Origin of the sequence: Caldicellulosiruptor bescii DSM 6725 (assembly GCF_000022325.1) — a bacterium.
In the GTDB taxonomy this organism is placed as follows: domain Bacteria; phylum Bacillota; class Thermoanaerobacteria; order Caldicellulosiruptorales; family Caldicellulosiruptoraceae; genus Caldicellulosiruptor; species Caldicellulosiruptor bescii.
This window is the reverse complement of sequence record NC_012034.1, coordinates 1,432,915-1,663,600: the sequence shown is the minus strand read 5'-3', so window position 1 is coordinate 1,663,600 and position 230,686 is coordinate 1,432,915. Positions and strand designations below refer to the sequence as shown.

218 protein-coding genes, 10 tRNA genes, 1 other RNA gene, 4 pseudogenes and 1 other annotated feature (1 of these 234 cut by a window edge) are annotated in these 230,686 nt (G+C 35.0%); of the genes and pseudogenes, 173 read left to right on the top strand and 60 right to left on the bottom strand.

Translation table 11 applies throughout. The annotated features are described in order from the left end of the window. Together ATHE_RS07890 and ATHE_RS15385 are read left to right on the top strand one after the other, a co-directional pair. Positions 1–506, top strand: partial view of a hypothetical protein gene (locus ATHE_RS07890; protein WP_015908013.1) — the final stretch only. The gene continues 2,662 nt to the left of window position 1, outside the view; the window shows 506 of its 3,168 coding nt (coding positions 2,663–3,168); the start codon falls outside the window, past its left edge; the stop codon is at positions 504–506. 333 nt (positions 507–839) lie between these two features. Then, a pseudogene (locus tag ATHE_RS15385) lies at positions 840–929 on the top strand (PIN domain-containing protein); the annotation flags it as partial. A gap of 546 nt (positions 930–1,475) precedes the next feature. On the opposite strand, the pseudogene ATHE_RS07880 reads toward ATHE_RS15385, so the two are convergent. Beyond that, positions 1,476–2,679: pseudogene (locus ATHE_RS07880) on the bottom strand (IS256 family transposase). 70 nt (positions 2,680–2,749) lie between these two features. Between ATHE_RS07880 and ATHE_RS14290 the strand changes: the two are divergent. Beyond that, positions 2,750–3,143 (top strand): annotated as a pseudogene (locus tag ATHE_RS14290) (transposase); the annotation flags it as partial. 32 nt (positions 3,144–3,175) lie between these two features. Continuing rightward, positions 3,176–3,487 carry a glycosyl hydrolase gene (locus tag ATHE_RS14285; protein ID WP_231503429.1) on the top strand — a complete coding sequence of 104 codons (312 nt, stop codon included), beginning with the start codon at positions 3,176–3,178 and terminating at the stop codon, positions 3,485–3,487. A 105-nt stretch (positions 3,488–3,592) separates the two neighbouring features. Here ATHE_RS14285 and ATHE_RS07870 read toward each other — a convergent pair whose 3' ends face one another. The 5 genes from ATHE_RS07870 to ATHE_RS07850 all read right to left on the bottom strand — a co-directional run bounded on the left by ATHE_RS07870 (position 3,593) and on the right by ATHE_RS07850 (position 7,650). Further along, positions 3,593–4,924 (bottom strand): glycoside hydrolase family 28 protein, encoded by a 1,332-nt coding sequence (locus tag ATHE_RS07870; protein ID WP_015908011.1) that lies wholly within the window; start codon positions 4,922–4,924, stop codon positions 3,593–3,595. 192 nt (positions 4,925–5,116) lie between these two features. Next, a complete protein-coding gene (locus ATHE_RS07865) occupies positions 5,117–5,692 on the bottom strand; it encodes a nitroreductase family protein (RefSeq protein ID WP_015908010.1) in 576 nt (191 codons plus the stop codon). Between the two features lie 218 nt (positions 5,693–5,910). Then, positions 5,911–6,378, bottom strand: a complete 468-nt coding sequence (locus ATHE_RS07860; RefSeq protein ID WP_015908009.1) for a hypothetical protein — start codon at positions 6,376–6,378, stop codon at positions 5,911–5,913. 255 nt (positions 6,379–6,633) lie between these two features. Beyond that, positions 6,634–7,134, bottom strand: coding sequence for a (2Fe-2S)-binding protein (locus ATHE_RS07855; RefSeq protein ID WP_015908008.1), 501 nt, complete (start codon positions 7,132–7,134; stop codon positions 6,634–6,636). Positions 7,135–7,137: 3 nt separating this feature from the next. Then, positions 7,138–7,650 (bottom strand): flavin reductase family protein, encoded by a 513-nt coding sequence (locus tag ATHE_RS07850; RefSeq protein WP_015908007.1) that lies wholly within the window; start codon positions 7,648–7,650, stop codon positions 7,138–7,140. A 358-nt stretch (positions 7,651–8,008) separates the two neighbouring features. On the opposite strand from ATHE_RS07850, the gene ATHE_RS07845 reads away from it, so the two are divergent. From ATHE_RS07845 to ATHE_RS07835, 3 genes are all read left to right on the top strand, one after another. Then, positions 8,009–8,230, top strand: coding sequence for a FeoA family protein (locus ATHE_RS07845; protein WP_013403073.1), 222 nt, complete (start codon positions 8,009–8,011; stop codon positions 8,228–8,230). A 17-nt stretch (positions 8,231–8,247) separates the two neighbouring features. Further along, positions 8,248–10,071, top strand: coding sequence for a ferrous iron transport protein B (gene feoB / locus ATHE_RS07840; RefSeq protein ID WP_015908006.1), 1,824 nt, complete (start codon positions 8,248–8,250; stop codon positions 10,069–10,071). Between the two features lie 265 nt (positions 10,072–10,336). Then, on the top strand, positions 10,337–10,780 hold the full coding sequence (locus ATHE_RS07835) for a Fur family transcriptional regulator (RefSeq protein ID WP_013430127.1): 444 nt from the start codon (positions 10,337–10,339) through the stop codon (positions 10,778–10,780). A gap of 14 nt (positions 10,781–10,794) precedes the next feature. Here ATHE_RS07835 and ATHE_RS07830 read toward each other — a convergent pair whose 3' ends face one another. Both ATHE_RS07830 and sleB read right to left on the bottom strand, forming a co-directional pair. Next, positions 10,795–11,100: a hypothetical protein gene (locus ATHE_RS07830; protein WP_015908005.1), complete on the bottom strand. Its 306-nt coding sequence runs from the start codon at positions 11,098–11,100 to the stop codon at positions 10,795–10,797. 22 nt (positions 11,101–11,122) lie between these two features. Beyond that, positions 11,123–11,800, bottom strand: a complete 678-nt coding sequence (gene sleB / locus ATHE_RS07825) for a spore cortex-lytic enzyme (protein WP_015908004.1) — start codon at positions 11,798–11,800, stop codon at positions 11,123–11,125. A gap of 156 nt (positions 11,801–11,956) precedes the next feature. On the opposite strand from sleB, the gene ATHE_RS07820 reads away from it, so the two are divergent. Further along, positions 11,957–13,117: a D-alanyl-D-alanine carboxypeptidase family protein gene (locus ATHE_RS07820; protein ID WP_015908003.1), complete on the top strand. Its 1,161-nt coding sequence runs from the start codon at positions 11,957–11,959 to the stop codon at positions 13,115–13,117. Between the two features lie 16 nt (positions 13,118–13,133). Here the strand turns inward: ATHE_RS07820 and ATHE_RS07815 are convergent. After that, positions 13,134–13,212, bottom strand: a tRNA-Pro gene (locus ATHE_RS07815). Between the two features lie 40 nt (positions 13,213–13,252). Further along, complete coding sequence (locus tag ATHE_RS07810; protein ID WP_015908002.1) at positions 13,253–14,377, bottom strand: glycosyltransferase family 4 protein; 1,125 nt, start codon at positions 14,375–14,377, stop codon at positions 13,253–13,255. 78 nt (positions 14,378–14,455) lie between these two features. Between ATHE_RS07810 and ATHE_RS07805 the strand changes: the two genes are divergently transcribed. The 15 genes from ATHE_RS07805 to ATHE_RS07735 all read left to right on the top strand — a co-directional run bounded on the left by ATHE_RS07805 (position 14,456) and on the right by ATHE_RS07735 (position 30,960). Next, complete coding sequence (locus ATHE_RS07805; protein WP_015908001.1) at positions 14,456–15,391, top strand: RluA family pseudouridine synthase; 936 nt, start codon at positions 14,456–14,458, stop codon at positions 15,389–15,391. Next, on the top strand, positions 15,388–16,635 hold the full coding sequence (locus tag ATHE_RS07800; RefSeq protein WP_015908000.1) for a CapA family protein: 1,248 nt from the start codon (positions 15,388–15,390) through the stop codon (positions 16,633–16,635). The genes ATHE_RS07805 and ATHE_RS07800 overlap by 4 nt, the downstream gene beginning before the upstream one ends. Before the next feature lie 35 nt (positions 16,636–16,670). Then, positions 16,671–18,479, top strand: coding sequence for a translation elongation factor 4 (gene lepA / locus ATHE_RS07795; RefSeq protein WP_015907999.1), 1,809 nt, complete (start codon positions 16,671–16,673; stop codon positions 18,477–18,479). 39 nt (positions 18,480–18,518) lie between these two features. Then, positions 18,519–19,649: a radical SAM family heme chaperone HemW gene (gene hemW / locus ATHE_RS07790; protein WP_015907998.1), complete on the top strand. Its 1,131-nt coding sequence runs from the start codon at positions 18,519–18,521 to the stop codon at positions 19,647–19,649. 110 nt (positions 19,650–19,759) lie between these two features. Then, on the top strand, positions 19,760–20,791 hold the full coding sequence (gene hrcA / locus ATHE_RS07785) for a heat-inducible transcriptional repressor HrcA (RefSeq protein ID WP_013430136.1): 1,032 nt from the start codon (positions 19,760–19,762) through the stop codon (positions 20,789–20,791). 22 nt (positions 20,792–20,813) lie between these two features. Further along, positions 20,814–21,491, top strand: coding sequence for a nucleotide exchange factor GrpE (gene grpE, locus ATHE_RS07780; protein WP_015907997.1), 678 nt, complete (start codon positions 20,814–20,816; stop codon positions 21,489–21,491). Between the two features lie 51 nt (positions 21,492–21,542). Then, positions 21,543–23,366, top strand: a complete 1,824-nt coding sequence (gene dnaK / locus ATHE_RS07775) for a molecular chaperone DnaK (RefSeq protein WP_015907996.1) — start codon at positions 21,543–21,545, stop codon at positions 23,364–23,366. A gap of 136 nt (positions 23,367–23,502) precedes the next feature. Continuing rightward, a complete protein-coding gene (gene dnaJ, locus ATHE_RS07770; protein WP_015907995.1) occupies positions 23,503–24,669 on the top strand; it encodes a molecular chaperone DnaJ in 1,167 nt (388 codons plus the stop codon). Between the two features lie 38 nt (positions 24,670–24,707). Beyond that, complete coding sequence (prmA, locus tag ATHE_RS07765; RefSeq protein ID WP_015907994.1) at positions 24,708–25,622, top strand: 50S ribosomal protein L11 methyltransferase; 915 nt, start codon at positions 24,708–24,710, stop codon at positions 25,620–25,622. 11 nt (positions 25,623–25,633) lie between these two features. Then, complete coding sequence (locus tag ATHE_RS07760) at positions 25,634–26,365, top strand: 16S rRNA (uracil(1498)-N(3))-methyltransferase (protein WP_015907993.1); 732 nt, start codon at positions 25,634–25,636, stop codon at positions 26,363–26,365. 16 nt (positions 26,366–26,381) lie between these two features. Then, positions 26,382–27,530, top strand: a complete 1,149-nt coding sequence (locus ATHE_RS07755) for a cysteine desulfurase family protein (protein ID WP_015907992.1) — start codon at positions 26,382–26,384, stop codon at positions 27,528–27,530. A gap of 15 nt (positions 27,531–27,545) precedes the next feature. After that, the gene (gene thiI, locus ATHE_RS07750; protein ID WP_015907991.1) at positions 27,546–28,724 is read left to right on the top strand and encodes a tRNA uracil 4-sulfurtransferase ThiI; all 1,179 of its coding nucleotides are present in this window, start codon (positions 27,546–27,548) and stop codon (positions 28,722–28,724) included. Then, the gene (locus tag ATHE_RS07745) at positions 28,717–29,439 is read left to right on the top strand and encodes a pseudouridine synthase (protein ID WP_079504017.1); all 723 of its coding nucleotides are present in this window, start codon (positions 28,717–28,719) and stop codon (positions 29,437–29,439) included. The genes thiI and ATHE_RS07745 overlap by 8 nt, the downstream gene beginning before the upstream one ends. 30 nt (positions 29,440–29,469) lie before the next feature. Beyond that, positions 29,470–30,585 carry an aminopeptidase gene (locus ATHE_RS07740; RefSeq protein WP_015907989.1) on the top strand — a complete coding sequence of 372 codons (1,116 nt, stop codon included), beginning with the start codon at positions 29,470–29,472 and terminating at the stop codon, positions 30,583–30,585. 87 nt (positions 30,586–30,672) lie between these two features. Beyond that, on the top strand, positions 30,673–30,960 hold the full coding sequence (locus ATHE_RS07735) for a hypothetical protein (protein ID WP_015907988.1): 288 nt from the start codon (positions 30,673–30,675) through the stop codon (positions 30,958–30,960). A gap of 88 nt (positions 30,961–31,048) precedes the next feature. Here ATHE_RS07735 and argF read toward each other — a convergent pair whose 3' ends face one another. From argF to asnB, 4 genes are all read right to left on the bottom strand, one after another. After that, positions 31,049–31,975, bottom strand: coding sequence for an ornithine carbamoyltransferase (gene argF / locus ATHE_RS07730; RefSeq protein ID WP_015907987.1), 927 nt, complete (start codon positions 31,973–31,975; stop codon positions 31,049–31,051). Then, positions 31,950–35,183, bottom strand: a complete 3,234-nt coding sequence (gene carB / locus ATHE_RS07725; RefSeq protein ID WP_015907986.1) for a carbamoyl-phosphate synthase (glutamine-hydrolyzing) large subunit — start codon at positions 35,181–35,183, stop codon at positions 31,950–31,952. Before carB (ATHE_RS07725) ends, argF begins: the two co-directional genes overlap by 26 nt. A gap of 6 nt (positions 35,184–35,189) precedes the next feature. Next, positions 35,190–36,260: a glutamine-hydrolyzing carbamoyl-phosphate synthase small subunit gene (gene carA / locus ATHE_RS07720; protein WP_015907985.1), complete on the bottom strand. Its 1,071-nt coding sequence runs from the start codon at positions 36,258–36,260 to the stop codon at positions 35,190–35,192. Positions 36,261–36,386: 126 nt separating this feature from the next. Then, a complete protein-coding gene (asnB, locus tag ATHE_RS07715) occupies positions 36,387–38,222 on the bottom strand; it encodes an asparagine synthase (glutamine-hydrolyzing) (protein ID WP_015907984.1) in 1,836 nt (611 codons plus the stop codon). Between the two features lie 140 nt (positions 38,223–38,362). Between asnB and ATHE_RS07710 the strand changes: the two genes are divergently transcribed. The 15 genes from ATHE_RS07710 (at position 38,363) to ATHE_RS07640 (ending at position 45,747) form a co-directional block, all read left to right on the top strand. After that, positions 38,363–38,454 (top strand) — tRNA-Ser (locus tag ATHE_RS07710). Between the two features lie 279 nt (positions 38,455–38,733). Continuing rightward, positions 38,734–39,594 carry a 4-(cytidine 5'-diphospho)-2-C-methyl-D-erythritol kinase gene (gene ispE, locus ATHE_RS07705; protein ID WP_015907983.1) on the top strand — a complete coding sequence of 287 codons (861 nt, stop codon included), beginning with the start codon at positions 38,734–38,736 and terminating at the stop codon, positions 39,592–39,594. 31 nt (positions 39,595–39,625) lie between these two features. Beyond that, positions 39,626–40,306 carry a GntR family transcriptional regulator gene (locus tag ATHE_RS07700; RefSeq protein ID WP_015907982.1) on the top strand — a complete coding sequence of 227 codons (681 nt, stop codon included), beginning with the start codon at positions 39,626–39,628 and terminating at the stop codon, positions 40,304–40,306. 16 nt (positions 40,307–40,322) lie between these two features. Further along, positions 40,323–41,075 (top strand): nucleotidyltransferase family protein, encoded by a 753-nt coding sequence (locus ATHE_RS07695; RefSeq protein ID WP_015907981.1) that lies wholly within the window; start codon positions 40,323–40,325, stop codon positions 41,073–41,075. Positions 41,076–41,143: 68 nt separating this feature from the next. After that, positions 41,144–41,362, top strand: coding sequence for a DUF1858 domain-containing protein (locus ATHE_RS07690; protein WP_013290320.1), 219 nt, complete (start codon positions 41,144–41,146; stop codon positions 41,360–41,362). A gap of 50 nt (positions 41,363–41,412) precedes the next feature. Next, positions 41,413–41,486, top strand: a tRNA-Gly gene (locus ATHE_RS07685). Positions 41,487–41,528: 42 nt separating this feature from the next. Continuing rightward, a tRNA-Thr gene (locus tag ATHE_RS07680) sits at positions 41,529–41,604 on the top strand. Between the two features lie 176 nt (positions 41,605–41,780). After that, positions 41,781–41,945, top strand: coding sequence for a 50S ribosomal protein L33 (gene rpmG, locus ATHE_RS07675; RefSeq protein WP_013290321.1), 165 nt, complete (start codon positions 41,781–41,783; stop codon positions 41,943–41,945). A 23-nt stretch (positions 41,946–41,968) separates the two neighbouring features. Next, a complete protein-coding gene (gene secE / locus ATHE_RS07670; RefSeq protein WP_013430154.1) occupies positions 41,969–42,238 on the top strand; it encodes a preprotein translocase subunit SecE in 270 nt (89 codons plus the stop codon). A gap of 47 nt (positions 42,239–42,285) precedes the next feature. After that, the gene (gene nusG, locus ATHE_RS07665; RefSeq protein WP_013430155.1) at positions 42,286–42,810 is read left to right on the top strand and encodes a transcription termination/antitermination protein NusG; all 525 of its coding nucleotides are present in this window, start codon (positions 42,286–42,288) and stop codon (positions 42,808–42,810) included. Between the two features lie 41 nt (positions 42,811–42,851). After that, positions 42,852–43,277 (top strand): 50S ribosomal protein L11, encoded by a 426-nt coding sequence (gene rplK, locus ATHE_RS07660; RefSeq protein ID WP_013430156.1) that lies wholly within the window; start codon positions 42,852–42,854, stop codon positions 43,275–43,277. Positions 43,278–43,353: 76 nt separating this feature from the next. Continuing rightward, positions 43,354–44,046 (top strand): 50S ribosomal protein L1, encoded by a 693-nt coding sequence (rplA, locus tag ATHE_RS07655; protein WP_015907980.1) that lies wholly within the window; start codon positions 43,354–43,356, stop codon positions 44,044–44,046. A 15-nt stretch (positions 44,047–44,061) separates the two neighbouring features. Then, positions 44,062–44,266 (top strand) — a sequence feature (ribosomal protein L10 leader region). Further along, positions 44,263–44,814: a 50S ribosomal protein L10 gene (rplJ, locus tag ATHE_RS07650; protein WP_015907979.1), complete on the top strand. Its 552-nt coding sequence runs from the start codon at positions 44,263–44,265 to the stop codon at positions 44,812–44,814. (Overlaps the previous feature by 4 nt.) Before the next feature lie 38 nt (positions 44,815–44,852). Then, positions 44,853–45,242, top strand: a complete 390-nt coding sequence (rplL, locus tag ATHE_RS07645) for a 50S ribosomal protein L7/L12 (RefSeq protein ID WP_015907978.1) — start codon at positions 44,853–44,855, stop codon at positions 45,240–45,242. A gap of 133 nt (positions 45,243–45,375) precedes the next feature. Next, complete coding sequence (locus tag ATHE_RS07640; RefSeq protein ID WP_015907977.1) at positions 45,376–45,747, top strand: hypothetical protein; 372 nt, start codon at positions 45,376–45,378, stop codon at positions 45,745–45,747. A 51-nt stretch (positions 45,748–45,798) separates the two neighbouring features. On the opposite strand, the gene ATHE_RS07635 is transcribed toward ATHE_RS07640, so the two are convergent. Together ATHE_RS07635 and ATHE_RS07630 are read right to left on the bottom strand one after the other, a co-directional pair. After that, entirely contained in the window at positions 45,799–47,592 is a 1,794-nt protein-coding gene (locus ATHE_RS07635; RefSeq protein ID WP_015907976.1) for an ABC transporter ATP-binding protein, read from the bottom strand. Next, positions 47,589–49,334, bottom strand: a complete 1,746-nt coding sequence (locus ATHE_RS07630) for an ABC transporter ATP-binding protein (RefSeq protein WP_015907975.1) — start codon at positions 49,332–49,334, stop codon at positions 47,589–47,591. The genes ATHE_RS07635 and ATHE_RS07630 overlap by 4 nt, the downstream gene beginning before the upstream one ends. A gap of 196 nt (positions 49,335–49,530) precedes the next feature. Here ATHE_RS07630 and ATHE_RS07625 point away from each other — a divergent pair, with 196 nt between their 5' ends. The 4 genes from ATHE_RS07625 (at position 49,531) to ATHE_RS07610 (ending at position 55,369) form a co-directional block, all read left to right on the top strand. Beyond that, positions 49,531–52,080 (top strand): calcium-translocating P-type ATPase, PMCA-type, encoded by a 2,550-nt coding sequence (locus ATHE_RS07625; protein ID WP_015907974.1) that lies wholly within the window; start codon positions 49,531–49,533, stop codon positions 52,078–52,080. An 87-nt stretch (positions 52,081–52,167) separates the two neighbouring features. Continuing rightward, positions 52,168–53,820, top strand: coding sequence for an FAD-dependent oxidoreductase (locus ATHE_RS07620; RefSeq protein WP_015907973.1), 1,653 nt, complete (start codon positions 52,168–52,170; stop codon positions 53,818–53,820). A gap of 14 nt (positions 53,821–53,834) precedes the next feature. After that, on the top strand, positions 53,835–54,509 hold the full coding sequence (gene ispD / locus ATHE_RS07615) for a 2-C-methyl-D-erythritol 4-phosphate cytidylyltransferase (RefSeq protein ID WP_015907972.1): 675 nt from the start codon (positions 53,835–53,837) through the stop codon (positions 54,507–54,509). A gap of 56 nt (positions 54,510–54,565) precedes the next feature. Continuing rightward, a complete protein-coding gene (locus ATHE_RS07610; RefSeq protein WP_013430166.1) occupies positions 54,566–55,369 on the top strand; it encodes an Asp23/Gls24 family envelope stress response protein in 804 nt (267 codons plus the stop codon). A 7-nt stretch (positions 55,370–55,376) separates the two neighbouring features. Here the strand turns inward: ATHE_RS07610 and ATHE_RS07605 are convergent, their stop codons facing one another. Then, a complete protein-coding gene (locus ATHE_RS07605; RefSeq protein ID WP_015907971.1) occupies positions 55,377–56,135 on the bottom strand; it encodes a DUF6062 family protein in 759 nt (252 codons plus the stop codon). A 187-nt stretch (positions 56,136–56,322) separates the two neighbouring features. On the opposite strand from ATHE_RS07605, the gene ATHE_RS07600 reads away from it, so the two are divergent. The 22 genes and pseudogenes from ATHE_RS07600 (at position 56,323) to ATHE_RS07495 (ending at position 75,969) form a co-directional block, all read left to right on the top strand. Continuing rightward, positions 56,323–58,686 carry an ATP-binding protein gene (locus ATHE_RS07600; protein ID WP_015907970.1) on the top strand — a complete coding sequence of 788 codons (2,364 nt, stop codon included), beginning with the start codon at positions 56,323–56,325 and terminating at the stop codon, positions 58,684–58,686. A gap of 20 nt (positions 58,687–58,706) precedes the next feature. Then, positions 58,707–59,219, top strand: coding sequence for a nitroreductase family protein (locus tag ATHE_RS07595; protein WP_015907969.1), 513 nt, complete (start codon positions 58,707–58,709; stop codon positions 59,217–59,219). Between the two features lie 20 nt (positions 59,220–59,239). Next, on the top strand, positions 59,240–59,632 hold the full coding sequence (locus tag ATHE_RS07590; protein ID WP_013430170.1) for a secondary thiamine-phosphate synthase enzyme YjbQ: 393 nt from the start codon (positions 59,240–59,242) through the stop codon (positions 59,630–59,632). Positions 59,633–59,755: 123 nt separating this feature from the next. After that, a tRNA-Leu gene (locus tag ATHE_RS07585) sits at positions 59,756–59,840 on the top strand. A gap of 55 nt (positions 59,841–59,895) precedes the next feature. Further along, positions 59,896–59,985 (top strand) — tRNA-Leu (locus ATHE_RS07580). Between the two features lie 5 nt (positions 59,986–59,990). After that, positions 59,991–60,066, top strand: a tRNA-Met gene (locus ATHE_RS07575). A 20-nt stretch (positions 60,067–60,086) separates the two neighbouring features. Further along, positions 60,087–60,163: transfer RNA gene (locus ATHE_RS07570), tRNA-Met, on the top strand. A gap of 20 nt (positions 60,164–60,183) precedes the next feature. Then, a tRNA-Glu gene (locus tag ATHE_RS07565) sits at positions 60,184–60,258 on the top strand. 193 nt (positions 60,259–60,451) lie between these two features. After that, entirely contained in the window at positions 60,452–61,063 is a 612-nt protein-coding gene (locus tag ATHE_RS07560; RefSeq protein ID WP_015907968.1) for a TetR/AcrR family transcriptional regulator, read from the top strand. Between the two features lie 3 nt (positions 61,064–61,066). Beyond that, complete coding sequence (locus tag ATHE_RS07555) at positions 61,067–62,164, top strand: HlyD family secretion protein (RefSeq protein ID WP_015907967.1); 1,098 nt, start codon at positions 61,067–61,069, stop codon at positions 62,162–62,164. 31 nt (positions 62,165–62,195) lie between these two features. Next, positions 62,196–62,931 (top strand): annotated as a pseudogene (locus ATHE_RS07550) (ABC transporter ATP-binding protein). 29 nt (positions 62,932–62,960) lie between these two features. After that, positions 62,961–64,070 carry an ABC transporter permease gene (locus ATHE_RS07545; RefSeq protein ID WP_015907964.1) on the top strand — a complete coding sequence of 370 codons (1,110 nt, stop codon included), beginning with the start codon at positions 62,961–62,963 and terminating at the stop codon, positions 64,068–64,070. Between the two features lie 71 nt (positions 64,071–64,141). Continuing rightward, positions 64,142–64,228: transfer RNA gene (locus ATHE_RS07540), tRNA-Leu, on the top strand. Positions 64,229–64,915: 687 nt separating this feature from the next. After that, the gene (locus ATHE_RS07535; RefSeq protein WP_015907963.1) at positions 64,916–66,589 is read left to right on the top strand and encodes a sensor domain-containing diguanylate cyclase; all 1,674 of its coding nucleotides are present in this window, start codon (positions 64,916–64,918) and stop codon (positions 66,587–66,589) included. After that, entirely contained in the window at positions 66,586–67,047 is a 462-nt protein-coding gene (gene nrdR, locus ATHE_RS07530; protein WP_013430173.1) for a transcriptional regulator NrdR, read from the top strand. The genes ATHE_RS07535 and nrdR overlap by 4 nt, the downstream gene beginning before the upstream one ends. A gap of 185 nt (positions 67,048–67,232) precedes the next feature. After that, positions 67,233–67,679: an Hsp20/alpha crystallin family protein gene (locus ATHE_RS07525; RefSeq protein ID WP_015907962.1), complete on the top strand. Its 447-nt coding sequence runs from the start codon at positions 67,233–67,235 to the stop codon at positions 67,677–67,679. Between the two features lie 84 nt (positions 67,680–67,763). Beyond that, positions 67,764–70,358, top strand: a complete 2,595-nt coding sequence (clpB, locus tag ATHE_RS07520) for an ATP-dependent chaperone ClpB (RefSeq protein WP_015907961.1) — start codon at positions 67,764–67,766, stop codon at positions 70,356–70,358. 151 nt (positions 70,359–70,509) lie between these two features. After that, the gene (locus ATHE_RS07515; RefSeq protein WP_015907960.1) at positions 70,510–71,811 is read left to right on the top strand and encodes a phenylacetate--CoA ligase family protein; all 1,302 of its coding nucleotides are present in this window, start codon (positions 70,510–70,512) and stop codon (positions 71,809–71,811) included. Positions 71,812–71,833: 22 nt separating this feature from the next. Next, positions 71,834–73,570, top strand: a complete 1,737-nt coding sequence (gene iorA, locus ATHE_RS07510; protein ID WP_015907959.1) for an indolepyruvate ferredoxin oxidoreductase subunit alpha — start codon at positions 71,834–71,836, stop codon at positions 73,568–73,570. Positions 73,571–73,574: 4 nt separating this feature from the next. Continuing rightward, the gene (locus tag ATHE_RS07505; RefSeq protein ID WP_015907958.1) at positions 73,575–74,168 is read left to right on the top strand and encodes an indolepyruvate oxidoreductase subunit beta; all 594 of its coding nucleotides are present in this window, start codon (positions 73,575–73,577) and stop codon (positions 74,166–74,168) included. A 2-nt stretch (positions 74,169–74,170) separates the two neighbouring features. Next, on the top strand, positions 74,171–75,472 hold the full coding sequence (locus ATHE_RS07500; RefSeq protein ID WP_015907957.1) for a phenylacetate--CoA ligase family protein: 1,302 nt from the start codon (positions 74,171–74,173) through the stop codon (positions 75,470–75,472). Positions 75,473–75,537: 65 nt separating this feature from the next. Beyond that, positions 75,538–75,969 carry an ACT domain-containing protein gene (locus ATHE_RS07495; RefSeq protein WP_015907956.1) on the top strand — a complete coding sequence of 144 codons (432 nt, stop codon included), beginning with the start codon at positions 75,538–75,540 and terminating at the stop codon, positions 75,967–75,969. Between the two features lie 61 nt (positions 75,970–76,030). Here the strand turns inward: ATHE_RS07495 and ATHE_RS07490 are convergent, their stop codons facing one another. Then, complete coding sequence (locus ATHE_RS07490; protein ID WP_013403131.1) at positions 76,031–76,228, bottom strand: alpha/beta-type small acid-soluble spore protein; 198 nt, start codon at positions 76,226–76,228, stop codon at positions 76,031–76,033. A gap of 178 nt (positions 76,229–76,406) precedes the next feature. Here ATHE_RS07490 and miaB point away from each other — a divergent pair, with 178 nt between their 5' ends. The 6 genes from miaB to ATHE_RS07460 all read left to right on the top strand — a co-directional run bounded on the left by miaB (position 76,407) and on the right by ATHE_RS07460 (position 84,870). Beyond that, entirely contained in the window at positions 76,407–77,822 is a 1,416-nt protein-coding gene (gene miaB / locus ATHE_RS07485; protein WP_015907955.1) for a tRNA (N6-isopentenyl adenosine(37)-C2)-methylthiotransferase MiaB, read from the top strand. A 3-nt stretch (positions 77,823–77,825) separates the two neighbouring features. After that, entirely contained in the window at positions 77,826–80,417 is a 2,592-nt protein-coding gene (gene mutS, locus ATHE_RS07480; RefSeq protein ID WP_015907954.1) for a DNA mismatch repair protein MutS, read from the top strand. Then, entirely contained in the window at positions 80,414–82,183 is a 1,770-nt protein-coding gene (mutL, locus tag ATHE_RS07475) for a DNA mismatch repair endonuclease MutL (protein WP_015907953.1), read from the top strand. Before mutS ends, mutL begins: the two co-directional genes overlap by 4 nt. A 23-nt stretch (positions 82,184–82,206) precedes the next feature. Next, a complete protein-coding gene (gene miaA, locus ATHE_RS07470) occupies positions 82,207–83,145 on the top strand; it encodes a tRNA (adenosine(37)-N6)-dimethylallyltransferase MiaA (RefSeq protein WP_015907952.1) in 939 nt (312 codons plus the stop codon). 64 nt (positions 83,146–83,209) lie between these two features. Further along, positions 83,210–83,488 carry an RNA chaperone Hfq gene (hfq, locus tag ATHE_RS07465; protein ID WP_015907951.1) on the top strand — a complete coding sequence of 93 codons (279 nt, stop codon included), beginning with the start codon at positions 83,210–83,212 and terminating at the stop codon, positions 83,486–83,488. Positions 83,489–83,589: 101 nt separating this feature from the next. Then, on the top strand, positions 83,590–84,870 hold the full coding sequence (locus ATHE_RS07460; RefSeq protein ID WP_015907950.1) for a methionine gamma-lyase family protein: 1,281 nt from the start codon (positions 83,590–83,592) through the stop codon (positions 84,868–84,870). Positions 84,871–84,873: 3 nt separating this feature from the next. On the opposite strand, the gene lexA is transcribed toward ATHE_RS07460, so the two are convergent. After that, positions 84,874–85,482 carry a transcriptional repressor LexA gene (gene lexA, locus ATHE_RS07455; RefSeq protein WP_013430187.1) on the bottom strand — a complete coding sequence of 203 codons (609 nt, stop codon included), beginning with the start codon at positions 85,480–85,482 and terminating at the stop codon, positions 84,874–84,876. A 200-nt stretch (positions 85,483–85,682) separates the two neighbouring features. Here lexA and pta point away from each other — a divergent pair, with 200 nt between their 5' ends. Both pta and ATHE_RS07445 read left to right on the top strand, forming a co-directional pair. Next, positions 85,683–86,681 (top strand): phosphate acetyltransferase, encoded by a 999-nt coding sequence (pta, locus tag ATHE_RS07450; RefSeq protein ID WP_015907948.1) that lies wholly within the window; start codon positions 85,683–85,685, stop codon positions 86,679–86,681. A gap of 26 nt (positions 86,682–86,707) precedes the next feature. Continuing rightward, positions 86,708–87,907 (top strand): acetate kinase, encoded by a 1,200-nt coding sequence (locus tag ATHE_RS07445; RefSeq protein WP_013430189.1) that lies wholly within the window; start codon positions 86,708–86,710, stop codon positions 87,905–87,907. A gap of 76 nt (positions 87,908–87,983) precedes the next feature. Here the strand turns inward: ATHE_RS07445 and ATHE_RS07440 are convergent, their stop codons facing one another. After that, positions 87,984–88,361, bottom strand: coding sequence for a desulfoferrodoxin (locus ATHE_RS07440; RefSeq protein ID WP_013430190.1), 378 nt, complete (start codon positions 88,359–88,361; stop codon positions 87,984–87,986). Between the two features lie 151 nt (positions 88,362–88,512). Between ATHE_RS07440 and ATHE_RS07435 the strand changes: the two genes are divergently transcribed. The 6 genes from ATHE_RS07435 to ATHE_RS07410 all read left to right on the top strand — a co-directional run bounded on the left by ATHE_RS07435 (position 88,513) and on the right by ATHE_RS07410 (position 96,449). After that, a complete protein-coding gene (locus ATHE_RS07435) occupies positions 88,513–91,137 on the top strand; it encodes a valine--tRNA ligase (protein ID WP_015907947.1) in 2,625 nt (874 codons plus the stop codon). Between the two features lie 14 nt (positions 91,138–91,151). After that, positions 91,152–92,450, top strand: coding sequence for a bifunctional folylpolyglutamate synthase/dihydrofolate synthase (locus ATHE_RS07430; RefSeq protein ID WP_015907946.1), 1,299 nt, complete (start codon positions 91,152–91,154; stop codon positions 92,448–92,450). 64 nt (positions 92,451–92,514) lie between these two features. Further along, positions 92,515–93,168, top strand: coding sequence for a fructose-6-phosphate aldolase (gene fsa, locus ATHE_RS07425; RefSeq protein ID WP_013430193.1), 654 nt, complete (start codon positions 92,515–92,517; stop codon positions 93,166–93,168). 56 nt (positions 93,169–93,224) lie between these two features. Then, a complete protein-coding gene (gene pgeF, locus ATHE_RS07420) occupies positions 93,225–94,019 on the top strand; it encodes a peptidoglycan editing factor PgeF (protein ID WP_015907945.1) in 795 nt (264 codons plus the stop codon). Beyond that, positions 94,020–94,718: a response regulator transcription factor gene (locus tag ATHE_RS07415; protein ID WP_015907944.1), complete on the top strand. Its 699-nt coding sequence runs from the start codon at positions 94,020–94,022 to the stop codon at positions 94,716–94,718. It abuts the gene before it with no gap. A 3-nt stretch (positions 94,719–94,721) separates the two neighbouring features. Beyond that, entirely contained in the window at positions 94,722–96,449 is a 1,728-nt protein-coding gene (locus ATHE_RS07410) for a sensor histidine kinase (RefSeq protein ID WP_015907943.1), read from the top strand. Between the two features lie 17 nt (positions 96,450–96,466). Here the strand turns inward: ATHE_RS07410 and ATHE_RS07405 are convergent, their stop codons facing one another. Both ATHE_RS07405 and ATHE_RS07400 read right to left on the bottom strand, forming a co-directional pair. Beyond that, positions 96,467–97,465 (bottom strand): inorganic phosphate transporter, encoded by a 999-nt coding sequence (locus tag ATHE_RS07405; protein WP_015907942.1) that lies wholly within the window; start codon positions 97,463–97,465, stop codon positions 96,467–96,469. After that, the gene (locus ATHE_RS07400; protein ID WP_015907941.1) at positions 97,458–98,084 is read right to left on the bottom strand and encodes a DUF47 domain-containing protein; all 627 of its coding nucleotides are present in this window, start codon (positions 98,082–98,084) and stop codon (positions 97,458–97,460) included. The genes ATHE_RS07405 and ATHE_RS07400 overlap by 8 nt, the downstream gene beginning before the upstream one ends. A 223-nt stretch (positions 98,085–98,307) precedes the next feature. On the opposite strand from ATHE_RS07400, the gene pstB reads away from it, so the two are divergent. The 14 genes from pstB to murJ all read left to right on the top strand — a co-directional run bounded on the left by pstB (position 98,308) and on the right by murJ (position 110,683). Continuing rightward, complete coding sequence (gene pstB, locus ATHE_RS07395) at positions 98,308–99,057, top strand: phosphate ABC transporter ATP-binding protein PstB (protein ID WP_013430199.1); 750 nt, start codon at positions 98,308–98,310, stop codon at positions 99,055–99,057. 30 nt (positions 99,058–99,087) lie between these two features. Beyond that, complete coding sequence (phoU, locus tag ATHE_RS07390; protein ID WP_015907940.1) at positions 99,088–99,765, top strand: phosphate signaling complex protein PhoU; 678 nt, start codon at positions 99,088–99,090, stop codon at positions 99,763–99,765. Continuing rightward, on the top strand, positions 99,762–100,301 hold the full coding sequence (locus ATHE_RS07385; RefSeq protein ID WP_015907939.1) for a QueT transporter family protein: 540 nt from the start codon (positions 99,762–99,764) through the stop codon (positions 100,299–100,301). Before phoU ends, ATHE_RS07385 begins: the two co-directional genes overlap by 4 nt. 138 nt (positions 100,302–100,439) lie before the next feature. Next, positions 100,440–101,621 (top strand): ATP phosphoribosyltransferase regulatory subunit, encoded by a 1,182-nt coding sequence (locus ATHE_RS07380; RefSeq protein WP_015907938.1) that lies wholly within the window; start codon positions 100,440–100,442, stop codon positions 101,619–101,621. Further along, positions 101,618–102,247: an ATP phosphoribosyltransferase gene (gene hisG / locus ATHE_RS07375; RefSeq protein WP_013430203.1), complete on the top strand. Its 630-nt coding sequence runs from the start codon at positions 101,618–101,620 to the stop codon at positions 102,245–102,247. Before ATHE_RS07380 ends, hisG begins: the two co-directional genes overlap by 4 nt. After that, on the top strand, positions 102,244–103,539 hold the full coding sequence (gene hisD / locus ATHE_RS07370) for a histidinol dehydrogenase (RefSeq protein WP_015907937.1): 1,296 nt from the start codon (positions 102,244–102,246) through the stop codon (positions 103,537–103,539). Before hisG ends, hisD begins: the two co-directional genes overlap by 4 nt. Then, complete coding sequence (hisC, locus tag ATHE_RS07365; RefSeq protein ID WP_015907936.1) at positions 103,532–104,605, top strand: histidinol-phosphate transaminase; 1,074 nt, start codon at positions 103,532–103,534, stop codon at positions 104,603–104,605. The genes hisD and hisC overlap by 8 nt, the downstream gene beginning before the upstream one ends. Further along, on the top strand, positions 104,586–105,170 hold the full coding sequence (hisB, locus tag ATHE_RS07360) for an imidazoleglycerol-phosphate dehydratase HisB (RefSeq protein ID WP_015907935.1): 585 nt from the start codon (positions 104,586–104,588) through the stop codon (positions 105,168–105,170). Before hisC ends, hisB begins: the two co-directional genes overlap by 20 nt. A gap of 3 nt (positions 105,171–105,173) precedes the next feature. Further along, entirely contained in the window at positions 105,174–105,779 is a 606-nt protein-coding gene (hisH, locus tag ATHE_RS07355; RefSeq protein ID WP_015907934.1) for an imidazole glycerol phosphate synthase subunit HisH, read from the top strand. Then, positions 105,776–106,489 carry a 1-(5-phosphoribosyl)-5-[(5-phosphoribosylamino)methylideneamino]imidazole-4-carboxamide isomerase gene (hisA, locus tag ATHE_RS07350; RefSeq protein WP_015907933.1) on the top strand — a complete coding sequence of 238 codons (714 nt, stop codon included), beginning with the start codon at positions 105,776–105,778 and terminating at the stop codon, positions 106,487–106,489. Before hisH ends, hisA begins: the two co-directional genes overlap by 4 nt. Before the next feature lie 26 nt (positions 106,490–106,515). Continuing rightward, positions 106,516–107,268: an imidazole glycerol phosphate synthase subunit HisF gene (hisF, locus tag ATHE_RS07345; protein ID WP_015907932.1), complete on the top strand. Its 753-nt coding sequence runs from the start codon at positions 106,516–106,518 to the stop codon at positions 107,266–107,268. 1 nt (position 107,269) lies between these two features. Continuing rightward, positions 107,270–107,887: a bifunctional phosphoribosyl-AMP cyclohydrolase/phosphoribosyl-ATP diphosphatase HisIE gene (gene hisIE, locus ATHE_RS07340; protein ID WP_015907931.1), complete on the top strand. Its 618-nt coding sequence runs from the start codon at positions 107,270–107,272 to the stop codon at positions 107,885–107,887. Between the two features lie 98 nt (positions 107,888–107,985). Beyond that, entirely contained in the window at positions 107,986–109,065 is a 1,080-nt protein-coding gene (locus ATHE_RS07335; protein ID WP_015907930.1) for a mannose-1-phosphate guanylyltransferase, read from the top strand. Positions 109,066–109,111: 46 nt separating this feature from the next. Next, complete coding sequence (gene murJ / locus ATHE_RS07330; RefSeq protein ID WP_015907929.1) at positions 109,112–110,683, top strand: murein biosynthesis integral membrane protein MurJ; 1,572 nt, start codon at positions 109,112–109,114, stop codon at positions 110,681–110,683. On the opposite strand, the gene ATHE_RS07325 is transcribed toward murJ, so the two are convergent. Further along, positions 110,661–111,146: a GNAT family N-acetyltransferase gene (locus ATHE_RS07325; RefSeq protein WP_015907928.1), complete on the bottom strand. Its 486-nt coding sequence runs from the start codon at positions 111,144–111,146 to the stop codon at positions 110,661–110,663. The two genes, murJ and ATHE_RS07325, sit on opposite strands and share 23 nt — an antisense overlap. Positions 111,147–111,195: 49 nt before the next feature. Here ATHE_RS07325 and nth point away from each other — a divergent pair, with 49 nt between their 5' ends. The 33 genes from nth to uvrA all read left to right on the top strand — a co-directional run bounded on the left by nth (position 111,196) and on the right by uvrA (position 145,909). Next, on the top strand, positions 111,196–111,831 hold the full coding sequence (gene nth / locus ATHE_RS07320) for an endonuclease III (RefSeq protein ID WP_041727147.1): 636 nt from the start codon (positions 111,196–111,198) through the stop codon (positions 111,829–111,831). 94 nt (positions 111,832–111,925) lie between these two features. After that, positions 111,926–112,804, top strand: coding sequence for an acyl-CoA dehydratase activase-related protein (locus tag ATHE_RS07315; RefSeq protein WP_015907926.1), 879 nt, complete (start codon positions 111,926–111,928; stop codon positions 112,802–112,804). Continuing rightward, positions 112,773–113,867: a hypothetical protein gene (locus tag ATHE_RS07310; protein ID WP_015907925.1), complete on the top strand. Its 1,095-nt coding sequence runs from the start codon at positions 112,773–112,775 to the stop codon at positions 113,865–113,867. The genes ATHE_RS07315 and ATHE_RS07310 overlap by 32 nt, the downstream gene beginning before the upstream one ends. Beyond that, positions 113,839–114,831 carry an acyl-CoA dehydratase activase gene (locus ATHE_RS07305; protein ID WP_015907924.1) on the top strand — a complete coding sequence of 331 codons (993 nt, stop codon included), beginning with the start codon at positions 113,839–113,841 and terminating at the stop codon, positions 114,829–114,831. Before ATHE_RS07310 ends, ATHE_RS07305 begins: the two co-directional genes overlap by 29 nt. A gap of 38 nt (positions 114,832–114,869) precedes the next feature. Further along, a non-coding RNA gene (ssrS, locus tag ATHE_RS14280) (6S RNA) lies at positions 114,870–115,078 on the top strand. Positions 115,079–115,160: 82 nt separating this feature from the next. Beyond that, positions 115,161–115,889 (top strand): tRNA threonylcarbamoyladenosine dehydratase, encoded by a 729-nt coding sequence (locus ATHE_RS07300; protein WP_015907923.1) that lies wholly within the window; start codon positions 115,161–115,163, stop codon positions 115,887–115,889. A 72-nt stretch (positions 115,890–115,961) separates the two neighbouring features. Further along, the gene (locus tag ATHE_RS07295) at positions 115,962–116,417 is read left to right on the top strand and encodes a DivIVA domain-containing protein (RefSeq protein WP_015907922.1); all 456 of its coding nucleotides are present in this window, start codon (positions 115,962–115,964) and stop codon (positions 116,415–116,417) included. Positions 116,418–116,496: 79 nt separating this feature from the next. Then, positions 116,497–117,264 carry a polysaccharide deacetylase family sporulation protein PdaB gene (pdaB, locus tag ATHE_RS07290; RefSeq protein WP_015907921.1) on the top strand — a complete coding sequence of 256 codons (768 nt, stop codon included), beginning with the start codon at positions 116,497–116,499 and terminating at the stop codon, positions 117,262–117,264. A gap of 67 nt (positions 117,265–117,331) precedes the next feature. Beyond that, complete coding sequence (locus ATHE_RS07285; RefSeq protein WP_015907920.1) at positions 117,332–117,925, top strand: hypothetical protein; 594 nt, start codon at positions 117,332–117,334, stop codon at positions 117,923–117,925. Between the two features lie 63 nt (positions 117,926–117,988). After that, a complete protein-coding gene (locus ATHE_RS07280; RefSeq protein WP_015907919.1) occupies positions 117,989–118,633 on the top strand; it encodes a single-stranded DNA-binding protein in 645 nt (214 codons plus the stop codon). A 72-nt stretch (positions 118,634–118,705) separates the two neighbouring features. Further along, positions 118,706–119,245, top strand: a complete 540-nt coding sequence (gene pgsA, locus ATHE_RS07275) for a CDP-diacylglycerol--glycerol-3-phosphate 3-phosphatidyltransferase (RefSeq protein WP_049760253.1) — start codon at positions 118,706–118,708, stop codon at positions 119,243–119,245. A 45-nt stretch (positions 119,246–119,290) separates the two neighbouring features. Beyond that, a complete protein-coding gene (locus tag ATHE_RS07270) occupies positions 119,291–119,650 on the top strand; it encodes a phage holin family protein (RefSeq protein ID WP_015907917.1) in 360 nt (119 codons plus the stop codon). A 27-nt stretch (positions 119,651–119,677) separates the two neighbouring features. Beyond that, positions 119,678–120,655 carry an AIR synthase family protein gene (locus tag ATHE_RS07265; RefSeq protein ID WP_015907916.1) on the top strand — a complete coding sequence of 326 codons (978 nt, stop codon included), beginning with the start codon at positions 119,678–119,680 and terminating at the stop codon, positions 120,653–120,655. Positions 120,656–120,673: 18 nt separating this feature from the next. Beyond that, complete coding sequence (locus ATHE_RS07260) at positions 120,674–121,345, top strand: response regulator transcription factor (RefSeq protein WP_015907915.1); 672 nt, start codon at positions 120,674–120,676, stop codon at positions 121,343–121,345. Positions 121,346–121,369: 24 nt separating this feature from the next. Further along, positions 121,370–122,773, top strand: coding sequence for a sensor histidine kinase (locus ATHE_RS07255; protein WP_015907914.1), 1,404 nt, complete (start codon positions 121,370–121,372; stop codon positions 122,771–122,773). Positions 122,774–122,864: 91 nt separating this feature from the next. Beyond that, on the top strand, positions 122,865–124,094 hold the full coding sequence (locus tag ATHE_RS07250) for a S1C family serine protease (protein ID WP_015907913.1): 1,230 nt from the start codon (positions 122,865–122,867) through the stop codon (positions 124,092–124,094). Between the two features lie 218 nt (positions 124,095–124,312). Continuing rightward, the gene (locus ATHE_RS07245; protein ID WP_015907912.1) at positions 124,313–125,701 is read left to right on the top strand and encodes an NCS2 family permease; all 1,389 of its coding nucleotides are present in this window, start codon (positions 124,313–124,315) and stop codon (positions 125,699–125,701) included. A gap of 123 nt (positions 125,702–125,824) precedes the next feature. Next, on the top strand, positions 125,825–126,544 hold the full coding sequence (purC, locus tag ATHE_RS07240) for a phosphoribosylaminoimidazolesuccinocarboxamide synthase (RefSeq protein ID WP_015907911.1): 720 nt from the start codon (positions 125,825–125,827) through the stop codon (positions 126,542–126,544). Positions 126,545–126,581: 37 nt separating this feature from the next. Further along, positions 126,582–126,830 carry a phosphoribosylformylglycinamidine synthase subunit PurS gene (gene purS, locus ATHE_RS07235; protein WP_013430231.1) on the top strand — a complete coding sequence of 83 codons (249 nt, stop codon included), beginning with the start codon at positions 126,582–126,584 and terminating at the stop codon, positions 126,828–126,830. Positions 126,831–126,833: 3 nt separating this feature from the next. Next, the gene (gene purQ, locus ATHE_RS07230) at positions 126,834–127,532 is read left to right on the top strand and encodes a phosphoribosylformylglycinamidine synthase subunit PurQ (protein WP_015907910.1); all 699 of its coding nucleotides are present in this window, start codon (positions 126,834–126,836) and stop codon (positions 127,530–127,532) included. A gap of 6 nt (positions 127,533–127,538) precedes the next feature. Next, complete coding sequence (gene purL, locus ATHE_RS07225) at positions 127,539–129,731, top strand: phosphoribosylformylglycinamidine synthase subunit PurL (protein ID WP_015907909.1); 2,193 nt, start codon at positions 127,539–127,541, stop codon at positions 129,729–129,731. Beyond that, entirely contained in the window at positions 129,713–131,137 is a 1,425-nt protein-coding gene (purF, locus tag ATHE_RS07220; RefSeq protein ID WP_015907908.1) for an amidophosphoribosyltransferase, read from the top strand. Before purL ends, purF begins: the two co-directional genes overlap by 19 nt. Before the next feature lie 3 nt (positions 131,138–131,140). Continuing rightward, positions 131,141–132,166, top strand: a complete 1,026-nt coding sequence (purM, locus tag ATHE_RS07215) for a phosphoribosylformylglycinamidine cyclo-ligase (protein ID WP_015907907.1) — start codon at positions 131,141–131,143, stop codon at positions 132,164–132,166. Continuing rightward, complete coding sequence (gene purN, locus ATHE_RS07210) at positions 132,163–132,819, top strand: phosphoribosylglycinamide formyltransferase (RefSeq protein ID WP_015907906.1); 657 nt, start codon at positions 132,163–132,165, stop codon at positions 132,817–132,819. The genes purM and purN overlap by 4 nt, the downstream gene beginning before the upstream one ends. After that, on the top strand, positions 132,816–134,357 hold the full coding sequence (purH, locus tag ATHE_RS07205; RefSeq protein ID WP_015907905.1) for a bifunctional phosphoribosylaminoimidazolecarboxamide formyltransferase/IMP cyclohydrolase: 1,542 nt from the start codon (positions 132,816–132,818) through the stop codon (positions 134,355–134,357). The genes purN and purH overlap by 4 nt, the downstream gene beginning before the upstream one ends. Before the next feature lie 20 nt (positions 134,358–134,377). Then, positions 134,378–135,640, top strand: a complete 1,263-nt coding sequence (gene purD / locus ATHE_RS07200; protein WP_015907904.1) for a phosphoribosylamine--glycine ligase — start codon at positions 134,378–134,380, stop codon at positions 135,638–135,640. An 80-nt stretch (positions 135,641–135,720) separates the two neighbouring features. Continuing rightward, complete coding sequence (gene rd / locus ATHE_RS07195; RefSeq protein WP_013430239.1) at positions 135,721–135,879, top strand: rubredoxin; 159 nt, start codon at positions 135,721–135,723, stop codon at positions 135,877–135,879. A gap of 117 nt (positions 135,880–135,996) precedes the next feature. Continuing rightward, positions 135,997–137,289, top strand: coding sequence for a hypothetical protein (locus tag ATHE_RS07190; RefSeq protein ID WP_015907903.1), 1,293 nt, complete (start codon positions 135,997–135,999; stop codon positions 137,287–137,289). Further along, positions 137,286–139,838, top strand: a complete 2,553-nt coding sequence (polA, locus tag ATHE_RS07185) for a DNA polymerase I (RefSeq protein ID WP_015907902.1) — start codon at positions 137,286–137,288, stop codon at positions 139,836–139,838. Before ATHE_RS07190 ends, polA begins: the two co-directional genes overlap by 4 nt. Further along, positions 139,825–140,424, top strand: a complete 600-nt coding sequence (coaE, locus tag ATHE_RS07180; protein ID WP_015907901.1) for a dephospho-CoA kinase — start codon at positions 139,825–139,827, stop codon at positions 140,422–140,424. Before polA ends, coaE begins: the two co-directional genes overlap by 14 nt. Next, positions 140,421–140,984, top strand: coding sequence for a lytic transglycosylase domain-containing protein (locus ATHE_RS07175; RefSeq protein WP_015907900.1), 564 nt, complete (start codon positions 140,421–140,423; stop codon positions 140,982–140,984). Before coaE ends, ATHE_RS07175 begins: the two co-directional genes overlap by 4 nt. 80 nt (positions 140,985–141,064) lie before the next feature. Further along, positions 141,065–143,050, top strand: coding sequence for an excinuclease ABC subunit UvrB (gene uvrB, locus ATHE_RS07170; RefSeq protein WP_013430244.1), 1,986 nt, complete (start codon positions 141,065–141,067; stop codon positions 143,048–143,050). Positions 143,051–143,080: 30 nt separating this feature from the next. Next, on the top strand, positions 143,081–145,909 hold the full coding sequence (gene uvrA, locus ATHE_RS07165) for an excinuclease ABC subunit UvrA (RefSeq protein ID WP_015907899.1): 2,829 nt from the start codon (positions 143,081–143,083) through the stop codon (positions 145,907–145,909). 26 nt (positions 145,910–145,935) lie between these two features. Here uvrA and ATHE_RS07160 read toward each other — a convergent pair whose 3' ends face one another. Continuing rightward, positions 145,936–147,117 carry an NAD(P)/FAD-dependent oxidoreductase gene (locus tag ATHE_RS07160; protein ID WP_015907898.1) on the bottom strand — a complete coding sequence of 394 codons (1,182 nt, stop codon included), beginning with the start codon at positions 147,115–147,117 and terminating at the stop codon, positions 145,936–145,938. Between the two features lie 18 nt (positions 147,118–147,135). After that, the gene (locus tag ATHE_RS07155) at positions 147,136–148,338 is read right to left on the bottom strand and encodes an FprA family A-type flavoprotein (protein WP_015907897.1); all 1,203 of its coding nucleotides are present in this window, start codon (positions 148,336–148,338) and stop codon (positions 147,136–147,138) included. 149 nt (positions 148,339–148,487) lie between these two features. Between ATHE_RS07155 and ATHE_RS07150 the strand changes: the two genes are divergently transcribed. The 11 genes from ATHE_RS07150 (at position 148,488) to atpC (ending at position 158,568) form a co-directional block, all read left to right on the top strand. Next, entirely contained in the window at positions 148,488–149,105 is a 618-nt protein-coding gene (locus tag ATHE_RS07150) for a hypothetical protein (RefSeq protein WP_015907896.1), read from the top strand. Between the two features lie 87 nt (positions 149,106–149,192). Then, positions 149,193–150,155: an AEC family transporter gene (locus tag ATHE_RS07145; RefSeq protein ID WP_015907895.1), complete on the top strand. Its 963-nt coding sequence runs from the start codon at positions 149,193–149,195 to the stop codon at positions 150,153–150,155. A 28-nt stretch (positions 150,156–150,183) separates the two neighbouring features. Further along, a complete protein-coding gene (guaA, locus tag ATHE_RS07140) occupies positions 150,184–151,719 on the top strand; it encodes a glutamine-hydrolyzing GMP synthase (RefSeq protein ID WP_015907894.1) in 1,536 nt (511 codons plus the stop codon). 470 nt (positions 151,720–152,189) lie between these two features. Beyond that, positions 152,190–152,870: a F0F1 ATP synthase subunit A gene (locus ATHE_RS07130; RefSeq protein ID WP_015907892.1), complete on the top strand. Its 681-nt coding sequence runs from the start codon at positions 152,190–152,192 to the stop codon at positions 152,868–152,870. A gap of 26 nt (positions 152,871–152,896) precedes the next feature. Then, complete coding sequence (gene atpE, locus ATHE_RS07125) at positions 152,897–153,109, top strand: ATP synthase F0 subunit C (protein ID WP_013290424.1); 213 nt, start codon at positions 152,897–152,899, stop codon at positions 153,107–153,109. Between the two features lie 109 nt (positions 153,110–153,218). After that, positions 153,219–153,710, top strand: a complete 492-nt coding sequence (atpF, locus tag ATHE_RS07120; protein WP_015907891.1) for a F0F1 ATP synthase subunit B — start codon at positions 153,219–153,221, stop codon at positions 153,708–153,710. Positions 153,711–153,712: 2 nt separating this feature from the next. After that, complete coding sequence (atpH, locus tag ATHE_RS07115) at positions 153,713–154,255, top strand: ATP synthase F1 subunit delta (RefSeq protein ID WP_015907890.1); 543 nt, start codon at positions 153,713–153,715, stop codon at positions 154,253–154,255. 14 nt (positions 154,256–154,269) lie between these two features. Beyond that, positions 154,270–155,793, top strand: a complete 1,524-nt coding sequence (gene atpA / locus ATHE_RS07110) for a F0F1 ATP synthase subunit alpha (RefSeq protein WP_015907889.1) — start codon at positions 154,270–154,272, stop codon at positions 155,791–155,793. A 13-nt stretch (positions 155,794–155,806) separates the two neighbouring features. Then, entirely contained in the window at positions 155,807–156,685 is an 879-nt protein-coding gene (gene atpG / locus ATHE_RS07105) for an ATP synthase F1 subunit gamma (protein ID WP_015907888.1), read from the top strand. A 45-nt stretch (positions 156,686–156,730) separates the two neighbouring features. After that, positions 156,731–158,134, top strand: a complete 1,404-nt coding sequence (gene atpD, locus ATHE_RS07100; RefSeq protein ID WP_015907887.1) for a F0F1 ATP synthase subunit beta — start codon at positions 156,731–156,733, stop codon at positions 158,132–158,134. A gap of 20 nt (positions 158,135–158,154) precedes the next feature. Further along, positions 158,155–158,568 (top strand): ATP synthase F1 subunit epsilon, encoded by a 414-nt coding sequence (gene atpC / locus ATHE_RS07095; protein WP_015907886.1) that lies wholly within the window; start codon positions 158,155–158,157, stop codon positions 158,566–158,568. 34 nt (positions 158,569–158,602) lie between these two features. Here atpC and ATHE_RS07090 read toward each other — a convergent pair whose 3' ends face one another. Next, positions 158,603–159,136, bottom strand: a complete 534-nt coding sequence (locus ATHE_RS07090) for a hypothetical protein (RefSeq protein ID WP_015907885.1) — start codon at positions 159,134–159,136, stop codon at positions 158,603–158,605. Positions 159,137–159,285: 149 nt separating this feature from the next. On the opposite strand from ATHE_RS07090, the gene ATHE_RS07085 reads away from it, so the two are divergent. Genes ATHE_RS07085 through ATHE_RS07050 form a run of 8 tightly spaced genes read left to right on the top strand, consistent with a single transcriptional unit; the run spans position 159,286 to position 165,009 of the window. Continuing rightward, a complete protein-coding gene (locus tag ATHE_RS07085) occupies positions 159,286–160,137 on the top strand; it encodes a DUF5685 family protein (RefSeq protein WP_015907884.1) in 852 nt (283 codons plus the stop codon). Continuing rightward, positions 160,137–160,712, top strand: coding sequence for a J domain-containing protein (locus ATHE_RS15135; protein ID WP_015907883.1), 576 nt, complete (start codon positions 160,137–160,139; stop codon positions 160,710–160,712). Before ATHE_RS07085 ends, ATHE_RS15135 begins: the two co-directional genes overlap by 1 nt. Before the next feature lie 15 nt (positions 160,713–160,727). Beyond that, positions 160,728–162,002: a M16 family metallopeptidase gene (locus ATHE_RS07075; RefSeq protein ID WP_015907882.1), complete on the top strand. Its 1,275-nt coding sequence runs from the start codon at positions 160,728–160,730 to the stop codon at positions 162,000–162,002. 16 nt (positions 162,003–162,018) lie between these two features. Beyond that, positions 162,019–162,462: a dUTP diphosphatase gene (gene dut / locus ATHE_RS07070; protein WP_015907881.1), complete on the top strand. Its 444-nt coding sequence runs from the start codon at positions 162,019–162,021 to the stop codon at positions 162,460–162,462. 21 nt (positions 162,463–162,483) lie between these two features. Next, positions 162,484–162,720, top strand: a complete 237-nt coding sequence (locus ATHE_RS07065) for a PRC-barrel domain-containing protein (RefSeq protein ID WP_013430265.1) — start codon at positions 162,484–162,486, stop codon at positions 162,718–162,720. Next, the gene (locus tag ATHE_RS07060) at positions 162,717–163,304 is read left to right on the top strand and encodes a hypothetical protein (RefSeq protein ID WP_015907880.1); all 588 of its coding nucleotides are present in this window, start codon (positions 162,717–162,719) and stop codon (positions 163,302–163,304) included. Before ATHE_RS07065 ends, ATHE_RS07060 begins: the two co-directional genes overlap by 4 nt. Further along, positions 163,301–163,789, top strand: coding sequence for an Lrp/AsnC family transcriptional regulator (locus ATHE_RS07055; protein WP_013290438.1), 489 nt, complete (start codon positions 163,301–163,303; stop codon positions 163,787–163,789). Before ATHE_RS07060 ends, ATHE_RS07055 begins: the two co-directional genes overlap by 4 nt. Then, complete coding sequence (locus ATHE_RS07050; RefSeq protein WP_015907879.1) at positions 163,786–165,009, top strand: aminotransferase class I/II-fold pyridoxal phosphate-dependent enzyme; 1,224 nt, start codon at positions 163,786–163,788, stop codon at positions 165,007–165,009. The genes ATHE_RS07055 and ATHE_RS07050 overlap by 4 nt, the downstream gene beginning before the upstream one ends. On the opposite strand, the gene ATHE_RS07045 is transcribed toward ATHE_RS07050, so the two are convergent. Continuing rightward, positions 164,951–165,832, bottom strand: a complete 882-nt coding sequence (locus ATHE_RS07045; protein ID WP_015907878.1) for an RluA family pseudouridine synthase — start codon at positions 165,830–165,832, stop codon at positions 164,951–164,953. The genes ATHE_RS07050 and ATHE_RS07045 overlap by 59 nt on opposite strands. Positions 165,833–165,953: 121 nt before the next feature. On the opposite strand from ATHE_RS07045, the gene era reads away from it, so the two are divergent. The 21 genes from era (at position 165,954) to ATHE_RS06945 (ending at position 187,936) form a co-directional block, all read left to right on the top strand. Further along, positions 165,954–166,856: a GTPase Era gene (gene era, locus ATHE_RS07040; protein ID WP_013430270.1), complete on the top strand. Its 903-nt coding sequence runs from the start codon at positions 165,954–165,956 to the stop codon at positions 166,854–166,856. A 7-nt stretch (positions 166,857–166,863) separates the two neighbouring features. Further along, positions 166,864–167,598, top strand: coding sequence for a DNA repair protein RecO (recO, locus tag ATHE_RS07035; RefSeq protein ID WP_015907877.1), 735 nt, complete (start codon positions 166,864–166,866; stop codon positions 167,596–167,598). 61 nt (positions 167,599–167,659) lie between these two features. Beyond that, positions 167,660–168,955, top strand: a complete 1,296-nt coding sequence (locus ATHE_RS07030) for a glycine--tRNA ligase (RefSeq protein WP_146128565.1) — start codon at positions 167,660–167,662, stop codon at positions 168,953–168,955. 112 nt (positions 168,956–169,067) lie between these two features. Then, entirely contained in the window at positions 169,068–171,719 is a 2,652-nt protein-coding gene (gene ppdK, locus ATHE_RS07025; RefSeq protein ID WP_015907875.1) for a pyruvate, phosphate dikinase, read from the top strand. 156 nt (positions 171,720–171,875) lie between these two features. Continuing rightward, on the top strand, positions 171,876–172,898 hold the full coding sequence (locus ATHE_RS07020; RefSeq protein ID WP_015907873.1) for a sugar-binding transcriptional regulator: 1,023 nt from the start codon (positions 171,876–171,878) through the stop codon (positions 172,896–172,898). Positions 172,899–172,981: 83 nt separating this feature from the next. Then, positions 172,982–173,995: a type I glyceraldehyde-3-phosphate dehydrogenase gene (gap, locus tag ATHE_RS07015; protein WP_015907872.1), complete on the top strand. Its 1,014-nt coding sequence runs from the start codon at positions 172,982–172,984 to the stop codon at positions 173,993–173,995. Between the two features lie 110 nt (positions 173,996–174,105). Continuing rightward, positions 174,106–176,058, top strand: coding sequence for a triose-phosphate isomerase (tpiA, locus tag ATHE_RS07010; protein WP_015907871.1), 1,953 nt, complete (start codon positions 174,106–174,108; stop codon positions 176,056–176,058). 24 nt (positions 176,059–176,082) lie between these two features. Beyond that, on the top strand, positions 176,083–177,621 hold the full coding sequence (gene gpmI / locus ATHE_RS07005; protein WP_015907870.1) for a 2,3-bisphosphoglycerate-independent phosphoglycerate mutase: 1,539 nt from the start codon (positions 176,083–176,085) through the stop codon (positions 177,619–177,621). Positions 177,622–177,684: 63 nt separating this feature from the next. Beyond that, positions 177,685–178,989, top strand: a complete 1,305-nt coding sequence (gene eno / locus ATHE_RS07000) for a phosphopyruvate hydratase (RefSeq protein WP_015907869.1) — start codon at positions 177,685–177,687, stop codon at positions 178,987–178,989. A 173-nt stretch (positions 178,990–179,162) separates the two neighbouring features. Then, positions 179,163–180,557, top strand: coding sequence for a glucuronate isomerase (gene uxaC, locus ATHE_RS06995; protein ID WP_015907868.1), 1,395 nt, complete (start codon positions 179,163–179,165; stop codon positions 180,555–180,557). Between the two features lie 159 nt (positions 180,558–180,716). Next, the gene (locus ATHE_RS06990) at positions 180,717–180,965 is read left to right on the top strand and encodes a DUF6364 family protein (protein ID WP_013290458.1); all 249 of its coding nucleotides are present in this window, start codon (positions 180,717–180,719) and stop codon (positions 180,963–180,965) included. After that, positions 180,952–181,389, top strand: coding sequence for a PIN domain-containing protein (locus ATHE_RS06985; protein ID WP_015907867.1), 438 nt, complete (start codon positions 180,952–180,954; stop codon positions 181,387–181,389). Before ATHE_RS06990 ends, ATHE_RS06985 begins: the two co-directional genes overlap by 14 nt. Before the next feature lie 431 nt (positions 181,390–181,820). After that, positions 181,821–183,386: a peptidase domain-containing ABC transporter gene (locus tag ATHE_RS06980; RefSeq protein WP_015907866.1), complete on the top strand. Its 1,566-nt coding sequence runs from the start codon at positions 181,821–181,823 to the stop codon at positions 183,384–183,386. After that, positions 183,383–184,540, top strand: coding sequence for a biotin/lipoyl-binding protein (locus ATHE_RS06975; protein ID WP_231503303.1), 1,158 nt, complete (start codon positions 183,383–183,385; stop codon positions 184,538–184,540). The genes ATHE_RS06980 and ATHE_RS06975 overlap by 4 nt, the downstream gene beginning before the upstream one ends. A gap of 30 nt (positions 184,541–184,570) precedes the next feature. Next, positions 184,571–184,783, top strand: coding sequence for a hypothetical protein (locus tag ATHE_RS15015; protein WP_231503302.1), 213 nt, complete (start codon positions 184,571–184,573; stop codon positions 184,781–184,783). Between the two features lie 94 nt (positions 184,784–184,877). Beyond that, positions 184,878–185,120: a hypothetical protein gene (locus ATHE_RS06970; protein ID WP_143287407.1), complete on the top strand. Its 243-nt coding sequence runs from the start codon at positions 184,878–184,880 to the stop codon at positions 185,118–185,120. Then, entirely contained in the window at positions 185,110–185,310 is a 201-nt protein-coding gene (locus ATHE_RS06965; RefSeq protein ID WP_015907864.1) for a hypothetical protein, read from the top strand. Before ATHE_RS06970 ends, ATHE_RS06965 begins: the two co-directional genes overlap by 11 nt. Before the next feature lie 60 nt (positions 185,311–185,370). Continuing rightward, positions 185,371–185,802 carry a hypothetical protein gene (locus tag ATHE_RS06960; protein ID WP_015907863.1) on the top strand — a complete coding sequence of 144 codons (432 nt, stop codon included), beginning with the start codon at positions 185,371–185,373 and terminating at the stop codon, positions 185,800–185,802. A gap of 945 nt (positions 185,803–186,747) precedes the next feature. Further along, positions 186,748–186,921 carry a hypothetical protein gene (locus tag ATHE_RS14780; protein WP_156046818.1) on the top strand — a complete coding sequence of 58 codons (174 nt, stop codon included), beginning with the start codon at positions 186,748–186,750 and terminating at the stop codon, positions 186,919–186,921. A 63-nt stretch (positions 186,922–186,984) separates the two neighbouring features. Beyond that, on the top strand, positions 186,985–187,206 hold the full coding sequence (locus ATHE_RS06950; RefSeq protein WP_015907861.1) for a hypothetical protein: 222 nt from the start codon (positions 186,985–186,987) through the stop codon (positions 187,204–187,206). Positions 187,207–187,606: 400 nt separating this feature from the next. Beyond that, positions 187,607–187,936 carry a LysM peptidoglycan-binding domain-containing protein gene (locus tag ATHE_RS06945; protein ID WP_015907860.1) on the top strand — a complete coding sequence of 110 codons (330 nt, stop codon included), beginning with the start codon at positions 187,607–187,609 and terminating at the stop codon, positions 187,934–187,936. A 10-nt stretch (positions 187,937–187,946) separates the two neighbouring features. Here ATHE_RS06945 and xerA read toward each other — a convergent pair whose 3' ends face one another. Together xerA and ATHE_RS06935 are read right to left on the bottom strand one after the other, a co-directional pair. Next, on the bottom strand, positions 187,947–188,933 hold the full coding sequence (gene xerA, locus ATHE_RS06940) for a site-specific tyrosine recombinase/integron integrase (protein WP_015907859.1): 987 nt from the start codon (positions 188,931–188,933) through the stop codon (positions 187,947–187,949). Positions 188,934–189,063: 130 nt separating this feature from the next. Next, complete coding sequence (locus tag ATHE_RS06935; protein ID WP_015907858.1) at positions 189,064–189,609, bottom strand: pyruvate kinase alpha/beta domain-containing protein; 546 nt, start codon at positions 189,607–189,609, stop codon at positions 189,064–189,066. 183 nt (positions 189,610–189,792) lie between these two features. On the opposite strand from ATHE_RS06935, the gene ATHE_RS06930 reads away from it, so the two are divergent. The 5 genes from ATHE_RS06930 to ATHE_RS06910 all read left to right on the top strand — a co-directional run bounded on the left by ATHE_RS06930 (position 189,793) and on the right by ATHE_RS06910 (position 194,374). Then, entirely contained in the window at positions 189,793–190,965 is a 1,173-nt protein-coding gene (locus tag ATHE_RS06930) for an ABC transporter substrate-binding protein (protein ID WP_015907857.1), read from the top strand. A gap of 119 nt (positions 190,966–191,084) precedes the next feature. After that, on the top strand, positions 191,085–191,969 hold the full coding sequence (locus ATHE_RS06925; protein WP_015907856.1) for a branched-chain amino acid ABC transporter permease: 885 nt from the start codon (positions 191,085–191,087) through the stop codon (positions 191,967–191,969). 6 nt (positions 191,970–191,975) lie between these two features. Beyond that, positions 191,976–192,914, top strand: coding sequence for a branched-chain amino acid ABC transporter permease (locus ATHE_RS06920; RefSeq protein WP_015907855.1), 939 nt, complete (start codon positions 191,976–191,978; stop codon positions 192,912–192,914). Further along, positions 192,907–193,677 carry an ABC transporter ATP-binding protein gene (locus tag ATHE_RS06915; protein ID WP_015907854.1) on the top strand — a complete coding sequence of 257 codons (771 nt, stop codon included), beginning with the start codon at positions 192,907–192,909 and terminating at the stop codon, positions 193,675–193,677. The genes ATHE_RS06920 and ATHE_RS06915 overlap by 8 nt, the downstream gene beginning before the upstream one ends. Beyond that, positions 193,670–194,374, top strand: a complete 705-nt coding sequence (locus tag ATHE_RS06910; RefSeq protein WP_015907853.1) for an ABC transporter ATP-binding protein — start codon at positions 193,670–193,672, stop codon at positions 194,372–194,374. Before ATHE_RS06915 ends, ATHE_RS06910 begins: the two co-directional genes overlap by 8 nt. A 107-nt stretch (positions 194,375–194,481) precedes the next feature. Here the strand turns inward: ATHE_RS06910 and ATHE_RS06905 are convergent, their stop codons facing one another. From ATHE_RS06905 to ATHE_RS06800, 22 genes are all read right to left on the bottom strand, one after another. Then, positions 194,482–194,880 (bottom strand): zinc ribbon domain-containing protein, encoded by a 399-nt coding sequence (locus ATHE_RS06905; RefSeq protein WP_015907852.1) that lies wholly within the window; start codon positions 194,878–194,880, stop codon positions 194,482–194,484. A gap of 114 nt (positions 194,881–194,994) precedes the next feature. Then, positions 194,995–195,567: an orotate phosphoribosyltransferase gene (pyrE, locus tag ATHE_RS06900; RefSeq protein WP_015907851.1), complete on the bottom strand. Its 573-nt coding sequence runs from the start codon at positions 195,565–195,567 to the stop codon at positions 194,995–194,997. Continuing rightward, on the bottom strand, positions 195,560–196,282 hold the full coding sequence (locus ATHE_RS06895; RefSeq protein ID WP_015907850.1) for a histidine phosphatase family protein: 723 nt from the start codon (positions 196,280–196,282) through the stop codon (positions 195,560–195,562). The genes pyrE and ATHE_RS06895 overlap by 8 nt, the downstream gene beginning before the upstream one ends. A gap of 12 nt (positions 196,283–196,294) precedes the next feature. Next, a complete protein-coding gene (locus ATHE_RS06890) occupies positions 196,295–197,197 on the bottom strand; it encodes a dihydroorotate dehydrogenase (RefSeq protein WP_015907849.1) in 903 nt (300 codons plus the stop codon). Further along, a complete protein-coding gene (locus ATHE_RS06885) occupies positions 197,194–197,961 on the bottom strand; it encodes a dihydroorotate dehydrogenase electron transfer subunit (protein WP_015907848.1) in 768 nt (255 codons plus the stop codon). The genes ATHE_RS06890 and ATHE_RS06885 overlap by 4 nt, the downstream gene beginning before the upstream one ends. Continuing rightward, entirely contained in the window at positions 197,942–201,169 is a 3,228-nt protein-coding gene (gene carB, locus ATHE_RS06880) for a carbamoyl-phosphate synthase large subunit (RefSeq protein WP_015907847.1), read from the bottom strand. The genes ATHE_RS06885 and carB (ATHE_RS06880) overlap by 20 nt, the downstream gene beginning before the upstream one ends. A gap of 32 nt (positions 201,170–201,201) precedes the next feature. Then, positions 201,202–202,119 carry an orotidine-5'-phosphate decarboxylase gene (pyrF, locus tag ATHE_RS06875; RefSeq protein WP_015907846.1) on the bottom strand — a complete coding sequence of 306 codons (918 nt, stop codon included), beginning with the start codon at positions 202,117–202,119 and terminating at the stop codon, positions 201,202–201,204. Continuing rightward, complete coding sequence (locus ATHE_RS06870) at positions 202,113–203,405, bottom strand: dihydroorotase (protein ID WP_015907845.1); 1,293 nt, start codon at positions 203,403–203,405, stop codon at positions 202,113–202,115. The genes pyrF and ATHE_RS06870 overlap by 7 nt, the downstream gene beginning before the upstream one ends. After that, entirely contained in the window at positions 203,405–204,322 is a 918-nt protein-coding gene (locus ATHE_RS06865; RefSeq protein WP_015907844.1) for an aspartate carbamoyltransferase catalytic subunit, read from the bottom strand. The genes ATHE_RS06870 and ATHE_RS06865 overlap by 1 nt, the downstream gene beginning before the upstream one ends. 51 nt (positions 204,323–204,373) lie before the next feature. Continuing rightward, complete coding sequence (locus tag ATHE_RS06860; protein ID WP_015907843.1) at positions 204,374–205,747, bottom strand: solute carrier family 23 protein; 1,374 nt, start codon at positions 205,745–205,747, stop codon at positions 204,374–204,376. 28 nt (positions 205,748–205,775) lie between these two features. Further along, the gene (gene pyrR, locus ATHE_RS06855) at positions 205,776–206,324 is read right to left on the bottom strand and encodes a bifunctional pyr operon transcriptional regulator/uracil phosphoribosyltransferase PyrR (RefSeq protein ID WP_015907842.1); all 549 of its coding nucleotides are present in this window, start codon (positions 206,322–206,324) and stop codon (positions 205,776–205,778) included. Positions 206,325–206,545: 221 nt separating this feature from the next. After that, positions 206,546–207,448, bottom strand: coding sequence for an RluA family pseudouridine synthase (locus ATHE_RS06850; protein WP_015907841.1), 903 nt, complete (start codon positions 207,446–207,448; stop codon positions 206,546–206,548). After that, positions 207,445–207,897, bottom strand: coding sequence for a signal peptidase II (lspA, locus tag ATHE_RS06845; RefSeq protein ID WP_015907840.1), 453 nt, complete (start codon positions 207,895–207,897; stop codon positions 207,445–207,447). Before lspA ends, ATHE_RS06850 begins: the two co-directional genes overlap by 4 nt. Before the next feature lie 45 nt (positions 207,898–207,942). After that, positions 207,943–208,407, bottom strand: a complete 465-nt coding sequence (locus ATHE_RS06840) for a hypothetical protein (RefSeq protein WP_015907839.1) — start codon at positions 208,405–208,407, stop codon at positions 207,943–207,945. A 93-nt stretch (positions 208,408–208,500) separates the two neighbouring features. Then, positions 208,501–209,235, bottom strand: coding sequence for a hypothetical protein (locus ATHE_RS06835; RefSeq protein WP_015907838.1), 735 nt, complete (start codon positions 209,233–209,235; stop codon positions 208,501–208,503). A 66-nt stretch (positions 209,236–209,301) separates the two neighbouring features. After that, positions 209,302–209,514 carry a hypothetical protein gene (locus ATHE_RS06830; protein ID WP_015907836.1) on the bottom strand — a complete coding sequence of 71 codons (213 nt, stop codon included), beginning with the start codon at positions 209,512–209,514 and terminating at the stop codon, positions 209,302–209,304. A gap of 124 nt (positions 209,515–209,638) precedes the next feature. After that, entirely contained in the window at positions 209,639–210,379 is a 741-nt protein-coding gene (locus ATHE_RS06825) for a hypothetical protein (protein ID WP_015907837.1), read from the bottom strand. Between the two features lie 66 nt (positions 210,380–210,445). Then, the gene (locus ATHE_RS06820; protein ID WP_015907836.1) at positions 210,446–210,658 is read right to left on the bottom strand and encodes a hypothetical protein; all 213 of its coding nucleotides are present in this window, start codon (positions 210,656–210,658) and stop codon (positions 210,446–210,448) included. Between the two features lie 124 nt (positions 210,659–210,782). Continuing rightward, the gene (locus ATHE_RS06815) at positions 210,783–211,523 is read right to left on the bottom strand and encodes a hypothetical protein (RefSeq protein WP_015907835.1); all 741 of its coding nucleotides are present in this window, start codon (positions 211,521–211,523) and stop codon (positions 210,783–210,785) included. A 64-nt stretch (positions 211,524–211,587) separates the two neighbouring features. Further along, on the bottom strand, positions 211,588–215,154 hold the full coding sequence (locus ATHE_RS06810) for a VWA domain-containing protein (RefSeq protein ID WP_015907834.1): 3,567 nt from the start codon (positions 215,152–215,154) through the stop codon (positions 211,588–211,590). A gap of 137 nt (positions 215,155–215,291) precedes the next feature. Next, positions 215,292–215,909 (bottom strand): TraR/DksA C4-type zinc finger protein, encoded by a 618-nt coding sequence (locus tag ATHE_RS06805; protein ID WP_015907833.1) that lies wholly within the window; start codon positions 215,907–215,909, stop codon positions 215,292–215,294. A 29-nt stretch (positions 215,910–215,938) separates the two neighbouring features. After that, entirely contained in the window at positions 215,939–216,217 is a 279-nt protein-coding gene (locus ATHE_RS06800; RefSeq protein WP_015907832.1) for a DUF5665 domain-containing protein, read from the bottom strand. 101 nt (positions 216,218–216,318) lie between these two features. Between ATHE_RS06800 and ATHE_RS06795 the strand changes: the two genes are divergently transcribed. From ATHE_RS06795 to ATHE_RS06785, 3 genes are all read left to right on the top strand, one after another. Continuing rightward, positions 216,319–217,092 carry an S-methyl-5'-thioadenosine phosphorylase gene (locus tag ATHE_RS06795; RefSeq protein ID WP_015907831.1) on the top strand — a complete coding sequence of 258 codons (774 nt, stop codon included), beginning with the start codon at positions 216,319–216,321 and terminating at the stop codon, positions 217,090–217,092. 7 nt (positions 217,093–217,099) lie between these two features. After that, the gene (mtnA, locus tag ATHE_RS06790; RefSeq protein ID WP_015907830.1) at positions 217,100–218,128 is read left to right on the top strand and encodes an S-methyl-5-thioribose-1-phosphate isomerase; all 1,029 of its coding nucleotides are present in this window, start codon (positions 217,100–217,102) and stop codon (positions 218,126–218,128) included. Positions 218,129–218,319: 191 nt separating this feature from the next. Then, positions 218,320–218,946, top strand: coding sequence for a hypothetical protein (locus tag ATHE_RS06785; RefSeq protein WP_015907829.1), 627 nt, complete (start codon positions 218,320–218,322; stop codon positions 218,944–218,946). 159 nt (positions 218,947–219,105) lie between these two features. Here the strand turns inward: ATHE_RS06785 and ATHE_RS06780 are convergent, their stop codons facing one another. From ATHE_RS06780 to ileS, 9 genes are all read right to left on the bottom strand, one after another. Continuing rightward, positions 219,106–219,672, bottom strand: coding sequence for a hypothetical protein (locus tag ATHE_RS06780; RefSeq protein ID WP_015907828.1), 567 nt, complete (start codon positions 219,670–219,672; stop codon positions 219,106–219,108). 22 nt (positions 219,673–219,694) lie between these two features. Continuing rightward, a complete protein-coding gene (locus ATHE_RS06775) occupies positions 219,695–220,339 on the bottom strand; it encodes a hypothetical protein (protein WP_015907827.1) in 645 nt (214 codons plus the stop codon). 152 nt (positions 220,340–220,491) lie between these two features. Further along, positions 220,492–221,655, bottom strand: coding sequence for an amidase domain-containing protein (locus tag ATHE_RS06770; RefSeq protein WP_015907826.1), 1,164 nt, complete (start codon positions 221,653–221,655; stop codon positions 220,492–220,494). Positions 221,656–221,815: 160 nt separating this feature from the next. Continuing rightward, positions 221,816–223,375 carry a M56 family metallopeptidase gene (locus tag ATHE_RS06765; RefSeq protein ID WP_015907825.1) on the bottom strand — a complete coding sequence of 520 codons (1,560 nt, stop codon included), beginning with the start codon at positions 223,373–223,375 and terminating at the stop codon, positions 221,816–221,818. A 7-nt stretch (positions 223,376–223,382) separates the two neighbouring features. Then, entirely contained in the window at positions 223,383–223,763 is a 381-nt protein-coding gene (locus tag ATHE_RS06760; RefSeq protein ID WP_015907824.1) for a BlaI/MecI/CopY family transcriptional regulator, read from the bottom strand. 198 nt (positions 223,764–223,961) lie between these two features. Then, a complete protein-coding gene (locus ATHE_RS06755) occupies positions 223,962–225,194 on the bottom strand; it encodes a hypothetical protein (RefSeq protein ID WP_015907823.1) in 1,233 nt (410 codons plus the stop codon). A gap of 45 nt (positions 225,195–225,239) precedes the next feature. Further along, positions 225,240–225,851 carry a C39 family peptidase gene (locus ATHE_RS06750; RefSeq protein WP_015907822.1) on the bottom strand — a complete coding sequence of 204 codons (612 nt, stop codon included), beginning with the start codon at positions 225,849–225,851 and terminating at the stop codon, positions 225,240–225,242. Between the two features lie 905 nt (positions 225,852–226,756). Then, complete coding sequence (aroB, locus tag ATHE_RS06740; protein WP_015907820.1) at positions 226,757–227,842, bottom strand: 3-dehydroquinate synthase; 1,086 nt, start codon at positions 227,840–227,842, stop codon at positions 226,757–226,759. Positions 227,843–227,922: 80 nt separating this feature from the next. Beyond that, positions 227,923–230,685, bottom strand: a complete 2,763-nt coding sequence (gene ileS / locus ATHE_RS06735) for an isoleucine--tRNA ligase (RefSeq protein WP_015907819.1) — start codon at positions 230,683–230,685, stop codon at positions 227,923–227,925. Between the last annotated feature and the right edge of the window lies 1 nt (position 230,686).

The following is a 230,686-nucleotide window of genomic DNA, read 5'->3' as shown; positions in this document are numbered from 1 at the left end:
TTCAGAAGATGCAAAGGGCAACATCGCTTGTGTTTGGAATATCAACACAAAAGAGCGGGTATGACTACTGTGTAATATTTGACCCGGTATACAGCAAACCATACCTTGCAAATGAGCAGACATATCTGACCTTAAAAGCAGGTGATTTGGATATAAGTGGTAGTAGCAAAGTTATAAAAGATGGGGATGTTGTGGATTACAGCTATATTCAGAAAAACGATGTTGTCTATGCTGTGTCAGACATCTGGGGTGGTAATAAGTTCATACTTGTTGTAGATGACAGGGTTGAATGTTACATCAAAAGCTACCAGCCAACAAGGTTCACACCAAAGTCAATTGTTGTAAGTGCAGTAGACCTGACAACAGGAAAGCTTGTGGACAGAACATATGAGGTGAGCGAAGATTTTGACCCATCTGTGCTTCTTTCTGACACCTTCAAAGTTGGTCAGAGAGTGTACCTCATTTTAGGGTACGATGGCAAGGTTGTGAGTATGGTGAAACCATAAAAAAAGCAGATTTCTATTAACTTAAAGCTAAGGTGAAAGATTGGAGATAAATATTTATTAAAAAGTTGAATTTATTAGTTATTATGAACTGAACACAAAAAGCGGCAGTTATTGAAATGGGGCAGAGAGTAGGGGAAAAATAGTTTAATAAAATTAACGGAAAAGGAAATAAAAATTGATGCGAGGAGAGGGCTTTTGTACAAATATTTTAAACCAGAAAAATGTAATAATATTTATCTGTCAGGAGTGAGGGTGAGTTTTCTGAATGCTCACCCTTCAGTTTTTTGGCTAAAAAATAAATTGTTGGGGTGGTTAAAGGGAAAGATTTACAAGAACTTAGGATGTTCAATAGTGTGGAGTGAAGATTTAAATTCTGGTCAGTACTTTGGGAAAATAAAGGTAGTAAATCCTTTTTGTCTTTAAGCACATGGTGAAAATTTGAAATAGATTACATTTCCTTGGTTATTCTATTCTCTATTCTTTATCTTCTCTTACGTTTTGTTGCAGGTTTTCTCTAAAATCAAAATTGTAACACAGAGGGCTTTTTCTTTTGTTACTACATTTACTCTATGTGGTTATTTCTTTTATTAAACAAACGATATATTTTTCCTATTTTCAAACTTATCATTTTAAAAACTCAAGAAAATTTAAGAAAATTTAAGCTATTTAAAGAAAAGTATATTCTGAGCTCAAAATTTAGTTGAAAATGGGCTAAAAAAAACGGGATTGACAGAGTGAAAATGAATAAGATAAAATTTGCATAGAAATTCCAAGAAGATGTTTACAGAAAAAATAGCTTGAGTACAAAACAGCCTAAATAAGAAAATAAAGAAGCAAATATATCAAAAATCAAGTGTGATGAAGAGATGAGGAAAAGATACTATTGTGTAAAGCAGCATGATATAACAGATTGTGCAGCGAGACTTGTCAAGAATTTTGTGTTACCAATTTATAACGTAAGTTGTAAAGTTATGTTATGTTATTGATGCATTTTCTAATACTGAAAAGCTCCATTTTTCCATTTTGTACGGCGTAAGTTCTCTTCTTGTTAAGTAAATATTAATTTCTAAGACTTTGACAGCCTTAAAAGTATCCACCTGAATTTACTTCTTTACTTTTCAATCATGCTGTTTACACGCAAGGCGGCGTCTGTAGCAAAGAATCTGCTTCCTTAATTCCTCAGGGTATTTCATATGAACAGAATAAAACTCTGCTTTTTCTGATATTGCAGCAATAAAATTGAGGATATTTTGAAAGGTATCCATCGCAAAGTTCTTTAAATTTCAGTACAGCTTCGTCAAAATCGAAGGAAGAAATTCTAACTCTGTCTAAACTCTTGTTAAAAGCTGAAAGCTTTATCCTTTGTCATATGTTTTCTGCTATTTCATTGGAGGTGGACAAAAGCAAGCTCAAGGTCAGCAAGAGGATAAGCAAGTTTGGCAACATCTATAATACCAGGAAAGTCATCACTTATGACAATTAAAACTTCTTTAAGACCTCTTGTAATTAAATCGTCAAAAACTTTCATCCAATCAGCCTTATTTTCTTTGCCGAAGAAAGGGCAGAATACCAAAGATATCTTTTTTACCTTCTAAGTCAATACGGAGGCTGGCATTGCAAGTAGCTTGTTTAACTTTAGAATTGTCCTTAACTTCACTTCTGAATAACCGTCGATGATGAGAGCAAAAGCAGATGTTAGCAATTCTCTTTGTTTGAATAATTGAAGCTCATTTTTAAGGTCTTCTTTGATTTTTAGTATTTCATTTTCGGAATATGGAAGATTCAAAGCTTTCAAAGTCTGGACAAGGGAACGCTCAAGAATAACCATTGATGTACTTGCGACATAAGAAGGGAAGTAGATAAGCTATCAACTCTTTTGTAGCGGAAAGAAGAGGATAGAAGGTCGGAAATTCTAAGGGCGTGTGCGAGGGACAGAAATTTCAAACTACATAGCAGGTGTTGAAAGTTTTACTTCAATAAAAACCATTGCCTTTGTCATTGTCATTTTTAGCAAGGGCTACTTTTCTTTCCGATAACATAAAGCAATCGAGCAAGTTTTACTTTTAGCTGTTTTAGAGCTGGGCGAGTAGGATCATCACAGGAAGCAATACATATTTAGCACTTGTTCGATAGCCATATTTTTAGCGGTCTCAAAAATTTCATTTTTCTCCATAATCGTGAACCCCCTTTGGTGATTATTTCAATACTAATTATACAGTGGACACAATTTTATTTTAACTTCCACAAGGTATGTTTATTGGGCGACAGAAGGAGTAAGGAAAAGATTGCAGAAAGAATTAGAAGATAATTTGAGAAAATATTTCAAGAGGAGCAGGAAATTGTTGTTAAAGTCTTATGAAGAACTTACAGCAGAGCAGAGAGAAGAGTTAGAAGTAATGTTTTGGTATAGTCGGGATTTGAGGAAAGCGCATAGACTCAAGGAAGAATTCAGGAAAGTTTTGGAAAGCAGTAATTCAGCAGAAGCGAGAGTTGAATTAAAAAAGTGGATAGAGGCAGCAGAGAGAAGTGGCCTTTCTGAATTTTGCAGATGTATAAAGGTTTTTAGGAACGAACTGGTTTTCAGAGATAGTAAATTCTTTTGATGTTCCGTATACAAATAGTGCAACAGAAGGTTTTAAGTTTGGAATGCACCACATCCTGATTGGAGAATAGAAAAAGACTACTATGATGTTGTAGGGGTTGACTTTTATGCCCCGACCCAAAACTATGGTCCTCTTTCATTTTGGTATGATTATGTCTATGAGCTGACAGAAGCTAAAAAACCTATAGCTTTGACAGAAAATGGACCAATCCCTGACCCAGATGTTTTGCAAAATACAAAAACTTATTGGCTTTGGTTTATGCCTTGGTGGGGTCGATTTACGACTGATGGCAATATAAATTCGTTTGAACACCTGAGAAAGGTTTATAACCACCCTTATGTAATAACACTTGATAAATTCGACTTATTTAGAAGATGAAAAAAAAAGTTCAAGGCTGCCATTTGAAAGAGGTCATTTCATATGTTCTGGAGTGAACGGACAGCCTTGAAATTTTGTTATAACTGGGATTTTAAACTTTTGACTTTAAGTAGCTACTTTTCTAATACCAGAAAAGAAAGAGTTATTTACATTTTGAAAAATTCCTTCTATGTCAAAATCAGTTTTTAAGTTTTGTAAATTGTATCCATAGTTTATATCTTGAAGTTTAAGATTCAAAACATCTTTTGCAAAAATCCATGGAATTTTATTCATGTAATCAGGGAAAGGTGGACATTTGCTTGGGAGAATGTCAATTCTTTTGCCAAAAAGTGGTCTGTTTTTGCCAAATCTAAGGTATATATCAATACTTTTAAGTGAAATATTGCGGATATTATTATCTTTGCCATAGATTAAAATCCCATTTTCCGAATAAGCTTTTATATTGGAAATAGAGATATCTTCAATAAAATTACCTTCTTCAGGAGAGGCAATTACAATTGGTTCACCTTTTCCCCACCATGTACCAGCAAATATTTTTGTTGTCATAATGACATTTGAGATTGTAACTGATTTGACATACCCGCTTTTCCCGTTTGCGAATATTGCAATTCCTCTGTTTGAATTAAGGATGATAAGATTAGAAGCAACCACATTCTTTACTTTGCTATCGAGGTGTCCCATCCGCAACGCTGCTGAGCGTGTTTGCATAATACAGTTTGACACAATTATATTTTCACATGGTTTGTCCCAGTTTGTAATGCCAGATATAGCAACACAGTCATCACCGCAAGTAAAGAAGCTATCTGATATTATTACATTTTCGCATGAGCAAAGATGTATACCGTCGCTGTTTGGAACTCTGAGATTGTTCATAATCCTTATGTTGTGCACCTTGATGTATTTTGATGAGTGGATGCAAACTGTCCAGCAAGGTGAGTCAATAATTGAGATACCGCTCAGACTAATATTTTCACAGTTATAGAAGAATATGGGTTGATTTGGTCGGTAAATGGGCTTACATTCTGTCTCTTCAAACTGGTCTTTGTCAAGTTGAGATAGCTCTTCGAACTGATTAAATGCTCTTGAAAAATCCATAAAACTGCTTCCGGAAAGGTCAATTGTACCTTTTCCATCAACTGCTATGTTCTTTTCGTTCATCGCATATAAAAATGAAGTAACCTCTCCCCATTCGTTGTGGTAATAACCAATTTGGTAGTAATCTTCAATATTGTTGGTTGCTTTGATTACAGCACCTTCTTCCAAATATAGGGTTACATTAGATTTTAACCTTATAGGGCGACTCAAATAAATTCCAGCAGGTATAACTACAACTCCACCACCATTTTCAAAACAGGTGTCAATAGCCTTTTGTATTACCTCTGTACAAAAACTCACTCCATCTCCTTTTGCTCCAAAGTCAGTTACAATTATTCTCACGAGTTTACCTCCTATTACTTTAAGTTTTATACATTTAAAATAACCTAAAAAATCACTAAAATCCTCTCAATAATTTTGAGAAAATGTTAGATTTTGATGGTTATAAATAACAGTGATTAAATGTATTGTAACAAACGAAAAAGAAGGGCATAAAGCCCTCCTTACAATCCCTATGGCATTTGAGAAAAAAAGTTACTTTATCCACTCAACTACATTCCAGTTTCTTTCAGGTACTGTTTGAGGATAATTTTCAGTGTATCCTAAAGCAATAGCCCACAAAGGTTTGTATCCATCAGGGATTTTGAGAAGTTTTATATAATCTTGTGCTTTTGGACTTGAAAAAAGTATCCCGACAAATCCTATCCAGCACGTTGCCAAACCGAGAGATTTTGCAGCAAGAAGGATGTTTTGGGTTGCAGCTGCACAGTCAATCTGGGCAGATTGACTATTTTCTTTTCCTGAAACAATTATAGCCATTGGGGCATTGTGGAAAACGTTAAAATCTTCTTTTGATGCGAATTTCTTTAAGTTTTCATCAGAAGACTGAAGCATAATATTTCTTATTTCTTGATTCATTTTGTTTAAAATATCAAGATTTTGAACCACTGTAAAAAACCATGGCTGACCATTTACGGCAGATGGAGCAAAGATTGCAGCTTCAAGTAAAAGTTTTATCTTTTCCTCTTCAACTTGGGTAGATAAAAAGCTTCTTACACTTCGACGCTCTTTAATTGCATTTATTACTTCATTTTCAAAAACACTGCTCATTTTGCAAGCACTCTCCCTTCAAAAGAGTTCCAAAAAAATTTAGTTTTCTAATTTCAAGACTCTAAAACTTGTTGGTTCTAAGTTGATTTCATAGATATTTTCATTTTCTGATATCATAGAGACTTTAAGTTCAAAACCTCTTAGAGAATCAATAACTTTTTTGTTTTTGTTCTTAATGTGTAAGTTTACCTTAGTTCTATAAGGCAAAAAGGACTCTATTATGAAAGTGCCGTTAAATTTAATCTAAATTCGCTCCAGCTAAGATTTCCTTTTGCTCTAATACAAGATGGGCATGTGCAGGCGGTGAAGAAAAAATCATCTAAAATGATCTCATCAAACAAAGAAGCTGTATATTGAACAATTTCTTTTAGCTTTTCTAAATGCTTTTGGTTTGTGTAACAGAAAGTATTAAAGATTCTATAATAATCAAGTTCTTCATTTCCAAATACCACAGTTGCAGTGATTCCACCGGATGTTTTGATGTTTTGTCTTTCAAAAAACTCCTTTATTCTGAGCATCTTCTCTCTTGGGACGGTATCTGCGCCTCTGTGTGTCTCAAGGTATACTTTTGAGATGTCTAAATATCTTTGGAAGAACTCCAAATCTTTTTCAAGCGTCTCTAATTCTACATTTTTTAAAAATCCAGCAGAGCAGTATATTACCAGTTTAAAGTTTTTGTATGCCATTTGCAATAACCTTCCTTTCAGAATTTGAGTAAATCGATTACAAGGAATATTATACTACTTAAAATTTTTATTACAACCTTTTTGATCACTGCCTATTTGCCCCATACTGGAGGAAAAATGTAAAAGATACAATTTGTGGGCTATCAGGCTTCAAAAAGAGGAGGGGACTAAAACTCAGAATAGATGACAAAAGGGTATATACAAGCGGCAAGAAATTACTTTTTTCAAAACAGAAATAAAGGACTGCCGATAGCATCAGTTCAGGCAGTCCCTGTTTTCTTCTTTAATCCTTGTAGCCATTTCAAATGCTTCTTTGACAACAGCAGCACAGCACTTTCCAGTTGGATTGTTTATCTCACATTTGCAATCTTTCATTGCACCAGTGATTTTACATACTTCACTGAAAGTTTTTGCACCTTTTTTCAAAACAGCATCCATAATATCTTCTTCTGTAACCTTGCCACAATAGCATACATACTTGGGATTTGCATCTTTTTTAAGCCAGATTGGTACCTTTAACTGATATTTGTAAAAAACATTTTCGCCTTTATAATATCCTACATCACACTCTGGGTTTGTGCACAAAAAATAATCTTCGTTTCCTACTTGGGACAAATACTCATCTAAAACTATATGCTTTACAGTAAAGTTCTTGACAAGCATTCCCTGGTGCTTACAAATAGGACAAACTTGAGAAAAATGTTCAATAGAGGTGCTTTCGCAGCATGAGCAACTTAAATTTGTACAGCAATTCACTTTCTATCTCTCCTTCTTTAGAACTTTTACAATCTCTCCAATAAACATTCTATGATAATCTTTTGCAGGGTAATAGTTGTCAATGCTTTTATCAAGGAAATTCTCAGGGATTATGTCTTGAAAATAAATCTTTTTGCAAACCAAAACAAGGTTAGCCTCGTCAAAAAACACTGTTTTGAACTCTTCATCTTCTTTAGGGGTGAGCTTTGCCATCTCAACCTTATTAACATCTTTGCCAGAATATTTCCCACAAATTTCAAGAGCTGACCTATACTCCTTATCAAAAAACGAAAGTGTAAAGAATTCATTTTCTTCAACAAACTTTCTTGTAAACCTCTGGGGTCTTATTACACAAAAGGCAACAGGCCTTTCCCAAATATAGCCGAGGCTTCCCCAGCTTGCAGTCATTGTGTTAAATGATTTGATGTTCCCTGCTGTAATGAGCATCCACTCTTTTCCAATTAGAGTAATGGGATTTAAGTTGAGGTCTTCAATTTTTGTCATTTTGTGTAACATAAAAAATCACCTCAATAGAAATTTCGAAATTCTTAGGAGTTTTGGATTGTCCTCTAAAACTTAAATATACTACAATGAATTTTAGTTTTCAAAGCATATCGCCCTCAAAATTCGGTAAATATATGAATTGTAACTATCTTCTTCATTAAATGTATTAAATATTTTGTAATGATAAAAGAATAAAAGTACAATAGTGATTAATGAAAGAGATGCAGTTTCAAATATTCTTCTTGACCCAGAAAGAAAAATCTGTTATTATATAATTGAAAATGATTTTCAATTAACACAAAATATCAATTACAAATTGTTTTCAAAAAACAAAGAGTATTATGTTGAATATCATGAGAGGTGATCAGCTTTGACGCTGGATATGATTTCAAAAGACCAGGAAGTTATAATAAAGAGCATAAAAAGCAAAACCGCACGTGTGTATGCTTTGAGATTTGGTATAAATGAAGGAAGCAAAGTAAAATGTGTAGCTAAAATAAATAATGGTCCTATTATTCTCAGGAAAAATCACCAAGAGATTGCAATAGGAAACGGTCTTGCTAAGCAAATTGAAGTTGAGACTCAAAAGTAGAAAGGGGCTTGATACATTTGAACTGTCACTGTGTTCAAGAGATGCTAAATATTCCAGATGACAAAGAGGTAATAGCACTTGTTGGAAATCCTAATGTTGGGAAGTCGGTTATTTTCAATAAACTGACAGGAAGATATGTAGAAGTTTCAAACTATCCTGGTACAACTGTAGATGTTAATTATGGATTTTACAAGGATTATGTTATTGTCGACACACCAGGCGTTTATGGAATTTCTTCTTTCAATGATGAAGAAATTGTAACGCGTGATATTGTGCTGAATACGCAGAAGATTATAAATGTAGTCGACAGTGTCCATCTTGACAGAGACTTATTCTTAACACAGCAGCTTATTGATTATCAAAAAGAAGTCATAGTTGTGCTTAACATGGTTGATGAGGTTGAGAAAAACAATATCACAATTGCCATAGACAAACTAAAAGAAAGCCTTGGTGTTGAAGTGATAGTAACATCTGCAAGCAAAGGAATTGGTATTGACAAGTTGAGAGAAGCCATAAACAAAAATCTTTTTAAAAAGGGCAAAATCACACCTAATTTAGAAAAGATTTTAGAATCTGAAGGAAAGAAATTTTCTTGGGAAAGCCTTGCCGAAGCTGAAAATGTATTCAGTTCATCAGTATCTGAACTTCAAGAAAAGATATACGCTTTGAGGCGCACCTATGTGGATGAGATATTCAATAAAACTGTCAAGTTTGATACCAAAAACCTTGAGTTTAAAAACAAACTAAGTCGAATTCTTATAAATCCAGTCACGGGAATTCCTATTTTATTTGTCACTTTGTATATTATGTATTATTTTATGGGAGTGCTTGTTGCACAAAAACTGGTTGACTTTACTATGAATACAGTAATGGGAGAATATTATCTTGGCTATGTAAAAGGTATTATAGAAAAGTTTGTTTCAAATACATTTTTAGAAAAGATTATTGTTGGCAATTATGGAATACTTTCTATGTTTCCAATCATCTTTTTGGGATTGCTATTTCCCCTTGTTATAGCTTTCCACCTTTTTATGAGTATATTAGAAGACAGCGGTTATCTTCCCAGAATTGCAGCGCTTGTTGACAGAGTGTTCAATAAAATAGGTTTAAATGGAAGGGCGATAATTCCTATAATTTTGGGATTTGGCTGTGTTACAATGGCAACAATGACAACAAGAATATTAGGGTCAAAAAGAGAAAGGCTCATTACTATGTTTTTGCTGGGACTCACAATACCATGCTCTGCTCAGCTTGGGATAATCAGTGGGCTTATTTCAAGACTTGGCTTTTGGTATCTTGTTGCTTATATTTTGATAATTGGATTTATTTTTGGACTTGTGGGCAGAATATTAAACAAAATTATAAAGGGTGAATCAACATCGCTTTTTATAGATCTTCCAACTTTGAGAATTCCTCAGCCTTCTAATGTTTTGAAAAAGACCTATTATAAATCAAAAGGATTTTTGGTAGAGGCTTTTCCGATCTTTGTTGCAGCAACGCTTGTACTTGGATTTTTGGATGCAACAAACCTTCTTCATGCTATAGAAAATTTTGCACAGCCGGTTGTTACAGGATTATTAAAGCTGCCAAAGGAGATAACCGAGGTGTTTATCCTGAGCATAATTAGACGTGACTATGGAGCTGCAGGACTTGTGACAATTCCAACTACAAAAGGTCAGATGTTTGTTGCGCTTGTAACAACAACATTGTTTGTCCCTTGTATTACTTCTTTTGCTATGATGACAAAAGAAAACGGGCTTAAATATTCAGTTTTTGTATGGATTTCATCTGCTGTGATTGCGATTTTAGTGGGAGGGATTCTTGCACATATAGTACTTTAAAGATTCAGTCCAAAACAAAAGGGAGAGTGTTTTTGTGATGAAATTAAAATGTCCTGTGTGCGGTTATGAGGTGGCTATTTCAAATAGAAAATGTCCGCGGTGTAACGCATATTTGTTTGAAGCGTTTAAGTGTTCAGGAAATTGCAGAAGCTGCAAAAAGAACTGTTCAATGAAGTCTTGACATCTAAGCTTTTGAGAGAATAAAATGTATATCATAAATAAATTACAAATTATAAATTGATGTTGCGGAGCAGTGATATTTAGAATGAAAAAAGATCAGTTAGAAGAGATAAAAGACCAGCTTAAGCAAAAAGGTTATAAACTCACAACCCAAAGAAGAATAATATTAGATTCAATTCTTGACAATCAAGACAAACATTTGAGTATTGAAGAGATTTACAAGATAGTAAAAGAGAAGATGCCAGAGATTGGACTTGCAACAGTATACAGGACAATAATGCTTTTGAATGATTTAAAAGTTCTTAACAAGATTGACCTTGACGATGGGTGTTCACGTTTTGAACTTTCAAATAACGAAGATTCTCACAATCATCATCACTTGATATGTATAAAATGTGGGAAAGTGGAAGAAGCAGAAGATGATTTGCTTGAAAGTTTAGAAGAACAAATAGAAAAAGAAAGAGGATTTAAAGTTGTTAATCACATAGTTAAGTTCTATGGTATATGTAAAGACTGCAAAAAGGAATGAGAAGATACTTCTTCTCATTCCTTTGTTTTTATACTTATCTTATAAAAATTACCATTATTATCATCGAAATTTTCAAACTTGTCTTTAAATGCAATAAACAAAAAACCACTTTTAAGCAGAGGTAATACTGCTATATATTCGCCATTTTTTTTTACCATTTTAATTTCGTAAGTTTTCCCTTCAACAAATTCATTTCCAAACCCAAATTTAAGATAAATATCTTTCTCAAGACCGTCCAGTAAAATACCATTATTGTAAGCTACTATCAATTTATCACCTGCAATGGGCTGTTGTGGGTAAAATTTAAAAGGCAATTGCATCTTGTAATTGATTCACCTTCCTTTACCTTGCGAATACATGATTGCCTATGACAGCTACAATTGGTCTGCTCCAAATCCATTTATTTGTAGTTTTTGCAGGGTTGAAAAAGTAAATTGCGCCACCTGTTGGGTCCCAGCCATTTAGTGCATCCCTTGCAGCGTTTATTGCTGATACTGTCGGCGAAAGGTTTATCTGGCCGTTTGCTACAGACTCAAAAGCACCTGGTTGGTAGATCACACCTGCTATTGAATTTGGAAAGCTTGGATGTCTTACTCTATTTAGCACCACTGCTCCTACTGCAACTTGTCCGACATAAGGTTCTCCCCGCGCTTCTGCGCTGATAAGATGAGCAAGAAGGTTGAGGTCTGAACTGTACGATGAACGTGTTGTTGTGACAATTCCAAGTGCCCTGAGAGTTTCGCTTCCTGCAATTCCATCTACTTTAAGGCCGTTTTTTGCCTGAAAGTATCTTACTGCCATATATGTTTTATATCCATAAATACCGTCAATTGGCCCATCGTAATATCCCCACTGCTTAAGTCTTTTTTGTATTTCAATAACCTCTGGCCCTGTAGAGCCATAGTATGAAAGAATAATTGGAGAAAGAGCATATTTGAATTTAAGGTGTTGATAGTTTGCTATAGTATATACGCTCAAACTCAAAAGTATTAGTAGTATTAATGCTTTTATACACCTCATTTATCATCACCCCATGCAGTTTAATTCACTCTGCAATAAGATTTTACAAATAGTATTATGCATCTAAATTTTTGAGAATATGTATAATGAATAACCTAAGCTGAATGTGCAGATAATTTAAAAGTAGGAGAATTAAAGAATTGGGGTGATGGCAAGGTGAGAAAGGCAATAACAATTTCAATTTTGATTTTCCTACTCTTTGGAAATTCACATATTGGTTGTAAGAAAGTATTTGGCGAGTCCCTTCAAACCCAAACACCGTCCTTAGAAATTTCAGCAAAATCAGCAATACTTGTTGACTTTGACACAGGAAAGATTCTTTACGAAAAGAACTCACATGAAAAACTTCCTCCAGCGTCGATCACCAAGATAATGACTATGATTTTGATATGTGAAGCAATAGAAAAAGGTAAGATAAAACTTTCTGACAAAGTTGTTGCAAGTCAAAACGCATCAAGCCTTGGAGGGTCTCAAGTTTATCTTAAGGAAAATGAAGAGATGACAGTTGAAGAGCTTTTAAAATCAATTGCAATTGCCTCAGCAAATGATGCGTGTGTTGCACTTGCTGAGCACATTGCAGGAAGTGTCCAAGAATTTGTTTATATGATGAACAAAAAAGCAAAAGAACTTGGAATGTTTGACACAAACTTTGTAAATCCATATGGACTTGATGCTGAGAATCATTACACCAGCGCATATGATGTTGCAATAATGTCAAGAGAACTTTTAAAACACAAGATCATCAGAAAATACCTTACTACATGGGTAGATACCATAAGAGAAGGCAAATTTGGTCTTACAAATACAAACAAGCTTGTGAGGTTTTATAGAGGATGTACAGGTGTCAAAACAGGTTCTACCGACAAAGCAAAGTTTTGTGTCTCAGCATCAGCTTTGAGAAATGGTCTTCATTTAATTGCGGTTATAATGGGAGCACCAGACAGCAAAACAAGGTTTAATGATGCCACAAAGGTTTTGGATTGGGGTTTTGCAAATTTTTCAATGTACAGTCCTTATTCTAAAGGATATTGTTTTGGGAAGGTAAAAGTGAAAAATGGAATTGAGAAAGAAGTAGAAGCAATTTTGAGCACAGATGTCAAGCTTATTGTTAAAAAAGGTGATGAAAGTACAGTTGAATCAAAAGTAACCTTGCCTCAGCAAATATCAGCACCTGTTAAAACTGGACAGAAGATTGGAAAATTAGAACTATGGCAAGAAGGGAAATTGCTGGGCGTGTATGACTTAATTGCAAAGAAGGATGTCCAAAAGAGAAATCTTTTTGATATTTTCCGCATGCTTTTTAGGCTTGAAAGCTGAGCTTGAAAAAATAAAATGGTCGGGGCGACTGGACTTGAACCAGCGAACCTCTAGCACCCCAAGCTAGCGCTCTAACCAAACTGAGCTACGCCCCGACCTTTTGTTATTTACATCATCAATTATATTCTAATTTTTTTAATATTTCAAGGAAAAAATTTGCTGGTAAATTTTCAAAGTATTCATAACTGTTTTTTCCCAGCTATAACTTTTTGAAAGAAAATAACCCTTTTGAGCAAGCTGATTTCGCAGCTCTACATTTTCTAATACAAGCAGTATTTTTTGAGCAATGTCTTCTTCGGAATAAGGGTCAACATACAGGGCAGCATCCTTTAAAACTTCAGGCAGGCAAGTTGTGTTGCTTACTATAGTCGGGACTTTGCAAGCCATTGCCTCAAGTGGTGGAAGACCAAACCCTTCGTACAGCGATGGATATACAAAAAGCAAAGCACCGTTGTATATATATGGCATAAATTCTACATCCACATAAGAAAGAAAATGTACGTGGGAAGTGAGCTTAAGATTTTCAACCAGATTTTTTATTTCCTCATAACTTCTGCTGAACTTCCCCGGTATAACAAGATGGATGTGCTTGATTTTTTCTCTTATTAAGGAATAAGCTTTGACCAATCTTTTAAGATTTTTCCTCGGCGAAAAACCACCTACATAAAGGATGTATGGGAAGTCAATGTTAAATTTTTGCAAAAGAAAGGTTTTGACTTCATCTTCTGGTAAGGGCTTATATATGTCTTCTGCTGCTAAATATGTTACAAATACTTTTGATGGATGGATGTCGAAGTATTCGCAAATATCTTTTTTGGAAAACTCAGATACAGTGATGATGCAGTCGGTTATTTTTATAATTTTTGGGACGACATCTCTAAATATTCTCAAATAGCCCGGTCCAACTGTTTCAGGAAGCCTGAAAGGAATTATGTCATGCAGAGTAATAATGTAACTGCACTTTTTAGACAGAGGAAGCCCAATACCATTTTGAGGGACATGATATATATCAATATCATTTTGAAGTATAATCTCTTTTATCATAATTTCTTCCCAGAACTTATCTAACTGCTGAGGAAGAAGGTTGATGTTTATATTCTGTGCAAGTACAAATTCTGTTTCGCAGCTATCAGGCCAGATTATTAAATATTCATTTTCTTTGTCGAGTTTTTTGATATAATTTAAAAGCTGATAGGTGTATGTGCCAATACCGGAACCCCTATACCATTTAGCAGCTCTACCATCAATGCCAATTTTCATGATTTTTTCATTTTCAATTAGGTCAATTTTATTATATGATATTAGTATTCTCATGTGTTAAAAGGGAGTGATCAAGAAGTGACGGTGAATTTTGTTGTTGATAAAGAGCTGGCAGGGCTAAAAGTGGAAAAAGCCATAAAAAAGAAATATCCTACAATTCCAATGAGTTTAATTTTTAAAATGCTCAGGCGAGGAGAAATTATTGTAAGTTTTCTTCCTGCTCAAAAAGGAGAGGTTTTGAGGTTTGGAGACACTGTAAGTTTTGAAATAGAAGATAGATTTTTGGAGCACAAAAAAGTGGAGATTCTTAAAGTGTACGAGGATGACAACATTGTTGTAATTGACAAACCATACGGAATTCCATCACATCCAGATTCGAACAATGAGTATTCTGTTGTCAGCTGGATAGAAAACAATTACTCTAAAAATGAACTTCCTCAGCTTTGTCACAGGCTTGACAGGAATACAGCAGGACTTATGATCATTGCAAAAAATAGACAAGTTTTAAGCGAGATGTTAAAATATATGAGTAGAAGGGCAATTATAAAGAAGTATTTATGTATAACTAAAAAAGCTGATTTGCCAGAAAGTGGTGTACTTGTACACTATCTTAAAAAAGATTCAAAAAAGAGCAAAGTATATATTTCTGACTTTCCACAAGATGGCTATTCAGAAGTGGTGACAGCATATAAGATTGTAAGACAAAAAGATGACTTGCAGCTTGTAGATGTTGAAATCAAGACTGGTAAAACCCATCAAATCAGAGCGCAGCTTGCGCACATTGGGCTTTGCATCTTAGGTGACAGCAAGTATGGTGATTGGAAGCTAAATAAAAAGTACAAGGCAGATATGCAAGCCTTGTGTGCTTATTATCTTAAATTTGAGATTGGGAAGAAAGGTATTTTAAGGTATTTAGATGGTCAAAAAATAGTAAAAGAGACAGTAGAATTCCCGGTTGATATCGAAGGTTTTTCTTCAATAAACGTATATAAAGAAAGAGGGCTGGAGATATGAGAAAGCTTTTATATGCATTGGGGTCGTTTATCATAATACTTTTGATAGGCATAAATGCTCTTTTTTACTATGAAAACATGTACATCAAAAAATACATTCCTGTCTCAGAAGAGGTTTCCAGAAAACCTCAGCAAAAGACTTTGCCAAAGACACAGCAGAATAAGAATACTTCTGCTAAAAACAATTCTTTGTCTGTTAAGCTTAAGTCCCAACCAAAAGAATACAAGGCAAGTTTATTTATGGCAGGAGATGTGTTTTTCAACGGCTATCTTTTAAAATCTTATTATGACAGGCAATCTCAGAATTATGTATTCGGGGACATCTTGGAAAACGTTAAAGATATCACTTATGCAGACCTTAGTATTTTCAAGTTTGACAGCACAATTACTGACAATATTCCTGTTTCAACATATGGGAAATACAACGCTCCAAAAGAGGCTTTAGATGTGCTCAAGTCAGCTGGATTTAATCTTGCGGTACTTTCATCATCGCATATATTTGATGGAAAGGTGGAAAGTTTGAAGAAAACAATAAATAATTTGAAAGAGGCAAAGATTGAAACAGTAGGCGTTAAGCTTTCTCAGGAAGATCATACCTCAAAGTTTTTTGATATAAACAACATAAGAATTGGCGTTGCTGCGTTCACAAAAGAGCTTTCATCAGTCTATTTGGGAGGAAGCTCTACTTATAAAGATTTTGTTAGTCTTCTTGACAAGGATGAGATACAAAATGAGATTGAGTACTTGAAAGGACTCAACTGTGACATTATAATAGCATGTGCAAACTGGGGAGTTGAAAATTCAAACTCAGTTAGTTTTGAGCAGAAAGAGTTTGCAAAAGAGCTTATAAAGAATGGTGTTGATATTGTAATTGGTACTCATACTCATACAATTCAGCCGTTTGAAAAGGTTAAGGTTGAGGATGAGTCAGGCAATATAAAAGAGGGGATAGTATTTTATTCGCTTGGTAATTTCCTGTGCGACCAGACAGTTATTTTTCCATACAATAGATTTGGTTTGACAGTGAGACTTGATCTTGTTAAAAAAGAAAATAAGCTTACTAAAAAGATATCAGTTGAGCCAATATATATCTTTAGAAAGACAAGAAGGAATGCAAGTTACTATGATTTTATTGTTCTTAAAGCAAAAGACATTTTAAATAGAACTGATATAAAGACATCCTACATTAATTATGCCAAAAAACTGCTTGAAGATGTTGATAAATGGCTTAAAAATGTGCAATAAACAAAATTTTTTGTGCGTAGGGGGATTATACTGAGGTGGAGAGAAGACAGGACAGAATTCGTAACTTTTGCATAATAGCTCACATAGACCATGGGAAGTCAACCTTGGCTGACAGAATAATTGAGCTCACAGGAGCACTCACAGAAAGAGAGATGCAGGACCAGGTACTTGACACCATGGACATAGAAAGAGAAAGAGGAATTACCATAAAAGCCCAGGCGGTAAGGCTCAACTACAAAGCAAAGGATGGCAAAGAATATACATTTCATCTTATAGATACACCTGGTCATGTAGACTTTACCTATGAAGTTTCACGAAGCCTTGCTGCCTGTGAAGGTGCAATTTTGGTTGTTGATGCAACCCAAGGTATTGAAGCACAGACGCTTGCAAATGTCTATCTTGCACTTGAGCACAACTTAGAGATAATACCTGTTATAAACAAGATTGACCTACCAAGTGCAAGACCTGAAGAGGTCAAAAAAGAAATAGAAGATGTGATCGGACTTGATGCATCAGATGCACCGCTCATTTCAGCTAAAATGGGCATTAACATTGAAGAGGTTTTGGAACGGATAGTAAGAGACATTCCACCTCCGAAAGGTGACGATACAAAACCGCTAAAAGCTTTAATTTTTGATTCGCTTTATGACAACTACAAAGGTGTTTTGGCATATGTGAGGGTGTTTGACGGGGTTGTGAAACCTAATATGACCATTAAGATGATGTCAACTGGTGCTCAGTTTACTGTGACAGAGGTAGGATATTTTAAACCTGGAATGCTAATCCCGTGCGAGGAGCTAAGAGCCGGGGATGTTGGTTACATTGCAGCGTCAATTAAGACAGTGAGAGATACAAGGGTTGGTGATACCATAACTGATGCGAACAATCCAGCTGATGAGCCTCTGCCGGGCTTTAGAAGATTAAACCCAATGGTGTTCTGTGGAATTTATCCAACAGGAGATACAAAGTACGAGGAGCTAAAAGAAGCTTTAGAAAAGCTTCAGCTCAACGATGCAGCGTTGTTTTTTGAACCAGAAAGCTCAGCAGCGCTCGGTTTTGGTTTTAGATGTGGATTTCTTGGACTTTTGCATATGGAGATTGTTCAAGAAAGGCTTGAGAGGGAATATGATTTGAACATAATCACAACAGCACCTTCTGTTGTATTTAAAGTTACAAAGACAGATGGTGAGGTTTTGTACATTGACAATCCAACAAAACTGCCACCCCCGAACGAGATTGCCAAGATGGAAGAACCAATGGTAAAGGCAACTATCATGGTACCGAACGAATTTGTAGGTAGCGTGATGGAGCTGTGCCAGGAAAGAAGAGGAATTTTTAAAGACATGTCATATATTGAGACAACACGTGTTATTCTCACTTATGAGATGCCTCTTATGGAGATTGTGTATGACTTTTTCGATGCTCTAAAGTCAAGGTCAAAAGGTTATGCTTCATTTGATTATGAATTTATAGGTTATGCTGAGTCAAAGCTTGTAAAGCTTGACATTATGATAAAAGGCGAGGTTGTTGACGCGCTTTCGTTTATTGTTCATAAGGATAAAGCTTATCAAAGGGCAAGAAGAATTGTTGAGAAGTTAAAAGAGGAGATTCCGCGGCACTTATTTGAAATACCAATTCAGGCTTGTATTGGCAGCAAGGTTATAGCAAGAGAAACAGTAAAAGCTTTGCGAAAAGATGTGCTTGCTAAGTGTTATGGCGGTGACGTTACAAGAAAGAAAAAGCTTTTAGAGAAGCAAAAAGAAGGTAAAAAGCGAATGAAACAGGTAGGAGAGGTTGAGATACCGCAGGAGGCATTTATGGCTGTTTTAAAGCTTGAAGACTAAACCATTTGGTTAAAATAAAAAAGGAAGTGCAAGCCACAATTGAGAAATATAGGACTATATATTCACGTTCCATTTTGTAAAAGAAAGTGTTATTACTGTGATTTTGTGTCATATGAAAATGTCAATGATGATGTGATTTTTGCATATTTTAGCGCGCTTGAAAATGAATTAATTTATTATAAAGAAAATTATGATATAGAGATAGACACAATTTATTTAGGGGGTGGTACACCTTCTTCTATTTCTGCAAATTATATCTTGAAACTATTAGAATTTATATGTTCAAATTTCAAGATTAAAAGCAACTGCGAGATAACCATCGAAGCAAATCCTGAGAGTATCACACATAAGAAACTTCAAAGTTACAGCTTGGCAGGAGTAAACAGGCTAAGTATAGGGATACAGTCGCTAAACGATGTAGAACTGAGAGCAATTGGTAGAGTCCATGACTCTGAGGTTGCGCTTAAGATTTTAAGTAGAGTACCTTTATATTTTGAAAATTTTAGCGTTGATGTTATCACAGGTCTTCCATATCAGACTTTTAAAAGTTTTATGCAAACACTCAATACACTTTTGGAATTTTCACCGCCTCATGTGTCAATTTATTCACTGAAGATAGAAGAGGGGACATTTCTTTTTGAAAGATATGAAGAGTATAAGAGCTTGTTGCCAAGCGAAGATGAAGAAAGAAGAATGTTCTGGTGGGCAAAAAGAATACTTTCTGAGATTGGAATTTATCATTATGAGATCTCTAATTTCGCTAAGAAAGGTTTTGAGTGCAAACACAACTTGAAATACTGGAATGTAGAGGAATACATTGGAGTTGGCTGTGCAGCTCATTCATTTTTTAATGGTTGCAGGTATTATAATACTTCTAATATAAACGAATATGTTAAGAAAATAAAAGAAAATGGTTTAGCTATTGAAGAAAAAGAAATTATTTCATGTGAAGAAAGGGAAAAGGAATTTATTATATTAGGGCTGAGAAAGATAGAAGGATTATCCCTTGAGGAATTTAGAAAAAGATTTGGCGTAGAGTTTGAAAGAAAGTACAACTCTCAAATTGAGAAACTGAAAAAATATGGATTGATAGAGGTAAGTAACAATTATTTGAGACTTACAGAGAGAGGAATTGACCTTGCAAATTTAGTGTGGATGGAGTTTGTTTAAAAAGGTCAAAGAAAGTCAAAAATATACTTGACAAAAATCTACTCAAGTGATATCTTATATCTTAGAATTAGCACTCATCAACAGAGAGTGCTAACAGTAAGGTGAGGAAAATGTTGGATGAAAGAAAAAGAAGAATACTTGAAGCTATCATAGATGATTATATAAATACAGGTGAACCTGTTGGTTCAAGGACAATTGCAAAGAAATACATTTTTGGTATTTCTTCTGCTACAATCAGAAACGAAATGTCAGACTTAGAGGAGATGGGATACTTAGAGCAGCCCCACACGTCAGCTGGTAGAATTCCTTCAGATAAGGGCTACAGGTATTATGTTGATGAGCTGATGAAGGTATCAAGGCTTTCGCCACAGCAAGTTGAATTTATAAGGTCGCAACTTGATATCAAATTCAATGAAATAAACGAATATATGGAGAACATTGCAAAGATAATATCTAACCTTACAAACTACACAGCAGTAATTTCAACACCAAATGTTAAAAAGAGCTTTATAAAGTATCTTCAGCTTGTACCAGTTGACACCAAAAGATATATACTAATTTTAGTGACAAACACAGGTCTTGTAAAAGATATTCTCTTGGACAAACCAGAAAATGTAGACATAAAAGATTTTATATATATATCAAATATCCTTAATGAGAAACTAAGTGGGCTTAGACTTGAAGATATTGACCAAAAAATTGTGCTTGAGATTGAAAACATACTTGGCAAAAACAAGACAATCTTGTCACCAATAATTGAAAATGTACTGCGCACAATCAGTGCAGCTGACAGCACAGAAGTTGTTTTAAGTGGAATTAAGAACATGTTTGATTTTCCTGAGTTTAGTGATGTTTTGAAGGCAAAGATATTCCTGCATATATTTGAGCAAAAGGAGATGCTAAGACAAATAATAAACTCTGCAATGCATGAACATATAACCATCAGAATTGGTACAGAAAATCCAATAGAGGATTTAAAAGAGTGCAGTGTTGTTCTTTCCACTTACAGAATAGGTGACAGTATTGCCGGTTCAATAGGTATAATTGGTCCAAAAAGACTGAGATATTCTCAGACAGTTTCACTGATTGATTACATTTGTGACACTTTATCTGATATTTTGACAAGACTTTTTACAGAATAAATTAAAGAGGTGATTTGTGAAGATGCTTGACATGGAAAACAAAGATCTAAAGAGCGAGGAGGTAAACTCTTCTGAGGCTCAGACTTTAGAAGAAACTAATTCCGAGGGAAAAAATGAGAATATGCAACATTTTCAAGAACCTCAAGAGGACGCAGCAAAAACACAGGAAAATGATGGGTCAAATGAAAGTAGTGAAGATATTGAGGTTGAGCCTCACCAAGAGGACACTGTGGAAACTTTAAAAAAGCAGCTTGAAGAGAAAGAAAGGGAGGTTGAAGAGTACAAAAGTCTATGTCAAAGAATAGCTGCTGATTTTGATAACTATAAAAAGAGAATAGCAAAAGATAAAGAGAATATGTATTATGAAGTTGTTGCTGATGTTGTTGGAAAACTCCTTCCGATTGTTGACAACTTTGAAAGAGCAATTGACTCTGCAAAAAATTCAAAAGACACAAATGATGAACTTTTAAAGGGACTCGAAATGATAAAAAAACAGATTGATGATATCTTTTCAAAACTTGGTGTTGAGCCAATTGAGGCTTTGAATAAAGAATTTGACCCGTACCTTCACAATGCAATTATGCATGTTGAAGATGAAAGGTACGGTAAAAATGTTGTAATTGAAGAATTTCAAAAAGGTTACAAGATAAAAGATAGAGTTATTAGATATAGCCTTGTAAAGGTTGCAAATGCTAATTAAATTTAAGAAGAACTTGAAACTAAATTTTTAAGAATAAGGAGGTTGATAACAATGGCTCATATTTTAGGTATAGACTTGGGAACAACAAACTCTTGTATGGCAGTTATTGAAGGTGGTCAACCTGTTGTAATTCCTAACGCAGAAGGGTTTAGAACAACTCCATCAGTTGTGGCTTTCACTAAGACAGGTGAGAGGCTTGTCGGTCATGCAGCAAAAAGACAGGCTATTACAAACCCTGAAAGGACTATTATATCAATTAAAAGAGATATGGGAACAAATAAAAGAATAAAAATAGATGATAAAGAATATTCACCGGAAGAAATTTCAGCTATGATTTTGATGAAGCTCAAGGCTGACGCAGAAGCATATCTTGGCGAAAAAATAACACAGGCTGTTATAACTGTTCCAGCTTATTTTACAGACTCACAAAGACAGGCAACAAAAAACGCAGGTAGAATTGCAGGACTTGAGGTTTTGAGAATCATCAACGAGCCAACAGCAGCAGCTTTGGCTTACGGTCTTGACAAAGAAGGTCATCAAAAGATAATGGTATATGACCTTGGCGGTGGAACATTTGACGTTTCAATCTTGGAGATTGGCGATGGTGTAATTGAAGTTTTAGCAACGTCTGGTAACAACAGACTTGGTGGCGATGACTTTGACCAAAGGATTATCGACTATATAGCTGACGAGTTTATGAAAGAGCACGGAATTGATTTGAGACAAGACAAGGTTGCGCTCCAGAGGCTAAAAGATGCAGCAGAAAGGGCAAAGATTGAACTTTCGTCTGCGCTTCAGACAACAATTAACCTGCCATTTATCACAGCAGATGCAAACGGTCCAAAACACATTGATATGGTTTTGACACGTGCAAAGTTTGAAGAGCTTATAAAAGACCTTGTAGAAAAGACAAGAGAACCTGTTGAGACAGCACTTTCTGACGCAAAGCTTACTCCAGAGCAGATTGACAAGGTCATTTTGGTTGGTGGTTCAACAAGAATTCCATATGTTCAGGAATTTGTAAAGAAACTTACTGGTAAAGAGCCGTTTAAAGGAATAAATCCGGATGAGTGTGTTGCAATTGGTGCTGCAATCCAGGCAGGTGTTCTTGCAGGACAGGTAAAAGACATATTGCTTTTGGACGTAACACCACTTTCACTTGGTATTGAGACTCTGGGTGGTGTGTTCACTAAGATTATTGAAAGAAATACAACAATCCCAACACGAAAAAGCCAGATATTCACAACAGCAGTGGATGGTCAGACACAGGTTGAGATTCATGTTCTGCAAGGTGAAAGACCTCTTGCAAAGGACAACAAGACACTTGGAAGATTTATACTTGATGGTATTCCGCCTGCACCGCGAGGAGTGCCACAGATTGAGGTTACATTCGATATAGACGCAAACGGTATTGTACATGTTTCAGCAAAAGACCTTGGCACGGGTAGAGAGCAAAAGATTACAATAACATCCCAGACACATTTGAGTGAAGAAGAGATTCAAAGGGCTATTAAAGAGGCTGAAATGTATGCTGAGCAGGATAGAAAGAGAAAAGAACTGATTGAGGCACGAAACAGAGCAGATTCCATCATCTACCAGACGGAAAAGCTGCTTCGCGAACTTGGTGACAAGATGACAGAAACTGAAAAGCAGCAGATTGAGTCAAAACTAAAAGCCTTGAAAGATGTTATGAATGGTGAAGACAAAGAACAGATTGAAAGGGCAATTGATGAACTCACAAAGTCATTCTATGATGTGTCTACAAGACTTTATCAGCAGGGTTATACCGCATCGGGACCGCAAGGTGGACCAAACCCAGGTGGTGGTCAGAGCGGTCCTGATGGAAATGTAAATACTGATTATAAAGTATACTAAAGACTGTGATAAAAACAAGGTAGGGGACCAAAGTCATGAAGTGTTTAAAAATGGCTTTGGTCCTTTTTATGATTATTTGTTAAATTCATGTTATTGGTATATAATAATATTCAGTAAAGTAAGCGGGTGATAAAGAATGGCACAAAAAAAAGACTACTATGAGATTTTAGGTGTTCCAAGGAATGCAACAGAAGAAGAGATAAAAAGAGCCTACAGAAGACTTGCAAAACAATACCATCCTGATGCAAATCCAGGTAATAAAGAGGCAGAAGAAAAATTTAAGGAGATAAACGAGGCATACGAAGTCTTGAGCGATCCTGAAAAGAGAAAGCTTTATGACCAGTTTGGTCATGCAGCGTTTGACCCGAAATATGGTGCACAAGGTAGCGGTGGTTTTTCTGGTGGATTTGGCGGTGGATTTGCTGACTTTGATTTTGGCAGTTTTGGTGATATTTTTGAAGACCTATTTGAAGGCTTTGATATATTTGGAACATCCAGAAGAAGAAAAGAAGCACCAAGAAAAGGTGCTGATATATATGTCGATTTAGAACTTACTTTAAAAGAGTCTGTATTTGGCTGTGAAAAAGAGATTCCAATTTACAGAACTGAAAAGTGCAGTGTTTGTGGTGGAAGTGGTGTAAAACCAGGTTCTGCACCTGTGAGATGTCAAAAGTGCGGCGGCACGGGTCAGATAAGATCAAGACAGGCAACATTCTTTGGGGAGTTCACCACCATAAAAACCTGTGATGCATGCGGCGGAACAGGAACTATTATAACAGACCCATGTAGAGAATGTGGAGGAACGGGAAATGTAAGAAGACAGCGAAGAGTAAAGATTAATATTCCAGCAGGAATTGATGATGGCCAAGTGATAACGTTAAGAGGTGAGGGCGAGAGCGGCATCAAAGGCGGTCCTAACGGTGATTTGCATATTAAAATAAAAATAGCACCTCATCCTGTGTTCAAAAGAGTCGGGCAGGACCTTTATATTGAGGTTCCAATAACATTTGTTAATGCAGCTTTGGGTGGAGAGATAGAAATTCCGACACTTGATGGTAAGACAAAAGTAAGAATTGAGCCAGGGACACAAAATGGTGATGAGGTCAGAATCAAAGGCAAGGGCGTTCCGAACCTGCGTTCGCGAGGAAGAGGCGACCTTGTTGTGAAGTTTATAGTGGAGGTTCCAAAAAAGCTTACAGAAAAGCAGAAAGAGCTTTTGAGAGAGTTTGAAAGACTTTCATCAGAAGAGGGATATGAAAAGAGAAAACATTTTTGGGATAGGATAAGAGAAGCTTTTTCTTAAGACATTTTTGAGTTTGAAAGAAGGAGAAGAAAGAACAAATGAGATGGTATGAGATATCAATTAAGACTACCGAAGAGGCAGAAGACGCTATTTCAAATATTTTATACGAACTTGGGGCAAACGGTGTTGTCATTGAAGACAATGAGATTGTGACAAGACCAAATTTATGGGATTATATTGACGAAAACCAGTTTACAAAAAAGGATTATGCAAGAGTTTGTGCTTACTTTCCTGAAAGCAGCAATATTTTAGAGCTTACCCATACTATTGAGGAGAGGCTTAAAGAGACTGCAAAATATATTGATATTGGAGAAGGAAAAATTAGCGTTTCTGAAGTTAATGAAAAGGACTGGGCAGAAGAGTGGAAAAAGTATTATAAGCCTGTTGAGATAGGGAATATTGTGATTGTTCCTTCATGGGAAGATTATAAAGCCGAAGGCAATAAAACAATTGTGAAACTTGACCCTGGTATGGCATTTGGCACAGGAACTCATGAGTCAACAATTTTGTGTCTTGAAGCTATCCAGAAATATGTAAAGCCAGGGATGGATGTTCTTGATGTTGGAACAGGTTCAGGAATATTAGCAATAGCTGCAAAGAAGTTTTTGGCAAGAAGAGTTTTGGCAGTTGATATTGATGAGGTTGCTGTAAAGGTAGCAGAGGAGAACGCAAGGTTAAATGGAGTTGAGATTGAGATAAAAAAGAATGACCTTGTTGAAGGTATAGAAGAAAAGTTTGATGTGGTTGTTGCTAACATTGTTGCTGATATCATTATGAGGCTCTCAAGAGATGTAAAGAAAGTTTTGAAAGACGACCGAATTTTTATCTCTTCTGGCATTATTGAAGACAGGCTTGAAGATGTTTTGAAAAGCTTTGAGAAAAATAGTCTTGAAATTGTAGAAGTGAAAAAACTGGGTACATGGTGCTTGGTTGTTAGCAAAAAAACTGTGTAGGGTGATATTAAGTGCCAATCTTTTTTGTTGAAAAGCAGAACATTGAGAATAATATTGCCTACATCACAGATAAAGAAGATATAAATCATATAGTCAAGGTTTTAAGGAAAAGAGAAGGAGATAAGATAAATCTATGTGATGGAAATTATGATTACTCATCGCGTATAGTTGAAATTTCAAAAGACAGAATAAAACTTTTGATAGAAAGCAAAACTTTGAATGACCGAGAAAGTATCAAAAACATTTTTTTATTTCAATGTATTATCAAAAACCAAAAAATGGATTTTATTGTGCAAAAGGCAACAGAGCTTGGAGTAAAAACAATTGTACCTGTGGTTTCAAAAAGAGTTGTGATTGATATTTCAGAAAAACAGGAAAAAAAGGTTGAAAGGTGGCGCAAAATTGCGCAAGAGGCCCAAAAACAGTGTCTTCGCCCTATACCACCTTTAATCGAAATGCCAATTAGAATTTCTGAGATTAAAGAGAAATATTTAGATAAGCTTGATATTCTTTTTATTCCTTATGAAAAGGAATCGGAGACTTCAGAGTGGTGTATATCTTCAGATTATAATAACATTGGGATTTTAATTGGACCTGAAGGTGGTTTTGAAGAAGAGGAGATAGAAGAGTTAAAAACCTTTAAAAATGTGCAAGTTATTTCGCTTGGCAAAAGAATACTCAGAAGTGAGACAGCCTCAATTGCTGCGCTTTCCATCCTAATGCATGAAGTTGGAGAAATGTGAGGGGAAGTGACAAATTGTGAATGTATACTTTGACAACGCTGCAACCACAAGGCCTTTTGATGAGGTAATTGAGCAGCTTTCAAAGTTTTTGATAGATACCTACGGCAATCCTTCATCGCTTCACAGACTTGGTGTTGAAGCAGAAAGAAAATTGAAAGAAGCAAAAGAAATACTTGCTCAGAAACTTGGTGGCAGTGCAGATGAAATTTATTTTACTTCTGGTGGAACAGAAGCAAACAATTTGGCACTTATTGGCTGTGCGGTTGCACATCAGAAAAGGGGAAAAAGAATTGTATCAACACCTGTTGAACATCCTTCTGTTATTTCTACGCTTGAATATTTAGAGAGAAATGGCTTTGAGATACAATATGTCTCTGTAGATGCTGAAGGTAATGTAGATTTTGATCAGTTTGAGAAGCTTGTGGACCAAAATACCATTCTGGTAAGTGTCATGCTTGTCAACAACGAGACAGGGCATATATTTGATGTAAAGAAGCTAGCTGAAATTGCGAAAAAGAAAAATCCAAATGTTATTGTTCACACAGATGCTGTTCAGGCTTTTATGAAAGAAAAGACCAATGTTAAAGAATTGAACGTGGACCTTATGTCGATAAGTGGTCATAAAATACATGCATTAAAAGGAATAGGAGCTTTGTATATCAAAAAGGGTATTAACATCCAGCCGATAATCTTTGGTGGACAGCAGCAAAAAGGTATAAGACCTGGAACAGAGAATATGCCCGGCATTTTTTCGTTTGCTAAAGCAATTGAGGTATTTGAGAAGCTAAAAGCTTCTGAACCTGATAAGCTAAGGAATATAAAACGAAGATTTATTGAAGGACTTTCAGCCATAGATAGCGTTGTGATAAACTCTCCTTTAGATAAGACATCCGATGCAATATTAAACGTATCTTTTTTGGGCATAAAATCTGAAGTTTTTCTTCACACGCTTGAAAGTTATGGCATATTTGCATCTTCTGGTTCTGCCTGCTCGTCAAAAGGCAGGACTTACAACAAGGTTTTGCACAGCATGGGAAAAAAGCTGGATGTTGCAGAAAGCAGTATACGTTTTTCGTTTTCTTACCTCAATCAAATTGGAGAGGTTGACTATGCACTTGAGTGCATTGAAAAAGCGCTGCGATTCTTAAGAAAAATAAAAAAGTAAAGGATGAGTTCAAAATTGAAAGCACTACTGATAAGATACGGTGAGCTTGCGTTAAAAGGTCAAAATCGTCCTTTTTTTGAGGATACTCTGGTCAGAAATATCAAAAAAAGACTTTCTGACATTGACTCGGTTATGGTTAAAAAGGAGCAGGGCAGAATATTTGTTGAAAATTTGAGTGAGGAATATTTTGATGAAGCAATTGAAAGGCTCAAACGCGTTTTTGGGATTGTAGGAATTACCATATGCGAGGTTGCTGAAAAGAATTTAGAGGGGATAAAGCAGGCTGCTGAAGTTGTTACCAAAAGTGAGCTTGAAAAGGGTAAGAAGACTTTTAAGGTGGAGACTAAACGAGCAGATAAAAAATTTGAGCTAAAGTCTCCAGAGGTCTCTAAGTTAATAGGCGCGCATATCTTGAGGAAGTTTGCTGAAATGTATGGACTTTCTGTAGATGTTCACAACCCTGATTTTACTTTGAACATAGAAATAAGAGACAAAGTATATATCTATTCATCAGAAGAGAAAGGTATTGGAGGAATGCCCTTTGGCACAGGTGGCAGGGCACACCTTCTTTTGTCCGGTGGTATAGACAGTCCTGTTGCCGGTTTTATGATTGCCAAAAGAGGTGTTGAGATAGAAGCAATTCACTTTTACAGTTTTCCTTACACTGGCGAGAAAGCAAAGGAAAAGGTAATAGACTTGTGTAAGGTTTTGGCAAAATACACAGATAAGATAAAGCTCTATATAGTTCCTTTTACTGAAATTCAGCTTTCTATTTATGAAAATTGTGATGAGAGATTCTTGACAATAATAATGAGAAGATTCATGATGAAGATTGCACAAAAGATTGCTATGCAAAACGGTGGACTTGCTTTGATTACCGGTGAGAGCATAGGTCAGGTTGCAAGCCAGACAATGGAAAGTCTGTTTTGCACGCAGGCAGCTGTTTCAATGCCGGTTTTCAGACCGCTCATTGGCATGGACAAGGAAGAGATAATAAGACTTGCAAAGAAGATTGGCACATATGATATCTCTATACTTCCTTATGAAGACTGCTGTACTGTGTTTGTTCCTAAGCATCCAAAAACCAAACCAAAACTTGAACAAGTTTTGGCTGAGGAAAGCAAGCTCAAGGCAGAAGAACTGATTGAAAAGGCAGTAACAAATACCGAGTGGATGGTGATAAGAGATAGGTGAGCCTGTTAGACTTCAAAAATTTATGGCACAGTGCGGTGTTGCTTCCCGGCGGAAGTGTGAAGAGATTATCCTGCAAGGAAGAGTAAAAGTAAATGGGAAGACTGTGAACCAGCTTGGGTTCAAGGTTGACCCAGAAAAAGATGTGGTTGAAGTAGATGGAAAGAGGATATCCCTGCAGATGCAGAAGGTATATATAATGCTTAACAAACCTTTTGGTGTTATTTCTTCTGCAAAGGATGAAAAGGGAAGAAAAACAGTGGTTGATTTGGTGAAGGACAAAGTAAATGTAAGAGTATTTCCTGTGGGGAGGCTTGATTTTGATACAACTGGCTTGATTATTCTTACAAATGATGGTGAATTTGCATATAAAGTCACACACCCAAAACACGATATTGAAAAGACTTATATAGTCTTAATCAAAGGCATTCCTTCTAAGGAAGAGATAGAAAGGTTTGAAAAAGGACTTTTAATAGATGGGAAAATGACTGCGCCTGCCAAATTTAAGATTTTAAAGCTTATAAATGGTAATGCTCTGGTTGAGATAAAAATCCATGAGGGAAGGAATAGGCAGATAAGAAAAATGTGTGACCAAATTGGTCATAAGGTTTTGAAGTTAAAAAGGGTTGCAATTGGCAAACTCCAGCTTGGAAAACTAAAAGAAGGGGAATTTGTTTTCTTAGATAGAGAAACAGCAAACAAGGTGTTTGAAAAATGAAAATTAAAAAACTGAAAGGAGAGTGCTAAATTGACTGATGAGAGGTTGAAACTTCTTGCAAAAAACCTTATTGAGTATTCGGTTGAATTAAAAGAAGGCGAGAACATTTTAATTGAGCTTATTGGACAGGAGATTGAACTTGCAAATCAACTTGTAAAACTTTCATATTTAAAAGGTGCAAAACCATTTTTGTGGCTAAAACATCCAACACTACTTAGAACTCTTCTTTTGAGTGCAACAGAAGAGCAGATAGAAATGATCGCTCAAAATGAAAGAGATCTTATGGAAAAGATGGATGCATATATAGGTATTAGATCTTCACCAAATCCGTTTGAACTTTCAGATGTTCCAGACGAGAAGATGAATCTGTATCAAAGAATATGGTTTCACAAAGTTCACGGAGAAGTCAGAGTTCCAAAGACGAAATGGTGCATATTAAGATACCCCAACTATTCGATGGCACAACAGGCAAAGATGAGTTTGGAAGAGTTTGAAGATTTTTATTTTAACGTTTGTAATCTTGACTATAGCAAAATGTCGAAAGCAATGGATGCTTTGGTTGAGCTTATGCAAAACACAGATGAGGTTCGGATAGTAGCAAAAGACACAGATTTGAGATTTTCAATTAAAGGAATGAAAGCTGTCAAATGCGATGGCCACATGAACATTCCCGATGGTGAGGTATACACTGCACCTGTCAAGAATTCTGTAAATGGTTATATAACATACAATACACCTTCGAACTATGCAGGGTTCAAGTTTGAAAATATAAGATTTGAATTTAAAGATGGAAAGATTGTAAAGGCAATTGCTAACAATACAGAAAAGCTCAACAAGATACTGGATACTGACGAGGGTGCAAGGTATATTGGTGAATTTTCAATTGGTCTGAATCCATATATTACAAAGCCCATGGAAGACACACTTTTCGATGAGAAGATTGCTGGAAGCATCCATTTTACCCCAGGTAGCGCATATGAGGATGCTGACAATGGCAACAGATCAGCTGTGCATTGGGACATTGTACTCATTCAAACACCTGAATATGGTGGTGGGGAAATTTACTTTGATGGAAAGCTCATTAGAAAAGATGGAAGATTTGTGATAAAAGATCTGGAAGGCTTAAACCCAGAGAACTTAAAATAGACTCTTTACTTGAAAAAATTTTTTCACAGTGTTTGCCTTTTATGAATATCATAAAAGTAGACATAATATATTAATTGAGAATGAAAAATGGAAAATTATCTTTCTGCTCAGCAGCTTGGGACATTTGCTGGTATTGCTATCGCTACGAATGTAATTGTCCAGTTTACCAAAAGCATTTTTAAAAAACGATGTAAAGATTATGTAATAAGAATTTACACTTTTGTTATAACTCTTATTCTTTCTTTTATATTTATCCCTCATAACAATACACTCAAGGATATTGTCCTTCTTATTATCAATTCCATATTAATTTGCATGACTTCATTTGGAAACTATGAGATTTTTAAAGACACATACAGAAACACCAAAAAATAAAAATGGGTAAGGCTGCCCAGCAAACATATTTAGAATTTAGTTCCTTTTACTTTGCGGGCAGCCTTATTAATTCCTTCAAAAAACTGGTTCAGATTTTCCCAACACACACAAAAATCATTATAGCCTTGTGAGCGTGAAGCCTATTTTCTGCCTCATCAAATACCCTCGATTGTGGACCGTCTATAACCTCTGAGGTTACTTCGAACCCTCTGTATGCTGGAAGACAATGCAAGAATATCGCATCATCTTTTGCTAATTTCATAAGGGTGCTGTCTACCTGATATCCTTCAAAATCCCTTATTCTTTTTTCCTTTTCTTCTTCCTGCCCCATCGAAACCCATGTGTCTGTATAGACAACATCAGCATCTTTTACAGCCTCTTTTGGACTATAAGTAAAGATGACGTTGCTTTTGCTGTTTTTTGCTTCATCAAGTGCAAAATCTACAACTTCCTTCTTTATTTCATAGCCGGGTGGAGTTGCAACTGCAATGTCGATACCAAGTTTTGCTGCGCCTACCAAAAGTGTGGCTGCTACGTTGTTGCCGTCTCCTACATATGCAATTTTTAGATTACTGAGCCTTCCTTTCTCCTCAAAAATTGTCTGAAAATCAGCTATGATTTGGGTTGGATGATAATCATCAGTAAGCCCATTTATAACTGGGATAGAAGAGTATTTTGCAAACGCTTCAACCTCTTTTTGTTCATATGTTCTTATAACAATTAGGTCAAGGTATCGAGACAGAACCTTTGCTGTATCCTCTATTGTTTCACCTCTGCCAAGCTGAAGGTCATTTTTTCCAAGATAGAGTGAATATCCGCCAAGCTGATGGATTCCCACTTCAAATGATACACGTGTCCTTGTTGAAGCCTTTGTAAATATAAGTCCCAACGCTTTGTTCTTTAAGTAAGGGAAATAAAAACCTCTTTTAGCTTCTTTTTTTAACTTACTTGCAAGTTCAATCAAATACAGAATATCTTCTTTTGAAAGGTCATTTAGATGAAGAAAATGTCTCATAACACTTCATCCTTTCATCTTTAAATAAATCATTCAAGCAATAGATATCTTTTTCAATCTCATCCAGTGAAGATAAAACGTCCACATAATACAGTGCTGTGTCAATCGATGTCAATGTTGTGATTCCAAACTCAACAGAAAGCCTTCGCAAAACAAAACCAAACTCTTGCATTTTGTCTTTGGATGGAATATTTATTACAAACGAGAATTTGTCTTCAAGTAGCAACTTTTGAGCAGTCTCTTTGTTTATAAACTCTACATTTAAGCCTTTTATATAATCCTTCATGCTATCTAAGAGGAACACTTTGAAGTTTACTTCATATAGTTTTCTTATGATCTGCTGTATAGCATCCCTTTCGCTTTCAGGTGCTAAAATCAAGCAGCTTCCGTTTTTTGTAAATTTATGATTGGAGGATATAAAAGCTTTATAAAGAGCAACTTTTAGGTTTTTGGAGATACCAAGAACTTCGCCAGTGGATTTCATCTCTGGACCTAAATATGCATCAACCTTTGATAATTTGGAAAACGAAAATACAGGAGCTTTTACTGCAAAAAAGTCTGGTTCTTTTACAAGGCCAGTTTGGTATCCCAAATCTTTGAGCTTCTTGCCAAGTATGAGTTTAGTTGCAATCTTTATCATAGGAATTCCCGTAACCTTGCTCAAAATTGGCACAGTTCTGCTTGCGCGAGGATTTACTTCTATTACATATACATTTTCATCTTTATCAATTACAAATTGAATATTGAAAAGTCCTACAACTCTCAAGGCGCGGGCAAGTTTTATAGTATAATCAACAATTTTTTCTTTAACCCTCTCAGAGAGTGTATGGGGTGGGAATACTGCCATGCTGTCGCCAGAATGAACACCAGCTCTTTCAATATGTTCCATGATTCCAGGTATTAACACATCTTCTCCATCCGAGATTCCATCAACTTCCGCTTCTTTTCCAAGGATGTATTTGTCGATCAAAATAGGATGCTTTATTGATATCTCAATTGCAGCTTTGATATATTTTTCAAGCTCCTCGCGGCTGTAGACAATCTCCATTGCCCTTCCGCCAAGAACATAAGATGGTCTTACCAGAACAGGATAGCCAATTTGCTGAGCAACCTTTACCGCATCTTCCAAGCTGTATGCAGCCCCACCTGGAGGATAAGGAATATTGAGGTTTTTAAGAAGATTCAAAAACTTGTCTCTATCCTCTGCAGTGTCAATACTTTCCATAGAAGTTCCTAAAATCTTCACACCGTTTTTTGCAAGGTATGAAGCCATATTTATTGCAGTCTGACCACCAAATTGAACTATTACGCCCATTGGTTTTTCCTGTTTTATTATGTCTAAAACACATTCTTTTGTAAGAGGTTCAAAAAAGAGCTTGTCTGATGTATCGAAGTCAGTTGATACTGTTTCAGGATTGTTATTGATGATTATAGCTTCAACTCCTTCTTCTTTTAACGCGAATATTGAATGAACACAGCAATAATCAAATTCAATTCCCTGACCAATTCGAATTGGTCCTGAACCTATTACAATTGCCTTGGGCTTTGAACTTACAACTAAGTCAGTTTCTTTTTCGTATGTGGAATAAAAATATGGTGTTTTTGCTTCAAACTCACCTGCACAGGTGTCAACCATCTTGAAAGAAGGTTTTAGCTTACATTTCTCTCTTATTTCTATTACCTCGTCCACATCTTCTTTTAAAAGATTTGCAATGTATGAGTCACCAAACCCAAGCCTTTTAGCTTTTTGTAAAAGGTCATATGGCAGTGATTCAATGTCATATTTTTTGAGCTGTTTTGACATATCAACTATGTTTTTGAACTTTTCAATAAAGAAGTAATCAATCTTGCTGAGGTCTGAGATGAACTTGCAGTCATAATTTCGAGAAAGAGCTTCGCATATTGCGAAAACTCTCTCATCGTTTGGAGTTTTTATATACTCTAAAAGCTGATCATCTGGCATTTCTTCAAATTTCTTAAGACCGAGCTGATAATTAATCTTGACATCCAGTGAATCTATTGCTTTTAAAAATGCTTCTTCAAATGTTCTTCCAATTGCCATGACCTCGCCAGTTGACTTCATTTGTGTGCCAAGTCGTCTGTCTGCCTTTTCGAACTTGTCAAACGGCCATCTGGGCACTTTTACAACAACATAGTCTATAGACGGTTCAAAGCTTGCATATGTGTTTTGGGTGATAGGATTTATTATTTCATCAAGTGTAAGCCCAATTGCTATTTTTGCAGCAATTCGGGCAATAGGATATCCTGTTGCTTTTGATGCTAAGGCAGACGAACGGCTCACTCTTGGATTTACCTCAATTACCACATATTCCATACTGTTTGGATTTAGTGCAAACTGAACGTTGCATCCGCCCTCAATTTTAAGACTTCTTATTATGTTTAAAGAAGCACTTCGCAGCATCTGATACTCTTTATCAGAAAGAGTTTGAGATGGGGCAACAACAATACTGTCACCTGTGTGAATTCCCACAGGGTCTATGTTTTCCATGTTGCACACAGTGATGCAATTGTCGTTGCTGTCCCTCATGACCTCATATTCTATTTCTTTCCAGCCAAGGACACTTTGTTCAATCAATACTTGATGAATTAAAGAAAGTTTCAATCCTTTGCTTGCAATATATCTTAATTCTTCTTCATTGTAAGCAATTCCACCGCCTGTGCCGCCAAGGGTATAGGCAGGACGAACAATAACAGGGTATCCAACTTCTCTTGCGAATTCTATAGCTTCTTGTACAGAGTGTGCTATGATGCTTTTTGGCACAGGTTCTCCAATTTCAATCATGGTCTTTTTAAAAAGTTCCCTGTCTTCTGCCTTTTTAATTGTTTCAAGCGATGTTCCAAGAAGGCAAACTCCGTACTTTTCCAAAATTCCTGCTTCGGCAAGCTCAAATGCCATATTGAGTGCTGTCTGACCACCAAGTCCAGCCAAAAGTCCTTGTGGTCTTTCTTTTTTGATTATTTCTTCGATATAGTCAACTGAAATTGGTTCAATATATACCCTGTCAGCAATTTCTGTATCAGTCATGATTGTTGCGGGGTTGGAGTTTACAAGCACAACTTCTATTCCTTCTTCTTTTAAAGCGCGGCAGGCCTGAGTTCCTGAATAGTCAAACTCAGCAGCCTGCCCAATTACTATCGGACCAGAGCCTATTATCAAAACCTTTTTTATGTCTTTTCTCTTTGGCATCTTTTTCTACACTCCATTCAAAAGCTTAGTAAATTGGTCAAATATATATTTTGAGTCATGTGGACCCGGGCTTGCCTCAGGATGGTATTGAACAGATACTATAGGCAAATCAAGATGAGCAAACCCCTCAACAGTTTTATCATTTACATTTACATGTGTGATTTTTATTTTTTCATATTCTTTATATTCAATTGCATAGTTATGATTCTGTGAGGTTATATAAACCTTGCCGGAAATTAAATCTTTAACCGGGTGGTTTCCACCATGGTGACCAAATTTCAGCTTGTATGTCTTAAGTCCTAAACACAAACCTAAAAGCTGATGGCCAAGACAGATTCCAAGGATAGGTTTTTTTAGCTCTATTATTTGTTTCAAAGTGGGGAAGAATTCTTCTAAGTCAGTAGGATCACCCGGTCCGTTTGAGAACACAAACCCTTCTGGATTAATATTCATGATTTGGTCAAGAGAGCTATTATACGGAAACACATATAAATCAAGCCCTCTTTTTGAAAGTTCTCTCAAGATGTTTTGCTTTATTCCAAAGTCTAAAACAGCAACCTTCTTGCCACTGCCTTCAATTCTGTATACCTGAGTGGTCGAAACTTCTTTTACCAAAGATGGCTTTTGTTTTTTATACTCAAATATTTTGCTCAAAAGTATCTCTTTATTGTCGGTCTCTGTTGAGATAATACCAAGCATTGAGCCTTTATTTCGTATGTGTTCAGTTATAGCTCGTGTATCAACACCCTCAATTGCCACAATATTATTCTCTTTTAAATATTCATGCAATGTCTTCTGAGCCCTGAAATTTGAAGGTGTTTTACATGCCTCTCTTACAATAAAACCTTCAACATGAGGTTTGTATGACTCCACATCTTCACCATTTATTCCGTAATTGCCTATAAGAGGGTAGGTCATTGTGACAATCTGACCATTGTAGGAAGGGTCAGTCAGTACCTCTTGGTATCCTGTCATGCATGTATTGAATACAATTTCACCAATTGTTTCACCTTCACTACCAAGTGAAATTCCTTCAAATGTCAGCCCGTCTTCTAAAACAAGTACCGCTTTTTTCATTTTCATTCTCCTTCTTGAGCATTTTTAAATAAAAGAGTATCAAAATCTCGTCTTAAGTTCAATACTAAAATGTTGTCAAATAAATTATAAACCAAAATGAATAAAAATACAACATTAAATTTATTTTTATTCGAAATCTACATTGTAGGTCTGTGCCCAATAATCAAGCTGGATGATATATCCAAAAAACTGTGGGAGGGTCATTAGTTGACCAAACCAAGGTTTATCTAAAGGAAAATATTCTTTCACTGATATGTTTTCCAAGTAAGTCTTATCTATTATCTCAAATATAGGAGAATTATTTTTTATAATCTCTAAAACCTTTTGCTTTGTTTTTTTAAAATACTCTGGATTATAGGTTTTAGGATAAGGGCTCTTTTTGCGATTCTTTATTTCATCAGGAATAATTCCTTCAAATGAGCGTCTTAAAAGTCCTTTTTCCATATTTTCAAGATATTTTATCTTCCACGGAACATTGTACAAAAGCTCTACAATTCTATAATCTGCAAATGGAACTCTTACCTCCAAAGAATTTGCCATGCTCATTCTATCTTTTCTGTTTAAAAGTGTTACCATAAACCACTTAACGTTCAAGTAGTACAAAATTCTTTGTCTTACATCTTCCTGAGAGTCACTGTCAAGATAGTTTACTTTTCCAACCGACTCTTTATACTTTGAGTTAACATACTCTTCAAGCTCTGATTTTGAATATTTTTGTGACAGAAGATTTTTTCTAAATTCTAATGAAGGCGACCATGGAAAGGTTTCGAAATTTTTGTAATCCTCTCTCCAATACCAAGGATATCCGCCAAAAATCTCGTCAGCACACTCACCCGATAGGGCAACCTTTGCATATTTTCTCACTTCATTTGTAAACAAGAGAAGTGATGAGTCAATGTCAGCCATGCCAGGAAGGTCATTTGCAACTGTGGCAAGGGTGAGGGCATTGCATAAGAGTTCATTGTCAATTTCAACTACAATGTGGTCTGTACCTATACTTTTTGAAGCTATCTTGGCATAGGTGCTGTCTAAGGTAGGTTGATACTGATTTAATTTATAATATTTTGCGTTATCCTTATAATCAATAGAAAAACTTTTTAATCTTCTTCCTTCTTTTCTTAACTGGTTGGCAGAAATAGCTGTAATAATGGTTGAATCCAACCCGCCTGACAAAAAGCAACATATTTCAAAGTCAGAAACAAGCTGCCTTGTTATTGTATCTGTGACAAGGTTTTTAACTATCTCAATAGTTTCATCTACTGTGTTGTCAAACTTTTCGGGTTTTAACTGCCAATATTCTTTTATTTCATATCTATTTTTGCTGTATATTACATAATGTGCGGGAGGAAGTTCTATAATATCTTTGAAAATTGCTGAAAATGGAGACCTTGCAGGACAAAGACCTATAAGCTCAAAAATACCCTCTTTGTTTACCTTCGTGGATATTAAAGGGTGCTTTAAAAGAGCTTTTATTTCTGAAGCAAAAATAAAATTCTCATTTTTAATAGAGAAAAATAGCGGTTTTACTCCTAAATGATCCCGAGATATAAAAAGCTCATTTTTGGTTTCATTAAAAACTGCAAAAGCAAATATACCATTTAAATATTTCACACACTCTTCTTTCCATTGAATATATGAAGTCAACACAACTTCGGTATCTGAGTATGAACTGAAATAATACCCTAAGCTTTGAAGCTTTGCCCGAAGTTCTTGAGTATTGTAAAGCTCACCGTTATAGACTATAATGAATTTTTCTTGGCCATGAAATTTGATCATTGGCTGTTTGCCACCTTCAGGGTCAATAATGGTGAGTCGTTTGTGCCCGAGCAGAGCATGTTTGGTGATATAATAGTCTTCTTCATCAGGTCCGCGGTGACTAAGTACATCTGTCATCTTTGTTATTACATCCTGGAATTCAGAAATGTCTGAGCTAAAACATATCCATCCGCTAAATCCGCACATTTTCCTATATCCAATTTTAGAATTTCAGTATTAATATATTAAGCAAAAGGTAAGATGGTGAATGAGGATGTTTTGGGTTATTGACATATCAATTGAGATGTTTTATAATAAATCTTGCATCGAAAAAAGAAGATTTTAGCGGAAGGGTGTCCGAGTGGTTTAAGGAGCTGGTCTTGAAAACCAGTGACCCGCCTGAAGCGGGCCGTGGGTTCGAATCCCACCCCTTCCGCCATTTAATTTTTTATTAGGATTTTTTTGTTACCGCTACAAAAGTACTTGCAAGTTTTTGGACACATAGTGTAATATTATAATTGAACAAGTATTTAAGGACCATGAAGAGAATATGGTCTTTTTTTATTACATCTCATCTTGCGATTATAATTGTAAGAATCAATTTCCTCATATTTCTTTATATTTTGTGATAATATAGTTTTTGAGGTTAAATAGAAGAATACAATATACACAATAAAATAACTCTTTACAATCATCATTGCGAAAGGTGTGGAATGAGTTGAAACTCAAGGCTTATGCAAAAATCAACTTAGCATTGGATGTGCTTTCGAAAAGAGAAGATGGCTATCATGAAATAAGAACTATAATGCAAACAGTGGATTTGTATGATATAATCAATATTGAAAAGATAGAAGAAGACAACATAATTGTGACAACTTCAAGTGAAAATATTCCAACTGACAATAAAAACCATGCATACATTGCAGCTTCACTTTTAAAAGAGCGTTTTGGCGTAAAGCAAGGTGTGAGAATACATATTGAAAAGAACATTCCGGTCTCTGCGGGTTTAGCTGGTGGAAGCACTGACGCAGCAGCAGTTTTAAAAGGTCTGAATGAAATATTTGAGCTAAATCTTTCTGAGCAGCAGCTTATGGAAATCGGAAGAGAGATTGGTGCTGATGTTCCATTTTGTTTGGTAGGCGGCACAGCCCTTTGTGAGGGAATTGGCGAAAAGGTGATAAAGCTAAAATCAGCTCCTCAGATGAATATCCTCATTGCAAAGCCAGAGGTATATGTTTCTACGCAGGCTGTGTATGAGGCATTGGATCTTAGCAAGATAAAAAAGAGACCAAACATTGAAGCTATGATTTCGGCAATTGAAGAAGGTAATGTAAAAGAGATAGCAAAGAATCTTTGCAATGTTTTAGAGGTGGTTACAGTAAATCAGTATCCAGTCATAAACAGAGTCAAGGACATTATGAGAAATAACAATGCTCTTGGGACAGTTATGACAGGAAGCGGACCAGCTGTATTTGGGATTTTTGGCAACAAGTATAATGCTTTAAAAGCTGCAGAGAGGCTCAAGGTGTTTATAAAAGAAATTATCTTGACTACAACATGTGAAGGTAGCGGATTTTAGTAATTTAGTATAGTAGGAGTTGTGATAAAAAATGAATGAGAAGAATGAGTCACATTATTTTTTAATAGAGAATTACAAACCTCTGCGCGAGATTGTGTTTGAAAAGCTCAGAGACATGATTGTAAACGGCGATTTAAAACCTGGCGAAAGACTTATGGAGATAAAACTTGCAGAAATGCTTGGTGTTTCAAGAACTCCTATCAGAGAGGCAATAAGAAAACTTGAACTTGAAGGACTTGTTGTGATGCTTCCCCGAAAAGGTGCTTATGTTGCAGATATTTCCAAAAAAGAGATAATGGATGTATTAGAGATACGGGCTGCACTTGACAAGCTTGCGACAGGTCTTGCAGCCCAGCGAATGACAAAATCTGAAAAGGAGCAGCTTAAAAAGGTTCTCTCTTCATTTGAAAAGAATTTTAAGTCGGGAAATATTGAAGGAATGATAAATGACGATATAAAGTTGCACGACTTGATATATTTGGGTGCGAAGAATGAAAAACTTCAGCACATAATTAATAACCTTCGCGAGCAAATAACCCGGTTTAGGATAATATATCTTAAAGAGATTTACAGAAAAAGTGAAAATCTTTTGAAAGAACACAAAGAGATTGTAGAAGCAATTATAAGTGGAGATGTCGAAAAAGCCCAGAAAATAGCAGAAGAGCACATAAAAAATCAGGAAATAGAGCTTATCAATAGTTTAAAATTTTAATAAAAAGGTGAAAAATATGATAAATGCTGTAATACTTGCTGGATCTGATAAAAACAAATCAGGTACTCCTTATGAGTGCAAGGCATTGATCAAAATAGGAGAAAAATTTTTAATAGAATATGTGCTTGATGCAGTATGCAGTTCCAAGCATATTTCGCGCAGAGTTGTTGTAGGTCCAGTTCAATTAAGAGAATTTTTAATTTCAAGGTATCCACAGGTTGAATTTGTTGAAGAAGATACCTCAATAATGAGAAATGCCAAAAAAGCGATAGAATTTTTGAACGACAACAAAAAAATTTTATTTTTAACTGCCGACTTGCCCTTTATTACCGCTGAAGCAATAGATCATTTTATCGAAGAGTCAATTAAATCTGGGGCAGATATATGTTATCCAATTGTTGAAAAGAGCATAAACGATGAGAAATACCCTCAGATGAAAAGAACATATGGGACTGTGAAAGAAGGAACATTTACTGGTGGAAATGCCATTATAATAACTCCGTCAGTATTTGAAAAGTGTTATTCGCTTGCCGAAAAGCTTGTGGAAAAGCGCAAAAATCCTATTGCTATGGCGCGGCTAATAGGACCTACCATTTTATTGCTCTTTTTAACTAAGAGACTTTCAATACAGAAAGTTGAAAAAAGAGTGTCTAAGGTGTTTAAGGTTAAAGCTAAAGCTATCATCTCTACATATCCTGAATTGGGGCAGGATGTAGATAAAGACTCTGACCTTATGGTGGCAAAGTTCTATCTTGAAAAAAAGAGGTAGAATTCCGATTGAAATTGTGGTATAATATAAAAAGTGATACTTTTATCTCAAAAAGGAGGCAAATAGGAATGCCAAGAATTACAACAGATACAATAATTGCAGATGTATTGAGGATTGATAGAGGGACCATTCCAATATTTTTGAACAATGGTCTTCACTGTTTGGGTTGCCCTTCTGCTCAAGGAGAAAGCATTGAAGAGGCATGTGCGCTTCATGGAATAGATGCGCAGAAGCTTGTAGATGAGCTAAACGAGTATCTCAAGAGCAAAGGTCTTTTGGATGAGTAAAAAAATACTTTACATCTAAAGCAAATCGTATTAAAATAATAAGTGGTAGTGCGGGTGTAGTTCAATGGTAGAACACCAGCTTCCCAAGCTGGCAGCGTGGGTTCGATTCCCATCACCCGCTCCAAATGACAAAAAGGGGGGTATGCTCCCCTTTATTTTTGTAAGCGCCCACGTAGCTCAGCAGGCAGAGCGTCGCCTTGGTAAGGCGGAGGTCGCCGGTTCGAGCCCGGTCGTGGGCTCCATTTGGTTATTGACAATTTTAATTGTTTATGATAGATTTAAAAAGTCAAGAAAAGAAGGGTTATTTTTTTTTGCAAATTTTCATTGTTGAATAATACAAAGTGTTGTTCTGAAAAAGAAAAGATAAGAAGGATGAGGTAATTTATAGAAGGTTTGAGATGGAGGTGAACACAGAAACATGGCGGCAAAAGGCGCGAGAATGATAATTCATCTTGAATGTACTGAGTGCAAAAACAGGAATTACACGACAGAAAAGAACAAGAAAAATGACCCAGATAGACTTGAGTTAAAGAAGTATTGTAAGTTTTGTAGAAGACACACTATCCATAGAGAAACTAAATAGTTAAGAAAGAGGATGTGTGAATAATGGTGGAGAAGAAAAAGGTGGAAAAGGTAGTTGTAAAACCCCAAGGTAACAAAAAAAAGTTGAGTTTTAAAGATTGGTGGGCTAAGACTCTCAAGTTTTTCAGAGATGTTAGAATAGAGATGAAGAAGGTTGTGTGGCCTTCACAAAAACAGGTGGTAAAGCACACGATTGTGGTGTTGACATTTACACTGTTTTTCACAGTGTTCATTTTGCTTGCTGACCTTATATACGACCAGCTTATTTTCAAACTTTTATTAAAGATAAAATAAAAAGCAATTCTTGAGAAAAAAGGAGGGCGGGCTTTTAGCCCTTCAAAATGAGTGATAAAAGAGCAAAATGGTATGTTGTCCATACCTATGCAGGCTATGAAAATAAAGTGAAAGCTAATTTAGAAAAAATAATTGAAAATAGAAATTTGTCTGATAGGATCTTAGACATTCGGATTCCTACTGAACTTGTTACTGAAATTAAAGATGGAAAGAAGATTGTTAAAGAAAAAAAGAAATTTCCGTCGTATGTGTTAATCAAAGCTGTAATGGACAATGAGATATGGTACACGATAAGAAACGTCAGAGGCGTGACTGGTTTTGTGGGACCTGAATCTAAGCCCACACCTCTTACAGATGAAGAAATAGAAGCAATGGGTATTAAAGAAGAGGTTGTGGAGGTATTTGACATTGAGGTTGGTGACAATGTGAAGGTTGTATCTGGTCCATTTGCTGATTTTTATGGGCCAGTTGTTGAAATAAATAAAGAACGAAAAAAGGTAAGAGTAATGCTTAACCTATTTGGAAGAGAAACTCCTGTGGAATTTGATTACCATCAGGTAGAAAGATTATAATATATTTTAAACTCAAGTTGACTAGGAGGTGAAAAGGGAAAATGGCAAAAAAAGTTTTAACGCAAATAAAACTTCAAATTCCAGCAGGTAAGGCAACACCAGCACCACCAGTCGGACCTGCGTTAGGTCAGCATGGTGTTAACATTATGCAATTTTGCAAAGAGTTTAATGAAAGAACAGCGAAAGATGCTGGATTGATTATTCCAGTTGTTATAACTGTTTATTCTGATAGGTCTTTTACATTTATTACAAAGACACCTCCAGCATCAGTATTATTGAAAAAAGCTGCAGGGATTGAAAGCGGGTCTCCAAAGCCAAACAAGCAAAAGGTGGCTACATTAAAGAGGGATGTAATTAAAAAGATTGCTGAGCAAAAAATGCCAGACTTAACTGCTGCATCTTTGGAGGCTGCTATGAGAACTATTGAAGGTACTGCAAAGAGTATGGGAATTGTAGTTGAAGATTAATATTTTTTGTACACACGACAGGGTGTGGGAGGTTAATTTATAGCCGCAAATACCACAAGGGAGGTTTATAAAGAGAATGTTCAGAGGCAAGAAATATCAAGAAGCTGCAAAACTTGTCGATAAAACAAAGCTTTATGACCCGGAAGAAGCAATTGAACTTGCATTAAAAACATCTTATGCAAAGTTTGACGAAACAGTTGAGGTACATGTGAGATTAAATGTTGATCCAAGACATGCCGACCAACAAGTAAGAGGCACTGTGGTTTTGCCAAATGGTACAGGTAAAAGTGTGAGGGTTTTAGTTTTTGCAAAAGGTGACAAGGCAAAAGAAGCAGAAGAAGCAGGAGCGGATTATGTAGGTGCAGAAGAGCTTGTTGCAAAGATTCAGAATGAAGGCTGGACAGACTTTGATGTATGTATTGCAACACCCGATATGATGGGTTTGGTGGGAAGACTTGGTAAGATTTTAGGTCCTAAAGGTTTGATGCCAAACCCAAAATCAGGGACTGTAACAATGGATGTTGCAAAAGCTGTTAAAGAAGCAAAAGCTGGTAGAGTTGAATTTAGGCTTGACAAGACAGCTATAATCCACTGTCCAATTGGCAAGGTTTCATTTGGTAAAGAAAAACTTCTTGAAAACTACAGAACACTTATTGAGGCAATTATTAAAGCAAGACCAGCTGCTGCAAAAGGGCAGTTTATAAAGAGTATTACAGTGGCAACAACAATGGGACCTGGTATTAAAATAAACCCATTGAAGCCATTATAATGTTCTAAAATTCAAAAAGTGAATAGCCTACAACCGAAGACAGTAGGTGCAAAGTACTTTTTAAAAGTACTTTGCTTAAAGGTTTGCCTACCGAGGTTGTAATTATTTTAAAACCCGTCGGCCGGGATAACTTGAATTTGTCTTTTATTGTTGGCTGAATGGGGGAAGGATAATTACAGCCTCTTTAAGGTAAACTTAAAGAGGCTTTAATAATTTATGGGATACAAAAGGGAGGTGAATTTGTTGGCAAAGTCAAGAGCGGTAAAAGAACAGCTTTTAAATGAATACAAGGAAAAGCTGTCCAAAGCAAAAGCTGGTGTGATTGTTTGCAATCATGGAATTACCGTTGAACAAGACACAGCACTCAGAAAGAAATTAAGAGAAGCAGGAATTGAGTACAAGGTTGTAAAAAAGACTTTGTTTACCTTTGCTGTAAGGGAAAATAATCTTTCTGAGCTTGAACAGTTTTTTGAAGGACCTATTGCCGTTGCATTTTCATACGACGACCCTGTAAAGGTTGCAAAGGTATTAAAAGAAGGCGCAAAAGACCTTGAAAAGTTAGAAATAAGAGGCGGATTTATTGAAGGTAAAGTGATTTCTGCAAAAGAGGTTGACGCACTTTCCAAACTTCCATCAAGAGAAGAGCTTATTGCAAAGATGCTTGGCGGCTTGAACGCGCCGATGTCTGGTCTTGTTTATGTACTTTCTGGTACGATTAGGAAGCTTGTTCTGGCACTCGATGCTATTGCTAAAAAGCAGAGTGCTTAATATAAATAAAAATTTTTAAAATGGGAGGTTGTTTAAAGATGGCAAGCGAAAAGGTTCAAAAATTAATTGAAGAAATCAAAACATTGACAGTGTTAGAGCTTTCTGAAATGGTAAAAGCTTTAGAAGAAGAGTTTGGCGTTACAGCAGCAGCTCCAGTTGCAGTTGCAGCAGCTCCAGTTGCTGGTGCTCAGTCAGCAGCTCCAGCTGCAGAGGAGAAGACAGAATTTAACGTTATTTTAGCAGACGCTGGTAGCGACAAAATCAAAGTTATCAAAGTTGTGAGAGAGATAACTGGTCTTGGATTGAAAGAAGCAAAGGACCTTGTTGACAGTGCTCCAAAGCCAATCAAAGAAAATGTTTCAAAAGACGAAGCTGAGCAGATCAAAAAGAAACTTGAAGAAGTTGGAGCAAAAGTTGAACTCAAATAAGGAATGTCAAATTATTAAAAAAGGGCGGGAAGTAATCCTGCCCTTTTTCAATTTAGTTGATGAAATCTTGAGTTTATTGTGGTATTATTAAATACATAATTTACACTAAGTTTGGGAAGGTTGGGTTAGAAAAATGAATGAAAAGTACTTAGAGATTGTCCAAAAGATAAATGAGCTTACCTCTACCATGTCAGAAGCTTTTGATCATATCATGAATGTTCAAATTCCGCAGCTGAGGTTTGAAGACTCTTTTTATCTTTTAAACGATATCATTGAAGCATTCTTAAGCATTTCAAGTGCTCTGAGAGTAATTCAAGATGAGTTTGACGTAGAAAGTCTTCAGAACACAGAAAATGAATTTCAAGAAAGGTTGAGCGAACTTCTTCAGATTTACAAGCAGCCATTAGCTGAAAAACTTCTTGCCAAGTATCAAAACGAAATAATACCGGTTTATGAAAAATGGCAGACACAGCTTCTAAGTGCGATAAACAAATATCAAGCATGAATCATTAAAAATGGCTGGCTACTTTGGACCAGCCATTTTTAATTGGGATTACTATTTTTCAAAATATTTAAACTGTGAGGTATAGAGATTATAGTAATAGCCTTTCTTCTCAATAAGCTGTTCATGATTGCCTTCTTCAACTATTTGTCCATCGTGGATGACAAATATCCTGTCTGCATTTCTGATTGTGGACAGTCTGTGGGCTATAATAATTGAGGTCCTGCCCGATGTTAGCTTTTCAATAGCCTGTTGGATTAGGACTTCTGTTTGAGTATCTACTGCCGAGGTTGCTTCATCTAATATCAATATTTTTGGGTCAGCTAAAAGTGCTCTGGCAAATGCAATGAGCTGTCTTTGGCCAATAGAAAGGCGACTTCCTCTTTCGTTAACCTCTGTATCATATCCTTTTTCCATTTTCATGATAAACTCATGAGCATTTACAATCTTTGCAGCACTGATTACCTCGTCCATTGTGGCTTCTGGTTTTGCATATCGAATGTTGTCTGCAATTGTACCAGAGAATATAAATGTGTCTTGAAGCATTATGCCCATTTGCTTTCTCAAAGAGTTTAAGGTTACGTTTTTAATGTCATGCCCGTCAATCAATATCCTTCCCTTTTGAGGATCATAAAACCTTGCAATGAGATTTATTATTGTGGTTTTTCCTGCACCTGTTTCGCCAACAAGCGCAATTGTCTCCCCAGCTTTAATGGTGAATGAAACATCTTTTAAAACAGGTTTTTCCTCGTCGTATGAAAAAGAAACATTTTCAAATGTTATTTCACCTCTAATTGGTGGTAAGTCATATGCATCTGGATCATCTTGAACATCCGGTTGAATATCGAGAATTTCAAATATGCGTTCGGTTGATGCCATTGCAACCAACAGCTGATTGTAAAAATTAGATATGTTATTGATAGGTTGCCAGAACATTCCCATATAATTAGAAAATGCTATGATTGTGCCAAGTGTTGTGTACCCCTTTCTCATCATCCAGATGCCAAAAAGAAATATGAGAACGCTCGAAAGAGTTCCAGTGAATTCTATGGTTGGCCAAAATAGATTGTTTACTCTGATTGCTTTCATCCATGTATTTTTGAATGTGGTGTTTAAATTTTTAAATATTTCAGCGTTTTTTTCTTCTCTTGTAAAAGCCTGAGTTATTTTCATTCCTTGTATGCTTTCATGTATATAAGCATTGAGAGTAGAAGATTTCTTTCTAACATCTTGCCATCTTGTCCTTATTGAGTTTTTTAATATCATGATTATTGAGATTAACAAAGGAAGAACACCAAGTGCAACAATGGATAGTTTTATATCAATTGAAAGCATTATTACTATGATAGCCCAAAGGCTTAAAGTGTCAACTAGTACATTTAAAATACTATTAGACAAAAGCTCAGATAAAGAATCCACGTCATTCATTACTCTTACCATTATTTTGCCTGCAGGTCGACTGTCGAAAAAGCTGAGAGACAGTTTTTGAAGATGAGTAAAAAGATGCATTCGAATATCTGAGACCACACTGTTGCCGAGTTTTGTCATAAAGATTGTTCTCACGCGAAGACTTATTACGTACAATAAGGTAAGCACAATATAGAAAACTGCCTTATACAAAAGAGCATGGATGTTTCTGTGGGGAATATCAATATCAATAACCAATCTTATCAAATAAGGTCCGGCAAGATTGTAGAATGTAGCAAGTATCATTAGAAGAAAAGAATATATAAAGTACCTTCTATAAGGTTTTATATATCTCAAAAGTCTTACAAACTGTGACCAGTTAAAAGGTTTTGTTATTGGTTCATCTTCTTCAATTCTAAGTCTTTTTGTGGAATTGCTCAAAACCTATCACCTTCTTTTTGTGTACTCAGAATATCTTTGTATTGTTGAACAAATATATTGTAATATCTGCCTTTTTTAGCTAAAAGTTCATTGTGGGTTCCTTGTTCTACAATCTTTCCATTTTCAAGATAAAGTATCAAGTCGCAGTCTTTTACCATTGAAATCCTATGAGCAATGATAAATACGGTACAATCTTTGAAATATTCTTCTAACGCTTTGCTTATCAAATATTCTGTTTCCATATCAACCGCTGATGTTGCATCATCGAGGAACAATATCTTGGGTTTTTTCAAAAGAGCTCTTGCTATTGCAATTCGTTGTTTTTGACCGCCTGAAAGGCCAATTCCTCTTTCTCCAACAAGAGTATCATATCCATCTGGGAACTGGATAATAAACTCATGTGCCTGAGCAAGTTTTGCGGCGTTTATAATATTTTCCAAAGAAGCATTTTCCACGCCGTATGCTATGTTATTTGCAATAGTGTCAGAAAACAAAAATGTCTCTTGAGGGATTACAGAAATTGCACCTCTGAGTTTTTTTAGGTCGTAGTCTCTTACATCTATTTCGTCTATTAGTACTCTTCCGCTTGATACGTCATAAAAACGGGGTATAAGATTTACCACAGAAGATTTTCCTGAACCTGTTGGTCCCATTATAGCAACCTTCATTTTAGGTTTTACTTCAAAATTGATATTTTCTAAGACAAGATTTCCAAAGTGTTTGAAATACACTTTTTCAAACCTTACATACCCTTCTTTAACTTCAAATGGAGTTGGCTTTCCTTTGATTTTGACAGGTGTACTGAGCAATCCAAACACTCTCTCACAAGAAGCGTTTGCTCTTTCCACCATGCTTATAATCCATCCCAATGACCTCAAAGGCCAAATTATAGCCCATAGATAACCTTGAAAAGCCATAAGTGTTCCAATTGTGATTGAATTTTTAATTACCATAAAACCACCCAGCGCGAAAATAATCAGAACCAGTAATGATGTCACTGCCTCAATCATAGGAAAGAATTTGCCCCAGATAAGTCCCACTGTTATATTTTGTTCTTTGTATTCGCTGTTGGCAGACGAAAATTTCTCTATTTCAAAGTTCTCTTGTGAGAAAGCCTTTACAACTCTGATACCTGTAATATTTTCCTGAGTTGCTGTGTTGAGTTTAGAATACTTTTCTCGTATCTTGATAAATTCTGGTCTTATGGTTCTGTCAAAAATATAAACCAAAATTAGCAATATAGGCGTTGAGAGAAGTAGAGCAAATGTGAGCTTTACGTTTAAAATGAACATTATGGTAAGTGATATCGAAAAGTTCAAAATATTTTCGGCAAGCAGAGCTAAGGCAGTGGAGAAAAACATTCTAATTCCTTCCAAGTCACCTGTCATGCGTGCCATGAGTTCTCCTGTTCGAGTTTTGTCATAAAATTCGTAGGTCTGTCTTTGCAAAAAATTGTAAAGCGTTTCTCTGAGTTCATACAGTATATTCTGGGATACGTTTTCAAATAAATATGAGTGACTATATCTTATAACACCCCGCACTAAGCTTACACTGAGCATTGTGATGACAAATGGTAAAAGCAAATGATACTTTTTCTTTGAAATTGCTTCGTCAATGATCAGTTTAGAGATATATGGATTTACCATTCCAAGGGTTATAGATATGAAAATGAGAATAAAACCAAGGATTAAAAGTTTTTTATATTTTTGAAAATATGGTAATAATCTTTTTAAATTATCCACTTGAGCAGCACCCTTCCAAACTTAAATTTTTATTCGCTGGCCACTTTAATACATTATAAACCTGTTTTACGTGAAAATAAATATAAGAATTTTAATATTTAGCTCACTTTTTTAAGCCTTTATTTGTTCTTCATAAAACATTGGACTTTTTAATAATATTGTTTATAGATATTCAGATGAGGATGAGAAAACCAAAATGGTGAATAATCTTAAAAGCTTTGAAAAAGGACTTTCTTTCAAAGAAGCTGAAGAGAATTTGAAGGAATTTGGTATAAACGAGATAGATATTGAAAAAAGAAAGAAAGCTCTGTCAATATTTTTAGATCAGTTCAAAGACATTCTGGTCCTGATTTTGGCTGTATCTACAGCTTTGTCATTTTTGCTCGGCGAGTTTTTAGATGCTTTTGCTATCTTTTTTCTTATAATTTTAAATGGAACGTTGGGGTTTATTCAGGAATACAAAGCCGAAAGAGCTTTAGAATCTTTAAAAAAATATATTTCCTACAAATCAAAAGTCATAAGAGACGGAAAATTAGAAGTAATTGAAGCAAAATATGTAACAGTAGGTGACATTGTAGTAATTGAAGAGGGAGACAGAATTCCAGCAGATGGAGTATTAGTCGAAGGATATTCACTGAAGGTTGATGAATCTATCTTAACAGGTGAGTCTATAGCCGTGGACAAGGATGTTCACAGTGAAAATAGGCTTTTTATGGGCACATATGTAGTCAAAGGAAAGGGCTTGATGAGGGTTACTTCAATAGGGCTTAACACCAAAATGGGGCAAATAGCAAAGGTACTGGGAGAAATACAGGAGACTAAAACACCTTTGCAAGTTAGATTAAGCCAGCTTGGTAAGATACTTGCTGTAATTTGTATTGCTATATGCAGTGTAATAGTAATACTGGGAATAATTAGAAAACAAAATATCTACGATATGTTTATGATAGGAATAAGTTTAGCAGTTGCAGCAATTCCTGAAGGTCTTCCTGCTGTTGTAACAATTACCTTGGCAATAGGGGTTCAACGTATGGCAAAGAAAAATGCACTTGTAAGAAAGCTTTCATCTGTTGAGACCTTAGGGAGTGTGAATGTTATTTGTTCAGACAAAACAGGGACTTTGACAGAGAACAAGATGACTGTGAAAAGGATAGAGACAGTTGACATGAGCATAGAGGTTGAAGGGACAGGGTATGATTTGAAAGGAAGGATTCTTTTAAACGGCCGAATTGTAAAAAATCAGCTTCTTGATTACATAATGATGTGTGCTGTTAACTGCAACAATGCAGAGTTAGAAAAAATCAGAAATGACTTAAAAACAAACGGTGACCCAACTGAAATAGCACTTTTGGTTTTGGCAAAGAAATATAAAGAGTATATAAAAAGAAAAGAAAAAGTAGCAGAAATACCTTTTGATTCTAACAAACGGTATATGGGTGTAACAGTAAAATATGGTGATAGCAGTATTTTATTTGTCAAGGGTGCATATGAAAGCTTGATTGGAAGATGCAAGTTTTATATGTATCAAGATGGAACAATAAAAGAACTTACCTCCTATGAAAAGCGGATAATTGCCAAGAAAAATGAACTAATGTGTAGTGCAGCATTGAGAGTTTTGCTTATGTGCATGAAATTTAATTCACAAGATGTAGATGATATGATTTTTTTGGGGCTTGTTGGAATGATAGACCCACCTAAAAGAGGTGTCAAGCTGGCAATTAACAAGGCAAAAAAAGCTGGAGTTAAAACAGTTATGATAACAGGTGACCATAAACTTACAGCGTTTGCAATAGCAAGGGAACTTGGAATTGCAGATAGCATTGAAGAGGTTGTCACAGGCGAGGAACTTCAAAAGGATGAGAAGTTTATCGAGAAGAATATTGACAATATTTCAGTATTTGCAAGGGTAGACCCGCTTTCCAAACTAAAAATTGTAAGACTTTTAAAAAGAAAAGGAAACATTGTTGCCATGACAGGCGATGGAGTAAATGACGCACCAGCGGTCAAAGAAGCAGATATTGGTATCGCCATGGGAATAAGTGGAAGCGATGTTACAAAAGAAGCTGCTTCAATGGTATTACTTGATGATAATTATGCTACGATTGTTCATGCTATAGAAGAGGGAAGAATTATTTACGACAACATAAAAAAGTTTGTTAAGTATCTTATTGCTTGTAATATTGGCGAGGTATTGATAATGCTTTTTACCTCAATATTAAATTTGCCAATTGCCCTCTTACCCTTGCAAATTCTATGGGTAAATCTTGTGACAGATGGTCTTCCAGCAGCAGCTCTTTCTCTTTCCAAAGGTGATGAAAACTTAATGAGAAGACCGCCAAGACCAAAAAAAGAAAGCTTTTTTGCAGGTGGACTGATGCAAGAAATTGTAATAAGAGGGTTTTTAATCGGCATTTTTGCAACCTTGTCATTTTACTTACCTCTTTTTAAAGGCTATGATCTAAAAACAGCAAGAACAGTTGCATTTGCTACACTTGTAATATCTCAACTTATTTTTGCTTTTGAGTGTTCGACAAATAAAAGAAATGTATTTTCAATGTTATTTGAAAATATATACCTCTCAATTGCTGTAATTTCATCATTTGTTTTATTTTTACTGGTAATATATATACCACAGCTGGGTATAGTATTTGAGGTAAGTTCCTTGAAAAGTCTTGAATGGGGTATCACCATAATTTGTTCATTATTTCCATCTTTGCTTCATAATATATTTGCAAAAAATATCTAAAGTGATAAAATGAAATGAGAAGATAATTTGATAAAGAAATGACATATAGAATTTAAAATTACTGATAGAAAGGGGAATGGCAAACAAATGAAAATTGTAATAATCGGTGGAGTTGCAGCTGGAGCATCTGCAGCCACAAAAGCCAGAAGAACAAACGAACATGCTCAAATTGTGCTATTTGAACAGGGAGAATATGTATCATTTGCGAACTGTGGTCTTCCGTACTATGTTGGTGGAACAATCCCAAAAAGAGATAGCTTGCTTGTTGTAAGAGAAGAGCTATTCAGGAAAAGATATAACATTGATGTTCGCACGTTATCCCAGGTTACGAAAATCAACAGAAATAGGAAGACTGTGACAGTTTTAGACAAAAGAAATAATACAACATATGAAGAAAGATATGATAAGCTTATTATTGCAACAGGTGCAAGGCCTTTTGTTTTGCCCTTTTTGAAAGATTGCAAAAACTCTTATACATGTTTTACACTCTACGATGTTGATAAAATAAAAGAGACTTTATCTGCAGCTCCAGTTAAAAAAGCAATTGTAATTGGAGCTGGCTATATTGGCATGGAACTTGCTGAGCAACTAAATCTTCTGGGTTTGGATTGTACCATTGTTGAATTAAAAAGTTCTATTTTACCTCAGTTTGACAAAGAGATAACAAACCCTGTTGTGTATACGTTAAAAGAAAAAGGTATTGATGTGAAAACTGGGGTATCTGTAGTTGATGCAGATGTTGTTGACGGGATTGTAAAGAGATTAAAACTTTCAAATGGCGAAGAGATAGAATGCGATGTTGTTTTCCAGACAGCAGGTGTGATACCAAATGTTGAGCTTGCAAGAGAAGCAGGCCTTGAAGTGAACAGGGGAATTGTGGTAAATAACAAGATGCAGACCTCTGACCCTGACATTTATGCAGCCGGTGATGCAGTTGAAGTAAAGAGTATTATTACAGGCAAAAATGTATGGATTCCTTTGGCGGGACCTGCTAACAAACAGGGAAGAGTTGCTGGGTGCAATGCAGCAGGCGGAAACTTGGAATTCAAAGGAGTAATAGGCAGTTCTATTATCAAAGTATTTGACTGGGCTTTGGCGAAGGTTGGACTTGGCGAAGCTGAATGCAAAGACCAAGGAATTGATTATAACGTGACAATTGTTCATCCTCTTCATCATGCTGGTTACTATCCTGGGGGAAAACAGCTAACAATAAAACTTATATTTGACAACTCAACTGGCAGAATTTATGGTGCACAGGTTGTGGGGAAAGAGGGTGTTGACAAAAGAGCAGACGTTATTGCAACTGCAATATATGCAGGTTTGACTGTATTTGACTTGGAAAATCTCGATCTTGTTTATGCACCGCCATTTTCATCTGCAAAAGACCCTGTTATAATGGCTGGTATGACAGCTTCTAATATAATTCGTGGAGAGGTCAAGAATATTTTGCCTGACAGAGTTTTTGAGCTTCTTGATAATCCAGAGTATCTTATCTTAGACGTAAGAACACCAGAAGAGTACGAGTTTGGACATATAAAGAGAGCGATAAATATTCCTGTAGATGAGCTTAGAAACAGACTAAGCGAACTTCCAAAGGACAAGAAGATTATTGTTTACTGTGGTGTTGGATTTAGGTCATATCATGGATGTTTGATTTTAAAAGCAAATGGTTTTGATTGTTTGAATATGAGTGGTGGCTGGACATCATGGAGAATGTACTATCCTGATATGGTAGAGTAAGTGGGGGGAAAAGAGTGAAAACATGTGCTATTCTATGTGCAGCAGGTAAAGGCACAAGGTTTGGGGGGAATACCCCCAAACAATTTTTATTTTTAAAGAACAAAATGATAATTGAATATTCTCTTGAAGTGTTTGAAAAATCACATTTTATTGATGGAATTGTGCTACTTGTACCTCAAGGTTTTGAAGATATTGCGAGATATTTAAAAGATAAATTTAGCAAGGTTATTTTCTGGGATTATGGTGGGAACGAGAGAGCAGACACTGTAAAAAGAGGATTGGAGATTTTAAAAGGAGAATGTGATATTGTTGCAATCCACGATTCTGCAAGACCTTTTATTACTTTAGAACTTCTTGAAAAACTAATTGCTGATGTTGAGACTCATTTTGCAGTTGCGCCAGGGATTTTGGCAAATGATACTGTAAAGTTTGTAGTGGATGGTCACATTCAAAATACATTGCCACGGTCTAATATATGTTTGATACAAACACCTCAAGTTTTTAAATTTGATTTAATATACAGGGGATATGAGATGTTTAAAAATGAGTTGTTTACAGATGATCTTCAGTATGTTGAACGGTTAGGTATAAAACCTAAAATAATTGAAAATAGTAGAATAAACTTCAAGATAACAACAAAAGAAGACCTTCTAATTGCGGAGGCTATTGTAGAGAAGGGGTATTGGTAGTAAAATATCTTTTGAAAGGTTTTAAAACTTTTTGAAAAGGTTGTGAGGCTGTGAAAGTGTATGCTTTAGTTGGACCAAGTGGTACAGGTAAAAGCTATAAGGCAATAGTGGTTGCGAAGATGCTGGGAGCAAGTGCTATAATAGACGACGGTATTTTGGTTTACAACTCAAAGCTTGTTGCAGGAAAGTCTGCAAAGAAAGAACCTACATATTTGGCTTCGGTAAGAAGAGCACTTTTCATGGAAGATGATCATGCAAATGAAGTGAAAAAGGCAATAAAGGATTTGAACATTGATTCAATTTTAATATTAGCTACATCCAAGCAAATGGCACAGATGATAGCAAGGAGATTAGAATTGGGAACTATTGAAAGGTTTGTTGATATCAAAGAGGTTTCGAATGACTTTGAAATAAAAAAAGCAATAACCATGCGAAATAAAGAAGGAAAACACGTTGTGCCTGTTCCAACTTTTGAAATAAAAAAAGACTTTTCTGGTTTGCTGATATATCCTTTAAAGCTTTTTAAAAGAATAAACCTCAACGATTATATTGTTGCCGAAAAGACTATAGTAAGACCTACCTTTAGCTATTTGGGCGAATATACTATTTCAGAAAATGTCTTGATTGCGTATATTCGCAGAGTACTCAAAAAAAGCAATGATATTGCTAAGATACTTTCAATTGACCTTGCTATCAAAAATAATCTGTTGTATATAAAAATAGAGGTTATACTAAAATTTGGTTGCAACATAAAATTTGTGCTTGAAAAAATACAAAGGGAGATAAAAGAAGAAATAGAATATTATACCTCAATAAATGTAGAATACATTCATATCATTGCAAAAGGAGTACAGGTGTAAAAATGTTTTACTTGTATTTTCCGAGTTTTTCAGTAGCATTCAAAAGAGAGTTTCTTATCTCTTCAGTCACTGTATTATTGGCATTTCGATAGTCAAACTGTTTATTAAAGTCACAAACGTTTGTATAAATTCGAGAGATATTATCAAGCTCAATTTTACAAATTTTTTCGGCAAAATTGTTTAGTTCTTTTCTAGACAAACAATTTAAAGAATACTTCAAAAGTTCGTTGAAATGATGTAGGCAAAATCCTTTGGAAGAAAGAACTTTTTGCTGAAAATCTTTTTGGTTTTTCCACATGAAAAAGAATACTTCAAAATAATTTTTCATCCTTGCTTGAATTCTTTCACAGATAATGCACTGGACAGAAAGGTTTTCTAAGTATTGTATTAAACCTGTCAGTTTGTTTTTGTTCAAATTTTGATTACCCAGAAGTTTTTTTAGAAATCTGTCTTTTTGCTGCAAAGTTGCCGCTGAGAAATTGGAATATATAAGTTTTTCAAGATGTTTTTTTATTTCATTAAGGTGAGTTTCCAATATAAGGCCATAAGGAAGTTTATTTTTTTGTTCAAGCAGCATGTGAAAATGCCTTCTGCAAAAGCCTTTTTCATTAGTTTCTATCCTTGCATCAACTTCCATAACACTTTCACCGAGCACTATTTCAATGCATTGTTTTTCAAAATTATTTTCAAGGTAACAAAAAGCACATTCGCAATTTATCGAGAAAGCATCATTGACAGGAATCATGTATATTTTTTCTTTCCCCATTTTCAGCCACTCCTTATATTTTTTTATTTATTAATTGTTACCAATTTTAAAATGGTTCATAACATTTATTTTACAGTCTTTTTCTCTTTGTAACAACTGCAAAGTTGTTTATATAAAAAAGAATAAATATCGAAAAAATGGGTATAAAATTTTTAAAGCAAAACTATGAAGATGGAGTGAAAAGTTTATGAAACTTACACCAGATAAATTAAAAAAGAATGTAGATTTATCCAATTTTGAATTTAAAACCACAAATGAGATAGAACCTTTAACAACCATAATTGGGCAAGAAAGAGCCAAAAGAGCATTTGAGTTTGGACTGAGCGTTACCACAAAAGGATACAACATTTACATGTGTGGTCCCACAGGTACAGGTAAGACAAGCTTTGCCGAAAATTATTTAAAGGAGATAGCAAAAAACAAACCTGCTCCGAACGACTGGGTTTATGTTTATAATTTTGCCAATCATGATTCACCTATTGCAATATCTCTGCCAAAAGGAATGGGCAAAGTTTTCAGGAAGGATATGACAGATTTCTTAGAATTTGTAATTAATGATTTGAAGAAGGTTTTTAACAGTGAGGAATACGAAAATGACAAAAATAATATTTACAATGAATATCAGGAAAAAAGGACACAGCTTTTAGATAAGTTAGCTGAAGAAGCAAGAGAATATGATTTTGAGATAAAATATACTCCAAGCGGTGTGTATTTTATTCCTATTGTAAATGGTAGGGCGATTTCAGAAGAGGAATATCCTGAGTTAGAAAAGACTATCAGAGATGAAATTGAAAAAAAGGTCAAGAAGCTTCAACTTGAAACTCAAGAGGTTTTAAAGAAGATAAAGGTTCTTGAAAAAGAGTTGAAAGAGAGAATAAAAGAACTACAAAAGAGGATAGCTGTCTTTACAATAAGTCATTATGTATATGAAATTAGAAGCAAGTATAAAGATAACATAAAAATCTTGGATTATATTGATAGTGTAACAGATGACATTATTGAAAATCTTGATGATTTTTTGGACAAAGAAGAAGAAGACACACAAATTCCTTTGCAATTTGTTCCATATAAAAAATTCTCAAGACTTGATAAATATAAGGTCAATGTAATTGTTGACAATTCAGAATTAGATGGCGCGCCTGTTGTTTATGAAGTAAATCCCACTTATTACAATCTCATAGGAAAAATTGAATATGATAACGAGATGGGCAACATTCTTGTTACAGACTACACCAGAATCAAGGCGGGAGCAATTCACAAAGCAAACGGAGGATATCTCATCCTTCAGGCAAAAGATTTGCTAAGCTATCCACAGGCATGGGAAGCCTTGAAAAGAGTACTAAAAACAGGTCAGATATACATTGAAAATCTAAAGGATATTTATGGACTTTTTATAACTCCTTCTTTAAAACCAGAACCTATACCAGTTGATTTAAAGGTTATTTTGATTGGTAGTGAGTATATTTATAACATCTTATACACATACGATGAAGATTTTAAAAAACTTTTCAAGATTAAAGCTGATTTTGACAGCGAAATGGATTACAATCAAGATAATCTCTATAAGATGATTCAGTTTATTAGTTCATTTTGTAAAAAAGAGAATGCATTGCCATTTTCCAAGGATGCCGTTGAGAAGGTAATTGAATATTCCTGCAGACTTGTTGAGAACCAGGAAAAGCTTTCAACACGGTTTAATGAAATTGTTGAGATATTGGCAGAAGCTAACACCTGGGCTCAACTGGAAAGAAGTAATGTGGTGAGGAAGGAACATGTAAGCAAAGCAATTTGTGAAAAAGAATACAGAAGCGCAAAATATGAAGAAAAAATAAACCAGATGATTGAGGAAGGTACTATTTTAGTTGATGTAGATGGTTATAAGGTAGGTCAAATAAATGCTCTTGCAATTCTGGATGTTGGTGACTATGTTTTTGGCAAACCTTCTCTAATAACTGTTACCACAAGTAGCGGAAGAAGTGGTATAATAAATATTGAACGTGAAGTACAAATGTCTGGTAAAACTCATAGCAAAGGTATTTTGATTATCTCAGGGTATATTTCCCAGCTGTTTGCCCAAGATATGCCACTTACGTTAAATGCAACTATATGTTTTGAACAACTATATTCTGGCATTGAAGGTGATTCTGCATCAGCAGCTGAACTTTGTGCCCTGCTTTCAGCCTTGAGTGATATGCCCATCTATCAGGGAATAGCAATAACAGGTTCTGTAAACCAAAAAGGAGTGATTCAGCCTGTTGGCGGTGTGACAAAAAAGATAGAAGGTTTTTATTATGTTTGCAAGAAAAAAGGTTTAAATGGCAAGCAGGGTGTTATAATCCCACATCAAAATATAAAAAATTTAGTATTGTGTGACGAGGTGGTAGAAGAAGTTAGAAAAGAAAATTTTCACATCTGGGCAGTAAAAACAATCGATGAAGCTATTGAGATTTTGACAGGCAAAAAGTTTGATGAAGTGGTACTTTTAGCAAGACAAAAGTTAAAAAGATACTTAGACAATTTGGTAAGTTTTAGTGATAAAAAAGATGAGTAAGAAAGGAGAGATATTTTGAGATGTCTATGGATATGTTAGAAGTTTTAAAGTCTCGAAGAAGTATCAGGAAATATAAAAAGAATATGGCTATTGACAGAGAAGTTATTGAAAAAATAATTGATGCTGCAAGATTTGCACCTACTGCAAGAGGAAATGAAGGCTGGGAATTTGTTGTAGTAACAGATGAAAACATTAAAAGACAAATTGCTCAAAAAGCCCGATATGGCAAATTCATAGAAGACGCTTCGTGCTGTGTTGCTGTGCTTTATGAGAAAGATTTCGAATATATTTTAGAAGATATGTCAGCAGCGACCACGTATATTTTAGTGGCTGCAAAAGCTTTAGGACTTGGTAGCTGTTGGGTTGCAAGCTATAAAAAGGAGCATTCAGAAGATGTCAAGAAGCTGCTAAACGTTCCAGACAATTTAGAACTTTGTGCGATCATTGCAATAGGTTATGCTGATGAAGAACCTGTAAGAAACAAAAAGCCCCTATCTTCAATACTTCACTGGAATAAGTACCAAAGAAAATAATACGGGAGGGAATTTCTAATTTGTTTAGGGAAATTGAGATAAGAACAAAAGATAGAGTAGATTTTGTTGATATTACAAGTAAATTAAAAGAAATTGTTAGACAGTCTAATATTGAAGAAGGACTCATGACAGTGTTTGTTCCACATACAACTGCAGGTATTACAATCAATGAACATGCTGACCCGTCAGTTGTAAGTGATATAAAAAAACAACTTGAAAAGTTAGTGCCAGCGAACAATGGCTATAGCCATAGTGAGGGGAATTCTGATGCGCATATAAAGGCAAGCCTGATAGGTTCATCTGTTAATATTATAATTCGAAATGGTGAGATGATGCTTGGTACATGGCAAGGAGTGTTCTTTTGTGAGTTTGATGGACCAAGGAGAAGGAAGATATATGTGTATATAAAATAAAGTTTTTATTTGCTCCGAACACCTCATGAAACAATAGCAAGGATTAAGATAGGTGTTCGGAGCAAAAACCTTTACATTTGACAAAGAAGAAAGCTTGTGTTAAAATATTATACGCAAAAACAAGCGGGTATGGCGGAATTGGCAGACGCGCTAGACTTAGGATCTAGTGGCAACAGCCGTGGGGGTTCAAGTCCCTCTACCCGCACCAAGAGAAAAATATCTTGACAAAAGCAAGTGAAATCATTAAAATATATAATTGCGATGCCGGAGTGGCGGAACTGGCAGACGCACAGGACTTAAAATCCTGGGACCTGAATAAGGTCGTACCGGTTCAAGTCCGGTTTCCGGCACCAGATGTCGCGGGGTGGAGCAGCTGGTAGCTCGTCGGGCTCATAACCCGAAGGTCGGAGGTTCAAATCCTCCCCCCGCAACCAAATATAAATATAGTAAAAATGGCGGCGTAGCTCAGTTGGCTAGAGCATGCGGTTCATACCCGCAGTGTCAGCGGTTCGAATCCGTTCGCCGCCACCATTTTATATAAAAAGAGGTATGGCCCCGTGGTCAAGTGGTTAAGACACAGGCCTTTCACGCCTGTAACAGGGGTTCGAATCCCCTCGGGGTCACCAAATAAAAAAGGAGAAAAGGGCTTTTGAAAAGGCCCTTTTATTTATTTTATACAATCTTTTCAATATATTTCTTCTCCCTTTTCACCACAGTTTCGAATGTGATGTTTCGTTTTTTGAAATTGACATTCCCAATCTATTAATTTATAATAAGAAATGAGTAAGTACTTACTTAATAAAAGGTGGTGAGAAATTAGTGAAAAAGAGTGAAGTAACAAAAAACAAGATAATCCAAACAGCTATAAAGCTTATTTCTCAAAATGGTTATGCTGCTACAACTACAGCTCAAATAGCGAAGGAAGCAGGAGTTTCTGAGGCCACACTTTTTAAGTATTTCAAAGACAAAGAAACCCTTCTCAAAGAGGTTATCAAGGCAGGAGTGACACAGATTCTTAGCCAGGTTGCTCTTTTACCATTAAAAGAAAATATTAAAAAGAGTATGGCTTTAAAAACTCCAGATTTTATAAAGTCATTAATATGTGAAAGACTTGAGATGGCAGAAAAAAATATTGATATTTTCAAAGTCGTGTTGATTGAAATACAATACAATGACCTTTTAAAAAAAGAGGTAAGTGAAAAAATGGTACCCAAAACCTGTCAATCAAAGCAGCTTATTGAAAGAATACTTATGCAAAAAGCTGATATCAGTTCTGATATGGCAAAGGGTCTTTCAAGGGTAATAATAGGGACGGTGTTGACTTTTCTTATTCAAAAATACATTTTGGGAATTGAGACTTCTGAAGATGAACTGGATAGAGAGATTAACAATGTACTTTTGGTATTCAAAAAAGCAATTGGGGAGGAGTAAAAAATGGCAAGTATAAAAATCAAAACAAAATTGGTTTTGTTGTCATCTTTTTGTATAATTTTTTTGTTTTTCTTGACAGGATGTAAAGCAAAAAATGATGAAGATATTTATTCGTCGACAGTTGAGGTAAAAAGCATAGATATAAATAGTGAAATTGCCGGCAGGGTAGAAAAGGTGTATGTTGAGGAAGGTTCTAAAGTAAAAAAAGGAGATGTAATAGCCAAATTAGATAGTGGTATTTTGGAAATTCAAAAAAACTTATCTTTGTACAATCTTGAAATTGCGAAGATTTCTTCTGAAATTGCAAAAGAAAATCTTGAAATTGCAAAGCTAAAATATGCTCTTGTAAACAAAAAGCCATCTAAATATCAGTTAGAGCAGTTGAAAGAAAATATTTTCCAACTTGAAGCACTTAAGGAAGGAAATACAAAGAACATTTCTCTGCTTCGCAAAGCTATTGAAGATTTAAAAGCTGTTAGGGTTTCAAACACTGAAATGCTTAAAACTTTGACTGAACTAAAAATTCAGCTGAATTCCTTGGAGGCGCAAAATGAAAGTGTGGCACATCAAATTAATTCTCTTGAAGTTCAGCTTCAAATGGTAAAAAACGAGAATGTAATGCCTGAAGACAAGTCAATATATGCGATATCAGTCGAAATTGCTCAAAAGAATTATTCACAAGCCTTGGAATATGTAAAAATAGCAGAAGGGAACTTGAAACTTTGTGAGGAAAATCTAAAAAAAGCCTCCATCATTTCACCAGCAGATGGTATTATTTCGATAAAGGGCGTTGAAGAAGGTCAATTTATTGGACCTGGTAGTTTTGTAGCTCAAATTTCTCTTGACCACTACTACCTTAAAATTTATGTACCCTCGACTAAGCTTGGAAAAGTAAAGATAGGGAAAGAGGTTAACATTGTCTCTGAAGAAGGGCAGAAAGCATATGGAAAGATTGTGTATATTTCTGATAAAGCTGAATTTACTCCGCGAAATGTAGAAACAAAAGAAGAAAGACATAATATGGTTTTTATGGTAAAGATAAACATTACAAAGAATAAAGATATACTCAAGCCTGGGATGATTGTAGACGTAATCTTGTAAATCATTTTTAGAAAGGTAGGTGAAGGTTGATTTGGACAAAGCTATAAAAATTGAAAGACTTACAAAGAAATTCAGTAGATTTGTTGCGGTGAATAATATTTCATTTGAGGTTCCAAAGGGTTGCATTTTTGGACTGCTTGGCCCTAATGGCTCTGGGAAAACCACAACTATAAAAATAATCTGCGGAGTATTAAGAGCTACAGAGGGTTATGTTGAAGTTCTTGGAAAGGATGTTTCAAAATACCCTGAAGAAGTAAGACAAAATATTGGGTATGTTTCTCAAAAATTTAGTTTGTATGAGGATTTGACGATTGAAGAGAACATTAATTTTTATGGAGCTGTGTATGGTCTTTCAAAAAACGAAATTGAGACAAAAAAGAAACAACTTATGAAACTCTTCAAATTTGAAGGCAGGGAAAAGTCTCAAGTCAGTACCTTATCCGGCGGAATGAAACAAAAACTTGCTTTTGCATGTGCCACACTGCACAATCCGCAAATCCTGATTTTGGATGAGCCCACAGCAGGAGTTGACCCCATTTCAAGAAAGGAATATTGGGAAATGATAAAATTTTTTTCAAACAGCGGTGTGACAGTGCTTGTAACAACCCATTATATGGACGAGGTATATGGACGAGGCAGAAAGATGTGATGTTGTTGCATTTATGTTCAATGGAATTTTAAAAGAGATTGACACGCCTTATAATGTAAAGAAAAAGTATATGTCTGACAGCATAGAGGATGTCTTTGTGAAGGTATTTTCTGAGTAAAAGTGTTCAAAAAGAGGTGTTAGTTTGCTATGAGAGGATTTTCAGCAAGAAGGTTCTTTGCTATTGCTAAAAAAGAATTTATTCAAATAAAAAGAGACAAAGCAAGTTTTGTTTTGGCATTTGTAGCACCGTTTATTATGCTTATGCTCTTTGGATACGCTGTTAAAATGGATATAGAGAATGTTGTAATCGGCATACTTGATATGTCAAATACACTTGAAAGCAGAGAAATTATTAAAAAACTCCAGAATACCAGGTATTTTAAGCCAGATTTGTTTGCGCAGAATCAGAAAGAAATTGATGAGTGGCTTGACAGTGGAAAAATTAAAGCTGCCCTGATTATTCCTTCAAATTTTTCTACAAAGCTAAAGCAAAAAAGAAGTCCACAAATTTTATTCATTGTTGATGGCACAGACCCAACAATAGCAAAGACAGTATTTACAAGTGGTATTTTAACAATACAAAATATGTATAACCAAAGTATTTTAAATAAGCCTTTTATTGATTTGAGAACAAGAGTTAAGTACAACCCTTCAATGAAAAGTGAACTTTTTACAATACCCGGTCTTATGGGTTTGATAATGCAGAACATAACAATTATATTAACTGCTTTTGCTATTGTGAGGGAAAGAGAAAAGGGAACTATTGAACAGCTGATTGTAACACCTATAAAATCAATTGAACTGATATTGGGTAAACTTGTACCTTATATATTTCTTGGATTTGGAGATTTTTTGGTGGCGCTATTATTTGGTGTTGCTTGGTTTAAAGTACCAGTGAGAGGTAGTATATTTTCACTTTTGCTCTTTGGATTGGAATTTGTCCTGTGTGCTCTTATGATAGGAATGCTTATCTCTTTTATTTCGAAGACCCAGCTTCAGGCAATGCAACTTGCACTTTTGTTTTTACTTCCAAGCGTTCTACTTTCAGGTTTTATGTTTCCAAGAGAAGCAATGCCACCTGTGATAAGGTTTTTAGGTAATTTTGTTCCTCTTACTTATTTTCTTATAATTTTGCGAGGGATTGTTTTAAAAGGAGTAGGAGTTGAACAACTTTGGAAAGAAGTATTGGTATTAGTGTTTCTTGGAATACTTCTTTTGCTGGTTTCTGTAAAGAAATTTTCAAAAAAACTTGATTAAATCCAAAAATGATGTTATTGACAGACCGTGTGGTAATAGCTTAAAATATATTAAAGAAAGAGTAAAGTTTTGCGGATGTGGCGGAATTGGCAGACGCGCAAGACTCAGGATCTTGTGGGGCTCTCCCCATGGGGGTTCAAATCCCCCCATCCGCACCATGTAAAAAATGAGAGGTAGATATAGAAAAAAGACCTCACCAGAACAAAAATCTGGTGAGGTTTTTCTTTTTAGGAGTAGTAAAATTGAAAGTAAAACATTCAAACAAGTATCCGACGAATTTAATTACACACTGCAAACTCAAAAATTTAGCTAATACCTTCCCTGATTATTATACCATAAACTTTGAATAATTTACTCGTTTTATTGATGCAAACACCAATATTCATGAAATAGACAAAAAGACAATAGAAAGATATACCCGATTTTTGAAACAAAATAATGTGTGCTAAAGATACTTAAAGATTTTAGTAAGAAATTTATGAGACTAAAAGAAATAAGGAAAATTTTGGAAGAGACAAAAAAGAGTAATTTTTACTATGATATTTTGCTAAAACTTAAATAGACTCCAATCCTTTATTTACAAGGGATTGCAAGCTATTTTTATTTTAACTATCTGCAAAAGTCAAGCTTCACTTTGTACAATTATTCCATTAGTTCCCTTTAACGGTTTGTCACTTCTTTTTATAGACAGAGCTTGTGAGATGTAATATAATAAAGATAAAAGAAGTATACTTGTGTTGTGTTTTATGATTATTGTCAATATATAGCATAAATAAAAAAAAAAAAAAAAAAAAAAAAAGTTGTTACTTGAAGACAATGGATTGCTATAAATGGGAGGAAGGCTTGTGAGCACTGAAAAAATAGCAATTGAAAGGGAATACATAAAAATTTCATGGTTTTTAATTTTATCAATTGCAGTGTACTTACTTTTTGATAAGCTGTTATTTTCACCTACTTTAGAAACACTTTCTTTTTCACAGTGGCTTGTTCCTCTAATATTTTTGTTTATTTCATCAGCCTACAATATATTCAAGATATGGCTTTTTGGTAAGAATGGACAGATTAATGAAGAGATTTTTAGGTATTTGAAATTTTTTGAGGTTGTAAATCTTGTATTCTTTTTCGGATATGAGAGGCTTTTTGATTTGATGTTTGTCATATCGCTTGTATTCCTATTTTACATTGAAAGAATAAATATGAGAAATTTAAGGCAGGTAGCAATGGTTTTGATTTTTTCATATACATTTTTTATATTTCTCGATTTTATTACAAACAATATCACCAGCGAAGATTTGAGAAACCTATTTTATATTCTATTTTATATCTTTTGGTTTTCTTATTCTAACAAACTTGAGGTCTTTGAAAAAAGTCAAACTAATGAAATTAGTATAAAACTAAAACAGTACGAAGAAAATTTAAGAAACCAACAGCTGCTTAGTGAGGCAAAAGATGCAAAAATTAAAGAATTGGAAAGGGAAATAAGTTATCTGAAGGAGATTAACAAAAGACTAAACATCTCTCTGGGGGAATTTTTTAACCTTCAGGAAATTAGTAAAATAATAACACAAATACTTGATACTAATGAACTTTTAAAGTTTGTTAATGATGTTTTAATTGGAGTCACTGGTGTTGACAAAAGCTCTATACTGTTATTTAATAAAGAAAAAACAGAGCTTTATGTTGCATTTTCTAACCTTCCAGAGAACGAACAAAAAGAAAGCTTTAAGCAGGAGAATATAGGGTGGCTCAGAAGTGTTGCATTAAATTGTGAAAATGGCTATAGGAATAAGGTGAGCAGTGAAGATTGTCCTTTCATAAATGGAAGAGCTACAAAGTCGATAATGTATGCTTCATTGGCAACAAAAAATGACAGGTATGGAATAATACTACTCGAACATATATTTGAAGATGTATTTACAGAAGACAATCTTAGATTTTTAACATCCATTGCTGCACAAGTTTCAATTGCATTGGAAAACTCAAGTTTGTATCAGCAGATGAGGTCAATGGCTATGGTTGATGGGCTAACGGGTGCTTTCAATAGAATATATCTTTATGAAGTCTTAGAAAGAGAGATTCAGGCATCTGCAGGAAGATATCCGATTAGCATTGCTCTTTTTGATGTTGATAATTTTAAAAAGTTAAATGATACATACGGGCATTTGTTCGGAGACAAGGTGTTGCAAACGATAGTTAGAATAGCAAGAGAAAAGGTGCGAAAAGGTGATATTGTTGCACGTTATGGAGGAGAGGAATTTATAATAGTCTTTAATCACCTTGAAAGTAATGAAGCTTACAAGGTAGTTGAGAGAATCAGAAGAGCTATTGAAAGTGAAATAATAGAAGATAATTTGATTCAGACTCGAGTGACAGTTAGCTTTGGTATTGCTTCTTATCCTTTGCATGCTGACAATGTAAAAGATCTTATTAAATGTGCAGATATTGCAATGTATAGAGCAAAAAGTAGTGGGAAAAATTGCACAGTAGTATATAATCAGGAATTGGAGATGAAAGTATGAGATGTCCTTTTTGTGGGTATGAAGACAGTAAAGTTGTTGATACTCGCCCAACTAATGAAGGAAAAACTATAAAAAGAAGACGTGAGTGTCTAAAATGTCAAAAAAGATTTACAACATACGAAAAAATAGAAAAACAGCCAATTTTAGTTATTAAAAAAGATAATAGAAGAGAAGAGTTTGACAGGAATAAGATCTTAAATGGTATTATAAAAGCGTGCCAGAAAAGACCTGTCTCTATTGAGCAGATGAATAAGATTGTAGATGAAATTGAGAATGAGATTTATAATTCTATGCGCGAAGAAATCTCATCAAGAGAAATTGGTGAGATGGTTATGGAAAAGCTCAAGAAGATTGATGAGATTTCATATGTGAGGTTTGCTTCTGTTTACAGGCAGTTTAAGGATATAAATACCTTTATAGAAGAGCTTCAGAAGCTTTTAACAGAAAAGATAGAATAATCTTGAGAGAAAGTGAGAAAAATAAAAGTAGAGTACAAAAAATCACAGAAAATCGTCGATTTTGGGCAAATTTGAGAATTGAAAGTAAAAGAAAAAGATATATAATATTAATTGAAAGTCAAAGATAGTCAAAATCAAAAAAAACGTCCTAAAAATAAAAATAGAAAAGAGGAGGGTGATGTGAGATGCTCAGAGACATAGTTCCATTTGGCAAAAGACCATTTGACATTATGAGAAAGATTGAAAGAGAGTTTTTTGACATTGATGACTGGTTTGAAGATTTCTTTGCACCATTTGAAAAAGGTACAAGATTCATGAGAACTGACATTAAGGAGACTGAAAATGAGTATATTATTGAAGCAGAACTTCCGGGGGTCAAAAAAGAGGATATCAAGATAGAGCTTTATGATAACAAACTTACAATAAAGGCAGAGACAAAGAAAGAGGAAAAAGAAGAGAGAGAAAACTTTATAAGACGAGAAAGAAGATATGGTGCATTTTCCCGAACATTCTATCTTGACAATGTAAAAGAGGATGGTATCAAAGCAAAATACGAGGACGGAATCTTGAGAATAGTACTTCCAAAAGAAAGACCTTCAAAACCAGATGTAAGAACAATTGATATAGAATAAGCAAATTCTCAGGGAAGGTAAAGACCTTCCCTGATTGTTTTATACTGTCCTTTAAATACTTTTTACGTGAGGTGTTGATTTGAGATGAATATGGAAAGATTTACTCAAAGTCTTCAAACTGCTCTTTTAGATGCACAAAATACAGCTATTGTTTACAAGCATCAAGAAATAGGGCCAGAGCATCTCCATTATGCACTTGTGAATGAAGATGGTAAACTTGTAGCAAAGATTCTTAAAAACATGGGTATTGACATAGAGCTTTATAAAAGAGATGTTGAAGAGCAGCTGAAAAAGATTCCAATGGTATACGGACCTGGTGCTTCAACGGTATACGTAAATAGATATGTAAACGAGATTTTAATCAGGGCAGAAGAAGAAGCAAAAAAGTTTAAAGACGAATATATAAGCGTTGAGCATGTTTATTTAGCTATGATAGACTCAGATATCCCTTCTTCTAAGAATATATTCAGAAAATATGGAATTACACGCGAAAAATTTTTACAGCAGCTTTACAAAATTAGGGGAAATCAAAGAATAACAAATCCAAATCCTGAGGAAGTTTATGAAGTTTTAAAGAAATATGGCCGCGACCTTACTGAACTTGCAAGAAAAGGCAAGCTTGATCCTGTAATTGGAAGAGATGAAGAGATAAGAAGAGTTATCCAAATACTTTCGCGCAGAACCAAAAATAACCCTGTTTTGATTGGCGAGCCTGGAGTTGGTAAAACTGCTATTGTTGAAGGGCTTGCACAAAGAATTGTAAAAGGAGATGTTCCAGAGGGGCTTAAAGACAAGACAATTTTTGCTCTTGATTTGGGTGCCCTCATTGCAGGTGCAAAATACAGAGGAGAGTTTGAAGAAAGGCTGAAAGCTGTTTTAAATGAAATCATTGCTTCTGAAGGAAGAATAATACTTTTTATTGATGAGATACACAACATAGTTGGAGCAGGAAGAGCAGAAGGTGCTATGGATGCAGGAAACCTTTTAAAGCCCATGCTGGCAAGGGGAGAACTGCATTGTATCGGCGCAACAACAATTGACGAATATAGAAGATATATAGAAAAGGATGCTGCACTTGAGAGGAGATTTCAGCCTGTTTTAGTAAATCCTCCATCTGTTGAAGATACCATTTCCATTTTGAGAGGACTTAAAGAGAGATTTGAAATCCATCACGGAGTACGAATCACAGATGATGCTTTGATTGCAGCAGCAAAGCTTTCGGACAGATATATTTCAGATAGATTCTTGCCTGATAAAGCAATCGACTTGATTGACGAGGCGGCTGCACTTTTGAGAACTGAGATAGACTCTATGCCTACAGAACTGGATGAAATTACAAGGAAAATTATGCAGCTGAGAATTGAAAATAATGTTTTGCAAAAAGAAGAAAACCCGAGCGCAAAACAGCGCATAGAGGAAATTGAAAAGGAAATTGCGCAGCTTCAAAGCAGGGCAGATGAACTTTCGGCACAGTGGGAGTACGAGAAAGAGCTAATAAAAGAGGTAAGAAGAATCAAAGAAGAGATTGAAAATGTTAAAATTCAAATTGAAGAGGCTGAAAGAAACTATGACCTAAATAGGCTCTCTGAGCTAAAATATGGCAAGTTAATAGAACTCCAAAAAGCTTTAGATAGAAAACGTCAGGAATTAGAAAAGATTCCACCGGAAAAAAGACTTTTAAAAGAGGAAGTAACAGAAGAGGAGATTGCAAAGATTGTATCAAAATGGACAGGAATTCCTGTTGCTAAGCTTGTAGAAACAGAAAGGCAAAAGATTTTAGAGCTTGACAAAATTTTGCACAGACGTGTTGTTGGTCAGGATGAAGCAATTGAAGCTGTGTGCAATGCAATAATGAGAGCACGAGCTGGAATAAAAGACCCGAGAAAACCAATAGGTACCTTCTTGTTCTTAGGTCCAACTGGTGTTGGTAAAACAGAACTTGCAAGAGCGTTAGCTGAAGCTCTGTTTGACTCTGAAAACAATATGATAAGAATTGACATGACAGAGTATATGGAAAAACACTCAGTTTCACGCTTGATTGGAGCACCACCAGGATATGTAGGATATGAAGAAGGAGGCCAGCTTACAGAAGCTGTTAGAACAAAACCTTATTCTGTTGTGCTTTTTGACGAGATAGAAAAAGCTCATAGAGATGTTTTTAATATTCTTCTTCAGATAATGGATGATGGAAGGCTTACTGATTCTAAGGGCAGGACTGTGGATTTTAAAAATACAATAATAATAATGACCTCTAACTTGGGAAGTGAGTATCTTTTGAATGCAAAAATTTCAAATGGTGAAATAGATGAAGAGACACGGAAACTAATAGATAGAGAATTAAAATTACATTTTAGGCCAGAGTTTTTAAACAGGCTTGACGAGATTATAATCTTCAAACCTCTCACAAAAGAGCAGATTATAAAAATTATTGACCTTCGAGTTGCAGAAATCCAACAGAAGCTAATAGAAAAAGGAATTTCAATAAGGCTGACACAAAGAGCAAAAGAGTTTGTTATGGAAAATGCCTTTGATGTAAACTTTGGTGCAAGGCCAATAAAAAGGTTCTTGCAAAAAAATGTTGAGACACTTATAGCAAAAGAAATTTTAAAGGGTACCATTGTTGAAGGTGACAGTATTGATATAGATATTGAAAATGGAAAATTTGTTATAGTAAAGTAGAGCCATGTCGAACATTTTGTGAGGTTTGACATGGCCTTTTTTTAGTTTTTTTCTTGAAAAAGATGAGATATTAAAATATAATACTTAATAAGTTTGTGGTTTTTGCATATTTGAATTTATACATAAAAGGTAGGAAGGATGGTAGGTTGGGATGATATGGTCTGAATATGAAAAACTCAATAGAAAACAGTATGAAGAACTGCAGCTTGAAAGACTTAAAAGAACGGTAGAAAGGGTTTATGAAAATGTTCCTTTTTACCGTAAAAAATTTGATGAAATAGGAGTAAAGCCACATCATATTAAGAATTTAAAAGATATTCGGCTTCTTCCCTTCACAACTAAGGATGACCTGAGAGAAAACTATCCGTATGGTCTTTTTACTGTCCCTCTTTCAAAAATTGTTAGAATTCATGCCTCCTCAGGCACAACAGGTAAGCCAACCGTTGTAGGATATACAAAACATGACATGGAAGTGTGGACAGAGGTTGTTGCAAGAATAGTCACAGCAGCAGGTGTCAGAGAACATGATATTGCTCAGATTGCTTTTGGTTACGGACTCTTTACTGGTGCTTTTGGACTTCACCAGGGTTTAGAGAGAGTTGGTGCAACAGTAATTCCAATTTCAAGTGGTAATACTGAAAAGCAGCTTATGGTTATGCAGGATTTTGGTGCTACAGTTTTGGTATGTACACCGTCTTATGCACTTTACATAGACGAGGTTGCAAATGAACTTGGCATTGATAAGTCAAGGATAAAACTAAGACTGGGCCTTTTTGGTGCAGAAGCTTCAACAGTTGAGATGAGAAGAGAGATTGAAAAGAAGTGGGGACTTTTTGCAACAGAAAATTATGGACTTTCTGAAATAATTGGTCCAGGGGTTTCTGGAGAGTGTGAATATAGAGAAGGGTTACATATAAATGAAGACCATTTCTATCCTGAGATAATAAATCCCGACACAGGAGAGGTTCTTGAAGAAGGAGAAACAGGAGAGCTTGTATTAACAACCATTACAAAAGAAGGTATGCCTCTTATAAGATATAGAACAAGGGATATCACCTCACTTATATATGAGCCATGCAAGTGCGGAAGGACAAATGTGAGAATGACATCTGTTAAAGGAAGAACAGATGATATGCTAATAATCCGAGGTGTCAATGTATTTCCCTCTCAGATAGAAAGTGTTCTAATGGGAATTGAAGGTATAGGTCCTCACTATCAACTTGTTGTCACAAAGAAAGGATATTTGGATGATTTGGAAGTTCATGTAGAGCTTGTTGATGGAAAACTTTTGGAAAGATATGCTGAACTCGAGAAATTAGAAAATAAGATAAAGCACAGGATATTTACTGTATTGGGATTAAATGTTAAGGTAAAACTTGTTGAACCGAAAACTTTAGAAAGAACTACTGGAAAGGCAAAAAGAGTAATTGATTTGAGAAATAAAACCAATTAAATGTAATGGAGGTTGAGATAAATTGAAAAAGCTTTTGCTTGGAAATTTTGCTGTTGCCAGAGGATGTTATGAAGCAGGAGTTAAGGTTGCAACAGCTTACCCTGGCACACCTTCAACAGAGATTACAGAGGCAATAGCCCAGTATAATGAAATCTATTGTGAATGGGCGCCAAACGAGAAAGTAGCGCTTGAGGTTGCAATTGGTGCAGCTATTTACGGCAGGCGTGCCATCTGTTCAATGAAACATGTAGGTTTGAATGTGGCAGCAGACCCTCTTTTTACTGCATCTTACACAGGAGTAAATGCCGGGCTTTTGATAGCTGTTGCAGACGACCCAGGTATGCATTCTTCTCAAAACGAGCAAGATACCAGAAATATAGCAAAAGCAGCAAAAGTACCTGTATTAGAGCCATCTGATAGTCAGGAATGCATTGATTTTGTCAAGATTGGTTTTGAGATGAGCGAAAAGTTTGATACTCCTGTAATTTTGCGACTTACTACAAGAATTGCTCATTCTCAATCTGTTGTAGAAGAAGGGCAGCGAGAAGAAGTAAAATTTGAATACAAAAAAGATATACAAAAATATGTCATGATGCCTGCAATGGCCCGTCCACGTCATGAATTTGTAGAAAAAAGATTAAAAAGTTTAAAAGAATTTTCAGAGACAATTGGAATTAATAAGATTGAACAAGGAACAGAGAAAATGGCTTTCATTGCCTCTGGGATAGCTTACCAGTATGTCAAAGAAGCTTATCCTGATGCGTGGGTTTTGAAACTTGGCATGGTGTGGCCACTTCCAGAGAGACTAATAAAAGATTTTTGTTCTCAATTTGAAAAGGTGTATGTAGTTGAAGAGCTTGACCCATTTTTGGAAGAGAATATAAAAGCAATGGGAATAAACAATATTGTGGGAAAAGAGATTTTCAAATTAACAGGTGAATATTCGCCGTCATTTATAAAAAGGGCGGTAGAGAACAAAGAAATTGAGGTTCCATACAAAGTAAAACAAACACTTCCTCCAAGACTTCCTGTGCTTTGCCCTGGGTGCCCCCACAGAGGAATTTTTTATGTTTTAAGCAGGCTAAAAGATGTTGTCATCACAGGTGATATTGGATGTTATACCTTAGGGGCACTATCTCCTTTTAATGCAATGGACAGTTGCGTTTGCATGGGTGCAAGTATTGGAATGGCGCACGGAATATCAAATGCATCAGATAAAAAGCAAAAGGTTATCGCAGTGATTGGAGATTCTACATTTGTTCACTCAGGGATAACAGGTATTATTGATGCTGTATACAATGGTTCTGATATACTTGTTATGATTTTAGACAACTCAACAACTGGAATGACAGGGCATCAAGACCATCCCGCAACAGGATATACAATAAAAGGAGAGCAAACTTACAAACTTGACCTTATGAGCCTTTGCAGAGCTTTAGGCTGCGTTGCAGTAGAGGAAGTAAATCCGTATAAAATAAAGGAAAATGTAGAAAAAATAAAGCAATTATTAGACCTCCCAGGTGTTAAGGTTGTGATTACTAAAGCACCATGCAGGCTGCACCGAAGGTATAAATTTTCAATTTCAAAAAGATATATTGATTTTGAAAAATGCAAAAATTGCAGACTATGCTTGAGTTTGGGTTGTCCCGCTATTTCCTTAAAAGATAAACCTACAATTGATACTAACTTATGTCTTGCATGTGGAATGTGTGAAGATGTTTGTAAATTTGGAGCAATTTTAAGTCAAAAGGAGCAGTGATTGCATGAAAAAGAATATAAATATATTGATAGTTGGTGTTGGTGGTCAGGGAAATATATTATTTAGCAAAATTTTGGGAGATGTTTTATTAAATATTGGATATGATGTAAAAATTTCTGAAGTTCATGGTATGGCACAAAGAGGTGGAAGTGTAGTTACATATGTTAAGGCAGGCGAAAAAGTATTCTCACCTCTTGTGGACAAAGCAGAAGCTGATTATATTTTGGCGTTTGAAAAATTAGAAGCTTTAAGGTGGCTTGAGTATCTGAAAAATAATGGAATTTTGATATATTCAGATTATGAAATTCCTCCTCTGAGTGTAATAACAGGAGCTTATGAATATCCTGATGTAGAAAAAATCTTGCAAACAGTTGGTGTTAAGGCTTGTAGGGTTGAAGTTAAAAAGCTGCTTTCTCAGTTAGGAAATTCAAGGGCTCAAAACATCTTGATGCTGGGATTTTTTAGCAGGTTTTTGGATATAGATGAGGCTTTATTTAAAAAGTCTATAGAGAGGAATGTAAAAAAAGAGTTTATTGAAATTAATTTAAAAGCATTTGAGCTTGGTAGAAGAATTAAAATGTGTGAGGTGGAAAAGTAAAGATGAGATATTGGGATGAACATATGGAGTGCATGGACAGAAGTACTTTGCAGGAGATTCAGCTCAAAAGACTTGTTGAGACTGTAAAAAGAGTATATACGAGCGTGCCGTATTACAGGCGAAAAATGCAAGAGCTTGGTATTATCCCTGAAGACATAAAGAGCTTGGACGACCTAAAGAAACTTCCATTTACTACAAAACAGGACTTGCGTGATAACTACCCGTATGGACTCTTTGCTGTACCTTTGAGCGAAATTGTAAGAATTCATGCTTCTTCTGGAACAACAGGCAAACCCACTGTTGTCGGATACACAAAACATGATATTGGTATTTGGTCTGAGGTTATGGCAAGGACACTTGTGGCAGCCGGAGCAGACAAACACTCGTTTGTCCAGATAGCATATGGCTATGGTCTTTTCACAGGTGGGCTTGGTGTTCACTACGGAGCAGAGCGGATTGGTGCATCAGTAATACCTATTTCATCTGGAAATACGAGAAGACAGATACAGATTATGGTTGATTTTGGAACAACAGTTTTGGCTTGCACACCTTCATATGCTCTCTATCTTGCTGAGACTATGGAAGAGATGGGAATTGACAAATCTCAGCTTAAGCTAAAGTCAGGGGTATTTGGTGCAGAGCCGTGGTCAGAAAACATGCGAAAAGAGATAGAATCAAAATTGAATATCAAGGCATACGATATATACGGTCTTTCAGAAATAATTGGACCTGGGGTTTCGTTTGAATGTGAATATCAGTGTGGAATGCATATAAATGAAGACCATTTCTTACCAGAAATAATCAATCCAGAAACAGGTGAAGTTTTGGGCGAGGGAGAATATGGTGAGCTTGTATTTACCACAATTACAAAAGAAGGACTTCCACTTATAAGATACAGAACACGAGACATAACTGCTCTTCACTATGATAGGTGCAAGTGTGGTAGAACATTAGTAAGGATGGAAAAGGTTATTGGTAGAACAGATGATATGATAATTATACGTGGTGTCAATGTCTTCCCATCTCAGATAGAAAGCGTCCTACTTGAGATGGGAGAAGTCGAGCCACATTATCAGCTGATTGTGGATAGGGTTAACAATCTTGATGTTCTTGAGGTTTTGGTAGAAGTTTCTGAAAGAATGTTTTCTGATGAGGTTAAAAAACTTGAACAGCTTGAGAAGAAAATAACAAAAGCTATTGAAGAGACTCTTGGAATTTCTGTAAAGGTTCGACTTGTTGAACCAAAGACAATTGAAAGAAGTGAAGGAAAGGCGAAAAGAGTTATTGACAAGAGAAAAATATAATTAAAAAAATGGGTATCTATATAATAGGTAAAGTGGTAAGTTTATGATTGTAGGAGGTAATTAAAATGTTTGTAAAGCAAATCTCAGTTTTTTTGGAAAACAAATCAGGCAGGCTTGCAGAAGTGACAGGGATATTAGGTAAGCACGATATAGACATCTCAGCTTTGTCAATTGCTGATACAACCGATTTTGGTATTTTGAGGCTGATTGTTAACAAGCCTGATTTAGCCTTGCAGGTTTTAAAAGAAAGTGGTTTTACAGTTTCAGCAACAGATGTAATTGCCATTGCTGTAGAAGACAAACCAGGAGGGCTTGCAAAGGTTCTTGAAATACTCTACAAAAAAGACATAGGGATAGAGTACATGTATGCTTTTGTCGGAAAGCTTAGTGACCAGGCTCTTGTTATACTAAAAGTAGAGAAAGCTGATGAGGCAATTGAAGTGCTAAAAGAAAACAATGTAAAAATACTTCCAGCTGAAGAGGTATATGCATTGTAATAATTTTATTCTACTAATTGAAAAGATGGGGAGGAAAGTTTTGGCTTTCCTCCCCGTTTTCTTATTGCTGATTTTTTGCCCTGTTTTGATAGTCCTGTATCATCTTTTTAACCATATATCCACCGACAGTCCCAGCTTGTTTTGCAGTGATGTTAGGATTGTAGTTGTCAAGAGTTACACCAACTTCGCTGGCAGTTTCCTGTTTTAATTTGTCAAGTTGAGGTGCTGCCTCTGGAACAAGTCTCTTTCTTCTTGGCATTTTAGTTTTCCTCCCTTTTTGTTGAAGAAGATTTTTGTTTCTGCTTTCAATAAAGAAGTGTGCACCAAGTATTAAAGAAATATTAAGAAAAAAATGGGAGACTTTAAGATATTATAATTTGACAAATAAAATGCTATAATAAAGCTTGTCAAATAAAAAAGTTTTGAGGGGGATAAAATTGGAAAGCAAAAACATTTATTATATAGATTTTGGAACACAGGCACGGTTTGTTGAAGAGATTGAAAAAATGAATACAGAGTATTACCTTGCAAATGGCAAAAATAAAAAATATCACATTGTGACATATGGCTGTCAGATGAACGTTCATGATTCTGAAAAATTAGCTGGAATGCTAAACGCAATGGGATACATTGAGACTGAAAACATTCAAGAAGCTGACTTGATAATATTTAACACATGCAGCGTGCGAGAACATGCAGAGTCAAGGGTATATGGAAATATTGGTCCTTTAAAGAGGCTAAAGGAAAAAAAGCCTGATTTGATAGTTGGTGTGTGCGGATGTATGCCGCAGCAGGTTGAAGTTGCACAAAAACTTGCAAAATTGTTTCCATTTCTGGATATAATATTTGGAACAAAAAGTCTTCATAAATTTCCGCAACTTCTTTACACTGCTATTACCGAGAAAAAAACTGTTATTGAGGTTTCAGAAGATGAGGATGTGGTTGTTGAGGGAATTCCAACTGCAAGAAGGCAAGGAGTTAGTGCATTTGTCAATATAATTTACGGATGTAACAACTTTTGTTCTTATTGCATAGTTCCATATGTCAGAGGAAGAGAAAGAAGCAGGCGACCTGAAGAGATTATTTATGAGATTGAACAGCTTGCTCAAAATGGAATAAAAGAAGTTACTCTTTTGGGGCAAAATGTTAATTCATATGGAAAAGACTTAGGAAATAGTATTACTTTCCCGAAGCTACTTGAAAAGGTAAATGAAATAAAAGGAATTGAGAGGATTAGATTTGTAACTTCTCATCCTAAGGATTTGTCAGACGAGCTTATTGTGGCTATGAGGGATTTGGAGAAAGTCTGTGAACATATACATCTACCAGTTCAGTCAGGGTCAACAAGGATATTGAAGGCTATGAACAGGCACTATACAAAAGAAGACTATCTTAGACTTGTTGAAAAGCTTAAAACAAATATTCCTGATATAGCAATTACTACTGACATTATTGTAGGTTTTCCGGGGGAGACAGACGAAGATTTTGAAGATACTCTTGATGTGTGCAGAAAAGTAGAGTTTGACTCTGCATATACCTTTATCTATTCGAAAAGAAGAGGGACACCGGCTGAAAAAATGCCAAATCAGGTTCCTGATGATATAAAATACCAAAGATTTCAACGTCTTGTAAAGCTTGTTGAAGAAATAGCTTTGAAAAAGAACAGGCAGATGCTTGGCAAAACATATGAAATTCTTATTGATAGTCACTCTAAGAGAAATAACTTGCTTGCTGGAAGAACAAGAACAAACAAGGTTGTCAATGTGAAATGTTCTGAGGAGTTTATGTTTAAGTTTGTCAATGTAAAGATATTTGAAGCTGCAGAGCATTGGCTGTATGGCGAGGTGATTTAGATTATGCAAGAGTTAACTCCTATGATGCAGCAATATATGGAAATAAAACAGAAGGTGAAAGATTGTATTTTATTTTTTAGGCTTGGCGATTTTTATGAGATGTTTTTTGAAGATGCGATTGTGGCGTCTAAAGAGCTTGAGATAGCTTTAACCAGCAGAGATTGTGGAAACAATGAAAAAGCTCCTATGTGCGGTGTGCCGTACCATTCTGCGACCAGTTACATTGCAAAGCTTATCGAAAAAGGTTACAAGGTTGCTATCTGCGAACAGGTGGAAGACCCAAAGCTTGCAAAGGGAATTGTTAAAAGGGAAATTACAAGAATAATAACTCCAGGCACATTTATTGACGATAATATTTCGACAGCCAATAATTTCATATGTTGTATATCAAAAGACAGATCTGAATTTGCCCTGACATTTGTAGATGTTTCAACTGGTGAGATGTACTCTTGCCTTCTTGAAGAGGACCTTCAGAAACTGGTAAATGAAATTGGCAAATACAGTCCCAGTGAAATTTTAATTTCAAATATAGAAGATGAGCTTTATGAATTTTTGAAGAAAAACTGCACTTCTTTTGTGCAGATGATAGAGTTTGTGGATTTACAAAAGTGCCATGAGATTATTGAAAATCAGATAAATGTTGGCAAAATAGATGAGAAGCTGATTTTGAGCGTAGGAAATTTGCTAAAATACTTAACAGAGACCCAAAAAATTTCCTTTGATTATATAAGGAGGTTTGAATTTTACAGAGTCCAAAACTATCTTCAAATTGACATAAACACAAAACGAAATTTGGAGCTCACAGAGAGTATTATTCAGCGCTCCAGAAAGAATAGCCTTCTTGGTATTTTGGATCAAACGAAGACTTCAATGGGTTCAAGGCTATTGAAAAAATGGATTGAAAGACCTCTTATTGACATTATTGAGATTAATAAAAGGCTTGATAGTGTTGAGGAGCTCAAATCAAACTATTCCACTTTAGTGCAGGTAGAAGAACTTTTGAGCAGAATGTATGATATAGAAAGACTTTCCTCAAAGTTTGCATATAAGAATGTGAATGCTAAAGATTTGCTGAGTCTAAAAAAGTCTATTGAAGTGTTGCCAACTTTAAAACAATTTCTTTCTTCATTTGATTCAGAATTATTAAAAGAGATTTATGAAGGTCTTGATACATTAGAAGATATATATGCGCTTATTGACAGTTCTATAAATGAGGATGCACCTGTGTCCCTAAAAGAGGGTGGAATAATTAAAGAGGGTTTTAACGAAGAAGTAGATAGGCTGAGAAATATATCTAAAAATAGCAAAGAGCTTTTAGTTGAGTATGAAGAAAAAGAGAGGAACCTCACAGGTATAAAAAATCTCAGAATTGGTTATAACAAGGTTTTTGGATACTATATTGAGGTGACCAAGTCAAACTACTCTCTTGTTCCTGACAGATACATTCGGAAACAAACTCTTGCAAATGCAGAGAGGTATATAACAGAGGAACTCAAAAAATTGGAAGATGAAATATTGGGTGCTGATCAAAAACTTATCGAACTTGAATACCAGCTTTTTTGCGAAATAAGGGATAGGATTGAGGCTCAGATTGAAAGAATTCAAAAGACAGCAAGCAATATTGCCAACTTGGATGTTCTGTGTTCATTTGCCCGTATTGCAATTGACAATGAGTATGTCAGGCCAAATGTTTACTTAGGGGATAGAATATATATTAAGAACGGTAGACACCCAGTTGTTGAAAAGATGATAGGCAGGGGCAATTTCATTCCAAATGACACTGAACTTGATCAGGCAGAAAACAGAGTTTTGATTATAACTGGTCCAAATATGGCTGGTAAGTCTACATACATGAGACAGGTAGCCTTAATTGTCATAATGGCACAGATGGGATGTTTTGTACCTGCTGATGAGGCACACATTGGTGTAGTTGATAAAATCTTTTCACGGATAGGGGCATCTGATGATATTTCATCTGGGCAGAGTACCTTCATGGTGGAGATGTCAGAAGTTGCGAACATATTGAAAAATGCAACGCCAAAAAGCCTTATAATTTTTGACGAGGTTGGAAGAGGAACAAGCACATATGATGGACTTTCCATAGCATGGGCAGTTTTAGAGTATGTTGCTGATAAATCTAAAATTGGTGCAAAAACCCTTTTTGCAACTCATTACCATGAGTTAACAGAGCTTGAAGAGAGGATTCCAGGTGTAAAAAACTATAGGGTTGATGTCAAGGAGGAGGGCAAAAACATTATATTTTTAAGGAAAATTGTTAGAGGTGGATGTGACTCAAGTTATGGGATTCATGTTGCACGGCTTGCTGGAATTCCAGAAGAGGTATTAAAAAGGGCTGAGGAAATTCTAAAACAGCTTGAAGAAGCTGATATAAATAGGAAAAATATCAGAAAACTCAGAAGAGAAATCAAAAAGGAGTTTACTGAGCAGATAGATTTTTTTTCCTATAAAAAAGAAGAGATAATAGACAAAATTGAGAAACTTGATATTTTAAATATAACTCCTATCCAGGCTTTAAACATTTTAAGTGAGCTCAAACATGAAATAATTAAAGCCAAAGAGAGGCAATTGATATGAGAGAGCTTTACAAACTTCCTGAACAGTTAACTCACATCTTGGCAGCGGGTGAGGTTGTAGAAAGACCGGCATCCTGCCTTAAAGAACTTTTGGAAAATTCAATAGATGCAGGAGCAAATTTAATTGATGTTAAAATAGAAAAAGGTGGTATGAAGAGAATTGAGGTATATGATAATGGGAAGGGAATTCACCCTGATGACATTGAATATGTGTTTGAAAGACATACAACCAGCAAGATAAAATCTTTTGAGGATATATTTAGCATCAAAACAATGGGATTTAGAGGGGAAGCGCTCTGTGCAATATCAAGCGTATCAAAGGTGACACTTGTTTCTAAGCATTTAGAAGAAGAACAAGGGTGCATGGTAAAAGTAGAAGGTGGGAAAGTCCTTTCTAAAAGTTTTTGTCCTTTTAAAGAGGGGACAAGAATTGTTGTTGAAGATATTTTTTACAATACTCCTGCAAGGTTAAAATTTTTAAAATCTCCAACAACTGAACAAAAGTATTGTCTTGAGGTGGTAGAAAAGATTGCAATTGCATGGCCGGAGATTTCATTTCGGGCAGAGGCAGATGGCAAAAGACAAATTTTTACACCAGGAGATAATAAGATTGAATCTGCCATTGGTTCTATATTTGGGATAGAAATAGTAAAAAATCTTGTTGAATTTTCTCTTGAGAAAGAATCTTTAAAAGTTTGGGGTTATTTTGTAAACCCCACTGTGAGCAGAGCTACACGCTCAGGTTATCATTTTTATGTCAACCGAAGATATATCAAAAGCAAACTTCTTTCATCGTGCATTGATGAGGCATTTAAGAATTCGGTCATCACAGGTAGATTTCCAATAGTTTTTCTTTTTATACAAATTCCGCCTTCTGAGATTGATGTCAATGTGCATCCATCAAAACTCGAAATAAAGTTCAGAGATGAAAGATTTGTTTACAATACCATTTATAAAGCTATAACAGATTCGTTGAAATCGGAAAAAATGATTCCTAAAGCTGATTTAAGTAAAGCTAATGTTGGAAATGATGCTGTTGCTGAGCGAAAACAAACTGGAGTTTTATCTGATAACTTAAAAAATGATATATCTTTAGTTATCTCAGAGCAGCCAAATTTCTTTGGAATGTTTTCAAGGAGTGAAGAGATTGTAATTGAGCAACAGGGCTTTGAAAACTTTGATGCAGGAAACTACAAGATTGTTGGTTACGCTTTTGATACCTATATAATTGTGCAAGGCGATGACAGCTTATACCTTATTGACCAGCACGCGGTGCACGAAAGAAGATTATTTGAAGATTTTAAAAGCCAAATTTATTCTTCAAATGTTCAAAGCCAAGTGTTGGTTTCTCCTGTTATTGTTCAGATTCCATCTTCACGAAAAGAGTTTGTGATTTCAAACCGAGCTATCTTTCAAAAGATGGGTTTTGAAATTGAGGATTTTGGGAAAAATGAAATATTAGTGAGGACATGGCCTGCTATACTGACTGAGAACATCGAAAAAATGTTTTTAATTGACATAATAGAGATGATATACGAACAAATGGTTGAAGATAAGAGTCTTGTAGGAATTTCTGAGGACCTGCTAAAAAGAATTGCTTGCAGAGCAGCAGTAAAAGGAAATAGTAAAATTTCAGACTTAGAAAAAAAAGAAATAGTTGAACTTGTGCTAATCAAAAAAGAAATTTTTCACTGTCCGCATGGAAGACCAGTGGTAGTAGAGATTTCTAAGAGAGAAATTGAAAAAATGTTCAAAAGAATTGTATAAATATCAGCGCAGGTGAAAGAATAATGGAGAAAATACCTTTAATTGTTATTGCAGGACTTACTGCCACGGGTAAAACAGATGTTGCAGTGGAGCTGGCTCAGCTTGTAAATGGCGAGATTGTGTCTGCAGATTCGATGTGTGTATACAAGCTTATGGATATTGGTACAGCAAAGCCTACAAAGGAGCAAAGAGAAGCTGTCAGACATCATGTTATTGATGTAGTATTTCCAGATGAGGACTATAATGTGGCGATGTTTCAAAAGGATGCAACGAATGCAATTTTGGATATTTATAAAAGAGGTAAGGTGCCTTTGCTTGTGGGCGGCACTGGCTTTTATATAAAGTCAGTTGTGGACGATATTGAATTTCCTGAGATGGGGGATTCAAAACAAGTTAGAAAAAAGCTTTTCGATGAGCTTAATAATAAAGGCAATATGTATCTTTACGAACTTCTTAAAGAAATAGACAAAGATGCTGCAAATTCTGTTCATCCAAACAATGTAAAAAGGGTGATAAGATATTTAGAAATCTATTTTTTGACTGGCAAAAAACCAACAGAGTTTTTAGACAAGGTAAGAAGAAAGGGAAGCGAAAGGTATAATGTATTGCCTCTGTGTTTTATAATGGAAAGAGAAGCTCTCTGGCAGAGAATTGACCAGCGGGTTGAAAAGATGTTTGATATGGGACTTGCAGATGAAGTAAAGATGCTTCTTGATATGGGATATTCAAAGGATTTAAAATCTATGCAGGGGCTTGGATATAAGCAGGTAATACCGTATGTTGAAGGGAAGATTTCTTTGCAAGAGGCGAAAGAAGAGCTTAAAATAAGGACAAGACAGTTTGCTAAAAGGCAGAGGATTTGGTTTAAATATCAGGGAGAATTTGTATTTTTGGATGTGACAGGTATGAGGTTTGAAGAAGTTGTGAAAAAATGTTTTGAACTTTGCAAAAGTGTGGTATAATTTAAGAAAAACATATAAAAATTATAATATAAAAAACTTTTAAGTTTGGGGAGGAATACATAAAGTGGCGAAAGGAAGTTTAAACTTGCAGGACTTATTTTTAAATCAGTTAAGAAAAGAAAAAGTGAATGTTACAATTTTTCTGCTCAGCGGTTTTCAGTTAAAAGGAGTTATCAAGGGTTTTGATAACTTTACATTGATTGTAGAGACTGACAATAACAAGCAGCAACTAATTTACAAGCACGCTATATCTTCAATCATGCCCTCAAAGCCAATAAACTATATGGCTCAGGCACAGAATAATCAACAAGCTTCTCAACAATCAAATAATAATCAAGGTTAAGAGACAAAATAGAACGCACAATTTCAAAAGAAAGCTCATGAACGAGTGTTTCATGAGCTTTCTTTAATTTTTGACAATCAGAATTTAAAAGAGAGGTGCCAATGGTATTGAAGATAGATATCGAGGCATTAAAAAAATTTTATAATTTTTCTCATGATTTACTAAGCTTAACAGAGCAAGCTTTAGAAGATTTAAAAGAGAATTTCGAATATATAGAGGAAATAAAATCCTTCAATCAGCTAAAGGTTTTAAATGCTTTTCACCACAGCAGGCTTTCATACACTCATCTGAATAAGACAGATGGATATGGATACTCAGATAGCGGGCGAGATGTGATTGAAAAAATCTTTGCACAGGTTTTCGGATGTGAGGATGCACTTGTTCGAATCCAATTTATTTCTGGGACACAGGCAATTGCAACAATGCTATTTGCTCTGCTCAGGCCGGGTGATATCCTTCTTTCAATCTGCGGAAAACCATATGATACATTACAAAAGGTGATAGGAATAAAAGAGGGTGGATATGGAAGCCTTATTGAATTTGGAATAAAATACCAAGAAATCGATTTGAAGAAAAATGACTTTGACTTTGGGAAAATAGAGAATGCTTTAAAAGAAAATTTTATAAAAGTAGTTTTCATTCAACGTTCACGGGGATATTCGTTGAGAGAATCAATTTCAATTGAAAAGTTAGAAAAGGTAATTAACTATATAAAATCTATTTCTCCACAAACATTTGTTGTAGTTGACAACTGTTACGGTGAATTTGTGGAAAAATTGGAACCAACCGAAATAGGAGCAGACTTGATAGCAGGTTCACTTATCAAAAATCCTGGTGGAACAATTGCTTCGTGTGGCGGCTATATCGCAGGGAAAAAAGAACTTGTTGAAATGTGTGCAGATAGGCTGAATTCTCCCGGCATGGGAAAAGAAGTTGGACCGTCTCTTGGATTTAACAAAGAGATTTTACAAGGACTTTTATTCTCACCATATCTTGTTGCTGAAAGCTTGAAAGTGGCTATATTTGCTTCATATATAATGGAAAAGTTAGGATATGAGGTTTTACCAAGATTTAATGAAAAAAGAACAGATATAATTCAGACAATTGTGTTTAAAAACCAATACGAACTTATAAGATTTTGTCAAGGGGTGCAAAAAGGCTGTCCTGTCGACAGCAATGTTTTGCCTGAACCTTGGGATATGCCGGGATATTCTCATAAAGTAATAATGGCAGCAGGCGGATTTGTACAGGGTACGTCTTTGGAACTTTCTTGTGATGCGCCAATCAGAGAGCCTTTTGCCGCATACCTTCAAGGTAGTTCTTCATTTGAAACTGGGCTTGTTGGGATTTTGCATGCTATAGAAAATATCAGGAGGATGTAATTGCTACATCCTCCTGATAAGTCCTATTACTTTGCCAAGGATTTTTACGTCTTTGACGATAATTGGTTCCATAGCCTTATTTTCTGGTTGAAGTCTTATATGGTCGTGTTCTTTATAGAATCTTTTTACTGTTGCTTCATCATCAATTAAGGCAACAACAATATCTCCATTTTCAGCTACATTTTGTCTTCTGACAATTATTATATCATTGTCGAAAATTCCTGCCTCAATCATGCTATCTCCCCTAACTCGGAGTAAGAATGCATCTTCTGTCCCAACAAGGTCGTACGGCAGGGTCATAGTTTCTTCTATATTTTCCACTGCTAAGATTGGTTCACCTGCTGTTACCTTTCCTACGAGAGGAAGTTGAACAACATTTCTGTGAACATAAAATTCTTCATCTACTATTTCTATGGCTCTTGGTTTGGATGGGTCGCGTCTAATATAACCTTTCTTTTCAAGTCGTGTCAGGTGACCATGGACTGTTGAGGTAGACTTCAGACCTGTTGCCTCACAAATTTCCCTCACCGCAGGAGGGTAGCCTTTTTCCTTGATTCTCTTTTTGATAAACTCTAATATTTCCTCTTGCTTTTTTGTAAGCTGTTTTTTCATAATACTTATTTCCCCTTCTTTAAGCATTATTATTTTGAGATAATTATAACACAAAAACATACATTCTTCAAACTTTTGTTTAGTATTTTAAGGCGGAAATTTATTTTAAAAGTAAAATAATTCTTGTATACAAGATACAATTTGTTTTATAATATATAAGGTGCAATATGTCAAATAATAAACGAAAGGAGTATTAAAAAATGGCATTTATTGATACAATCATAGAAAAAGCAAAATCAGATATAAAAACAATTGTACTACCCGAAAGCTACGAAGAAAGAAATTTAAAGGCTGCTTCTATAGCTTTGAAAGAAAAGATAGCTAAGATAGTTTTGATTGGCAAAGAAGATGAGATAAAAAAAGAGGCAACAAAGTTTGGTGCAGATGTAGATGAAGCTATTTTTATTGACCCAGACAATTTTGATAGATTTGATGAATTTGTAAATGAATTTTATGAACTAAGAAAAAACAAGGGTGTAACATTGGAAGATGCAAAAAAGTTTATGAAAGACCCGATGTATTTTGGTGTTATGCTTGTGTACAAAGGTTTGGCAGATGGTATGGTGTCTGGTGCTATTCACTCAACAGCAGATACATTAAGACCGGCTCTGCAGATATTAAAAACTGCACCTGGGGTAAAACTTGTTTCAAGCTTCTTTATTATGGTTGTACCAAACTGCGAATATGGTGAAAATGGAGTTTTTGTATATGCTGATGCAGGTTTGAATCCAAATCCAACAGCAGAAGAGCTTGCTGATATAGCTATTACATCTGCAAAGAGCTTTGAAGCTTTAGTTGGTAAAACTCCAAAAGTAGCAATGCTTTCATATTCAACCAAAGGTTCTGCAAAGTCTGAGATGGTTGACAAGGTTGTTGAGGCAACAAGGATTGCAAAAGAGAAAGCACCAGACATTTTAATAGATGGCGAACTTCAAGCAGACGCAGCAATAGTTCCTTCTGTTGCAAAGCTGAAAGCGCCAGGAAGTCCTGTTGCAGGACAAGCAAATGTTCTAATCTTCCCTGATTTGGATGCTGGCAACATTGCATACAAACTTACAGAAAGGCTTGCAAAAGCAGAAGCGTACGGACCTATTACCCAGGGAATAGCAAAACCTGTAAATGATTTGTCCCGAGGTTGCAAAGCTGAAGACATTGTGGGGGTTATTGCTATTACTGCTGTACAGGCTATGATGAAATAAATTATTGATAGAAGGGGAATGTGGAAATGAAGGTTTTAGTATTAAATTCAGGAAGTTCATCTTTAAAGTATCAATTTATTGATACCGATACAGAGGTTGCTCTTTGTAAAGGTGTTGTTGACAGGATTGGTTTGCCGGGGGCATTTATTAGACATCAAAAGAATGGTCAAGAGATTGTAAAAGAACAGGAAATAAATGACCACAATGTTGCTATTAAGCTTGTGTTAGAGATGCTTACACATGAAGAAGCTGGTATTATCCATTCCATGGATGAAATTGATGCAATTGGTCACAGGGTTGTTCATGGTGGGGAATATTTTAGTGATGCGGTAATTGTCAATGAAGAGGTAAAGAAAGCAATAAGGGAATGTATTGAACTTGCGCCTCTTCACAATCCTGCTAATTTAATGGGGATTGAAGCATGTGAAAAAGAGATTCCTGGGAAACCTAATGTGGCTGTATTTGATACAGCATTTCATCAAACAATGCCAAGATATGCGTATATGTATTCGCTTCCATATGAGGTGTATGAAAAATATAAAATTAGAAAATATGGATTCCATGGAACATCACACAAATATGTTGCAATTAAAGCTGCAGAGTACTTAAGAAGACCTCTTGAGGAGTTAAAACTTATAACATGTCATCTTGGAAATGGTTCGAGTGTATGTGCAATAAAGTACGGAAAATCAGTTGATACAAGCATGGGATTTACTCCTTTGGCTGGTCTTGCAATGGGAACAAGAAGCGGAACAATTGACCCTGCTGTGATACTCTATCTTATGGAAAAAGAAAAAATGGATGTAAAGCAGATGAATGATTTTCTGAATAAAAAGTCGGGTGTGCTTGGTATATCAGGTGTGAGCAGTGACTTTAGAGATTTAGAAAAAGCTGCAAATGAGGGTAATGAAAGAGCACAGCTTGCAATTGACATGTTCTGTTACAGGGTTAAAAAGTATATTGGTGAGTACGCAGCGGTCTTGGGTGGAGTAGATGCAATAATATTTACTGCTGGAATAGGTGAAAATAATGCTCTTGTGAGAGATAAATGTTTGACTGATTTAGAGTATATGGGTGTCCTGTACGATAGAGAAAGAAACTTCAATGTAGAAAAAGGCAAGGTTTTTGAAATAAACAAACCTGAGAGTAAGGTAAAGGTTTTAATAGTTCCTACAAATGAGGAACTTATGATTGCAAGAGAGACAAAAAGACTTCTTTCAAAATAAGCTTTCATGAAAAAGATAGGGGGTTGCAAATATAAGAAGAAAAACAAAAGCTTTTTATGCAACCCCCTATTGTTTATTATTCTTTTTTCCACAATCCATGTAAATTGCAGTATTCATACGCCACTACATTCTCAGCCGAGACCTCAAACAATGCCTTTGGTTCATCACCTGGTTTTAAATATTTTCTGTAGACTTTATCGTCGGCAATAAGTTCTATCCACATGATGTAGTGTTTTTCTTCCATTGGATGAGCAACTTCACCTACTTTGACCAAGATGCCCTCTTCTGTCTTTTCGATAACAGGGACATGCTTTTCTAAACTTGCATCAACTGTGTTAGCTTCAAGCAGCGTCATAGGTTGTCCACAGCATACAAGCTGGCCACCACCCGCATACAAAACCTCTACTATGTTTCCACAGACTTCACATTTGTATACATTTCCTCTTTTAATCATTGATTAAGACCCTCCCTTGTAAAAATTAATTTTTTAAATTACAATTACTTTATACCCACCAAATTAATATTCCTAACACAAAGTTTGAAACAAAATTAAAATTGAAATAATATAAAATATGAAATAAAAACATTTTAAGGGGGATGTGAAAGTGCAAAAAGTATATAATCCGAAAGAGGTAGAAGACAGGCTCTACAAAATGTGGCTTGATAAAAAGTATTTCCATGCAAAGATTGATTATTCAAAAAAACCTTTTACAATTGTTATTCCACCTCCAAATATTACAGGGCAGTTACATATGGGCCATGCACTGAACAATACCATCCAAGATATTCTTATTAGGTTCAAAAGAATGCAGGGATACTGTGCACTTTGGCTTCCTGGTACTGACCATGCAAGCATTGCAACAGAGGCAAAGATTGTTGAAAAGATGAAAGAAGAAGGCTTAACGAAGGAGATGATAGGGCGAGAGAAGTTTTTAGAGCGTGCGTGGGAGTGGAAAAGAGTATATGGTGGCAGGATTATTGAACAACTCAAGAAACTGGGGGCATCTTGTGACTGGGACAGAGAAAGGTTCACAATGGACGAAGGACTTTCAAATGCTGTAAAAGAAGTTTTTGTAAGACTTTATGAAAAAGGACTTATATATAAAGGCGAGAGGATGATTAACTGGTGTCCAACCTGCCACACTACAATTTCTGATGCCGAAGTTGAATATGAGGAGAAAAAAGGAAAGCTCTACTATATAAAATACCCTGCAAAAGATAATTCGTACTATGTGATTGTGGCTACAACAAGGCCTGAAACAATGCTGGGTGATACTGCCGTTGCAGTAAACCCTAATGACCAAAGATACAAGCATTTGATTGGGAAGACAGTTGTGCTTCCTCTTGTGAATAGAGAAATACCAATAATTGCAGACGATTATGTTGACATGGAATTTGGAACAGGTGTTGTAAAGATAACTCCTGCCCATGACCCGAACGACTTTGAGATTGGGCAAAAACACAACCTTCCAATGGTTCAGGTGATAGACACAAAAGGGTATATGAACGAAAATGCAGGAAAATATGCAGGGCAGGAGAGGTATGAAGCAAGAAAGAATATTGTAAAGGACTTAAAAGATCTTGGTCTTCTTGTGAAAGAAGAGGACTATACTCACAATGTGGGACACTGTTATAGATGTTCAACTGTAATAGAGCCTCTTGTCTCAAAACAGTGGTTTGTCAAGATGAAACCTTTAGCAGAGCCTGCAATAAAAGTTGTGAAGGAAGGAAAGATTAAATTTATACCTGAAAGATTTGAAAAGATATACTTTAACTGGATGGAGAATATAAAAGACTGGTGTATATCAAGACAGCTGTGGTGGGGGCACAGAATTCCTGCTTATTATTGCCGTGATTGCGAAAATATGATGGTCAGCAGAGAAGAAGTAAAGGTATGTTCAAAATGCGGTTCTACCAACGTGTATCAAGATGAGGACACGCTTGACACTTGGTTTTCGTCTGCTCTGTGGCCATTTTCTACGCTTGGCTGGCCTGAGGAGACAGAAGACCTGAAGTATTTCTACCCAACAGATGTTTTGGTAACTGCATATGATATCATTTTCTTCTGGGTTGCAAGGATGATTTTTTCTGGTTTAGAGCATATGGGTAAAGAACCCTTTAAGTATGTTTTGATACACGGTATTGTAAGAGATGCTCAGGGGAGAAAGATGAGCAAATCCTTGGGCAATGGTATAGATCCCCTTGAGGTAATAGAAAAGTACGGTGCTGACGCGCTCAGATTTACACTTGTCACTGGTATATCTCCTGGAAATGACACAAGATTTCATATGGAAAAGGTTGAAGCTAATAGAAACTTTGCAAACAAGATTTGGAATGCTGCAAGATTTGTGATCATGAACCTTGACATTGACACAAGTTTTAAACCTGATGAAAGCAAGTTTACATTTACCGAAAGATGGATTCTTTCCAGGCTTGATACACTTATCAGCGAAGTTACAGAAAACCTTGAAAAGTTTGAAATTGGGATTGCTGCTCAAAAGTTATATGACTTTATATGGGATGAATTTTGCGATTGGTATATTGAAATGTCTAAACCAATACTTTACAATAAAGAAGCCGAGAACAATAAAGAAGTTCAATATGTATTGTTGACAGTATTAACAAATGTTCTGAAACTATTGCATCCGTTTATGCCATTTGTAACAGAGGAAATTTATTTGAACCTTCCACATGTTGAAGAGAGTCTTGTGATAGCAACCTGGCCAAAGCCAAGGGGATATCAATTTACTGAAGACATTCAAATGGTTGAAAAACTTATAGAACTCATAAGAAGTCTGAGAAATTTGAGATTAGAGAAAAACATCAAGCCTGATATCAAGCCTAAGGTATATATAAAGACTGATGACCTTTCAATGGCAAATCAATTGAGCTTATGGGAGATTTACCTCAAAAGACTTGCAAATTTTGATCAGGTTATAATCTCAAATGAAGCTCCAGAAGATAGCGTAGCTTTAGTACTGTCTTGGGGAGTTGCGTATGTGAAATTGAAAGAAATAGTTGATGTTCAAGCAGAGCTTAAAAGACTACTTGATGAAAAGGAAAGACTTTTAAAAGAGGTTGAGAGATCTGAGAAACTGCTGAACAATCAAAACTTTTTACAAAAAGCACCTGAAAAGGTTGTAAATGAAGAAAAAGAAAAATACGAGAGATACAAGCAGATGCTTCTTTCAGTTGTACAGCAGATAGAAAGATTAGAAAGTCTCAGGTGATGTTAAGGATGCCCATGACTTATGAACAAGCTTTAGATTTTATTCATTCAACCTATAAATTTGGTACAAAGCTTGGTCTTGAGAATATAACAAAACTTCTTGAGTTTATGGGTAATCCTCAAAAAGGGTTAAAGGTTATTCACGTTGCGGGCACGAATGGGAAAGGTTCCACATGTGCTTTTATAAATCAGATGTTGATTGAGGCAGGCTTTAGGGTGGGGCTTTATACCTCACCCTTTCTTGAATCTTTTAACGAGAGGATAAAACTCAACAATCAACCAATAGACAATCAAGAACTTGCCAGTATTACAGAGTTTGTAAAAGAAAGAATTGAAGAGTTGATAAGACAAGGTTTTTCACATCCCACAGAGTTTGAGGTTGTAACTGCCATTGGTTTTGAGTTTTTTAAAAGAAAAAATGTAGACTTTGTTGTTCTTGAGGTTGGACTTGGTGGAAGATTTGATGCAACTAATGTAGTAGAAAACCCTGAAATTTGCGTAATTACATCAATAGGTTTTGATCATATGGACATTTTAGGTTCAACAATTGAAAAAATTGCTTTCGAGAAGGCAGGAATAATAAAGCAAAATACCAAAGTAATACTGGCACTTCAGCGATATGAAGAGGTAAAAGAGGTTATTTCGAAAGTGTGCAAGGAGCAAAATGCTCAGCTAATCGAGGTAGAAAGAAATTATCATGTATTGAAGAGCACACTGGAAGGAATTGTTTTTGATTGTGTTACTCCAAAAGGAATTTATAAAAATCTTGAGATTAAGCTACTTGGCACACATCAGGTAGAAAATGCTCTAAATTGTGTTTATGTGTATGAATGTTTGAAAGAAAAATATGACATAAAAACTGAAGCGTTAATAAAAGGGCTATTGAATGCTCGCTGGAACGGTCGGTTTGAGGTTTTGATAGATACACCTTTGGTTGTATTAGATGGTGCGCACAATGTAGATGGGATGAAAGTGCTTGTAGAAAACTGCAAAATATACTTAAATGATAAGAAGATTGTGGCTGTTGTAGGAATTTTAAAGGACAAAGAATATGAAAAGATGATTTCGTTGATAAAGAGTGTGGCGCAAAGGGTTATATTTACTCTTGTTCCTTCCCAAAAGAGAGCTTTTTCTGAAAAAGAAGCTCTTGAAATTTCGCATAAGTGTGGTGTTGAGTTTGTACCAGATTTCAGAGAAGCAATTAAATATGCATTAGGTTTGTGTAATGAAGATGATGCAGTCATAATTTGTGGTTCTTTATATCTTGTAGGGGCAGCAAGAGGTTTTCTGAAAAGCATGTTAAGTAGGTTGTAATTATACAGCAATTGCTATAAAATATTAATACGAAGAAAATTAAAAGAAAGAGGTGTTGTCAGAAATGAAACTTTTTATTGATACTGCAAATGTGAATGAGATAAGAGAAGCTCATTCTTGGGGAATAATTTGTGGTGTTACTACAAATCCGTCTTTGATTGCGAAAGAGGGCAGAGATTTCAAAGAAGTAGTTAATGAGATTTGTTCAATTGTAGATGGTCCAATCTCTGCAGAGGTAATTTCTCTTAAAGCAGAAGGTATGATTGAAGAGGCAAGAGATTTAGCAAAGATTCATAAAAATATAGTTATTAAAATTCCAATGACTGCAGAGGGGCTCAAAGCTGTGTCAGTTCTTTCGAAAGAAGGTATTAAGACAAATGTTACACTCATCTTCTCAGCAGCTCAAGCACTTTTAGCGGCAAAAGCTGGAGCAACTTATGTATCACCATTTGTGGGAAGACTTGACGATATTGGGCAAAATGGTATAGAGCTTATAAAGGAGATTGTACAAATATTCAAGAACTATCCTGACATTAAAACAGAGATAATTGCAGCAAGTATAAGACATCCTATACATGTTATTGAAGCTGCAAAAGCAGGTGCTCATATAGCAACAGTGCCGTTTAAAGTTTTAGAGCAGATGACAAAACATGCTCTGACCGATGTTGGTATCGAAAGATTCTTGAAAGACTGGGAAAAGGTACCCAAGAAAAGTTAAAGCAACCCTGAAAGAAGGGTTGCTGTTTTTTTTAAATTTTTGACTGGAGGGGAAAGATGGGATTTGTAAAAGAGAATATAAATGGGATAGAGATATTTAGAATAAGTGAATTTGAAGATTATGGTATAGAGGGTTTTTTTACAACACGAAAGGGTTGTGGACACGATAGTTTCAATCTGAGCTATAAATGGACTGCACAGAAAGATGAAGTGGACAAAAACTTTCGCATTCTTTTTGAGGCTTTAAAAATAGACCATAGAAATATTTTCTATGCAAAACAGGTGCATAAAAATGATATAATAATTGTAGAAAGAGGATTTGACTTTTTTGAATATAATCAAGAGGTAGAGGCTGACGGACTTGTAACAAATGTCCATGGAATTGCACTTATAACAATGCATGCTGATTGTTTTCCTGTTTATATTGTCGATACAAAGACAAGAGTAATTTCTCTGATTCATTCTGGTTGGAGAGGGACTTTGCAGCATATAACCGAAAATGCTCTCCAGATTCTAAAGAAGAAATTTTTATCTTCAGCTGAAGATTTACTTGTGGCGATTGGTCCAGGGATATGTAAAAGACATTTTGAGGTGGGTAAAGATGTTTACGAGATGTTTTTGAGAGAGTTTGGAGATGAGGTTTGTTTGGAGTCTAAAGAGAGTTTTTTTATCGATTTGAAAAAAGCAATAATGATTGACTTGAAAAAGAATGGTATTGAGAGCTGTCAGATAATATCCTGCGATATGTGCACATATGAAGATGCAGACCTATTCTTTTCGTACAGAAGAGACCTAAACAGACCAGAGAAATTGGGAAGTATGGTGGCAATCTTGAGGATGGTGAGAAGGTAAATGAAGAATATTTTAATAGTTGATGATGAGCAGCATATTCTTGAGCTTCTTAAATTTAATCTTAGAAAAGAAGGATATAATACATTTGAAGCAGATAGTGGCATATTAGCACTTGAGATTTTAAAGCATAATAAAGTTGACCTTGTTATACTCGATATTATGATGAGTGACAAGGACGGATATGAAGTTTTAAAAGAGATTCGATTTAATAAAGATACAAAAAATTTGCCAGTGATTTTACTATCTGCAAAATCTGAGGAGATTGATAAGATACTTGGGCTTGAGCTTGGCGCAGATGACTATATAACAAAGCCTTTTAGTGTAAAAGAGCTGGTTGTAAGAGTAAAGGCACTTTTGAGAAGAGTAGAGAGTTTAAGGCCTGAGGTGGAAGATAAGGTCAAGTTTGGAGATATAGAAGTGGACTTTTCGAAAAGAACTGTCAAGAAAAATAACCAGGATGTATCTCTTTCATTCAAAGAGTTTGAGCTTTTAAAGCTTCTTATCGAAAACAGAGGCAGGGTGTTGGACAGAGACTTTATTTTGCAAAGGGTATGGGGATACGAGTTTGATGGAGACACACGAACGGTTGATGTACACATACGATTTTTGAGAAGAAAACTTGAGGACGATGAGAAAAATCCACGATACATAGAAACAGTTAGAGGCGTGGGTTACAGGTTTAATGAAAGGTCTGAGTAAAGCATGAGGTCGAAGCTTTTTGGTTATACTATATTAGTTGTGGTAGTTATAACACTTCTTCAAGGAATTCTTTCATATGAGACTTATAAAAACATATATATAGAGGAAAACAAAAAGTGGCTTGTTGCAAAAATAAATGAAGTTGAAAAATACATTTATTCTTTTGGTGTTGATAAACTGAATAATATCTATAACAAGGGCGATTTTAGAGTAACTATTGTTGGTAGCAGTGGGGTTGTTCTTTACGACTCTGAAGCAAATGTAAAGAAAATGGAAAATCACTTAAAAAGACCAGAGATTGCAAATGCCAATAGAGTTTTTGGAAAAGTAGAGTTTTCGATGAGAAGGAGCAAAACACTGGGGCATTACTTTTTGTATGCAGCAAAAAAAGTTAAAATTTACAATACATTAATGTTTATAAGAGTTTCAGTTCCTCTTGACAAAGTAGACACAATCTTAAAAAAGGTTTTATTAAATACTCTAAAATTTGCAGTGATGTGTATTTTTCTGGGTATAGCCTTGGCAATAGGAATCTCATCTGTTTTATATCAACCGTTAAAAGGCCTGATTTCGCTTATTTCAGAAGGACTTGAAAAGTTTAGCATTCAAGATGTGAAAAGTCCAAAAGATTTGAAGTGGCTTAGTCTTAGCTTTTCAAAGATGTATCAGCTTTTGGAGGAAAAGATTGGCGAATCTAATATATTAAGAAAAAGGCTCACTTCTCTTTTAGACTCATTAGACATTGGTATAATCTTTTTTGATATGAATAAAAGAATACTTACGTTCAACAGGGGAGCAGAAAACATTCTTGAAACTAACCTCAAAGTTGGATTTAGTTTACTTGAATGCGTCCGAGTATATGAACTTTTCGAGTTTCTTTTCCAACAGGATATAAATGAAAAGGAGATTGAAATTAGTATCAATAATAAAACAAAGTTTCTGAAAATAAATAAGAAGAAAATTTCATATGAAGACAATAAAGAAGGTATACTTTTAATATTAAGTGATATTACCTTTTTGAAAAAGTTAGAAAGAATTCGGTCTGACTTTGTGGCAAATGTATCGCATGAACTCAAAACACCACTTACTTCAATAAAGGGTTTTGTAGAAACACTTAAAGATGGTGCAATTGATGATAAAGATGTTGCTATTAAGTTTCTCAACATTATTGAGGTTGAGGTAGAAAGGCTTGTGAGACTTATAAATGATCTTCTCTATCTTTCGGAAATAGAGAATGCGGCAATGCCCATTTTAGAAGAAAAAGTGGTGGTTAAAGAAGTTGTGCTTGAGATTATCGAACTTTTAAAAATAAAAGCTGAGAAGAAGAATATTCAACTTGATATAAAGGTCCAAGAGGGTCTTGAGATGAACATATATCGCGATTGGCTAAAGCAGATTTTTATAAATTTAATAGATAATGCAATTGTTTATAACAAAGAAAATGGGAAAGTATGGGTGACTGTAGAGAAATTAGATAACTTAATTGTTATAAAGGTTAAGGATACAGGAATTGGAATTCCTGAAAAGGAAATTGAGAGGATATTTGAAAGATTTTACAGAGTGGATAAGGGAAGGTCCCGAAAGTTTGGAGGCACAGGCTTGGGTCTTTCTATTGTAAAGCACATAGTAGAGCTTTATGGAGGAAAAGTTTGGGTTGAAAGCCAGGAAGGTATAGGCAGTGAGTTTACGGTAACAATTCCAATTGTAAAAAAGGCTGACCCACATCAATAGGCCAGCCTTATTTATAGTTATGCTATCCAGCTGATTAGTATAGAAATGATAGCTCCCAATAGAGCACACATTGGAATTGTCAAAACCCATGCAATAACAATATTTCTTGCAACCCCCCATCTAACAGCTGAAAACTTTTTACATGCACCTACCCCCATAATAGAGGATGAGATGACATGAGTGGTGGAAACTGGTGCGCCAATATGAGTTGCAAACTGGATTGTTAAAGCTGCACCAGTTTCTGCTGCAAAGCCGTTTATTGGTGCAAGTTTTATTATCTTTATTCCCATTGTTTTAATTATTCGCCAGCCACCTACTGATGTACCGAGAGCCATAGCGAGAGCACAGGTAAATTTAACCCAGTCAGGTACAACAAACTCATTTAAGATTCCACTGCCTACCAGCGCCATAGTTATTATTCCCATGGATTTTTGGGCGTCGTTTGAACCATGACTATATGCCATCCACATTGCAGAGAGTATTTGGAACTTTGAAAAGTATCTATTCACAATTGTTGGATGTACTTTGGCAAACAATATGTAAAGAATCATCATAAATAGGTATCCAAAAACAAAACCTAAGATAGGAGAGACAATCAAAGGAAGAACAATCTTTTTGACAAATCCTATCCAATTTATATCGGCAAGTGATTTTGTTGCGGCAATTGCAGCACCCACAAGACCACCAATTATTGCATGTGATGAGGAAGAAGGTATTCCCCACCACCATGTAATCAAGTCCCACAAAATTGCCGCAATTACAGCCGCAAGCACAAGGTTTTGGGTAACAAACTTTGGATCAACTATTTCATGGCCAATTGTCTTTGCAACCTTTGTGTTGATCATTGCACCAAAGAAATTAAAAACTGCTGACATAAATATGGCAGTGCGTGGTGTTAACACTCTTGTTGAAACTGATGTTGCAATAGCATTTGCCGTGTCATGAAAGCCGTTTATAAAGTCAAAAGTCAGAGCTAAAATGATTATTAAAAGTAAATTAAGTGGTATGTTATGCATTTTTTGTCACAACCCCTTCTATTACATTTGCTACATCTTCACACGCATCAAGTGTGTCTTCCAAAAAGCCAAAAATTTCTTTCCAAATGATTACTTCAATAGGCTTGTCCTTATTTTCAGCAAAAAGTTTTTTAATTGCATTTCTGTACACAATGTCACCTTCATCTTCAATTCTATTTACTTCTATTATTTTTTCTTTTATGAGTTTAGTATTTTTTAAATCCTTTAGATTTTCTACTACTCCTTTTAATTCTTTTGTGCAGTTTATGATCATTTCCGATAAGATCTTTGCCTCAGGCTTAACTGTGTCTACATTATAGATTTCAAACCTATGCGCAACTGTTTCGAGCGAATCGACAATGTTGTCAATCTCTTTGATTATTGCAAACAAATCTTCTCTGTCAAGAGGTGTGATAAAAGTTTTGTTGAGGAGTTCAATTACTTGGTGGGTAATATCATCCCCTTTGTTTTCAGCTTTTTCAAGCTTTGAGATAAGCTCTTGCATATTTGAAAGGTTATTGAGGAGTTGATTTAACATCACTGCTGATTGATAAGCATTTTCAACAGCGTTTGCCAATAAAACAAAAAACTGGTTTTCTTTTGGAATTATGTTCCACATATTTCACAACCCCTTCTTTGTAGAATTTTTGCCACAAAGACCATTTTAATAAAAGTTATTTTTGTTTATCAATCCTGCGAACCTCATAAAAAGTTTTACATTGCACAAAGAATATTATATAATATTTAACACAGTTTTAACATACATTAAACAAGAATTTAATGTTATAATTATAAAATATACAAGTTGTAGCTATCAAAAAGTAGGGAGAGGTTTCTTCAAGATGGTAATAATAGAAACAAAGGATTTAAATCTATATTATGGGGAGAACCATGCTCTGAAAAATATAAATATAAAGATAAACGAAAAAGCTATAACTGCATTGATAGGACCATCTGGCTGTGGAAAATCTACTTTCTTGAGGACTTTAAATAGAATGAATGACCTTATTGAAAACGTAAAAATAGAAGGAACTGTATATTTTGAAGGCAAAAACATCTACAAAGAGATTGATGTTATTCAACTTAGAAAAAAAATTGGAATGGTATTTCAAAAACCCAATCCATTCCCAATGAGCATATATGACAATGTAGCGTATGGGCCAAGAATTCATGGTATTAAAAAGAAAGAAGTACTTGATGAGATTGTAGAAAGCAGCCTTAAAAAAGCCTATCTGTGGGATGAAGTAAAGGATAGGCTGAAAAAAAGTGCATTTTCGCTCTCTGGAGGCCAGCAGCAAAGGCTCTGCATTGCAAGGGTTTTGGCAGTCGAGCCTGAGGTAATTTTGCTTGATGAGCCAACATCTGCTCTTGACCCAATTTCAACATTAAAAATAGAAGAGCTTTTAGAACAGCTCAAGAAAAACTACACAATAATAATAGTCACTCATAATATGCAACAGGCTGCTCGAATTTCTGATTTTACAGGATTTTTCTTAAATGGAGAGCTTGTAGAGTTTGACAAGACAATCACTATATTTAATACCCCTCGGGACAAAAGAACAGAGGACTATATTACTGGTAGGTTCGGATAATTATATTATGTTGAGAGGTGAACTTTTGATATGACAAGACCGACATTTGAAAATGAGCTCAAAGAAATTCATCTTGATATTCTTAAGATGGGAGCTATGGCAGAAGAGGCTATTGACAAAGCAATTTTGGCACTTAAGACAAAAGATGTTGAACTTGCACAAAGAATAATAGATAACGATGATAAAATTGATGAGCTTACAGAAGAGATAGAGAAAAAATGTGCTATTGTTATTGCTACTCAACAGCCGCTTGCAAGTGACCTAAGACTTATAATAACTGCGATGAGAATTGCAACAGATATTGAGAGGATTGCTGACCATGCAGAGGATATTTCTCAGATAACGCTCAAGCTTGCAAAAGAGGATTATGTAAAACCTTTAATTGACATTCCTAAAATGGCTGAAATTACTCGTTCGATGTTAAAAGATGCATTAGACTCGTATGTAAATTCTGACATAGAACTTGCAAAGTCTGTTGTCAAGCGTGATGATTTGGTTGATACAATGTATCAAAACCTTATTGATGAACTTGAGCAAATAATGAAAGAAAATTCTGCAGCAGTTTCTCAATGCGTTCAGTTTTTATTGGTCATAAAATATTTAGAAAGAATAGCAGACCACTCTACAAATATAGCCGAATGGGTTGTGTACAAGATAACAGGTATGCATAAACATGAATGGGAAGGCAGGGAAGATGAAACAAGGTGAAAAGGAAAATTAAGATTGACAGTAAGGTAATTGCAAGGGCTGCTCTGATTGCAGCATTATATTTTGTTTTAACCGCGTTTCTACCAGCTATATCATATGGACCATTGCAGATAAGAATATCAGAGGCACTTACTCTTCTTCCTGCCTTGATGCCAGTTTCAGCTACCATTGGTCTGTTTGTGGGGTGTTTTTTAGCAAACCTATATGGCATGGTAGTAAGTATAACAGGTATATATGATGTGATTTTTGGTTCTCTTGCAACACTAATAGCTGCGCTGCTTACAACCAGAATAAAGAAAAAGCCTTTTTTACCTCTGCCCACTATTATAGTAAATGCTGTGGTTGTATCAGCTTATATATGGCAATATTTTATAGGCAGCTTGAAAATTGAGTGGTTGAAAAATCTAAATCCAATTATCAGATATCTTTTTACATTATTATCGATTGGAATGGGAGAGGCAATTGCCACATACTTTTTGGGGTTACCTTTATTTTTGGCACTTGAAAAGCAGATGAAAGGCAAAAATCTCATATAAGTTTCTTAACAAGTGGAGCCCTATATGATTAAGATGATGGCTCCACTTTTTTGTTGCTTTTTTAGTTCTTTTGTAATATAATATAACATGATATCTATTCATCACTTCATTATGATAAAGTAATGAAAGGGAGAAAAAATGAGCAAAAAGTTTGTGGATTACTATCCTCCAGTGTCTGATACCTTAGAAGAGGTAAGAGAAAGGACTATCTTTTTATTTAAAAAATTTGGGTACAAATTGGTTGAACCTTCAACTTTTGAAGATTATGAAAAGTCAAAAAACTTAAATGGCAGCAACACTATAAAGTTTATGGACAGCGATGGAAATGTAATTGCCTTGAGAAATGAATTTACTCCAAAGGTTGCAGAGATTGCAGCTAAGTTTCAGACAAAAGTTTATCCACTCAAATTGTGTTACTTTGGCAAGGCATATCAGTTTCTTCAACAAGAAGCAGGGGATTTGAGGGAATTTTTTCAAGCAGGCATAGAAAACTTTCATACATCTGATAGTTTCTATATAGACTTAGAGATATTAGCGCTTGCGGTAGAAAGTTTACTTGAACTTGGAGTGAATAACTTTACAATAGATGTTGGAGAGGTAAATTTCTTTAAAGGAATTGCTAAGGACTGTGAGATTGATGAGGCTTCATCAGAAGTGCTCTGCAAGCTTGTTGACAAGAAGGACTATATAGGGATTGAAAACTTTTTGATTCGAAAGGGCATTTCCCAAAAAGTTATAGATATTTTCAGAAATCTCACAAGACTTTATGGTAGAGAGGACAAGATAAAAGAGGCTAAAAAGTTTGCAAACAATGAGATATCTAAACTGGCGATTGAGAGACTAAGTGAGATATATAATAATATGATAAAACTGGGTTATCAAAATTATATTACTATCGACTTTGGAATGGTAAAACATCTAAACTATTACACAGGTATAATATTTTCTGGTTATATACAAGAACTTGGCTATCCTGTGCTAAATGGTGGTAGATACGATAATTTGTGTGAAATATTTGGTACCAAACTATACGCCATTGGATTTGCAATTGGTTTAGACAGAATTTTAGAGTGGAAACTAAAAAATATTCCAAGGAATGATAAATTTTACGATAGCCTTGTTTTTTATAAGGAAGGGCACTTTAAAATGGCATTAAAACTGCTTCTTAAGACAGACAATGAAAAACAGAAGATTTACTTTTATACAGTACCGGCAAAAATAGAAGAAGCCTTTCTTATTAGCAAAGCTATGAAGGTTGAGAAATTCATGTATATAGATGAAGAAGGTGTAAAAACATATGTTTTGGAGGATTTAGAATGATCACTATAGCGTTGCCAAAAGGAAGGTTAGCCCAGCAAACAGTTGAACTTTTGAAAAGAGCATCACTTGTAGACATTGATATATCTGAGGAAAGCAGAAAATTGATCATCGAGGACACTCAAAATTCTCTGCGTTTTCTCATGGTAAAACCTTTTGACGTGCCCACTTATGTGGAATATGGAGTTGCAGATGTTGGTGTTGTTGGTAAAGATGTGTTGCTTGAAATGAATAAGAGAGTGTACGAACTTTTAGATTTAAAGATTGGGAAATGTTTTGTAGCCTTGGCAGGACCTAAAGGGATAAGCGAAGCTCTTTTGAAAAAGCCTGATAAGACAATTGCAACTAAATTTCCTAACATTGCTAAAGAGTATTTTGAAAATGTTAGGGGTGAGGATGTAAAGATAATAAAGCTCAATGGTTCAGTAGAGCTTGCTCCTATTTTAGGACTTTCAGACATGATAGTAGATATTGTAGAAAGTGGTAGAACTCTGAAGGAAAATGGACTTGAAGTATATGAAAAGCTATACGACATTAGTGCTCGGCTTATTGCAAACAGGGCAAGTCTAAAATTAAAAACTCAGATAGATGATATTATAAATCGTTTGGAAAGGATGATTGAAGAGTGAGAATCTTGTCCAGCAAACAACAGATTGAAAACTACATAGAGACGGCTAAAATAAGAAAATGGGGAAACGAGGAAGAAATTGAACAGAAGGTTCGCAGAATAATCTCTGATGTAAAAGATAAGAAAGATGAAGCATTGCTTTACTACACCCGGATGTTTGATTGTAAGGGTATTTGCTTGAATGAGCTGCGAGTGGTCCAAGAAGAGATTGAAAGAGCATATTTTGAATGTGAAAAAGAAGATAGTGATTTCATAAATGCTTTGAATGCTGCGTATAAAAATATCTATGAGTATCACATGAGGCAAAAAGAGGAAAGCTGGTTTTATACAAAAAATGGATCGTTACTTGGCCAGATTATTATACCTCTTAAAAAAGTAGGAATTTATGTTCCCGGTGGGAAAGGAGCTTATCCTTCAACAGTTTTGATGAATTCAATTCCTGCAAAAGTTGCTGGCGTTGAAAAAATAATAATGGTAACTCCACCTGACAAGAACAAGAGTATCAGCAAGTACACTTTGGCAGCAGCAAAAATTTGTGGCATTGATGAGATTTATAAAGTGGGAGGAGCTCAAGCAGTTGCGGCACTTGCGTTTGGGACACAGATTATCCCCAAGGTAGATAAGATTGTGGGACCAGGAAATATCTATGTAGCAACTGCTAAAAAATTGTTGTTTGGATATGTAGATATTGACTCAGTAGCAGGACCAAGTGAAGTAATGGTTATTGCAGATGGTTCTGCAAATCCGAAATACATTTCTGCAGATTTGCTGTCTCAGGCGGAACACGACCCCATGGCAAGATGTATTTTAGTGACAACATCTTTACAGATAGCTCAAGAGGTTTCTGAGAATGTTGATAAGATGCTTGCAAGATTTGAACACTCAGTTGCTTTTGAAGCTATCGAAAAAAACGGTGTGATAATAGTTGTTGACGATCTTTTTGAGGCTGCTGAGATTGCGAATATAATTGCACCTGAGCACTTAGAGATTTGTTGCAATGATGCAGAAAAAGTGTTGTTTAAGATCAGAAACGCTGGTGCAGTTTTTGTAGGTGAATATTCCCCTGAACCTATTGGAGACTACATCGCAGGACCAAATCATGTACTGCCAACATCTGGTACAGCAAGTTTCTTTTCTCCCCTCGGGGTTTATGATTTTGTCAAGAGAATGAGTTTAATAAAGTATTCAAAAGAACAGTTTTTGACAGATGCACCACATGCAATAAACATAGCGCAAAAAGAAGGTTTTCTCTTTCATGCAAATTCGTTGAAGGTGAGGTTAGAAGATGTTTAAAAAAAGATTAGAAAATTTTTCAAACTATACAACACCCCAAATAGAATGTTTAGTTAAAGCAGATGCTAACGAAAATCTTCTTGAAATTCCTGAAGAGTTAAAAGACATAATTTTGGATATTTTAAAAAATAGTATACCTAATTTGCGTTTTTATCCAGAAATTAATTCTCAACCAATCAAAGATGCTTTAGCAAGGTTTTACAGGTTGAAAAGTGAAAATTTTATTGTAGGAAATGGTTCAGACCAGATAATTCAGCTTATTGTTCAAGCATGCTGTGAGCAGGATGACCAGGTATTTTTCCTATATCCTTCGTTTACAATGTATAGGATAACTGCTGAACTTTTTGACATAAGATTTTGTTTTTTTGATATTACTTCCCAATGGAAAATTGATGTTGAAAAGGTAATTACTAAGATAAGTGCAAATGAGAAAATAAAGGTAATATTTATTGATACTCCAAATAATCCAACTGGTATTGCATGGAGCGCTGAAAATTTAAAAGCTCTTGTAGAAGCATTTCCTTCAAAGCTTATAGTAATTGACAACGCCTATGGTGAATACAGCGATGTTGACTATATAGAGTTTGTAAGAAGATACAATAATACAATTATACTTAAAACATTTTCAAAAATAGGTTTTGCAGGTATAAGATGTGGTTATGGCATTGCAAATGAAAATATTATAAAAAACCTTCACAAAGTAAAACCTCCCTATAATGTCAATGTCTTAACCCAAAACATAGCTATCAAGGTGCTTGAAAATTTCGAAAAGCTAAAAGATAACATCCAGCTAATAAAAGATGAAAGAGATAGGATGATACAAAAACTCAAAGAATACTACTATGTTATTCAGTCTGAAGCAAACTTTGTGACAGTTGTAGATGAGTATGCCGACAGAATATTTGAATACCTTGTTGCGAAGAAAATTCTTGTAAAAAAGTTTGAGGTGGGGGACAAAAAACTTTTAAGAATTACATTGGGCAAGCCTCAAGATAATGATATAATAATAGAAAATCTCATTCGATTTAAAAAGGAGAACGCAAAAGATGGGTCAAAGAGTTGCTGAAGTTCAGAGAAAGACAAAAGAGACAGATATTAAGTTAATTCTTAATATTGATGGAAATGGTGATTACAAAATCTCAACAGGCATAGGTTTTTTTGACCACATGCTTCAGTTATTTTCTCATCATGGAAAATTTGACATTGATCTTGAAGCGAAGGGTGATATATACATTGACGACCATCACACCATAGAAGATGTCGGAATAGTTTTGGGTCAGGCTTTTTTAAAGGCTTTGTCAGATAAAAGAGGTATAAAAAGATATGCGCATGTTATTTTACCTATGGATGAGGCACTTATAATGGTGGCAGTGGATATCTCAGGAAGGCCATATTTGGCATTTGATGTAGATTTTAAGCTACCGAAGCTTGGAGATATGACTTCTCAGATGGTTGTAGAGTTTTTCAAAGCTTTTGTTTGGTCTTCTAAAACCACAGTTCATATAAAAAAACTTGCTGGTGAGAATGACCATCACGTTTGCGAAGCCATTTTTAAAGCTATTGGAAGAACCTTAAAAGAAGCTTGTACGATAATCGATGATAGAATTCCATCGTCAAAAGGAGTGTTATAAGTTGTGAAAAAAATATGCATTGTGGACTATGGGATGGGAAACTTAAGGAGTGTACAAAAAGCATTTGAATACATAGGCTTTAGAGCTTTTGTTACATCAAGCAAAGATGAAATTGAAAAGGCCGAGGCAATTGTTTTACCAGGAGTAGGAGCATTTGACGTAGCTGTATCAAACCTTGAAAGATTTGGCCTTGTTGATGTCTTGAAAAAAAAAATAAAAGAGTCTTTATTTTTGGGTATTTGCTTGGGTTATCAGCTCTTGTACGAATTTAGCGAAGAAGGCAATTGTGAGGGTTTAAGAATTTTCAACGGAGAGGTCAAAAAGTTTCCTCAAAAAGAGAACATCAAAATTCCACACATGGGATGGAACAGGATAAAAGTTAAAGGAAATTCAAAACTTTTAAAGGGTGTGGATAACCAGTTTGTGTATTTTGTTCATTCGTATTATGTGGAAAATAGAGATAAATCAATAGTATCTTCTGTGTGTGAGCATGGTATTGAGTTTGACTCTTCAATAGAAAGTGGCAATATATTTGCTACTCAGTTTCATCCTGAAAAAAGTGGTGAAGTGGGACTGCAAATACTTAAGAACTTTGGGGGATTGCTATGATTGTTATTCCTGCAATAGACCTTATAGATGGAAAGTGCGTAAGACTTACTCAGGGAGATTATAGTCAGGTTCAACTGTTCAATTCAGACCCAATTGAGCAGGCAAAACTTTTTGAAAAAAGTGGTGCTAAATACGTCCATGTTGTTGATTTGGATGGAGCAAAAGTTGGAAGGCCAGTGAATTTTGAAGTTATAAGAAACATAAAAAGAGTTACATCCTTGACAGTTGAATGTGGTGGTGGCATTAGAGACAAGGCTACTGTTGAGCTTTATATATCTTCAGGAGTTAACTATATCATTTTGGGTTCTGTAATCTTTAAAAATCCTGATTTTGTAAATGAAGTTATGAAGGTGTTTGGTAAAGAAAGATTTATTGCTTCTCTTGACTTTAAAGATGGTTTTGTAAAACTTTCTGGATGGCAGGAAGCAACAACAATTACCATTGAAGAAGGAATTATGAAAATAAAAACTTTGGGATTTGAAAGGCTTATTTATACAGATATAACAACTGATGGGATGCTAAAAGGACATAACTTTGAAGCTGCAAAATATATTCGAGAACTTTTTGATGGTTTTTTAACAGCATCAGGTGGGATTTCAACAAAAGAGGATATTATGAGGCTTAAAAGTATAGGTGTTGATGCGGCAGTTGTTGGAAAAGCTCTTTATACAGGACAGCTCAAATTAGAGGAGGTAATTAATTTACTTTAAATATTCAATTAAGGAGAAGGATACAAGTGGTTGCAAAGAGAATAATTCCCTGTCTTGATGTCAATAGAGGAAGGGTTGTTAAAGGAATAAACTTTATCAACCTTGTTGATGCTGGTGACCCTGTCGAAAGTGCTCAAAAATATAACCAACTTGGTGCTGATGAGCTTGTGTTTTTAGATATTACAGCATCGCATGAAGAGAGAAATATAATGATAGAGGTTGTAAAGAATGTAGCTGAAAAAGTTTTTATTCCTTTTACGGTAGGCGGTGGAATAAGAAATTTAGATGACATTAGAAATTTACTTTTGGCTGGTGCTGATAAGGTTTCAATTAACTCTGCAGCGGTTAAGAACCCTGACCTTGTAAATGAAGCTGCAAAGGTTTTTGGTTCACAGTGTATTGTGGTGGCAATTGATGCAAAAAGGCACAGTGACGGTTTTCATGTGTATATAAACGGAGGAAGGATAGACACAGGACTTGACGCTGTAAAGTGGGCAAAAGAAGTTGAAATGAGAGGGGCAGGCGAGATACTACTTACCTCAATGGACAGAGACGGAACAAAAGCAGGGTATGATTTAGAGCTTTTAGAGGCTATTTGTAGCAGCGTAAATATTCCTGTCATTGCTTCAGGTGGTGCTGGCAGGCCAGAGCATTTTTTGGAGGCTTTCAAGGCTGGAGCAGAAGCTGCTTTGGCTGCTTCTATATTTCATTTTGGAGAGATTTTAATTGGGGATTTAAAGGGTTACTTAAAAGATCATGGCATTGAGGTGAGGATATAAAATGATAGATATTTCAGCTTTGAAGTTTGACCAAAATGGACTTGTGCCTGTTGTTGTACAGGATAGCTCAACAGGTGAAGTACTTATGTTGGCGTACATGAACAAGGAAGCTTTAGAACTTACCATTCAGACAGGGTATATGCACTATTTTAGCCGAAGCAGAAACAAGATATGGAGAAAAGGGGAGACTTCAGGCAATGTCCAAAAATTAAAAGGTTTATTTTTAGACTGTGATGGTGATACCTTGCTTGCCATTGTTGAACAAACAGGGGTTGCATGTCATACTGGCAACAAAACATGTTTTTTCACCGCATTGGAAGGTGATATAAAAAAGGTGGCAACTGACATTATTTTTGAACTAATGAAAACAATTAATGATAGAAAGCAAAATAAGATAGAAGGTTCGTATACCTCTTACCTATTTGAAAAGGGACTTGATAAGATACTTAAAAAGATTGGCGAGGAGGCAACAGAGGTAGTAATTGGAGCAAAGAATGGTAAAAAAGAAGAAGTAATATATGAGATATCTGATTTGATGTACCACTTGAGCGTTTTACTGGCGTATTTTAACCTTGACTGGACAGATATTTTAAAAAGCTTGGAGGAAAGAAGAAAATAATACTTTTTGACTTTTTTCCATTGTTTAAAATTTGAAAAATATTATATAATATAAATGTTGAAGATTTTTACTATTTCTTAAAGAGGAGGGGTTTAAAAATGCAAAGATTTGCAGTGGTTATGGCAGGTGGTGGCGGTACAAGGTTTTGGCCTTTGTCACGAAGCTCGTCTCCGAAGCAATTTTTAAACCTCTCTGGAAATGACATTTTGATAAATGAAACAATTGATAGGATATCAAAGGTCATTCCCAAGAAAAACATTTTTATTGTCACAAACATAAACCAAAAAGAGATGATAGAGAAGGTACTTGATGAAGAGATAGATAGAAATAACATCATTTATGAACCAATTGGAAGAAACACTGCAGCTTGTATTTTATATGCTGCACTTAAAATTAAAAAAATACATGAAGATGGAATAATGTGTGTATTTCCATCTGACCACTATATTAAAGATAACGAGGGATTTGCTGAAGTAATAAATACCTGCATTGAAATTGCTGAAAAGCATGACAAGCTCATAACAATTGGAATAAATCCAACTTTCCCATCAACTGGCTACGGTTATATAAAATTTGACATAGATTCAAGTGATAAATATGAGAAAAAAGCTTATGAGGTTTTGGAATTTGTAGAAAAGCCATCATTTGACAGAGCAAAAGCGTATATAAAAAGCGGTAATTACCTGTGGAACAGTGGTATGTTCGTGTGGAAGATAGACACAATCATTCAAAACTTCAATAGATTCCTACCCAGAATCTACAATAGATTTTATTCTGTATATGAGTATCTTTGGACAGACCAAGAGTTTGAGAAAATAGGAGAGATATATCCATCTCTTCAGGATATATCTATTGACTATGGGATAATGGAAAGAGCTGACGAGGTGGTAGTGGTACCTGGCGATTTTGGCTGGAATGATGTGGGGTCATGGGATTCTCTTGGTGCAATATTTCCACCAGACGATGATGGTAACATTGTGAAAGCTTTGCATGTTGGGATTGATACGCGTGACTGCATAATTTATGGAAACAACAGACTTATCGCCACAATTAATGTATCTGATGTAATTATTGCTGAGACAGAAGATGCAGTTCTTGTTTGTGCAAAAAACAGAGCACAGGATGTTAAAAAGATTGTTGAAATTCTCAAAGAACGAAAGCTGGACAAGTTTATATAATCTTTTTATTAGCTCGTCATTATTTTTTTAAGAAGGGCGGTCTTATATGTCTGACAGCGCCAAAAAAATTACTAAAGCTACTTTTTTTGTTATCATTACAACTATACTGTCAAAATTGTTTGGATTTTTGCGTGAGGTTGTTTTAGGTGCTTTCTACGGGACGAGTTATAAATTGGACTCTTTGATTGCAGCCCAGCTGTTGCCGGGCGTTTTTTTTGCAAGTATTTTGGCTTCTTTTTCTACTACCTTTATCCCTATATACAATGAGATATTAGTAAAAGAAAGCAAAGAGAAAGCAAGTAGATTTGCCAGCAAATCACTTTTTTTAATTGTGATAGCTGCGCTCATTGTGGCAGTAGTAGGTTCTTTTCTTTCACCTTTTATAGTTAAAACAATCTTTAAGGGATTTGATGAGTCTTCAAAAAACTTAACTTGGCAACTGATGAGAATTACATTTTTTTATATAATCTTTTTAGGAGCTAACTTTATCTTGCAAGGATTTCTTCAGTCTAATGAAAATTTTGTGGTGCCTGTACTTGTAGGACTACCATTCAATGTAATTATCATCTTTTCAGCTTTTTTAAAGAAAGAATTTGACATCTATGGTGTTGCTGTTGCGTTTGTACTTGGATACTTTTCGATGGTGTTATTTCAAATGCCGTTTGCAGTCAAAAAGGGGTTTAAATTTAAATTAGATATTAATTTACGTGACCCATACATAATCAAACTTTTTAAGCTTGTTCTGCCTGTATTTATTGGTTCGTCGGTTATGTCACTTAATTCTTTTGTTGATAGGTACTTGGCTTCCTTTTTACCTGAGGGAAGTATTTCAGCTTTGAACTTTGCAGATAAACTAAATGGAGTAGTTTATGGTATATTTAGTAGCTCGATCTCTGCTGTAATTTATCCGTATTTATCACGATTTTTTTCAAGTGAAAAGAAAGAAGAGTTCAAAAAATATTTGGTACTTTCTATAAATTCTCTCATATTGATTATGGTGCCTATTACAGCTGCAGTTTTGGTATTATCACGTGAGATTGTCCAGTTTGTATATGAAAGAGGGGCATTTGATAGCCGTTCAACTTATCTGACAAGTGGTGCTCTTATGTTTTTTTCCTTAGGGTATTTAGGTTATGCAGTAAGAGAAATCCTTAGCAGAACTTTTTATTCAATCCAGGATACTCTCACACCAATGAAAAATGGTATTTTAGCTGTAGCAATTAATATAGTTTTAAATATCGTTCTTGTCAAATACCTAAAACACAGAGGTTTAGCGCTGGGTACAAGTATTGTTGCATATGTATCAGTATTTTTACTTATGCGTAGTTTGTTTAAAAAGATAGGAAAGATTGATCTAAAAAGCTCAATGATAGTCTTTGTAAAAGCACTATTTGCTTCTTTTGTGATGGTTATAAGTATTATTTTAGTGAAAAATCTGATACAAATAAAAACGCCTGTGACATTTATAACTAAGGTAACTAATCTTTTGATCTGGGGATTTGTCGGTGTAATTTCATATAGTACAGTAATATATTTATTGAAAATAAAAGAAGCTCAGTGGATATTGGAAAACTCAATAAAAATAATAAAAAAGGTTAAAGGATTAGCTGTAAAATAATAACATCCAAAAACCTACCAAATTTGCTACCAACTTTGATTAGCTTTCCGACTTCTACAAAACCAAATGATTTGTGTAGATGCAAACTTATATAGTTTTCAGCACACACTTTTGCAATTATGTTGGCAGCCCCTGTGTCTTTAGCTTTTTCTATTAAGAATTTTAAAATCTGCTTGCCAATGCCTTTGCCTCTGTGCAATGGATGTATATATATAGTATCTTCAACTGTGATTGAATAAGCTTCTTTTTCTGAGAATGGAGAAAGATACCCATATCCCAATATAGTGGAATTTTCTTCTGCTACATAAATAGAGTATTTGTTGCTATGGCTGTCAAGCAATTTCAAAAAATCTTCTGTGGTCTTGGGATGAATATCGAATGTGGATGTTGAATTCAAAACTTCATAGTTATAGATATAAAGCATGTTTGTGATATCAGAAATTGTTGCTTTACGAATGTTCATTTTACCTTTTTTCTCCTTTCATTAAAAAATTCTTAAGGAGTGAACGAAAATTACTAAAAAAGAAAAAGTAAGCTATGTAATAAAAGAACTTTTAAAAATTTATCCACAGCCAAAGTGTACTTTAAATTATAATAAACCATATGAGCTTTTGATTGCAACCATTTTGGCAGCACAAAGTACAGACGAGCGTGTAAATAAGATTACTGCTGAGCTTTTCAAAAAGTATCCTACACTTGAAAGCTTTGCAGAGGCAAATATCTCTGAGCTTGAGAACGACATAAAGCCTGTTGGGTTTTATAAAAATAAAGCTAAAAGTATAAAAGAGACTGCAAGAATCTTAGTTGAAAAATATAATGGTACGTTGCCAACTACTATTGAAGAACTTGTAAAACTTAAAGGAGTTGGGAGAAAGACAGCAAATGTAATAATGGCAAATATCTATGGAATACCTTCCATAATAGTTGACACTCACTGCAAAAGATTGTCAAACAGGCTTGGACTTGTAAATAGTAAAGATGCAACAAAGATAGAGTTTGAGCTAAAGAAGATTGTAGAGCCTCAGTTGTACACTATATTTAGCAATTTGATGGTTTACCATGGGAGAGCAGTTTGTAAGGCAATAAAGCCAAGATGTGAAGTGTGTACTATAAAAGATGTTTGTGAATATTTCAAGGCCCGAAAATAGAAGGGCCTATTTTTTTGTATTTTTACTGCCAAAGTGGTGAAAAATAAGTAAATAGAAAAAACGGTCTCAATCTTTGAAAGGAAGAATTGAAAAAGTGAAGGTAGGAGTTCCAAATAGTTTTTGCTATGCTGGAATGGAAAACTTTTTTATAAGAGTTATACCAGAAGTCTTAGAAGATTCTCAAATAATCTTTTCAGGCAAGACAACAAAAGAAATGGTAGAATATGGACTTAAAAATAGCTGCGATGAACTTTGTATCCCTGCCAAAATTTTTATTGGACATGTAGAATATCTTATAAGAAAAAAGAATGTAGATGTGTTGTTTTTGCCACGCCTTGTTTCTTTATTACCAGGCACATATTCATGCCCCAAGATTATTGGTATTCCAGATATCATAAAAACCAGCTACTGTGGAGTTGGGCTTATAGTCCCGGAGATAAATTTAAGAAAAAAGAGAAAAATAATGTCAGAAAAAAGTATGAAAAATGAACATCTTTTTGATTTTCCTATGGCCAAGATAGCTAAAACTAAAAATATACTGGTATTAGCACATAGCTATGTAATCTTTGATGAATTTTTAAACAAAGGTATATTGGAAACTATAAAAAACGCAGGCTACAATCCTATTTACCCCGCATACTATCGTTTTAGTTCTTTTTATATCTCCTCTGATTTGCCAAAGGAGTTCTTCTGGTCCTCTGCAAGGGATATTTACAATTATTTTGAATGGGCAGTAAATAATACACAAATTGACGGCACAGTGTACCTTATGACATTTGGATGTGGGATTGATTCTTTTTTGCAGGAACTGATTATGAGAAAATGCAATAAAGTAGGACTGCCTTATCTTTGTATAACTGTGGATGAACACGGTGCTGATGTGGGGATACTAACAAGAATAGAAGCATATTTAGATATGATTGAATGGAGGAGAAAAAGTGATGAGAAAAATAACATTTCCACATATGGGTAATCTATTTATCATAGGCAAAGCACTTTTTGAAGAACTTGGATTTGAAGTGGTCATTCCTCCATATAACAACAAAAGTGCTCTTGAAATTGGAAAGAGACTTTCACCCGAATTTATTTGTCTACCTTTTAAATTGAACATGGGAAATTTCATTCAAGCAATTGAAATGGGTGCTAACACTATTGTAATTTTTGGTGGATGTGGACCGTGTAGATTTGGATACTATGGTGCACTTGAAAAAGAGATTCTCAAAGATTTGGGCTATGATGTAGAGATGATAGTCATCGAACCTCTTTTTTATGGTTTTAGGAATTTTTTGGAGCGGGTAAGTAAGATATTTGCAAGAAAAAATATAGCCAGTGTATTAAAAAGAGTGTATAGGTTAGCCAAAAAGGTAGATGGGATTGAGAAAAAAGTACATTTTTTAAGACCAAGGGAAATGGTTAAGGGAAGTGTAGATAAAATATATGAAAAATTCAGAAATGAAGCAATAAAAGTTTTCGGAATTGATCAAATGGAAAGATTGGTTGATACCACGAATGTTTTGCTTGACAACTTATACATTGTAAATGAGAAGGTCAGAAAAATAGGAATTGTAGGAGAAATATATACTATTATCGATAGTTTTTCAAGCTTGAACATAGAAAAAATACTTGGTGAGATGGGATGTGAGGTTGAAAGAAATCTTTATATTTCCCAGTGGATTGATACACATCTAATATATCCAATATTTAAAAGGGAAGATCCAATTGTTAAGAGATATTCTAAAGATGTAATGCCAGTTTTAATTGGAGGTCACGCACGAGAGACCATTTCTTATGCCAAATACTATGCAACCCAGAAATATGATGGAATATTGCATATTTTTCCTCTCACATGTATGCCAGAAATAATAGCAAAATCAGTATTAAACGGTATAAAAAATCAAATAAATATTCCTATACTACACGTTGTAGTAGACGAAGTTGACAGTGACGTAGGAATTAAAACACGTTTAGAAGCCTTTTTAGACCTAATTGAAGCAAGGAGTGAGAAATTTGAAAGAAGAGTTATTTCTTGGGATTGATATTGGTTCTGTTAGTACCAATGTAGTCTTGATTGATAAAAATGGTGAAGTAATTGAAAGCATATATCTCAGAACCCAAGGAAAGCCTATTGAAATTTTACAAAAGGCTCTTAGCACTTTGTATGAAAAGTATGGAGACAGGTTGAAAATAAAAGGAGTTGGTACTACAGGGTCAGGAAGACATTTGGCATCGCTGGTGGTAGGAGCAGATATTGTAAAAAATGAGATAACTGCTCATGCAAAATCTGCAATCTTTTTTGTACCTGATGTAAGAACTATAATTGAAATAGGTGGACAAGATTCGAAAATAATTTTAATAAAAGATAGAATTGTTATTGATTTTGCTATGAATACAATCTGTGCTGCAGGAACAGGTTCTTTTTTAGATAGGCAAGCAGAAAGACTTAATATTCCAATAGAAAAATTTGGTGAGATAGCAATAAAATCACAAAATCCTGTAAGAATAGCTGGCAGGTGTGCTGTATTTGCTGAGTCAGATATGATTCACAAACAGCAGCTTGGACATCCTTGTGAAGATATTCTTTTTGGGCTTTGTTTAGCTCTGGCAAGAAACTATCTTGCTAATTTGGCAAAAGGAAAAAGGTTGGAAAGTCCAATACTATTTCAAGGAGGTGTTGCGGCAAATATAGCAATGAAAAAGGCATTCGAAGAGCTTCTTGGAATTCAGATTATAGTTCCCAAATACTATAATGTTATGGGGGCAATAGGTATTGCACTTTTGGCAAAAGAGAGGACAAAAGGTCTTATCACCAAATTCAGAGGTTTTGAAAACATACACAGGTGCAAATTTGAGACAAAAGGATTTGAGTGCCATGACTGCTCAAACTATTGTGAGGTTGTTAGTTTTTATAATAATGGCAATTTAGTGGCAAGGTGGGGTGATAAATGCCAGAAATACTCATCTAATAGGAATTATCATATTGAAAACTCTAAAAATCTGTGATATATTTAAATTAAGAATAACAAAACAAAGCTATGGCAGGAACTCTGCCGTGTGCGTTACAAGATGGTGAAGTTCCAGGCCAACACCATCAAAAAAGGGAATCCGGAGTCCAATAGTGGCGCATAGGCTTCCCACCCAAGGTTTTGCTTGGGTGACAAACAGGAAGTAATGCAAAGCTATTGGCAGGATACCCACCTGCTGAGGCAGGGTCTGGGAAACTCCCTGAGGACGGCATGGTGGAGTTCCTGACATAAAAGAAGAAAGACCCAAAAAACAAAAGAGGGTCTTTTATTTTTTTGATTTTCTTGTGAGAGGAGAGAATAAGAATATTGATAGGTCCAGCAGATATTTTCCAAAGAACTATGATGCTGATTGGAGAAGATAAGATTGAAAAACTGTCAAAGGCAAAAATAGCAGTATGTGGGCTTGGTGGAGTTGGAAGTTTTGCGTTTGAAGCTCTTGTTCGTTGTGGAGTAGGAAATTTTGTTATTGTTGACAAAGATAGAGTTGTTCCCTCTAACTTGAACCGTCAACTGATAGCTGCAATTCCAAATATAGGTAGATATAAAGTGGATATTGCACATGAAAGGGCAGTTGAAATTAATCCTTTTGTGAAAATAGAGATAATACCAAATAAAATTACATCTGAGAATATTTGTAAGATTTTTGGGAATAAGAATTTAGATTATATATTAGATGCAATAGATGATATTGGGGCAAAGGTTGCACTTATAAAATTTGCTACAAAAGAGAACATAAAAATAATAAGCTGTATGGGTATGGGCAATAGGATAAATCCTTTGCTTATAAAAGTTTCTGATATATATTCTACACGTTATTGTCCACTCGCTAAAAAACTTAGAAGTATTCTGAGAAAAGAAAATATTAAGAGTTTAAAGGTTGTGTACTCTGAGGAAAAACCATCAAAACCCGATTATAGATATTTAAAAGAAGAGTCAGAGAAAAAGCATGTACCAGCAAGTATTTCGTTTGTTCCACCTGTTGCAGGATTTATTATGGCTTATGAGGTGGTAAAGGACTTGGTTTTTGGTGATTAATTTTGATATACAAAAATAATCTTTTTTATGTTAAAATATTCAAAAAGGTCTTAAGAGAATCTGGAGGGAAAAATGAATACATACAAATTTGCAAGAACTTTTAGGGGGTTTAAACCAAGCTCTGTTATAGAGTATTTAAACAATTTGGAGATGACCTATGAAAAGGAAATAAAAGAAAAACAGGAAAAGATTGAAGAACTTAAGAAGGAAAATGAGGAGCTAAAAAATACTTTGAAAAAGCTTGAGGAAGAGCTTTCAAAATTGAACGAACAGAAAATAAAAATAGCAGAACTTCTCATAATTGCTCAGGAAAAAGCAGAGAGTATTGTATCAAAAGCAATTGAAGAAGGAGAAAATAAAAAAAGAGCTCTTCTTGCTGAAATTGAAGAGCATGAAAAACTTCTTCAAAATTTAAAAGACGAAATAAAGCGAATAAAAGGAGAACTTCAATCCTTCATTTCAAAATTTGATGAAAAAACTGTGAGAGATTCTCAATCTGAACTTCAAGAAGAGAGTAGCATTATGTAAAAATATGCTACTCTATTTTTTCATATTATTTCTGCCATTTTCATAAATTTACCTTAGAACAAACTTTGTGGAATGAGTAATGATAAGAGTGTTTAACATTTCCAAAATTATGAAGCTGGTCCTAATCACAATTCTTGTTTTGCTTACAATAAATACTATATTTATCTATTCAAGGCTAACTGTAGAGGTTATAAATCAAAAAAAGCTTCTACCAATTTACTGTGTTGACAGAAATGACAAGAAAATAGCGTTAACATTCGATGCTGCATGGGGAAACGACGATACAAAAGAACTGCTTAGTATACTCAAAAAATTCAATGCAAAAGCTACTTTTTTCCTTGTAGGATTTTGGGTAGAGAAATATCCTGAAGATGTAAAAAATATCTTCAGTCAAGGGCATGAAATAGGAAGCCATTCTAACAAGCATCTTCACATGTCAAGATTATCTGAATCTGAGATAATTAGAGATGTCAAAAGCTGTGAAGAAAAAATTATGAGAATTATTCATAAAAAGCCAGTGGTTTTTAGACCTCCATATGGCGATTACAATAACACTTTAATAAGAACTCTTTCTTCCTTGGGATATTATGTTATCCAATGGGATGTTGATTCACTTGATTGGAAAGATTTATCTGCCCAAGAGATTGCACAGAGAGTATTAAAGAGAGTAAAAAGCGGTTCAATTGTATTGTTTCATAATAATGCCAAAAATACTAAATTCGCTCTGTCAATTATACTAAGTAGTCTTTCCAAGCAGGGATATCAATTTGTAACAGTATCAGAGCTAATATACAAAGATGGTTATTATGTTGACCATCAAGGTGTTCAGAGGAAAATAGTAAGGTGACTTAATAATTGAAAGAAGAATGGTCACACTAATATATGCGGTAAAAAACAGCGGGGAGAAAAATAAAATGGTAAAAATAGGCGTATTGTATAAAAACCCATCGTACAAAGAGATGTTTAAAAGCGACTTTGTTGATTTTGTAAAAAAAAAGGGTAAAAAAATATTAGAGATAGATTTAGCGAATGAAAAAATCAATACCGAAAAAATTACAAATTTGCTTACAAACTTTAATCTTCCATTTAATTATATCATTTTTTATTTAGATTGTCCACAAAATGTTATTAAATATTGTGAACTGGTTGTTGTACTTCAGAACGAGATTTTAGATAAGTGGGAAGACATTTTTGATAAACACCAGAAAATTTTAATCTTTATGGATAATAACGTACCTTTGGTATTAAAAAATGCTTCTTGTAAGGTTGTTGACATAGGCTTTTCATCCCAAAACACCATAAATATAACTCATCTTGATTATGGCAATGATAACAAGGTAAGCATAAGCCTTTTCTTCCAGAGAGCTGTTGAAACTATTGACGGCAATATTATTGCCGAGAAAGAAATAAAAGAAAAAGAAGATCTACAAAAAGAGGAAGAGGGGATATCTGTCTGTGTGATTTCTGCTACTTTAAAAAGTTTGTGTGGTTTGAATTTGAATGTCTAAAAATTTAGTTTGTTGAATAGTATAAAAATAGGCTAATAAAGTACGAAAGGATGAGTGTTTGCCATGTCTCAAAATCCTTTAGAAAACAACAGAGTTTACTTATGTGGAAAGGTTGTTACTCCACTTAATTTTAGTCATGAGAGTTTTGGTGAGAAATTTTTTACATTTAAGCTTGAAGTTCCAAGGCTCTCTCAGCAAAAGGATATTTTAATTGTAACAGTTTCTGATAGACTTTTAATCAATGTAAATCTTGAAGAGGGAAGCTTGGCAGAAGTATTAGGACAGTTTAGGTCATACAACAATCCTTCAAATGTGGGAAACAGACTCATCTTAACAGTATTTGCAAGGGACATTAAAAATGTTGAGAGCATTGACCCTTCGAAGAATATCAATGAGATATTCTTAAATGGATATGTGTGCAAAAAACCTCAGTACCGTACCACGCCTTTAGGAAGAGAAATAACAGATATTTTGCTCGCCGTAAATAGGCTATACGGGAAGTCAGATTATATACCTTGTATTGCTTGGGGAAGAAATGCTCGTTTTGCAAGTACCTTTCAAATAGGTGATAACATAAAAATATGGGGAAGAGTGCAAAGTAGAGATTATCAAAAGAAATTGGAAGATGGTAGAGTAGAGATAAGAACTGCTTACGAGGTCTCTATATTTAAGCTTGAAAGAGTAGAAAAGAGTGAGAATGTAAGCTAAAGATGTGATGTAGATATTATCTTTGAAATATGATAAAATCATAAAAAGTGACAAAAGAAAAAAGAGGTGTAGTTGTTGAATCTTCCAAATATTCTCACAATTTTAAGATTTGTATTGGTACCAGTATTTGCTGCAATATTTCTTTCTCATCTGAAGTACAATTATCTTATAGCGCTGAGTATATTTTTATTATCAGGACTCACTGATGTTTTGGATGGTTTTATTGCACGAAGATACAATATGATTACACAATTTGGAAAGCTATTTGACCCGCTTGCAGACAAGTTGATGATACTTACAGTCTTGTGGTGCCTTGTTTTGAAAGAATATATACCTTCATGGGTTTTTTATATTGTGCTTGCAAAAGAGATTTTTATGATATTAGGTTCAGCTCTCTTATATGGGAAGATAAAAATAGTGGTTTCTGCTAATATCTATGGGAAAATTTCAACTTTTTTGTTTTACATAGCCATTGTCTCGTTAATTTTGAGATGGCAGATATCCTTTCCTACTCTCATATTAGCTTTAATTTTTGCTATTTTTGCACTTGTGATGTATGTATCAAAATATGTAAATGAATATAAAAGACTCAAAAGCACCTCCCGTGAATAACTGCATTGTAAGTTGGTTAACATACAAATAGGAGGTGCTTTTGTTATGAGTGAAAAAACTGAAAAAAGGTATGCAAGTTGGCTTGGCATAATTGTAAGATTTGTTGTTGCTTCTTTTATGATGCTTTTGATGCAGCTAATCTACCCCAACTTTGTATTCAGTAATTGGATGATAGGAATAGCTTTAATTGTAGCAATATCTGTGATAACATATATAATTGAGAGAATAACAACACTTTATAGAACCCCTATAGGAAGAGGAATAATTGCTTTTTTAGTAACTTTTGCTATTTTGTATTTTGGTAATATTTCAGTACCAGGTATTAAAGTACCCATTATAGCTAACTTGATTACCTCTTTTGTTGTAGGGATGTTTGATATATTTTTGCCAGATAGGGTATTTTAAATTGAAGAGTCAAAGGGGGTCTTCTTTTTGGATATTGGAAAGGTACCTTTAGAAATACTTAAGAAGCATGTCTTTAGTAATTTTAGAACAGACAAAAATTTTTTGTTACTTCCTAATATTGGAGAAGATTGTGCTGCTGTGGATATCGAAGGAGAAATAGCTGTTCTTACTACCGACCCAATTACAGCAGGTGACAGTATGAGTGGTTTTTTGTCGGTGATTGTTGCCTGTAACGATTTGGCAGCAGCAGGTGCACAGCCACTTGGGGTACTTACTACTGTGCTTCTTCCTCCCGGGAGTGATGAGGATGATTTTGCGTATATATTGACCCAAATAAGAGATGCTTGCAATAAATTGAACATCCATCTCTTAGGCGGACATAGCGAAGTGACAACTGCAGTTACAAGACCATTGATTGTTTCAACGGGCTTTGGAAAGGTAAAAAAAGAACTTCTTATTTCTACAGGTGGAGCAAAGCCGGGTGATAAAATTGTTATCACAAAAACAATAGGTTTAGAAGGCACTTTTATTTTATATAACAAGTATAAAGAAAAACTGAAGGATATATTAAATAGCCACGAAGAAAAAGAAATAGAAAGTTTTGTAGAAAAATTAAGTGTTGTGAAGGAAGGAATGATAGCAAGAGAATATGCCTCCAGTATGCATGATATTACAGAAGGCGGACTTTTTGGAGCTATATATGAGGTGTGTAGAGCATCAGGTAAAGGAGCTGTAATATATGAAGATATGATAAATCTCAGTGCTGCAGTTCAGAAAGTGTGCGCTTTTTTTAATTTAAACCCATATAAGCTTATCTCAAGTGGAAGTATGTTAATTACGACAAACATGGCAGATGAGCTGGTTAAAAAGCTTTTGCAAAATGGCATTGAATGCTGTATAGTTGGAGAAATTATAGAAAAACCGAATATAGAATTTATTTCTAAAAGCGGAGAAAAAACTTATATCAATGAGTTGCCAATAGATGAAATATATAAAGTTGTGTAGAAGAGAGGTAGAAAAAGGATGAAAATCCTTATCATTGATGATGATGTAAAGATATGTGAGGTAATAAAACTTTACTTAGAAAAAGAAGGATTTGAAGTAGTAGTTGCTCACAATGGTATGGATGGAATTGCTATGTTCAAAAATGAAATGCCCGACCTGGTAATACTGGACATTATGCTGCCCAAAAAAGATGGATATGAAGTCTGTAGAGAACTCAGAAAAATTAGTAACATTCCAATTATAATGCTTACTGCAAAGGGCGAGACATTTGATAAGGTACTTGGATTAGAGTTGGGAGCAGATGACTACATTGTAAAACCGTTTGATCCAAAAGAACTAATTGCACGAATAAAAGCAGTACTGCGAAGAACACAGGGTGAAGTCAATGATGAAAAGGTTGTTGTATATCCAAATCTAACAGTAAATCTCACTACATATGAGGTAAAACTTGAAGATAAAGTAATAGATATGCCGCCGAAAGAGATAGAGCTTTTGTATTTCTTAGCATCACATCCCAACAAGGTGTTCACAAGAGAGCAACTTCTTGACCATATATGGGGTTACAACTTTGTTGGAGACACTCGTACAGTTGATGTACACATCAAGAGAATAAGAGAAAAGATTGAAAAGGACAAATATCCTTGGAAGATAAAGACTGTATGGGGTGTAGGTTATAAGTTTGAAATTTAGGCTTTGTTGAGGAAGTGAAAAGAATTGAAATCTATATATTTTAAATTTGTGATGACATATACAATCATAATTGCAGTTGGATTTTTAATTTTTGGGACAGTGCTCAATAACCTTACAGAAAACTATTTTGTCTCTCAAAAACAGACTCAGCTTGTTCGTGAAGCTGAAAAGATAGCAACTGGACTTGCTCTTTGGTATATAACAGGGTTTTTGGAACAGGATAGACTTAGGTTCGAGATTAGATTTTTGAGGGATTATTTGAATGCTTCAATCCTGCTGATAAATAAAAATGCAAATGTAATATTAAACTCAGATGAACAGATTTATATAGATGATTTGAATTTGCAGAAAATAAGAGACAAGGTCTTTGAAGGAGAAATTGCTGTAAAAAAGCTTCTTATAGGGGATATGATAAAAAGAGAATATCTTGTGATAGGGTATCCGGTTGTGATAAATAACCATGTTGTCTCAGGACTGCTTCTTATCACCTCAACCGATGAAATAAGACAGACATTAAAGATGTATAATAAAATAATTTGGCTGATTACATTGTTTGAAGTTTTAGTTGTTTTGATAATAACATATGCACTGACTCAAAGGATTATAACTCCCATTAAAAAGCTTGCACAGGCTTCAAGAAAGATAGCTGAAGGTGATTTTTCACAAAAAATTCCTATTCCAAACAATAGTGATGACGAGATTAGCGAACTTATCTCATCTTTTAATTATATGACCGAAAAATTGGAAAACTTGGAGATGATGCGAAAAAGTTTTATTTCTAATGTGTCACATGAGCTCAGGTCTCCTCTTACCTCTATAAGAGGATTTGTAGAGGGTATATTGGATAAGACTATTCCAGACGACAAAAAAGATTTTTATCTGACCCTTGTAAAAGAAGAGGTTATAAAGCTTAACAATTTGATTAATCAACTTTTAGAATTGTCGAGACTTGAGTGGGGGAAAATAAATCTTAATTTGAGTGAATTTAAGATTTATTCTGTAATTGTAGAGGAGCTAATTAAGTTTGAGAAACGAATAGAAGAAAAAGAAATAGATGTAACTCTGCAAGTGGACGAAGAACTTGTTGTCAAGGCAGATAAGGATTTGATAAGCAGGGTTGTTCACAATCTTCTTGACAATGCTATAAAGTATAACAAGGTTGGCGGGAAGATATATATATATTCTGAAGTAGTAAATGGCAAAGCTTATATAACAATACAGGATACAGGCGTGGGTATTCCTGAAAGGCTACAAAAGCTTATCTGGGAAAGATTTTATAAGGTTGATGAGTCAAGAAGCCTTGAAAATGGAGTTGGGTTAGGGCTTTCAATTGTAAAAGAGATTATAAAGCTTCATAAACAGAACATCTGGGTTGAAAGCGAGGAAGGAGTTGGTTCTAAGTTTACATTCACACTGGATTTAAAATAATTTTTATTATTTATTAACAATTCGTTAATAATTTTTTCAAAAACAAGGGGTAGAATTATAATTGAAAAAACAAAGTGAGAGGTGAATAAAGATGACAGATAAATTTGATTTTGAAACTCCAAACTATCAACCATCTTACAGTCCCATAAATTTTGAGATTCCAAAAACGATAAGAAAGAAAAAGTCAGTAAAAGAATATATAGTTGCAGGGCTTTTAGGTGGTTTAATAGGTGCTATTTTAATGTCAATATTTTTTATGGCATATTTTGGTGTTAATTTTAATAATTTTAAAAATGATATTAACTCTACGTTGAACAGTTTCAACTTGAATAATTCCACTGCTACAGAACCTATTACAAAAACAGTTGTACTTAATTCTGGTAACAGTTCATTTGTGACAGATGTGGCACAAAAGGTTGGTCCAGCTGTTGTTGGAATTAAAAACAAAGGAACAGCTTATAACTGGTGGACAGATGAAGAACAGGAAATTACAATAGGTGAGGGCTCTGGGGTTATAATTAGTAAAGATGGTTATGTTGTAACAAACAACCATGTAGTATCAGGTGCAAAATCTGTGTCCGTGATTTTATCAGGCGAAAAAGAAGTTCCAGCTACAATTGTTGGTACAGACGCTTTGAGTGATATAGCGCTTTTAAAAATTGACCCGAAATATGTAAAGGCTGTTGCTCCACTTGGAGATTCATCAAAAGTAAAAGTTGGGGAGTTTGTAGTTGCAATAGGAAATCCTCTGGGACAAGAGTTTGCTGGGACGGTTACATTTGGTGTTGTGAGCGCGGTCAATAGAAAGCTTGATATGGGAAATGGCGTTCAGATTCCTTTAATTCAAACTGATGCTGCAATAAATCCAGGTAACAGTGGAGGAGCACTTGTAAATAGTAGTGGTGAGGTTATTGGCATTAACACAGCGAAGATTTCTCAAACAGGTGTTGAAGGAATGGGCTTTGCTATTCCAATAAACTATGTAAAACCGATTATAAATGATTTGATGAAATATAAAAAGGTTTTAAGGCCAACAATAGGTATATCTGTTATGGAGTACTATGACAGGTCGGGCAACATTATGGGGATGTATATTTCAAAGGTTTATCCAGGTACAGGTGCAGCAAAAGCTGGTTTGAAAGAAGGAGATATAATTTTGCAGATAGATGGTAAGAAAGTTACTACATTTTCAGATATTCAATCAATACTTTCAAATCATAAGATTGGTGACGTAATAACCATAAGAGTACTGCGGGATGGTCAGACCAAGGACTTCAAAGTGACTTTGGGTACTCCTGTTAACACAACTACTAATGACTAAAATAAGTTTTGGAAAGAATTAAACAGGTCACATCTTTTAAAGAAGGTGTGACCTGTTTTTTTTTGTATATTATCATTCCGAATATTATTTAATAACATATTAATTTTGTTCACAATTAATTATTGACATAAAGCCTTTTGCTTTGATAATATGTACTTGTAAATACCAAACATTCGGATGTTATATTTAAAAAATGTTCGAAGAAAGGTGGTATATTTGTGTTAGAAAATATTTTCAAGCTTAAAGAAAGAAGAACTGATGTAAAGACAGAGGTATTAGCAGGTTTTACTACATTTATCACAATGGCATACATAATTTTTGTAAATCCTTCTATTCTCAGCACGACCGGATTAGATAAACATGCTGTATTTTTTGCCACATGTATTGGTGCGGCAGTTGGAACGCTTATTATGGCACTCTATGCTAATCTTCCATTTGCTCTTGCACCTGGGATGGGACTTAACGCTTTCTTTACCTACACTGTATGCCTTCAAATGAAATATACTCCACAGCAAGCATTAGCAGCAGTATTTATATCAGGTATTATATTTGTTATCATCACGGCAGTTGGTCTCAGACAAGCTATAGTTCGTTCTATACCTCAATCTTTAAAACATGCCATGACAGCTGGTATTGGACTTTTTATAGCTTTTATCGGGTTTATAAATAGTGGAATAGTAGTAATAGACTCCGGTTCTAAACTTCCAAAGTTCGGCGATTTTACGTCTGCTTTTAAGTCTTTTACTAATGATCATAATATAAACTCAGCAATAATATCTTCTCGAGGTGCGATTGTTGCTCTTATAGGTCTTTTAATTATAGGAATTTTAATTGCGAAAAGAGTAAAAGGTGCAATTATTATTGGAATAATTATAGCCACAGTAATAAGCTTTCCTTTGAAAATTGTGGATTTGTCGAAATTTAAATTTTCGTTGGAAGCATTTGAAGTCTCTGCCTTTAACTTTGATTTTGCAGGTTTGTTTGCGGCACATGGTCAAGGAGGCGGCATTGGTGCAGTTCTTCTTAGTCTTTTTGCGGTGATATTGACATTTACTCTCATAGATATGTTTGATAGCATCGGGACATTTGTAGGTCTTGCTGATAAGGCTGGGATGCTTGATGAAAAAGGAGATATACCAAATATGGACAGGGCATTGATGTCTGATGCGATTGCAACAATTGTTGGGGCTATCTTTGGTACTTCTACAGTTACAACTTATATTGAAAGTGCAGCTGGTATAGAAGAAGGTGGAAGAACAGGTCTCACATCCTTGGTTACAGGTATTTTATTTATCCTTGCACTGGTAATTGCGCCGTTTATAGGGCTTGTGCCATCCCAGGCAACTGCACCAGCGTTGATTGCTGTTGGTGTGATGATGATAAGTTCTATCAAAAAGATTGACTTTAATGATTTTGAAGAAGCTCTTCCAGCATTTTTAACAATTGTAATTATGCCGTTTACTTACAGCATTGCAAATGGTATTTCGGCGGGTATTATATTCTATGTTCTGGTTAAACTTTTAAGAGGAAAAGCAAAAGAGGTTCATCCAATAACATACATTCTTGCTATACTCTTTATTTTGAGATTTATGATTATCGCACACTAAAAGAAAAAGGGGAGCATGCAGATTGCTCCCCTTTAAAAATCCAGGTATTGCATAAATATACATTGCTATCTCTCAAAGAAGGCTTTAACATTTACACTAATTGATAATTGGGAGGCTTTTAAAATGAGTTATATCATCACAAAACTTTTATATGAAGGTAAAGCAAAAAAAGTTTATGAAACTGAAAACCCAGATGTTGTTGTAATTGAGTACAAAGATGATGCAACAGCTTTCGACGGTACAAAAAGAGGTATAATTAATAATAAAGGAGTTGTTAACAACTTGGTATCAAACCATTTCTTCAAAATATTAGAGGCCAACAACATTCCCACACATTTTATTGAACAGATTGATGAAAGAAAGACAGCTGTTAAAAGGGTGCAAATAATACCAGTTGAGGTTATCGTGAGAAACATAGCTGCAGGTTCATTGTCCAAAAGACTTGGACTTGAAGAAGGAACAATTTTGAAAAGGCCCATCTTAGAATTCTGCTATAAAAATGATGATCTTCACGACCCACAGGTAAATCAATACCATATCTTAGCTTTGGAACTTGCAACCGAAGAGGAAATTAGGAAGATTGAAGAGTATTCTTTTAAAGTTAATGATGTGCTTAGAAATTATTTAAAACAAGTTAACATTGACCTCATCGACTTCAAACTTGAATTTGGTAGGTACAGGGGAGATGTAATCTTAGCTGATGAGATTTCTCCAGACACCTGTAGGTTCTGGGATACTACAACTAAGGAAAAACTGGATAAGGACAGATTTAGAAGAGACCTTGGAAACGTGGAAGAGGCATATATGGAAATATTAAGAAGACTTGGCTTGGATAAAAAGTAAACAAGTTTAAAATATTTATTTGAAAGGAGAAATAGGAATGCTCAAGGCAGAAATCTTTGTATATTTAAAAAAATCAATTTCAGATCCACCAGGCATTGCTGTGTTAAATTCTTTAAAGAGCCTGGGATTTAACAACGTAGAAAAAGTCAGAATGGGAAAATATATTGTGGTATATTTAAACGAAAATGATATTGAAAAAGCAAAAGAATTGGTAAAACTCATGTGTGAAAAGCTTTTATGCAACCCTGTTATGGAAGAGTACAAGTTTAATATTTCGGAGGAGTAAAAGATGAAGTTTGGCGTTGTAGTTTTTCCGGGTTCTAACTGTGATAGTGATTGTTTTCATGTAATTAAAGATGTAATAAATGAGGATGTAGAGTATATCTGGCACGACAGTGATGAAAAATTAAAGGGGTTTGATTGTATAATCTTGCCTGGAGGATTTTCGTACGGGGATTATTTGAGAGCTGGAGCAATAGCAAGGTTTTCGAAAGTAATGCCAAGAATAGAGGAATTTGCGCACAATGGAGGACTTGTGATAGGGATATGCAATGGGTTTCAGATCCTTACTGAGAGTCATCTTTTGCCAGGCGCGCTGATAAGAAATAAAAGTCTTAAATTTATCTGTAGTGACCAGTATGTAAAGGTAGTAAATAACAACACTCCTTTTACCAATCTCTACAAAGAAGGGGAAGTAATAAACCTGCCTATTGCCCATGGTGAGGGTAACTATGTTGTAGATGAAGAAACATTAAAACAAATGATTCAAAATCAGCAGATTGTGCTGCAGTACTGTGACAAATATGGCAACGTCAATGATGAAACAAATCCCAATGGTTCTATTCTAAACATAGCTGGTATATGTAACAAGGAAAAAAATGTTTTTGGACTGATGCCTCATCCTGAAAGAAGCAGCGAGAGAATCCTTGGTTGTGAAGATGGTAAAAGAGTATTTTTAAGCATTGTCAATTATTTAAAGTCGAGGTGAGAGGTTTTGAATAAACATCTTTATGAAGAAGTGGGCCTGACATACGATGAGTATAAAATGATTGTGGAAATTCTGGGTAGAGAACCAAATGAGCTTGAGCTAAATCTTTTTGGGGTTATGTGGTCTGAGCATTGTGGCTATAAAAACTCAAAAGCATTTTTAAAGAATCTTCCTACAAAAGGTGAACATATCCTTCAAGGTCCAGGAGAAAATGCAGGGATTGTTGACATTGGTGATGGATATGCCGTGTGTTTTAAGGTGGAAAGTCACAATCACCCATCAGCAGTGGAACCGTATGAGGGTGCAGCAACAGGGGTTGGAGGAATAATACGAGATATATTTACAATGGGAGCAAGACCAATAGCTCTTTTGGATTCGCTCAAGTTTGGCAGTCTCAGTGATAGTAGAACAAAATACTTGTTTGAAGGTGTTGTAGCTGGTATTGCAGGATATGGCAACTGTGTGGGTATTCCCACTGTAGGTGGTGAGACCACGTTTGACCCTGTTTACAAAAACAATATCTTGGTCAATGTCATGTGTGTAGGTATTATGAAGAAAGATAAAATTTTCAAAGGGATTGCCCAGGGAGTAGGCAACTCTGTATTTTACGTTGGTCATACTACAGGCAGAGATGGAATGGGTGGGGCTACATTTGCTTCAACAGATCTTACAGCTGAATCAGAGGAGAAAAGGTCTGCTGTGCAGGTTGGAGACCCATTTATGGAAAAACTTCTTTTAGAAGCATGTTTAGAGCTTTTTCAAACAGATGCAGTAGTTGGCATTCAGGACATGGGTGCAGCTGGACTTACTTCTTCAACATGTGAAACAGCTGCAAGAGCAGGAACAGGCATTGAGATAGATGTAGCACTTGTTCCAAAAAGAGAAGAAGGTATGAACCCAATTGAGGTTATGCTTTCAGAGTCACAGGAGAGAATGCTTGTCATTGTTAAAAAAGAAAAGGAAGAAGAGGTATATAAAATATTTGAAAAATGGGGGCTTCATGCCGTAAAAATTGGAAAAGTTACAGATGATGGTATGCTAAGGGTTCTTGAAAATGGGAAGGTAATTGCAGAGGTTCCTGCAAAGGCACTTGCTCATGCGCCAGCTTATGTCAGAGAAGTAAAAGAGCCAGCGATAATAAAAGAGGCTGAAAATTTTGATATATATTCAATTCCACAACCTAATGATTTAAACGAGGCAATCTGCAAGATGATTTCAAATCCTAACCTTGCAAGCAAAGAATATATATATCGACAATATGACCATATGGTCAGAACAGATACTGTCATAAGACCAGGTCATGATGCAAGTCTTTTGAGAATAAAAGGAACAAAGAAAGGAATTGCTGTCACAATAGATAGTAACGGCAGATACTGTTATTTAAATCCGTACGAAGGAGTTCAACTTGTTTTAGCAGAAAGTTATAGAAATATTGTAGCTGTTGGGGCAAAGCCACTTGCAATCACAGATGGACTTAACTTTGGAAATCCGCACTATCCGGAAATTTACTACCAGTTTGTCAAGACAATTGAAGGAATGAAAGTTGCATGCGAGCATTTTGAAACACCTGTGACTGGTGGAAATGTATCATTCTATAACCAGTCAGAAGAAGGAGCTATTTACCCTACGCCTGTAATTGGAATGATAGGTATAATTGATGACATTGAAAAAGCTGTTGATATTTCATTTAAAAATGAAGGTGATTTGATAGCAGTTGTTGGTAAAACCTCAGATGATATAGGCGCAAGCGAATATTTAAGTTTTTATCATAGAATAGTTTCTGGTAGGGTGCCAAAACTCGATTTGAAGCTTCATAAAAGAGTATGTGATAAGGTCTTAGAATGTATCAAGGAAGGTCTTTTCAATTCTGTTCATGATATTTCAGACGGAGGTTTTGCAATTGCTCTTATAGAAAGTGCAATAAAAGGTTCAAAGGGTGCCGAATTACAAATAAAAACAAAGCTAAGAGAAGATTTTTATCTTTTCAGCGAAACACCGGGAAGGTTTGTGGTTACATTTAAAGAAGAAAATTTAAGAAAAATACATGATATATTAGATGACATTGAGTTTACTGTGGTAGGAAGAGTAACAGATGAGTATATAATAAATGGTAAAATAAATGATAAAGATATTCATTTGGACCTAAAAGAGATTGAGAGGATATATCAGGAGGCAATACCATGTGCTTTAAAGAGTTAGAGGAAAGTTTTAAAGACCATTGTGGAATATTTGGCATATATTGCCCGGATGGTAAACTTGATGTTGCAAAGATTACTTATTTTGGACTTTACGCTCTTCAACACAGAGGTCAGGAAAGCAGCGGTATTGCAGTAAATGACTCGGGGAATATTATCTATCACAAGGATAGTGGTCTTGTCAATGAAGTATTCAATGAGGTTGTACTCAATCATCTCAAAGGATATTCTGCAATTGGTCACGTGAGGTATTCCACAACAGGCAAAAGTGACAGGGAAAACGCTCAGCCACTTGTTATAAAATACAGAAAAGGTCATATGGCTCTTGCACACAATGGCAATCTTGTCAATGCACATATAATAAGAGAGAAACTTGAGCAGGAAGGCGCAATCTTCCAGACAACTATTGATTCTGAAGTTATTGCAAGTTTGATTTCACGTAACAGGATAAAATCCGAAAATATAGAAGAAGCTATTTTAAAAACTATGAATGAGATAAAAGGGGCGTATTCTCTTTTGATTCTAACACCCAACAAACTTATTGCAGTAAGAGACCCTTATGGTCTAAGGCCACTTGTAATGGGAAAGATAAACAATAGTATTTGTTTTGCGTCAGAAACATGTGCTCTGGACACTATCGGAGCAGAATATATACGAGATGTCGAACCAGGAGAGATAATTTCGGTAAGTAGAAATGGTATAAAGAGTATAAAATATGAGAATGGTACTAAACACTTATGTGTATTTGAATTTATCTATTTTGCAAGGGCTGATTCATACTTGGAAGGAATAAGTGTTTATGAAATAAGAAAAAGACTTGGGAAACAACTTTGCAAAGAGTCTTATGTTGACTGCGACATTGTAATTGGTGTACCAGATTCTGGGACAACTGCTGCTATTGGTTTTGCTGAAGAAGCTGGCATTCCGTTTTCAGAAGGTTTTATAAAGAATAGATATATAGGAAGAACATTTATAAAACCCGAGCAGACACAAAGAGAAATAGCGGTGAAAATAAAGCTCAATGTTTTAAAAAACAATGTGGCAGGTAAAAGAGTGGTTTTAATTGATGATTCTATCGTCAGGGGAACAACATCACGAAAGATTATAAAAATGCTGCGGGATGCAGGGGCATCAGAGGTTCATCTGAGGATAAGTTCTCCTCCAGTTATTTTTCCTTGTTACTACGGTATTGATACACCTGACAGGAAAGAACTAATTGCAGCAAACTACTCAACTGAGGAGATTGCAAGGATTTTAGGCGCTAATTCATTAGAGTACCTGAGCTTAAATGGGCTGAATGAGGTGTTTAATGGGGAAATCCATCAATTTTGTACAGCATGTTTTAGCGGAGAGTATGTAACAGAAATACCAGAGAATTTTAATAAATATATTCTTGAAGAGGGTGTTTGAAGAATGACCACATATAAAGATGCAGGAGTAAATATTGAAGAAGGTTACAAAGCGGTGAACTTGATTAAAAGTTTAGCGAGAGAAACTTTTGATTCAAATGTTATTACTGACATAGGTAGTTTTGGGAGTATGTATCTTTTAAATATTGGAAATTCTGAATATATTTTGGTTTCTGGCACAGATGGAGTTGGTACTAAGCTGAAGATTGCGTTTTACCTTGATAAACATGACACTGTTGGAATTGACTGTGTTGCCATGTGTGTCAATGACATTTTATGTCACGGTGCAAAACCACTTTTCTTCTTAGACTATATTGCATGTGGTAAACTAAACAGTAGCAAGGTTGCAAACATCGTGAAAGGCATTGCTGAAGGTTGCAAAATGGCAGGATGCTCGCTTGTTGGCGGAGAGACTGCTGAGATGCCAGGATTTTATAAAGAAGATGAGTATGATTTGGCAGGGTTTGTTGTTGGAATTGTTGAAAGACAAAAAGCGGTGTGTGGCAAGGATGTAAACACAGGAGATGTATTAATTGGACTTGCTTCAAGTGGTGTTCACAGCAATGGTTATTCACTTGTGAGAAAAGTTTTTGGGATAGATGATAATCCAAAAGTGCTTGAAAAAATATATGAAGAGCTTGGATTGTCCCTTGGGGAAGAGCTATTGAAGCCAACAAGGATATATGTAAAACCTGTTTTGAAAGTGCTTGAAAGGGTAAATGTTAAAGGAATAGCCCATATAACAGGCGGTGGATTTTTTGAAAATATACCTCGTGCTTTTCCGAAAGGTTACTTTGCCATCATCGAAAAAGGTAGTTGGGAAGTGCCTGCTATATTTAGGTTGATTCAGGAATATGGAAAAGTAGAAGAAAGAGAGATGTTTTCAACATTTAACATGGGAATAGGTATGGTTCTAATAGTTTCTGAAGAAGATGTGGATTTGACAATGAAGATTTTAGAACAAGAGAAAGTAAATGCATGGGTAATAGGTACAATTCAAAAAGGTGAAGACGGAGTTGTTTTAAAATGAAAAAATTAGCTGTATTTGTTTCAGGTTCTGGCTCTAATCTTCAGACCATCATTGACCAGATTAAAATTGGAGAGATACCAGCTACTATCTCATGTGTCATATCCAACAAAAAAGATGCATATGCACTTGAAAGGGCAAGAAAAAACGGTATTCAAGCAATTTATATATCCAAGAGAGATTTTCCTTCTTCTTTGGAGTATGAAAAATATTTGGTAAAGTTACTTAAATATCAAAAAATTGATTACGTCATTTTAGCAGGTTTCCTTTATATATTTTCAGAGTATTTTGTGGAAGAGTTCAAAAACAGAATTGTAAACATTCATCCTTCCTTGCTCCCGGCATTTGGTGGTAAAGGTATGTATGGCATAAACGTACACAAAAGTGTATTAGAATATGGAATGAAGGTAACAGGTGCAACAGTCCACTTTGTTGATGCAGTACCTGACGGTGGTCCAATAATCTTGCAAAAAGCTATATATGTAAGGGAAGACGATACTCCTGAGACTCTTCAAAAGAGGGTACTTGAAGAGGTTGAATGGAAGATATATCCTTTAGCTATAAAGCTTCTTTGTGAAGATAAGATAGAAGTTGTAGGCAGAAAAGTTATCATAAAGGATAAGGAAATCTTAAAAAAGGTGGGAATTGAAATATGAACAAGAGGGCAATTATAAGTGTTTACGATAAAAATGGTATAGTGGAATTTGCAAAAAAGCTAAAAGAGTTTGGATATGACATTATCTCAACGGGCGGTACTATGAAGTATTTGACCGAAAATGGGATTGAGGTTATAAATATCTCTGATGTCACCCGTTTTCCAGAGATTTTGGATGGCAGAGTAAAGACTCTTCATCCCAATATTCACGCAGGAATTCTTGCAATGAAGGATAATAGAGAACACTTGGAAACTTTAAAGGCGTTGGATATTCTACCTATCGACATGGTTGTGGTTAACCTTTATCCGTTTAAAGAGACTATTTTCAAAGAAGATGTTACACTTGATAACGTTATAGAAAATATAGATATAGGCGGGCCAACCATGATTCGAGCTGCTGCAAAAAATTTTAAATACACAACAGTTATAGTTGACCCTGAAGATTACGATATAGTAGCAATGGAAATAGAAAAAAATGGAGAAGTTTCTTATGAGACAAGATTTTATCTTGCCACAAAAGTTTTTGAATACACCTCTTATTATGATTCAATGATTTTTAACTATTTCAAACATGTAAGAAAAGACCAATCGTTTTCGAAGCATTTTACAGTCCCACTTGAACTTTTACAGTACTTAAGATATGGAGAAAATCCTCACCAGAAGGCATGTTTTTATAAGATATCATTACCGTTCATCGAAACCTCTAATATTGTGAATTGTACACAGCTTCATGGTAAAGAACTTTCGTATAACAATATCCTTGACAGTGACAGTGCTATAGAACTTTTGAAGGAATTTGATGAACCCACATGTGTTGCTATAAAGCACAACAATCCATGTGCGGTGGCATCAGCAGAGAATATTAATGAGGCTTACAAAAAGGTTTATGAAAGTGACCCGATATCAATATTTGGCGGGATTGTTGCTTTCAACAGAAAGGTTGACAAAAATGTGGCAGAACAGCTCAAAAAGATATTTCTTGAAATTGTAATTGCTCCGGAATTTGACGAGGATGCTCTTTCCATTTTGTGTTCTAAAAAAGATTTGAGAGTTTTAAAATTAGCATCCTTAGAAAAGACTGATACTTTCTACGATATAAAATCTGTAAACGGCGGTGCTTTAGTACAAGAAAAGGATAGAATGCTTCTTGCAGACCAACTTCAGGTTGTCACGGAAAGAAAACCTTCAGAAAAGGAATTGGAAGATTTAATCTTTGCATGGAAGGTTGTAAAACATGTGAAGTCAAATGCTATAGTTGTAGCAAAAGATAAAATGACCCTGGGCATTGGAACGGGTCAGACAAATAGAATATGGGCGGTAGAACATGCTATTTCGAGGTCGCGATTTGATTTAAAGGGAGCAGTGCTTGCGTCCGACGCGTTCTTCCCATTTTCAGACAGTGTCGAAGCTGCGGGCAAAGCAGGAATTAGTGCTATTATTCAGCCAGGTGGTTCTATCCGCGACAAGGATTCAATTGAGATGGCAAACAGGTTCAATATAGCTATGGTATTCACAGGAATGAGACATTTTAGGCATTAAGAAAGAGGTGGAATTTTGCCATGAAAGTGCTAATTGTAGGAAATGGTGGACGTGAACATGCTATTGCCTGGAAGATATACAATGAAGGTTATAAAGAGTTGTTCTGCATTCCAGGCAATGCAGGGATAGGCGAAATAGCACAGTGTGCTGATATTAAAGTAAATGAGTTTGAAAAAATAAGAGACTTTTGTATAGAGAAAGGAATAGATTTTGTAGTTATTGGTCCTGACAATCCACTGGCTGACGGGATTGTTGACTATCTTGAATTTTTTGGTATAAAGACGTTTGGACCTACAAAAGATGCTGCAATGATAGAAAGCAGTAAAGCTTTTGCAAAAGATTTGATGAAGAAATATGGAATTAAAACTGCAAGATATGAGGTGTTTACCAATATTGAAGATGCCGTGGGATTTGTAAATCAGACATCACAATATCCGGTTGTTATAAAGGCAGATGGTCTTGCTCTTGGCAAGGGTGTGATTATTGCAAATAACCAGCAAGAGGCAATTGATGCCTTGAATCTTATTATGAGAGAAAAAGTTTTTGGAGCTGCAGGCGACAAAGTAATTATTGAAGATTATCTTTTGGGCGAGGAAGTTTCAGTGTTTGTTGTTTCTGATGGCAAAGATATTGTTCCTCTTACAACAGCAAGAGACCACAAAAAGGCATTTGATGGTGACAAGGGACCAAATACAGGTGGAATGGGTGCTTTTTCACCATCTAAACTTGTCAATAAAGCTATTTTTGAGGATATATTAGAAAACATAATGCTCAGAGCAGTGTATGGCATGCGAAAGGAAAGGCGACCTTTCAAAGGAGTACTATATGGAGGGCTTATCCTGACAGAAGAGGGTCCAAAGGTTTTAGAATTTAATGCACGTTTCGGAGACCCTGAAGCACAGGCAATTTTGCCACTTATGAAAAGCGAACTTATGGAAATAATGGTAAAGGCGAGAGAAGGAAATTTAAGGGGTATGGATGTAAAGTTTGAACAAGAGTATTCTTTGTGTGTTGTGCTTGCATCAAAAGGATATCCAGACAAATATGATACTGGCTTTGAAATTAGCGGGTTTGAAAGTCTTGATGAAAAGACCATATTGTTCCATGCAAATACGAAAAAGGAAGACGGTAAGATAAAAACTGCTGGTGGAAGGGTGTTGAATGTAGTAAGAAGAGAAAAGACGCTAAAAGAAGCGAAAGAGAAGGTGTATGAAGAGATCAAAAAAATTCATTTTGAGAATATGTTCTATCGAACTGATATAGGTGATAAGGAGATTGAATAAAATTTGTGTTTTAAGAAGAGAAAAATGAGGTATAAATTATTTGACAGTTTAAATTTCTAAAAAAGGAGTGAGTATTTAAAGTGGAGATTTGGGTATGTAGTATATGTGGTTACGAGTACAATCCTGAAAATGGAGATCCAGAAAACGGTATTGCGCCAGGAACAAAGTTTGAGGATTTGCCAGACGATTGGGTTTGTCCTATTTGCGGTGTTGGCAAGGACATGTTTGAGAAAAAATAAGTTCGCGAAGTAAAGCGGGAATACCCTAAGTCATCTTTGTTGGTTTATTAGGATGGCTTAGGGTATTTTTATGGTATAATAATTTTTATAGGAACGCCAAAGGGGTATAAGAAAAGAATGATAGCAAACATTCCTTCATATATTTTTTTAAACGATGTATTTACACAAGCCGGTCGAGGTTTGAAAAAGGTTTGGTATGAAATCGTAAATGAAAAGGATGGTTTTACTATAAAGCTTTCTTTTACTGACAGCTGTGATGTTAATAACATAGGAGTGGCTTTTAACCTTCAAGAAGCAGAAATTGTTTTTATGCCAAAACTTCAAAGAGGAAAGAAAGGACTTGTGTGTAACAACTCAAATACACAAATTATCCTTTTGAAAACTAAGGATTCGTTTTTTCTATTAAAAGTTTGTGGCATTTTACAACTGGATGAAATATATTTGAGATTTGCAACAAAAATAAAAGAAAACTTATTGTGCATAGGGTTTTTCCATTCATTCTGGATAGATGAAAAACAGAATAGTTTTTGTTTTCAAAATTTACTACCAGTGTCAAGGATTAAAAAAGGCTCAAATATAAAGATAGAAGTCAAAGTACACAAAGGAAGTTCAATTTATTATTGCGTTGAAAACTTCAATCCAAGATTAAAATCTTTTGAAATAGGACTTAATTTAGAATTGGCAAACAATCCAAAATACATTGGCATAGTTGATATAATAAAGTATTCAAAAGTAGACATTGCAAGAAGGTACCGATTATCACTTAGTATTCCAGCAAAGATGTTAAAACTCTATTTTTTATATCTACCTAAAAAGCTTACGAATTTCGAGCTTTCCTATACGTCTTCGTTACAATTTTCCTGTTTTTATTATATAAAAATTTTAAGTAAACTTAGTAAAAGTGAAATTTTAAGACTTCAAGAAAGCATAGAACTATTATCCACAAAAGAAAATATTTATTTTAACTTTTACAATAAAAATCTTATGTTAACCTCAATAAAAACATATTATCATCTGCCTTATATTTTACTTCTTTATTCTAAGCTTTGTTCTTTGACAGGAAAAGAAATAAAAACTTTTATTGAAAAACTCATCGGTGAGATAGAATGGCATATTATAAAAAACAATAAATTTTTCACAGATGAGACTTTGATGAATATAGAAGAGTTTGATAAAAAATTTGAGAATGGAATATATCCAAATGAAGCTCTAACAATATATACTTGTTATGAGTTGTACAGGTTTCTCTTTAACTACTTTGAAGATTTAAGCTACTATAAAACAAGTAATGACTTAAAGGCTTTATTGTTTCTATACTATGATTTCAAGTTTGAACACTTTTATAAAAACAACTATTCATTCAAAAAAGAAGAACTTTTAAGAATTAATGAAAGGGAAGATAGAAAATGAAACTGGTTATATTCGATGGAAACAGCATTTTGTACAGAGCCTTTTTTGCTCTTCCTGAACTGACAACCTCAAATAATATTCCAACAAACGCTATATATGGATTTGTAAATGTGATATTGAAATATTTAGAACAAGAAAAACCTGATTATGTTGCTGTAGCATTTGATAAAAGAGGAAGAGAGGCACGAAAAAGCGAGTACGAAGAATATAAAGCTAACAGAAAACCTATGCCAGATAACCTTCAAGTACAAATCCCTTATGTTCGAGAGATTCTTTATGCCTTTAACATTCCAATAATTGAGTTTGAAGGATATGAAGCAGATGATGTAATCGGTTCACTTGTTAACCAGTTCAAAAATACTGGTTTGGATATTGTTATTATTACGGGTGACAGGGATACTCTTCAGTTGCTCGACAAAAATGTAGTTGTGAAGATTGTTTCAACAAAATTTGATAAAACAGTAGAAGATTTGTACACTGTGGAAAATGTTAAAGAAAAATATGGGGTTTGGGCAAATCAAGTGCCTGATTACAAAGCGCTTGTTGGAGACCAATCAGATAACATTCCCGGGGTAAAGGGAATTGGCGAAAAGAGTGCCCAGAAGCTCTTGGAAGAGTACTCATCCTTAGAAGAGATATACCAAAATTTAGATAAAATTAAAAGTTCCATTCGTGAAAAGTTAGAAGCAGGAAAAGATATGGCGTTTTTATCCAAGCGCTTAGCAACAATTGTATGTGATTTACCACTAAATGTTAAACTTGAAGACCTAAGAACAAAAGAGTGGAACAAGGAAAGGCTCTATGAGATTTTGGTGCAGTTAGAGTTCAAAAGCATAATAAAACGGTTAGGACTATCAGAAGTTGTTCAATTTGAATTTGTTCAGCAGCGAACCGATATACCTGACGTTGAACAAAAAGAGCTTGAAAGTATTTCACAAATAAGATCAAAAGAGATTCCATTAATGTTTGTACAGGGCGAAAAATGTTTTTATTTATATGATCAAGAAAGTAATACTGTATTTATAACAAGTAATAAACTTTTGATAGAGGAGATTTTAAAAAGTGATACTGTGAAAATTATGTATGATTTGAAAAATATATTTCATCAACTCAACCTGGAAGACACTAATAATATTAAAAATTGCGAAGATGTAATGATTGCTTCCTATGTTCTTGACAGCACAAGAAGTTCATATGAGTTAGAAACGTTGTTTGTATCTTACTTGAACACTGACATAGAAGCTGTAAAAAAAGACAAGAAGATAGTCTCTGTGGTACTTCTAAAACGGTTATGGGACGAGCTTTTGAGATTAATAGATTTAAATTCATGCCAGTTTTTATATGAGAATATAGAAAGACCTCTTATCCCAGTTCTATATGAAATGGAAAAAACAGGATTTAAGGTGGATAGAGATGCCCTCATCCAATATACCAAAGAGATTGAAAACAAAATATTAAAACTTGAAACGCAGATATACCAGATTGCAGGTGAGTGGTTTAACATAAATTCACCGAAACAGCTTTCTTACATTTTGTTTGAAAAGCTAAAACTTCCTGTAATAAAGAAGACAAAAACAGGATATTCCACTGATGCCGAGGTTTTAGAAGAGCTTTTTGACAAACATGAAATAGTTCCTCTTATTTTGGATTACAGGATGTATACAAAGATACTGACAACTTACTGTCAGGGATTACTACAGGCAATAAATCCTTCTTCGGGTAGAGTTCATACAACCTTTATCCAAACAGGTACAGCCACAGGAAGACTTGCAAGCAGCGATCCTAATTTACAAAATATACCTGTAAAATATGATGAGGGGAAATTGATACGAAAGGTTTTTGTACCTGAGGGTGGACATGTACTGATTGATGCAGATTATTCCCAAATTGAGCTGAGAATACTTGCCCATATTTCTGAAGATGAAAGACTTATAAGTGCTTTCAAAAATAATGTTGACATTCATTCGCAGACAGCAGCTGAGGTTTTTGGTGTAGACATAGCCGATGTTACTCCAGAGATGAGAAGTCAAGCTAAAGCAGTAAATTTTGGTATAGTTTATGGGATTTCTGATTATGGTCTTGCAAGGGATATTAAAATTTCCAGGAAAGAAGCTGCAGAGTTTATAAATAAGTATTTTGAGCGTTATCCCAAAGTTAAAGAGTATTTAGATAATACTGTTAAGTTTGCTCGTGATAATGGATTTGTTTTGACTTTATTTAATAGAAAGAGATATATAAAAGACATAAAATCTACAAACAGAAACTTAAGGGGTTATGCAGAAAGGATTGCAATGAATTCGCCAATTCAGGGCAGTGCTGCTGATATCATGAAATTGGCAATGATTAAGGTTTATCAGAAACTTAAAGAAAACAATCTCAAATCAAAAATAATTTTGCAGGTACACGATGAGCTTTTAATTGAAGCCCCATACGAAGAAAAGGATATAGTAAAGGAAATAGTAAAAAGAGAAATGGAAAATGCGGTAGCTTTAAAAGTACCTTTGGTAGTTGAAGTGAAAGAAGGACTGAACTGGTATGAGACAAAATAGAGTTTTGGGAATTACAGGGAAGATATGTTCGGGTAAGAGTACCATCAGTAGCATATTAGCGCAAAGTTATGGCTTTAAAGTAGTTGATGTTGATAAAGAATATCATACCCTTTTGGAAAAAAACGAAGAACTCAAAAAAAAGTTAACTGATGTTTTTGGGGAAGAAATATTGGTATCAGGGAAAATAGATCGAAACAGATTAAGAGCTTTGGTAACTGCTGACAAATCCCGTTTTGAGGTTCTAAATAAGATAACTCATAAATTTATTTTCGAAAGGGTAAAATATTTGGTTTTAGAGGTCTTTAAAGAATACCCAACTGTCATAGATGCTGCGCTTTTATTTGAAATAGGACTCAATAAACTCTGTTCTGTTGTATGGTTTGTTGAAGCAGAAGAAAATATATTGATTGAGAGAATAATAAAAAGAAATGGATGGAGTGAAAAGGAAATAAAATCTTTTTTAGAAAAACAAGAAATACTGGAGAGCTATAAGAATCTTGCTAATAGGGTTATTGTGAATAATTTTGATATTGAAGAATTAAAAAGTTTAATAAGAAAATATCTAAAAGAGGATGGATTGATTTGAAGAAGAAGGTTATAATAATAGTTTTACTGCTTGTTCTTCTTTTATTTTTTGAAAGATTTTATTTTTTTGTTCTAAAGCAAATATATCCTCTGAAGTTTTCTGAAAGCATAAGTAAATATAGCAGTGAAATAGGAGTAGATCCATATTTGATATGTGCGATAATAAAATCTGAAAGTAACTTTAACCAGTATGCAGTTTCAAAAAAAGGCGCTGTGGGACTTATGCAGCTTTCGCCTTCAACTGCAAAGTGGGTTGCTCAAAAGCTTAAAACGGAATACGTAGAAGAGAATCTCTATGATCCTGATTACAATATAAGGCTTGGTTCGTGGTATATAAAATATCTTATAGACTACTACTGTGGTGATACAAAGCTTGCAGTTGCAGCTTACAATGCTGGCATGACAAATGTAAATAAATGGCTTTCGATTAGAAAAAGAAGCACTATTGAAATAACAGAAATTCCTTTTAAAGAGACAAACCATTTTGTAAAAAGAGTTTTTAAGAGTTACGAGATGTACAAAAAACTTTATCCAAAAGCATTTAAAAATACAGATTATTAAGGAAAGCGCGGCACAGATTTTCCAAACATACGTTTGAAAATTGATTATTAATAAGATAAAATAAAATTTGGTGATTTAAGATGAAAAAATTTAAACTTGTTTCAGACTTTAAACCAACAGGTGATCAACCAAAAGCAATTGAGATGTTAACAGAAGGAATTTTAAAGGGAGAAAAGTTTCAGACACTTTTAGGTGTTACTGGGTCTGGCAAGACATTTACAATGGCAAAGGTTATAGAAAATGTTCAAAGACCCACGCTTGTGCTGGCACATAACAAGACTTTAGCAGCACAGCTTTGTAGTGAGTTTAGAGAATTTTTCCCAGAAAATGCAGTGGAATTCTTTGTAAGTTACTATGACTATTATCAGCCTGAAGCTTATATTCCAGAAACTGACACGTATATTGAAAAGGATTCATCTATAAATGAAGAGATTGACAAACTCAGACACTCAGCTACATCTGCCTTATTTGAAAGAAGAGATGTTATAATTGTTGCAAGTGTATCATGTATTTACAGTTTGGGCAGTCCTGAAGATTATTTAAATCTTACTATTTCGTTGCGCCCCGGCATGACAAAAGACAGAGATGAGGTTATAAGAGACCTTATAAGAATGCAATATGAAAGAAATGACATTGATTTTAGAAGAGGAAGATTTAGAGTAAGAGGAGACGTACTCGAAGTTTTCCCTGCATCTAATACAGACAGGGCGATAAGAATAGAATTTTTTGGGGATGAGATAGAAAGAATCACAGAGTTTGATGTTGTAACAGGTGAAGTAATTGGTCGAAGAAACCATGTTGCAATTTTTCCAGCATCCCACTATGTGACAACTGCTGAAAAATTGAAAAGAGCCATAAAAAGTATAGAAGAAGAACTTGAACAAAGGCTAAAAGAGCTAAGAAGTATGGGTAAGCTTGTTGAGGCTCAGAGGCTTGAGCAAAGAACGCGCTATGACATAGAGATGCTTCAGGAGATGGGTTTTTGTAAAGGGATAGAGAACTATTCAAGGCATTTAACTGGCAGACCACCTGGAAGTCCACCGTATACTTTGCTTGATTATTTTCCAAATGATTTCATAATGTTCATTGATGAGTCGCATGTTACAATACCTCAAGTAAGAGCTATGTACAATGGGGACAAAGCAAGAAAAGATACCCTTGTAGAATATGGTTTTAGACTTCCATCTGCTTATGATAACAGACCATTGACATTTGAAGAGTTCGAAGAAAAGCTCAACCAAGTAATTTTCGTAAGTGCAACACCCGGACCGTATGAACTCAAAAAATCTTCACGCATTGTTGAACAAATTATAAGACCGACAGGACTTGTTGACCCTGAAATTGAGGTTCATCCTGTACAAGGTCAGATTGACCATCTGATTGGCGAGATACGAAAACGAGTGGAAAAGAACCAGAGAGTTCTTGTCACTACTCTTACCAAAAAGATGGCTGAAAGCCTTACTGAGTATTTAAAAGATGTGGGAATCAGGGTCAGATATATGCATTCAGACATAGACACAATTGAGCGTATGCAGATTATCAGAGATTTACGGCTTGGAAAATTTGATGTTTTAGTAGGGATAAATTTGCTCAGAGAAGGTCTTGACCTTCCTGAGGTGTCACTTGTTGCCATTTTAGATGCTGACAAGGAAGGTTTTTTGAGGTCAGAAACTTCGCTTATCCAGACAATTGGACGTGCTGCGAGAAATGTTGATGGAAAGGTTATAATGTATGCAGATAGAATCACAAACGCTATGCAAAAAGCTATTGATGAGACAAACAGACGTAGGAAAATCCAAATAGAATATAATCAAAAACACGGCATTGTACCTCAAACTGTAAGAAAAGGTATAAGGCAGATAATTGAAGCGACAGTGTCTGTGGCTGAAGAGGAAGAGAAATACGAAGTTGTGGAGAAAGAGATTGTAGAAAATATGACAAAGGAAGAGATAGAAGAATATATCAAGGAACTTGAACAGGAGATGAAAAAGCTTGCTATAGAACTTGAGTTTGAAAAGGCTGCAAAAGTAAGGGACAAAATATTTGAACTCAAAAAACTTCTTTAATGGCTTTATTGCTTGGAGGAGAAAAAGAAGATGTCAAAAGAGTATATAGTTATAAAAGGTGCAAAAGAACACAACCTCAAAAATATTGATTTGGTACTTCCACGAGACAAACTTATTGTTTTTACTGGTCTTTCTGGTTCAGGAAAGTCATCTTTGGCGTTTGATACAATCTATGCTGAGGGACAGAGAAGATATATAGAATCTCTCTCTTCTTATGCAAGGCAATTTTTAGGAATGATGGAAAAACCAGATGTAGAATACATTGAAGGACTTTCTCCGGCAATTTCAATTGACCAAAAGACAACCTCTAAAAATCCACGTTCGACTGTTGGAACAATTACTGAAATTTACGATTATTTGAGGCTTTTGTTTGCAAGAGTTGGAAAACCTCATTGCTATATATGTGGAAAACCTATCTCCCAGCAAACAGTTGACCAGATGGTAGACGAGGTATTGAAACTTAAAGAGGGGACAAAGATCCAAATACTTGCGGCAGTTGTAAGAGGAAGAAAAGGTGAGTATCAGAAACTGTTTGAAGACCTGAGAAGGAGCGGATTTGCAAGAGTTAGAGTAGATGGTATTGTATATGAACTTGAAGAAGAGATAAAACTTGATAAGAACAAAAAACATAGTATTGACGTCATTGTGGATAGGCTCATTGTAAAAGAGGGAATAGAATCAAGGCTTGCGGGTTCAATAGAAACAGCGCTCCAGCTCGCAGGGGGGATTGTAACTGTATCTATTGTTGATGGCGATGAAATTGTGTTTTCCCAAAACTTTGCATGTGTAGACTGTGGAGTTTCGTATGAAGAGATAACTCCACGTCTTTTTTCTTTCAACACACCATATGGTGCATGCCCAACGTGTATGGGTCTTGGTTATTTGCAAAAGGTAGACCCTGACCTATTAATTCCAGATAAATCTATTCCAATAGGTCAGGTTGAAATAAATGGGTGGAACTTTACTGAAACAAATTCATATTCAAGAATGATTTTGGAATCACTTGCAAAAGAGTATAATTTTAGTTTAAATACTCCTGTTGAAAAACTGGACAAGAAAATATTAGATATCTTTTTATATGGAACAGGCGAGGAGAAGATAAAAATTTATACTCCACGTGGTATATACTTTGCAAAGTATGAAGGGCTTATAAATAATCTTGAAAGAAGATATAAAGAGACCCAGTCAGAATATGTCAAGCAAGAGATTGAAGAGTATATGAGTACGTTTACATGTCCTGACTGTCAAGGGAAAAGACTTAAAAAAGAGGCTTTGGCGGTTTTGATAGAGGGTAAGTCTATAGCAGATGTTGCTGACATGACCGTTTTACAAGCAAAAGAGTTTCTTAAGAAGTTAAACCTTCAAGGAAAAGATAAAGTAATTGCACAGCCGATAATAAAAGAGATTCTGGCAAGGCTGGACTTTTTGATAGATGTAGGACTTGATTACTTAACCCTTTCACGGTCAGCTGGCACACTTTCTGGTGGTGAAGCGCAGAGAATAAGGCTTGCTACCCAGATAGGATCTGGACTTGTTGGAGTTTTGTATATTCTTGATGAGCCAAGTATAGGATTGCATCAGCGTGACAATCACAGACTAATAAAAACCCTTAAAAAACTCAGAGATCTTGGCAACACATTGATTGTTGTGGAGCATGATGAGGATACAATAAGGTCAGCTGATTTTATTGTAGACATTGGACCAGGAGCAGGCGAGCATGGTGGAAGAGTGGTTGCTGCAGGGACATTGGATGATATAATTTCATGTGAAGAGTCTATCACAGGACAGTATCTTTCCGGAAAGAAAAAGATTGAGATACCTGATAAAAGAAGAGAACCTGATGGTAGATGGCTTACTATCAAGGGTGCATCAGAAAATAACCTTAAAAATATTGATGTTAGCTTTCCTGTTGGACTTTTTACTTGTGTAACTGGTGTTTCAGGCTCAGGCAAAAGTACCCTTGTAAACGAAATACTTTATAAAGCAGCAAGTGCAATTTTGAACAAGTCCAAAGAAAAACCAGGTAAATTTCAAGAGATAATAGGCCTTGAACATTTTGATAAGGTTATAAATATAGATCAATCACCTATAGGAAGAACTCCACGTTCGAACCCTGCAACTTACACAGGTGTTTTTGATTATATACGAGAAGTTTTTGCCCAAACGCCCGAGGCAAAGCTCAGGGGTTATAAGGCAGGAAGATTTAGTTTCAATTTGAAAGGTGGGAGATGTGAAGCTTGTTCGGGAGATGGTATTATAAAGATAGAAATGCATTTTTTACCTGATGTATACGTACCGTGCGATGTGTGCAAAGGAAAAAGGTATAACAGAGAGACGTTAGAGGTAAAGTACAAGGATAAGACCATTGCTGATGTGCTTGAAATGACAGTGGAAGAGGCGTTGGAATTTTTCAAGAACATTCCGAGGATAAAATCCAAGCTTCAAACACTTTATGATGTAGGGCTTGGTTATATAAAACTGGGTCAGCCTTCCACCACTTTATCTGGTGGAGAAGCGCAGAGAGTAAAACTCGCAACAGAACTTTCTAAAAAAGCAACTGGAAGAACCCTGTATATCTTGGACGAGCCTACAACAGGTCTTCACATGGATGACGTCAATAAGTTAATTGCTGTCCTTCAGCGCCTTGTGGATATGGGCAACACAGTAATTGTAATTGAACACAATCTTGATGTTATAAAAGTTGCAGATTATATAATTGATTTAGGACCAGAGGGTGGAGATAAAGGCGGCGAGGTAGTTGTGTGTGGCAGCCCAGAAGAGGTTGCTATGTGCGAAAGGTCATATACAGGAATGTTTTTAAAGGAAATATTGAAAGATAGAATTTATGCCAAAAAATAGGCGGAGCATTTTATCAGCTCCGCTTTTTATTTTAAAAAGCTTTCCAACAATTTTATGTCAACATGACTATTTAAAAACTTAGAAAGCTGCAAATGTGTTTTGGTGTCATTTAAGAGAAGGTAGGCAGTTAACTTGTCGTTTTTTACCACAAACTTTTTATAAATCATTTTACTCTTGTCTAAAAATTCTAGTATATTTGCATCTTGCAAATTTTGCATATCACCTGCAGAAACAATTTCAAGTCCAAACGCTTTTAGGAAATATGGCAGTGGCATATTTTGATAGAAGGTTTCAAATCCCAAAATATTCTTTGCAACTATTTTTGCACTTTCTAAAGCAAACGTCCAGGTTCCTGGATTTTGACCGTCAATGTGGGCAACATCACCACAAGCATACACGTTTGAAATCTTGGTTTGCATTTTGTAATTAACTTCAATTCCCTTTTTGCTATTCAAAATATTCTCAGGGGACTTTATAAACTCAGTATTTGGTACAACTCCAGCTGAAAAAATGAGTATATCACATTCAATAGTCTGACCACTTGAAAGTGTTATTTTCAAACCGCTTTGAAAAGGTTCAGCGTTCTCAATTTTATTATTCAAAATTATTTTAATTCCTTTTTTTACAATATGTTCTCCCAGAAGAAAAGAGGCAACTTCGTCCAACTGCTTTGGTAATATCCTTTCACTCAGTTCAATTATTGTTATTTCCTTACCCTCAAGTGCAGATGCAAGTTCTAATCCCAAAAGTCCAGCACCAACAATTACAACTTTGCCAGCCTGTAACAGTCTTTTTTTAAGCGCAAGCAAATCTTCATAGTTTCTAAATGTGAAGACAAAGTTTTGCAGCTCTTTGTTTTGCAGATGCTCAGGAAGGTAGGATTTTGAGCCTGAAGCAATAATAAGATAGTTCCACTCTATACTTTGACCCCGTGAAACCACAAATTTTTCTTTTAAATTACATTCTTCAACCTTACTATTCAACATCAATTTTATATTGTTTATTTGGTACCACTCTGAAGATTTCAAGAAGAACTTTTCATCTATGGGATTTTGAAGATAATATCCAAGTCTCAACCTATAATAAGGCAAGACCTTTTCTTCACTTAAGATACAAACTGACATATTCTTGTTCTCTTTTCTTATCTGTTCTGGAATGGTTACACCGGCAGGTCCTCCACCAATTACAACAATATCATACTTTTCCATTGCTTATGCACCAGCTTTTTATTCTTTTATCTTTTCAGCAAATAGTATACCAAATTCAAAAGATTTTTTTAACTCATCTTCGTTTGGCTTGAAATTCACCTTTAACCCGGGCTGGATTACTTTTAATCTTAGCTGCTTAAGACGGCTTTCAATATTTGGCACAGCTTCACCACTCCATCCGTATGAACCAAATGCAGCTGCTACCTTTCCGCCGTGAACAATTGGATTTAATCTCGTGAGTATATCATATATAGGTGGGAGGGCATCAGAATTTATGGTTGGCGAACCAAACAAAACACCGTTTGCAAAATAGATTTTCTCTACAATTTCTTCAAGTTTGTGTTCAATTGCGTTGTATACAAAGACATCTACCCCACTTTGCTCAATACCTTCTGCAATCTTTTTTGCAAGCATTTCTGTGTATCCATACGCTGATACGTATACTATCACAACATAAGGTTTAGACGGCTTTTCTGAGAGCTTTTCAGACCATGATTTATATAACGAAATTAATTCCTCTCTATAATTTGTTAATATAGGACCATGTCCTGGAGCAATTATATCAATTTCTAAATCTTTTATCTTATCTATTGCTTGCAGGACATAACTTTTAAACGGTGACATAATAACGTCGTAGTAATACTTGTAGGCATCCATAAAACCTTCTTTTTGGTTTTGCATAACCCAGTTTATATCAAGGTTTTCAGGACTAAAATGGCAGCCAAAAGAGTCACAGGTAAAAAGAATTTTGTCTTCAACCAAATACGTATAAATGGAATCAGGCCAGTGCAAAAAAGGAGCAGAAATAAATTTTAAAGTTTTATTTCCAAGTGAAACCACGTCATTATGATTGATAATTTGAGCTTGAAAATCTTTATTTGCAATCTTTTTTAAAAATTTAATTGCGGTGCTGCTTCCAAACACTTTTATATTGGGGTTTATCTCTAAAAGTTTCTCAATTGACCCTGAGTGGTCAGGTTCTGTATGGTTTATTATCAAATAGTCTATTTTTTCTGGTGAGATAACCTCTTTTATATTGTCTAAAAATTGATTAAAAAACTTATATTTAACATTTTCAATCAAAGCTATTTTTTCACTTCCAATAACCAAATAAGAATTATAGGTAGTCCCATATTTAGTGTACATTACAATATCAAATATCCTCAAGCTTGGATCTTGTACACCGACTGAGTAAACTCCATCTCTTAGTTTGGTGTGCATTTTTTTTCCCTCCGCTTTCTAAGGATGATTTATTAATATTCAAAATTATTTATACCCTAATATTTTTTCAGTAAACAAGTAGTGATAGAAAATGCACTTGAATAATATATTTTAGTAGAAAAATTATTTGGCAAAGGAGATAATAAAATATGCTCAGCAAGGTTTCAAACAGGTTTTTAGCTGTTACAATTTTAGCTATATTTGTTATTGCATTAGTAGGAATAATATCCAACAAAAGCCTGGAAAGTTCGAAATTAGCCTCTACAGAAGTCAAAAAAAATTCTTCTGTGCCAGCATCTGAGCAAGTTTCAAAAACTGAGGGGTTGAAAGGTTATTTGCAGGTTATGGTTGTTGACAGTAAAACTGGTATTCCTGTTGAAGGTGCAAATGTAGTGTTTTCAAATTTGGATCAGCTATACACCACAGGCAAAGATGGAAAGACCCAGATTATTCCCATGCAGATCAAAGCATCTGAGTCTTCAAAGTTCCTATCGCAGCCATATGAAGAAGTGGTAATTGGAGTATTTAAACAGGGATATGCTGATTACATTTTGATGGGTTCAAAGGTTCGTCCTACCACTCAAGACAAACCACAACTAAAAATAATTAGGGTAGTAAAGGCATCAACTCCTACAACAACGCCTGTTTTTGCAATGGAAAAGTATTCTGCTGATGTTGCGAAAGAAGTGATGAACAAGATGAAAGAAAAACTCAACTCACTTGCGAACACCTCACAAGAAGTTGAAGAAATAGAGATAACAGAATAAAGTGCCTTGTAAAAAGGCACTCTTTTTTTATATAATAGAGCTTGAACATTTGAAGTGCACTTTTTATTTAGAAGGGTTTTGACAGCAATGAATGATGAAGTTCTGATTCTCTTAAAAAATTTTCTGTTTCTTTTCGCTATTGTATTTATAGGATTTATGGGAACAAAGCTAAATTTGATTTCAAATACAGTAAAAGACTCTGTAAGTGAACTTATTGTAAAAGTGACAGCACCTATTTTGCTTTTTACAACAATAAGTAGCAAACCTTATTCCTCTCAAGTAGTAAAAAATGTATTTATTTTAATACTTTCAGCGTTTATTGGAATTATGATTTTGCTTCTGCTTGGTTACATAACAGGGTCTTTATTTAAATTCAAAGGAAAAACTTTTTACACTCATATTTTTTGTTCAGCTTTTGGCAACACAGGATTTCTGTCTTTCCCCTTATTGTATTCAATCTTTGGTGAAAAAGGGGTTTTCTTTGCAGCAAGTTACAATATAATGCATGATTTTTTGGCATGGTCATTAGGACTTTCAATAATAAGCCGGCACAATAGTGAGAAAACTAAATTTGGGTTTGTTAATGCAAATTCTATTGCTGTCTTTGTTGCATTTATCATTTATCTCATAAAGGGGATATTGCCATATAACATAAAAAGTTTATATGACAAAGTGTTTCTGACAATTTATGACGCATTAAATCCTTTTGGGAAAACCACAATTTATCTTTCAATGTTTTTCATTGGATGTTTGCTGGCAGAAGTATCGTTAAAAGAAACATTAAAAACTTTTTCTGCCTACGTAATAATACTGTTTAAGATGATCTTATTGCCACTTGGTATTATGTACCTTACAAATTATTTACCAATAGACAATTTTACAAGACTCATAATTGTACTTCAGACAGGAATGCCAACAGCTATAATAAGTTCTGTGCTTTCTTACAGATATGACGGCGATAGCCACTATGCTACCCGGACTATATTCATAACAACTATTTTTTCACTCATAACAATCCCTTTACTGGTGTTTCTATACTATCATATTTAATAACTTTATGAAGAAAGGATGAGAAAGGTTGCAACATGAGATTGTAATAGTTCTGGACTTTGGTGGTCAATATAACCAGCTTATTGCAAGAAGAGTAAGAGAATGCGGAGTATACTGTGAAATTTGGCCATACGACACACCTCTTGAAAAGATAATTAGTAAAAATCCAAAAGGAATTATATTTACAGGTGGACCATCAAGTGTATACGAGCCAAACGCTCCTATGATTGACAAAGAACTGTTCGAAAAGGGTATTCCAATACTTGGGATATGTTATGGAAACCAGTTAATTGCTCATATTATGGGAGGAAAAGTGTCAAGGGCGCTATTTAGAGAGTATGGAAAGACGCATATAAAATACGATATTTCTTCTCCTCTTTTCAGCGGAATACCTGAACATTCTGTGTGTTGGATGAGCCACACAGATTTTGTAGAAAAACTTCCAGAGGGGTTTAAAGCTTTGGCATCCACCGAAAATTGTTCTATTGCAGCATTTGGGGATGATACCAGAAAAATATATGGTGTTCAGTTTCATCCTGAGGTTGTCCATACCGAATATGGTCAGAAAATTATAGAAAACTTTTTATTTAACATTTGTAATTGCCATGGTGATTGGAAAACCTCATCATTTATTGAGGAAAAGGTAAATGAGATAAAAGATATTGTAGGCAACCAAAAAGTGGTATGTGCCCTTTCAGGTGGTGTTGATTCTTCTGTTGCAGCAGTCCTTGTTCACAAAGCTATAGGGAAAAATCTTTATTGCATATTTGTTGACCATGGTCTTTTGAGAAAGGGCGAAGCTGAAGAAGTTGTGAGTGTTTTTAAAGATAAATTTGACATGAATGTAATCAAGGTTGATGCAAAAGACAGGTTTTTGGAGGCTTTAAAAGGTGTTACTGATCCAGAAGAAAAACGAAAGATAATTGGAAGGGAATTTATCAGAGTATTTGAAGAAGAAGCAGAAAAGCTTGGAGATATAAAGTTTTTGGTGCAGGGTACTATTTATCCTGACGTGGTTGAAAGCGGGGTTGGCAAGGCTGCAACTATAAAAAGCCACCACAATGTTGGTGGTCTTCCTGAAAAAATAAAATTCAAACAAATAATTGAACCTCTCAGAGATTTGTTTAAAGACGAAGTGAGAAGGGTAGGAATAGAATTAGGAATACCTGAAAAGATTGTCAAAAGGCAGCCTTTTCCTGGACCTGGTCTTGCAATAAGAATAATTGGAGAGGTTACAGAGGAAAAATTGGACATACTGCGCGAGGTTGATTGGATCTTTAGAAAAGAGATTGAACAGAGCGGCCTTGACAATGAAATATGGCAGTACTTTGCAGTTTTAACTAATATGAAAAGTGTTGGTGTAATGGGTGATGAGAGAACATATGATTACACAGTTGCTCTAAGAGCTGTTACAAGTATTGATGGAATGACCGCTGACTGGGCTAAAATACCTTATGAGATTTTAGAGAGAGTTTCAAATGAGATTGTAAACAGTGTGAAAAAGGTCAACAGGGTGGTGTATGACATCACTTCAAAACCTCCTGCTACAATTGAATGGGAATAACAAAAAATTTTTTTGATAGGCTTGAAATTTCTCACAGAAGGGTGTAACATATTTATAAGTTTTCTCTTCGGAAAGTAGAGAAGTAAAATGAGGCTTTATGTGGTAAGCTTGACTTTAAAGTTAGTTTCACTTATCTATTTGTGCTTGTGTTTGAGCTTATATATATATTCAAAGAGAGCAGATGTTTTGTTAATTTCAGTAGCAATAAGTTTTTTGTTTATTTGTACAATGTATACTTTGGCTAAAGTGGTCGAAGGAATTCTTTCAAAACAATTTAGTATAATCTACTTTATAAGTCACTATTTAATTGTTATTCTGTTAATTTTTTTGGTCTCTTTTATATCCGTTTACAATATCACAAAAACCATATACATTGTGGTTCTTCTAATAAGCTATCCTATAGCCTTGCTACTTTCATTTTCTATTGCCTATGTTTACTCAAAAAAGCTCTCAAGGAAGTGAAGCGAAAGATGGGCGAAAGTGTATTGAAGATTTTATTTACCATCCCTATTGGGAAAGGTATACCTGTGAGAGTTGCTGTTGTAGAAATGTGGGTTGTGATGTTATTTTTGATTGCTCTTGCTTTTTACCTAACATCTAATATGAAACTTGTTCCTACGAGAAAGCAAATGATCGCTGAATTTATTGTTGATTCTATGAATAAGATAACAAAAAACTTTTTGGGTCATTATTGGCGTATTTTTTCCCCATATTTAGGGACTCTGTTTTTGTTCTTGCTAAGCCTGAATCTGGTGGGGCTTTTCGGTTTTCAGCCACCAACAAGTAACTTGAACGTTACTGCAAGTTTTGGTGTGATGTCTATTTTAGTATTAATAATCTCTACGATAATACTTAAAAATCCAATAAAGTGGTTTTTAAGTCACTTTAGACCCATCATTATTATTTTCCCATTTAAATTTTTGGATTATTTCACAAGGACTCTTTCTTTATCTGCTCGATTATTCGGAAATATTCTTGCTGGGACTACCATCATGGAGCTCATTTACCATGGCCTTATAAAGTCCCACATACCTCCTGTTGGTATTCCAGCAGTAGCAAGTATATATTTTGATATATTTGACGGAGTTCTTCAGGCAATAATTTTTACATTTCTATCTTTAATTTACCTTTACGAAGCCTTAGAAGAATAATCTAATAATTTTTGGAGGTGTTTTAAATGACAGCATTGGCAGCTGGTATAGCAATGCTGGCAGGTTTGGGTGTAGGTATTGGTATTGGTATTGCAACAGGAAAAGCTTCAGAATCTATTGGAAGACAGCCAGAGGCATTTGGACGAATTTTTCCTTTATTTTTAATTGGGGCTGCTTTGGCTGAAGCAGTTGCTATCTATAGTTTGGTTATTGCGTTTATGTTAATTTCAAAAATCTAAGCGCTCTCCATACTTTTTGGGGAGCGTCATCTCTTTTACATGCCTGAATATTACTAAAAAGGCAAACATTCCTAATAATCGCAGACTAAAAAGGAGATGGTATAATAAAATGTTTGAGCTCAGGGTATTTGAAAATATATTCTTTTGGGCAATTATAAACTTTTTGATACTTTACCTCATATACAAAAAGTTTTTCTTCCAAAGAGTTACGCAATTTATGGAAAAAAGATCCCAGATGATTCAAGATCAACTTGATTTTGCAGCAAAGTCAAAAGAAGAAGCAATAAAGCTAAAAGAAGAATATGAAAATATACTTGCTATGGCACATGCAAAGGCAAATGAAATTGTTGAAAGTGCAACCTTAGAGGCACAAAAACAAGCAGCCGAAATTATTGAAAATGCAAAACTTGAAGCTAACAGAATTATTGAAGATGCGCTCAGACAATTTGAGATTGAAAAGAAGAAGCAAATAAACGAACTTAAAAACCAGTTTGTTTCAATTGCACTTCTTGCTGCATCGAGAGTTATTGAGAAAAATTTAAATACAGAGGAAAATAAGAAGATGGTTGAGAACATATTTGATGAGGCAGGGGTTGCTTAAAAATGTTGGCAGCAAAAAGATATGCAGAAGCACTCATTAAGCTTGGTCAAGAAGAAGGAAAGCTGGAGATATTTTATGAGCAACTATTTAAAATGTTTGAGATTATCAAAAACAATAATGAATTTAATACTATTTGGTTCGATTTAGAAATGAAGCGTTCAGAAAAGAAACAAAGAATCAAAGTATTCTTTGGTGGTGACATTGATAGTTATATCTTGAACCTTCTTTATCTTCTCATTGATAAACGCAGGGAAATAATTCTTACCTATATACCTTTTTATTACAAAGAGATATATGACAAAATTGTAGGCAATGTAGATGTACAGGTTATTGTTGCTCATGAAATTGGAAGCGATGTGTTAAACAAAATTTCTAAATGGCTTTTGAAAAAGTACGGAGTCAAAAATCCAAGATTCATTGTAAAAGTTGACAAAAGCATAATTGGTGGGATAAAGCTGTTATTTAATAATATTGAAGTTGATGCTTCAATAAAAGGTGCTCTTGATTCAATGAGAAAAGAGCTTGTAAAGATAGCTATTTTGTAGGGGTGAGATGTCAAATGATTGATGTAACAATTAGACCAGATGAAATTGCTTCAATTATAAAAGAGCAAATTAAAAATTATGAAAAAAAGATTGACACAAGTGATGTCGGTGTTGTCATAATGTCAGGTGACGGTATTGCAAGAATACATGGTCTTGACAACTGCATGGCTGGTGAACTTTTAGAATTTCCTAATGGAGTTTATGGAATGGCTCTCAATTTAGAAGAGGACAATGTTGGATGTGTCATACTTGGAAATGATAAAGAAATAAAGGAAGGTACCATTGTAAAAAGGACAGGTAGAGTTGTTGAGGTGCCTGTAGGAGAAGAACTTTTAGGAAGAGTTGTAAACGCTCTGGGACAACCTATAGATGGTCTTGGGCCCATCAATGCCAAAAAGTTTAGACCAGTAGAAAGAATAGCACCTGGCGTAATAGAAAGAGAACCTGTTAACACGCCTCTTCAGACAGGTATAATGGCTATTGACGCTATGATTCCTATAGGAAGAGGGCAAAGAGAGCTTATAATTGGTGATAGGCAAACGGGTAAAACTGCAATTGCAATAGATACGATTATAAACCAGAAAGATCAGGGTGTTTATTGCATCTATGTGGCAATTGGGCAAAAGGCCTCTACAGTTGCTCAGATAGTCAATACCTTAAAAGAATACGGTGCGATGGATTATACCATTGTTGTTAGTGCAACTGCAAGTGATTCTGCTCCTCTTCAATTCTTAGCTCCATACGCAGGTTGCGCGATGGGAGAAGAGTTTATGGAGTCGGGCAAAGACGCACTCATTATATACGATGACCTTTCTAAACACGCTGTTGCATACAGGGCAATGTCTCTTTTACTAAGACGTCCACCTGGAAGAGAAGCTTATCCTGGTGATGTGTTTTACTTACATTCAAGACTTTTGGAAAGAGCGGCAAAACTGAATGCTCAGCGTGGAGGCGGATCTCTTACCGCACTGCCAATAATAGAAACTCAAGCAGGTGACGTTTCAGCATATATTCCTACAAATGTCATTTCAATTACAGATGGGCAGATATACCTTGAAAGTGAATTATTCTACGCAGGGGTAAGACCTGCGATAAATGCTGGAATATCAGTGTCAAGAGTTGGTGGGAAAGCTCAGACAAAAGCTATGAAAAAGGTTGCAGGAAGGTTAAGGCTTGATCTTGCTCAGTACCGTGAGCTTGAGGCTTTTGCTCAGTTTGGTTCAGAACTTGATAAGTCAACGCGAGAAAGGCTTGCTCAGGGACAAAGAATTGTAGAGACGTTAAAACAGCCACAGTACAAGCCGCTTCCTGTATGGCATCAGGTGGTGATTTTGTACAGTGCAATAAATGGTTATCTGATGGATATAGAAGTTTCAAAGGTCAGGGAATTTAATGAGAAGCTTGTACAGTATATATCAGCAAACTATCCCCAGATATTTGATTCTATAAAAGAGACAAAGGATTTGACACCTGAAACAGAAGAGCTTTTGAAGAAGGTCATAGTAGAGATAAAAGAGAGATTTAAGAGTAACAAGTAGGTGAGATTACAAGATGGCGAACAAAACAAGATGGATAAAATCAAGGATCAGAAGTGTCAATGAAACAAAAAAGATAACAAGGGCAATGTATCTTATCTCTGCATCAAAGGTGAAAAGGCTCAGAGATAGACTCGATAGCACAAGACCTTATTTTGAAAAGGTAAATGAGTTTATGAAAGATCTGATTTTACATGGAATAAAAACCCCGCACATTCTTTTTGAAGGGTCGTATAAAGAGGGGAAGAAGAAAATAGGACTTATAGTTATCAGTGGCGACAAAGGATTATGTGGTGGGTATAATGCAAACGTTCTGAGAAGTACAATCAGCTTATATGAAAATTTAGCGAAAGAAGCAGATGTGACGTTTTTTCCTATCGGTGTAGTAGGTCGAAACTTTTTAGTTCGTCATGGATATCAAGTTGAGGAAGATTTTAATTATCAAACACAGTCTGTTTCTGTAAAGTTTGCAAGACTCATTTCGCAAAAGATTGTGAAAAAATATTATACCGGTGAAGTTCATGAAGTTTACATCATTTACACAAAACTTGTTTCAACCATAAGACAAGAAGTTACTGTCAAAAAGCTTTTGCCTCTCGATAAGACAGAATTTGGTATAGAAGATGACAAAAGCGATGAGATGATAATCTACGAGCCAGACCCAGTTTCTGTACTTGACATCGTTATTTATGAATACATCAAAGGAATTATCTTTGGGGCTATGATGGACTCATATGTGAGTGAACTTGCTGCACGGATGACAGCAATGGACAATGCAACAAAAAGTGCTGATGAGATGATACAAAAACTTATTTTAAAACTCAACAGAGAACGTCAGGCTGTGATTACCCAAGAAATTTCAGAAATTATAAGTGGTGCTGCAGCTTTGAAATAATATTTTTAACAATCTTGATTTTAGTTTGAGGGAGTGTAGTCAAAAATGGAACAAAATGTAGGGTATGTCGTCCAGATTATAGGACCTGTTATTGATATACGATTTGAGAGTGAAAATTTACCAGCCATCAATAATGCTATTGAAATTCACTTTGATGGTAAAAAACTTGTTGCTGAAGTTGCTCAGCATCTCGGGAATGACACTGTTCGATGTGTGGCTTTGGGTTCAACAGACGGACTTAGAAGAGGTGTGAAGGCAATAGATACAGGTGGACCTATTAAAGTACCTGTGGGGAGAGGAACGCTGGGTAGGATATTTAATGTATTGGGAGAGCCTATTGACAATAAAGGTGAAGTAGTAGCTTCAGATTACTGGCCCATTCACAGAAGTGCACCGTCGTTTGAAGAACAGGTACCTGCAGTTGAAATTTTCGAAACGGGTATAAAAGTTATTGATCTTTTAGCTCCGTACGCAAAAGGTGGTAAGATAGGACTTTTTGGCGGTGCGGGCGTTGGTAAGACTGTCCTTATAATGGAGCTTATAAGAAATATAGCGACAGAGCACGGGGGTTTTTCAATTTTCACAGGTGTGGGTGAAAGGACAAGAGAAGGTAACGACCTGTGGCTTGATATGAATGAGTCTGGTGTTATAGAAAAGACTGTATTGGTGTTTGGTCAGATGAACGAGCCGCCTGGGGCAAGAATGAGAGTAGCTCTGACCGGGCTTACCATGGCAGAATATTTCAGAGATGTAGAAGGGCAAGATGTTCTTTTGTTCATTGACAATATCTTCAGGTTCATCCAAGCAGGCTCTGAAGTGTCAGCGCTTTTAGGAAGAATTCCTTCGGCAGTTGGGTATCAACCAACACTTGCAAACGAGGTAGGGGCATTACAGGAAAGAATAACATCTACAAAAAAAGGCTCAATTACATCTGTTCAAGCAATATATGTTCCTGCAGACGATTTAACTGATCCAGCACCTGCTACAACTTTTGCTCATTTGGATGCAACAACAGTTTTGTCAAGACAGATTGCTGAGCTTGGAATATATCCTGCGGTTGATCCTCTTGATTCAACCTCACGTATACTTGATCCGCGAATTGTGGGAGAAGAACACTATTATGTTGCAAGGACTGTGCAGCAAATACTTCAAAGATATAAAGAGCTGCAGGACATTATTGCTATTTTGGGTATGGATGAGCTATCAGAAGAAGATAAACTGATTGTCTACAGAGCAAGAAAAATTCAGAGATTTTTATCACAGCCATTCTTTGTTGCTGAAGCTTTCACAGGAAGACCTGGAAGGTATGTGAAGTTGAAAGACACTATAAGAGGGTTCAAAGAGATAATTGAAGGGAAGATGGACCATATTCCTGAACAGTATTTCTACATGGTAGGAACAATAGATGAGGTATATGAAAACTACGAAAAAGACATGAAAGGCAAATAAATCTTGAGGTGAATTTAAAGATGGCTGAATTTGAATTAGAGGTTCTCCAGCCTGAAAGGGTATTTTTTAAAGATAATGTTGAAATGATAGTTTTGAGAACAATAGATGGTGAAATAGGTATTATGGCAAACCATCAGCCTATTGTTGTTCCCATTGGTATTGGAAAGTTGAGGATAAAAAAAGATGGAAAGTGGAGAGAAGCAGCCATTGCTGGTGGTTTGCTTGAGGTAAAAAATAATAAGGCAACAATATTGAGTGATGCTGTAGAGTGGCCAGAGGAAATAGACAGACAAAGAGCACTTTTGGCAAAAGAAAGGGCAGAAAAGAGACTTGAGCAGAAACTCCCTCCTGATGAATATGAAAGGTATAGGGCAGCACTGTACAGAGCACTAAACAGGCTAAAACTTGCCGAAGAAAATAAAGAGGAGATATAAAAAGGGCAGTGCAATTTTCTTTGCACTGCCTCATTTATTTTTTCTTTTTTCCTTTTTTCTTTTCAGATTTTGTTTCTTTTTTGGTTTTGCTACTGGACTCTTCTTCTGATGGGATATTTTCATCCTCAATCTCAGTTTTTTCTTCATAGTCTTCTGATTCTTCCTTTATTTCTTCATCATCCAATAGTATTTCTTCGTCCACTTCTAATTCTTCTAAGTCTATTGATGTGTCAACAAGGTCAAGTTCTTCATCAGGCAGCTGAGTTAGAATATCTGGTTCTATATCTACAAAATCATTTTCAAATAACTCTGAGCCGGTTTCTTCCTTGACTGCTTCTTCTTCAATTTCAGAGTCGTCAACAACTCCAGTGAGCAGCCTTTCTTCAAAGCAAGACTCACACATGTCTTGGTCTTCTGGAATATACTCTTCATGACAGTATGGGCATAGTTTCATGTTTGCCTCTGTAACCTTTTTTAGCTGTTCTAAGTCCTTTTTGCACACAGGGCACAAATCTTGATCCTCCGGAATTCTATTAAGTTCGCATCTTGGACAGTATTTATAACCCATTTTCTTTCCCCCTAAAATGTGATATGCTATCACAATAATATTAATTACTCTTCAAGAAAAAATCAACTAAAATTTGCTTAACATTATTAATCATTTTTGCTACTATAAAAACATAGGAAGTAAGAGAGAAAAGGAGAAGAGAGAATTTAGTGTTCGGATATGTGGTTCCTTATAAGCCAGAACTAAAAGTGCGAGAATATGAATATTACAAGGCAGTTTACTGTGGTATATGTCTTCAGACAAGAAAGATAGGAAACCTTCCGCGAGTATTTCTTAACTATGATTTTGTTTTTTTGTATCTTGTACTAAAAGAACATTTTAAAGTCAAAGATGAGTTAGGAAAAACAAGGTGTATTGCTCACCCACTTAAGGAAAGGTTCTTTTTGAAACCTAATGAAATCTTGGAATATGTGAGCAACCAAATGGTTTTTTTGAGTTTTTTCAAGCTTTATGATAATATTCTTGATGAAAAGAATGTATTTAGTTATATTCCTTATAGTATTCTGAAATTGTATATAAATAAGATAACAAAATCACACCGAGCAACGTTTGAGAAGATAAAAGAATTGTTTAAAAAACAAATGTCTCTTGAAAAAAATGGCTATAAAAGTATAGATGAACTTGCACACAATTTTGGTAATATTTTAGCAGAAATATTTGCTTACAATGACCAAGAACTTTTGAAACAAATTGGGTATTATACAGGTGTGTGGTTATACATCATTGACGCTATTGACGACTATATTGATGATGTGAAGAAAAAGAGATATAATTGTCTGAAATACCACTTTGAAAAGTGTAGGCAGAATAAAAGACTTTTTGAATATGAACTCAGCATTCTGAAGGTTAGCTTGGAAAATTATCTTGCCATATTAAGCGACTATATTAAGGGGTATAATAATTCAATACTGGACAATATTGTTCAGGTAGGTATGTACTCAATAACACAGCAGGTCTTAGAGCGTTTTACAACAAACTTCTTTAAGGAGTGGAAGGAGTAATGAGAGACCCATATGAGGTTTTAGGTGTGAGAAAAGGTGCCTCAAAGGAAGAAATAAAAAAGGCTTATCTTGAACTTGTAAAAAAGTACCATCCGGATAAGTTTAAGGACAATCCTTTAAGAGAACTTGCAGAAGAAAAGTTAAAAGAGATAAATGAAGCATATAATATCCTTATGAACGATCAATATTCAAACTATGAATACTCTACATACGAACAAACCTCTCTCTACCAACAGGTAAGAGACTTGATTATGCAGGGTAATATAGCTCAAGCAGAAAATCTACTAAATCAAAACCCTCGAAATGACGCAGAATGGTTCTATTTGATGGGAATAATATATCAAAAAAGAGGATGGATAAATCAAGCATATCGATACTTTGTTGAAGCCTATAATCGTGACCCTGGAAATTATGAGTACAGGCGCGCAAAAGAACAGTTTGAAATGGCTTCAAGAAACTATGAATGGTCAGCGTATAACAGGGGATATAGAAGACATGATGACTGCGACATTTGTACAATATGTCAGATAATTGCTTGTTGGGAATGTTGTTGTGATAACGATATAGGTTGCTAAGGAGGTTTCCTTTTTGTGATAAAACTTTACACACTTTCAAACGGTATAAGGCTTGTATATGAAAAAATTGATACAGTAAAAACTGCAAGTATAGGGATTTGGGTCTTGGCTGGTTCAAGATATGAGACAAAAAAGATAAATGGAATTTCCCATTTTATCGAGCATATATTGTTTAAAGGAACTAAAAACAGAAGTTCAAGAGAGATTGTATATGAAATTGAATCAATTGGTGGACAGATAAATGCCTTCACAGCAAAAGAGTATACCTGTTTTTATGTAAGGGTTTTAGATGAGTTTTTACAAAAAGGTTTTGATATTTTGTCAGACTTAATTTTAAATCCTGTCATTGCTTTAGAAGAGATGGAAAAAGAGAAAACAGTAATTATTGAAGAAATCAACATGACAAAAGAGGACCCTGAAGAGATACTGTATCAGTCACTTAATGATTTGATATGGAAAAACCAGACTCTTTCGTATCCTATAATTGGAAAAGAATCAACTGTAAAAAAGATAGATAGAAATAAAATTGAAAATTATATGAGAGAAAGATATATTCCTCAAAACATTGTAATATCTGTTGCTGGCAACTTTGAAGAAGAGAAGCTTGTAGAGTTTGTAGAGATGTACTTTGGAGATTGGAAGTGTTCAAACAACAAGAAAGACGGCGTTAATTTCATCTCAAAACCAGTTTTTAATAGAGGTGCTGTCATTAAAAACAAGAAGGTTGATCAAGCTCATATGGCAATCACATTTGAAGGTTTTGGGCAGGAAGATGAAAAGGTGTATGAGCTTTTGGTTTTATCCAATATTCTTGGTGGGGGAATGAGCTCGCGACTTTTTCAGAGAATAAGAGAGGAGTTGGGACTTGTATATAGCATAACTTCGTTTGTGAGCACATTCAAAGATGCAGGAGTACTTATTATCTATGCAGGAACAAACCCGAAAAATATTTCAGCAGTATACAAAGAAATCATGAGTCAGCTACGTCTCTTTTTAAGAGGTGAAATCTTGCTTGATGAGGTTGAGGTTGCCAAACAGCAGATAAAGGGAAGTATTATATTTGGGCTTGAAAACACAAGCAGCCGAATGTCAAACATGGGGAAAAATATGTTACTTTTAAACAAAATTATGGAACTTGAACACATTACAAAGATTATAGATTCAATTGACTATACAAAGGTGATTGACACAGCAAGAGAAGTTTTGTCAAAGGAATTTTCAGTTGCTGTTGTTGGAAATAAAAAAGAGATGGATTTGAAAATCTTTGAACAAAGAGTATTGACACATTAGAAAGGAGAAATCATTTATGGTTCTGAGGGTAAAAAGAGCAGAGGATGCAAAGGATCTACCGCTTCCAACATATATTTCAAGCGGGGCGGCGGGAATGGACCTGTTTGCGTGTGTTGAAAAAGAAGAGATTATAAACCCTGGTGAGATAAAGCTCATCAGAACAGGTCTTTACATTGAACTTCCGGAAGGATATGAAGCGCAGGTACGACCTCGCAGTGGCCTTGCTTTAAAACATGGTATCACTGTTTTAAATTCTCCTGGAACAATCGATAGTGATTACAGGGGGGAGATAGGAGTAATATTAATTAACCTTGGCAATGAACCTTTTGTAGTAAAGAGAGGAGATAGGATAGCTCAGATGGTAATATCAAAGTTTGAAAGGGTAGCAAAGATCGAAGAGGCAGAAGAGCTATCAACAACGTCCAGAGCAGACAGAGGATTTGGTTCAAGCGGTTTATAGAAAAGGTAGGCGGGTAAAAGTATGCTTTTGAGCGAAATAAAAAATTCAAAACCCGTTGTATCTCAGCAGTCAGGCAGAATTGTAGGAAGTTCTGAGTTGTTGGAGTTAATAATTGACGACGAAGGGAATATACTGAGCATTGAACTAAAAAAGAAACGGGGATTTAGGTGGGAGACAGAAGTAATTCCATGGAATGATATTATTGTGATAGGTGAGGATGTAATAATTGCAAATATAAAAGAGGAGGAACCTGAATGATTCTTCCAACCTCTCTTTTTGGCTTTTCAAAGTCTCAAGTGAGAAGTTATATTGAAAATCTTACCCAAAGTTTTGAAAATTTAATTTCTAAGCTTGATAGAGAAAGAGACCTTTTGACTTTAGAAAACGAAAGACTTGCAAAAGAGATAGAAAAGTTTAAAAAGAATTTGTCTAATTTACATATCAAGGATATCGAATATTATAAAGCTTTCATTGAGGACTTTTTTATAAGCGAATGGGAGGAATACTATTCAAAAAAAGCACAAGAAGTTCAGATAGAATATTCAAAAACCTTAGATGAGCTTGAAAAGATTAAAGAAAGTATAATTCAGCATATTCAATATCTTGAAAAATACAAAGAAGAAATCTTAAAAAGACTTTACAATTTGGTAGATGAAATAGAAAGATTTTTAGACGACGATGAGCGTTTGCCAGCCAAAAAATTGCAAAAAGACTTTTATGTGGACGATGAGTTGATACTACCTGCAGGAATTGTTATAAACCATGAGGTAATTGAAAGTATGAGGGAGAAAGGCTTTTTGATTGAATTTTTAAAACATCTTGCAAAGGAGGAAGAAGAATGAATATAGAAGTGAAGGTTTTAGAGATTTTAGAACAAAATCCCAAACTCTCTGCCGAAGAGATTGCAATAATGCTGGGTGAAAACAAAGAAAATATCGAAAAAACCATTAAAAAGCTTGAACAAGATAAGGTTATTGTAAAATATCACACAATTGTGAACTGGGAACGAACAGAAAAAGAAGTGGTTGAAGCAATTGTTGAGGTGAAAGTAACTCCCCAGAGAGGGTTTGGTTATGACGCCATTGCTAAAAGAATTTACAAGTTTCCTGAAGTAAAAGCTGTATATTTGCTTTCGGGAGATTATGACCTGCACGTTGTTGTAGAGGGCAAGAGCATGAAAGATATTGCTCAGTTTGTTGGTTCTAAACTTGCACCACTTGAATATGTTCTTTCAACAGCAACCCACTTTATTATGAAAAAGTACAAAGATGCAGGTGTGATACTTGAAGATGGCGAAAAGGACGACAGGGAGGTTATAACACCGTGAGTAATTTAGAAAAATATATTTCAAAGAGCGTTCAAAGCGTTCCACCCTCAGGTATTAGGAAATTTTTTGATATTGTATCTGAGATGAAGGATGCTCTATCACTTGGAGTTGGTGAACCTGATTTTGTAACTCCATGGAACATTCGCGAGATGGGGATATATTCTATTGAAGAAGGACATACCCACTATACATCAAATTTCGGGCTTCTGGAGCTGAGAAAAGAGATTAGCAGGTATTTGAAAGATAGATTCGACCTTAGTTATCCAAATTACAGAGATCAGATTTTGGTAACTGTTGGGGCAAGCGAAGCAATCGATATTGCTTTAAGAAGTATAGTAAATCCTGGTGATGAGGTTTTGATTCCTGAACCCTGTTTTGTTTCATACAAACCATGTGTAATTTTTGCAGGTGGTGTACCGGTTGAGATTGAAACAAGACCGGAAAACGACTTTAAGCTTAGAGCAGAGGATATTTTACCCAAAATATCTTCCAAAACTAAGGCTATTATTTTATCTTATCCCAACAATCCAACAGGTGCTATTATGACAAGAGAGGATTTAAAAGAGATTGTTGATATATTGAAAGATAGGGATATCATAGTAATATCTGACGAAATATATGCTGAGCTTACATATGAAGGAAGCCATGTTTCAATTGCTAATTTCCCTGAAATGAAAGAAAAGACTATTGTTATAAATGGTTTTTCAAAAGCCTTTGCCATGACAGGTTGGAGACTTGGATTTGTTGCTGCCAATGAAGTTTTTATTAAAGCGATGGCAAAGGTACATCAGTACATTATAATGAGTGCTCCTACATTTTCTCAGTATGCTGCTATTGAAGCGCTTAAAAATGGGCTTTTAGAAGTTGAAAAGATGAAAGATGAATACAATAGAAGAAGACGCTATATGGTAAGCAGATTTAATAAGATGGGGCTTGAATGTTTTGAGCCAAAAGGAGCGTTTTATGTTTTTCCATCCATAAAATCCACCGGTCTTCCTTCTGAGGAGTTTGCAGAAAGGCTTTTGTACGAACAAAAAGTAGCAGTTGTGCCAGGTACTGCATTTGGGAGGTCAGGAGAAGGATTTATAAGATGTTCGTATGCCTATTCGATTGAAACCATAAAACAAGCTTTGGACAGGATAGAAAAGTTTGTTTTAAGTCTCAAAACTCAAGGTGTCTTCCAGCAAACTCGTGAAAATAATGTGGTAGTGGAGAAGTAATATCATAGACTTTATTATTAATTAGTTTGAAATTAAAACTTATCGAATAAGCGTGAAGAAGTAAAGGGGTATTTTGTGTTTTTTCTTCGCCGTAAATGTAGTCCCCTACAATTGGATGACCAATTGATGATAAGTGAACTCTTAGTTGATGTGTTCTGCCCGTTATTGGTTTTAACTTTAACACTGAGAAGTTTTCAAAAGAATCAATAACTTCATAGTATGTGGAAGCAAAACTACCATCTTGATGAATTTCTCTTTTGATGCCATCATCTGAGCGTTTAATGGGTTTTTCAATAAGCCCGCTTTTTTTTGTGAGTATTCCGTGAACAATTGCAATATATGTCTTATCAACTCGTCTTTTTTCAAACTCATATGAAACAATGCTGTGAAAGTAAGAATTTTTAGCAAATACAACTATCCCTGATGTATCTTTATCTAACCTGTTTATAATGTGTGAAGTAAGGTTTTTAGAATTTAAATAATACTCAACATAGTTTGCGATTGTATCAAAGTAATGTCCTTTAGAAGGGTGTGAAGGTAAACCAGAAGGTTTGTTTACAAATAAAAAGAAGTTGTCCTCATACAATATGTCTATGCTTCCTTCAACAGGAACTATGTTTGATTTGGAAAATATCAAATCGACTTCAATTACAGCATTTTCTTGTGGATATTGATGCACAGAATAGATTGGAGGAATAAATCTTATTTGACCAAGTGCCTTTAACCTGCTCATCAGCGTTGAAGAAAAAAAGAGTCTTTTTTGCAATATCTGTTTATATGTCATGTTCAAATCTTCTTTTTTTACCACGTATATTAGCTTCATAGAGTTTTTTCATCCTTCCTGTTAAAATTTTTTAACATATGATATGATAATTTATTGAGAGTATCAATAGCTACCACTTTTAAAACAATTATATCACAATACAATAGAGGTGATATGCTCTATGGCATTCAAATCTGGATTTGTTGCGTTAATTGGTCGTCCTAATGTTGGTAAATCTACTCTTATGAACTACCTTGTTGGTAAAAAGATCTCTATTATTTCTCCCAAACCGCAGACAACCAGAAACAGTATAAAGGGTATCCTTACCTTAGAAGATGCTCAGATTATATTCATCGACACACCAGGTGTTCATCCTCCAAAGAACAAGTTGGGTGAGTATATGGTAAAAGTGTCTGAGAAGACTTTAAAAGAAGTGGATTTGATTTTGTATATTGTAGAAGCAATCGACAATGGAATTGGACCATGGGATGAAGCAATAATAGAAAGGTTAAAGGAAGTGGAAACTCCTAAGATTCTGGTTTTGAACAAATCTGACCTTGCTTCAAAAGAGAATATAGAGATACTGAAAAGCATTTTCTCAACAAAACTGAATTTTGAATCTATAGTTGACATAGCCGCAATTAATGGGTACAATTGTGACCTGCTTCTTGACAAAATAAAAGAGCTACTTCCAGAAGGGCCAAAGTATTATCTTGACGATATGACAACTGATGTGAGAGAAAGCTTCATTGTAGCAGAGATTATAAGAGAAAAGATTTTGCTCAATCTTTCTGAAGAAGTACCGCACGGCGTTGGAATTGCGATTGAGAGGTTTGCAGAAAGAGAAAACAAGGATATACTGGATATTGAAGCCACCATCTATTGTGAAAAAGATTCGCACAAAGCAATAATTATTGGTAAAGGCGGTCAGATGCTTAAGAAAATTGGAATGCAAGCTCGGGAAGAGCTTGAGATGATATTCGGAATAAAAGTAAATCTTCAGCTTTGGGTAAAAGTTAAGAAAAACTGGAGAGATGACATCTCTGCCATGAAAATGCTCGGTTATAACCTTAAAGAGGTCTGAGGAATAGATGAAATTAATTAAAACTAAAGGAATTGTGCTAAAAGAGACAAACTTTGAAGAGTCGAGTAAGATTTTGACTGTGCTCACAAGCGATTTTGGCAAAATTCAAGTTTTATCGAAAAATTGTAGAAGGCTATTGAGTGTTTTGTCTGCTTGTTCTCAGCCGCTCATGTTCTGTGAGTTTGTTATAAGAAAAACAAAGGATATATACTCAATTTCTTCAGCATCTGTGATTGAATCATTTTTTGAACTGTCTCAAGATGTAAATCTTGCAATTTATTCGGGATATCTTATTGAACTTGTTGACAGTTTCTTGGAATTTGAACAAAAAAATGAGGATGTTTTAAGGCTTCTTTTAAACTCTCTTTATCTTCTGAAAAAAGGAAAGGACCCTGAAGTGGTCAGCAGGATATTTGAAATAAAAATTTTAGTATATACAGGCTTTTTCCTTCAATTTACCCAGTGTGTAAAGTGTCAGAGAAAGGACATTACAAGAGCGTTCTTTTCTTTCAAAGACGGTGGTCTTACTTGCGAAAAGTGCAAAGAAGAGAACGATATAGAAATTGAGATTGAAGTTGTAAAGAGTATTTTGGTTATTGTAGCAACCAACTTAAAAAAGCTCAACAAGATTTCGCTTGAAAGGTCTTTGAATAACAAGATAAAGACCATAACGCTACCATATATTAAAATGGTGCTGCAAAAAGATATCAAAATTCTTGATTTTTTTAGGTTTATACAATAAAATAAATTCGACTCTTGATAAAATAATAAAGTTTGAAGGTGGTAAGAGCAATATGGTGACAATGGATGAAATAGTTGCCCTTTGCAAACGTCGTGGATTTATATTCCAATCAAGCGAGATATATGGTGGACTTAATAGCTGCTGGGACTATGGTCCTCTTGGTGTAGAGATGAAAAATAACATAAAAAGACTGTGGTGGAAAGCAAACGTCCAGCTCAGAGACGACGTTGTGGGGCTTGACTCGAGCATCTTGATGAACCCAAAGGTGTGGGAAGCAAGCGGACACTTGAGCAATTTTTCTGACCCTATGGCTGACTGCAAGCTGTGCAAAAAAAGATGGAGAGTAGACCAGTTACAAGAGTATAAGTGTCCTGAATGCGGCGGTGAACTTACCGAGGCAAGGATGTTCAACCTTATGTTCAAAACATTTATGGGACCTGTGGAGGACGAGTCGGCAGTAGTATATTTGAGACCTGAAACAGCACAAGGTATTTTTGTAAACTTTGTTAATGTCCAGCAGACCATGAGAAAAAAGATTCCTTTTGGAATTGCTCAGATTGGTAAGTCATTCAGAAACGAAATCACTCCTGGTAACTTTATTTTCAGGACAAGAGAGTTTGAACAGATGGAAATAGAGTATTTTGTAAAGCCAGGGACTGATGAGTACTGGCACAAACACTGGATTGAGCAAAGGATAAACTGGTATTACAATCTGGGAATAAGAAAGGAAAACTTAAGAGTTCGTGAGCACGGCAAGGACGAGCTTGCACACTATGCAAAAGCATGTGTGGACATTGAATATTTATTTCCGATGGGATGGTCTGAACTTGAAGGTATTGCAAACAGGACAGACTTTGACCTAACACAGCATCAAAAATACAGTGGCGAAAATTTAACATACTTTGACGATGAGACAAAACAAAGGTATATACCATATGTAATTGAGCCATCTGCAGGCGTGGACAGATCTTTACTTGCATTTTTAATTGATGCATATGAATACCAGCAGATAGATAAAGATGACTTTAGAGTGGTACTTCACCTTCATCCTGCGATTTCGCCTGTAAAAGCTGCTGTGTTCCCGCTTATGAAAAAAGAAGAGCTTGTAAAAAAAGCAAGGGAAATTTACAATGAGCTTAAATATAAGTGGATTGTTCAATACGATGAAAGTGGTAGCATAGGTAAAAGATATAGACGACAAGATGAGATAGGAACACCGTTTGGGATCACAGTGGATTATCAGACTTTAGAAGATGAAACTGTTACAATAAGAGATAGGGATACAATGGAGCAAATAAGGGTGCATATAAAAGAGATAATTCCTTATCTTGAAGAAAGAATTGAGGTAAAGTTTTAAACAAAATATATTCTCAAACTGCAAAAATATGCTATAATATTTTATGTTGTAACATGCCAAGTTTCCCCTTTATATATTTTCCCTAATAAATTTCACATAGGAGGGATTTTAATTGAGCAAAAAGAAATATGTCTACATGTTCTATGAAGGCAACAAAGACATGAGAGAACTTCTCGGTGGAAAAGGCGCGAATCTTGCTGAGATGACAAATCTTGGACTTCCTGTTCCTCCTGGATTTACTGTCACAACAGAGGCTTGTACAAGATATTATGAAGAAGGCGAAAAGATAGCAGATGAGATTGTAGAAGAGATCTTTGAAAAGCTTGCTGAACTTGAGAAGATCACAGGCAAGAAATTTGGCGATCCAAGCAACCCACTTCTTGTCTCTGTTCGAAGTGGTGCAAGAGTTTCAATGCCAGGTATGATGGATACAATCCTCAACCTTGGTATCAATGATGAAGTTGTTGAAGGGTTAGCAAAACTTACAAACAATGAGAGGTTTGCATACGACTCATACAGAAGATTCATTCAGATGTTCTCTGACGTTGTTATGGGCATTGAAAAGAATAAGTTTGAAAAGATACTTGATGAAGTCAAAGAAAAGTATGGTGCAAAATACGATACAGACTTGACAGCTGAGCATTTAAAAGAGGTTGTTGTAAGGTACAAAGAGCTTTACAAAGCTGAAAAAGGTGAAGATTTCCCACAAGACCCTAAAGTTCAACTCTTAGAAGCGGTAAAAGCAGTTTTCAGGTCCTGGAATAACCCAAGAGCTATTGTATACAGAAGACTTAACGAGATCCCTCACGATTGGGGAACAGCTGTAAACGTTCAGATGATGGCATATGGTAACATGGGCAACGACTCTGGTACAGGCGTTGCATTTACAAGAAATCCTGCAACAGGTGAAAAAGAGCTTTATGGTGAGTTCTTGATGAACGCACAGGGTGAAGACGTTGTTGCAGGTATCAGAACACCACAGCCAATCTCTGCTTTGAAAGAGACAATGCCAGAAGTATACCAGCAGCTTGCTGACATTGCAAAGAAGCTTGAAACATATTACAAAGACATGCAGGATATGGAGTTCACAATTGAAAGAGGAAAACTCTATATGCTTCAGACAAGAAATGGTAAGAGAACTGCACAGGCAGCGCTCAAGATTGCAGTTGATATGGTAGAAGAAGGACTTATTACAAAAGAAGAAGCAATGTTAAAAGTTGACCCCAAACAGCTTGATACATTACTTCACCCAACATTTGAACCAGATGCGCTCAAAGCTGCAAAACCAATTGCAAAAGGTCTTCCTGCATCACCTGGTGCTGCAACAGGTAAGATTTATTTCACAGCTGAAGAAGCAAAAGCTGCTGTTGAAAGAGGAGAAAAGAAGGTTATTCTTGTTAGAACAGAGACATCTCCAGAAGACATTGAAGGTATGGTTGCAGCTCAGGGTATTTTGACATCAAGAGGCGGTATGACTTCACACGCTGCAGTTGTTGCAAGAGGTATGGGTAAATGTTGTGTTGCGGGATGTGGGGATATTACTATAAACGAAGAAGAGAAATATTTTACAACACCTGATGGAAAAGTTTACCGTGAAGGTGATTGGATTTCACTTGACGGTTCAACAGGATACGTATATGCTGGAGAGCTTCCAACAAAAGAGCCAGAGCTTACAGGCTATTTTGCAACATTTATGCAATGGGCTGACGAAATAAGAAGACTTAAAGTTAGAGCAAACGCAGATACACCAAGAGATGCTGCACAGGCAAGGAAGTTTGGTGCAGAGGGTATAGGTCTTTGCAGAACAGAGCATATGTTCTTTGAAGAGGATAGAATTCCTGCAATGAGAGAGATGATTGTTGCAAGAACAGAAGAGCAGAGAAGAAAAGCTCTTGAGAAGCTCTTGCCAATGCAAAGAGGAGACTTTGAAGCACTATTCAGAGAAATGAAAGGTTATCCTGTTACAATAAGACTTTTAGACCCACCACTCCATGAATTCTTGCCAAAAGAAGATGATGCTATAAGGGAGCTTGCAGCACAGATGGGCATTACCTTTGAAGAACTCAAGGCAATTGTTCAGAGCTTGCACGAGCTCAACCCGATGCTTGGACATAGAGGTTGCCGTTTGGCTGTAACATATCCTGAAATTGCTGAGATGCAGACAAGGGCTATTATCGAGGCAGCAATCAATGTAAAGAATGAAGGTATTGATGTTGTTCCTGAGATAATGGTTCCTCTTGTTGGTGAACTCAAAGAGCTCAAATATATCAAAGATATTATTGTAAAAACAGCAGAGAAAGTTATGGAAGAAAAAGGTGTTAAGATTGAATACAAAGTTGGAACAATGATTGAGGTACCACGTGCTGCACTTACTGCTGATGAGATTGCAAAAGAAGCTGAGTTCTTCTCATTTGGTACAAATGACTTAACACAGATGACTTTTGGTTTCTCCAGAGATGACATTGGCAAGTTCTTAAATGACTACTTTGAAAAGAAGATATTTGAAACAGACCCATTTGCAAGACTTGACGAAAAAGGTGTTGGCAAACTCATTAAGATGGCTGCAGAACTTGGAAGATCAACAAGACCAGACATCAAACTTGGTATCTGTGGTGAGCATGGCGGCGACCCATCCAGCATAGAATTCTGCCACAACGTAGGACTTGACTATGTATCATGTTCACCGTTCAGAGTGCCAATTGCAAGACTTGCAGCTGCACAAGCTCAGGTAAAATCAAAGATGAAAGCATTTATTGATAAATAATGTTACTGCAGAGAAGGGCAGGGGAGGGCGAAAAAATGCCTTCCTCTGCTTTTTTTGTATGTATACACTTGAATGGAGATAAAAAATGGTATAATATAATTGGGACTAAAAAGAAAGGTATATGGATAAAATTGTCCCGCTGGAGAATGAGAGAGTATGGAAAGTTATTTTGAATGTTTAAAGAAAATTGCTCCTGAAATAGTTGAAATTATTGAAAAAAGATACGAAATTCTCAAAAATATTAGCTATTATCAACCAATTGGGCGAAGAATCCTTGCAGAAAAGCTTAATCTCACTGAAAGAATTGTCAGAAATGAAATAGACATATTGAGAAATTTAGGGCTCATAAATGTAACTGAAAGTGGAACTATTTTAACAAATGAAGGCGAAGATATTCTTGAAAAACTTTCTAACATAGTATATGATATAAAGGGATTAGAAGATGTAAAGGCAAGGGTAAAAGAGATTTTAAAAGCAAAGGATGTATATGTTGTCCCGGGAGATGCTGATTTAAACCCTTATGTGCTAAAAGAAATTGGAATTTTGGCAAGTAAGGTCATTCTTACTTTGATAGAAGATGTAAAGATAATTGCTGTAACAGGTGGGCAAACTGTAAAAGAAGTTGTTGATAGTTTTCCAACATGTTCTTTTAAAGACATATTGGTTGTTCCAGCAAGAGGCGGGATAGGGCAGGAAGTTGAAAAACAGGCAAATACACTTGCGGCAAATCTGGCAAAAAAGATAAATGGTAGTTATAAGCTTCTTCATCTACCTGATACAATGGATGAAGAGGTTTACAATCTTTTGATTAAAAAAGAAGAGGTTCAAGAGGTTCTAAACGATATTAACAACGCAGATATGCTTGTATTTGGAATAGGAAATGCAATTGAAATGGCAAAGAGAAGGAAATTGAGCCAAGATATGATAGAAAAACTCAAAAAGGTTGGAGCAATTGGTGAAATATTTGGGTATTATTTTGACAAAGCTGGCAGGATTGTGTATTCGACCACTACAATAGGTATAAAACTTGAGAAAATTAAAAACATTAAATATATGATAGGAGTTGCAGGAGGTTCGCACAAAGCAGAGGCGATTTTATCGCTTGGAGAGATAAAAAACAATACCGTATTTGTTATAGACGAAGGAATAGCTAAAAGAATTATAAGTTTAGAAAAGTAAAAGGTAAGAGGCAAAAACACTGCAAGAGCAGGCAGCTTTTGCAGTGTAAGAATAAAAAAATAACGAAGGGATGGTAGGTAGAGATGGCTGTTAAGATTGGTATTAATGGTTTTGGAAGAATTGGTAGAAATGCTTTCAAAGCAATTTTGGCAAATTATCCAAATGAGTTTGAGGTTGTTGCGGTAAACGACCTGACAGACCCAAAGACATTAGCACATCTTTTAAAGTATGACTCCTGTTATGGTATCTTCAATGGCACAGTTGACTATACAGACACATCAATAATTGTCAATGGCAAAGAGATAAAGGTATTAGCTGAAAAAGACCCAGCAAATCTTCCATGGAAAGATTTGGGAGTTGAGGTTGTAATTGAGTCAACAGGTAGATTTACAAAGAAACAGGATGCTGAAAAGCACATTCAAGCAGGTGCAAAGAAGGTAATCATCACAGCTCCGGCAACAGATGAAGACATCACAATTGTTATGGGTGTAAATGAGGAGATGTACGACCCTGCTAAGCACCATGTAATTTCAAATGCGTCCTGTACAACAAACTGTTTAGCACCAGTTACAAAGGTTATTGACAAGCATTTCAAGGTAAAAAGAGGTCTTATGACAACAGTTCACTCATATACAAATGACCAACAGATTTTGGATCTCCCACACAAGGATTTAAGGAGAGCAAGAGCAGCAGCGCTTTCTATTATTCCAACAACAACCGGTGCGGCAAAGGCAGTAGCGCTTGTTCTTCCACATCTCAAAGGAAAACTCAATGGTTTTGCACTCAGAGTTCCAACACCAACTGTTTCTGTTACAGACGTTGTGTTTGAGGTTGAAAAGCCAACAACAAAAGAAGAAGTAAACAGCGTTTTGAAAGCTGCTGCAGAAGGCGAATTAAAGGGTATTTTGGGATACAGCGAAGAACCGCTTGTTTCTGTTGACTACAAAGGCGATCCAAGGTCTTCAATAGTTGATGCTCTCTCAACAATGGTTATCGAAGATACACTTGTAAAGGTTGTTGCATGGTACGACAACGAGTGGGGTTATTCCAACAGAGTTGCAGACCTTTTGAACTATATTGTTAGCAAGGGACTGTAATTTTAAATTAAAAAATAGCTATTAAGACTGGTCCGGGAAAGATTGTATAGCAGTAAATACCTTCCGGACCAGTCTTGATTTGAAAAATATATTTTGGGGTGATTGGAACAATGCCTAAGCTCAACAAAAAGACCATAAGAGATATAGATGTTAGTGGCAAAAGAGTTCTTGTGAGGGTTGATTTTAACGTTCCACAAGATGAAAATGGTAATATCACTGACGATAGAAGAATAAGAGAAGCTCTTCCTACAATAAAGTATCTCATTGACCACAACGCAAAGGTAATATTGGTATCCCATTTGGGAAGACCGAAGGGCAAATTTGACCCGAAATACTCGATGGCTCCTGTTGCAAAAAGACTTTCTGAGCTTCTCGGCAAGGAAGTTGTTCTTGCAAAAGACGTTATAGGCGATGATGCAAAAAAGTGTGTTGAGCAGATGAAAGAAGGAGATGTAGTTCTTCTTGAAAATGTCAGATTCCACAAAGAGGAAGAAGAAAATGATAGAGAATTTGCAAAGGCTTTAGCCTCGCTTGCAGACATTTATGTCAATGACGCATTTGGTACAGCTCACAGAGCACATGCATCAACAGCAGGTGTTGCAGAGTTCTTGCCTGCAGTTGCTGGATTTTTGATGGAAAAAGAGATAGAAATGCTTGGCAATGCTCTTGCAAATCCGCAAAGACCTTTTGTTGCAATCTTGGGTGGCGCAAAAGTTTCTGATAAGATTGGGGTTATTACAAATCTTCTTGAAAAGGTTGATAGTCTCTTAATTGGCGGTGCAATGGCTTATACCTTCTTGAAGGCAAAAGGATATAAAATCGGGAAGTCAAAATGCGAAGATGATAAGCTTGATGTTGCAAGAGAGATAATGAAAAAGGCAGAGGAAAAAGGAGTAAACCTTCTGCTGCCTGTTGGAAGCATAGTAGCAAAAGAGTTTAAAAATGATACAGAGTTTATGTACGTACCATCAGATGCAATGCCAGACGATATGATGGGTATGGACATAGGGAATACCACAATTGAGCTTTTCTCAAAAGAGATAAAGAAGGCAAAGACCATTGTTTGGAACGGACCAATGGGTGTATTTGAATTTCCAAACTTTGCAAAGGGAACAGAAGCTATCGCAAGAGCTGTTGCTGAGGCTGTTGAAGAAAATGGCGCAATTGCAATTATCGGTGGTGGCGACTCTGCGGCTGCTGTTGAAAAACTGGGGTTTGCTGATAAGATGACACATATTTCAACAGGTGGCGGTGCTTCATTAGAGTTCTTGGAAGGCAAAGTTTTACCAGGTATTGCATGTCTTCTTGATAAAAATCCAAGAAAAAAGATAATCGCAGCAAACTGGAAGATGAACAAGACTCCTATTGAGGCGAAAGAGTTTGTTGAAGAGCTGAAAAAATATATTGATGATGTTCAGGCAGAAGTAGTTATCTGTGCTCCATCAATTCTTGTTCCTTATGTTAAAGAAGCAATAGAAGGAACAAATATAAAACTTGGAACACAAAACATGTTCTATGAAGAAAAAGGTGCATATACAGGTGAGATCTCAGGTCCAATGTTAAAGGAAGTTGGAGTTGAGTATGTGGTAATTGGTCACTCTGAAAGAAGGCAGTACTTTGGTGAAACTGATGAGATTGTGAACAAGAAAGTGTTAGCAGCGCTCAAGTTCGGTATCAAGCCTATTGTATGTGTTGGTGAGACACTTAAGCAAAGAGAATATGGTATTACAGATGAGCTTGTAAGGCTTCAGGTCAAGATTGCACTAAATGGTGTCTCAAAAGAAGATGTTGAAAAGGTTGTCATTGCATATGAGCCTATCTGGGCAATAGGTACAGGTAAGAATGCAACACCTGAAGAGGCAAATAGAGTAATTGGGGTTATCAGAAATGTAATTGCAGAGATTTACGATGAAGATACTGCGCAAAAGGTTAGAATTCAGTATGGCGGTAGTGTAAACTCTGCAAATTCAGCAGACATTTTCAATATGCCAGAGATTGATGGAGGCTTAGTTGGCGGTGCAAGCCTTAATGCTCAGGAATTTGCAAAGATATTACACTACTAATTATGGCAAGTAAAGGGGAATAAGATGATGAAAAAACCTGTTGTTCTTATCATCATGGATGGTTGGGGTTACAACCCAAAGCAAGAGGGGAATGCTGTTGCTTTGGGTAAGACCCCCAACCTTGACTATTACAAAAAGAATTACCCATATACTTTGGTTGGTAGCAGTGGCATGGACGTTGGTCTTCCTGAAGGTCAGATGGGGAATTCTGAGGTAGGTCATCTAAATTTAGGTGCTGGGAGAATTGTGTATCAAGAATTCACAAGGATAACAAAGTCAATTAAAGATGGTGACTTTTTTGAAAAAGAAGAGTTTTTAATGGCAATAGAGAATTGCAAAAAATACAATTCATCCCTGCATTTAATGGGGCTTTTATCAGATGGCGGTGTTCACAGTCACAACACTCACCTTTATGCACTTTTAGAGCTTGCAAAGAGGCATAATCTTGAAAAAGTATATGTTCATTGTTTTTTAGATGGGCGTGATGTCCCACCTTCAAGCGCAAAAATTTATATTGAAGAGCTTGAACAGAAGATGAAAGAGATAGGTTGTGGCAAGATTGCAACAGTGATGGGCAGATACTATGCAATGGACAGAGACAAAAGGTGGGAAAGAGTAGAAAAGGCTTATAATGCAATGGTGTTTGGTGAAGGCGAATATGCAAGCTCAGGATTAGAGGCAGTTGAAAAGTCGTATGAAAAAGGCAACACGGATGAGTTTGTAATTCCGACTGTTGTACTTGAAAATGGAAAGCCAGTCGCAACAATAAATGAACATGACAGTATTATTTTCTTTAACTTCAGGCCTGACAGGGCAAGACAAATCACAAGAGCATTTTGTGATGTTGAGTTTGATGGGTTTGAAAGGAAAAAGGGATATTTTGAAGTGTTCTTTGTATGCATGACCCAGTATGATGTGACTATAAAAAACTGTCATGTTGCTTTCAAACCAGAGAACTTAACAAACACTTTAGGAGAATACCTTAGCAAGTTAGGGTTAAAACAACTTCGAATTGCTGAGACAGAAAAGTACGCTCATGTCACCTTCTTCTTCAACGGCGGTGTGGAAGTACCAAATGTCGGAGAAGACAGGGTTTTAGTACCATCACCAAAGGTGGCAACATATGACCTTAAACCTGAGATGAGCGCATATGAGGTAACCGAAGCTTTGCTTGAGAGGATAGAAAAAGATGAATATGATGTAATAATCTGCAACTATGCAAATGGTGACATGGTAGGGCACACAGGCATTTTAGAGGCTGCTATAAAGGCTGTTGAGGCTGTAGATAGCTGCATAGGAAAAGTTGTGGATAAAGTGTTGCAAAAAGGCGGCGTTGCAATAATAACTGCTGACCATGGCAACTGCGAGCAGATGATTGATTATGAGACAGGCGAGCCTCATACAGCTCATACAACAAATAAGGTGCCTTTGTATCTTGTTGGGTATGGCAATGTTAAATTAAGAGACGACGGAATTTTAGCAGACATTGCTCCGACAATCTTAGACATCTTAGGGTTAGAAAAGCCTTCAGAGATGAAAGGAAGTTCGCTTATTATTAAATAAATTCATTTTTAATAAATTCATTTATAGAGACTGCAAAAAATATTCAGAAGGAGGAATAAACGAATGAAAGTTGATCTTTCAATTACAGCTGTAAAAGCAAGAGAAATTCTTGATTCAAGAGGAAACCCAACTGTTGAGGTAGAAGTTGTTGTAAATGATGAATTTGTAGGTAGAGCCGCTGTTCCATCAGGTGCGTCAACTGGTATATTTGAGGCTGTTGAGCTAAGAGATGGTGATAAAAAGAGATATATGGGTAAAGGTGTTCTCAAGGCAGTTGAGAATGTTAATGAAGTTATTGCACCAGAGATTATTGGAATGAATGCTCTTAACCAAGTTGAGATTGATAAACTTATGATTGAGCTTGATGGAACAGAGAACAAGAGCAAGCTTGGGGCAAACGCAATTTTGGGTGTATCTTTGGCAGTTGCAAAGGCAGCAGCAAACGCACTTGGCCTTCCACTGTATCAATACATTGGCGGTGTCAACGCAAAATATTTGCCTGTGCCAATGATGAACATCTTAAACGGTGGTAAGCACGCTGACAACTCGGTTGATTTGCAAGAGTTTATGATTATGCCTGTTGGTGCAAAATCTTTTAGCGAAGCGCTCAGAATGTGTGCTGAGACGTTCCATCACTTGAGAAATGTGCTCAAAGCAAGAGGATACAACACAACAGTTGGTGATGAGGGCGGATTTGCGCCAAACTTGAAGTCTAACGAAGAGCCATTGGAAGTGATTGTTGAAGCAATAGAAAAAGCTGGTTATACTCCTGGTAAGGACATTGCAATTGCACTTGACCCTGCAACATCAGAACTTTACAATGAAGAGGATGGAAAGTATTATTTCGAAAGAGAAGGTAAAGTTAGAACAAAAGAAGAAATGGTAGAGTTCTGGGTAAAGCTTGTTGAGAAATATCCAATTGTTTCCATTGAAGACGGTGTTGCAGAAGAGGACTGGGAAGGCTGGAAGATGCTCACTGAAGCACTTGGTAACAAAATTCAGCTTGTTGGTGATGATTTGTTTGTTACAAATACAAAGAGGCTTGCAAAGGGAATTGAGCTTGGTGTTGCAAACTCAATATTAATTAAGCTCAACCAGATAGGAACACTTACAGAAACTTTAGAAGCAATTGAGATGGCAAACAGAGCAGGTTACACTGCGGTTGTATCCCACAGATCAGGTGAGACAGAAGATACAACAATTGCTGACCTTGTTGTTGCGGTAAATGCTGGTCAGATAAAGACAGGTGCACCGTCAAGGACAGACAGAGTAGCAAAATACAATCAGCTCTTGAGAATCGAAGAAGAGCTTGGTAGCGTTGCCGTATATCCTGGAATGAACGCATTCTTTAACTTGAAGAAAAAATAACTCCACAAAAATCCAAATATAAGATTTTGAATTCAAAACAGAATAAAGAGAGAGGGAAAGTGTTGAACTTTCCCTCTTTTCATTTTATAATATATTCAAACAGATTTTGTTGTGAATTTTATTTGAATCTTTTATAAATTGTGTTGAAATAAGTTTCAAGGAGGTTTGGAAAGATGAAAAGATTTATGGATGAGGATTTTCTCTTGAATAACAAGACTGCTAAAGTGCTTTACGAAAAATATGCAAAGGATATGCCAATTGTAGATTTCCACTGTCATTTAAACCCAAAGGAAATTTATGAAAATAAGACGTTTAAAAACATAACAGAGGTTTGGCTTGGAGGAGACCATTACAAGTGGAGGCTTATGAGAACAAACGGAATCGAAGAAAAGTATATAACAGGAGATGCAGATGACTATGAAAAGTTCTTGGCATGGGCAAAGACCATTCCAATGGCAATAGGAAATCCAATTTATCATTGGACACATTTAGAACTCAAAAGATACTTTGGAATAGATGATGTATTGAATGAAAGATCTGCACCTATCATTTGGGAAAAGACAAACAAAGTTCTCAAAGAGCTTGGTGCAAGAGATATAATTTTAAAGTCAAATGTAGAAATAATCTGCACAACAGACGACCCTATTGATACACTTGAGTATCATTTAAAACTGAAAGAAGATAAAGACTTCAATGTCAAAGTTTATCCTACTTTCAGACCTGACAAGGGTGTGAACATCGAAAGAGAAACATTCATCCCGTGGGTAAAAAAGCTTGCAGAGGTATATGGAAAAAAGATAGAAAGCTATGATGAGTTTTTAGATGCTCTAAAGTCAAGAGCAGAGTTTTTCCACTCTGTGGGGTGTCGTGCTTCTGACCATGCTATTGACGATATGGTTTTTGCCGATGCATCTTTTGATGAAGTAGCTAATATTTTCAAAAAAGCTTTAGCTGGTGAGAAACTTACAGAAATTGAATTTGCAAAATATAAAACGTATACATTGAGATTCTTAGGAAAGGTTTATTCAAGTCTTGGCTGGGCAATGCAGCTTCATATAAATGCTCTGAGAAACAACAACACACGAATGTTCAATATTTTGGGGCCTGACACAGGATATGATTCAATAAACGATGGTCATATAGCCTTTGCACTTGTTAAATTCCTTGATTCATTAGAGAAAGAAAATTCATTGCCAAAGACAATTTTGTATTCCTTAAATCCAAAAGACAACTATGTTCTTGCAACAATCATGGGATCTTTCCAAGGTGGTGGAATTCCTGGCAAGATGCAACTTGGTGCAGCTTGGTGGTTCAATGATAGCAAAGATGGCAACATTCAGCAGATGAAAGACCTTGCAAATCTTGGGCTTTTGAGCCGATTTGTTGGAATGGTAACAGATTCTCGAAGCTTTCTGTCTTACGCAAGACATGAATACTTTAGAAGACTTCTTTGCAATTTGATTGGCGAGTGGGTAGAAAACGGCGAATATCCTTATGATTTGGAAACACTTGGTAGAATAGTTCAAGACATCTGTTATTATAATGCAAAAGAATATTTTGGGTTTTAAAAGATAGATGAGGAAGACATAGGGTGGAATTGTATATTCCACCCTATTTTTATACTTCCATTTCCTATCACATTATTGATTGGTGAATAATACATCCAAACTTAATGTTGAATTTCACGTAAATATGTGATACACTATTTTACGTGGAGGTGAAATAATATGCGTAAATATCAGAATATTACTTTGTCTCTTCCTAAGGAACTTATTCAAAAGGTAAAACATATTGCTGTTGAAAGGAATACATCTATTTCTGCGCTGCTCACAAGCTTGTTAGAAGAACTTGTAAATAGAGAAGAGTCATATCAAAAAGTCTATTTACAACATCTTAAACTTTTAGAAGAAGGATTTGACCTTGGAACAGGTGGAGCAATCACGTGGAGGAGAGAAGATTTATATGAAAGAAAGTAACTATCAATTTGTTGACACAAATATTTTGGTCTATGCTTACGATAAATCTGCATGTGAAAAGCACGTAGTAGCTAAACAAATTGTGGAGAAACTTTGGAAAGAAAGAAGTGGTGCCTTGAGCACTCAAGTTCTTCAAGAGTTTTTTGTTGTTGTTACAAAAAAGGTTAAAAATCCTTTAAGTTTTGACAGCGCTTTTCAAATCATATCAGACTTAAAGTTATGGAAGGTAGCCACAATTGAAGTAGAAGATATTTTAGAAGCTATCAAACTTTCACAAAGATATAAAATATCTTTGTGGGATGCTTTGATACTTTGCAGCGCTATAAATTTGGGATGTTCAGTAATATGGAGTGAAGACTTAAATTCTGGTCATTATTTTGGGAAAATAAAAGTAGTAAATCCATTTTTGTCTTTAAGCACATAGTGAAAATTTGAAATAGATTACATTTCCTTGGTTGTTCTATTCTCTATTCTTTATCTTCCCTTACGTTTTGTTGCAGGTTTTCGCTAAAACAAAATTATAACACAATGAGGCTTTTTTGTTACTACATTTACTCTATGTGGTTATTTCTTTTATTAAACAAACGATATATTTTTCCTATTTTCAAACTTATCATTTTAAAAACTCAAGAAAATTTAAGAAAATTTAAGCTATTTAAAGAAAAGTATATTCTGAGCTCAAAATTTAGTTGAAAATGGGCTAAAAAAAACGGGATTGACAGAGTGAAAATGTATAAGATAAAATTTGCATAGAAATTCCAAGAAGAAGTTTACAGAAAAAATAGCTTGAGTACAAAACAGCCTAAATAAGAAAATAAAGAAGCAAATATATCAAAAATCAAGTGGGATGAAGAGATGAGGAAAAGATACTATTGTGTAAAGCAGCATGATATAACAGATTGTGCAGCAGCAAGCTTAGCAACAATTTGTTTGCAATATGGAAAAGAAGTATCGATAGCCAGAATAAGGCAGATGGCAGGGACAGACAGGTTTGGCACCACAGCATATGGAGTTGTAAAAGCGGCAGAAAAGCTTGGATTTGAAGCAAAAGCAGTCAGGGCAGAAGCAAAAGAAGCAATATTTGAAAAAATACCACTTCCGTGTATAGCACATGTACTGATAGATGGCAAGCTATTTCATTATGTTGTAATACATGAAATAAGAAAAGAAAGGATAGTAATAGCAGACCCGGCAAAAGGAATAGTTAAGCTAAATCCAGAAGAGTTTTTTAAGATATGGACAGGCATTTTGATACTTCATGGGATAGAAGTAGTAAAGGCGTTTAATATAGAAGAGGATGTAAATTTTAAGACAGAGAGCAAGTTTGTAAAGCTATTAAAAGATGTGTTTAAGGTAGCGAATTTAAACAATTTGCAGAGTAATATAAGCAGCGCAATAGCAGCGGTAGGAGTTATGGTAATACTATGGGTTGGTGCACACAAAGTAATAAATGGGCAGATGAGCATAGGGGAGTTGTTTACGTTCAATGCGCTGCTTGCATACTTTGTAGACCCGATAAAGAACTTGATAGGATTGCAGCCGATGTTGCAGACGGCGATAGTTGCAGCCGAAAGGCTGAGCGAAATTTTGGAACTTGAGAGTGAGTTTCAAGATGACGAAGAAAGGAAATTATCACCCAGTTTGAAGGGTGATATAGAGATAGAGGGTTTGAACTTCAGATACGGTACAAGACAGCTTGTGCTGAGGGATATAAATCTTAAGATAAGAAGAGGAGAGAAGATAGCGATAGTAGGTGAGAGTGGTTCAGGTAAGACCACGTTAGCAAAATTGCTTTTAGGATTTTATGATTATGAAAGCGGAGAGATAAGAATAAATGGCTATAACTTAAAAGATATAAACAAGAAGTATTTGAGGGAGAAGATAGCATATATATCTCAAGACATCTTTTTGTTCAGTGGTACGATATTTGAGAATTTGGTATTAGGCAACAGGAATATAAAAATGGAAGATATAATTGAAATAAGCAGATTAACCACACTGGATGAGTTTGTATCAAAACTTCCTTTGAGATACAATACCATGATAGAAGAGAATGGAGCTAATTTGTCAGGCGGGCAGAAGCAGCTAATAGCAATAACCAGGGCACTTTTAAAAAATCCTGAGATAGTGATAATGGATGAAGCGACCAGTAATCTTGATTCTGTAACCGAGCAGGCGATAGGAAAGGTAGTAGAGAAGGTATGTGAGGGGATAACCACTATAATAATAGCGCACAGGCTATCCACTATTTTGAAATGCGACAGGGTTGTGGTAATGCATGAAGGCAGGATAGTAGAGGTGGGAACGCATGAGGAGCTGATGAGAAAGAAAGGGTATTATTATAACCTGTGGAGAGAGCAACTGATGGGACTTGAACAAAAAGGGCTATGGGATTTGGTTGGGAGTGCAGCTGGAGGATGAGAGAAGTAATATATGATTTTAGTGAACTTAAGGAAAGCAAGCTTTTGTATGAATTAGAGATTCCAAGGTATGGACTTTTTATTACATATATTTTGCTTGCCTTAGTGATAGGGCTTGTTTTGTGGAGTGTGGTAGGAAAAATTGATATAAATGTAAAGGTCCAAGGAATAGTAAGACCATTAGAAGATGAAGCAAAGGTTGTAAGTTATGTTGGTGGGAAGGTAAAAGAGGTTTTTGTAAAAGAAGGTGAATATGTAAAGAAAGGTGATATTTTATTTAAGATTGATGATGAGGAGTATGTAAAGAAGAGGGATTTGTTGAAACAGCAACTTAGCGAATATGAGAAAAGGATTGATGATTTGAAAGAATTGAGAAAAAGCATAGAAAAAGGCGAAAATCTTGGGAATAAAAATAATGCATACTATTTTAGGTACTTGAGCTATAGTTATGAGATAAACAAGTTAAGAAAAGCAGCAGAAGAAGCAAGAGTACAAAGAGAATACAGTATAATGGATTTTAAAAAGCAGATGGAGAGTTTGGATGAGAAGATTAAAAATATTGATAAATTTGAAAGCACGTTAAAAGAAATAAAGGAAGTTGTAAGTAAAGGTGAGCAAGTTAAGATAGCAAAATACGACATAGGGTATTTGGAATTTATATTAAGTGAAATAGAAGTTTACAATCAGCAGGTGAAGACAAAATCGAATGGTAGTGATATACAAAAGAAGATTTTAATATCGAAGATAGATTCAAAGCTTGATGAGCTGAGGCAGTCAAAAAGTGAGATAATTTTACAGAAACAGAAAATAGAAGGGCAGCTGAAACTGCTAAACATTTCAGGTGATGATACAAAAGAAGAAATTGAAAAGTATAAGTTTGATATACTACAGCAGATTGATAATGAGATTAATAATTTAACCAGTGAAATAAAGAATTTAAAAATCAGTTTAGAGGAAACAGAGAGATTGATAGAGAGTTGTAGTATAAAAGCGGAAAAGGATGGATATGTGGTATATAGTAGCGAAATAGTCAGTGGCGCGATAGTAAATAGCGGAGCTGAGATTGGCAAGATAGTTGGCAGTGGGTCAAGAGGATTTAGGGTTATTGGATACATACCAAACACAAAAGGTGGTAGCATAGAAATAGGGCAATGAGCAAAGGTAAAGATAGCAGGAGCAGATGGGTTGAAAGTAGTGGAAGGAAAGGTTGTAAGGGTATCGCAGGATATAAAGGTAGCAAGCCAGAGTGGGCAAGGGTTTTATGAGGTTGAGGTAGAAGTAAAGAAAGTTCCAAAAGGTATTAATTTGAGGGCAGGGCAAGCATGTGAGATGAGCATAGTGTCTAAGCAGGAGCGGTTGATTGAATGGGTATTAGACAAGTTGGGATTGAGGTTATGAGGTGAGGCAACAACCTCTTTTTGCGGCCGCAGGAGGTTGGGATATAGTAAAAATAGTAAAAATAAAATTATACAAAAAGGAGGTTCGAGATGTTATGAATAATGATGTTTTGAGAAGCACATCTGCTCTAAAATTGAATGAGACAGAATTGCTAAACATTTCAGGCGGAAAATTAAGCTGGAACGATTTAGGTTTTTATCTTAGTGGACTTAGTGGAGGAGTAATAGGTGCTGCTATTGCTGGTGCAGTTGCGGGCACAGCGACAGCGGGGCTTGCTGGTACTTTTCTTGGTGGATTTATTGGGGGTGTTGGATATTGGATAGATATTGGATATTAGATCGGTTCTAAAAGGGTATATAATTTTGAAAGACAATGAATTAGAAAAAATAAATGGTGATGGGTTGCTCGGTATTGCAGCTGGTATGTTGTTAGGCTTTACGTATGGAATGGCTGCAGGGGGTATAATTGCTTATAATACTGGTGAAGTTAAGATATGTTTAAAACAGCGTGGACAGCTGCAATGGTAGGTGGAGCGGTGGGTAGCTTTCTCCCATTTTAATTATTGAAATGAAAGTAGGTGATAGATATTGCTTTTTAAATCGATTTTAAAATGTTTTGCATACTGTTTTGGTGCTTCAGCAGGAGTTGGTTTGTTTGTGTTGGTAGTATCAAAATTAAATGATTTGTATGTTAAGCCGGAAATTATATTAGTATTTGCTTTGATGATATTTTTGTGGTCTTTGACAATGGCAATTATTTTTGGTTACTTATGTGATCATGAAGTATATGTCTATAAAAAAGGTACTATATCAGAAAATGAATTAGAAGAACGAATAAAAAGAACAGGGTATTACACTAAAATTGAAAAAGATGCCAACAAAATTATTGCAACAACACCGCATAAGCTTACAAATTGGCTGTGTGGAAAAATAGTTATTGATATTAATGGAGAAGAAATAAGAATTGATGCGAGTAGAGGTTTTTTATATAAATATTTTAGACCAGTAAAAATGCACTAATAAATTCAAAATAAAAATTAAACCTCCAGAGTCTGTCTATTTATAACATAGAATAGACAGCCTCTTATAAATACAGAAAATTATGATAATGTTGGAGGATGAGAAACTTGCCAAAATTACTTTCAAATAAAGTAATAATTTATATTTTATTACTTATCACCGTTATTGCTAATTTGTGGCTTTTTATTTATAGTAGGCAGAAATATAATATTTTATTTCTTTTTGCAATACTTGTAGCATTTATGACTTCTTATGCGTTTTTATTGTCATCGAAAAATATATTTGTGATAGGTATAACTATTATAGCATATTTAAGTGTAGTTCAAGTTTTGAGAAATATATTTAATTTTTCAGATTTGTTAAATTTTATTTGTTTGTTACCGATCATTATATTCAATATAAGTATTATTCTTTATATTACAAAGAATAGAAGATTATATTATGATTATCTATCGTATTTTAAAAACATACTACTTTTATTATTTAACCATAAGGACAGATAATCTTTCTTGTTTTAGATAGATTCGAGACTTGATGAGCGGATAGAGCTAAAAAGTGAATGGAGTTTACAGAAAAATAGAATGGCAGCTGCAGTAGCGTGAGAGGCTTGTCAAGAATTTTTGTTTCCAAGACATAACATGAGTTGTAAAGTTAGGTTATATTATTTCGGAGTATGGAAGATTTAAAACTTTCAAAGTCTGGACAAGGGAACGCTCAAGAATAACCATTGAGGTACTTGCGACATAAGCAGGGAAGTAGATAAGCTATCAACTCTTTTGTAGCGGAAAGAAGAGAATAGAATGTCGGAAATTCTAAGGGCGTGTACGAGGAACAGAGATTTCAAGACACAAGGCAGGTGTTGCGAGTTTTACTTCAATAAAAACCATTGCCTTTGTCATTATTATTTCATTAGATATCAATGAGCTGGAATCTATATATGGTGGCGTGGATGGTAATTATTTATTTGCTGGTGCGATGGGCCTTATTATGGGTGTAGGATTAATTGCCGGTGCGTGTGTACCTGGTATAAATGTATTTGTAGCTGGAGCATTATTATATACAGGAAGTTGGTCTTTTTCCCTAGGTGTAACTTCAACTATTATAGGAATTGTAAAATAAAAGTATAAGTTCTGAAATAGTTTGATTCATATATATTTTATTTAGTGGTGGAGGATTATTGATATGTTAGTAGTTTTTTTTATATTATATTCTATTTTAGCCTTTTTATTTGTATTAGGAATAGTTAAGAGTAAAAAGAAATGGAGTAAAATTGCAATTATAATACCAATTTATTTGGAGTGTGTATCTTTATTTGCGGTTTACAAACAAAGTGTTGGCTTATATGGCTTAGGAGGTTTAGTAATATTTATAGTATTTTTGTTAAAAATACTAAGGATAATTTAAGATATTACAATTATACGTCGAACAGAATAATTCAAGGCTGCCAGTTGAGAAAGATCATTTCATATGTTCTGGAGCGAACTGGCAGCCTTGAAATTTTGTTATAATTGGAATTTTAAATATTTGACTTAAAGTAACTACTTTTCTAATATTAGAAAAGAAAGATTTATTAATGTTTATTAAATAAAGAAAAGATTAGAGTAAATAGATGGAGCAGAATTTATATTGGATAATTTTCATTTAGCAAGTGATATAACGAAAATAGCAGGAGGAAATAAAAAATTATTTAAAGAGATTTGTAAAAATAAAAGTATTAAATATTTTTTTGTATTACCTCTTAACATATAAACATTTGTTTGATATTCTTTATATAGAACATATTATCGGAGAGAATGAATATTTTATGAGAACAAAAGTTGTTATAAAAAATAAGTTTCGTTTTGGTATTGCATTGCTTCTTATAATGGTATTTGTTATAACAGTTTTGATGATTTCGATTGGAGAAGGGAAGGGCATTGATAAAGAAAAGAATATAAATTGGATATTTGTGAAGGTAAAAGAAGGAGATTCGCTGTGGACAATTTCAAAGAATTTTGTTGATGATAGCGTAGATATTCGTGATTATATCTCTTTTGTGCGAAAGATAAATAAGTTAGAAAATGCAATTTTGTATCCTGGGCAAGTGTTAAAATTTGTAGATGTAAAAACGTACAAACTTCTGTGCACAAAATAAAACCCCCTTATCAGGAGTCAAACACATCATGGTTTTCTCCTGAGAGGGGGTTTTTTTCAAAGGCTTTTTTGATGTCATCGTCATTTACATGAGTATAAATCTCTGTTGTGGAGATACTTTGATGTCCTAAGATAGTCTGAAGAGACCTTATATCAACTTTGCCGTGCCTGTACATAAGTGTTGCTGCAGTGTGACGAAGCTTGTGGGCAGAAATCTTTTTCTGATTTATACCTGCCATCTTCACATACTTTTCAACAATGTATTGAACAGTTCTTCTGCTAATTCTTTTCTTTCTTTCACTCAAAAAAAGAGCATCTTTGTCTTTTACACCTTCTGTAGGGCGGACTTTCAAATAGTTTTCAATAGCATCTTTACAAGCTTTGTTTAAGTATATTATTCTTTCTTTATTGCCTTTGCCAACAATCCTCAGCATATCATCTTTTATATCCGAAAGGTTTATATTTACAAGCTCTGAAAGTCTAAGGCCGCAGTTTAGAAAAAGAGTAATTATTGCAAAGTCCCTTTCTTTATTTTCACCATCAATTGCAGAAAGCAATTTCTTACTTTCATTAAGGGTGAGATAGCGAGGGTTTCTTTTGCCAAGTTTTGGCGATTCTAAATCTTTTGCGGGATTGTCAGGAATGAGTTTTGCTTTGCTGTAAAGGTATTTAAAAAAACTTCTGATTGATGCAACTTTTCGGGCTCTTGCATATGGACCGTTGTTAAAACGTGTGGCAAGGAAAGAAAAATATTCATATAGATTGCTAAGAGTTAAGGTCTTGAGCTTTTCAATTTCAAAGTTGCTCACATCAATATTTTCAAGGTCTTCAATCTTTTCGATTTGGCTGAGCATATTCAGATCTTTTGCTTTTAGATATCTTAAAAAGGTTCTTAAGTCATAATAGTATTCTTTGATGGTATTTGGAGATTTATTTTTGATTGTAATCATATAATTCAAAAAATCTGCAACATAAGATGGAATATCAGAAAAATTCATTTTCTCATTCCCTTCATTGCACAAAATTTTTATTTTGTGCAATTATATTTTTCTAAAATTTATTATACTTCTCTTCTTTTTATCATGTCAAGCTTTTTTCTTTTTCTTGTTTAACAACCTATATGGCTTTTTAAAAATCATAAGGTTTGCAAATTATTTCTTTAATTTTTGTTTCAAATATAGAAGCTGCATGTGAAGGTCTTATAATTACAGCGGTGTCTGCGCCTTCAGATGTTCCACCAATCGCAATTATATCTTCTCCATACGGTATCAGCCCTGCATCTAAAGCCATAACGGAAATCTCTACTGCAACCTTCACGCCTTGCCCAAGCATTCTAAGTGTATGTGCCATAATTTCAACTGGATATACTCCGCCAAACTTTCTCGATATCCCTCTTTCAGCCCCTGACAAAACATGTGTGCCTGTATAGACCTTAAATCCCACTGCTTTAAGCTCTTCAATAGTTTGCTGGCTTATTTCCATCTTTCCAGGTTCAGAAAAACCACTTACATGAGTTACAACTACAACATTTTTCCCACAATTTTTTAGAAGTTTAGCTGTACTTCCACTGCATGAAGCCACCACAATATGGTTAATATTTCTTTCAATTGCAGTTTTTATCGCAAGCTCAATTGTCTTAAGAGTATTATGAGGACCTGCCGACTTAAAGTACATATTACTCACTCCCTGCCCTATGGTTTTCCTTCAGTATATTAATTTTACAACGTGGAAGTAATGATGTCTATAACAGCAGCAGAAAGACAATCTGAATACTTGTATTCAATCTAAAGATATTTTATACTATAAACTATAAAGACAAAGTACATACAAAAATTTTCAAAAGGAGAGTGAACTATAGTGAAAAAAATTGTTTCAATAATCCTCTTGTTAGTATTTGTGCTTTCAATATTTACTGTATCATTTGCTTCATCTAAAAATGTCATCAAGATAGGTGTAGATTTAGAACTTTCACAGGCAGTTGCTCAATACGGACAAAAAGAACTTGAAGGTATAAGACTTGCAATTGACGAAATCAATAAAAAAGGTGGTATTGGAGGTAAAAAGATTGAACTTGTAGTTATTGACAACAAATCTGACAAGACCGAAGCTCAAAATGTTGCAACAAAACTTGCTGTAAGAGAAAATGTTCTTGCTATTTTAGGACCGGCAACTTCAGGTGCTACAAAGTCAGCTGCAGTTGCTGCAACAAAGCATAAAGTTCCTATAATTTCACCTTCTGCAACAGATGATGCAGTTACAGTTGATGAAAAAACTGGCAAAACAAAGACATATGTTTTCAGAACATGTTTTAACGACTCATTCCAGGGAAATATAATGGCAAACTTTGCATTGAAAACTTTGAAAGCTAAAAAAGCAGCTATAATTTATGATGCAACATCAGATTATAGTAAAGGTCTTTTAAAAAATTTCAAGAATACATTTGAAAAAGGCGGCGGAAAAGTTATTGCTCAAGAGGCATTTGGCAAGGGTGAACAAGATTTTAGCAGCATACTTACAAAAATAAGAGCCAAAAAACCAGATGTACTGTTTGCGCCTGTTTATTATGATGAAGCAGGACTTATCATAAAACAGGCTCGTGAACTTGGAATGAATATTCCTATACTTGGTGCAGATGGTTTTGATGATCCGAAAGTTGTTGAAAAAGCTGGCAAAAAGAATGCTAACAATGTGTTTTTCTCTGCTCATTACTCTACCCAAGATACAGATGTGAAGGTTCAAGAGTTTATAAAGAAATTTAAAGCAAAATATAATCAAGAACCAAATGCATTTGCTGCTCTTGGTTATGACCTTGGGTATTTTATTGCAGATGCTCTCAAAAGAGCTAACTTAAAGTTTGACAGTGTAGCAAAGGACAGAGAAAGGTTGAAAGCGGCAATCGAAAATACAAAGAACTTTGTTGGTGTTACAGGAATTATAAGCATAAATAAATATCACAATGCTGAAAAATCTGCTGTTATTATTGAGCTCAAAGATGGTGTACAAAAATTTAAACAGAAACTTAATCCATAAGACTAATTCACACTGAGATTCGGAAGGGGCAATTGTTAGTGAAATAGCCCCTTCCCTTATATTGTTTGACATTTATTTCTAAAAATATTTTTTATGTTTTGAAAGAGGTGAGAAAAACGTTGTCTACTTTCATGCAACAATTAATAAATGGTATAACTCTTGGAAGTATTTATGCTCTTATAAGTCTTGGTTATACCATGGTATATGGGATAATAAAACTTATAAACTTTGCTCATGGTGACATTTTTATGGTTGGCGCATATATTGCGTATCTGAGTGTTACATATTTGAAACTGGGTTTAATACCTTCTTTGATTGTTTCTATGATATTCTGCAGCATTTTAGGAATGCTTATTGAGAAATTTGCCTACAAGCCTTTGAGAAACTCACCGCGAATCTCAGCACTAATAACAGCAATTGGCGTTTCGCTACTTTTGGAAAATTTGATGCAAATTATAATGGGAGCTGATTCAAGAGTTTTTCCAAGACTTGTTGCTGAAAAAAATTATCATCTGTTCCAAGGTAGAATAGTGGTAAACAACAAACAGATATACCTGCTAATTATTACAGTACTTTTGATGATAATTCTAAACTTCGTTGTTAAAAAGACAAAAATAGGAAAAGCAATGAGAGCAGTATCTCAAGATATGGATGCAGCAAGACTTATGGGCATAAACGTTGACACAACAATTTCATATACATTTGCAATTGGTTCTGCTCTTGCTGCAGCAGCTGGTGTTTTAGTAGGACTTTACTATAACACTATAAACCCTCTTATGGGTGTTTTGCCTGGACTCAAAGCTTTTATAGCCGCTGTGTTTGGTGGAATTGGTATCATTCCTGGTGCAATGCTCGGTGGATTTTCCCTTGGTATTATTGAAACTCTTGTAAGTGGATACAGCAGTTCTATGTACAAAGATGCAGTTGCATTCGCCCTTTTGATATTGATTTTGATTATAAAACCTTCTGGTTTGCTTGGAAAAAATATAAAAGAGAAGGTGTAGGGAAAGATGAAGAAAAGACTTCTGATATATTCTGTATTTATAATTGTTTTGTATTTAATAATAACGCTTTTAATGAAGATTGGTATTATAGACGATTATATCAAACTAAACCTCTTTTTGATAATGTTAAATATTATTTTGGCAGTTAGTTTAAATTTAATAAATGGCATCACTGGTCAGTTTTCCCTTGGACACGCAGGATTTATGGCAATTGGAGCATATACAACTGCAGTTTTAACAACTCTTGAAAAACCAGTACCATTTTATCTCACCGTTTTAATTGGTGGGTTGTTTGCAATGATATGTGGTCTTATTATTGGTCTTCCTGTGCTAAGGCTGAGGGGTGACTATCTTGCAATTGCTACACTTGGTTTTGGAGAGATTATAAGAGTAATTATACAGAATATAGATTACTTAGGTGGAGCAAGTGGAATAAGTGATATACCACAAGGAATTGACTGGACCGGATATTTTGTCATTACAGTCTTAAGTGTAGTGGTTATATTAAATATTATCAACTCGTCGTTTGGCAGAGCAATGATTGCCATCAGAGAAGATGAGATAGCTGCAGAAGCTATGGGAATCAATACAACTTTATATAAAGTCCTTGCATTTATGATAGGTGCCTTTTTTGCAGGTGTTGCAGGCTCAATTTATTCTGGTTCTTTTGGATTTATTCAGCCAGATATGTTCAACTTCTTTAAATCAATTGACATATTAGTAATAGTTGTTTTGGGTGGACTTGGAAGCATATCAGGTTCAATTATCTCCGCTATAGTTTTAACTATAATCTCTGCGTTATTACAAGATTATCCAGCTGTGAGGATGGTCTTATACTCTATTATTTTGATAATAATTATGTTATTTAGGCCTCAAGGGCTTATGGGGACAAAAGAAATAAGACTTTCAAAGCTTATACCGTTTGGTGGTGAGAAAAATGCTTAGGATAAAAAATGTGACAGTCAATTTTGGAGGAATTGTAGCTCTGAACAATGTCAATATTGATATTGAAAAAGGTGCAATAATCGGGCTAATCGGCCCCAATGGTGCTGGGAAAACCACAGTGTTCAATGTAATTTCAGGTATATATAATCCTAATACTGGCAGGATAGAATTTTCAAACTACGATATTACTTATAAAAAGACATACCAAGTTTCAGCACTGGGGATTTCAAGGACTTTTCAGAACATAAGATTGTTCAAGGAACTCAGTGTAATTGACAATGTGAAAATTTCTTTTCATAAGAACATTAGTTATAACCTTTTTGATGCGATTTTCAGAACATCGAAGTTTTTGAAAGAAGAGGAACAAAATCATAAAAAAGCTGAAGAACTTTTAAAAATTTTTGGTCTTTATGAAAAAAGATTTGAACTTGCTAAAAATCTACCCTATGGTGAACAAAGGAAGCTTGAAATTGTTCGTGCACTTGCAACATCACCAAAACTGCTTTTATTAGACGAACCAGCAGCGGGAATGAATCCTCAAGAAACACAGGAACTAAAGAACCTTATTAAATTTATAAAAGAGAAGTTTGATTTGACTATACTTTTAATTGAACATGACATGTCAGTTGTAATGGACATATGCGAAAAAATTTATGTTCTTGACTATGGTGAAGTAATTGCTGTGGGTGCCCCTGAAGAAGTTAAAAACAACCCTCGCGTAATTGAAGCTTATCTTGGAGAGGGGGATTTTGAGTTTGCTTAAAGTAAATGGAATTGACGTATTTTACGGTGCTATTCAAGCATTGTTTTCTGTTTCACTTGAAGTTCAAAAAGGTGAGATTGTTACGTTAATTGGTGCAAACGGTGCAGGAAAATCTACCCTGCTCAAAACAATCTCTGGTCTTATTAGGCCTCATACAGGTTCAATCTATTTTGAAGATATTGATATAACAAAAAAGTCATCTATGGAAATTGTCAAGCTTGGTATTTCACACGTACCAGAAGGCAGACGTGTATTCCCAGAAATGACTGTTCTTGAAAACTTAGAGCTTGGCGCGTACTTGAGAAAGGACAAGCAAGGAATAAAAGAAGATTTGAAAAAGGTGTTTGAGAGATTTCCAAGGTTATATGAAAGAAGGGATCAGCTTGCTGGTACCCTCTCTGGTGGAGAGCAGCAGATGCTTGCAATTGGAAGAGCACTAATGTCAAAGCCAAAGCTTCTGCTTCTTGACGAGCCTTCAATGGGCTTAGCGCCTATACTTGTAACTGAGATTTTTAAGATAATAAAAGAAATAAACTCACAAGGTACAACTATACTTTTGATTGAACAAAATGCCCACATGGCACTTTCAATCGCAGACAGGGCGTATGTAATAGAGACAGGTAAAATTGTTTTATCCGGAGATGCAAAAGAGATTGCAGCAAATCCTGAGGTTAAAAAAGCTTATTTAGGTGGTTGATTTTTAAAAAAATATTAAAAATAAAAAAATGCAGGGCTATCTTGTCCAGCAACGTTGTTTTTAAAAGTCCCTGCATTTTTTTTATTATGCTGATTTTTTATCAAAAATCAAAAGTTAGGAGAACAACTGACAAAGAGCAAACTTATAAAGATTGAAATAACTATAACAACTACACTTGTTATAATCAATGATTTTCCCAGATTATCTTCCTTTCTTGCTATATAAATGCAACCCAATATAATACCAATAATTGGAAACAATATTGAAACTATGTATAACCAAAAACTACTATTATTAGCTTTACTATATTTGTAATTAGTATCTTCACTATATACTGCCAGTTTTCCTCCACATTCATCGCAAATTTCTGCTCTCTGAGGGTATATTCGCCCACATTTCAGACAAATTTTTTTGTACTTATCTACTGGACCTAAAATAGCTCCACATTTCCAACATTCTGTTCTGTTTTCACCATTTAACTCGTTACATTTTGGACATATTCTCAAATTTTATATATCCTCCATGTTTCCAACTAATATTTATAACATTCTATCACTTTTATCAATTAACTGTCAATATTACTTTTTTGGATTAATAATTTCAATTATGCATATCCCAACTTATTTTTTCCTACTTCCAGGCTTCACAATAGGTATTCCTTCCCTGCACAGAGGACACTCTTCAGGCTCAAAAGTTTCAATTTCTAATGTAAGAAGGGTTTTCAAAGGATAGCCAAGGTCTACCTTTCCGCCACTTCTATCTACAATACCAGCAACTGCCACAACTTCCCCTCTGTATTCTTTTACAATCTCAATTATCTCTCTTACAGACCCTCCTGTTGTTATCACATCTTCAACTACCAATACTTTTTCTCCCTCTTCAATTTTGAATCCTCGTCTGAGTTTCATTATTCCATCTTCTCTTTCTGCAAAGATAGAACGACAATTTAGCTGTCTTGCAAGTTCGTATGAAAGTGTTACTGCTCCCAACGCAGGGCCTATAACGACGTCAATTTGTTGATCTTTAAAGTGTTGTGCAAGATCACTGCAAATCATTTCTGCTAAGTTTGGGTACTGCAACACTTTTGCACATTGAAGGTACTTTGCACTGTGTTTTCCAGAGGACAAAAGAAAATGTCCTTCCAAAAGCGCATTTGTGTCTTTGAACATTTGAATGTAAGCATCTTTATTCATAACTTTCTCTCCTTTCAATAATAGTAATATCTTGTTTTTCAATTCCTCTTTCTTTTAAAAACTGTTGCCACCAGTCTTGATATGCTATTGTGGAAAGCTCTTTTCCAAGATGAGACCAGTCACCCTCAACAACAAGGTGGTATTTCCCTTCTTTATACTCGATTATATTTATAGCAGTATTGTCCTGCCACAAAATCTCGTTGAGTCTTTCAAATTCATATCCTTTTATATACGTCAAAAGAGCCCTAATTAACGTTCCGTGGGTTACAATACATATTCTCTTCCCAACATTTGACTTTACAATGTCCTCAAAAGCAGATTTTGCCCTCAAGAAAAGTTCATACATACTCTCACCATTTGGCATACAGTGTTTGTGAGGCATTTTCTCCCACATTTCATACTCTGTTGGATAAAGCAATGGAAGTTCATCCCAGCACCTGTTTTCCCATTCACCACCGTTTATCTCTATCAAATCTTCTCTTACTATAATCTTTATATCTCTTCCCTCTGCTATTTTGCTTGCAGTATAGAAGGCTCTTTTCAGAGGACTTGAATAAATCACATCAAAATGGACATTCTTTAGCCTTTCTGCAAGTTTTTGAGCTTGCAATTTACCTTTTTCTGTTACATTAGAATCTGTAATACCATGAAATCTTCTTATAAAATTTCCTTCTGCTTCTGCATGACGAATAAGATATACAACTGTCTTTGACATTTTGTTTTCACCTCAGATATTAATGCTACCTACAAGCTCTTTTATGGACTTAAAACCCTTTCTTTCAAGATAAGCCTCAATTCCCTCTTTTATTTCACAAACAGCTTTAGGATTTATAAAATTTACAGTACCTATCTGAATGGCAGTAGCTCCAGCAATAAAAAACTCAATGGCATCTTTGTAATTCATAATTCCTCCCATGCCAATAATGGGTATTCTAACTTTTTTGAAACACTCATAAACCATTCTAACTGCAATTGGCTTTATAGCAGGACCTGAAAGTCCACCTGTTACCATCTTTATCAGGGGTTTTCTTGTTTCAATGTCAATTGCCATAGCAGATACAGTGTTTATAAGCGAAATTGCATCAGCCCCTGCATTTTCTGCAGCTACTGCCAACTGGGTTATATCTGTGACATTTGGTGTTAGTTTAACAATTATTGGACAGCTTGCCACATCCTTTACAGACTTTGTTATCTCATAGACTTTTTTTGGGTCTTTACCAAAGACCATTCCGCCTTCTTTCACGTTTGGACATGATAAATTTACTTCAATCATGTCCACAAGTGAAGTTAATATTTTTGTAAGCTCAACAAACTCTTCTTTGGAAAAACCGTTTATATTGGCAATAATTTTGGTATCAAAGCTTTTCAAAAAAGGGAGTTCATCGTTTATAAAGGCTTCAACCCCTGGATTTTCAAGCCCTACAGAGTTTATTATTCCTGCATACACTTCACAAAGTCTTGGCTGCGGATTGCCAATTCTCTTTTTTAAGGTGATGCCCTTTGTACAGATAGCGCCAAATTCACTTATGTCAATTAACTTTGAATATTCACGACCAAAACCAAATGTGCCTGATGCTGCAATAACAGGGTTTTTGAGTTTTATCCCCGCTATTTCAACTTCTAAATTCATTCAATCTCAACCTCCATTATATCAAAAACAGGGCCATCTGAACACACATGATACATTTTGTCATCTTTTCCTTTTATACTGCAGCAAAGACATGCGCCTATCCCGCACGCCATTTTTTCCTCTAAAGAGGCATAACATTTTACAGGAAGATTAAGATTTTTAATTGCCTTTAACATAGGCTTTGGACCACAGCAAAAAACAACTTTATATTCTGCTTTTGAAAAATTGGCTTTAAAAAGCTCAACAACACTCCCTTTGTAACCTCTACTGCCATCATCTGTTGCTATTAGGGTATTGTCACAAATGTACTTAAATCTTTCTACCAAAAACATTGAGTTTAAATCTCTAAATCCAAGAAATACATCAACTTTATTACTTCTATTTTTGAGCTCTTTACAAAGTCCAACAAGGGGGAAAATTCCAACCCCCCCTCCAATCACAGCAACCTTACCGTCGAATGTGTCTGTCAAAAATGAGTTTCCAAGTGGACCCAAGATATCAATAGCCTCTCCTTTTGATTTTTGAGAAAGAAGTTTTGTGCCTTTACCTACCACTTTGTAACCGATATAGACTCTTTTTCCCTCAACAAAAGAGATGCTAAAAGGTCTTCTCAAAAGAGGATAAATGCTCTCTCTATCAATTAGAATATTCACAAAATTGCCGGGCTTAAAATTTTCTGCTAAATATTCAGATTCAAAGGATAGAAGAAATATATCATTTGCAATTTTTACATTTTCTTCAATTTCAACGTCTAATAGCTTCATTATCAATCTCTCCTATGTTAAATATGTCAAGTTCTCTTTTTTGTTTTAGAAACTCAATAATTTCAACTACAGCCTTTGCAGTGTCAACTGAAGTGAAGATTGGAACCTTATTTTCCACAGCAAACCTTCTTATCAAAAAACCATCTCTTTGCGGCTGTCTTCCTTTTGTAGGAGTGTTGATAACAATGTTTATTTCTCCTTTTCTAATCAGATCTATTATATTTGGACTTCCTTCAGACACTTTTTTAACATAATTTGCAGCAACCTGATAAAAATTCAGATGTTTTGCTGTCTTTGATGTTGCGTATATCTTGAATCCAAGCTTTTCAAACTTCTCAGCAATTGGGATGATTTCATTTTTGTCAGGGTCGGCAACAGTAAAAAGTACTCCACCTTCTAATGGTAGCTTTGTACCGCTTGCAACAAGCCCTTTGTAAAGTGCAACATAGTAGTCTTTCGAAATTCCCATAACCTCACCTGTTGACTTCATCTCAGGACCAAGTGATACTTCAACATCAGGCAGTTTTTCAAATGAGAAAACAGGAACTTTAAAGGCATAGAAATCTTTTTTCGGCAAAAGCCCAACTTTGTTTACCAAATCTTTCAGCCTGTATCCCAAACTTACCATTGTTGCAAGCTCAACCATAGGAACACCAGTTACCTTGCTCAAAAAGGGTACTGTTCTACTGCCTCTCGGATTTACTTCTATAACATAAAGTTCTTCGTTTTGAACAATAAACTGCACATTTATAAGTCCTTTGCATTCAAGTTCTTTTGCTATTTTGAGCGTATATTCGACAATCTTCTCTTCAATATACTTTGAAATATTCCTTGCAGGATACAGGGAAATACTGTCTCCCGAATGAACACCTGCTCTTTCAATATGTTCCATTATTCCTGGGATCAAGATGTCCTCGCCATCAGATATAGCATCAACCTCTATTTCTTTTCCGACGATGTATTTGTCAATGAGGATAGGATGATCATTGAGATTTTTCGCATAGCTGAGCATCTCTACAATATCGTTATCGTCAAAGGCAATTTTCATACCCTGTCCGCCAAGAACATATGAAGGCCGCACAAGCACAGGATATCCTAATGAGTTTGCTATTCTTAGTGCTTCTTGCAGTGTATAACATGTAAAGCCTGGAGGTCTTTTGATGTTAAGCTTATTCAAGATTTTGTCAAATCTTTCTCTGTCTTCGGCAATATCTATTCCCTCTGCGCTTGTACCAAAAATCTTGATACCCTCTTTTGCAAGCTGCTGAGAAAGTTTTATAGCTGTCTGACCACCAAATTGGACTATAATACCCTCTGGTTTTACTGTTTCAATAACATTTAAGACATCTTCTTTTGTGAGAGGTTCAAAAAAGAGCATATCTGAGGTATCAAAATCAGTACTAACAGTTTCTGGATTGTTATTGATAATCACAGATTTTATGCCAAGTTTTGAAAGTGCATAAACACTGTGTACAGAAGTATAATCAAACTCAATTCCCTGACCAATTCTAATCGGACCTGAGCCCAAAACAACAATCTTTCTCTGTGTATCTGATATTTGTAGTACTGCTACATCATTTTCCTTTTCATATGTTGAATAATAATATGGAGTTTTTGCTTCAAATTCTGCTGCGCATGTATCAACCATTTTATATACCGATGTTATGTTTAGGCTTTTTCTCAAACTTCTTACATTATTTTCAGATATCCCTTTGAGATTTGCAATCGTCTTGTCACTGAACCCCATCTTCTTTGCTTCAAGCAGGATACTGCTGTTTAATTCCTCTTTTTTTATTCTTTCTTCCATCTCAATTATATTTTTAATCTTGTGGAGAAAAAATCTGTCTACTTTACTGATTTGGTATAGGTACTCTACTTCATATCCTCTTCTTATAGCTTCAGCAAGTGCAAATATTCTTCTGTCATCAGCCTCGATTATAAGCTTTGAAAGAGTTTTGTTATCCAAACTTTTTAGCTCTGGGAGGTCTAAGTAGTCCAGCCCTATGTCAAGAGACCTTATACCTTTTAAAAGGCTTTCTTCAAATGTTCTTCCGATTGCCATGATCTCTCCAGTTGCTTTCATCTGTGTACCAAGTTTTCTATTTGCATAAGTAAACTTGTCAAACGGCCAGCGTGGAATTTTCAGAACAACATAGTCAAGAGTCGGTTCAAAGCTTGCGTATGTCATCTTTGTAATGGCATTTTCTATTTCATCAAGTGTATAGCCAAGCGCAATCTTTGCAGCAATTCTGGCAATTGGATACCCTGTTGCTTTTGAAGCTAAAGCAGATGAGCGACTGACTCTTGGATTTACTTCAATCACTGCATATTCAAAACTATCAGGATTTAGGGCAAACTGGACATTACATCCTCCCTCAATCTTCAGAGTATCTATGATTTTGAGAGCAGATGACCTTAGCATTTGATATTCTTTATCAGAAAGTGTCTGCGATGGTGCAACAACAATGCTATCGCCTGTATGAATTCCGACCGGGTCAATATTTTCCATATTACACACGGTAATCAGGCATCCGTTTGAGTCTCGCATAACCTCATACTCTATCTCTTTCCACCCTTTTATACTTTTCTCTACAAGTATTTGGTGTACAGGACTGTAAGAAAGACCTCTTCTTGCAATCTCTACAAACTCATCTTCATTGTTTGCAATACCACCACCAGTCCCCCCAAGGGTATATGCCGGCCTTATTATAACAGGAAAGCCTATTTTCTTTGCAAACGCAAGACCATCTTCTACGCAGTTTACAACCTCACTTGGAACAACAGGTTCGCCAATTTTTATCATCAGCTGTTTAAAAAGTTGTCTATCTTCTGCGAACTCAATAGCTTCAATGTTTGTTCCAATTACCTTGACATTGTATTTGTCAAGGATCCCACTTTTGTAAAGCTCAACAGCAGTGTTAAGGCCCGTTTGACCTCCAAGTGTTGGCAATATAGAGTCAACTTTTTCTTTTTGAATTATCTTTTCTATTATCTCACAAGTTATAGGCTCAATATAGATACTGTCTGCCATTGTTTTGTCTGTCATGATTGTTGCTGGGTTTGAGTTTATAAGGACAACTTCAATGCCTTCTTCTTTTAATGCCTTGCAAGCCTGGCTTCCTGAATAGTCAAACTCAGCTGCCTGGCCAATTATAATCGGTCCTGAACCAATAACCAAAACCTTTTTTATATCCTTTCTCAGTGGCACTTTAAAGTCTCACCTCTTTTGATTTTATTTCTTTAAGAGATTGCTGCGTTGATACTTTCTTTGATATTTTTTGAAGCCAAGTAGCTACTCTTTTCAAAATCAGAATGAACATAGTTTTTGTATGCATAGATTATATCACGTGACGAATTTACTATTATGCCCATGTTGTTACTGTCCACAAAATATTTCAAATCTTCTATTTTTCCTCCCTGCACACCTATTCCCGGTACAAGAAAGAAGGAGTTTGGCAAGATTTCCCTTATTCTTTTAGCAGCCTCAGGCTGGGTTGCACCTACAACAGCACCAACATCACTGTAACCTTCTTTCCCTATGCAGTTTTTTCCCCATTCATAAACTTTTTCAGCCACCACTTCGAAAAGGTATTTATCTTCTACCATCAGATCTTGAAAATCAGCAGAAGAAGGGTTGGAAGTCTTAACAAGTACAAACAGACCTTTTTTGAATCTCTCACAGTCTTCAACAAATGGCTTTATACCGTCTTGACCAAGATAAGGGTTTGTAGTGATTGCGTCGAACTCAAAAAACCTCATTTTTTTACCAAAAACAGGTGTCTCGCCAAGGTAAGCGTTTGAGTATCCTTTTGCAGAGCTTGAGATGTCGTTTCTTTTACCATCAAAGATTACCACAAGCTTTTTGTTTTTTGTATATTCACAGAGTTTATGCAAAACTTCAAACCCATGGTATGAGTACTGTTCAAAGAATGCTGCCTGAAACTTTACCCCAACCACATTTTCTTCCACTGCATCGATAATTCTTCGAATGTATTCAAACAAGATGGTTTTCAAATTGTCAATTTCGCTTTTTTCTTTGTCATAAAATCTTTTGATAAAATAATCTGGTATGTTTTCAATGCTCGTATCAATTCCAGCTATAAGAACACTATTTTTCTTTTTTATAGACTCAATTAGCCTATCAGAGAAGTTCAACAACTTAAAACACCGTCCTTTTTTAATATCTTCCCATTGTATATTACTGTCTCAACATAAGAAGTCAAAAGTTTTCCCAAAAACACACTATTTTTTGATTTTGACACAATGTTTTCCTCTTTTACTTCCCACTTTTTCTTTAAATCCACAATTACAAGGTTGGCTTTTTCACCTTCTTTTATAATATTTGGAGAAAGTCCAATTATTTTTCTGGGATTGTAATTCAAAAGTTCTACTATTTTCCCAATATCAAACCCATTTTTCTCGACAAGATATGTGAACAGCACAGAAAATGCAGTCTCAAACCCAATTGTACCGCTTGCAGCAAGGTTAAATTCGACATTCTTTTCATCTTTATGATGCGGGGCATGGTCTGTTGATATACAGTCAATTACACCTTCTTTTAATCCTTCAATTAAAGCTTCAATATCCTCTTGTGTTCTCAAAGGAGGGTTTACTTTTGCATTTGTGTTAAATCCAAGTACCTCTTCTTCTGTAAGACTTATATAATGCGGGCATGTGTCAGCCGTGACATTTACACCCCACTCTTTTGCCATTTTTATAAGTCTAACAGATTCTTTGGTGGACACATGGGTTATATGAAGATGTGCTTTTGTCTCTTTTGCAAGAAGAATATCTCTTGCAACAATAATTGATTCTGCCTCGCGTGGAATTCCTCTAAGTCCCGTGATTGTTGACACATATCCTAAATTTATCTGTCCTCCTTCAGATAAGTTTGTATCCTCACAGTGTGAAATGACAGGTATTGAAAAATCTTTTGAGTACAAAAGAGCATTTCTCATAATGTTTGCGTTCATAACACACTTTCCATCGTCTGATATAGCAATGGCCCCTTCTTCTTTAATAAATCCTATCTCTGCAAGCTCTTCTCCTGAAAGTCCTTTTGTTATAGCCCCAACAGGTAAAACCTCAATTGGTGAGACCTCTTTTGCACGGTATTTTATATACGCAATCATTGCTCTGTTGTCTACAGGAGGGTTTGTGTTTGGCATACAACAGATGGTTGTAAATCCTCCTGCTAAAGCAGCTCTACTTCCGCTCTTTATGTCTTCTTTGTACTCAAAACCAGGTTCCCGCAAATGACAGTGAATATCGGTAAAGCTTGGCATTACATACTTGCCGCTTGTATCTATTATAATCATCTTATCTGGATTTTCTTCTATGTTTTTACCAATCTTTTCTATCTTGTCATCAACTATCAGTATATCAGCCTTTTCAAGTTTGTTGTCAATACTATTTACAATCTGTGCGTTTTTTATCAATATCATCACCTATAAATTCCCTCCTTGCGCGTGCAAAGGTATAAAACTGCCATTCTAACAGCAATGCCGTTTGTGACCTGCTCATCAATTGTAGAATTTGGCAGCTGCAACACCTCTGAAGAAATTTCAACTCCCCTGTTGACAGGACCAGGATGCATAATCAGGGTGCTGCCTGAAATATACCTCATTATATCTTCGTTTAATCCATAAAACTTGTAATATTCTTGTTTTGAGGTTATAAAGCCTCGTTTTTGTCTTTCAAGCTGAATCCTCAAATCTATTACAACATCTTTTCCTGAGACTGCCTCTTCTAAAGATGATGCAACATAAGCAAAGTTTTCAATATAAGGCGGAATAAGCGTTTGTGGTCCAAACACTGTGATTTGGTTGTCAAACTTGGAAAGCCCCCATATGTTGCTTCTTGCAACCCTGCTGTGAAAAATATCGCCAATGATTGCTATCTTCAACCTCTCAATTGTTCCAAGCCTTTCTCTTATTGTGAACATATCAAGCAGTGCCTGAGTTGGATGCTCGTTCATTCCATCACCAGCGTTTATGACTGAAAATGAGCAGTTTTTAGCAATAAAATGCGGCACACCAGAGACAGCATGTCTGACAATTAGCACATCTGTTTTTAGAGCTTCCAAAGTTTTTACAGTGTCAAGCAAAGATTCCCCTTTCTGCACACTGCTGGTTTGCACCGAGATTGATGTTGTATTTGCACTCATAAACTTTGCTGCAAGTTCAAACGATGTTCGTGTCCTGGTACTATTTTCATAAAACAGAGTTACAACCGAATACCCCTGCAGATGAGGAGTCTTTTTTGTTTCGCTTTTTAAAATTGTCTTCATATCTTTTGCAAGATTCAGTATTTTTATGATATCCTCTTTTGAAAGCTCTCTTAGCCCAAGCAAATGTTTCAATTTATCCACCTCCAACTGTTTACAAAAAAAGAAGGGGAAATACCCCTACCCTTAATTATTTGGTTCTAAAGCTTCTTTTGCCTTTGCTATTTTAAGTTCTTTTGACTCTGGTAAAAGAAGATTTAAGATTATTCCAACAAATGTAGCAAGAGCCATTCCTTCAAATTCAATGTTGAAAAATTTGAGTCTTGTTCCACCAACACCAATTATTAAAACCACAGAAGCAATTACAAGGTTGCGTGTTTGAGACAAGTCCACCTTGCTTTCAATCATCATTCTCAAACCAGATGAAGCAATAACACCAAACAGCAGGATGCTAATTCCCCCAATTACAGGTGAAGGAATTACCTGAATAAGAGCACCGAGCTTTTGGACAAATGAAAGCAAAATTGCCAGGATTGCTGCCCACAAAATTACCCATGTGCTGTACACCTTTGTTATAGCCATAACACCGATATTTTCACCATATGTTGTATTAGGAGGACCTCCAAGAAAACCTGCAGCAATTGTTGCAAGCCCATCTCCTGCTAATGACCTGTGAAGTCCTGGATTTTTTGTAAAATCTCTTCCCACAACATTATTTGTCACAAGAAGATGTCCAATATGTTCTGTTATTGTAACTATGGCAATTGGAGCAATTGATAAAATAGCAGAGAGTGAAAACTTAGGGAATGTGAACTGAGGAAGTCCCAGCCACTTTGCATTCTTGATAACTTCATAGTTCAAAAATGGAATATACTTGCCATTTGGATAGAAAGAATTGAGAAGATTTGTGTTCATACCAATTAAGTCAAGTACATATGCAAAAAGATATCCACTCACAAGCCCAATCAAAACAGGTATGACTTTAAAAAATCCTTTAAAGTAAACAGAGCCAAACACGGCAACAAGTAATGTAAATATAGAAACCCAGCAAACAGGACTTTTTAGGACATTTACAGCAACTTCCAAAACCTGATCATCTTTTACAACCTCTTTGAAAAGTCCTGCTGATTTCACAGCAGCAGCTCTTGCAAGAGAAAGTCCAATAATCATTACAACAGGACCAACAACTACCGGTGGCAAAATCTTGTCAATCCAGTTTGTCCCAAACAGGTAAATAAGAAATGCTACAATCAGATATACAACACCTGATGCAATGCATCCAGCAAGAGCATATTCTTTTCCTCCAAGCGAGGCAGAAAGTGTGATAATAGGATTTATATATGCAAAAGACGAACCAAGATAAGCTGGAACTTTATTATTTGTTACAAGAATATATATTATGGTCCCCACACCACTTGTAAAGAGAGCCACAGTTGGGCTAAGCCCTACCAGAATAGGAACCAAGATTGTTGCGCCAACCATTGCAAAAAGATGTTGAAGACTCAAAGGCAATGTTTTCAAAAATGGAAGCTTTTCTTCAACCTGAACAACTCTGTTCATTTTCAAAGCTTTCCCCTTTCTTTTAAAGTTATATTTCCCTATCAAGCTGTTCAATTATTACCCTGTTGTCGTTGTCAAACTCATCAACAAGAACGTGAACAATCTCTTTTCTTGAAGTTGGAACATTTTTTCCTACATAGTCAGCCCTAATTGGAAGTTCTCTGTGTCCTCTGTCAATCAACACTGCAAGCTGAATCATCTTTGGTCTTCCCATGTCCATCAAAGCTTCAATTGCTGCTCTTACTGTTCTACCTGTAAAAAGAACATCATCTACTAAAACTATCTTCTTGTTGTTTATATCAAAATCAATCCTTGTGGAGTTAACCGTAGGGTGTTCTGATAGAAGGCTTAAATCATCTCTGTAAAATGTAATATCCAAAATGCCTAAAGGAAGCTTTACACCTTCTATCTTTTCTATGTTTTCTTGTATCCTTTTTGCCAGATTTACACCTCTTCGCTGAATCCCAACAAGGCAAAGATTTTCAACACCCTTGTTCTTTTCAAGTATCTCGTGAGAAATCCTGACTAAAGCCCTTCGCATTTGATTTGCATCCATAATTTCTTTAAATTTTTCCAAAATACAGCACCTCCATTGGCACAAAAAAAGCTTCCTGCCTGCGAATTGGCAAGAAGCCTTTTTTCCATACTGACACTCTCAAAATTTTTCCAACCTTGCCGCCTCACAGGGCCAGCTTAAAGGTCTTAAATTCTCTTAAACCCACTATTCGATTTTTTATTTTCTTAGCTATTATAACACCAAAATATACAGTTTGTCTATGGTTATCAATAGCATATATGCTATTTATTGTTTCTGTTCCTCAGCATATTTAGAATCTCGACAAAGTACTCTGGTAGATCAGCTGAAAAGTGCAGCACTTTTGAAGTTATAGGGTGGACAAACTCAATTTCACCTGCATGAAGAACCTGCCCTTCAACTCCAAATTCATTTTTTGCTCTTCCGTAAATTCCGTCTCCAAGCAAAGGATAACCTATATACGACATATGAACTCTTATCTGGTGAGTCCTTCCTGTCTTCAATCTGAGTTTCACAAAAGTGTATTTGTCAAACCTTTCTAAAACCTCAAAGTAAGTAACTGCTTCTTTCCCATTGGGAACAATAGCCATTTTTAGCCTGTTTACAGGATGCCTTCCAATCGGTGCATCAACTACACCACTGTCTTCTTTTAACACACCTTCACATATAGCATAGTATATCCTCTTTATTTGATGAGATTTTAAAGCTTCAGAAAGTTTAATATGTGCTTCATCTGTTTTAGCAACAACTAAAAGTCCCGATGTGTCTTTGTCAAGCCTGTGGACAATTCCGGGTCTTATAACTCCGTTTATACTGCTAAGTCTTCCTTTAAACTTGTGCAAAAGTGCATTTACAAGAGTATTTTCAAAATTACCTGCACCGGGATGTACAACCATCCCCCGCGGTTTGTTTATTACCGATAAGTGTTCATCTTCATACACAACTTCAATATCTATATCTTGAGCAACAAGGGATAGCTGTTTGGGCTCTGGAATGACAACTTTGATTATATCTCCACTCTTAACTTTATATGCAGGTTTTAAAACTTGTCTTTGATTTACCCATACATTTCCTTCTTCTATTATCTTTTGAACAAAACTGCGGGTTTTAGAAAGAGCCTCAGAAAGATACCTATCCAGTCGTCCGTCAAAACCTTCTACTGTCAAGGTTTTTTCTTCAGAAATAACTCTTCGCCTCCTTCTTTTAGTATCAGAAATGTCAAGAGAAGTACCCCACCGGTTATAAAGAAATCAGCAAGATTAAAAACAGGTATGACTTTTATGTCTATAAAATCCACCACATAACCTTTAACAATCCTATCAAAAAGATTTCCTATCGCTCCTCCCACTATCAGCGAAAAAGAAAACTTGTAAAGATTGCTTGTGGACTTGAAAATCATATAACATAAAAACAAAATGAGGATGATTGAAACAATTATAAAAAATCTTCTTTTCCCCTCTAAGATGGAAAAAGCCCCACCCCTGTTTTGCACATAGGTGAGCGACAAAATTCCACCAAGTAAATTGACAGGGCTATCTACAAAAAATTTTTCTGCTCTTGCCTTTGTTAGCTGGTCTAACACAAAAGTTGACATAATTATAATCCAGTAAACCATTGAATCACCTTGAATCATGTACAACTATGTTATGATATTATAATATTAGCCAAACAAATCATTGTCATCATCATATAAAAACAAATCTTCGCCGTCATTATCTTCAGATCCAGGATCATAGTATTCTATATTAAATGGCTCATCTTCAAATCTAACATCAAATTCAAAAATTTCAAAGAATTTATTTAGTCTTCTAACAAAATCTTTACACTCTTCAGCAAATTTTTTCTTTCCCCTTTTTGATAGAGTAAAATCATGAGCAAAAGCTAACTTTACACGATAAACAGTATCCTCAAGCTTTTCTATTTCTGACCAATCATAATAAATATTTGGCCAATAAGTGTTATCAATTGCATTGTTGGGAAAATAATCTCGCATATTTGCCAACAATATTTCACAAAAATTTTGAATAAACTCTAAAAATTTATCTTCAAATTCTTGAACATCTCTCTTTGGTAAACTTAAGAGTTTTAATTTATATTCTAAAAACATAAAAGAAGGTGTGCTCATAATATCTACCTCCAAATAATTTGTTTTCGTTCCGCTTCTATAATAAATTATAATAGCTTATCAATAAAAACTTAATCAGTTATTTAATCTGGATTACCAAATAGGCAACAGAGGTAGAGAAAGATCAAACAAGCTAAAAATACCAGGTAGACCAGCAATCTTCTTTGCTTCTTCATACCAGTGCCATGGGTCATATACATTCGTATCATAATTTGGAGCACATTTAAATTCTATTATACCTTCAACAAGAATTTTTATTTGATTTTTTAGTGCCTGCGCATCGTTTTTCAATATATACTCTGCAAGACCAGAAGAAACAATACCAAATGTATTCTTTGCATAGATTTTTTCAACATCCACAGCCATTTGATAGTTACCAAGATAATATTCAGCTGCTGACCATGCAACATAAAAGTCACGGCTGCTATCAGGATATAACACTAAGACGCTATCAGTTTTTTTCTCTTCTTCATATATTTTTCTGAAAATGTTAGCAGCCTCAAGACATTCCTGCTTGAGCTTATCCATTTCACCAACCCACCTGTACATCTTGGCTAATCTGACTTTGTTTATCGCTACTGCTTCACTTTCATAGCCACATTCTTTGATAGTAGTATCAATATCTTTTTTCTTAGCTTCAATAGCTTTCAAAATATACTTTTTCCCCTCTTCAAAATCTCCAAGATACATGTAATACCTTCCTGCTGCGAGAACTTTGAAAGCATGTACATAACCATACTTTGCATCATCCTCTATTCTTACTAATTCATCATTCAACAATTTCTTAAGCTTTTTAGGATTGAGCTTAATTTCCCACCACTCAGCCATTATTTTTCACCTCAAAAACATTTAAAATTTCCCGGTCCCTTCCCACCCTAAAGTTTAGCTTAAAATCTATAAAATCATTTTTACCATCTCAAATGATGTTATGTTTTTGTCTCTAACCAAAATCTCTTTTAAAAACTTATTAAATCCGCCATCCCATCTAATCTTTTGATTCTGCGAAGCATAAAACAGTGCTGCTCTATAGGTTCCTTTATCTTCTATGAATTTTTTAAACTCCTCAAATTCTATTTTAGCAGCATCTTTATCAAGCAGTTCTTTCATGCCTTCTTTTACCTTATTTAAATACCTTTCAGAATTTGTCGAAAGCCAATCAAAAGATAGCTGGGCTAATCTTTCTTTTGTTCTTGTTTTGGGATTATAAACATTGCTAAATAAATTTTATTTTTTAGTCTTCTTGTATTGGCAGAGTAGGAGGAGAAGGGTCGAATAAGCTAAAGATGCCAGGTAGACCAGCTATCTTCTTTGCTTCTTCATACCAGTGCCATGGGTCATATACATTCGTATCATAATTTGGAGCACATTTAAATTCTATTATACCTTCAACAAGAATTTTTATCTGATTTTTTAGTGCCTGCGCATCGTTTTTCAATATATACTCTGCAAGACCAGAAGAAACAATCCCAAATGTATTCTTTGCATAGATTTTTTCAACATCCACAGCCATTTGATAGTTACCAAGATAATATTCAGCTGCTGACCATGCAACATAAAAGTCATGGCTGCTATCAGGATATAACACTAAACTTCTATTAATTTTTTTCCCTTCTTCATATATTTTTCTGAAAATGTTAACAACCTCAAGACATTCCTGCTTGAGCTTATCCATTTCACCAACCCACCTGTACATCTTGGCTAATCTGACTTTGTTTATCGCTACTGCTTCACTTTCATAGCCACGTTCTTTGATAGTAGTATCAATATCTTTTTTCTTAGCTTCAATAGCTTTCAAAATATACTTTTTCCCCTCTTCAAAATCTCCAAGATACATGTAATACCTTCCTGCTGCAAGAACTTTGAAAGCATGTACATAACCATACTTTGCATCATCCTCTATTCTTACTAATTCATCATTCAACAATTTCTTAAGTTTTTTAGGATTGAGCTTAATTTCCCACCACTCAGCCATTATTTTTCACCTCAAAAACATTTAAAATTTCCCGGTCCCTTCCCACCCTAAAGTTTAGCTTAAAATCTATAAAATCATTTTTACCATCTCAAATGATGTTATGTTTTTGTCTCTAACCAAAATCTCTTTTAAAAACTTATTAAATCCGCCATCCCATCTAATCTTTTGATTCTGCGAAGCATAAAACAGTGCTGCTCTATAGGTTCCTTTATCTTCTATGAATTTTTTAAACTCCTCAAATTCTATTTTAGCAGCATCTTTATCAAGCAGTTCTTTCATGCCTTCTTTTACCTTATTTAAATACCTTTCAGAATTTGTCGAAAGCCAATCAAAAGATAGCTGGGCTAATCTTTCTTTTGTTCTTGTTTCGGGATTATAAACATTGCTAAATAAATTTTATCTTTTAGTCTTCTTGTATTGGCAGAATAGGAGGAGAAGGGTCGAATAAGCTAAAGATGCCAGGTAGACCAGCTATCTTCTTTGCTTCTTCATACCAGTGCCATGGGTCATATACGTTCTCATCATAATCAGGTTCACATCTAAATTCTATTATACCTTCAACAAGAATTTTTATTTGATTTTTTAGTGCCTGCGCATCGTTTTTCAATATATACTCTGCAAGACCAGAAGAAACAATCCCAAATGTATTCTTTGCATAGATTTTTTTAACATCCACAGCCATTTGATAGTTACCAAGATAATATTCAGCTGCTGACCATGCAACATAAAAGTCACGGCTGCTATCAGGATATAACACTAAACTTCTATTAATTTTTTTCCCTTCTTCATATATTTTTCTGAAAATGTTAGCAGCCTCAAGACATTCCTGCTTTAGTTTCTCAATCTCTCCTATCCACCTGTATGCTTTGGCTAATTTCACCTTTTGTCTTGCTACTGCTTCACTCTCATAGCCACGTTCTTTGATAGCAGTATCAATATCTTTTTTCTTAGCTTCAATAGCTTTCAAAATATACTTTTTCCCCTCTTCAAAATCTCCAAGATACATGTAATACCTTCCTGCTGCTAAAACTCTGAAATAAAATACATAACCATACTTTGCATCATCCTCTATTCTTACTAATTCATCATTCAACAATTTCTTAAGTTTTTTAGGATTGAGCTTAATTTCCCACCACTCAGCCATTATTTTTCACCTCTAAAACATTTAAAATTTTCCCACCCTTCCCGCCCTTGATAACAATTCTACTTTATTTCAATATCATCTTTACCATTTCGAACGATGCTATGTTTTCATCATTCTTTAAAATTTCTGTTAAGTATTTACCAAATCCGCCATCCCATCTAATCTTTTGATTCTGCGAAGCATAAAACAGTGCTGCTCTATAGGTTCCTTTATCTTCTATGAATTTTTTAAACTCCTCAAATTCTATTTTAGCAGCATCTTTATCAAGCAGTTCTTTCATGCCTTCTTCTACTTTATATAAGTATCTTTTAGAATTTGTCGAAAGCCAATCAAAAGATAGCTGGGCTAATCTTTCTTTTGTTCTTGTTTCGGGATTATAAACATTGCTAAACAGCCTGCTTTCTCCTACTGTCGGATATTTTGAGTTTTCCAAAGCACCTTTCGCTTCTACTATTAGATATTCTCTTGGCTGTGTATTTGTAACAAAAATTAAATCTGGTCCTTTAACACCGTGTTTTGCTTTGTATATACATTTATAGCCTAACTTAGTATAATATTCATATGCAGCTTCAACAGCAATTCTTTCAGCTAAAGCATTTGCACTTTTTAGTCCTGCTTTACTTACATATTCTTTTGCTCTTGCTATGATACTATTAGCATTTTCCAATTTTATATCTTGAGTTATAGAAAATTTGACTTTGCTATTTTTTATAATTGATGCAATTTCATCAAAATTATTGTGCTGAGCAAATTCAGAGACAGCCTTCAAAGGTTTATCATAATCTCCATTTACGACTTTTTTTGCAACATCAAAATTGTCTTGTCCTTTGCATAAAAGAGCAAACACAGGAGATAACAGGAAATTTCTAAAGACATTTTGCCATTCATCAAACTTATGAACAATAAACCTTGCTACGATGCTTATGCATTCATCACCAAAACTAATAAATTTTGTAAGTGTTCTTGCAATATCAGCACAGTCTCCTACACCAGGGATAAAGCCAATTAAATTCGTTAATACTCCAGCAAAATCTAATTTTGCCAAACTTGCTACAGCATCTCTTATATCTGAAAATGGTATAAATCCAGAAGCTATTTGACCAATTAAATATCCGAATGATTTTAGAGTTCTTTCTGCTAAAAGTCCATGTCGAACTAAAATCTCACCTGCATCGCCGCAAGTTGCACCAGCTAAGATGTCTTTGATATGTTCATACCAAGTTTTATCATAAAGATAAGGATCAAGTCCTTTTTCGAATTCTTGTTTGTCAGGATATGAATCGCCATCATAATTTTTATGAAGGGGTGAATACCCCATGCTAATTTCATTTCCATCAGTCAAACCATCTTTATCGGTATCTGCAAGATTTATCTTTGTTCCCAGTTCATCTTCTTCCGCATCAGAAAGTCCGTCATTGTCGCTGTCACATTTTTTCGGATCACTTGTTGCTTTGTAATAATACCCGTTTGCTGCACAAACCAATGGTCCAATTTCTAAGCCATCTAAAATTCCATCTCCATCTGTATCAGGATTTGATGGATCAGAATATACAATTGTTCCAAGACCTGTTCGTGCACCTGAAATTTCAACAGAATCTGGAATACCATCTTCGTCTGTATCAATTGGTTCTGTAACTATTTCAGTTATTCGCTTGAACACTTGTGGTAGTTGAGAAGCAGAAGATACAGGAAAATACATGCCTCCTGTTTGGGTTGCTATATCTCTCAAAAGATTTTCGTCAACGCTGGTTCCTAAACCTATAGTATATATTGTTATACCATTGTTTTTTGCTTCAGTTGTGAGATTATTGTCGTAATATCCTTCACCATCTGTTAAAAGTATAATTACTTTTATTCTATCCTCAGAACTACGAGAAATTAATTGCTGGTTTGCAATTCTAATACCTTCTGCAATGTTTGTTCCGCCCCAGCTATCAATCCTGTCAATTGCATTTTTTACGGCTTGAAAATCAGTCGTTAAAGGCTGTAGTAAATAACCAAAATTATCGAAATCGACAACAGCTGCTCTATCCCCTTGTATCAAGGCATCAACAAATGATTTTGCGGCAATTTTTCTATAACCGTTTGGATCATTCCAGCTCATGCTGCCAGATGAATCTAACACAAATACAAGGTCTATATAATTGACTTGTTGATTTATTTCTCTTTCGCCTTTATTTATTGGAACCTCCCAAATTGCTTTCCATGTTGGGATATAAAATAATACAAACGTTGTAAAATGGTTTGTTTTTGCCCATACCACTTTGTTTACAGGATCAACACCTTGTTCGTCAAGTGGAACAAAAGTCATCAAATCTTCATCAAGATAAAACATTTTTACATTTTGAAAATCTTGATTTGGGATTTTGCTTGTATCAATTGGTATAAATACTGTCGCTTCTTTAAAAGGTGCATATACTTCAATATCAACTGGTGTTGAAACTATTCCGTAAATTTCAGAAAATACTTCTTCGTCTTTTAGATTGTTTATTTCAACAAAGGATGAAATGTCCCCTTCTGCAACAATTTCTACTTTTGTTCCAGTCTGATCGTCTTTAAAGGTTTGCTTATATTCCTCAAGTCCGTCAAGTAAACCATCAGCATCACAATCAGGATTATTAGGATCAATTCCTAATAAGTATTCACTTTTGTCGCTCAGTCCATCTTCATCTGTGTCAAATTTCAAAGGAGAACTTTTAAATGTAAATATTTCAAAATAGTCATCTAAACCATCGTTATCTGTGTCTGGCAAAAGCGGGTCAGTATTGTATTTTTGTTCATCTATATTAGTTAACTTGTCTTCATCAGGATCTTCTTGCCAGTCTGGTATACCATCTTTATCAGTATCAATTGATTTTCCATCTGTAAGGTTAAAAAGTTTTAATATTTCAAAAAAGTCAGAAAGATTGTCTCCATCGGTGTCTAATTTATTTGTTTTAAGACCAAACTTTTCTTCTAAAAAATCTGGACATTTATCATTATCTTTATCCTGAAGCTTTAAAATAGCAATATTAAGTTCATTTAACTGTCCCCATGCTTTTCGATAAAAATGAATAGCTTGTTCATTGTTCTTTTTGCCTTCAAATTCAACACCTTTATTAAACTCTTCAATTGCTTTTAAAAGTTCTTTCTTTTGTTTTTGGGTAAATATACCTTGATTATTTTCACAAACTATTTTTAGATTTTCTGTAACTATTCTTGTTACTGCAATTAGATTTAGTTTAATTTCTTCTAAAGTTGAATCATAATGTTTTTTAAAGTTACTGTGCTTTTGATAAAATTCAAGCTGCCTTACAGCCTTCTCAATGCAATCAAAAAAGTCTGAATTAGTAATCGTCGTGTCGCTATCAAAGTAATTTATGGCTTTTGTTAAATAAATTGATATCTTTTTGACTTTTTCCCCATGAGATGGTTTTAAGTCATAAAATAATTCAGGGAGAGTAGAAATTTTTTTAATTTGAATTTGTAAAAGTTCACGGGGATTTTGGATTTGAGAAAAGTTTTGCGAGGTTTGAAATACTGATGCATCACTCGATGATAAATTATCTGATTTGACAAAGTAAGGAAAAAAAAGGTTGATAGTAAATAAGAATACAACCAACAAAGAAATAAATTTCTTTAAATACCTCATATAAAACCCTCCATACTCTAAAAATTTGAATAATCTTGTGAATATTCTATAATAATTATAAAAGTCTTGTCAATAACTATATAGTTTTTTTGGTAATTCATTAGTGTTAACTAAAAGTTAGTTAGTTTTAGTCTCTTTTAAAAATTATCTTTAGAAATTTTATCTATTTCTTCAACACTATCATCAATATCGTTTATATTCTTGTAGTAATTTTTTCCATCAGATACTACTTCATCTTGAGGACCGTTGCTTGTTGAATGCATCTCAAGTATGCTCCACATATCTGTACCATCATGCTCTTCTTCACCTTGACTTGGAAACATGTCATTGAATGGTTTGCCCAGCACCTTTTCTTCGATTGGTCTTTGGTCTGTTTGATAATTTTCTTGATTTTCTATATCTTTCTGGCACTCTATACAAAATTCTGTATAAGGGATTGCCAAAAGCCTTTCTATAGGAATTTCTTTTTTGCAGGACATACAGTAGCCAAAGTTTCCCTTTTCAATTTTGGAGAGTGCTTTTTCAATCAGCTCAAGTTTTCTTTTCATGTCAGCTTTAAAGCTCATGTTCTTTTCCGCTTCAAATAGGTCTGATGCAATGTCAGCTGGATGATTGTCATAGTTTGACACCTCATTTGAATAGAGTGAGCTAAAGTTTGCAACCTGATTTTCTTTAGTATTTTTTAAATACTCTTCTACTTCAGATTTTTTCTCTAAAAGCAATTTTTTCAGCATTTCAATTTCAGCTGGCTGCAATATTAATCTCTCCTTTTACTGAAGTTTTTTTAATGCATATAAAACTTTACAAATTTCAATATTTCAGCAATATATCGGCCAATTACAGGAAGGTTATACTTTACGATAGCGTTAAGTATATATAAAAGAAGAGCACCCAAAATAGAAAAGCCAAAAGCTGTTCCAAATCCCCGTGCAGCACCCGATAAAAAGTTTGTAAAAATTATCTTCTTTGGGTTTTTCAAATATTCTATATAGTAACTAAAATTCATCCTTTCAAGTTTTAAGATAAAATCATTTAACTTTTCTTCAAATTCGTCTCTTGACATCATCTCACCTTCTCAATAAATTATTTTGTTGATTTTTGCACATTTTATTTATATAATTTTTTTGAAATGCAAAAGTTTTTAATTCTTGGAGGTAAGAAAAGATGGAATACAGAGCTGATATAGGGGTCTTTGGCGGTTCGGGTTTTTATTCTTTAGAAGACAATGTTGAAGAGATAGAACTTGAAACACCATATGGAAAACCAAGCGACAAAATCTCTTTGGTTGAGATTGCAGGCAAAAAAGTAGCTTTTCTACCCCGTCATGGCAAAAAACATCAATATCCTCCTCACTTAATTCCATACAGAGCAAATATTTGGGCAATGAAGATGCTTGGAGTCAAAAAGATAATTGGACCAACAGCGTCAGGAAGCTTAAAGCCTGAGATAAAACCTGGTGACTTTGTTGTGTGTGACCAGTTTGTTGATAGGACATGGGGAAGGAAAGACACATTCTTTGAAGGACCTGAAGTAAGGCACATATCTGCCGCAAAGCCGTACTGTGAATATTTGAGAAAAATTGCAATTGAGTCTGCAAAAGAGCTTGGAATTACTGTGCATGAAAAGGGGACAGTTGTTGTAATACAAGGTCCGAGATTTTCCACAACTGCTGAGAGCAGATGGTTTTCGACTATGGGCTGGGATGTTATCAATATGACACAGTATCCAGAAATAATTCTTGCAAAAGAGCTTGGTATCTGTTATGTGAATATATCCCTTATTACAGACTATGACGCAGGACTTGAAGGAAGAGATGATATAAAGCCTGTAACTGAAGAAGAAGTTTACAGAGTCTTTAGAGAAAACAATGACAAAGTAAAAAAACTCATTTACAAGATGATTGAAAAGATTGATGTAGACTATATTTGTGAGGAGTAAGAAGAAAATGAAACACTTTGAGTTTGAAAATGATAAGCTCATTGTACTCGACCAGAGAAAGCTGCCATTTGAAAGAGAGTATTTTGTTTGTAGCACATATCATGATGTATATGTAGCAATAAAAGATATGATTATAAGAGGAGCACCGCTTATTGGAATTGTTGCTGCATATGGAGTTGTATTGGGCTTTAAGGAAATAATTGAAAAGAACATGGAGTCCACTAAAATTTATGAGATTATAAACTATCTTGCGAGCTCAAGACCCACTGCTGTGAACCTTTTCTGGGCACTTGAGAGGATGAAAAAGATTTTTGAAGAGGCAAAAAATCTTTCTCAAAGCCAAATTTATAGTTTGCTGCTGGATGAGGCAAGGAAAATAGAAGATGAAGACAAAAGTATCAATAAAAAGATTGGTGAGCATGGAAATACACTTATAAAAGAGGGTGCAAATATCCTTACTCACTGCAATGCAGGAGCTTTAGCAACAGGCGGGTATGGAACTGCACTTGGCGTCATCCGTGAAGCTCACTTTACCGGCAAGAATATTCATGTTTATGTAGATGAGACCAGGCCGTATCTTCAGGGGGCAAGGCTCACAGCTTTTGAGCTTTCTGAAGATGGTATTCCCAACACAGTTATTTGTGACAACATGGCAGGTTATCTTATGAAACTTGGAAAAATTGATTGTGTTATAGTAGGGGCTGACAGAATCGCTTTAAACGGAGATACAGCAAACAAGATTGGAACTTACTCTCTTTCTGTTTTGGCAAAGCATCATGGCATTCCTTTTTACATTGCAGCACCAGTATCAACCATTGATTTTAATATAAAATCAGGCTCAGAAATTCCTATTGAAGAGAGAAGCGAAGATGAGATAAGATTTTTCAATGGTAAAAAGATTGTTCCGGATGAATCGAAGGTTTTTAATCCTGCATTTGATGTAACACCGGCTGAGAACATTACTGCTATAATTACAGAAAAAGGTGTTATTTTCCCACCATTTGAGGAGAATATTTCAAAACTCAAAGAAAAGTAGTCTGTCAAAAAACGGGGTATTGTAAGAATTGAGTACCCCGTTTATTTTTTGTAGTTATAAAGAATTAGCACTTAAAATGTCCTTGCTTTTTTTCTGCTTAGAATTGCATTTCATCTACATATGTGGTACAATGTTTATAAACTAAGTTTTCTAAAAATTAATACAAAGTAAAATTAAGGGGGATTAAACAAATGCAAAAAATATTTCGCAGTTCAATTGTAATATTTTCTTTAATTCTCATTGGATCATTGGTATTATTAAGTATTAGTTTAAAAATCTCTCACATTAAGGCTGACACAATCTTAAATAAGCATAAGCTAGAAGACAATAGCTCCGAGAGAATTCATATTATAAAAAACAAAAAGAAATTTATAGCAGATATCATCTCAGTTTTACCCGTTGTTGAAGAAAAGAATATAAACAACTCAACTGTGGACAGCAACATAAGTAAAGTAAAAGCAGAAAGACAAGTACATTATAAAATTATTAAAGCTGTGCTAAATGAAGCCAATCGCAAAAGCATCCTTGGCCTTGCTTCAAACAAAGATATATATTCATTTGTATCTGAGAAAGTCCTAAAAATACTCTTTCCCAAACCTACACAGGATACTTATACCTGTTACTATAAGGTAGAACCTGCTGACCCCAAGCAAACCGTTATTTGGTACAAAAAAGGATATTTTTATTTTGTGTACTGCTTCACAGACTCTTACACCATAAATCCAGCTGACCCTTATGGTGATATTAAAAAAATGGTTCTCTTGGTTGAGAAAATTAAAAACAAATGGATCATAAGCGATTTTTCAAGCAACAATTAATAATAGTAGCGACTAATAATAGTTGTTTGTCAGTTCTAATATATTCGAATAGTATCATAACTCACCAAATTTCCTCTAACTTTAAGTAACTGAATTACTCTTTTGCTTATTAGCTTGTATATTGAACACCCTTCTTGACTTGAAAAGTATCCGCCTTTATCAGTAAAGTATATTCCATCTAAACCAATAACAGGCCAGTAGGCATTTATATTTTAAAGTATATATTTTGTTTTTTGGAACATACTCTGATTTCAAAAGATACAACCTTTTTTCAGTGGCAATAACAAACTTACCTGTTTGTTTATTAGCACTGATATATTTTATCATCTCTGGCATTCGGTTTCGATAAACTTCTTTTTTAGTTTTGTAATCAACTAAAATTAACTCTTTCAAATCCTCACCACAATAAGCTACCTGATTTTTTCCCCATGCAAATAAGCGTACAGGAAAATAATCTAAACCTTTTATTTTATTGCGGCTCATTTTGACTTTGAAAAGCAAATCTTCTTTGCCACTACTGTGCCTGATTTTGCCATAAAATAAAGCAAAAAAGTCACCATTTTCGGTTTTATCAAAACGCTCTACATAGCCTACTTTTTCTGAAATACCTCCTATTAGATGACTTATAATAACAAAACAAATTATTCCTGCTATTATTAAACTTATAGAAACGCATAAAAATGTTTTTATTTTTACATTACCTTTTTTCCAAATAGTTAAATTCATAATTTTTCATCCCCTCGAGATATTACTCTTTGAGGTTAACATGTTTAAACCCAACTACCTTACACTCATAACAGTCATAACCTATATCTTCGTATCTATTTACTATTTCTCCTTTTGCGTTATATAAGATTAAGTCTTTTAGCTTTTTATAACCGTCTACAATAACAATATATCCTTTATCACCTTTTACATTTTCTATTAGTTCTGTCCCATTTTCAAATTCAAATACCATTTTAGTGTAATTAGTAGGCTTTCGTGCGCCTGTTGATGGTATCCATGTAGAGGTATTTAAGTTACAAAAATAAATGCTTTTTCCTTTATATTTAACTCGATTTACTCCAAATCCCATACTCATTGCTGGATACCCAGCAGATGCATACCATAACGCTTTATTGTTTTCAACCAAACATAACAAATATTGGGGTGAATTATCGGTAGTCATATAAAATAAAAATAGATACCAATTATCATGTTTTTTATATTTAAGTACATTAAAATTCTTATTTTTAACCATATAAAAAGCATCTGACAATGCTGAAACAGCTATTTTTTGAGCTTTAGTGTATTCATCTTCTTTTTTTGTAAAATCCTTTCTTGTGCACCCGCTTATATTTAGCATCATTATTGTGAATAATAAAATATATGGAATAACTTTTTTTATCTTCAATGTATTCGCCTCCCATTTTATAATTTCTTAATAAAAGCACACCTTCAGAAAAACATTAATAAACAGTGGAAAATATTCATAATCAAATTTCTAATTCTGAAGGTGTGCAATCTTTGAAGATAGTGGGAAATAAGATTGTATTTGTTGTATTCTTATTCTATTTCTCTAAAATAATATGGATTAAAAAATCTTTTATTACCTTCATAATCAGAATAATAGCGATAACAATTTTCAGTATGTTGTGCAAATTTCCGTGTAATTTTGTCTACAAGAATTGCAGTATGATCAAATCTTCCATCGTTATAATAATCAATTTGCATTATTCCACCATTATCTAATGAATTTATACTGTCTACTACAACAACGCGTGGACCAGGTGTGTCAATAGATTTATAGCTTGTCATATAACTCCAGAAAGCTTCAACATTCTCCCAATTTCGTGAGCCTCCACCAGGACCTGCATACCATCCTTCTTCATATGAACCAGGAACCATCATCACTTTGTTTAATATATCGTTCATAGTATCATTTGCTCCAAATCCATACCATAAAACTTGAGATGCAAAGTTTGTGCAATCTCCTCCTCCAGCGGTTGCATCATAAAACTTGGTATTACGGTTATATACGTATTTGTTTGCATATTCAACAGCCCTTGATGTACTATAATAATGATTTACTGCTGGCAAACTAAGAATACCAACATTACTTTTCAATTCAACATCATTGAAGTTTTTATATACTTTCTTCGAATCTGGAGAAAATTCCTGATCAATCATTTCAGCTAATTCTTTCGGTTGAAATTCTCTTATTAATTTTTCTTTTGAAATTTCATAGAAACTTAGATCTTCATAATCATGTTCTGTAATTTTCCAGCTATCTTCCATTTTTATTAACTTAAATATATTTTCGCCACCACAAATAAAAGGTGGATATGCATTCTGTCCATCTAATTTTATTTCTAATATGACACTTGCTTGATTACCGTTTATATCAATAGCTTTGTAATTGAACTCTAATGGAAATCGTCTCTCTTCGATGTAACAATACCCTTTTTGATAAATATACTTTCTTCTTGCTGTTAAATTTTTCAGAACTATTACTTTGTTTTGATTTTGTATTTTAGTCATATCAAGGTAAGGAGTTATATCTTTATATTCCATTTGTAAATATGCATCGTACTGAGTGTTGTAAAAAGATTCAATAATGTTTTTAATGCTTTCTTCTTCAGTGTTTTTATAAAAATATGAATTTGCATAAGCAATGGAATTTGGTATTATTAGAATTAAACATAACAAAAACAATACAATTTTTCTCATTTGAGATATCCCCTTTCTTTTAGTTTTCATATGGTTTTCAGATTAAATTAAATAATAAATTTTTTGAAACTATTATCTTCTGTTTAATCAAGAACTATTGAAAATAAGAATGTACAACATAACTTTTCGCCTCCATTTTTAAATATCATCATGTAAGTTATTACTTAATTCTAAACTCCCTATCTATTTGCTTTTTTATTTGCTCATAATCAGGTTCTGGTAACTTTTGGTCAGTAGAGAATTCATAATGCATTAGGGCCCATTTATCATAGATATGCTTTGTAATTTTCCATGTCCCATCCTGCTTTTCTAATTCAAAAATATTTTCTCCATATGAAATAAACGGCGGATATGCTTCTTTTAGTTTTATCTCTAAGTCAATAACTATTTTGGCTTTATTGCCATCAAGCACTATGTTCTTATAATGAAGTTCATATGGAAAATGTCTCTTCTCAACATAACAGTACTTTTTTTCGTCTATATATTTTCTTCTGAATACTAACATTTTTAATGCAACAACTTTATTATGATTCTGTATCTTTGACATATCCAAGTACGGTGTTATATCTATATACTCCATTTGAAGATAAGATTTGTACTGTGTTTCATAAAATCCTTCTATAGTTGATTTGATTGCTTCTATTTCATCGCTATCAAAACTCAAAGTATCTTTTGCCCAAATTTGAACAAATGCACTTAAGAATATTGTTGTTGATACTAACACCACAACAAACACCTTTGCACCTTTGCTCATTTTCCTTATCTCCAAACTCATAATAAACCTAAATCTCTCAACAATGCTTTCTTTCTTACCTACCAGACCAAATGCCGCACCTGCTCCACTGCCTATACTCACCAAAAGTGTGTTATAAAGTACCTCTGCATACCTTCTTTTGCCATCCTTCTTAAGCTTTCTTATTACTTCTTCATCACATGAATATTCACATTCTCTATTTAGCTTTAAAACTGCAAAGTATACCAAGGGGTTAAACCAATGAAGTGCATTTATTAATTTGCTTAGCCATTTAACAAGTACATCTTTTCTCTTGAAGTGTACAAGTTCATGTCTTATGATTAATCTTAAATCTTCTCTTACTATGTCCTTTGTTGGTATTATTAAGATCGGAGTAATTATTCCGATTAGCATAGGTGTTTGTATAATATCACTTTCTAATATCTTTATCTTTTTTGGAATTTTTCTTAGATTGCAATACCTTTCAATCATTCTCCTGCAATATTCATTTGAACATTTTCGTGAACTTCTTATAAGTATCACTTTAAACCAAATATACCTTATCAAAAACCATGCAAAAAATACTATGGCACCTACAAGCCAGACATAACCAATAAATTCTACAAATTTTTCAGGGTTAAAATAACTAATATTTTTATAAGGCAGGGCAATTAAAGCCCCACCTTGTGCTGTATTTTCTGTTAGTTGTAAGTTCAATGCATTGTTGTTATTTAATTTTGAGGTCATATAACTGCTGTTGCCTAATATAATACTCTGATTTAGTACTCTACTATCTTTCTTACAAAATTTAATCAATACATTCCATGGAATGGTAAAACAAAAAAGCCCTATCATCCAAATATAATACCTTGCCCTTGCGCTCAAATGCTCTTTAAAGATTTTGCTCAAAATAGCAAATATCAAAACAGCTATGCTACCACCTACTGTCATTACTGAAATCCATTTGAATATAACTTCTATATTCATCTCATCTCTACTCCTCTTTTCCTAATAACTTCTTAATCTCCTCAAGCTCTTCTTTTTTTAAGTTTCCACTTTCAACTAATGCTGCTATTAAATCTTTTACAGAGCCATTAAATAGCTTATTCAATACCCTTGCTGTTTCTATCTTTGCGTATTCCTCTTTGCTAATAGAAGGACTGTAGTAGTAAAGTTTATTTTTTTTCTCTTGCTTTATTGCTTTCTTTTTTACAAGCCTGTCAATCAAGGTGTATATGGTTGATTTTTCCCATTTGATGTGTTTTTCTTTTAACTTTTGCACTATCTCTGGTGCGCTGAGCGCCTTTCCTTCTTCCCACAAAACTTTCATGACCTCTAACTCAGCTTCTGATGGCTTTAACAAATCTTTGTTCATTTTTACACCACTCTCCTTTTACAATTGTGATTACATAATATATTTTACAATAGTAAAAAGTATTTTGTAAAGAAGGTTTTTTGAAATGATTTTTATTTCCTTTTTTATAACTGAAAAGTAAAAATAATGAGATTGCCCTTTTGGACAGCCCTTGCTATCTTAATCAATTGCCATTATTAATTTACAATTGTTGGTTATTCACTTTAAAAATAAATACTCACTATATTTTCCGTTAGTATTATCTTTAAAATAACTTCTTATAAATAAATTAGTAGAAGGAGTTTTAGAATAAAGCATAATATAATTGGAATATCCTTTTTGCAGTTTTAAATATGGAATCTTGTAATATTTTAAATCTTTTAATGAAAATATATAAGTACCGTCTTTTAAGTAATTGCCGTACCAAGACAAATATCCTCCTGAAACATATGGGTCTGCAAATGTAATCATATTTGAATTTTTCATAGAATACAATTCAGGGTATACTATTATTTTCCATCTAATTGGTGCTTTTGATATATCACATAAAACTATTTGATCTTGAGAACTTATGCCATTTATATGGCGAAGAGCAATAACATAATTTTTATAAATCCTTGGTATTACAAGTTCATTATTTGGAGAGATTTTTGTTTTTTTCTTTTTTTCGATATTATATAAGTATATTTCTCCACTTTCTATCCTCATTGTATGAGTTTCTATAATATTTGATATACACCAAACTATATTATCACCATAAATAGATGGAGGATATATTAATCTATTTTCTTTTTCAGGTATTTTTTCAATTATAGAATATTTTTTTGTTTTCATATCAAATAATTTTATAACTAAATAGATAATTCCTTTTTTATCCTTTTCGTAGTTTAAGTAAACAACTTTGCCATTGTGAGCAAATATATCTCTCCACATAATACATGCTTTGGCTTTCATATCATCATTAGCTGAAATGCTTGTTTCATTACATTTATCAATCAAGCAGATAGTATTGGTATTAATATCATATCCATATAACTTCCAATTGCAACTTAGATATAAATATCCCTTTTTTCTTTCTCCTTCTATCCAATAGAAATATCTTCCATCAAAGTTTTCAGAAATGCTCAGAAAGTTTTTTTCAGTAATTTTGTATATCAACTTTGTATAGTTTTTCTTAATGTCTTTAATAAAATATGCATCTTCATTGTTAGAAAGTCCAATAAATCTGTTTGAGTCAATAGCAATAATCAAATTTTCATCTTTATTCTTTTTAAATGTTTTCAAAAGGATATTATCAAAATTTCCTTCCTTTTTGGGAAAATATTCAAAAAGATCTTTACAATATACTATTCGCAGTAATGGTTGACTATTAATGAATTTAAGAAAAGAAAATAAAATAAAAACAGTTATTAAAATAAATATTTTTTTTGTCATTTTTGATATATTACACATTTTTACTTCTCCTCGTTTCTGTGATTTATATGATCTAATTTTAAATTACCAAACGATACCTCTGTCTTTGCATAATTTGACGAATTCGCTATAATTATCAGTCAATTTACATCCGTTATTGTATTTAGATGAATCTGAATAATAAATTTGATGATTTACTGGATCATAACCAATTAATGCAATATAATGCCAATATTCTTTTTGTCTATCATAACCAGGTAGATGATAGCCACCTGCAACCATATGAATATCTGCGATAACACCATATCCAAATTGAACATCACTTGTTACGTAATTCCATAATTCTATTTCTGAAGGAGCCCATTTTATTACATGCACAATACCTGACCAATCTCTCATAACTCTTTCCCAGCGGGAGTCAAATGGTGTACCTTCAGTAGTTGTTCCCAAATCTTGAACTAAATTATCTTGAGATACAGCAATCGACGGATTACTTCTTTTATAGTATATGTTAGAAGCTTTAAGACAATTGTTGGCTGCAGCTGGCCCACAATAATAATCATTCTTTTGCAACTCTGAAACAGGATTTAGCGATATAATTGTCGAATTTATTAATATTTGAGACATTGGCTTAAATTCTGAAAAACTACGGTTGTTTTGAATATATCTTATTCTTTCCAAGAGAGAGGTTTCCATAAGTTTATCTCCTTCCATTCATTAACAAAATCTTTTATTATGTTTTCTATCTTTGATTGTGAATTAGCTGTTTCCTCATTTGTTTAACATTATTTAGCTTAATGAGGAGCAAATTAATGTATCTATATTTTATTTCAGATTTTTTATTAGACATAATTAATTGTTCTTTATCGGGTAGCTCAGACTGTGAGTTGATAGTTGAAAAATTGCTAGTGTCTTTTGTGGAATTCGATATTTCAGAAAAGCTTTTACCTGATGAAAGATTGATGCTAAAAATTAACAGTAGAGATAATATAAAAATTTCCCATTTTATTTCTTATTTTCATGAGAAAACACTCCTTTTTTATTTTTTTAATTCAAATTTTTAAACTCAAAATAGAATCTTTCAGTGTTTTTTTTAGATGTTCAAGAAGTATCAAAGCTACAACAAAACATAACTATCACCCCTGTTTTATACATATATTTTCAAAACATAGTTATTTATGCTAAACATATTTACTATTCTTTTAATTTTAATTTCTTTTCCTTATTAAAAACAATTTTTATTGATAAAACCTTTCTTCAAACCCATTTGATGTCTTTTTTTAACCTCACCTCTAACTCTGCTTCTGATGGCTTTAATAAATCCTTTTTCATTTTTACTTCGCTCCCCTTTTACAATTGTAATTACACATATATTTTACAATAGTAAAAACCAATTTGTAAAGAAGTTTTTGAAAAGTTTTTTAAAACTTTTGACGCAGAGTCATAAGAGAAATATGATTAATATTTGACAATCTATAACGATGCAGAAATTAGAATTAACACGTAAAAAGCTCCCTTTTCTTGGCATTTGTTTTTATAATTCTTGAGCTATATAACCAAGACAAGGGAGCTTCTTCTTGACTTTGTCAGACCGAGGCATTTTAAGATAAAACAATTTTTTCGAACCTACCAAGTGCCTCATATAAAATATCTTCATTAATTTCGTAACCTAAAACATAATCACATACATCCTTCAATAAAACAATTCTTATAGAAGAACTTATATTTTTCTTGTCATACTTCATAATTGAGATAATTTGGCTCTTCTCAAATCTTTGAGGAAGTTTTATACTATTCTTTTCCAAAATTCTTATTAAAAGATCTACATTTGACAAATCAAAATTAAATATCATATTCGAAAGTATCATCTCAGCAATCATTCCCAAAATAACAAATATCCCATGAGAAAAATAGTAATTGTAATACGTCTCTAATGCATGACCTACTGTGTGGCTAAAATTCAGAACTTCTCTCAAAAGTGATTCTTTTTCGTCCTTTTCAACAACTTTAACTTTACAATTAATAGATTTCTTTATCAACTGCATAGCAAGTATTTTATCTTGAAAAATCTCAAAAACATCATTTTCAAATCTATCTTTCATATCCAATATACTTTTGTCTAAGGTAAAACCATATTTTATTATCTCACCAAAACCAGATAAAATCTCGCTTTTTGGTAATGTTTCTAAAAACTTAGGACATATTATTATCATTTCTGGCTGATAAAATGTCCCAATCTGGTTCTTGTAGGATTTATAATTAATACCAGTTTTTCCACCAATACTACTGTCAACCATTGAAAGAAGAGTTGTTGGAATGTGAATGAGTTTCACACCACGCTTATATGTAGATGCTATAAATCCGACTACATCACCAATAACTCCACCACCAATTGCAACAAACAATGCTCTTCTGTCCACATTTCTATCTAAAAGATAATCAATTGCCTTTAGGTAAGATTCTATTGACTTTGATTCCTCACCTTCATCAAAAAGGTAAAGGTAAGAGTAGGAAAGACTATCAATAAAATCTTTGTAGAGCCTGTAGACCATCTTGTCAGTAAATATTACAAGATTTGAGCAATTAAAAGATGCAAGATATTCTCCGATTTTTTCTATACTCTCAATAAAGATAATGGGAATATTTTTTTCTTCCCTTTTTAAACTTAAGTAAATCCTATCTTCCATCCTACCCATCCTTTTTGTAAATTTTATAAAATAAAAGACAAGCCGGCGCTTCTTATAATACCGGCTTTATCTTTTTTATGTTATTTACTTTTTACAACCTCATAGCACCTTGGACATACATTTAAACTCTCTTCATTCTTTCCAACCATTGTATCGAATTTCCAACATCGTTCACACTTTGAACCATCAGCCTTATAAACTTCCACTTTTATCTGATCACTATCACTTTCTTCAACATCAAGCTGAGAAACAATTAATACTTCCTGAATAATGTCTTTGTTTTCTTCTATAAATCTTTTTATATCACATTTTGCAAAAATTTTCACTTTGCTATCCAATGAACTTCCAATAAGCTTTTCATTTCTTGCAATTTCAAGCTGTTTTGAAACAATGTCTTTTATTTCAATTATTTTATCCCACTTTTCTCTTAATGCTTCATCTCTTAATATATCTTCATTGATACTTGGCCACCTTGTCAAAAACACTGATTCAGCGTCTTCCTCTTTAAAAATAATATTTTGCCAAATTTCTTCTGCTGTAAAAGACAAAATTGGTGCAATGAGTATTGTGAGCGCAATTAGTATTTCGTACATGACAGTTTGTGCAGATCTTCTGTCAAGGCTTTCACTTTTTGATGCATAAAGTCTATCTTTGTTTATGTCAAGATACAAATTACTCATGTCAATTACACAGAAGTTATGAACAAGATGATATACCTGATTATAATCATACTCTTCGTAAGCTTTTGTAACCTTTTCAATCAACTTATACAGCCTTTGTAATGCCCACTTGTCAATTTCTTTAAGGTTTTCATATCCTACCTTATCTGTTTTCGGATTAAAATCATAAAGATTTCCAAGCAAGAATCTTGCTGTGTTTCTTATCTTTCTATAAATTTCTGTTAGCTGTTTTATAATATCCTTTGAAATTCTCATATCTGTTGTGTAGTCGGCCGATACACACCAAAGCCTTAAGATATCTGCACCAAACTCATTGATGATATCAAACGGCGATATTACATTTCCTTCTGACTTTGACATTTTCTTCCCTTCGCCGTCAACAACAAACCCATGAGTCAGAACAATTCTATACGGTGCTCTTCCTTTTGTCGCAACAGCCGTCAAAAGCGACGACTGGAACCATCCTCTGTACTGGTCGTTTCCTTCTAAGTACATATCACATGGCCACTCTAAATCTTCTCTGCTCTCTAAAACATAGGCATGAGAAGAACCTGAGTCAAACCACACATCCATAATGTCAGTCTCTTTTTCAAACTCGCTACATCCACAAACAGGGCACTTTACTCCCTCTGGCAAAAGTTCTTTGACATCCTTAGAAAACCAAGCATCAGAACCTTCTTTTTCAAATATTTTTGCTATATAATCAATTGTCTCATCAGTTATTAACTCTTTCCTGCAATTTTTGCAATAGAATATTGGAATTGGCACACCCCAGATTCTCTGCCTTGAGATACACCAGTCTTGCCTGTCTACAATCATATTGTAAATTCTATCTCTTCCCCACTCTGGCACCCACTTGACATCATCTACAGCCTTGAGAGCCTGATCTCTAAAACCTTTGACTGAAGCAAACCACTGCTCGGTCGCTCTGAATATAACAGGATTTTTACATCTCCAGCAGTGAGGATACTGGTGAGTTATCTTTTCAACACCAAGAAGATGTCCTGAAGCTTCTAACTCCTTTGCAATCTCTTTATTTGAATCTTCATAAAAGAGCCCTGCAAACTTGCCAGCTTCTTTTGTTAAATATCCTTTATTGTCAACTGGAACAATTACATGAATATTATATCTTTGACAAACCTCAAAGTCTTCTTCACCATGACCCGGTGCTGTGTGAACACAACCTGTTCCTGCTTCCAAAGTTACATGTTCACCCAAAATTACTAAAGAAGTTCTATCCAAAAATGGATGTTTACATTTTACATATTCTAAATCCTTGCCTTTAAACCTTGCAATTTCTTTGTACTGCTCAATTTTATTTGTCTTCATTACTCTTTCTACAAGCTCAGATGCCACAACTAATATCTCATTTCCGATATCAATCAAACTATAATCAAAATCAGCATTTAAGGCAATTGCTAAGTTGCCTGGAAGTGTCCATGTTGTGGTTGTCCAAATTACAATGTATACCTTTTTATCTCCTATAGGCAAATTTGAAAACAACCCTTTGTCGTCGATCACTTCAAACTTAACATAAATAGAGTATGTCCTGTCCTCTTGATACTCAATCTCTGCTTCTGCCAGTGCAGTTTCGCAAGACGGACACCAGTAAACAGGTTTTAGACCTTTATAGATATAACCTTTTTTAGCCATTTCTCCAAATACGCGAATTTGTCTTGCCTCAAATTTTGGGTCTAAAGTCATATAAGGATTTTCCCATTCACCAAACACGCCAAGTCTTTTGAACTGTTGTCTTTGGATGTCAATATAGCTGAGGGCAAACTCTTTACACTTTTTCCTAAACTCTACTGGGTCGACTTCATGCCTGTTTACTTCAAGCTTTTTGATAACCTGCTGCTCGATCGGAAGACCGTGTGTATCCCAGCCAGGAATATAAGGTGTGTAATAGCCCTGCAATGATTTGTACTTGTTTACAATGTCTTTTAAAACTTTGTTCAGGGCATGACCTAAATGAATATCGCCATTTGCATAAGGTGGTCCGTCATGAAGAATAAACTTTTTATTATTTTTATTTTTTTCGAGCATCTTTTTGAAAATATCATTTTCTTGCCAGAACTTCAGAAATTGAGGTTCTCTTTGTGCTAAGTTTGCTCTCATTGGAAAATCAGTTTTTGGTAAGTTCAATGTTTGACTCCAGTCCATC

Coding starts and splice junctions, on each gene's coding strand:
- ATHE_RS06755 (WP_015907823.1), bottom strand. CDS start 225,194: ATGTGTAATATATCAAAAATGACAAAAAAAATATTTATTTTAATAACT.
- rplL (WP_015907978.1), top strand. CDS start 44,853: ATGGCAAGCGAAAAGGTTCAAAAATTAATTGAAGAAATCAAAACATTG.
- argF (WP_015907987.1), bottom strand. CDS start 31,975: ATGAGACATTTTCTTCATCTAAATGACCTTTCAAAAGAAGATATTCTG.
- ATHE_RS07495 (WP_015907956.1), top strand. CDS start 75,538: ATGTTTGTAAAGCAAATCTCAGTTTTTTTGGAAAACAAATCAGGCAGG.
- eno (WP_015907869.1), top strand. CDS start 177,685: ATGAAAGTTGATCTTTCAATTACAGCTGTAAAAGCAAGAGAAATTCTT.
- ATHE_RS06760 (WP_015907824.1), bottom strand. CDS start 223,763: ATGAACAAAGATTTGTTAAAGCCATCAGAAGCTGAGTTAGAGGTCATG.
- ATHE_RS06945 (WP_015907860.1), top strand. CDS start 187,607: ATGAGAACAAAAGTTGTTATAAAAAATAAGTTTCGTTTTGGTATTGCA.
- ATHE_RS07325 (WP_015907928.1), bottom strand. CDS start 111,146: ATGAACATTCGTAAAGCAACAATTTCTGATATCACAAACATGCTTTAT.
- dnaK (WP_015907996.1), top strand. CDS start 21,543: ATGGCTCATATTTTAGGTATAGACTTGGGAACAACAAACTCTTGTATG.
- ATHE_RS06980 (WP_015907866.1), top strand. CDS start 181,821: ATGAGGAAAAGATACTATTGTGTAAAGCAGCATGATATAACAGATTGT.
- ATHE_RS06935 (WP_015907858.1), bottom strand. CDS start 189,609: ATGTACTTTAAGTCGGCAGGTCCTCATAATACTCTTAAGACAATTGAG.
- secE (WP_013430154.1), top strand. CDS start 41,969: ATGGTGGAGAAGAAAAAGGTGGAAAAGGTAGTTGTAAAACCCCAAGGT.
- ATHE_RS06990 (WP_013290458.1), top strand. CDS start 180,717: ATGCGTAAATATCAGAATATTACTTTGTCTCTTCCTAAGGAACTTATT.
- purN (WP_015907906.1), top strand. CDS start 132,163: ATGAAAAAATTAGCTGTATTTGTTTCAGGTTCTGGCTCTAATCTTCAG.
- aroB (WP_015907820.1), bottom strand. CDS start 227,842: ATGGAAGATAGGATTTACTTAAGTTTAAAAAGGGAAGAAAAAAATATT.
- ATHE_RS07555 (WP_015907967.1), top strand. CDS start 61,067: ATGGCAAGTATAAAAATCAAAACAAAATTGGTTTTGTTGTCATCTTTT.
- ATHE_RS07295 (WP_015907922.1), top strand. CDS start 115,962: ATGAATACATACAAATTTGCAAGAACTTTTAGGGGGTTTAAACCAAGC.
- hisA (WP_015907933.1), top strand. CDS start 105,776: ATGATTGTTATTCCTGCAATAGACCTTATAGATGGAAAGTGCGTAAGA.
- rplK (WP_013430156.1), top strand. CDS start 42,852: ATGGCAAAAAAAGTTTTAACGCAAATAAAACTTCAAATTCCAGCAGGT.
- murJ (WP_015907929.1), top strand. CDS start 109,112: ATGTCTGACAGCGCCAAAAAAATTACTAAAGCTACTTTTTTTGTTATC.
- ATHE_RS07800 (WP_015908000.1), top strand. CDS start 15,388: ATGAGAAAGCTTTTATATGCATTGGGGTCGTTTATCATAATACTTTTG.
- ATHE_RS07525 (WP_015907962.1), top strand. CDS start 67,233: ATGCTCAGAGACATAGTTCCATTTGGCAAAAGACCATTTGACATTATG.
- miaA (WP_015907952.1), top strand. CDS start 82,207: ATGGAGAAAATACCTTTAATTGTTATTGCAGGACTTACTGCCACGGGT.
- ATHE_RS07620 (WP_015907973.1), top strand. CDS start 52,168: ATGAAAATTGTAATAATCGGTGGAGTTGCAGCTGGAGCATCTGCAGCC.
- ATHE_RS07045 (WP_015907878.1), bottom strand. CDS start 165,832: ATGAAGCTAATATACGTGGTAAAAAAAGAAGATTTGAACATGACATAT.
- atpG (WP_015907888.1), top strand. CDS start 155,807: ATGGCGAACAAAACAAGATGGATAAAATCAAGGATCAGAAGTGTCAAT.
- rpmG (WP_013290321.1), top strand. CDS start 41,781: ATGGCGGCAAAAGGCGCGAGAATGATAATTCATCTTGAATGTACTGAG.
- pta (WP_015907948.1), top strand. CDS start 85,683: ATGGCATTTATTGATACAATCATAGAAAAAGCAAAATCAGATATAAAA.
- ATHE_RS07735 (WP_015907988.1), top strand. CDS start 30,673: ATGGAAAATTATCTTTCTGCTCAGCAGCTTGGGACATTTGCTGGTATT.
- ATHE_RS06860 (WP_015907843.1), bottom strand. CDS start 205,747: ATGAACAGAGTTGTTCAGGTTGAAGAAAAGCTTCCATTTTTGAAAACA.
- ATHE_RS07270 (WP_015907917.1), top strand. CDS start 119,291: ATGAGTGAAAAAACTGAAAAAAGGTATGCAAGTTGGCTTGGCATAATT.
- atpD (WP_015907887.1), top strand. CDS start 156,731: ATGGAACAAAATGTAGGGTATGTCGTCCAGATTATAGGACCTGTTATT.
- atpC (WP_015907886.1), top strand. CDS start 158,155: ATGGCTGAATTTGAATTAGAGGTTCTCCAGCCTGAAAGGGTATTTTTT.
- mtnA (WP_015907830.1), top strand. CDS start 217,100: ATGAAACACTTTGAGTTTGAAAATGATAAGCTCATTGTACTCGACCAG.
- ATHE_RS06770 (WP_015907826.1), bottom strand. CDS start 221,655: ATGAGAAAAATTGTATTGTTTTTGTTATGTTTAATTCTAATAATACCA.
- ATHE_RS07405 (WP_015907942.1), bottom strand. CDS start 97,465: ATGCATAACATACCACTTAATTTACTTTTAATAATCATTTTAGCTCTG.
- ATHE_RS07130 (WP_015907892.1), top strand. CDS start 152,190: ATGGGCGAAAGTGTATTGAAGATTTTATTTACCATCCCTATTGGGAAA.
- hisG (WP_013430203.1), top strand. CDS start 101,618: ATGATCACTATAGCGTTGCCAAAAGGAAGGTTAGCCCAGCAAACAGTT.
- ileS (WP_015907819.1), bottom strand. CDS start 230,685: ATGGACTGGAGTCAAACATTGAACTTACCAAAAACTGATTTTCCAATG.
- ATHE_RS07605 (WP_015907971.1), bottom strand. CDS start 56,135: ATGGGGAAAGAAAAAATATACATGATTCCTGTCAATGATGCTTTCTCG.
- ATHE_RS07460 (WP_015907950.1), top strand. CDS start 83,590: ATGGTATTGAAGATAGATATCGAGGCATTAAAAAAATTTTATAATTTT.
- ATHE_RS06890 (WP_015907849.1), bottom strand. CDS start 197,197: ATGAATTTAGAAGTTGAAATAGCGGGGATAAAACTCAAAAACCCTGTT.
- ATHE_RS06835 (WP_015907838.1), bottom strand. CDS start 209,235: ATGGCTGAGTGGTGGGAAATTAAGCTCAATCCTAAAAAGCTTAAGAAA.
- ATHE_RS06780 (WP_015907828.1), bottom strand. CDS start 219,672: ATGAATTTAACTATTTGGAAAAAAGGTAATGTAAAAATAAAAACATTT.
- rplA (WP_015907980.1), top strand. CDS start 43,354: ATGTTCAGAGGCAAGAAATATCAAGAAGCTGCAAAACTTGTCGATAAA.
- ATHE_RS06815 (WP_015907835.1), bottom strand. CDS start 211,523: ATGGCTGAGTGGTGGGAAATTAAGCTCAATCCTAAAAAACTTAAGAAA.
- ATHE_RS07415 (WP_015907944.1), top strand. CDS start 94,020: ATGAAGAATATTTTAATAGTTGATGATGAGCAGCATATTCTTGAGCTT.
- rplJ (WP_015907979.1), top strand. CDS start 44,263: ATGGGATACAAAAGGGAGGTGAATTTGTTGGCAAAGTCAAGAGCGGTA.
- purC (WP_015907911.1), top strand. CDS start 125,825: ATGAGTTATATCATCACAAAACTTTTATATGAAGGTAAAGCAAAAAAA.
- ATHE_RS06985 (WP_015907867.1), top strand. CDS start 180,952: ATGAAAGAAAGTAACTATCAATTTGTTGACACAAATATTTTGGTCTAT.
- uvrB (WP_013430244.1), top strand. CDS start 141,065: ATGAAAAAATTTAAACTTGTTTCAGACTTTAAACCAACAGGTGATCAA.
- phoU (WP_015907940.1), top strand. CDS start 99,088: ATGACAAGACCGACATTTGAAAATGAGCTCAAAGAAATTCATCTTGAT.
- ATHE_RS06795 (WP_015907831.1), top strand. CDS start 216,319: ATGGAATACAGAGCTGATATAGGGGTCTTTGGCGGTTCGGGTTTTTAT.
- ATHE_RS07260 (WP_015907915.1), top strand. CDS start 120,674: ATGAAAATCCTTATCATTGATGATGATGTAAAGATATGTGAGGTAATA.
- ATHE_RS06750 (WP_015907822.1), bottom strand. CDS start 225,851: ATGGAAACCTCTCTCTTGGAAAGAATAAGATATATTCAAAACAACCGT.
- ATHE_RS06830 (WP_015907836.1), bottom strand. CDS start 209,514: ATGAAAGAACTGCTTGATAAAGATGCTGCTAAAATAGAATTTGAGGAG.
- pgeF (WP_015907945.1), top strand. CDS start 93,225: ATGGGATTTGTAAAAGAGAATATAAATGGGATAGAGATATTTAGAATA.
- ATHE_RS07410 (WP_015907943.1), top strand. CDS start 94,722: ATGAGGTCGAAGCTTTTTGGTTATACTATATTAGTTGTGGTAGTTATA.
- ATHE_RS06825 (WP_015907837.1), bottom strand. CDS start 210,379: ATGGCTGAGTGGTGGGAAATTAAGCTCAATCCTAAAAAACTTAAGAAA.
- hisC (WP_015907936.1), top strand. CDS start 103,532: ATGTTTAAAAAAAGATTAGAAAATTTTTCAAACTATACAACACCCCAA.
- ATHE_RS06840 (WP_015907839.1), bottom strand. CDS start 208,407: ATGAGCACACCTTCTTTTATGTTTTTAGAATATAAATTAAAACTCTTA.
- grpE (WP_015907997.1), top strand. CDS start 20,814: ATGCTTGACATGGAAAACAAAGATCTAAAGAGCGAGGAGGTAAACTCT.
- uvrA (WP_015907899.1), top strand. CDS start 143,081: ATGTCAAAAGAGTATATAGTTATAAAAGGTGCAAAAGAACACAACCTC.
- ATHE_RS07500 (WP_015907957.1), top strand. CDS start 74,171: ATGAGATATTGGGATGAACATATGGAGTGCATGGACAGAAGTACTTTG.
- pyrE (WP_015907851.1), bottom strand. CDS start 195,567: ATGAATAAAGATGCTTACATTCAAATGTTCAAAGACACAAATGCGCTT.
- ATHE_RS15135 (WP_015907883.1), top strand. CDS start 160,137: ATGAGAGACCCATATGAGGTTTTAGGTGTGAGAAAAGGTGCCTCAAAG.
- ATHE_RS07150 (WP_015907896.1), top strand. CDS start 148,488: ATGCTCAGCAAGGTTTCAAACAGGTTTTTAGCTGTTACAATTTTAGCT.
- ATHE_RS06970 (WP_143287407.1), top strand. CDS start 184,878: ATGAATAATGATGTTTTGAGAAGCACATCTGCTCTAAAATTGAATGAG.
- dut (WP_015907881.1), top strand. CDS start 162,019: ATGGTTCTGAGGGTAAAAAGAGCAGAGGATGCAAAGGATCTACCGCTT.
- pdaB (WP_015907921.1), top strand. CDS start 116,497: ATGATAAGAGTGTTTAACATTTCCAAAATTATGAAGCTGGTCCTAATC.
- atpH (WP_015907890.1), top strand. CDS start 153,713: ATGTTGGCAGCAAAAAGATATGCAGAAGCACTCATTAAGCTTGGTCAA.
- ATHE_RS06765 (WP_015907825.1), bottom strand. CDS start 223,375: ATGAATATAGAAGTTATATTCAAATGGATTTCAGTAATGACAGTAGGT.
- clpB (WP_015907961.1), top strand. CDS start 67,764: ATGAATATGGAAAGATTTACTCAAAGTCTTCAAACTGCTCTTTTAGAT.
- purD (WP_015907904.1), top strand. CDS start 134,378: ATGAAAGTGCTAATTGTAGGAAATGGTGGACGTGAACATGCTATTGCC.
- ATHE_RS06895 (WP_015907850.1), bottom strand. CDS start 196,282: ATGTCAAAGACAGTTGTATATCTTATTCGTCATGCAGAAGCAGAAGGA.
- ATHE_RS07030 (WP_146128565.1), top strand. CDS start 167,660: ATGGATGAAATAGTTGCCCTTTGCAAACGTCGTGGATTTATATTCCAA.
- ATHE_RS07145 (WP_015907895.1), top strand. CDS start 149,193: ATGAATGATGAAGTTCTGATTCTCTTAAAAAATTTTCTGTTTCTTTTC.
- ATHE_RS07700 (WP_015907982.1), top strand. CDS start 39,626: ATGAATGAGAAGAATGAGTCACATTATTTTTTAATAGAGAATTACAAA.
- ATHE_RS07600 (WP_015907970.1), top strand. CDS start 56,323: ATGAAACTTACACCAGATAAATTAAAAAAGAATGTAGATTTATCCAAT.
- ATHE_RS07160 (WP_015907898.1), bottom strand. CDS start 147,117: ATGGAAAAGTATGATATTGTTGTAATTGGTGGAGGACCTGCCGGTGTA.
- hisB (WP_015907935.1), top strand. CDS start 104,586: ATGGGTCAAAGAGTTGCTGAAGTTCAGAGAAAGACAAAAGAGACAGAT.
- era (WP_013430270.1), top strand. CDS start 165,954: ATGGCATTCAAATCTGGATTTGTTGCGTTAATTGGTCGTCCTAATGTT.
- ATHE_RS06975 (WP_231503303.1), top strand. CDS start 183,383: ATGAGAGAAGTAATATATGATTTTAGTGAACTTAAGGAAAGCAAGCTT.
- ATHE_RS06785 (WP_015907829.1), top strand. CDS start 218,320: ATGCAAAAAATATTTCGCAGTTCAATTGTAATATTTTCTTTAATTCTC.
- ATHE_RS07690 (WP_013290320.1), top strand. CDS start 41,144: ATGCCAAGAATTACAACAGATACAATAATTGCAGATGTATTGAGGATT.
- mutL (WP_015907953.1), top strand. CDS start 80,414: ATGAGAGAGCTTTACAAACTTCCTGAACAGTTAACTCACATCTTGGCA.
- ATHE_RS06800 (WP_015907832.1), bottom strand. CDS start 216,217: ATGTCAAGAGACGAATTTGAAGAAAAGTTAAATGATTTTATCTTAAAA.
- gap (WP_015907872.1), top strand. CDS start 172,982: ATGGCTGTTAAGATTGGTATTAATGGTTTTGGAAGAATTGGTAGAAAT.
- ATHE_RS07695 (WP_015907981.1), top strand. CDS start 40,323: ATGATAAATGCTGTAATACTTGCTGGATCTGATAAAAACAAATCAGGT.
- ATHE_RS07810 (WP_015908002.1), bottom strand. CDS start 14,377: ATGAAAATTGGCATTGATGGTAGAGCTGCTAAATGGTATAGGGGTTCC.
- xerA (WP_015907859.1), bottom strand. CDS start 188,933: ATGAATTTTTCTGATATTCCATCTTATGTTGCAGATTTTTTGAATTAT.
- purF (WP_015907908.1), top strand. CDS start 129,713: ATGTGCTTTAAAGAGTTAGAGGAAAGTTTTAAAGACCATTGTGGAATA.
- purM (WP_015907907.1), top strand. CDS start 131,141: ATGACCACATATAAAGATGCAGGAGTAAATATTGAAGAAGGTTACAAA.
- ATHE_RS07155 (WP_015907897.1), bottom strand. CDS start 148,338: ATGCACACCAAACTAAGAGATGGAGTTTACTCAGTCGGTGTACAAGAT.
- ATHE_RS07060 (WP_015907880.1), top strand. CDS start 162,717: ATGATTCTTCCAACCTCTCTTTTTGGCTTTTCAAAGTCTCAAGTGAGA.
- coaE (WP_015907901.1), top strand. CDS start 139,825: ATGAGACAAAATAGAGTTTTGGGAATTACAGGGAAGATATGTTCGGGT.
- uxaC (WP_015907868.1), top strand. CDS start 179,163: ATGAAAAGATTTATGGATGAGGATTTTCTCTTGAATAACAAGACTGCT.
- ATHE_RS06920 (WP_015907855.1), top strand. CDS start 191,976: ATGAAGAAAAGACTTCTGATATATTCTGTATTTATAATTGTTTTGTAT.
- ATHE_RS07250 (WP_015907913.1), top strand. CDS start 122,865: ATGACAGATAAATTTGATTTTGAAACTCCAAACTATCAACCATCTTAC.
- gpmI (WP_015907870.1), top strand. CDS start 176,083: ATGATGAAAAAACCTGTTGTTCTTATCATCATGGATGGTTGGGGTTAC.
- atpE (WP_013290424.1), top strand. CDS start 152,897: ATGACAGCATTGGCAGCTGGTATAGCAATGCTGGCAGGTTTGGGTGTA.
- tpiA (WP_015907871.1), top strand. CDS start 174,106: ATGCCTAAGCTCAACAAAAAGACCATAAGAGATATAGATGTTAGTGGC.
- atpF (WP_015907891.1), top strand. CDS start 153,219: ATGTTTGAGCTCAGGGTATTTGAAAATATATTCTTTTGGGCAATTATA.
- ATHE_RS06915 (WP_015907854.1), top strand. CDS start 192,907: ATGCTTAGGATAAAAAATGTGACAGTCAATTTTGGAGGAATTGTAGCT.
- carB (WP_015907986.1), bottom strand. CDS start 35,183: ATGCCAAAGAGAAAAGACATAAAAAAGGTTTTGATAATAGGCTCTGGT.
- purS (WP_013430231.1), top strand. CDS start 126,582: ATGCTCAAGGCAGAAATCTTTGTATATTTAAAAAAATCAATTTCAGAT.
- ATHE_RS07440 (WP_013430190.1), bottom strand. CDS start 88,361: ATGATTAAAAGAGGAAATGTATACAAATGTGAAGTCTGTGGAAACATA.
- prmA (WP_015907994.1), top strand. CDS start 24,708: ATGAGATGGTATGAGATATCAATTAAGACTACCGAAGAGGCAGAAGAC.
- ATHE_RS07190 (WP_015907903.1), top strand. CDS start 135,997: ATGATAGCAAACATTCCTTCATATATTTTTTTAAACGATGTATTTACA.
- recO (WP_015907877.1), top strand. CDS start 166,864: ATGAAATTAATTAAAACTAAAGGAATTGTGCTAAAAGAGACAAACTTT.
- lspA (WP_015907840.1), bottom strand. CDS start 207,897: ATGGTTTACTGGATTATAATTATGTCAACTTTTGTGTTAGACCAGCTA.
- mutS (WP_015907954.1), top strand. CDS start 77,826: ATGCAAGAGTTAACTCCTATGATGCAGCAATATATGGAAATAAAACAG.
- ATHE_RS07850 (WP_015908007.1), bottom strand. CDS start 7,650: ATGTTACACAAAATGACAAAAATTGAAGACCTCAACTTAAATCCCATT.
- atpA (WP_015907889.1), top strand. CDS start 154,270: ATGATTGATGTAACAATTAGACCAGATGAAATTGCTTCAATTATAAAA.
- ATHE_RS07280 (WP_015907919.1), top strand. CDS start 117,989: ATGTCTCAAAATCCTTTAGAAAACAACAGAGTTTACTTATGTGGAAAG.
- ATHE_RS07505 (WP_015907958.1), top strand. CDS start 73,575: ATGAAAAAGAATATAAATATATTGATAGTTGGTGTTGGTGGTCAGGGA.
- ATHE_RS07835 (WP_013430127.1), top strand. CDS start 10,337: ATGAAAAAAGATCAGTTAGAAGAGATAAAAGACCAGCTTAAGCAAAAA.
- dnaJ (WP_015907995.1), top strand. CDS start 23,503: ATGGCACAAAAAAAAGACTACTATGAGATTTTAGGTGTTCCAAGGAAT.
- ATHE_RS07830 (WP_015908005.1), bottom strand. CDS start 11,100: ATGCAATTGCCTTTTAAATTTTACCCACAACAGCCCATTGCAGGTGAT.
- hrcA (WP_013430136.1), top strand. CDS start 19,760: ATGTTGGATGAAAGAAAAAGAAGAATACTTGAAGCTATCATAGATGAT.
- ATHE_RS07595 (WP_015907969.1), top strand. CDS start 58,707: ATGTCTATGGATATGTTAGAAGTTTTAAAGTCTCGAAGAAGTATCAGG.
- nrdR (WP_013430173.1), top strand. CDS start 66,586: ATGAGATGTCCTTTTTGTGGGTATGAAGACAGTAAAGTTGTTGATACT.
- ATHE_RS07380 (WP_015907938.1), top strand. CDS start 100,440: ATGAGCAAAAAGTTTGTGGATTACTATCCTCCAGTGTCTGATACCTTA.
- ATHE_RS07640 (WP_015907977.1), top strand. CDS start 45,376: ATGAATGAAAAGTACTTAGAGATTGTCCAAAAGATAAATGAGCTTACC.
- purH (WP_015907905.1), top strand. CDS start 132,816: ATGAACAAGAGGGCAATTATAAGTGTTTACGATAAAAATGGTATAGTG.
- ATHE_RS07490 (WP_013403131.1), bottom strand. CDS start 76,228: ATGCCAAGAAGAAAGAGACTTGTTCCAGAGGCAGCACCTCAACTTGAC.
- hisIE (WP_015907931.1), top strand. CDS start 107,270: ATGATAGATATTTCAGCTTTGAAGTTTGACCAAAATGGACTTGTGCCT.
- ATHE_RS07400 (WP_015907941.1), bottom strand. CDS start 98,084: ATGTGGAACATAATTCCAAAAGAAAACCAGTTTTTTGTTTTATTGGCA.
- pstB (WP_013430199.1), top strand. CDS start 98,308: ATGGTAATAATAGAAACAAAGGATTTAAATCTATATTATGGGGAGAAC.
- lexA (WP_013430187.1), bottom strand. CDS start 85,482: ATGAAAAAACAGCTTACAAAAAAGCAAGAGGAAATATTAGAGTTTATC.
- ATHE_RS06870 (WP_015907845.1), bottom strand. CDS start 203,405: ATGATATTGATAAAAAACGCACAGATTGTAAATAGTATTGACAACAAA.
- ATHE_RS07310 (WP_015907925.1), top strand. CDS start 112,773: ATGAGAAAAATAACATTTCCACATATGGGTAATCTATTTATCATAGGC.
- nusG (WP_013430155.1), top strand. CDS start 42,286: ATGAGTGATAAAAGAGCAAAATGGTATGTTGTCCATACCTATGCAGGC.
- ATHE_RS07515 (WP_015907960.1), top strand. CDS start 70,510: ATGATATGGTCTGAATATGAAAAACTCAATAGAAAACAGTATGAAGAA.
- sleB (WP_015908004.1), bottom strand. CDS start 11,800: ATGAGGTGTATAAAAGCATTAATACTACTAATACTTTTGAGTTTGAGC.
- ATHE_RS07335 (WP_015907930.1), top strand. CDS start 107,986: ATGCAAAGATTTGCAGTGGTTATGGCAGGTGGTGGCGGTACAAGGTTT.
- polA (WP_015907902.1), top strand. CDS start 137,286: ATGAAACTGGTTATATTCGATGGAAACAGCATTTTGTACAGAGCCTTT.
- ATHE_RS07430 (WP_015907946.1), top strand. CDS start 91,152: ATGACTTATGAACAAGCTTTAGATTTTATTCATTCAACCTATAAATTT.
- ATHE_RS07090 (WP_015907885.1), bottom strand. CDS start 159,136: ATGGGTTATAAATACTGTCCAAGATGCGAACTTAATAGAATTCCGGAG.
- ATHE_RS07860 (WP_015908009.1), bottom strand. CDS start 6,378: ATGGCATACAAAAACTTTAAACTGGTAATATACTGCTCTGCTGGATTT.
- ATHE_RS07055 (WP_013290438.1), top strand. CDS start 163,301: ATGAATATAGAAGTGAAGGTTTTAGAGATTTTAGAACAAAATCCCAAA.
- asnB (WP_015907984.1), bottom strand. CDS start 38,222: ATGTGCGGATTTAGCGGATGGATATGTTTTAGCTCAGACATTTCTGAA.
- fsa (WP_013430193.1), top strand. CDS start 92,515: ATGAAACTTTTTATTGATACTGCAAATGTGAATGAGATAAGAGAAGCT.
- ATHE_RS06885 (WP_015907848.1), bottom strand. CDS start 197,961: ATGAAGCTATTAGACGTTGAAATTGAAGAAAATGTAAAAATTGCAAAT.
- ATHE_RS06820 (WP_015907836.1), bottom strand. CDS start 210,658: ATGAAAGAACTGCTTGATAAAGATGCTGCTAAAATAGAATTTGAGGAG.
- ATHE_RS07285 (WP_015907920.1), top strand. CDS start 117,332: ATGGTAAAAATAGGCGTATTGTATAAAAACCCATCGTACAAAGAGATG.
- ATHE_RS07020 (WP_015907873.1), top strand. CDS start 171,876: ATGGAAAGTTATTTTGAATGTTTAAAGAAAATTGCTCCTGAAATAGTT.
- purQ (WP_015907910.1), top strand. CDS start 126,834: ATGAAGTTTGGCGTTGTAGTTTTTCCGGGTTCTAACTGTGATAGTGAT.
- ATHE_RS07545 (WP_015907964.1), top strand. CDS start 62,961: ATGAGAGGATTTTCAGCAAGAAGGTTCTTTGCTATTGCTAAAAAAGAA.
- carA (WP_015907985.1), bottom strand. CDS start 36,260: ATGAAAAAAGCGGTACTTGTTTTAGAAGACGGGCTGACATTTGAAGGA.
- ATHE_RS07065 (WP_013430265.1), top strand. CDS start 162,484: ATGCTTTTGAGCGAAATAAAAAATTCAAAACCCGTTGTATCTCAGCAG.
- ATHE_RS06950 (WP_015907861.1), top strand. CDS start 186,985: ATGTTAGTAGTTTTTTTTATATTATATTCTATTTTAGCCTTTTTATTT.
- ATHE_RS07865 (WP_015908010.1), bottom strand. CDS start 5,692: ATGAGCAGTGTTTTTGAAAATGAAGTAATAAATGCAATTAAAGAGCGT.
- ATHE_RS06810 (WP_015907834.1), bottom strand. CDS start 215,154: ATGAGGTATTTAAAGAAATTTATTTCTTTGTTGGTTGTATTCTTATTT.
- ATHE_RS07445 (WP_013430189.1), top strand. CDS start 86,708: ATGAAGGTTTTAGTATTAAATTCAGGAAGTTCATCTTTAAAGTATCAA.
- ATHE_RS07625 (WP_015907974.1), top strand. CDS start 49,531: ATGGTGAATAATCTTAAAAGCTTTGAAAAAGGACTTTCTTTCAAAGAA.